This window comes from Actinosynnema sp. CS-041913 (genome assembly GCF_050942485.1).
GTDB lineage: Bacteria > Actinomycetota > Actinomycetes > Mycobacteriales > Pseudonocardiaceae > Actinosynnema.
The window spans coordinates 731,456-956,305 of record NZ_CP192037.1; the positions used below are offsets into that span (position 1 = coordinate 731,456).

A 224,850-nucleotide genomic window follows, 5' to 3' on the forward strand; every position below is an offset into this window, starting at 1 on the left:
GTCATGACCGGTACCCCGCCGACCGTGCCGACCTCGATGTCACCGAGCCGGAGCTTGAACGTGCGGTGCAGCTCGGCACGGAACTTCTTCAGCCCGGCGAGCTGGTCTTCCACCCAGCGCAGCAGATCGAGCTGCGAGGCCAGGTCATCCACCGCGATCGAGTCGACGGTGGTCGTAGTGGTCTTCGACATCGGTAAGGCCGCCCCCTCGGCAGCCGATGACACCAAACGGACAGGACGTATCCGCGCCGCCGTCCGTCCCCCGCACAGCGGAGACCGACTAAGCCCGCGATCCAACGGGCGAGCAGCGCCAACCACCGCGCTAATCGCGTGTGAGCAGCACAAACAGCGCACATGTCGAACCCCCGTGTTCGCAGCGCCAAACCCGACCCGAGTGGGCGGGTGGTCACGTAACGTGGTTCCACCTTCACCCGACGGAGCCCGTTGTGTCAAGAAACCAACGCCGATTGACGTAGCTCGTGTCAAAATCTCGACACCAGCCAGGACTTCGTCTGCGACACTCGACTCACGGACGTGGTGCTGCCGCCCTCCGGTGGACGAAGATCGTCCGCACGCGGGGTCACGACCGTTCGACTCGAACCCGGACGGGGTCCGCCGGCATCCCGCGCGTCGGCGACCGGGAAGGCCAGCCCATGAACCACAGCTCGCCCGGCGAGGACGCCAAGCGCAAGCCCGACGAAGGAGGGTGGGAGATCAGACGACTGGTCTACGGCCGCATCCGCGAACTGGGATTCACCAGCCTCCGCACCTTCGAGAAAGCCAGGGGCTACAAAGCCAACGCGCTGCACTACCCCATCCGCGACGACAAGCTCGGCAAGTGGCCTCAACTGGAGCACGTCAACAGGCTCGCCCAGGCCTTGGACCTGACCACCGAAGTGGTCAGCGCCGCCTTCGCCCGCGACCTCAAAGGCCCCGACGGCAACGCCGTGATCGCAGACCACCGCTCCCCGGCCCAACGGGCGATGGACGAAGTGCTCGCCACGATGTCCGAACCCGACCGCTGGGAAGCAGTGCAGCACGCCAAACTCGTCGCCGAACACTCCCGAGCACGAGCCGCAGCGTTACGTCGAACGACAGAACTGTGAGCTGCCCGACACGTACCGGCTCGCCCCTCGTGTCCGCAGTGCCCGCCGTTTGGAGCAACCCTCGGTCAGCCGGTTCAATCGGTAGCGAAACCGTACTGATGCGGGTTAAGTGGTTGAGTACGAAACAACCAGACGCGTCACGGGCCGCTCAGGGAGAAGCGGCACCGGACCCGCACGAGGCACGTCCGGCCGGTCGACCATCGGAGGCGTGCAGAGAGGCAGTCGTGGACAGACAACCCATAGTCAGGGTCATACCCGACCTCGACGTGCCGTTCCGCCTGTGGACCCATGAAGACGGAACTCAGACGATCGACTTCCGTGCAGGCATGACCCTGTGTGACTCGATCGCCAATTTGATCAACGAAATCTCCCGCCATCGCGAGCTGGGCTGCCTGCTCTGCGTCATAGCCGTACTGCAAGCCGCAGACCCCAGCCTAGATGCCGACGAAGCCGCCTCCATCGCACGCGAAATCAGCGGCACCAGGCGCAACACTGCACAGAACGCCGACCGCGCCTCAGTTCAAGACGACCGCCCTGATATGGCAACGCGCACTACCTGACACGTCGGATCATCGAGGAACAGGCCACTCCTGCTGTTCGCCACACGTACTCGGCAGGATCGCCTGAGAACTACACCGTTTGCAGGATCCCCATACGTTCAGCAAGACCACGAAGCGCACGGCCTCCGGCATCGCGGTGTGCTCGGTTCAGCATCTCGGCGATGATTTCCCGCGCCCAGATGCTGTGACTGGTACGAGTCGGCCCGAGTTTCAGAGCCTTCCTGAGCAGTTGAAGGACGTCACTGTCATGTCCGCGAAGTTTGTGCAGTGCGCGTGCGTGGTCGATAAGGAACGCGACTTTCCGGGACCGCGCCGGGATGTCTTCGATTCGCACGCGGGCGGCAACGTCGGCAGCGCGAACCGCGTCATCCGCTTCGAGCGCGATAGAGATGCGCCACAGGTCCACGTTGGTGCGGGAGTACGCGAGGAAGAAGGCGTTGGTGCCGGGTGTGTGGGCCGCCAGTTCGGTGGCCTCGCGGAGGGCTTCCTCCGGGTTGCCGGTTTCCAGTACGCCCGAGCAGAACGCGGCCGTCAGGATCGAGGTCCCGTAGACCTCGATCGACTCGGGAGTGCTGGTGTCGAGCAGTGAGGCGGCCTTTCGGGCCAACTTTTCGGCTCGTTTGTACGCACCGAGTCCGACGAGTGCCTGTGTGCGCGCGAATTCGGCGGCGGCGATCCAGAGCGGTTCGTCGAGTTTGACTGCGGCTTCGTGTCCGCGTTCGGCCGCCACCCATGCGAGGTCGACTGCACCGAGGTTTTTCACGAGCAACGTCGTAACCTGCGCTGTCTGCACGATGTTGCGGAGCGCGTCGCGTCGTTGATCGCCGCCTTCCGCCGAGACGGCGTGCAGGTCGGTCAACAACGTCGGCAGCGCCCGGCCGACATCGACGTACCGGCACTCCTGTCGCCACTCGGCGAGTTGCCTGGTCTCCTTGGACAGTTCGGCGGGTGCTCGGCTTGGAGGTTCGTCGCTGTCGTCCAGGCTGGTACTGATCAGAGCGTGCCGGATGGCAGGAAGCGTCCCCTGCGCCTCGCTGTCTGCGGGATCGACCAACACGTGCTTCACGCCGAAGTCGGCGACGCTGCATTCGAGCGCCTTCGCGAATGCCGTCAGCGTCGAGCGCCGTTCGAGAGGTGCCACCCCGTTCTCGATCCGGGACAGGTACCCCTTGGTGAACCCCGCTCGCTGGGCAACCACTTCCAGCGACAGGCCGCGCATCCTGCGGATGCGGCGGATCTCCTGCCCGATGCCGAGGCTGTCCGTCTCCATGACAACCACGGTACGGCTCGCCCATCCGGGTGGTCTACCGCGAGGTTTCATCCTAGGAAACTTTCGCCCATCTGCCGCCCCTAGCGTCTCTGCGTGTACTCAGGAGTGCAGGTTGGGAGTCGGGGCATGTCGAAGCAGGACGCCGAGGTCGAAGGCGACGCCGGTTCCTCCGAGCTGGCAGGCGCTTCTCCGGCGTTGCGAACGGCGGTCGGGATCTCTCCCCGGACTGCCGTCGTGGGGGGGCGGATCGCTGCACCTTGCGGAGGGGACGACGGTCCGCTCCCCACTGAGCCCGACTGCGGCCAACTACGCCGAAGGTCTGGGACGGCCAGTCGCGATAGACGCGAGCGACACCATGGTGGAGCCCGGAAGTGTGATTGTCGCTTTGGCGATGCCCTCAATGGCCGCTTCTTCGTGCGTGCCCGAAACGATCGAGCGTTGATTTCCGGGATCGCGTATTGGTGACCTATCTACCTAACGGAACGGGTGAACGTCGACCATCAGGCTCGGGCTGGGGCGTGCGCTGTTGTTCGTGCGCGCTCCGGCCCGCCATTAACACGGGAGAACCCCGATGGAAAGTGCTGAGTTGATCGACCGGTTGAGGCATGAGAGCGGCTTTCATGCGTTGCCGTTGCTGGGTAACACCGGCACGGTGGCCGGGCTGCACCTGACGAGATTCCTTCCGGGCGGCTACCTCGACGTCGTGCAGGCGTGGGGTGTGAAGTGGGCGGTCTTCGCGCGGTTGCACAACACCCTGGACAGCGCAGCGCCGTTCGAAACGGCACCACAGGTGAAGGGCGTGAGCGGGACTCTGGCCGAGATCGCGGCTCCCCTTCTGTCTCTGACACCGACTCCACGACACGTGCTGGAAGCCAACGCCGACAACAACAACATGTTGGCGGGATAGACCCCTCGGACGCAGCAGCACACCGACAAAACAGTGTGCACTCATCCATCTTGCTGCGCTCGATGTGGAGGAGCGGCGGGACCGTGATGCAACACGGTCCCGCCGTTTCGTTGTCAGCTCACGTCGCGCAACGTGGCTCGAACAGTCCACCCGTCCGGGCCTTCCAGGAAGTTCGCGTGCAGTGCGTTGTGGCTCGGCTCGCCGCGCTCGTACCAGTCGCCGACCAACTCGGCGAGCAGGTCGCGTGCCTCGCCGGTGCCCGCCGAGAGAAGGGCGCCGGTAGGCAGGATGACGGCGATGCTGTCAACCAGACCGACTCCGATTCCCCAACCCCAGGACGTGCCGAGGCTTGCGGGCGTGGCGGTGCCGGCGAGCACGAACGCGTTGAACGCCTGCCACTTGTCACGGCCCACCGGCAGGAAGTCCGGACGCGGGACCGCGATGTGGGCCTGGTCCAACAGGCGCTCGGCGACCGCGCGAGGCTGGTCGTGCAACTCGTGGGCGCTGATCCACCAGGGAGGCGCGCCCTCGGTCACCACCGACGCGTTGACGAAGCGCTGGGGCAACGCCAGCTCGGTCACGACCTCGGGCGCCATCTCGATGAAGTTTCCGGGCCGGACGTCGACACTGCGAATCCCGTCGCGGATCTCGCACCTGATCAGCACGTTGGCGCAGGCGATGTCGGCGATCTTGACCGGGGTGACGATGATCCCGCCCAGCGCGGTCTGGTCGACCCACGCCGCCGGAAGCACGTGCGGGGTGGTCCACCCCACGATGCGATCGAACGGTGCACCCGTGTTCCAGCCCTCGAAGCCGTCCGAGGCGTAGACCTCCACGTTGCCGTGCCCGGCGTCGGTGTGCAGGCGTGCGGCCCTGGCCACCAGCAGTGGGTCGATGTCGATCGACACCACGCGTCCGGTCTCGCCGACGATGCGCGACAGCAGAGCCCCGGAGTAGCCGGATCCGGTTCCGATCTCCAGCACGCGGGCACCGGGCCGCAGGTCGAGCATGGCGAGCATGTCCCGGATGCGGCTGTCGGCGGTGCTCTGCGGGACGGTGCGCCCGTCCTCGGTCTTGACCCAGGCGTCGTAATCCACGGTGGCGGCTGCCGCCGTGACGGTGTCGGTCACGAGCTGATCCCTTCGTTGGTGTGCGGAGAAATGACGAGCAACCGTTGATAGGTCGTCGTCGTGGGTGGTTCCCCGAGTGGTTCGCCGGCCCTGCCGGTCAGCCATGCGTGGGCCTCGAACGGCGGAGTACGAAAGCCATGGCACCACGTCACGCTGCGACGACGACAGCCCAGCAGCAGCACGGCTCCTAGTGACCGCTCAAGACACGCGATCCGGAACGGCACGAATCGGGCTCCCGAGTCGATAGCCCGCAGAACGCTCAACACCTCGCGGTCTGTCGCCGGTCGTGCCGTCTGCCGCGCCAGCCACCGCGCCAGGGAAGTCGTCCAGGCGAACGGAAGCACGCGCAGCGCGAATCCGACGAGCAGACCCGCACCCGCGCCGAACGCGGTTGCGGCCGGCGATGGGTGGTTCCGCCGCCCCGTTGCCATCGGCATGCTCACCGTTCGACCCTCACAAGGCTGGCGTGGTCCAACCGGTCCACCAACAGGTTCAGGTCGGTGCGGACCAGTTCGATGTCAGCGTCGTAGTACGCGGCGACGGCGAGGGCAGCGGCGTCGGTATCGCCGTCGTGCTTGACCAACTCCGTCCAGATGACGGTCGCTGTCGGGTTGCACTGGTGCATCGTGCCGGTTGCCTCGCACAGCATGATCAATGCGCCGTTGTCGGTGGTGGCAGTGGAGACGCCCGGTTCAAATCGCACGCGCACGCGCATCGCCCCGTTCGTCACGTCCAGTGTTTGTCGGAGCGGTCGCGTGGTTGCGCAACCACACCTCGGTACTGACGATGGTGTCCAGCGCGCCGAGCGGGACCGGCAGCCCGGCCGCGCCTCGTTGGATCGTGTGCCTCACCGCGGTCTCGTCAACCAGTCCCAAGTCGGCGAGGCACGAGCCGGTGAACACCTCGCGCAGCATGTGTTCGTTGCGCTGAAGACCCCGGTAGGCCACGGCGCTGTAGTCGCCCTTGGTGTTGCGCTGGGTCAGGCGCGTCGGCACGACATCCACTGCGCCGACGCCCAGCAGCGGTTTCATGCGTCCTGGCGTCGTGCGGACCGAGGCCCGCACCGACCAGCAGGCGCGCACGACTTCGTCGTCCAGGTAGGGCGCCTGGTGGTTCACCCCGAGCGTGAACGCCAGATCCCCGTACAGGCGCTGCGTTCTGCTGAACGTGTTGAGCGCTAACCAACTGACCGCGTCCCCGGTCCCGAATCGACCGGGAACCACAGGCTGGGCGTGCTGGTCGGCGTGCCGGCGCAGACGAGCGGCCACGAGAGCGCGGGCGTCGGGCGTCATCCACTCCGCCACCCTGCTGTGCCCCAGCCAGGAAACAAGGTCCACCCAACCACCCGACGCCCGGTTTCCGGCGGTCAGACGGTCCGCCTCTGCACGCAGTGCGTCCCGGTAACCGGTGAACGCCAGCGTGAGACCTGCTCGCGCCAGCGCCTGCGGTGACTGATTGCGCAACGAGGCCCAGCCGGTGACGTGCCGCCCGAACTCCCGCAACCGACCGATCTCCACCAGGTCGCCGAGGTAGGCCGGAAGCGCCAGCAGCACCCCGTCTCCACCGTCACCGCTGAGATGCAGATCGGAACCGACCTCGGCGATCCCGCGCAGCCACCATGCCGCACGACTGGCGTTCGCCGCGTGAGCGGCCGGTTCATCCAACGATGGAACCGCGTCCAGATCGGAGAACGGCACAACCCGATCCGGCACCATCCACAGCAGGTGCTCAAGGCCCGGCGAATGTCTTGCCACCTCGGTAGCGGTCTCCACGTCGTCCACGCCCGGTACCACCAAGGTGATGGCCGACACCGATGCGGACGGCACACGGGCGGCCAGCGCCGCGACCGTGGACGAGTCCCACCCACCGCTCAGGTCAACGGTGGGGCGTACAGCAGACCCGACGCGGTTCCCTACCGATTGGCGCAGCGCGCTGCCCAGCAGGTCACCGCCCTGCTGGAGGTCGTCACCCGGTTCGGGCACGCTGGCCAGCGCACGAGTCCTCACCTCGCCCGCACGCGAAACATGCAGCACCCAGCCGGGCCGCAGCGCGCTCACTTCGCACCACGGCGTGCCCGTCCACCACACATCCGACGCGTTCGGCACAGCCAAGCGCGTCGCCAACCACTCTCGTGACAGCGAACCGTTCACAATGGACGCCAGTTGGCTCGCCTGCGAGCCGAGCAGGAGCGTTCCATCCGCAGTACGCGCGTGGAACACCACGCGCTGACCGGCAAGATCGCCGGCCACAACAACGTCATCTCGTCTCGCCGCGATCACCACGCAACTACCGCTCACGGACGTCAACGCCGTCACGTCGTCATTGCCCACTTGACGGGCGACGTTCAGCAGTTCGTCCCGTGAACGGGAGCAGTGACCCAGAACCAGCAAGGAGCAACCGGGCGACTCGGCCCGGCGCACGGTGTCGGACGGCCCGGACCGGCCGTGCCAAAGCCGCAAGTCCGCGACGTCGACAACCGACCAGTCCGAACCGATGCCCGCTGGTGTCACGTGGTGAGAGCTACGGTCGGCGAGACTCGCCAACCACCGCACCACTACCGGCGATCAGTAGTAGTACGAACCCATGTCGGCAGTGTCGTCCTGTGAGGTGCCGTTGGTCAGCGTGACGACATCTCCCAGCTCGATCACCTGCGGCGTCTGGTAGGTCGTGGTCGTGTTCGACCCGCTCGGGGTCAACGTGCCGGCCTGCATGGCCATCCTTCCCCGTGCACTCATCCGCCGGGAATCTTGACCAAGAGGCGTGATCATGGCAAGCCGTCTGCCGATCCGTTACCCATTTGGGCTACCGAAGTCCTGCCACCGTGCACGAAGCGGAATCACTGATCCCGCAATTGTGCGGCAAAGTGTGGAGGGCTGGGCCGTTCGATGGCTGTCGGTCAATCCCTCAGGGTGTCTCGTTCGCGGCGTGCCACACTCGCATCGGATGAGTGCACGTAGGGAGAGGCGTGGCAACCAAGTCGACAACCGGCCTCCTGCTGCCACTGGTACTCGTCGCCGCAGGAGTGATTTTCTGGCCACAGATCCAGGACAACGTCGGAGAATTGCTCGATGGTGTAACCGGTGGTATGGAAATCCTCGGTGAAGGCGAGACGCGGTTCATGGTGTCCGCGAGCGCGGCCGGACAGGTAAAGAAGTGCACACCGCAGCAGAGCCTGACGGAACAGGCTTGCGACGACCTGAAATTCGTGATCTTCGACGCCGCTCGGATGCCGTTCATCACGCAGAACATCTCCGAGGCATGGCGGGAGGGCAAACCGGGAGTCCTGACCAAAGACTCCGCCGCCGAACCCGAGAACCGAAAACACGTCTGCCTGAAAACCTTCCCCAGGGCCCACGGTGGCCAGTGCGACGAATACCCCTTCGCAAGCACCCGTGAAGGGGGACGAGGGGCCCGCGAGATGGAGGTCCCGCCACGGGAGAACGCCTGCCAGGGCGGAACCCTGCGCGCCCAGTACGGTACGCGTGCGATCAAAGACGGCGACACCTACCTGGTGGTCATCATCCACCCGGACCAGATCGCCCAAGGCCCGTACCAGGGAACGGACATCGCGAAGGAGCCGACCTGCTGATGAGTCAGCCAGCGACCTCCACGGACCTGGAAGTCGAGATCAACTACAGCCAGGTCTACATCTACTCCGTCGCCCCCTGGGAGAACGACCCGAACGGACACAACGCCGTCGTAGACGCCCTCAACGATGCTCACGAATCAGGAAGACACGTGGGCCTGGCCTCCGGTCTCGTGGACGTGCTCACCCCGGCGGAATGGAACTTCGCCGCACCGATGCGGGTCGAGACCTGGGAAGCCGAACCGCCCGCCGACTTCGACAACTGGGACCACGTGGTCGACGTAGACCTCGACATCCCGAACGGCAAGCTGATCTTCGAAGGCTCCGGCGGTCGCCCACCGATCCCGTGCGACGTGCCGCCCGGCCGCTACCGCGCCCGCCTGGCAGGCCGCGGGTACGACCTCACGAAAGCAGGCACGGAAGGCATGGACGCATACCGCGTCCAGCTCTGGCCCCGCACATCCGACGATGCGCCCAGCCTCAGAAAGTCCTGGTCGGGTTGGGATACCCAGTGATCAAGTGGTGAGCGAAGGGTGAGGAGGACGGCTGATCCTCCTCACCCTCTCACCTAGTTGGTGCCACGGGGACCAACGGCTTTGATCAGCAGTTCAGGCCCTTGAGCAGCCACAACAGAGTTCTCATGCTGTGTACTCAGGTCCACGGTTCTCGGGGTGAGGTGTGTCGACGGAAAGCGTCGGCCTTCTCGCCCCGGTCGTGTTTGTGGGGGTGCGACTCCCACGCCCCGCCCGACGGGCTTCGCCCCGACCCCGTGCTGTGGTTGCGTTGGGTGGTTGGGGTGGCGGTGGTTGGCGAGAGGGACGACGTGGAGCCTTGTCGGCTGAACTGTGGCCCCGTCGCTCTGGCAGGTCCGTTTGGTCAGTGGGGGCTGGTGAACGGGCGCACTGCCTCGTTGAGTCGGTTGACCGCTGTCACGAAGTCCGTTGCGGGCAGTGCGACGGCGAAGCGCCACCAGTCGGCTGGTTGGTGTCGGTAGCCGACGGATTGCCTCAGGGCTGTCTCTCGCCGATTGCCCAGTGGGCCCACGAGGTAGATGGCCGCACTCTTTTCTCGCACGCCCGCCAGTCGCAGTGGATGCGCCTCGAACGACACGACCTCGTTCCACGGCACCACTTCGGCGCGCTTGGTCGCGTGGTAGAGCAGGACGCCTTGCGGGCCGATGTGGACGCCTGCCCGTGCCGCCCGCCACGCCAGGGTCGTGAGCCCGCCGAGGAACACGAACGCGAATGCCACCCCCGACCACGAGGTCACGCGGTCGGCCTTCGCCACGGCTAGCACGGCAACCACGAGCAGGAACGCGCCGCAGCAGATCGCCATGACCACCGTCCCCGACAGTTCGCCGTGCGGGACGACCCGCCGCCACTGCCCCATACCTGGAGCATCCGTTGGCAGTCGGAGCCGGACAATCGGCCGAACGGACGATCTGGTCACGCGGGTGGCCTGGGTGGTCGCACCGCTCGTCGGGGTGGTGGGTGGTTGTCCCGGTTATTTCGGGATTTCGAGTGGTGGTCCGTGGTTGTAGTTGACGTAGGTGGCTATTTTTGGCAGGGGGCGTCGTGTTCAGGCGTTGAGCGGTGTGCGTCGGCGGGTGGGGCCGTGGGCGGGGGTGGGGTGTTGGGCGAGGTGTTCGCCGCTCGGGTGCGGACCGCTGATCTGCGGGCTCTGTTGGAATCCGGGCGGCCGGTGCGGTATGCGGCCGGTGATCATCTCATGCGGCAGGGGGATCCCGGGGACTGTGTGCTGGTCCTCAGTTCCGGGCACGTCAAGGTGGTGGCTCGGGACGGGGCCGGGCATGACCGGCTGTTGGGTATTCGGGGACGTGGGGAATTGCTCGGCGAGATGTCTTGTGTGGACGGGGAACCGCGGTCGGCGTCGGTGGTCGCGCATGATCCGGTGTTGGCCACGAAGATCGCCAAGGCGAAGTTCGTCGGGATCATCGGTGAACGGCCTGAGTTGGCGCGCGAGGTGGTCCGGCAGGTGTCGGGGCGGTTGCGGGCCGCCGAGCGGAAGCAGTCGGAGTTGACTTCGGACACTGTGGAGACCCGGGTCGCGCGGGTGTTGGCGGAGTTGGCCGGGGTGTTCGCCGAGGACGGTGGTGGGCGCGGGGTGTCCGTGCCGTTGGGACAGGAGGAGCTGGCCCAGTTGGCGGCGGCGGCGCACGTGTCGGCGCAGCGGGCGTTGCGGGGGCTGCGGGCTCGGCGGCTGGTGGTCACCGGGTACGGGAAGGTCGACATCCCGTGCCTGCCGTGCTTCGTCGCGCTGTCCGGTCTGAACCGGGGGAAAGACGTCACCGGATGTGGTGGCGTGGGGGTCTGCCCTCAAGGGTGATCACATCCGTTCCCCTCCGACCCGCTCAAGAGAGGCAACGTGAGCCCACTCGCACTCGCCCGCACGGTGCTGCGGTTGGATGTCGTCGGCTCCAGTGCCGGCGGACGCGACAGGCAGGTGCTCCTGGACCGGGCGCTGGAGTCCGTTGTGGACCTGGCCTTCGACGCGGTCCGGGATCCCCGGTATCCGATCGGCCGCTCGTTCCGGCGGGCGGACGGGGACAGCGCGACGCTGGTGATCGACGCCGGGATCGCCAAGGCGTGGATCGCGGCGGACTTCGTGCTGCGCGAGATACCGATCGCGTTGGGTGACGTGAACCGCGCCGTGAACGCCGAGCACCGGCTCCGGCTGCGGATCGCGATCGACCACGGCGAGACGGTGATGGACGTGCCGCACGTGGGCGGCGACCCGGTGGTGGCGACCGCGCGACTGGTGGACGCGCCCCGGTTCCGGCAGGCGCTGGCGGACGCGCCGGAGCGGGACCTCGGGCTGATCGTGTCCGACCGGTTCTACTCCGAGGTGGTGCGGCGCGGGGAACGCGGCCTGGACCGGATCGAGTTCCGGCCGATCCATGTGCCGGGCAAGGACTTCCGGCGGCTGGGCTGGATCTGGGTGCCTCCCGGGGAGGAACCGGCGCACCGGCGGGCCCGGGGGGTGAAGCCGGAAACGGCGTCCGTGAAGATCGCGGACGCCGTTCGTGTTTTCCGGGCCGGTGCGCCCGACGTGCTGCTCGGGCTGGTGCGGTCGGACGACCGGGAGTGAGCCGTGGTGGGTCTCGGCGGGTTGACGGCGCATCCCGACACTGCTTCGCGACCGCACGTTTGTATCAGGCACCGGAGTAGGGCCTCTTGTTCTACAGTGCGGACGGGGAGGCCGAGTGACGACCACGGTGAGCTTCGTCGCCCATCAGGACGACGACCTGCTGTTCATGAACCCGGACATCCTGTCCGACGTGCAAGCCGGTTACGACGTGTGGGTGGTGTACCTCAGCGCGGGCGACCTTCCGTGTGGGGAAGGGTTTCCGGCTTGCGGGATGGATTACGCGGATATGCGGATTCGCGGGGAGCGGGCCGCTTACGCGAGGGCCGCTCGGGTCGCGAACCGGTGGACGTTCGAGGCGTTGACGCTCGGTGGGCACCAGGTCGCCACCAACACGCTGGACGGCACCAGGGTGCGACTGGTCTTCACGTTCGTCCACGCCGCCGGCGGCAGCGACCAGACCGGCGACCTGGCGCGGATGGTGTTCGACGAGTCTTTCGTCGCGCACCCGATCGACGGGCGTGACCCGTACACCCGGGCGTCGTTCGTCGGGATGTTGCGCGACCTGCTGGGTGTGGCGGGGCCGGACTACATCCGCACGCTCAGCACCGTCGGGCACCGGGAGGGGGACCTGGACCACGTCGACCACGTGTCCGGGGCGATCCTCGCCGCGCAGGCGGATCTGGACGAGCACGGCCGGACGTGGATCCGGCGGGACGAGTACGACGGTTACGTCATCCGGCAGCGGCCGGAGAACTGGTTCGGGTACTGGCGGGACGAGAAGACCGCCGTGTGGAACGCCTACAAGCCGCACGACCCGAGTCTCGACGTGTGGAGCTGGAACAACGTCATGGGCCGGCAGTACCGCGAGCGGGTGTTCGAGGTGGGAGATCCGTGGACGCCGCCGAGCGACTTCACGGCGTAGCGCACCGGGCGCTGCCGAGCGGTCTCGCGGCGTAGCGCACCGGATGACGCCGGGCGGTCCCACGGCGTAGCGCACCGGGCGCCACCGAGCGACTTCACGGCGTGACGCACCGCTAGGATCGGCGCGGTGCGCTTTGTGGCCGATCTCCACATCCACTCGAAGTACTCGCGAGCCTGCAGCCGGGACTGCGACCTCGAACACCTGACCTGGTGGGCGCGGCGCAAGGGGATAACGCTGGTCGGCACCGGCGACTTCACCCACCCCGCCTGGCACGACCACCTGCGGGAGAACCTGGAGCCCGCCGAGCCCGGCTTGTTCCGGTTGCGCGCCGACCTGGACCGGGACATCGACCGCACGCTGCCGCCGTCGCTGGCCGCCGCGCCGGTGCGGTTCATGCTGTCCGTCGAGATCTCCACCATCTACAAGCGCGGCGACCGCACCCGCAAGGTGCACCACCTGGTGTACATGCCGGACCTGGACTCGGCGGCGGAGTTCAACCGCAGGCTCGCCAGGATCGGCAACATCGGGTCGGACGGGCGGCCCATCCTCGGGCTGGACTCGCGCGACCTGCTGGAGATCACGCTGGAGTGCGGCGGCTACCTGGTGCCCGCGCACGTCTGGACGCCGTGGTTCGCCGTGCTCGGCTCGAAGTCCGGCTTCGACGCGATCGCGGACTGCTACGTCGACCTGGCCGATCACATCTTCGCCGTGGAGACCGGCCTGTCCAGCGATCCCGAGATGAACTGGCGGGTCTCCGGGCTCGACCGGTACCGGCTGGTCAGCAACTCGGACGCGCACTCGCCGCCGATGCTCGGGCGGGAGGCGACCGTGTTCGACACCGGGCTGGACTACCACTCGGTGAAACGGGCGCTGGAGACCGGTGACGGGCACGCCGGGTCGATCGAGTTCTTCCCCGAGGAGGGCAAGTACCACGTCGACGGGCACCGCAAGTGCGGCGTGCGGATGGAGCCCCGGGAAACGGTGGCGCACCACGGGATCTGCCCGGAGTGCCGCAAGCCGCTGACGGTCGGGGTGCTCAGCCGGGTGGAGGAATTGGCCGACCGGCCCGAGGGGTTCCGGCCGGACGGGGCCGCCGGGTTCCGGAACCTGGTGCCGCTGCCGGAGATCATGAGCGAGATCGTGGGCACCGGGCCGAAGAGCAAGAAGGTGCTGGGCGAGATCGACAAGCTGACCGCCGCGCTGGGGCCGGAACTGGGCATCCTCCAGGACGTGCCGGTGGACGACCTCGCGGCGCACTCGACCCTGCTGGGCGAGGCGATCGGGCGGTTGCGGCGGGGCGAGGTCGTGCGGGACGCCGGGTACGACGGCGAGTACGGGGTGATCCGGCTGTTCGAGCCGGGCGAGCTGAGCAGGCGCAGCGCTTCCTTGTCGCTGTTCGAGTTCGCGCCCGCCGAGCCGGTTCCGGCTCCGGTGCGGGTGCCCGTCACCTTGGCGCAGTCCACTGTGGACACTGTCGAGGAGGTTTCCCCCGGCGGCGCGGGGACGTTGCTGGACGGGCTCGACCCGGAACAGCGGGTGGCCGCTTCGTCCGAGGGCGGGCCGCTGCTCATCATCGCCGGGCCGGGCACCGGCAAGACGCGGACGTTGACGCACCGCATCGCGCACCTGGTCACGGAGCGCGGTGTGCCGCCGGAGGAGTGCCTGGCGATCACGTTCACCCGGCGCGCGGCCGGGGAGATGGCGGAACGGCTCGTCTCGTTGGCTCCCGCGCACGCCGATCGGCTGACCGTGGCGACGTTCCACTCGCTGGGCGTGCGAATCCTGCGCGAGCACCACGCGCTGGTCGGGCTGTCGCCGTCGTTCGGGATCGCGGACCCGGAGCGGCAACTGGAGGTCGCCGTATCCGTTGCCGGCGAGGAGAAAGAGGCCCGGCGGCTGGTCGCCGAGGGGGACGAGCAGTACAAGAAGGCGTTGCGGGCGCAGGACCTGGTCGACTTCGACGACCTGATCGCGTTGCCGTTGTCGTTGCTGGAGAACGACTCCGCGCTGGTGGCGGCCTACCGGGCGCGGTTCCGGTGGGTCTCGGTGGACGAGTACCAGGACGTGGACGAGCGGCAGTACCGGCTGCTGCGGCTGCTCGCTCCGGCGGACGGCAACCTCACCGCGATCGGCGACCCGGACCAGTCGATCTACCGGTTCCGCGGCGCGGACGTCGGGTTCTTCCTGCGCTTCCAGGAGGACTTCCCCGGCGCGCGGGTGGTGCACCTGACCCGGAACTACCGGTCGAGCGAGCAGGTCGTGACGGGCGCGTTGCGGGTCATCTCGCCGTCGACGCTCGTGCCGGGACGCGAGCTGCGGGCCATGGGGTCGCACGGCGACGCGTTGATCGGCGTGCACCACGCGGCGTCCGAGCAGGCCGAGGCGGTGTTCGTGGCGCGGACCGTGGAGCAGGTGCTGGGCGGTGCGTCGTTCCACGCGTTCGACAGCGGCCGGGTGTCGGCGTCCGAGGGCACGCAGGGCCTGGGCTTCTCGGACTTCGCGGTGCTGTACCGGACGGATCGGCAGTCGCGGGTGCTGGTGGAGGCCTTGACGCAGTCCGGCCTGCCGTTCCAGAAGCGCTCGCACGACCGGCTGGCGGACCGGCCCGGCGTGTCGCGGATCGTGCGCGGACTCGGCTTCGCGGCCGGGGACTCCGTACTGGACCGGGTGCGTGCGGTGGCCGGAGAGGACCACGCGGCGTACGAGCTGCTCAAGCCGCTGGCAGTCGAGTGCGGCGCGGATTTCGAGCGGTTCCACACGACGCTGGCGCTGGGGGTGGAGGTGGACACCTGGGATCCGCGCGCGGACCGGATCTCGCTGCTCACCCTGCACGCGTCCAAGGGGCTGGAGTTCCCCGTCGTGTTCATCGTCGGCTGCGAGGACGGCCTGCTGCCGCTGCGTTGGCCGGGCTCCGCCCAGGACGACGAGGTGGACGAGGAGCGGCGGCTGATGTTCGTCGGCATGACCCGCGCCCAGCGGCACCTCTTCCTCAGCCACACGACCGGGCGACCGCGGTCGCCGTTCCTGGACCACCTCGGGGAATTCACGCGGATCGGTGATGTCAAGCCGAAGCGGAAGAAGCGGGGCACCCAGCTCAGCCTGCTGTGATGCGGTCCACCAAGATCACAAGTGGACTGGACCATAACCCGGAGGTATGACCGTACTGGCATATCCGCCATCTCCCTCAGCCGGCTAGCGTCGTCCGCACGGCCCCGCATTCCGTAGTCACCACCCCTGCAAGGAGACAGCGGATGACTCGACGCATTGCCGCCGCAGTCGCCGTGGCGGTCCTGAGCGCTGCCGGTATGGCAGTCGCCCTGACCACCACCGCGACCGCCGGTCCACCACCGACGCAACAGGAAGAAACCGGTCTCATCGCCGCGATGGCGCGAGACTTCAAGATCACTCCCGACCAGGCCCGCGCCCGGCTCGCCCGGGAAGCCAAGGCGGCCACCACCGAGCACACCCTGCGTCCGCAGCTCGGCTACGGCTACGCGGGCTCCTGGCTGAACGACGACGCCACCGAACTCGTCGTCGCGGTCACCGACCAGGCGCAGATCCAGGCGGTCAAGGCCGCCGGCGCGACGCCGAAGGTCGTCAAGCGGAGCCAGATCCAGCTCGACGGGCTGAAGGCGAAGCTGGACGCCAACCGGAACGCGCCCAAGGACGTGCCCGTCTGGTACGTCGACGTGAAGACCAACTCGCTGGTCGTGCTCGCCCACAACGTGGACAGCGCCAAGGCGTTCGTCAAGGCCAGCGGCGTCGACGAGGCGGACGTGCGGTTCGAGCAGTCCACCGAGAGCCCGCGCACGCTGATCGACGTGATCGGCGGCAACGCCTACTACATGAGCGGCGGCGGTCGCTGCTCGGTCGGCTTCTCCGTGAACGGCGGCTTCGTGACGGCCGGCCACTGCGGCCGGACCGGCTCCGGCACCACCCAGCCGACCGGCACGTTCGCCGGCTCCAGCTTCCCCGGCAACGACTACGCCTGGGTGCGGGTCGGCGCGGGCAACACCATGCGCGGCCTGGTCAACCGCTACCCCGGCACCGTGCCGGTGAAGGGCTCCACCGAGTCGTCGGTCGGCGCGTCGGTCTGCCGGTCCGGCTCCACGACCGGGTGGCGCTGCGGCACCATCCAGCAGAAGAACACCTCCGTGACCTACCCCGAAGGCACGATCTCCGGAGTAGTCCGCACGAGCGCCTGCGCCGAACCCGGCGACTCGGGCGGCTCGTGGCTCACCGGTGACCAGGCCCAGGGCGTCACCTCCGGCGGTTCCGGTAACTGTTCATCCGGTGGCACTACGTACTACCAGCCGGTGAACGAGATCCTCCAGGTCTACAGCCTCCAGTTGGTCATCGACGGCACGCCTCCAACCAGCACGACAGGGCCGACTACGACCAGCAGCAACCCCGGTGGCACGACCTGGCAGCCAGGCGTCGCGTACGCGGCCGGCTCCAACGTCACGTATGACGGCGCCGGGTACAGGTGCTTGCAGGGGCACACGTCCCAATCAGGCTGGGATCCGCCCGCGGTGCCTGCCCTGTGGGAGCGCGTGGACTAGCGGCAAGCTTCACGCGCGGGGGAGGGGTCCGATTCGCGTCGGGCCCCCCTTCCTCGTCGCGTATCCCGGGGATGACGGGGCGTTTGCGGAGGCGCCCCGCCCCCACTTTCTCCCGGCCCGCTCCGACACCGCCCAGGTGGTGTCGTGGCGGGCCGGTGGCGTGCCCGCGGTCGGGTCCGGGCCTGCCGTCGGCGGTCCGGACCTGCCGCGTGTCCCCTTCTGCAGCGGCCACTACGGAAAGGTCTGTAGTGGTCGTTATAAAATACTGCCGTGGCAGGGCGCAGACGTGGGTTCGACCGGGAGGAAGTGCTCGACCAGGTGACGCGCGCGTTCTGGCGCGCGGGCTTCGACGCGACCTCCGTGGCCGATCTCACCAGGCTCACCGGGGTGAACCCGCCGAGCCTGTACGCGGCGTACGGCGACAAGAAGGCCCTGTTCGGGGAGGTGGTCGAGCGGTACCGGCGGACCTACGGCGCGTTCACCACCCGGGCCGTCGACGAGGAGCCGACGGCCCGCGCCGCCGTCGAACGGGTCCTGCGCGAAGCCGCCGTCGAGTACACCGACCCGGAACGCCCGCGCGGCTGCCTCGTGTTCAGCGCGCCGGAGCTGGGTGATCTGCGGGCCGCCGCGGTCGACGCGATCGAGGCCAAGATCCGCCACGACATCGCGGCCGGCGTGCTCTCGGCGGACGTCGACGCGCACGGGCTCGCCGTGTTCGTCGCCGCGACCGTACGAGGTATGTCCGGGCTCGCACGCGATGGCGCGACCCGGGAAGAACTCGCTCACGTTGCCCGTGTGGCGATGTCGGCATGGCCCGCACCCGTACCCTGAGAGGCGACGAGAAGGGGTGGTGGAGGGCGTGGAGCTGGCCGAGTCCCTGCTGGCGTGGCTGCACGGCTGGACCGCCGTCCCGCTCTGCCCCGGCGACTGGGCGTGGACCACGACGGCGCTGGGCGCGTTCATCGGTCTGCTGCCGACGGTGGCGGCGCTGCTGGCGATCACGGTCCGCCGGGTGGTCGGCAACTCCTACGGCCCGGTGACCGGCGCGATCTTCGCGGTGCTGGGTGTGACGAGCACCCTGGTGCTGCCGTGGGTCCTGTTCTCCGGTGCGTCCACCGTCCTGCGCACCAGCTCGATCGACGGCGTCGAGTCGCTGGCCGACTCGCCGTGTTACGCGTTCACCCAGCACGAGTACCTGGTGGGCGCGCCCTCGATCATCACGGCGTTCGGCGACGGGCCCGGCTCGGTGTACTTCTACGCGGGTCTGGCGACCGGCGTGCTGGCGCTGCTGAGCCTGATGTTCGTGATGCTGCAGGCGGGTTCGGCGTTCCGGCTCGGTCCGAACTGGCCGCGCCGGGTGTTCTGGCCGCCGTTCCTGGTCCTCCTGGTAGCCACCTCGGCACTGCCCGTGACGCTGGTCGGCCACCTGCTGCTCGGGTTCTTCCCGATTGCGTTGATCGGCTCACTGGTGGTGCGGGTTTTCGGGTTGACTACCGCCATGCTGAACCGCCCCGGTCGGGACCGCGGCAAGCCGGCCGCCGCCCAGCCGCCCGCCGCGTCGTCGCGCAACAACCCGCCGCCGTACCAGGGGCCGCCGAAGCCCCCGCCGTACCAGCCGGCACAGGTCCCGCCGTACCGCCCCGTGCCGCCGTACAACCCGAACCCGCCGCAGACGCCGGCGCCCAAGCCCGTGCCGCCGCGGCAGTACCCGCCGACGCGCATCGCCGAGGTGCCGCCCGCGGAACAACCCGGTCAGCAGCCCCGTCCGACGCGGGTCGAGCAGCAGCCCGCGAAGCTGGCCGACACCCCGGGCCCGCTGCCGTTCGGCCCCGGCGCGAGTGCCGCGACGCCCGCCCCGACCGCGTCCGACAGCAAGGTGTGGAACCCGGCGGGTGGCCGGTTCCGACGCGTCCGGCAGTTGGGGCGCGGCGGTTTCGGCACCGTGTGGCTCGCCGTGGACACCCAGCTCGACCGCACGGTCGCGGTGAAGCTCGCGCACGCGCCGGACAACGACACCGAGCAGCGGATGCTGCGCGAGGCGCGGGCGCTGGCCGCGGTGCGGCACCCGAACTGCGTGCGGGTGTTCGACATCGTGCAGGACCCGGACGGGCTGGCGATCGTCATGGAGTACATCGACGGCCAACCGCTGTCCGACGTGGTGCTCAAGAGCGGGCTACTGCAGGACACGCTGGCCGCCCGGCTGTGGGTGAACATGGCCGACGCCCTGGTGGCCGCGCACGAGCAGGGTGTCCTGCACCGGGACGTGAAGCCGTCCAACGTGATCGTCGACGGCGGCGGCACGGCCCACCTGATCGACTTCGGCATCGCCCGCTCGAAGGGCGACAGCACGCTCACCGCCACCGGGATGATGGTCGGCACCCCCGACTTCCTCGCCCCGGAGACGGCCCGCGGCGAGGCGGCCAGCCCGGCGTCGGACGCCTGGCAGCTTGCCGCCACCGTGAGCTACGCGCTGACCGGCCACCCGCCGCGCGGGTCGCGGGAGAACCCGATCTCGTCGCTGATGGCCGCCGCGCAGGGCGAGCCGTGCGTGAAGCTGCCGCAGCACAGCTCCCACCACCGCCTGCTCACCACCGCCCTGGACGCCGACCCCGCGCGCCGCCCGTCGCTGGCGTCGATCCGGTCCGAGCTGGGGTCGTGGCTGTCGCGGGCGGGCGTGAGCAAGGAGGGTCCGGTCACCCGGCTGATCGACCGGCCGGAGCCGCCGACCCGTCCGGTGCGCTGACGTTCTTCGTGGCAAGCCGGCGCCGGCCGCGACCCAGGCGATGATCGCGGCCGGCCCGGTTGGCGAGTGCGGGCGACACCCAGAGCGTCGGGCCCGAGCACCGCGCCTGGGTGCGTCGCGGTGAGCTTCATGCCATCAGGGGAGCTTGCGGGTCAGCTTGGTGACCACGGCGCGGGGGCCGTAGAGCGCGACGGCGACGAACTCCGGGTCCGACGTCGTGCTGAGGTCTTCGAGGTAGGCGTCGTAGGCACGGGCCCGCCGGGCGACCTCGGTGAAGCCGACGGCCGTGACGCCTTCGGCCCGGTGCAGTGCTTTCAGGTGTGCGGCGTCGGCGGTGAGCACGGGGACCGGGTGGTCGGTGATGGCGAGGTGCGTGGTGCCGTCGGCGTCCTTTGCGTCGTCGCCGAGGATGTGGGGCAGTCTCGCGCCCAGGCTGAGCCCGAGGACGACGGCCGCGTTGGCGGCGAGGTTCGGGGGTAGGTCGGCCCGCAGGACGAGGGCGATCTTGGTGGGCAGCACAGTTCGGTCCCGTTCATTCGATCGGTGGAATGCCCTGGAAGGTAGTGAGCTGAACGCTGCTTGCGGTGTTCACCCGAACTAAATTCGGCACGGTCTGCGATGATCGCCGGATGGACGAACTAGATTCGGCGATCATCCGGCATCTCCAGACAGATGCCCGGCTGACGAACCGGGAACTGGCCAGACGCCTGGGCGTGGCCCCGTCCACCGCACTGGAACGCGTGCGGCTGCTGCGCGAACGAGGCGTCATCAGGGGCTACCACGCGGACATCGACCTGACCGCCCTGAACCGCCCGGTGGAGGCCTTCATCGCCTGCCGCGTCCGACCGCTGAGCCGGGCGGTGATCGACAACTTCAAGGCGGCGCTGACCGGCCTGCCGGAGGTGCTGGCGACCTACGTGTGCGCGGGCGACGACGATTTCCTGATCCATGTCGCGATCCAGGACCTGGAACACCTGCACGAATTCCTCATCGACCGGCTGAGCGAACGCCGGGAAGTGCTGAGCTTCCGCAGCTCGATCATCTTCGAGAGCACCCGGAACCCGGTGCTGACCGAACTGCCGGGCTGATTGCACTGCGGCGAACGGGTGAACGCGCCGCCGTGCGGTAACGAACGCTCCGGCGCGATCGACCTACGCGATGATTCGTGTAACCGGGTGTGCGCAGCGAGGTGGCCGATGTCGTCCGAGGAAAACTGGCATGCCGCGAGATTGATTCCCACTTCGGGTATCAATGGCGCCGAAGAACAGGAGCGCCGGGCCACTTCGGCATTGCTCGCGGTCATGTCGGCGGTCCGTGAATTCGGTCGGGCGCTCACCCAGCCGCTGGGCGCTCCGGCCGCCGCGGTGCAGACCTTCATCGAGGTGCCGTTCGACCTCGACGGCAGGAAGTTCATCCCGAACGGCCTCGTCCGGGTGACCCGGGGACAGCGGACGTGGACCGCGTTGGTCGAGGTGAAGACCGGGGCCAACGAGCTCCAGCGCGAGCAGTTGGAGAACTACCTGGACATCGCGCGGGAGAACGGGTTCGACGCACTGATCACCGTCTCCAACGAGATACCCGCGCTGCCGGGACAGCACCCGACCGCCGTAGACCGGCGCAAGGTGCGGAAAGTCGCCCTCCACCACTGGTCGTGGACGCAGGTGCTGTGCGAGGCCGTGATGCAGAAGGAGCACCGGGGCGTGGCGGACCCGGACCAGGCCTGGGTGCTCGGCGAGCTGATCAGGTACCTGGAGCACCCGCGGTCCGGTGCGATGGCCTTCGAGGACATGGGCATGTCGTGGGTTCCGCTGCGCGAGGCGATCCAGGCGGGCACGTTGCGCGCCACCGACAAGTCCGCGTCGGAGGTGGCGCTGCGGTTCGACGCGCTGATCCGGTTCGCCTGCCTGCAGTTGGGTCGCCGGCTCGGCACCGAGGTGACGCCGGCGCTGAGCCGGAAGGAGCTGGCGGAGCCGCAGCTCCGGGTGGCCAAGCAGGTCGCGCAACTGGTGGGTGAGGGACGGCTCGGCGCGGGCGTCCGGATTCCCGGCACGGTCGGCACGCTCCAGGTCACCGCCGATCTCCGGGCCGGTCAGGTGATCTGCCACGTCGATCTCGACGGGCCGCGGGAAGGGCGTGCCACGACGCGGGTGAATTGGCTCGTGCGGCAGTTGAAGGACGCGCCGGAAACGCTTCGGCTGGAGGCGTTCGCATTGCACGCCAGGGGCGCGGGCGCGGCGGAGCTGCTGCGCACGGTGAAAGCGGATCCGGCGGTGCTGGTGGTCGATCCGGCGCGTGAGATCCGGGGTTTCCGGGGTGGCCCATTCGGTGCCGTCCGGCAGTAAGCGCGGCACCGGACGGAATTCGTTCATCGACTCCGTGCTCGGCGCGGTGACGGGGTTTTACGAGGACGTCGTGCAGAACCTCAAGCCGTGGGCGGCGGCACCGCCGCGCATCCGGTCGGAGGAGTCGTTCACGCCTCCGACCGATGTGCCGCCCGCCCTGGTCTCCACCGCGCCCTCGTCCCAGGACGGCCCCGAGGTCAGCGCCAGGACGGCAGCCAGCGTTGGGCTTCCCACATCTCCGGCGTGATCGGTATGCCGTTGAGGATCGGCCACAGCCACACGAAGTTCGCCACCACCAGCCCCACGTACAGGGCCACGACGAGCAGACCGGTGCCCCGGCGTTCCTTGCCGGACGACGCCGAGCCCAGGATCTCGCCCAGCGCGAGCACGATGCCGAGCACCAGGAACGGAGCCATGGGCATCGCGTAGAAGTAGTACATCTGCCGGTCCACGTTGGTGAACCACGGCAGGAAGCCCGCGCCGTACCCGACCAGCACGGCCGTGTAGCGCCAGTCCAGCTTCGCGATCGCCTTCCACAGCGCCCACGCCAGCACGGGGAACGCCAGCCACCACATCGCGGGCGTGCCGACGAGCATGATCGCACCGATGCACGACGCCGCGCCGCAGCCGGTCACCGCGCCCTCGTAGTAGTAGAGCATCGGGCGCAGGCCCATGGGCCACGTCCACGGCTTCGACTCCCACGGGTGGCGGTTGGTGTCCGACGTGACCAGGTTGGTGTGGAAGTCGAGCACGTTGCCGCTGTAGTACCAGAGCGCGCGCAACGGCGCCGGGATCCACGAGTCCGCGGGGATCTTCACGCCCGCCACGTGCCGGTCGATCGCCGTCTCGCTCGCGAACCACGACCACCACGTCGCCAGGTACGCCAGGACCGGGATGAGCAGCAGCGCGAACAGCGACGGCAGCAGGTCCTTCGCGAACGCGCCCAGCCACGGCCGTTCCACGCCCGCCGACCGCCGCGCCGTCGCGGTCCACAGGACCGACAGCACGCCGAAGAACGCGATGTACCAGGCGCCCGACCACTTCACGCCGCACGCCAGGCCCAGCGAGACACCGGCCGCGAACCGCCACCACCGGAACCCCAGCGACGGCCCGAACACCGAGTTGTTCACCCAGCCCTCGCGCACCGCCACGGCCAGCCGCGACCGCACCTGATCGCGGTCGACCACCAGGCACGCGAACGCCACCACCACGAAGAACACCAGGAAGCTGTCCAGCATCCCCATCCGGGACTGCACGTGGCTCAGGCCGTCCGCGATGAGCAGCACGCCGGCGATCGCGGCGAGCAGGTCCGACCGGGTCAGCCGGCGCGCGATGCGCACCACCAGCAGGATCGTGACGGTCCCGGCCAGCGCGGCGGCGAACCGCCAGCCCACGCCGTCGTAGCCGAACAGCCACTCGCCGAGCGCGATGAGCTGCTTGCCCAGCGGCGGGTGCACGATCAGCTCGTAGCCGGCGTTGTCCTCGTACCCGCCGTTGCGCAGCACCTGCGCCGCCTGCGGCACGTAGTGCTTCTCGTCGAAGATCGGCGTGCCCTTGTCGGTCGGGAACCCGAGGTTCCAGAACCGCACCACGCCGCCCACCAGGGCCACGGCCAGCGTGACCAGCCACCCGCGCAGGGCGTTGGACAGCGGTCCGGGTTCGAGCTGTTTGGCCCGCTCCTCGCGGTCGTTGCCCGGAGGCGGGCTGGTCGGGGGCAGCTCCCCGACGTCGACCACGTCGTCTGCGGACTGCGGTGCGATCAGGCTCACGGGCCCGATCGTAGGGTGAAGGGTGTGAGACCTGTATCGGGATCAGGCCGTCTGGTGCTGGCCGCTACTCCGCTCGGCGACATCCGAGACGCTTCGCCACGCCTGGTGGACGCACTCGCGACGGCCGACGTGGTGGCGGCCGAGGACACCCGCCGCCTGCGGTCCCTGGCCGCCGCCCTCGACGTGACCGTGGGCGGGCGGGTGATCAGCTTCTACGACCAGGTGGAGACCAGTCGCCTGCCCGGTCTGCTGGAGGCCCTGCACGCGGGGCGGACGGTGTTGTTGGTGACGGACGCCGGGATGCCCAGCGTGTCCGACCCCGGCTACCGGCTGGTGGCGGCGTGCGTGGCGGAGGACCTGCGGGTCACCTGCCTGCCGGGGCCGTCCGCCGTGACGACAGCGCTGGCCGTGTCGGGCCTGCCGTCGGACCGGTTCTGCTTCGACGGCTTCCCGCCGCGCAAGCAGGGTGAGCGGCTGCGCTGGTTCGGCGCACTGGCTTCGGAACCTCGCACGTGCGTCTTCTTCGAGTCACCGCACCGGCTGGCCGCGACCCTGGCGGACGCCGCCGCCGTGCTGGGCGCCGACCGGCGTGCGGCGGTGTGCCGTGAGCTGACCAAGACGTACGAGGAGGTGCGGCGCGGTGGGCTGGGCGAGCTGGCCGAGTGGGCCGCCGGCGGGGTGAAGGGCGAGATCACGGTCGTGCTCGCGCCGGCGGAGGCCCGGGAGGGGCCTTCGATGGAGTCCCTGGTCGCCGAGGTGAAGCAGCGGGTGGCCGACGGCGAGCGCCTCAAGTCGGCGGCGGCCGAGGTCGCCGAGGCGGCGGGGGTGAGCAAGAAGGCCCTGTACGACGCCGTGGTCAGCGGTGGCTGACCTGGACCGGTGGTCGGTGGAGCCACGTCCGGGTGAAGGGCCGGTCGCGCGGGCGGGGCAACCGCCAGCCGCCGGAAACCGGGTGGCGGCACCTCCGTAGGCTTTACACATGAGTGCCTCCGTGTTGACCGCGGTGGCGTGGCCGTATGCGAACGGGCCCCGCCACATCGGTCACGTATCAGGGTTCGGTGTCCCCTCCGACGTGTTCTCGCGCTTTCAGCGGATGTCGGGGAACCGGGTGCTGATGGTCTCCGGCACGGACGAGCACGGCACCCCCATCTCGGTGCAGGCCGAGAAGGAGAACCTGACCGAGCGTGAGCTCGCGGACAAGTACAACCGGGTCATCGCCGAAGACCTGCACGGCCTCGGGCTGTCCTACGACCTGTTCACCCGCACGACCACCGGCAACCACTACAAGGTGGTGCAGGACCTGTTCCTGGCGCTGTGGCGCAACGGCTACGTGATCCCCAAGACCGAGCTGGGCGCGATCAGCCCGTCGACCGGCCGGACGCTGCCCGACCGCTACATCGAGGGCACGTGCCCGATCTGCGGGTACGACGGCGCGCGCGGTGACCAGTGCGACAACTGCGGCAACCAGCTCGACCCGATCGACCTGAAGAACCCGCGTTCCCGGATCAACGGCGAGGTCCCGGAGTTCGTCGAGACCGAGCACCTGTTCCTGGACCTGCCGCAGTTCATCGACGCGTTGGGCGGCTGGCTCCAGACGCGCACCGAGTGGCGGCCGAACGTGCTCAAGTTCAGCCGGAACCTGATCAAGGACCTCCGGCCGCGCGCCATCACGCGGGACCTGGACTGGGGTGTGCCGATCCCGCTGGACGGGTGGCGCGACCAGCCCCTGAAGCGGTTCTACGTGTGGTTCGACGCGGTCATCGGGTACTTGAGCGCGTCCGTCGAGTGGGCGCGGCGCAGTGGCGACGACGACGCCTGGCGGGAGTTCTGGAGCGGTGACGCGCGGAGCTACTACTTCATGGGCAAGGACAACATCGTCTTCCACTCGCTGATCTGGCCGTCGCTGCTGCTCGGCCAGAACGGGCAGGGCGCGAAGGGCGGCGAGCCGGGGGTGTTCGGCCCGCTGAACCTGCCCACGGAGGTCGTGTCCAGCGAGTTCCTGACAATGAGCGGCTCCAAGTTCTCCACCTCGCGCGGCACCGTCATCTACGTGACGGACTTCCTGCGCGAGTTCGGCCCGGACGCGTTGCGCTACTTCATCTCGGTAGCCGGCCCGGAGAACCAGGACACCGACTTCACCTGGGAGGAGTTCGTCCGGCGCACGAACTTCGAGCTGGCCAACGAGTGGGGCAACCTGGTCAACCGGTCGATCTCGATGGCGCACAAGAACGTGGGCGCCGTCCCGACGCCGACCGCGCCGACCCGGGCCGACCACGAGCTGCTGGAGCTGTCCCGCAAGGCGTTCGACGTGGTCGGCGACAACCTGCGCCGGTCGCGGTTCAAGCAGGCCTCCGGCGAGGCGATGAGGGTCGTCGGCGCGGCCAACCGCTACCTGTCCGAGCAGGAGCCGTGGAAGCTCAAGGACGACCCGGCGCGCCGGGACACCGTCCTGCACACCGCGCTCCAGGTCGTCCAGGACGCGAACACGCTGCTCACGCCGTTCCTGCCGCACTCGGCGCAGAAGGTGCACGAGGCGCTGGGCGGCACCGGTGTGTGGTCGGCGCAGCCGCAGCTCAACGTGGTCACCGACCTCGACGTGCCGGACCGCGAGTACCCGGTGCTGACCGGTGACTACGCGGCCGAGCAGGCCCGCTGGGGCTCCACGCCGATCGAGGTGGGCCGCCCGCTGGCCAAGCCCGCGCCGCTGTTCGCCAAGCTCGACCCGGAGCTGGGGGAGAACGGCCCGGAGTGGGCCCCGATCGTGACGTGAGCAAGCGCCGAGGCGAACGGCCACCGGTCCCGGAAGCGCTGCCGGCGCCGGTGGTCGACGCGCACACCCACCTCGACGCCTGCGGGGCGGAAACACCCGAGCAGGTAACCGAAATGCTCGACCGGGCGAACGCGGCGGGCGTCGACCGGGTGATCACGGTCGCGGACGACCTCGCCGCCGCGCGCTGGGCCGCCGAAGCGGCCACCTGGGACGACCGGGTGTTCGCGGCGGTCGCCCTGCACCCGACCCGGACGTCCACCTTCACCGACGCCGACCGGGCGGAACTCGCGCGGCTCGCCGAGCGGCCCCGCGTCGTGGCGGTCGGCGAGACCGGTCTGGACTACTACTGGGACTACTCGCCGCCGGCCGCCCAGCACGACGCTTTCCGTTGGCACATCGAGCTTTCCAAGCGCGTCGGCAAGACGCTGATGATCCACGACCGGGACGCGCACGACGACATCCTGAAGATCCTGGACGAGGAGGGTGCTCCGTCCACAGTGGTCTTCCACTGCTTCTCCGGCGACCTAGCCTTCGCGCGTGCGTGTGTAGAAAGAGGATTCGTGCTGTCCTTCGCGGGCACCGCGACCTTCCGCAACGCGCACGCGCTGCGCGAGGCGGCGGCGTGGGTGCCGGCGGAGCACCTGCTCGTGGAGACGGACGCGCCGTTCCTCACGCCGCACCCCTTCAGGGGACGCCCCAACGAGCCGTACTGCGCCAACTACACGCTTCGTGATCTTGCGACGCTGCGTCACGTGGATTTGGCCGAACTAGCGTCAACTGTCACCCAAAACGCCGAGCGGGTCTTCAATCTCCGTGACGCTGCGGGTTTGTAGCGCTCATTGCGACGAATGGCGTACCGGCTTGCTCCGCTCGCCAAGTGACTGAGCTCACAAGCGAAACAGGGGTGTTTGCACAACCCCGTTGTACCCGTTACGGTCCCGTGACCGTGCCCCACGTTCAGTCCTGAGGGGCGCAACCCGCAGTCGGGGCGGGTTTACACACCAGAAGCGAGAAGACGACCACGCGCAGGAGTTGCCGGAGATCACAAGCTGACCGCCGACATCGAACGTGTGCGAGACCTTCGCGCCTTCAGGAGGTATGGAACCCCGTGAACTCGTTCAACGAGGACACCGACTGGTTTACTCCCGTGAAGTCCACGTCCGTGGACGTCCTGGACAGACCGGAGCCCGGTTGGTCCGACTGGGACACCACGGTTTTCAGCATCACGCCGGACGACGTCCTGGAGGTCCTCGGGCCTGACGCGGACGAACTGCTGGCGAACGCCGATGTGGACGTCGACGAGCTGATCCGGCTGATCAACGCCGAGACCACGCTCCTCCCCCCGATCATCATCCCGGACGAGGTCTCCCAGGACCGGGTCGCGGGCAGCCTGGCCGCCGAGCAGCCGAGCGCCCCGCCCGCCGCACTGGTCGAAGCCGCCGGGAAGTGGAAGCGCCGCTTCCTCAAGGCCGCCGTCGCCACCGTGCTGGTGACCATCTCCGGCGGTGGGGCCACCGCCATCGCGATGGACAAGTCCGTCACGGTCGACGTCGACGGCGAAGCCAAGACCGTCCGCACCTACGAGTCCACCGTCGGCGAGATCCTGGCCGACGAGGGCATCCAGGTCGGCGAGCACGACGCGCTCAGCCCGTCCCCCCAGGCGAAGGTCGGCGACGGCGGGAAGATCTCGCTGGACCGCGGCCGGCTGGTGAAGATGACGGTCGACGGCGAGCAGCGCGAGGGCTGGGTCCGCTCCGTCACCGTGGACGAGGCGCTGGACCAGCTCAAGGTGAGCGACGAGGGAGCGTGGCTCTCCCACGACCGCGGCATGGCCGTCCCGCTCGGCGGGCTGGCGCTGGAGGTCAAGAGCCTCAAGACGATCACGCTGTACGACGGCGGCAACGAGCCCAAGCAGCTCCAGACGACCGCCGTGACGGTGGACGAGCTGATGAAGGCGCAGAACCTCGCGCTGGGGCCGGACGACAAGCTCGAAACGGCCGCGGACCTGCGCATCACTAACGGCGCCGAGGTCCACATCAGCCGTACGGGCGTGTCCGTGATCAACGCGACGGAGGCCGTCGAGCCGCCCGTCGAGGAGATCCGGGACGACTCGATGATGAAGGGCCAGAAAGAGGTCGTCGAGGCGGGCGAGCCCGGCGAGCAGATCGTCACCTACCGCGTGACCATCAAGAACGGCAAGGAGACCGACCGCGAGAAGCTGGGCGCGAAGGTCACCAAGGAGCCGAAGGCCAAGAAGGTCAAGGTCGGCACCAAGCTCCCGCCCGATGGCGAGGTGTGGGACCGGCTGGCGCACTGCGAGGCGACCGGCAACTGGGCCATCAACACCGGCAACGGCTACTACGGCGGGCTCCAGTTCAACAAGGGCACCTGGGACGCCTATGGCGGCGCGCAGTACGCCGCCTACCCGCACCAGGCGACTCGTGAACAGCAGATCGCGGTGGCCACGAAGCTCCGCGACGCCCGCGGCGGCTACTCCGCATGGCCCCACTGCCAGCAAAAACTAGGCCTGCCGTAACTTCTCACTGTGACTGAAGCTTCGTCGTCGGCCGGGCCTGGGAGTGCGCTCCTGGGCCCGGCCGATGTCCGTCGGCTGGCCGCCGAGTTGGATATCCGCCCCACCAAGAAGTTGGGGCAGAACTTCGTGCACGACCCCAACACGGTGCGCAAGATCGTGTCCGCAGCAGACTTGACGCCCGACGACGTGGTGCTGGAGGTCGGACCGGGCCTCGGATCGCTCACCCTGGCGCTGCTGCCGTCGTGTCGGGAGCTGGTGGCCGTCGAGATCGACCCGGTGCTGGCGGGGAAGTTGCCGCGGACCGTCGGGGAGCGTGCGCCGGACCTCGTGTCCCGGCTGACCGTGGTCGAAGCCGACGCGATGCGCGTCACGGCCGACCGGTTCCCGACGCCGCCGACCGCGTTGGTCGCGAACCTCCCGTACAACGTGGCCGTGCCGGTGGTGCTGCACCTGCTGGCCGAGCTGCCGTCGCTGCGCACCGGCCTGGTGATGGTGCAGTCCGAGGTGGCGGACCGGATGGCCGCCGGGCCGGGCAGCAAGGTCTACGGGGTGCCGAGCGTGAAGCTCGCCTGGTACGCCGACGCCCGCCGGGCCGGGCCGGTGTCCCGGTCGGTGTTCTGGCCGGTGCCGAACGTGGACTCCGCGCTGGTCGCGTTCACCCGCCACGCGCCGCTGTCCACAGTGGACCGGAAGGTGCTGTTCTCCTTGGTGGACGCGGCTTTCGCGCAGCGCCGCAAGACCTTGCGCGGCGCGCTGGCCGGGTGGGCCGGCTCGGCCGCGGCGGCGGAGCGGCTGTTGGTGCAGGCAGGGGTGGATCCGGGCGCTCGGGGGGAGCAACTGGGCGTCGGAGAATTCGTCCGGATAGCTGAGGCTTCCTCGCCGTAACGGCCGATGATCTTTCGGCCGAAAGTGTGATTTGACGAACGATCCTTATGCGGGCTTGCGTTCAAGCCGGTGCGTCAGGTGTACTCGTGCTGCCATCCCGAGCGGCCGAGAGACCTGGCTCTACGACGCCGCAGCAACCACCTCCCCATGGAGGCAGGTGCTTCAGCCAGGATCGATGGAGGATCACGTGCCCAGGATGCTGCTCACACGCAGGCGAGTCGTCGACCACGGCCGCCGCACCGTATCGGGCTGTCGCAGCTAACGCTCGCCTAGGCGCATCTTCGAGTCCTCGCCGTCCTCTCGGACACCTTTCTTGAGCTGGCTTTCGGACGCGCACGCCATGAGCGTGCGCTGCCGCGTGCAGTCGTGGAGCGAAACGTGATCACTGTTGAGAACCTCACCAAGACCTTTCCCGGGAGTACCGGTCAGGTTCGCGCGCTGGACGGCGTGAACCTGGACGTCGCCGCGGGCACCGTCCTCGGCGTCGTCGGCCCCAGCGGGGCGGGCAAGTCCACGCTGGCCCGGTGCGTGGCCCTCTTGGAGCGGCCCGACAGCGGCGCGATCCGGGTCGACGGCACCGACCTGGTGTCCCTCGGCGGTCCCGCGCTGCGGGCTGCCCGCCGGCAGATCGGCGTTGTCCCGCAAGGGGATTCGCTGCTGCGCCAGCGCACCGCCGCGGGCAACGTGGCGCTGCCGCTGGAGTCGGCGGGCGTGCCCGGACCGCAGCGGCGCACCCGCGTGGCCGAGCTGCTCGACCTGGTCGGCCTGACCGACAAGGCCGGCTCGTACCCCGACCAGTTGTCCGGCGGCCAGCGCCAGCGGATCGCCGTGGCGCGGGCCCTCGCGGCCAGCCCGTCCGTGCTGCTGGCCGACGAGCCGACCTCCGCCCTGGACCCCGACACGACCGGCTCGGTGCTCACCGTGCTGGACCGCGCGCGGGCCGAGCTGGGGGTGACGGTGCTCGTGGTCACGCACGACATGGGCGTGGTCCGGAAGATCTGCGACGACGTGGCGGTGCTGGACGGCGGGCGCGTGGTCGAGCACGGCAAGGTGCTGGACCTGGTCGCCGACGCGTCCTCGCGCACGGCCGCCTCGCTGCTGCCCGCCGTGGACCAGAACCCGGCGGTGGACGCCTCGTTCGACCGGGTCGCCGACGTGGTGCTGGTCGGGTTCGCCGCGGTCGGCGCGCTGCTGCCGGAGGCGACCAGCCGGTTCGGCGTGGAACTCAACCTGTTGGGCGGCGGTTTGACGCGACTCGGCGAGACCCCGGTGGCGCGGTTCCGCGTCGGGTTGACCGGCGAGCGCGCGGATTCGGCGTTGGAGTGGATCTCGGAGGCGGGTGGCGCGGTGCGCCGGACGCCTGCGGGTCCTCAAGGAGTAGCTGCGTGAGGTCTGCCACACCCTGGTCCATCGTGTTCGAGGACTTGCTGGTCTCCACCGGCCAGACCTTGTACATGGTGGGCGTCTCCACCCTGATCGCTGTGCTGCTCGGCATTCCCCTCGGCGTCTGGCTGCAGCTCACCGCACCCGGTGGGCTGCGGCCCAGGCCCGTGGCGCACAAACTGCTCGGTTTCGTGGTCGACCTCGGCCGTTCCATGCCGTTCCTGGTCCTGCTGGTCGTGCTGACCGCGCTGACCAGGCTGCTGCTCGGCACGAGCACCGGACCGACCGCGGCCATCGTGCCGCTGGCGGTCGGCGCCATCCCGTTCGTCGGCAGGCTCGTGCAGAACGTCCTGTCGGAAGTGCACGTCTCCGTGGTCGAGGCGGCGGTCACCACCGGCGCCTCCACGGTGCGCATCGTGCGCAGCGTCCTGCTCCGCGAGTCGCTGCCCGCGTTGGTCAACGCGATCGGCGTCACCGCGATCGCCCTGCTCGGGTACTCCGCCATGGCGGGCGTGGTGGGCGGCGGCGGCCTCGGCGACCTGGCCGTGCGGATGGGCTACCAGCGCTTCAACGACCGCTACCTGTGGGCCACGGTCGTCGCCCTGGCGGTCATCGCGACGTTGATCCAATTCATCTCGAACCGTGTCGCGCGCGGCGTGGACCGCCGTCGGCACGCCTCTGTGTGACCTCGTTCTCTATTAAGGAAATCCCATGCGTATTCGTGCTGCCCTCGTCGCCGTGCTGCTGACCGCGGTCGGCTGCGGAAGCGGCCAGACCGGGGGCGCCGCGTCGGACCCGAACGCGGCCCTCAAGGTGGGCGTCAGCCCCGTCCCGCACGCCCAGGTGCTGAAGTACGTGGCGGAGAACCTCGCCGCGGAGAAGGGCCTGAAGATCGAGGTCGTGGAGTTCACCGACTACGTCCAGCCGAACACCGCGCTGGTGGACGGCTCGCTCGATGCGAACTACTTCCAGACCGTGCCGTACCTGGAGACGTTCAAGGCGGAGAGCGGCGCGACGCTGGAGTGGATCGGCCCGGTCCACCTGGAGCCGCTGGGCGTGTACTCGAACAAGCACAAGAAGCTGACCGACCTGCCGTCCGGCGCGAAGGTCGCGGTGGCGAACGACGCGACGAACGAGGCCCGCGGCCTGCGCCTGCTGCAGGAGAACGGGCTGATCAAGCTCAAGGCCGGCGCGGAGCAGACCGCGACGATCCGGGACATCGCGGAGAACCCGAAGAACCTGGAGTTCGTGGAGTTGGAGGCGGCTCAGCTACCCCGGTCGCTGGAGGACACCGACGCGGCCGTGGTGAACGGCAACTACGCCATCGACGCCGGTCTGAAGCCGTCCAGCGACGCGCTGGCGCTGGAGAAGGCCGAGGGCAACCCGAACGCGAACGGTCTCGTCACGCGGGCGGAGCTGAAGGACGACAAGCGGATCAAGGACCTGCTCGCGCTGTTGCAGTCGCCGCAGGTGAAGGACTACATCAAGACGACCTTCCTGGGCTCCGTGCTGGCGGTGTGACCTGGTCGGCGTGTCCTCCGCCCCGGCGGAGGACACGCCGCCACAACCCGTAGAGCGCCACCGCGACGGCCGCGCCCGCCGGCACCGTCATCGACGCGCTGACCAGCACGGCGTCCGGCACGCGACCGGTCGTCGTGACCGCCGCGAAGACCGCTGTGAACACCGCCACCAGCGCGAGGACCGGCGCGGGGCGTGCCGGCGGGGCGAAGCGGGCGGGCACCGGCCGCCGCGGCGTGCGGGAGAGCCTGCGCACGCTCCAGACCGCCACGAACAGCCCGCCGAGCACGGTGCTCGACCACTGGCCCCACGCGTAGAGGGGCAGTCCCAGGACCTCCGCCGCCAGTTCGGGGAGCAGGTCCACGGCCCAGCCGTTCCGGTGGGTGAACCCGTCCCAGCCGACGTGCGTCGCGCTGCCGATCAACGCCGAGACCACCATCGCCAGGCCGAGGCGCGGGGCGGGCAGCCAGGCCACGCGCGACCGGACCGCGTCCGGCAGGAGCGCCAACGCCGGTTCGAGCAGCAGCACGCGGTAGACCAGCAGGGCGACCAGCGCGATCGGCACGTCCACCAGGGCGATGCCCCACCACGTGTGCGTGTACTCACCGCCGCCGCCCGCGTTCAGCAGGACGAAGTACGGCAGGTCGGGCGCCATGGTCCCGGCCACCAGCGCCGCGGGCACCAGGGGGCCGCGGGCCAGCGGGATCGCGGCGGCGACGTGCGAGGCGGTGAACGGCATACCGGGATTCGATCATCCCTCGCGTTCGGTGGAGCCCGCTTTCACCGGTCCTGCACAGGACCCGCCGGGAAACCGCACATGGCTGTCGGGGAGTTGCGTGTCGGGGTCCGCGCGGTTCGTCGGTGAGTCGCGGGTTGCGCTGCCCGGCCCTGGCGAGTAGTCCTTCCGGTCCTCCCGAGAGCCCGCGATCCGGTGCTTCGTCCCTGGTCGGGGGCGGGTGGGAGCGAGCACCCGGCGGACGCCCGTACGCTTCATGGCGTGCTCGCCGTAGTCCCACCCCCCGTCACCGTCCGCGTCCCGGCCAAGGTCAACCTGCACCTTGCGGTCGGCGAAGCGCGCTCGGACGGCTACCACGACCTGGTGACGATCTTCCAGGCGTTGTCCCTCACCGACGAGGTGACGGTCGCCGTCGCCGACGACCCGGGTGTCGAGGTGCACGGCGAGGGCGCTGATTCCGTGCCCACCGGGCCGTCGAACCTCGCCTGGAGGGCCGTGCGGGTGCTGGCGGAGCACGTCGGGCGTGATCCCGACGACCCCAAGGTGCGCGTGGTGATCCGCAAGAGCATCCCCGTCGCGGGCGGGATGGCCGGTGGCAGTGCCGACGCCGCCGCGACGCTGGTCGGGCTGACCTCGCTGTGGCGGCTGGAGGTGGGGCGGGACGAGTTGGCCGGGTTGGCCGCCAAGATCGGGGCCGACGTGCCGTTCGCCCTGTACGGCGGCACGGCCCTGGGCACCGACCGGGGCGACCAGATCGTGCCCGTGCTCGCCCGGCACACGTTCCACTGGGTGCTCGCCTTCGACCGGCGCGGGCTGTCCACGCCCGAGGTGTTCGACGAGCTGGACCGGCTGCGGTCGGACGGCGACCCGCCTCGGGTGGGCGCCGCGGAGGCCGTGCTGGAAGGGCTCTCGTCGGGCGACCCCCGGCAGCTCGCCCTGCTGCTCGGCAACGACCTCCAGGCCGCCGCCGTGTCGCTGCGGCCCAACCTGCGGCGCACGCTGCGCGCCGGGGTGAACGCGGGCGCGCTCGCGGGCATGGTGTCCGGGTCCGGGCCGACCTGCGCGTTCCTCTGCACGGACGGCGACTCGGCGGTCCGGGTCGCGGCCGAGTTGGCGGGCGCGGGGGTGTGCCGCACGGTCCGGGTCGCGCAGGGGCCGGTGCACGGGGCGAGGGTGATCGGGACCGAGGAAGCGCCTCGGCCGACGCCGCCCGAGGTCCACGCTTAATTCTGACGAAGGTGTGTTGATGGCCAACTTGGTCAACTTGGAGTCCGTCTCCAAGTCGTTCGGTGTGCGTCCGCTGCTGGACGGGGTGTCCCTCGGGATCGGCGAAGGCGACCGGATCGGTGTCGTCGGGCTCAACGGCGGCGGCAAGACGACGCTGCTGGAGGTGCTGGCGGGGCTCGCCGAGCCGGATGAGGGGCGGGTCAGCCAGACCCGCGGCCTGCGGATGGCGGTGGTCACGCAGCGCACCGAGCTGCCCGAGGGCTCGACGGTGCGGCACTCCGTGATCGACCCGCTCGGGTTCGACGCCGAGCACGAATGGGCCGCCGACGCGCGGGTCCGCTCGATCCTGGACGGGTTGGGCATCACGGCGCTGGGCCTGGACTCGCCGGTCGGCACGATGTCCGGTGGCGAGCGCCGCCGCGTCGCGCTGGCCGCGGCGCTGGTGCAGGAGCTGGACCTGGTGGTGCTGGACGAGCCCACCAACCACCTGGACGTCGAGGGCGTCCGCTGGCTCGCCGAACACCTGCTGGCCCGCAAGACGGCACTCGTCGTGGTGACCCACGACCGGTGGTTCCTGGACACGGTCTGCTCCCGCACCTGGGAGGTGGTGAACGGCCAGGTCGAGCAGTACGAGGGCGGCTACGCGGACTGGATCTTCGCCCGCGCCGAGCGCGCCCGGCTCGCCGACACCATCGAGGAGAAGCGCCGCAACCTGGCCCGCAAGGAACTCGCCTGGCTGCGCCGGGGCGCGCCGGCCCGCACGGCCAAGCCGCGGTACCGCATCGACGCCGCCGAGGCGCTGATCTCCGACGTGCCGCCGCCCCGCGACAGCGTCGAGCTGCTGGCGTTCGCCAAGCGCCGGCTGGGACGCACGGTCGTGGAGCTGGAGGACGTGACGCTCACCGTCGGTGACCGCACCCTGGTGCGCGACCTGACCTGGCGGATCGGCCCCGGCGACCGGGTCGGCATCGTCGGCGTGAACGGCTCCGGCAAGACGAGCCTGCTCAGGACGCTGGCGGGGGAGCGCGAGCCGGACACCGGCAAGCGCGTCCAGGGCCAGACGGTGCGGCTCGCGCACCTGAGCCAGGAGCTGCACGACCTGGACGGCTCGATGCGCGTGCTGGAGGCCGTGGAGGAGGTGGCCCGGCGGGTCGTGCTCGGCAAGCAGGAGATGACGGCGTCCCAGCTCGCCGAGCGCTTCGGCTTCTCCTCCCAGAAGCAGTGGACCCCGGTCGGCGACCTGTCCGGCGGCGAACGGCGGCGGCTCCAGCTCTGCCGGCTGCTGATGGCCGAGCCGAACGTGCTGCTGCTGGACGAGCCGACCAACGACCTGGACATCGACACCCTCCAGCAGCTTGAGGACCTGCTCGACTCGTGGCCGGGCACGCTGGTCGTCATCTCGCACGACCGGTACCTGGTGGAACGCGTCTGCGACCAGGTGGTGGCCCTCTTCGGCGACGGCGGCCTGACCGACCTGCCCGGCGGCATCGAGGAGTACCTGCGCCGCCGCGACCGGCAACGCGAGGCGGTCGCGCCGACACCCGCGAAGGCGCCCGCCCCGTCGAACGCCGCCGACCAGCGTGCGGCCCGCAAGGAGCTGGCCCGCCTGGAGCGCAAGCTGGAGGCGCTGCACAAGAAGGAGGCGCGGCTGCACGCCGCGCTGGCGGAGGCGTCGACCGATCCGGAGCGGCTGATGGCGTTGGACGCGGAGTTGCGGGCGGTGCTGGCGGAGGCGGAGGACGTCGAGGCGCAGTGGCTGGACGCGGCCGAGCTGGCCGAGGGCTGACCGGTCCGGTCAGCGCCCCCGGCGGCGGAGTTCGGCGGTCAGCAGCGGCATGAGTTCGTCGATGAACGCGCAGTCGTAGCCCTGGCCGTTCATCAGCGACAGGGTGAAGCGCGTCTTGGCGACTTCGGCCGACGACGCGCCGATCATGCCGTCGAGCGCGATGCCGATCTCCTCCAGCACGCGGTCCACCTGTGACGTGCGGTAGCCGCGCCGGGTGGGGCCCGCCAGTGGCAGGTCGAGCATCCGGAGTTGTTTCCAGGACGTGATCGGCGGGATCGCCACGGCTTTCGGCGGGATCGCGCCGGCTCTGGGCGAGGCTGTCCGGGCTTGAGGCGGGATCGCGCCGGCTTCGGGCCCGGTCGTCCGGGCCTGAGGCGGGGTGCCGCCGGCCTTGGACGGGGTCGTCCGGGTTTTCGGCGGCGTCGCGCCGGCCTTGGGCGAGGTCGTCCGGGCTTGAGGCGGGGTGACGCCGGTTTTGGGTGGGGTCGTCCGGGCTTCGGGCGGGATCGGGCCGGCTTTCGGCGGGCCGTCGTCGAGTTGTTTCTCGACCCTCGACAGGAAGGCGTCGACCTCGGTCTCGTCGTAACCGCGGCGGCCGAAGATCGGGCGGCTGAACCTGACCTCGCGGATTTCCCGCGCGGTCAGGTCGTCCTGGCCGAGGAGGGTGTTCTCGATTCGGTCCAGGAACTTGTCGACCTGCGATTCCTGGTAGCCGCGCCGGCCGCGGGGCGGTTTGCCGAAGCCGACGGTGCGGACGTCGCGGGCGGTCAGCGGTCTCGTGCCCACGCCGGGGCGGGGGCGGACCGGAGGGGCGGGCGTGCGTTCCAGGGTCACCACGACCAGGTCCAGGAACGTGTCGACGTCGTCCTCGTCGTAACCGGCCTGGCCGGGCGGGGCGAACCGGAACTCGATCTCCTGGACCTCGATGGCGGTCAGGGAGTCGCGGCCGGCCAGGGTCGCCTCGATGCGGTCGAGGAAGGCGTCGATCTCACCTTCGTGGTAGCCGCGGTTGCCCGGTCTCGGCTTGTGGAAGCGGACGCCGCGCACGTCCTGCGGCGTGAGCCTCGGCGCGGGGCGCATCCCGGTGGACGTGGCGTGCGCGCCCTGGGCCGGGGCCACCGCCTGTCTGCGCTGCGGTGTCGAGCGCAGGGTCTCCGCCACCAGATCCATGAACACGTCGACCTCGGCCGCGTGGTAGCCGGGCCGGGCCGGGCGGAACCGCATGCGGCGCACGTCCTGCTCGCCCACGTCGTCACGGCCCAGCAGGGTCGCCTCGATGCGGTCGAGGAAATCGTCCACCTGCTGCTCGTCGTATCCGGGCTGTCCGGGCGGCGGGCGGTGGAACGCGACTTGACGCAGATCCTGCGCGCTCAACAGCGGCGCCGGATGTGCGGGCGTGTGCTGACGCGCTTCGAACCCGGGCACCCCAATACCTCCTTTGGACGTATACCGGGGAGTATCGCCGGATGGTGGTGAAGTTGTTTCGCCCTATTGGCTCAATGCGGTGGAGATCGTTCTACCCTTGGCGGCCATGAGCCGGTTCGTGGACACGATGGTGGCAACCGCTGCGAGTGCCAAGGGTCGCGGGATGACGACGGGGGAGCCGACCGCTCCGGCCCGTCGGACGTGGGGCGAAGTGCACGCGCAGGCGGCCCGGATGGCCGGCGCCCTGGTCGCGGGCGGCGTCGCGCGGGGCGGGTCGGTCGCGGTGCTGGCGGGCGACCCGGCCGTGATCGCGCCCGCCGTGCAGGCCGTGTGGCTGGCCGCCGGCAGCATCACCATGCTGCACCAGCCGACGGCCCGGACGGACCTCGCCGAGTGGGCCGAGGACACCCTGCGGGTGCTGTCCATGATCGGCGCGAAGCTGGTGTTGCTGGGCAGCCCGTTCGACGCGCTGTCGGCCGTGCTCGACCAGCACGGCGTCGCCTACCGCAAGCTCGACGACCTGGCCGGCGAGCCGCTCGCGGAGCCCGTCGAGGTGGACGAGTCCGCGACCGCCCTGCTCCAGCTCACCAGCGGCTCCACGGCCGACCCGAAGGCCGTCCGCATCACGCACGGCAACCTGTGGTCCAACGCGAAGGCCATGGAGGCAGCCGCGGAGCTGGACCCGGAGACCGACCGGATGGTGTCGTGGCTGCCGCTGTTCCACGACATGGGGATGGTCGGCTTCCTGACCGTGCCCATGCTGTTCGGCATCGACCTGGTCAAGGTCACGCCGGTGGACTTCCTCAGCCGGCCCACCCTGTGGCCGGACCTGATCAGCCGCTACCAGGGCACCATCACCGCCGCGCCGAACTTCGCCTACGCCATCGCCGCCCGCCGCATGGAGGGCGTCGAGGACGGCACGTGGGACCTGTCCAAGCTGCGGATCGCGCTGAACGGCGCCGAGCCGATCGACCCCGGCGCGGTCAAGGCGTTCACCGACGCGGGCGCGCGGTTCGGGATGCCGGCGGAGTGCGTGCTGTGCGCGTACGGCATGGCGGAGACGACGCTGGGCGTGGCGTTCGCGCCGGTGTTCACCGGCCTCTCGGTCGACGTCGTGGACCCGGAGGAGCTGGAGGCCGGGCGGCGGGCCGTGCAGGTGCCGGCGGACAGCCCCAACGCGCGGACGTTCCCCCTGCTCGGGCCGCCGCTGCCGGGGCTGGAGGTGCAGGTCGTGGACGAGTCGGGCGCGGTGCGCGGTGAGCGCGAGGTCGGGCAGCTTCGGGTGCGCGGCGAGGCCGTGACGCCGGGCTACCTGACCGTGGACGGGCCGCGGGAGACCCAGGACGCCGACGGCTGGCTCGACACCGGCGACGAGGGGTACGTGGCGGACGGCCAGGTGGTCGTCTGCGGGCGGCGCAAGGACGTCATCATCATGGGCGGCCGGAACATCTACCCGACCGACATCGAGCGCGCCGCGACCTCCGTGGAAGGCGTGCGGGCGGGCAACGCGGTGGCCGTGCGGCTGGACGCCGGGACGCGGCGGGAGCGGTTCGCCGTGGTCGTGGAGTCCAAGCTGGCGGGCGAGGACGCGGCGGTGCGCGAGCTGGGCAAGCAGATCAGCGCGCGGGTCGTGGACGCGGTCGGCCTCCGCCCGTTCTCGGTGGTGGTGCTCAAGCCGGGCAGCCTGCCCAAGACCCCGTCCGGCAAGCTGCGCCGTTCCGCCGCGTCGTCCCTCGTGCCTCGCTGACCGCTAGAGTCGGCGTGATGCCAGAGCCGACACAAGACGCCGTACCCGTGGGTAAGGCCCGCACGCTCGCACAGGTGTACCGACACTTCGGTGAGGTCGACGCCGCCGGGAAATCGCCGCTGTACGAGCGCGTCGCCGTCGCCCTGAGCGAGTCCGAAGAGGCGCTGCGCGCCATCGGGGCCGCCCCGGTGCGCAAGCGGCGCCCGACGGTGATCCTCGCCGCGCTGCAAGACCTCGCCCTCGCCGGACGCGCCCCGGCGCTGGCCGCGGCCTATGCCGCCGCGGACGGTGACGCCGCCGCCGACGCGGCGATCGACACGTTGCTGCGGATGACCGACTCGGTCGTGGCCGTCGCCGTGCGCCGGCCGCCGCGGCCCGACGAGACCGGACGTTGCGCCGTGCTGTACCCGGCCATCGCCGAGGCGGCGCGCCGGGTGGGCGCGGACGCGGTGGGCCTGATCGACGTGGGCTGTTCGGCCGGGCTCAACCTCAACGTCGATCGCGTGGGCATCACGTACAGCAACGGACAGTCGCTGGGCGACCCGTCTTCGCCCGTGCAGATGTCGTGTTCGATCGTGGGAGACCGGCCGGTCCCGACGCGGGCGGTGCCCGAGGTCGTCGCCCGGATCGGGGTCGACCTCGATCCGGGCGACGTGACCGACGAGGAGGAGGCCCGGTGGCTGCGCGCCTGCGTGTGGCCGGACCAGTCGGAGCGCATCGCGAGGCTCGAAGCGGAGCTGGCGTTGGCGGCGACGGTCCCTCCGCTGCTGCTGCGGGGCGACCCCGTCGAGATGCTGCCCGACGCTGTCTCCAGGGTGCCTGCGGGCGCCTTGCCCGTGGTCACCACGACGTGGGCGCTGTCGCGCTTCCCGCTGGAGAGCCGGCTGCGCTTCCTGCACCGACTTGACGAAGCGGCGACCGGCCGCGCGGTGGCGTGGGTGTCGGCGGAGGGGGTCGGGGTCGCGCCGGCGATACCGACGCTCGGCGATCGCCGCGCCTCCGGCCACAGCATCATCGGCCTGGCGGTGTTCGAGCAGTCGGCCCTGCGCGCCGAGGCCGTCGGCCGCTGCTGGTCGCAGGGCCGGATGCTGGCCTGGCGGGCAGACTCGTAGTGCCCCGGGTGATCCACGTCGGATCTCCCGGCCGGACCTCGGTCGGTCGACGTCCTAGTGGAACTTGTTCTGGGCGGCGTCCAGGCCCAGCTCCAGCAGCGCTTCCACCGCGTCCGCCGTCCGGTCCAGCTCGAACGCCAGCTCCTTGCGCTCCACCAGCGAGAAGTCCCGCAGCACGTAGTCGGCCGGGTCCATCCGGCCCGGCGGCCGGTCCACACCGAACCGCACCCGGTGGTAGTCCTTGGTGCCCAGCGACTTCGTGATCGACCGCAGCCCGTTGTGGCCGTTCTCGCCGCCGCCGAGCTTCAGCCGCACGGTCGCGAACGGCAGGTCCAACTCGTCGTGCACCACGATGATGTTCGCGGGCGGCACCTTGTAGAACTTGGCGGTCCCGGCCACCGGCCCGCCCGAGGTGTTCATGTAGCCGCGCGGCTTGGCCAGCACGACCCGCTTCGCGCCGAGCCGCCCCTCCAGCACGTCCGCCCCGCCCTTGTGGGCCTTGAACCGGCCGCCGATCCGGTCGGCCAGGACGTCCAGGACGAGGAACCCGACGTTGTGCCGGTTGCCTTCGTACTTGGGTCCGGGGTTGCCCAGTCCCACGACCAGGCTCACGTCATCGGCCACGGGACCGGAACTCCTGCTCCAACTCGTCCAACAGGGCGTCCACCGCACGCGTCTGGTAGCCACGCCGCAGGCCCGACGTGGTGCTGAACCTGGTGTGGCGGACCTCGCTGGAGGTCATCCGACCCTTCCCGTCCAGGGACGCGGCGGCCCGCGTGAGGAAGGTGTCGACCTCGCGGGGATCGTAGCCGTTCGAGGCCCGCCGCAGCTTCACCGCCCGGAGGTCGTCGCCGGTCCGCAACGTGGTCGGCGGCACCGCACCGGCGCGGAGTTGCCGCTCCAGGTGGGCGAGGAAGTCGTCCACGGTCCGCTGGTCGTACCCGCCGGGCATCTCGTGGAACACCACCCGGCGCACCTCGTCGGGGTGCATCCGGGTGCGGCCGGCGAGGGCGTCCGCGATCTTCAGCAGGAACGCGTCGACCTGCGCCGGGTCGTACCCCTTGCCGCCGCGCTTGCGGGGGAACGACGTGGCGCGCACCTGCGCCGGGCTCAACGACGGAAACGGCACGCCACCCCAGCCCGGAGGCGGGGGAGGCGTGCCGTTCGACCAGCCCGACGTGATAGGGCTCAGCTCTCTTCGGAGGCCTCGGCGTCCGAAGCCTCGCCCTCGCCACCGTCCAACTGGGCGGCGGTCGGGGCGGCGTTGACGGCGATGACCAGCGCTTCGGGGTCGGTCACGAGGACGGAGCCCGCCGGCAGCGCGAGGTCGGAGGCGTGGATCTGGGTGCCGGCCGCGACGCCGGCCACCGAGATCTCGACCTGCTCGGGGATGTTCATGGCCTCGGCCTCGAGCTGGACCGTGGTCAGGTCCTGGGTGACCAGGATGCCGGGGCCGGGCTCGCCGACGACGATCACGGGCACCTCGACGGTGACCTTCTCGCCGCGCTGCACGAGCAGCAGGTCGACGTGCTCGATGTAGTTCTTGATGGGGTGCGTGGTGACGGTTTTGGTCAGCGCCAGCTCACTGGTGGAATCGATGTCCAGCGTGAGAACTGCGTTGTGACCGTGCTCGCGGACGACACGGGCGAACTCCAGCGCCGGCAGGGCCAGGTGCTTCGGGTCGGAACCGTGGCCATAGAGCACCGCGGGGATCTTGCCGGCACGACGGGTGCGGCGGGCTGCGCCCTTGCCGAACTCGGTGCGCTCCTCTGCGGCGAGACGGACCTCGGACACGGTGGGGCTCTCCTAACGGTCTGGCCTTAGTACGTCGGGCGGGGCTGAGCGGGGGTGCTGGCCTGCGGCGGCGGGCGGCGCGGAGGGTGAACACGCGCGGCATCGACAACCGCCGCGTCGATCACGCCGAGCGTGATGCTCGCCCTCGCCGAGGCAACCCGACCAGTGTAGGCCGGGTCGGGGGCGGGGCATAATCGGGGGTGTCCGGTCGGTGCCGCACGATCACCGCCACGGCTGGGAAAACCTACCCGGACGCGCCTCGCCCGCCCCTCGCCCGGTCGATGGTCGCGAGTTCGGCCACCAACGCGGCGAGCCCGTCCTCGGCCTCCTGGCACACCACCGGGATGGAGCGGTGCCAGCGGTCGCCGACCAGGGTCCGCGCGAGCAGCCGCCGGGCCGGGCCGGGTTCGAGGTGCCGGAGCAGCCGCCGGGCGGTGTCGGGATCGGGGGTGCTGATCGCGTCGGCCAGTGCGCCGGCGCGGTCGCGGTCCTTGCTCAAGCTCGCCGCACGGCAGATCCCGGCGAACGCTGCCGACCGGGTGCCCGGGTCCTCGATCGAGTGGGCGATCGCCTCCGCGTGGTCCAGCCTGCCCAGCGCCACCACGCCTTCCACCGTCGATTTCAGCGCGGCGTCGCGGCCCGCGGCGTCGGGCAGCCCGCGAGCGACGGCGAGGCTCCGTTCGACCAGGCGCAGCGCGCTGGGCACGGCGGGCGCCAGCAACCGGATCACCAGACCCAAGTCCTTGCCCTCCCGGTCGCGGTCGATGATCGAGGCACCGAGTTCCTCGGCGCGCCGGACGTCGCTCGCGGCCATGATCAGGGCCGACGACCGCCGTCCCGAGGCCGTGTCGCCGGCCGACCTGGCGAGTGCCTCCGCAGGACCGATCCTGCCCACGCTGATCAGCGCGTCCACCACAGGGGTCGGGCCGAACCACTGCCCACGAGTCCGCGAGTACCGCGCGATTAGCGCGTCCAGTACGTCATGTTGGCCCGAGGACGCGGCGGCACGCGCGACTTGGGCGACGGAAAGCTCCCGCCTGATCTCGTTTGGGATCGACAACGCCAGGCGTATTACCCGGTCGAAATCCTGTTGTCGGAGAGCGGCGTCGAGCAGCAGGCTCACCACCCTGGTCCGGCGGCCGGGGTGCCGGAGGCAATCGGCCAGCGCTTCGGCGCGGTCCGGGTCACCAGCATCGTGCGCCGCCCGGATTGTCCACATGATCGTCCACTCCAGGGCCTGGTGGTCGGGACGGGCTGCTCGGCCTTCTCGTCTGATGATCCCGTCGAGTCGGTCGGAGTCGCCGTTCTCGCCCGCCTTGTCGATCACTCTGCCAAGGGCGGTGTCCCGTCGATCGACGTCGCGGATCGCGGCGGCGAGCAGCTCCGCCCGGTCGAGGTCCCCGATGGAGACCGCGGCCTCGACCAGTGCACCGAGTGTGTTGTCGCGGGTGGGCTGGTCGTGCACCGCCGCCATCGTCGTGTCCTGGGCTTCGGCGAGCAGCGTCTCGGCTTCCTTTAGGCGCTTGTCCTTGAGGAGTTCGGTGATCAAAAGTTGGCGCGCGGCGACGCCGTGGGAAGCGCCGGAGATCGAGGACACGATGAGCCGCGCTTGGTCGAGATCGCCGGCTTCGGCCAGCGCGGCGACCAACTGGAGGAGCACCCGATCCCGCCCGAGTGCGTCGACGTCCACGCGGGCCAGCCGTTCGCTCCGGCGAACGGCGGCTTCGGCCCGTTGCCGATCACCGCGGGCGACCGCCGCGCGAGCCACCGCCGACCACGCCAGGCTCTGGCCGACCTGGTCGACCAGGGATCCGGCCAGCGCCTCGGCCGCGTCGAGGTCACCGGCCGCGGCGGCCGTCCTGAGCACCGGCAGCATCGCCTCGCCCCGCCGTTCGGGCGACACGACGGCCCGCGCCAGCGCCTCGGCCCGGCGGCGGTCGCCCACCGCGACCGCCGCCCGCACGATCCACCCGAACGCCTCCCCCTGGTCCTCCAGGTCCTCGATCGACCGGGCCGACGCCTCCGCCGCCGCGAACAGCCGTTCCACCCGGGCGGGTCGGTCCGCCGCCCGCGCCGCCCGCACCAGCCACGGCAGCGCCTGGCTCTGGCGGACCCGGTCCGAGGTGAAGTCCACCGACTGTTCCGCCTGGTCCAGGCAGCGCGTGATCCGTGCGAAGTCGCCGACCGCGTGCGCCGCGCCGACGAGCGTGCCCAAGGCCCGCGCGTGGTGCCGGACGTCCTCGATGAGCGCGGCGACGGTTTCGGCCTGCTCCAGGTCGCCCACCGCCACGGCGGCGTCGACCGCCCAGAGCATCGCCCGCGTCCGGTCCAGGTGCTCCGTCCACCGCAGCACGTCACCGGACACCTCGTGAGCAGATGTGGTGGAGGCGTTCATCACCGCTCGGGTTAGCGAACCTCCCTTCCGGCTGGGAACGCCGAGCGCGCGAGCCACCCTTGCCTGGCTCCGCGCGCGTCGTCTGGATTCGACGATCCAGCCCGCTGTCTTCTCCGCCCGATCCGGGTGACCTCGGCGTATCAGCTCCGCGACGATGGAGTCGAGCGCCCAACCCTGTGCGACGGGGTCCTTGATGCGCCGGGCGACCGCTGCCACCGGGTGGAGGTCGTCCTGCGTGAGAGCCGCCCTCACGACGGACAACTGCGCCAAGGCGAGTTGCCGTGGGTCGGCGATGCGGGACGCCGTCTCTCGTGCCGCGGTCAGCTCCCGCCGGACGGCCAGCGCTTCGACCACGTGGCGCAGCGCCTCGCCGGACGCCTGCCGATCCGCGATCGACTCGGCGAGCACCGCCGCGTGGTCGAGTTCGCCGAGCAGGATCCACGACCGCACGACGGACTTCCGCGCCCACAACCCCGGGACCGCCTCCTCCGCTACCCGGAGCATCGCCCTGGCCCGGTCGAGGTCGCCGAGCCGGACCACCTCCGCCACCACCGACCGCAGTGCGTGGTCGCGGGTGCGCCCGCGTGGGATCGAACCCGCCAGCGCCTCGGCGCGGCTGATGTTCCCGAGCGAGGCCCACAGCGCGGGCAGCCAGTGGGGGAGGCGGGCGTTGCGGCTCATCAGGTGGTCGCGGTGGATCGCGAGGCGGGCCAGGGAGACCAGGTCCGGGTGGTGGTCCGCGAGCAGCGCGCGCTGCGTGGTCGCGATCTCCTCCAGCGCCGCGAGGTCGCCTCCGGACTGGTCGAGCATTCGGTTGTGGCGGACCGGATCGGTGCTGTGGGCGACCATCCGGGGCACATCGCCGGTCGCGGCGAGCATGGCGTGGTAGCCGCGCAACAGGTATTCGGGGGTGTCCGCGGGCCAGTCGCGCGCCCGGTAGGTCCGCGCCCACTCGTGTAATCGGTCGCGGTAGCCCGACAGCCGAGGCCCCAGCATCGCGACGGCGGTGACGTGCAGCTCCTCGTGGCCCAGCAGGTAGACGTCCGGGGCCGCGCGTGGCCGGTAGTGGCTGTCGCGGCGGGTGAAGCTGCGGCCGGTCACCGTTTTCAGGTGGTCGTCGATCGACCACGGGGACTCGCCGGTCAGGTCGGCCAGGTCGGTGGCGGTGAGGCCGCCTCCGGCGGCGGTGAGCAGGCCCAGCAGGTCCTGTTCGGTCGGAGTGCCGTGCAGGAGGCCCTTCAGGTCGCGCTCCATGTCCACGCGCTTGGCCTGCGCCTGCGGCGACGGCGCCAGCGGCCGGATGATCGCCGGGTCGCGCAACGGGTGGCCGTCGGGGACGTCGTCCGGGATCGGCGGGTCCGGGCGGCCGGTGACGATGACCTTCAGGCCGGGCGGCGGGACGGGGAGCAGGGCGGCGATGCTGTGCGCGTCGGGGCTGGTGGTGACGCCGCGGTCCTCGTCCAGGCCGTCGACCAGCAGGACGAGGTGCTCGCCGCGTTCGGCGCAGGTGGCGGCGGCTTCTTCGAGCAGGCCGTGCAGGTGTCCTTCGCGGGTCGCCTCGGTGAGCAGCGGCGGCATGGCCTGGCCGAGCAGGGCCACCAACTGTTCCAGGACGTTCTCCACGAACGCGGTGCGGGTGTTCTGCCCGGCCAGGCGCGCGGTGACGAAGAACGACACCACCCGCACGCCGGGCGGCGGGTTCAGCGCGAACCACGAGACGAGGGCCGACTTGCCCGACCACGCCGGGGCGCGCCACCAGCGGTAGCCGGTCCCGGTGGCGCAGAACGCCGCCAGCTCGTCCAGCTCGGCCGCCCGGCCGACCAGGTCCGCGGGTGCGATCTTGCGGACCTGGTGCAGGTAGCGGGTGAGGACCGGGGTGCTGGCGACCAGGTTGACCGACCGGGCCTGCACGACGTCGCCGAAGACCGTGCCGGATACGGAGTTGAGCACGGCCGGCACGCCGGGTGGCGACGTGCCGGCCGGGGGTTCGCTGCTCACCGGTCGATCATCCCGCAGGAGCGGAGGGGTCAGGCGTTGCCGTCGAACAGGCTCGTCACCGAGCCGTCCTCGAACACCTCCTGGATCACCCGCGCCAGCAGCGGCGCGATGGGCAGCACGGTCATCGCGTCGAACCGCTTCTCCGCCGGGATCGGCAGGGTGTCGGTGAACACGACCTCGCGGGCACCGCACGCCTGCAGCCGCTCCACCGCCGGCCCGGACAGCACCGGGTGCGTGGCCGCGATGACCACGTCCGACGCGCCCTCCGCCAGGAGCTGCTCCACGGCCTTGGTGATCGTCCCACCGGTGTCGATCATGTCGTCGATCACGACGCACAGCCGGCCGCTCACCTGGCCGACCACCCGGTTCGCCACGACCTCGTTGGGGCGCAACGGGTCGCGCGTCTTGTGGATGAACGCGATCGGCGTGCCGCCGAGGGTGTCGGCCCACTTCTCGGCCAGCTTGGTCCGCCCGGCGTCCGGGGACACGATGGTCAGGTCCTGGCCGGCGTACTTGTGGCGGATGTGGTCCGCCAGCAGCGGCATCGCCCACAGGTGGTCCACCGGGCCGTCGAAGAAGCCCTGGATCTGGGCCGTGTGCAGGTCGACGGCGACCAGGCGGTCCGCACCCGCCGTCTTGAACAGGTCCGCCACCAGGCGGGCCGAGATCGGCTCACGGCCGCGGTGCTTCTTGTCCTGCCGGGCGTACGGGTAGAACGGCATGATCACGGTGATGCGTTTCGCGGACGCCCGTTTCAGCGCGTCCACCATGATCAACTGCTCCATCAGCCACTGGTTGATGGGCGCGCAGTGCGACTGGATGACGAACGCGTCGCAGCCGCGCACGGACTCCTCGAACCGGACGAAGATCTCGCCGTTCGCGAAGTCGTACGCCGACTGCGGGGTCACCGACACGTTGAGGTGCTTGGCCACCTGCTCGGTCAGCTCCGGGTAGGCGCGCCCGCCGAAGAGCATCAGGTTCTTCTTGGGTGTCCCGGGCATGGTGGGGTTCACGGTCAGCGCCCTTCCTCGGTTGTCTCGGCGTTCTGCGGTGCCGACGCCTGCTGCGCCGCCTCGGCGGCCGGGGTGCCGGGCCTGCGTCGTGCCACCCAGCCGTCCAGGTTGCGCTGCGGGCCGCCGGACACGGCCAGCGCGCCGGGGGGTACGTCCCTGCGGACCACCGTGCCGGCACCGGTGTACGCGCCGTCCCCGACTGTGACAGGGGCGACGAACATGTTGTCGGAACCGGTCCTGGCGTGAGAACCGATGACGGTGCGGTGCTTGTTCACGCCGTCGTAGTTCACGGTGACGCTGGCCGCCCCGATGTTCGAGTGCTCGCCGATGGTGGCGTCGCCGATGTAGCTCAGGTGGGGCACCTTGCTGCCGGCGCCGATGTCGGAGTTCTTGGTCTCGACGAACGTCCCGATCTTGCCGTCCGCGCCCAGCCGCGTGCCGGGGCGCAGGTAGGCGAACGGCCCGACGGACGCGCCCGCGCCGATCTCCGCGCCGGACCCGTGGGTGCGCACGACGGTCGCGCCCGCCCCGACGGAGCAGGCGCTCAGCGTCGTGTCCGGCCCGACGACCGCGCCTTCGCCGACCACCGTGCCGTCCCGTAGCTGCACGCCCGGCTCGATCAGCGCGTCCCGCCCGAGCTGCACGTCGGCGTCCAGCCACGTGGTGGCCGGGTCGACCACGGTCACGCCCGCGCGCATCCACCGCTCGACGGTCCGGCGGTTCAGCTCGGCGCCCAGCCGGGCGAGCTGCACCCGGTCGTTCACGCCCTCGACCAGCCACGCGTCGTCCGTCACGACCGCGCCCACCCGCCGGCCGTCGGCCCGCGCGACGGACAGCACGTCGGTCAGGTACAGCTCGCCCTGCGCGTTGTCGGTCGAGATCCGCGCCAGGGCGTCGCGCAGCACCGCCGCGTCGAACGCGTACACCCCGGAGTTGATCTCCTTGATGGCCCGCTCGACCGCCGAGGCGTCCTTCTGCTCGACGATCCCCTCGACCTCGCCGGACGCGGAGCGCACGATCCGGCCGTAGCCCGTGGGGTCGGGCACGACGGCGGTCAGGACGGTCACCGCGTTGCCCGCCGCGCCGTGGTGGACCAGCAGGTCGCCCAGCGTCGCGGCGTCGAGCAGGGGCGTGTCGCCGTAGGTCACGACGACCGTGCCGCCCAGGTCGGCGGGCAGCTCGGCGAGGCCGCAGGCCACCGCGTGCCCGGTGCCCTTCTGCTCCTCCTGCACCGCGACGGTGACCTTGCGGTCCAGTGCCGTGGACAGGCTGTCGAGGTGTTGGGTCACCGCGGCACGACCGTGCCCGACGACGACCGCGAGGTGATCCGGATCTGTCCCCGCGGCGGCGCGGACCGCGTGCTCCACGAGGGAGCGACCGGCGATCCGGTGCAACACCTTGGGGGTGGCTGAACGCATGCGGGTGCCTTCACCCGCCGCGAGGACGATCGTGCTGACTGGGGTGGGAACACCCTCGACCATCAGCGCTCTCCCTAGCTGACCGAAGTGCGTGCCTGCCAGCGGGAAAGCCTGGCTCCCGCCAGGTGCTGATACTAAGCCTCTGAGGACGACTCGCCTTCCACGGCGGCAACCTGGCAGCCACCTCTGCGTTTCGCCAGGTACATCGCGGAGTCGGCGCGGGCGAGCGCCTGGTTGGCCGATTCGCGGGTGCGGACCGAGATCACGCCGACCGACAGCGTCACCCCCCGCGAGAGGTCGGAAGGCAAGTCCGCCACCGCTTCCACGGCTCTGCCGAGGGCCGCCTCGGCGGCGTTCAGGGGCGCGCCGGGCAGCAGCACGACGAACTCGTCGCCCCCGTACCGGGCCACCAGGTCGTCCCCGCGCAGGGCCTGCCGGAGTGTGCTCGCAATCACCCGCAGGACGTCGTCACCCTCGGCGTGCGAGTGCTTGTCGTTGACCACCTTGAACCCGTCCAGGTCGACCAGCGCGATCGCCATCGGGTGGGTCTGCGCGTTGATCAGCGCCCCGAGCCGGTCGTCCAGCGCGCGCCGGTTGGGCAGCCCGGTCAGCGGGTCCTGCAACGCCTGCTGCGCGATCGCGCCGTGCGCGCGGGTCAGCCGTTCGTGGTCGCGCCGGGTGACCAGGGTGGCGGTGCGGGCCTCCTGCATCTGCCACAGCTCCACCTCCAGCGCGTTCGCGTAGGACTGCAACGCGGAGATGGTGTGCTCGCCGTGCGGGCCGGATAGCTGCGCGTACTCGCGCACCAGGCACAGCATCAGCGTCGGCTCGGACGTGTCGTGCTCCAGCCGGGAGCGGGCGTCGGCGAGCACCTGCAACGCCTGCTGCGGCAGCTCCTCCAGCTCCAGGCAGCGGGAGAGCGCGATGGACACGATGATCAGCTCGCGGGCGTACATGGACAGCTCGCGCAGCCGCCACAGCGGCGCGATGTGCTCCGGGCCGGGCTTGGCCAGCGCGTGCGCCCCGCCGATGATCGGCACCTGCTCGGCGGCCGACCGGTCCCGCCGGCCGGGGTGCAGGGACTCGCGGAACGGCCCCTCGACGGCCTCGGCGATGGCGGACGCGGTCGCGAACTTGGCCGCCGCCTCCTCCACGTTCTCCACCCGCTCCAGCCGCAGGCCCCAGCCGATCAGCATCCGGGCCCGGTTCATCAGGTGGAGGTAGATCAGGTGCGGCCCCGCGCTGTCCCGGATCGCGTTGTGCGCCCTGGCCAGCACCGCGTCGGCCATCTCGTAGACGCCGAGCTGGGTCAGCACCAGCCCGGTGCTCTGCAGCGCGTTGGCCAGCATCCGGTCCCAGGTGCGCTTGTCCAGCATCGGGTCCGGGGTGAGGTCCTCCTCCAGCATGGCCAGGCCGCTGGCCACCTCGGTGAGCGCCTTGTCCTCGAACCCGCCGAACAGGTAGCGCCGGCCGCGCAGGGCGTGCGCCTCGGCCTCCAGCACGATCAGGCCGTGCCGCCGGGTGTGCGCGAGCAGCTCGTCCAGCATGGTGTCGGACAGGTCCACGAGGCCGGGCGTGACCAGCCGGACGACGGCCGCCGCGCGGAGGAGCTGGCCGACGATCCGGGGTTCGCCGCGGGCCTGGGCCTCGGCGAGCAGCTCGTCCACCTCGTGGCACGCGTCGAGCTGGTCCGAGAGGTGGCTGCTCTGGGCCACGGCCACGAGTTCGCTCGCGCGGCCGACCAGCCACGCGTCGGACATCTCGTGGAGCGTCGGCACCACGTTGCCCTGCTCGTCAACCGCTTCCTCGTGCAGCGACCCACACCCCCCAGGCAGACGCAGGGTGGCCGGGACCGGTAGGACTCGGCCGTTCTCGCTCCGCCACCAGGATTCGAACCTGGACCATCGGAACCAAAATCCGAGGTGCTGCCTTTACACCATGGCGGAACGGGCGGAGGTCTCCCTCTGCCGCGCGAACACATGTTGTCACGACTGGTCCCCGAAGGTCAGCAGCACCACTCAACTGGCGGCAATCCGTCGGTAATTCGATCATGACAGTACGTGTTTCCGCAGCTCAGGTCGATCTCGGCCGAGGCAACCCGAAATCCGGTCACAGCTTGCGCACAGCTCGCCGGGCCGGTGTTCCGGGCGGTCGGCGCGATAAGGCGCCGCGAGAGCGGGTAGCCCCTCCTCGTGCACGGACCCCCCTGTGCCCCGAAGCACAGTGATTCGGGACTCCGCCGGCGCGACCGCCGTGTCACTCGATCCGGTGGTTGTGCCGGTGGAGTCCGGACGAGCCCGCGCCACCGACACGCCCGAGATCCTGAGAACACGCCATGAGTTTGCCCGCGACTCTGGCGGCACAAGGCCAGCCTAACTTACGCTGCCGTAAGTTACGGTCCCGTAGGTAGCCCCGAAACAACCAAGAGGTACACGTATGACCAGCACCCTTGAGAGCAGGTCCACGCCGCCCGGTCCCGACAAGGGGCCCAAGCCGATGATCGACGGCCGTCGCGGCCACGTAGAGCAGTTGGGCGTCTACGTGTTCGTCATCGTGCCGTTCCTGGCGCTGCTCGCGGCTGTGCCGTTCGCCTGGGGCTGGGGGCTGGGCTGGGTCGACGTCGCGCTGTTCGTGGCGTTCTACTACCTGTCCGGCCTCGGCGTGACGATCGGATACCACCGGTACTTCACGCACGGCTCGTTCAAGGCGAACCGGCCACTCAAGATCGCCCTGGCCATCGCGGGCAGCATGGCGTTGCAGGGCCCGGTGATCGTCTGGGTCGCCGACCACCGCCGCCACCACGCGTTCTCCGACCGCGAGGGCGACCCGCACTCGCCGTGGCTGTTCGGCAACGGCCCGGTCGCGCTGGCCAAGGGTTTCTGGCACGCCCACATGGGCTGGCTGTTCGAGCGCGACAAGACCAACGCGCAGCGCTTCGCGCCGGACCTGCTGGCCGACGAGGACCTCGTCAAGATCGACAAGCTGTTCTGGCTGTGGACCATCATCAGCCTGCTCGCCCCCGCCGCGCTGGGCGGCCTGATCACCATGTCGTGGGCCGGCGCGCTGTCCGCGTTCTTCTGGGCGGGCTTCGTCCGGGTGGCGTTCCTGCACCACGTGACGTGGTCGGTCAACTCGATCTGCCACATGGTCGGCGACCGCCCGTTCGCGGCCCGCGACCGCTCCGCGAACGTGTGGGCGCTGGCGATCCTGTCCTTCGGCGAGTCGTGGCACAACCTGCACCACGCCGACCCGACGTGCGCCCGGCACGGCGTGAAGCGCGGCCAGATCGACACCTCCGCGAGGTTGATCTGGCTGTTCGAGAAGTTCGGCTGGGCGACCAACGTGCGCTGGCCCAACGAGCAGCGCCTCGCGCGCATCAGCGTCAAGAAGTAGCCCTTGACCCGCCCCTCGCCCCCGCGGCGGGGGGCGGGTGTTTAGGGTGACCCGGATGGCGGGCAGACGGCGCGATGGCGACACCCCGGTCCCGCGCGTGCGGATGACCGGCAAGGAGCGGCGCGAGCAGCTCCTCGACGTCGCGCGGGCGCTGTTCGCGGAGAAGGGCTTCGAGGTCACCTCGATCGAGGAGATCGCCCACCGGGCGGGCGTGTCCAAACCGGTGGTGTACGAGCACTTCGGCGGCAAGGAAGGCATCTACGCGGTCGTGGTGGACCGCGAGATGCAGTACCTGATGGACCACATCGTCAACGCCCTGTCCGGCGGGCACCCGCGCGAGCTGCTGGAACAGGCCGCGTGCGCGCTGCTCGACTACATCGAGGGCTCCACGGACGGCTTCCGGATCCTGGTGCGCGACTCGCCGGTGGCGTCGTCGACCGGGACGTTCTCGTCGCTGCTCAACGACATCGCCTCGCAGGTCGAGTCGATCCTGGGACTGCACTTCTCGCGGCAGGGCTACGACCGGAAGCTGGCGGCGCTGTACAGCCAGGCGCTGGTGGGGATGGTCGCGCTGACCGGCCAGTGGTGGCTGGAGGTGCGCAAGCCGAAGAAGGACGAGGTCGCGGCGCACCTGGTCAACCTGGCCTGGAAGGGCTTGTCGCACATGGACCACAAGCCCCGGCTGCGCACCCGCCGCTGACTCAGCCCCGGGTCACCCGGAGGATCTTGTCGTCCGACCCGTTGGACGTGGTCACGTACAGGGCGCCGTCCGGGCCGAGTTCCGCGCCCCGCAGGCGGCCGTACGCGCCGTCGAGCTGTTCGGGGATCGAGACGGAGTGCACGCCGCCCTCCGCCGTGACGGTGAACAGCAGCACCTTGGAGCCCTTGAGCGCGGTCACGGCCAGGACGCCGGTCATGTCGCCCCACTGCTCGCCGGCGAGGAAGACCGCGTCGCAGATCGCCTCGGTCGGGCTGCCGGACGACCACACGGCGGGCACGGCGTCGGGGAAGCGTTCGAGGTCGGTCATCGGGACGTCCTCGTCGTACCGGTCGACCGTGCCGCCCTGCGACGGATCCCAGCCGTAGTTCGCGCCGGCCTTGAGGACGTTCACCTCGTCGTCCACGTCGGGCCCGTGCTCGGCGGCGAGCACCAGACCGTCCTGCCGGACGGCGATGCCCTGGACGTTGCGGTGCCCGTAGGTGTGCACGCCGCCCTCACCGGTGGCGAGGTCGAGCCTGAGCACCTTGCCGCCGAGGTTGGCGGGGTCCTGCGAGAACGAGGCGCGGGCGGTGTCCCCGGTGCCGACGAGCAGCTTGCCGTCCTTGTCCAGGGTCAGGCGGCAGCCCGAGTGCCGTCCGCTGGGGTTCGTCGGCAGGCCGGCCTTGAGCGGGTCCTTCACGCGCTTGGCCTCGGCGCCGTCCAGTTCCCAGGTGACCAGCCGGATGTCACTCGATGTGTTGAAACACGTGGTGAACCTCTTGGTGGTCGCGAAGTCGGGGTGCACCACCAGCCCCATGAGCCCGCCTTCGCCACGGGCGACGACGTCCCCGAGGTCGGCCTTCACCTCGGTCCGACGGCCCTGCTCGACCAGCGCGAGCCTGCCCGGCCGTTCGGTGACCAGCACCCGGCCGTCGGGGAGGAAGCCGAGTTCCCAGGGGTGCGTGAAGCCGGTGGCCACCACGTCGACCTTGATCTCCTTGGGCGCCTCACCGGCCGGGGCACTGCCTCCGGCCGGCGCGTTCGAACACCCCGCGAGCAGCAACACGGCAGCGAACCCGACAATCCGGCGCATGGCGTCCAGCATGCCAAGGAAGGTGTGAACTCACCCTACGGCCGGTCGTCGCCGAGCCTGCCGAACAGGTGGTGACGTGGCCGGCGCACGCTCTCCGCGATGACCCGGGCCATCCCGCCGGCCCCGAGCGCGCTCGACACCGCCACCCGGTCGCTCAGCCCGGGACGGATCTCCTCCAGCTTCTCCGGCGACACCCCGTGCAGCACGAGGAAGACCTCGGCCCGCGCCAGCGCCTCGTACTCCAGCTCGGTCCACCGCCGGCCGAAGTAGCGCTCGCTCAGCACCACGATCCCGTACCGGGACGACCGGATGCCGAACCCGATCACGGTCGCGAGGTCGTCGCGGGGCGCCACGAACCGCTGGTCGATCCACACCCGGAAACCCTCGGCCCGCAACGCGGCGGCGAGCGGCGCGGCCACGTCGTCGGTGTCCGCACTCGCGTGGCTGACGAAGAAGTCGTACCGGCCCGCGCTGATCGGGAAGACCCGCGAGTCGTGCTCGACGAGGTCGTGGTCCTCGCCGTCGGTGGCGATCCGCAGGCCGTCGAAGTCGTGCCACTCGTGTTCGAGCGGCCGGTAGGCCTCCTCGATGTCGCACCCCAGCGCCCGGAAGCGGTCGAGCCCGCCCGGCTCGGCGGCGACCCGGCGCAGGAACACCGGCGGGACGACCACCGCGCCCGCCACCACGGCGTCGGTCAGGTCGCTGTTGTACACGTGGACGCCGTCCAGCGTGGCCCGCGACAGGTCGGCCGCGCGGAGGCTGGAGAACCTGATCCGCGACTGCCGGGCGAACACACCCCGCAGCGACGCGTGCCGCAGGGCGACCCACTTGAAGTCGCTGCCCTTCAGCTCGGCGCCGGCCAACTCGGACCGGTCGAGCAGCACGTCTTCGGCCGTCACCCCGTTCACCAGTGCCCCGGACAACCGCGCGCCCCGCAGGTCCACCCGTTCCAGCACCGCCCCGTTGAGGTCGACGTCCCGCAGGTCGATGCCGGGCAGGGTGGCGTTGCGGATGCGCACGTGCGTCAGGTCGACCGGCCGCCGCAGCCCCGCGCGCCCCGCGTTCCAGCCCGCCACGCCCTCGGTCAGCAGCCTGATCGCATCGAGGTCCGCCATCCGCCCGCTCCTCGCGCCGCGTCCCGGGTGGCCGGTCGCCGTGGTCGGCCCGGACCCGGTGTGGTCCACGTCTCCAGCTTGGACCAGGTGGCGCCGCGTCGGGTAATCGGCGCGCAGGGTGCCCGGGAAGGGACGTAGGCTGGTGGCGAGCACCCCTCCGGTGGGCACAAGGTCCCGGGCAGGGGTCTGTCCTCGTTGCCTTGGGAGCCACGCAATGCCCCAGCCCGGCCCGCTGTCCGGCCTGCTGACCGCCGTCCTGTCCGACAAGGCGCTGAGCGCCCTCATCGACTCCACCGGCGTGCCGTCGCTGGAGCTGGAAGGCGCGCCTGCCGCCAGGCCGCTGGTCGTCGCCGCCCTGGCGCGCCGGACGCCGGTGCTGGCCGTCACCGCCACCGGGCGGGAGGCGGACGAGCTGACGAGTGTCCTGTGCGACCTGATCGGGCCCGACGCGGTGGCGATCTTCCCCAGTTGGGAGACGCTGCCGCACGAGCGCCTGTCGCCCCGGGCCGACACGGTGGGCGCCCGGCTCCAGGTGTTGCGGCGGCTGCGGCATCCCGGGGACCACCCGCTGCGGGTCGTCGTCGCGACCATCCGCAGTCTCATCCAGCCCATGGCGCCGAACCTGGGCGACCTCAAGCCGGTGGACCTGAAGGTCGGGGACGAGCACGACTTCGAGAAGCTGCTGACCGACCTCACCGAACTGGCGTACGGCCGGGTGGACATGGTCGAGAAGCGCGGCGAGTTCGCGGTCCGCGGTGGCATCCTCGACGTCTTCCCGCCGACCGCCGAGCACCCGCTGCGGGTCGAGTTCTGGGGCGACGAGGTCAGTGAGATCCGGCCCTTCTCGGTCGCCGACCAGCGCTCGCTGCCCCAGCAGGTCGACGGGTTCACCGCGCCGCCGTGCCGGGAGCTGCTACTCACCGACCGGGTGAAGACGAGGGCCGCCGAACTCGCCCTCGAACACGAGGGGGACGCCCAGCTCGTCGAGATGCTGGACAAGATCGCCAGCGGCATCCCGTCCGAGGGCATGGAGGCGCTCATCCCGGCGTTGTGCGAGGGGGAGTTGCAGCTCCTCACCGACGTCGTCCCGGACGGCACGCACGTCCTGCTCAACGACCCCGAGAAGATCCGCGCCCGTGCCCACGACCTGGTGCGCACCGGCCAGGAGTTCCTGGAAGCGTCCTGGATGGCGGCGGCCGGCGGCGGGAAGGCCCCGATCGACCTCGGCGCGTCGGCCTACCGGAGCCTGGCCGAGGTCGCGGACACCGCCAAGGCCAAGGGGCGGCCGTGGTGGACGCTGAGCCGGCTCACCTCCGAGGGCACGGACGTGCTGCGGCTGGAGTTCAAGCACGTCGAGGCCTACCAGGGCGACATCGACCGGGCGTTCGCCGACCTGCGGGCGCACACCGCGTCCGGCGGCACGGCGGTGCTGGTCGTGCCCGGAGCGGGCACCGCCCAGCGCGCGGTCGAGCAGCTAGCGGACGCCGAGGTGCCCGCGCTGCTGGCCGAAACCCTGGACAAAGCGCCGAAGCCGGGCGCCGTCACGGTGGTCCGGGGCACGTTGGAGGACGGCTTCTCGCTGCCCGAACTGGCCTTGGTGGTACTCACCGAGACCGACCTGACCGGCGGACGCGGCGGAACGTCCACGAAGGACATGCGCCGGATGCCGTCGCGCCGCCGCAACGCGGTGGACCCGCTGGCGCTGCGGCCCGGCGACTACGTGGTGCACGAGCAGCACGGCATCGGCAAGTACGTGGAGATGGTGCAGCGCACGGTCGCCGGCGCGACCCGCGAGTACCTGGTGCTGGAGTACGCCTCGTCCAAGCGCGGCCAGCCCGGCGACCGGCTGTTCGTGCCGACCGACCAGCTCGACGAGGTGTCCCGGTACGTCGGCGGCGAGCTGCCCACCCTCAACCGGCTCGGCGGCAGCGACTGGAAGAACACCAAGGCCAAGGCGCGCAAGGCGGTCAAGCAGATCGCGGCCGAGCTGGTGCAGCTCTACGCCGCCCGCCAGGCCGCGCCCGGCCACGCCTTCGCGCCGGACACCCCGTGGCAACGGGAGCTGGAGGACGCGTTCCCGTTCACCGAGACGATCGACCAGATGGCGGCGATCGACGAGGTCAAGGCCGACATGGAGCGCACGGTCCCGATGGACCGGGTGATCTGCGGCGACGTCGGCTACGGCAAGACCGAGATCGGTGTGCGCGCGGCGTTCAAGGCGGTGCAGGACGGCAAGCAGGTCGTGGTGCTGGTGCCGACCACGCTGCTCGCCCAGCAGCACCTCAACACGTTCCACGAGCGGATGCGCGCGTTCCCGGTGAACGTCAAGGGCCTGTCCCGGTTCACCGACCCGGCGGAGGCCGAGCAGGTCATCGCGGGCCTCGCCGACGGCGAGGTGGACATCGTCATCGGCACCCACCGGCTGTTGCAGAAAGGCTTGCGGTACAAGGACCTCGGCCTGGTCATCGTGGACGAGGAGCAGCGGTTCGGCGTCGAGCACAAGGAGCACATCAAGGCGCTCCGCACGCACGTCGACGTGCTCACCATGTCCGCGACGCCCATCCCGCGCACGCTGGAGATGTCCCTGGCGGGCATCCGGGAGATGTCCACGATCCTCACCCCGCCCGAGGAGCGCCACCCGATCCTGACCTACGTCGGCGGCTACGACGAGAAGCAGGTCGGCGCGGCCATCCGCCGCGAGCTGCTGCGCGACGGCCAGGTGTTCTACGTGCACAACCGGGTGTCGTCCATCGAGAAGGCCGCCCGGCGCATCCGCGACCTGGTGCCGGAGGCCCGCGTGGTCACCGCGCACGGCCAGTTGAACGAGGACAAGCTGGAGAAGATCATCGAAGGCTTCTGGGAACGCGAGTACGACGTGCTGGTGTGCACGACGATCGTGGAAACCGGCCTGGACATCTCCAACGCCAACACGCTCATCGTGGAGCGCGGCGACCTGCTCGGCCTGTCCCAGCTCCACCAGCTCCGGGGTCGGGTCGGCCGCGGCCGGGACCGCGGCTACGCCTACTTCCTGTACCCGCCGGAAGCGCCGCTGACCGAGACCGCGCACGACCGGCTCGCCACCATCGCGCAGAACACCGAGCTGGGCGCGGGCATGGCGGTCGCGATGAAGGACCTGGAGATCCGCGGCGCGGGCAACATCCTGGGCGCGGAGCAGTCCGGCCACATCGCCGGCGTCGGCTTCGACCTGTACGTCCGGCTGGTCGGCGAGGCCGTGGAGGCGTTCCGGCGGCACGCGGGCGCGGAGACCGAGGGCGAGGAGGAGCTGGCCGAGGTCCGCGTCGACCTGCCGGTGGACGCGCACATCCCGCACGACTACGTGCCCGGCGAGCGCCTGCGGTTGGAGGCGTACCGGAAGATCGCGGCGGCCGGCGACGGCGAGGCGCTGCAGGCGGTGTGGGACGAGCTGAAGGACCGCTACGGCGCACCGCCGCTGCCGGTGGAGCGGCTGCTCGCGGTCGCCCGGTTCCGCCAGACGTGCCGGGCGCACGGCGTGACGGAAGTGGTGGTGCAGGGCCCGTCGATCCGGTTCGCGCCGTTGGAGCTGAAGGATTCGCAGTTGGTGCGGCTGCGCCGGCTGTACCCGAAGGCGGTGCACAAGCTCGCCGCGAACACCGTCAGCGTGCCTAGGCCGACGGAAGGAGCGGCCGGCGGCCGGATGGGCGCACCCGTGCTGCGCGACCAGGAACTGCTCGACTGGTGCGCGCACTTCCTGGCGTCCTTGGCGGGTACTCCCGTGAGTCCGGTCACTGGTTCGTGAGAGGGTAACGGCCGTGAGGACTGTGCAGAGGCGCTTCACCCTGGTCGGCGCGGCCGTCGCACTGCTGGTGGCGGGCTGCGGTACCGGCCCCAGCCAGGTGGGCTCGGCCGCCATCATCGGCGACACCGTGATCCCGCTGGAGCAGGTCCAGCAGCGCTTGGACGTCGTGCTGAAGAAGGAGCCCGAGGCCCAGAAGCTGCACGAGCAGCGCAAGCTCGACCAGGTGTCCCGCCAGCTCGTGACCCTGGGCGTGCAGCACGAGCTGATCGAGCGGGCCGCGCAGCGCGAGGGCGTCACCGTGTCCGAGGAGGCGGTGACGGAGTCCGTGGAGAACGCGGGCGGCCCGGACACGGCCTCGCAGAACACCGTCTACGACGCGACCACGTTCCGCGAGCGGGCCAAGGACCAGTTGCTGCTGGTCGAGCTGGCGCGCAAGTACGTGGACAAGATGGAAGTCACCTTCGACTACTTCTTCACGAAGGACAACAAGGACGCCATCGCGAAGGCCAAGCAGATCGCGGTCGACCCGTCGAAGATGGCCGAGTTCGTCCGCTCCGGTCCGCAGGGCCCGGAGGGGCAGCAGCTCTCGAAGGTCGGGCAGAAGGTCCGCTCGGCGGAGTCCCCGCAGGCGGCCGGCTCGCCCCTGTTCGGCGTCGACCCGGGCACGGTCGTGGCGTTCGCGCCGGACCCCGGCAGCGCGCAGTGGATCGTCGCTTACGTGACGGAGCGGGATGACGACGCCACTTCCACTGGCGAGTCGTCCACGGAGCAGTTGACGCCCCAGTTGCTGGAGCAGATCGGGTTGCGCCTGGTGCTCCGGCTGGCCGGCGACCCCGAGATCCGCGTGAACCCGAGGTACGGCGTGTGGGACACCACGGCGATCTCGGTGGCCCCGGGTGAAGAGGAGCTGTCGGGCTTCCAGGCGGTCGTCCGCCAGCCGAAGTCGTGACTGGTTCTGCTCATTCCGATCGGTCCGTGTCCGATTCGAGTGTGACGAACACCGTCGTGCTGCTCGGCTCCGAGCACGACTCGGTGCTGCCCGCCGCCGCGCTGCCCGCTCTGCGGGACGCGGCGGCGGTGTTCGCCGCGGATGACCTCGACCAGGCGTATTGGGGTGCGCTGGGCGCGGCTCCGGTGTCGCCGGTCGACGGCCCGATCGTCTACCTGACGGTGAGCCTGGACGATTCCTATGCCCGTGCCCTCGTGACGGACGGCGCGGTGGTGGTGCGCAACCCGGCGGGCACCGCGCTGGTCGGCGCCGTCTCCGTGATGGACCGCCTGCGCTCGCCCGGCGGATGCCCGTGGGACGCCGAACAGGACCACAAGTCCCTGCGCCAGTACCTGGTCGAGGAAACCTACGAGCTGTGGGACGCCATCGAGGACGGCGACCGCGCGGCCCTGCGCGAGGAACTGGGCGACGTCCTGCTGCAAGTCCTGTTCCACGCCCGGATCGCGGCCGAGGACGTCGACCCGTTCGGCATCGACGAGGTGGCCGGCGACCTGGTGGCGAAACTGGTCGGCCGCCACCCGCACGTGTTCGAGGGGAATGACCCGGCGGTCCGCGACGCGACCACCCAGCAGCATCGCTGGGAGGAGCTGAAGCAGGCGGAGAAGCAGCGCGAGTCCAGCGTGGACGGCGTGGCTTCCGGCCAGCCGGCGGTCGCTTTGGCCGGCAAACTCGCCCAACGGACCGCTCGCGCCGGCCTTCCGGTGGACCTGCTGCCCGAGGGCGACGACACGGGTGCGACTCTGTTCGCGGTGGCCGCGCTGGCGAAACTGGCCGGCGAGGACCCCGAGACCGAACTGCGGGCCGTGGCCCGTGCGTTCGAGTCTCGCGTGAGGTCGGCCGAGAAGGCCGCCCGTGCCGCCGGGATCACCCGGCTGAGCGCCGAGGACTGGCGCGCCTACTGGCCCGCTTGAGCGTTCTCGAACTCTTGCAGCGCCTCGGTGCTTTTGGCGAGGAGGTGGCGCAGCGCGGCGGGCGTGCCGACGATCTCGAACTCGGGCAGGTTCCCGATCGCGATCACTATCTCATGCGGGTGCACCGTCCACTCGATCTTGGTCTCCTCCTGGATGCCCACCCACGACTGCATCTCGGCCCGCGGCTTGAACAAGGTAACCTCCTACTTGGAATTACCTACCAGGCTATGGGATTCCCAGGGAAACGGCGATTCCCCGGTTGGGTGACGTCGTAGGCTGATCGACATGGAGAGCAACGCGCGGGCTCGGACACTGGGCGCGGAGTTGCGCGACCTGCGCAAGGCGAAGCGGGTGAGCCTGATCGGGCTCGGTGCGCAGGTGGGCCTCGACAAGAACACGATCAGCCGCACCGAGCGCGGCGAACGGGTGGCCAGCGAAACCGAGGTGGCGTCAATCCTCGGGGCGTTGGGTGTCGTGGGCGGGAAGCGCCGCGAACTGCTCCAACTGGCCCGGGAGGCGGCGAAGTCGAGCTGGCTGGAGACCGCCGCCGGCCTGCCGTCACAGCACAAGGCGCTGATGGAGTACGAGAAGGTGGCCACCTCCATCATGGACGTCACCGCGCTCCTCGTGCCGGGACTGCTCCAGACCCCCGCCTACGCCCGCGCGGTCATGACCGAGGGCGATGTAGCCACCTCTGAGATCGAGACGCTGGTCGAGCTGCGGCTCACCAGACAGGACGTGCTCACCCGAGACAAGCCGGTGCCGTACATGGCGATCATCGACGAGTTCGTCCTGCGGAGGCCGGTCGGCGGTCGGTCGGTGATGGCCGGGCAGGCGCGCCACCTGCTCGACATGGCGCAGCGCCCCAACGTGACGATCCGGGTCGTGCCGCAGGAGCGCGGGTACCACATGGGGCTGTTCGGGTCGTTCATCATGCTGGAGTCGGCGCGCACCACCCCCGTAGTCCACCTGGAGCATCTGCGGTCGGGGGTGTTCCTCTACAAGATGCAGGACATCCAGCCCTACCTTGACATCAAGCCTGCTTTGATGGCTGCGGCGGTCGGCCCGGAGGGCTCGCTGGGGTTGATCACCAAGTGTGCAGAAGAGATGGAAGGGCGGCAGAAGTGATGACGTGGCGGAAGTCGAGCCGGAGCAACACGACCTCGAACTGCGTCGAGGTGGCGGTGGGGCGGCAGCGGGTGGCTCTGCGGGATTCGAAGAACCGGACCGGGGCGGTGTTGGGGTTCCCGGCGGCCTCTGCTGAGAGTTTCCTGGCGTGGCTCAAGCAAGCATGATCGCGATTGTCACGCCGTCACTATTTCCCCACTTGCATGGGGACGTGGTGACTTTCGCCTAGAACGACGCGTGGCTGGAGTGGCCGCCGAGACCGAGGTGACCACGATCTTCGGTGCGCTGGGTGTGGTGAGAGCGAAGCGGCGGGAGTTGCTCGCGCCGGCTCGGGAAGCCGCCAAGTCGAACTGGCTGGCCACCGGGTCCGGTTTGCCGCAGCAGCTCAAGGCGTTGATCGAGTACGAACGGGTGGCGGCCTCCATCACCGACGTCACGTCGCTGGTGATCCCAGGGCTGCTCCAGACCCCCGACTACATGCGCGCGATCATGGCCGAAGGCGGGTTGCCGCACGCCGAGGCCGAAGAACGACTCCGGCTCCGGCTCGATCGGCAGCGGGTGTTCACCCGCGAGAACCCGATGCGGTACCTCGCGGTGATCGACAAGTTCGTCCTGCGGAGGCCGGTCGGCGGTCGGTCGGTGATCAAGTCTGTTGCTCGACAAGCTCCAGGACGTGCAGGCTTATGTCGACATGAAGCCCACGCTGTTGGCGGCGACCGCGAACGCCGAGGACTCCGTGGCCTTGATCGTGAAGTGTGCCGAGCGTTTGGAAGGGCACGAGACGTGACGACATGGCGGAAGTCCAGCCGGAGCACGACCGAGACCAACTGCGTCGAGGTGGCGGTGGGGCGGCAGCGGGTGGCTCTGCGGGATTCGAAGAACCGGACCGGGCCCGTGCTGGGCTTCCCGGCGGCCTCTGCGGAGAGTTTCCTGGCGTGGCTTAAGCAAGCATGATCGCGATTGTCACACCGTCACGCTAACGTCGGTGAAGTGACCGATCCCGCCTACCTTCGTTTCCCCCACCTGCACGGCGACCTGGTGACCTTCGTCGCCGAGAACGACGTGTGGCTGGCTCCGCTCACCGGCGGCCGGGCCTGGCGCGTCACGGCCGACCAGGTGCCGGTGTCCTCCCCGCGGTTCGACCCGTCCGGCACCAGTCTGGCCTGGGCCAGCCGCCGGGACGGCGCGCCCGAGGTCCACCTCGCGCCGGTCGCCGGCGGCGAGGCCAAGCGGCTCACCTACTGGGGCAACGCGACCACCGGCGTCCGGGGGTGGACACCCGGCGGCGAGGTCGTCGCCGTCACCTCCGCCGGTGAGGCGTCCAGCCTGCGGCGGTGGGCGTACGCGCTGCCCGTCGACGGCAGGCCGCCCACCCGCCTGCCCTACGGCTGGGTCGGCGACGTCGCGCACGGGCCGGCCGGCCAGGTCGTCGTGACGTCCATGTACGGCAAGGACCCCGCCTGGTGGAAGCGGTACCGGGGTGGGTCCGCCGGCAAGTTGTGGGTGGACCTCGACGGGGCCGGCGAGTTCCGCCGGATCCTGCCCGAGCTGACCACCTCGCTCACCGCGCCGATGTGGGTCGACGGGCGGATCGCGTTCCTGTCCGACCACGACGGCGTCGGCAGCGTGTACTCCGTGCTGCCCGACGGGTCCGACCTGCGCCGGCACACCGAGCAGGAGTTCTACGCGCGCGCCGCCACGACGGACGGCGCGCGGATCGTCTACCAGCACGCGGGCGACCTGTGGGTGCTCGACGGCCTGGACGCCGCGCCGCGCCGGCTCGACATCGCGCTCGGCGGTCCGCGCACCGCGACCCGGCCGCGCCCGGTCAGCTCCCGTCCGGACGACGCGCACCCGGACAAGTCCGGTCGCGCCAGCGTGGTCGAGGTGCGCGGCACGGTGCACTGGGTGACCCACCGGGACGGGCCGGTGCGGGCCCTCGCCGAGACGCCCGGCGTGCGGGCCCGCCTGCCGCGCGTGGTCGGCGACGGCGCCGTGTGGGTGACGGACGCGGAGGGCGAAGAGGGCCTGGAGTTCGCGCCGGCGGGCGGGGTCGAGCCCGGCAACACGCCGCGCCGGGTCGCGGTCGGCAAGCTCGGGCGGGTGCTGGAGCTGGCCGTCGCGCCGGACGGGCGGCGGTTGGCCGTCGCGACGCACGACGGGCGGCTGCTGCTGGTCGACGTGGAGTCCGGCGAGGTCCGGGAGGTGTTGCGGAGCGCGAACCCGCATGTCACCGACCTGGCGTTCTCGCCGGACTCGAACTGGCTGGCGTGGTCGCACCCCGGGCCGAGCCCGCTGCGGCACATCAGGATGACGAACACGACCGACCTGTCCGTGGTGGACGTGACGCCGCTGCGGTTCGCGGACTTCTCGCCGACGTTCACCGAGGACGGGCGCTACCTCGCGTTCCTGTCCATCCGCACGTTCGACCCGGTGTACGACGCGCATGTGTTCGACCTCGCGTTCCCGACCGGCTGCCGCCCGTTCCTGCTGCCGCTCGCCGCGACCACGCCCTCGCCGTTCGACCCGTTGCGGCTGGGCCGCTCGGTCGGGGAGGACGACAAGGACAAAGACAAGGACAAGGACCACGACGAGAACCCGATCACCGTGGTGGATCTGGACGGCCTGGCCGACCGGGTGGTGCCGGTGCCGGTCGCGGCGGCGGGCTACTCGTCGCTGACCGCCGCCAAGGGCGGGCTGCTGTGGCTGCGCAGCCCGTTGCGCGGGGTGCTGGGCGACAACCTGGCGACGCCGTCCGCACGTCCGCCGCGGTCCGTGCTGGAGCGGTTCGACCTCGCCAAGTCTCGGACCGACGTGCTGGTGGACGGCCTGGACTGGTTCGAGGTGACCGGCGACGGGCAGCGGGTCGTCCTGCTGGACGGCGGTGACCTGCGGGTCGTGCCGTCGGACCGGAAGGTCGACGGCGAGGACCCGGACTCGATCGACGTCGACCTGTCGCGGATCAGGGTCGTGGTGGACCGGTCCGCCGAGTGGCGGCAGGCGTACGCGGAGGCCGGCCGGCTGATGCGGGACCTGTTCTGGCGCACCGACATGGGCGGCGTCGACTGGGCGGGCGTGCTGGACCGCTACCGGCCGCTGGTGGACCGGCTGGGCAGCTACTCGGACCTGGTGGACCTGCTGTGGGAGGTGCAGGGCGAGCTGGGGACGTCGCACGCGTACGTCATCCCGTCCGGCGGCTCGGGCGGCCGGCCGGTGGGCCTGCTGGGCGCGGACGTGGAGCGGGACGAGTCGGGCGCGTGGCGGGTGACGCGGGTGATCCCCGGTGAGACGTCCGACCCGGCCGCCCGGTCGCCGCTGGCCGCGCCGGGTGTGGCCGTGCGGGCGGGTGACGCGATCGTGGCGGTCGACGGGCGGCAGGTGGACCCGCTGACCGGTCCCGCGCCGCTGCTGGTCGGCACGGCGGGCAAGCCGGTGGAGCTGACCGTGCGGCCGGGTGGCGGCGGTGAGCCGCGCCGGGTCGTCGTGGTGCCGCTGGAGGACGACGAGCCGCTGCGCTACCACGCGTGGGTGGCCGACCGGAGGGCGCGGACGCACGAGCTGTCCGACGGACGGGTGGGCTACCTGCACGTGCCGGACATGATGGGCGCCGGCTGGGCGCAGCTACACCGCGACCTGCGGGTGGAGCTGGCGCGCGAGGCCGTGGTGCTGGACGTGCGGGAGAACGCCGGCGGGCACACCTCGCAGCTCGTGGTGGAGAAGCTGGCGCGGCGGATCATCGGCTGGTCGGTGGCGCGCGGCTACACCACGTCGGAGAGCTACCCGGCGGACGCGCCCCGGGGTCCGGTGGTGGCGATCGCGGACGAGTTCGCGGGGTCGGACGGCGACATCGTGAACGTGGCGATCAAGGAGCTGGGCATCGGTCCAGTGGTCGGCACCCGCACCTGGGGCGGGGTGATCGGCATCGACCTGCAGTTCGACCTGGTGGACGGGACGACGGTCACGCAGCCCCGGTACGCGCTGTGGTTCGCCCAGCACGGCTGGGGCGTCGAGAACCACGGCGTGGACCCGGACATCGAGGTGGTGATGACCCCGCAGGACCGGGTGGCGGGCCGTGACCCGCAGTTGGACACGGCGGTGCGGCTGGCGCTGGAGTCGCTGACGTCGCGGCCGGCGGCCGTGCCACCGCAGCTCCCGCCCCTCACCTGAGCAAGTCCACCCGACCGTGTGGTGCGGCGGTCGTTGCGGTCGACACCCCCGAACCGATCATGGGTAGCACCAAGATCGGGTTCGGGGGTTCGGTGAGTCATCGCGAGTTGCCGCGCAGTGGGCGCGGATGTTTTTCGGCTGTGCTCCTGCTGCCGTTCGCGGCGCTGGGCGGGGTCCTGGCGCTGGTGCTGGCGTTCGGGCACCCGGCGGACGAGTACGACCGACCGGTTGACCAGGGCCGGGCGGAGGTGACGGTGAGGCCGACGCTGGTGAGCGTGCGGACCGGCGCGCCGCCCGCGCCCCCGCCCCGGGTGGCCGAGCCGACCGGGCGCAAGGAGGTTCAGCGAGGACATCCGACGCCGGACAGGCCGCCGCAGGGCAACGACGCCCCGCTGCCGGAACCGGTCCCAGGTCGGCTGCCGCTGCCGGTGGACCGGCAGGAGCCGCCTCCGGCGGTGTCGGTCCGGCCGCAGCCGCCGGCCCCGGCACAGCCGTCGGTGCTGACACAGCCGTCGAAGTCGACAGCGCCGGCGGAGACGACGGACCCGACAACGCCGCCGACCACCACGACGCCACCACCGGCGACCGACCCACCACTGTCCGTGGAGCCGTCAGTGCCGCCCGCGCACGTTCGCCGGTAGCCCAATCGACCACTGATAGGCCACCTGACCAGCGAATTCGTTCGATGCGGCCGGTTGTTCCCGGTCGTTCCCCTCGGGAACGCTCCGTGAGCACGTAGCCTGGGGTGCGTGGTCGTCCCGCCGCCCCCCAGAACAACGCCGCGCCCTCCGGCGCGCGGTCGTGTCGGCAACCTCGTCGGACGCCTGGCACTGGTCGCCCTCCTGCTCGCCGTGGTGGCGGGCGGGGCGTGGGCGCTGAGCGTCTTCAACCGCCGCGAGGTGCAGGCCACCGACCCGCCGTTCCCGGTGCCGTTCCAGGAGGTCGAGCCCGGTGTGGCGGCCCCCGGCTCGGCCGGGGAGGTGCCACCGCAGGCGGCGCCCAGCCAGCAGACCGCGTCCGCCGAACCGCTGACCGCGTGGGCGGTGGCCGTGTCGGAGAAGACCGACATCCCGACGCGTGCCCTGCGCGCGTACGCCATCGCGGACCTGGTCATGCAGTCGTCACAGCCCGCTTGTCGGGTGTCGTGGGCGACCCTCGCGGGCATCGGGCGCATCGAGTCCCACCACGGCACCATCGGCGGCCTGCGGCTGGGCGAGGACGGGCGGCCGTCCAAGCCGATCGTCGGCATCCCGCTGGACGGCAGTCCGGGCGTGAAGGCGATCGCGGACAGCGACGGCGGCGTCCTGGACGGGGACAAGACGTGGGACCGGGCCGTGGGCCCGATGCAGTTCATCCCGACGACGTGGGCCCGCTACGCGACCCGGGCGAACGGCGACGGCAACCCGCCCGACCCGCAGAACATCGACGACGCGGCCCTGGCCGCCGCGCGGTACCTGTGCTCCGGCGGGCGCGACCTGAACACCGGCGAGGGCTGGTGGGCGGCCGTCATGGCGTACAACAACTCGGTGGAGTACGGCCAGAACGTCTACAGCGGAGCCGACGCCTACGCCCGGGCCAGCCAGGGCTGACCCCGCGTCCGCTCGGGTCAGGGCACGCCGCCACCTCGCCCGACCGGCCCCGGCTGGTAGCCCGGTCTCGCGCGGTCGATCGGTTCCCGCCCGACTCGGCCGTTGTCGGTCTCGCCAGACCCCGCCCCGCTGTGCGGCTCGCCTCCGTCACCGGTCGCGTTCGACCGCCAGCCGGGCGCTCACCTCGCCCAACGCCTCCTGGTACTCGGGCGTCGGGTTCATCGCCGCCGCCATCCGCAACTGCGCCAGCGCCTCGGGCAGGCGGCTCTGGCGCTGCAACGTCCGCCCCAGGGCGAACCGCGCGTAGTAGTCGCTCGGGTCGAGGTCGAGGACCTTGCGGAACGCTTCCTCGGCTCTCTTGAGCTGCGCCGAGCCCAGGTAGGCGCGGCCGGCCAGGAGTTGGACGCTGGGTTCGTTCGGCGCCGCTTCGAGCACGGCTCGCAGCTCGCGCAGGGCCTCCAGCGGACGGCGCTCCGCGAGCAGCGCCTCGGCCCGGCGGAACGCCTCGAAGGTGCTGTCGGTCATGGTCCGATCAACGCTACCTCCGCAACCGGCGGTTCATCAGCGGCCGACCGGATGACGGGACGTGTCCCACCCGGTGATCAACCGCTCCAGCACCGGGGTGATCGACTCGGGTTGGTCCACATGGGCGTTGTGGCCGACGCCTGCCAGCACCATTCCACCCGGGTCGGCCGCGAGCAGGTCCGCCGGCGGGCACAGGTGGTCGGTCTCGCCGGCGGCCAGGGTGACCGGGGCCTTCGCCGTCGCCAGCAGTCCCGCCACGTCGGGCGCGCCCACCCCGAACGCGGCCTGGTCCAGCGCCGGCCGCCAGCCACCGGGCCCCTCCACGACCCCGTGCGCCAGCGGCACGCCGGCCAGTTTCGACGCGCGCTCGACGGCCTCCTCGCGGGTCGGGAAGGTCTTCGCGGGCTTCGCCGCGATCGCCGCCGCCCTGGCCAGGTCGTCGGGCGACCACCGCAGCTTCACGCCCACCCCCGCCACGGCCCGGACGTCCACCCCGAACCACCCGCCGGCGAGCGTCAACGCCACCACCCCGCCCAGCGAGTGACCGAGCACCGCCACCGGGCCTGCCGGGACCACCGGGGCGACCGCCGCCGCGAACGAGCCGAACGAGTACCGCTCCAGCCCCGGCGAACGGCCGTGGCCGGGCAGGTCCACCGCCAGCCACGAGCCCGGCCAGTGCGCCACCACGCCCGCCCACACCTCGGCCGTCGCGCCCAGGCCGTGCAGGAGGACCAGGAGCGGCCCGTCGCCGCCGCGCTCCACGTGAACCACGCCGGAATCCTCCTGTGTCATGCCGTCCGGAACATCCTGCACACCCGGTCGTGCCTCATTCGAGCCCGCGTTCCTCACCGGAGACCGCCCCGATGCGTGCGCGCGCTTGGTCGGCCCAGCCGATGACGGCGTGGGCGTCGCTGTCCCGCGCGACGGATACCGCCTCGTCGAGCAGTTCCCGCGTCAGGCCGCGGTCGCCGGTTGCGGCGGCCCACTCGGCGAGCGCGAGGAGGCCGGCGGCGACACCGGGCCGGAAGTCGATCTCCCTGCGCAGCCTGATCGACTCCCGGAGTCTTCGGCCCGCCGCTTCCATCCGGCCCGCGGCCATGTCGGCGAAGCCGATGTGCCGAGTGGTGTAGGAGGCGGTCAGCACGTCACCGGCTGCCACCGCGAGGTCGTGCGCCCGCAGCAGGACAGGCAGTGCGGTGGTGTGGTCGGCGCGGATGACCTGATGGACGGTGCCGACCCAGAACAGCGCCTCGGCCTGTCCACGCTGGTCGCCGAGGCCCTGGTACAGCTCAACCGCCCGCTCGAACAGCGTCAGCTCACGCGGGTCTTCTCGACGGTCCCGGAGGAAGCGCGCGTGCAGGACGCGGCCACGCGCCAGGGCCAAGCCGGCCTCGACGGCGTCCAGTTCCCGGTCGGCCGCGTCCGGCGCGTCCGGATCGCCGCCGAAGACCGCTCGCTCGTACAGCAGCCTGGCGCGGTCGAGCCGACCTGCCTCGCTCGTCGTCATGGGACAACACGCTAAGGCCGGCCGGCCATGCGGCGCAGCAGGTTCCGAACGTGCCCCGCGGGCGAGCCCGGTCCGGTTCCGCTCGAACTTCCGGAACGGGGTCGAGAGCCTCCCGGTGCGGCACCAACTAGGCTCGTCACCGATACAGAGATGGTCTGACTAGGGAGCGCACGTGGCGGTCATCGAGCAGGTCGGCGCCCGCGAGATCCTGGACTCGCGAGGCAACCCCACCGTCGAGGTAGAGGTGGCGCTGGACGACGGCACGCTGGAGCGCGCCGCGGTGCCGTCGGGGGCCTCGACGGGCGAGCACGAGGCGGTCGAGCTGCGGGACGGCGACCCCAAGCGGTACCTGGGCAAGGGCGTCGAGCGCGCGGTCACCGCCGTGCTCGACGAGATCGGCCCCGAGCTGGTCGGCATCGAGGCCGTCGAGCAGCGGGTGGTGGACCAGAAGCTGGTCGACCTGGACGGCACGCCGGACAAGTCCCGCCTCGGCGCGAACGCCATCCTCGGCGTGTCGCTGGCCGTGGCGAAGGCGGCGGCGGCGTCCAGCGGGCTGGAGCTGTTCCGGTACGTCGGCGGCCCGAACGCGCACGTGCTGCCCGTGCCGATGCTGAACATCCTCAACGGCGGCGCGCACGCCGACACCGACGTGGACATCCAGGAGTTCATGATCGCGCCGATCGGCGCGGACACCTTCCGCGAGGCCCTGCGCTGGGGCGCGGAGGTCTACCACGCGCTGAAGGCCGTGCTGAAGGGCAAGGGCCTGGGCACCGGCCTCGGCGACGAGGGCGGCTTCGCGCCCGCGCTGTCCAGCAACCGCGACGCGCTGGACCTGATCCTCCAGGCCATCGAGAAGGCGGGCTTCACGCCGGGCCGCGACATCGCGCTCGCCCTGGACGTGGCCGCCACCGAGTTCCACTCCGACGGCGCTTACACGTTCGAGAAGACCAAGCGCAGCGCCGAGCAGATGACCGGCTACTACACCGAGCTGGTGAACGCCTACCCGCTGGTGTCCATCGAGGACCCGCTGTCCGAGGACGACTGGGACGGCTGGGTGCGGCTGACCGCCGAGCTGGGCGAGCGGGTGCAGATCGTCGGCGACGACCTGTTCGTCACCAACCCGGAGCGGCTGGAGGAGGGCATCTCCCGCCGCGCGGCGAACGCGTTGCTGGTGAAGGTCAACCAGATCGGCACGCTGTCCGAGACGCTGGACGCGGTCGCGCTGGCCACCTCGTACGGCTACAAGTCGATGATGTCGCACCGGTCCGGCGAGACCGAGGACACCACCATCGCGGACCTCGCGGTGGCGACCGGCGCGGGCCAGATCAAGACCGGCGCGCCCGCGCGCGGCGAGCGGACCGCGAAGTACAACCAGCTCCTGCGCATCGAGGAGGCCCTGGGCGACGCGGCGCGCTACGCGGGTGACCTGGCCTTCCCGCGGTACACACCGGAAAGCTGATGGCTGACCGGGAACGGGGCTCCCGGCGCGGCGGAAAAGCCGTGCCGGGAGCCCGGTCCGACCGCACCGCCCGGTCCGGCCGTGCGGGTGCCAAGGGCACCGGTGACGCCGCGGGCGGGTCCGGCTCAAGGCGTTCGGGCCGCGGTGGTGACGCCGATTCGGGCAAGAGCGGCGGGTCCGGCTCGGGTCGCGGCGGCGCGGGTTCGGCGCGGGCGGGTGGCGTGGACGCGGGCAAGGGTGGCGCGTCCGGGCGCGCGAGGCGGTTCGGCCGGGCGACCGAGGCGGGTTCCGCGCGGGCCGGTGAGGGTGGCGGGTCGCGGCGCGGGGCGCGGTCCGCTCGGCTGGCCGAGCAGGCGCGGGCGACCCAGGCGGCGCGTGCGGCGCGGGCCGCGCGGCCCCAGTCGCGGGCGCGGTCGCGGCAGGGCACCGGTGGCGCGTTCGGCATGACCGGCACGAGGCGGGCGGCGCTGTTGGCGATGGTGGTGTGCGCGTTGGCGTTGAGCATCGCCGTGCCGCTGCGGACCTACCTCGCCCAGCGCGAGGAGCTGCGCGAGGTCAACGCCTCGCAGGAGACCCTCCGCGCCGAGGTCGGCAAGCTGGAGCAGCGGAAGAAGGAACTCGCGGACCCCGCGCACCTGGAGGCGGAGGCGCGTCGGCGGCTGCACTACGTGCGGCCCGGCGAGACGCCCTACATCGTCCAGTTGCCCGGTGACGCCGAGCGGAAACTGGAAGAGGAGCGGCCGGCGGCGGCGCCGGCGGCGGACAAGGCGTGGTACGAGCAGTTGTGGGATTCGGCGGCGGCACGATGACGGTGAGCGACGAGGACCTGGCGTCCGTCGCCGAGCAGCTCGGACGCGCCCCGCGCGGCCTGCGGGCCGTGGCGGCGAGGTGTCCCAGCGGACACCCGGCGGTCGTGCAGACCAGTCCCCGGCTGGAGGACGGCACGCCGTTCCCGACCCTGTACTACCTGACGTGCCCTCGGCTCAACTCGTCCGTCAGCAAGCTGGAAGGCGCCGGTCTGATGAAGGAGATGACCGATCGGCTGGCTGCGGATGAACAGTTGGCGGAACGCTACCGCCGGGCCCACGAGTCGTACTTGGCTGAACGGGACGCGATCGAACCGCTGGGCACGGAGGTCACCGCGGGCGGCATGCCGACCCGGGTGAAGTGCCTGCACGTCCACGTGGCGCACGCGCTGGCCGTGGGGCCGGGGGTGAACCCGTTCGGCGACGAGGCCCTGGAGCTGCTCGCGCAGTGGTGGCCCGGCGGGGACTGTGCGTCAAAGGTCAAAAATTGACCGTACGGGCAGTTCTGTGGGCGGAGAACCGACCACGCCCGTGACAACGGTCGTCCGGATCAGGCAGGCTGGTCCGGGGGCCGAAGCGGGATTCGCCGAGGAGTGGAGTTCGAGGCTGTGCCGAAGCCACGGGGACGCAAGCGGAAAGCGACACGGCGGCCGACGCTGACCCCGCGTCAGTGGGGGCTCGCCGCCACGGCGACGTGCGCGATGCTCGTGCCGACCCTCCTGCACACGACGGGCGGCATCGACTGGATCAACGTCGCGGGCCGCTCCGACCTGGAGGCGTTCCCGCCGGGCGCGGGCGACGTGCTGGGCACCATGGCGTTGCGGGACTCGGGCGGGCTGGGCGTGTCGGGCCGGCTGCCGGAGACCGACGAGCTGAGCGCGGCGCTGCTGGCGGAAGCCGACGACCCGTCGGAGTTCGGTGACGACCTGCCGCCGTTCGACGGCGTCGACGGAGAGCTGGGCGCCGGTCAGCTCGGCATCCCCGGCGTGATGCTGGACGCGTACATGAAGGCCGCCGACCGGCTGGCCGTGACGACGCCGAACTGCCGGCTGGACTGGTCGCTGCTGGCGGGCATCGGGCGCATCGAGTCCGGCCACGCGCGCGGCGGCCGGGTGGACGCGCGCGGCAACACGGTGAACCCGATCCTGGGCCCGGTGCTCAACGGCGGTCCGGGCATGGCGGCGATCCGCGACACCGACGGCGGCCGGTTCGACCAGGACAGCACGTGGGACCGCGCGGTCGGCCCCATGCAGTTCATCCCGTCCACGTGGGCGGGCTACGCGGCGGACGGCAACAACGACGGCCAGTCCAACCCCAACAACATCTACGACGCGACCGTCGGCGCGGGCAACTACCTGTGCGCCTACAACGGCGACCTGAGCGACCCGGAACAGCGGGCCAGGGCGGTGTTCCGCTACAACCACTCCGAGGAGTACGTCCGGACGGTCCTGTTCTGGGCCGACGCGTACGCCGACGGCGTGACCCCGCTGCCGGGCCTGCCCGGCTCGGACGACGACTTCCTGCCGGTCGGCGACGACATCCCGTCGGGCGGCACGGTCCCGCCGGGCAACGGCACCGGCAGCAACCCGCCGGCGAACACCTCGAACCCGACGACGACCACCACCACCACCACGGTCCCGGGTTCGACGCAGACCACGATCACGTGGGTGCCGACCACGTCGTCCAGCACCACGACCACCACGACGACGACGACCACGACCACCACGACGCCGAATTGCCCGGCCCCGACGACGACCACGACGAGCACCACCGCCCCGACGACGACCACCCCGGTCCCGCCGGACTGCCCCGTCCCGACGACGACGTCGACCACGGGCGTGCAGAGCACGGTGCCGCAGACCTCGCAGCCCTCGGGGTCGTCGCCCGCCTCGGGCACTTCGGGGACGACGTCCTCGATGAAGCCGCTGTAGTCCCGCCCTTCGCGGTCGGCCCCGGTGCGGCCGGCGTAGTTTTCCCGCGACGGCACGGTGTCGTCGGCAACGGGAGGGCGACATGGCGCGGGTGGCCGCGATCGACTGCGGGACGAATTCGATCCGGCTGCTGGTGGCCGACGTGACGGTGGCCGACGACGGCTCGCGGTGGCTGCGGGACGTGCACCGCGAGATGCGGGTGGTGCGGCTCGGCGCGGGCGTGGACGCGACCGGCGTGTTGGGCGCCGAGGCGTTGGAGCGGACCCGCGCGGCGCTCGTCGACTACACGAACATCCTGCGGCGCAAGGGAACCGAGCGGGTGCGGATGGTCGCGACCTCGGCCACCCGGGACGCCGCGAACCGGGACGAGTTCTTCGACCTGACGCGGACCGTGCTGGGCGTCGAGGCCGAGGTGATCTCCGGTGACGAGGAGGCGCGGCTGTCGTTCACCGGCGCGGTGGCGGACCTGGACGCCGCCGACGGGCCGTTCCTGGTGGCCGACGTCGGCGGCGGGTCCACGGAGCTGGTGCTGGGCTCCTGGGACGGCGTGCGGGGCTCCGTGGAGGCCGCGCGGTCGGTCGACATCGGGTGCGTCCGGCTGACCGAGCGCTGCCTGCACAGCGATCCGCCGACCGAGCGGGAGGTGGACGACGCCGTCGAGGTCGCGCGGGAAGCGCTCGGCGAGGCGTTCGCGGCGGTGCCGACGGCCAAGGCCGCCACGTGGATCGGGGTCGCGGGCACGGTGACGACCCTGGTCGCGCTGGCCAAGGAGCTGCCGGCGTACGACTCGCGGGAGATCCACCTGTCGCGGCTGGGCATCGACCAGGTCCGCGAGATCACCGCCCGGCTGCTCACGATGAGTCACGACGAGCGGGCGGCGCTCGGTCCGATGCACCCCGGACGGGTGGATGTGATCAACGGCGGCGCACTCGTCGTGCGGACCATCGCGGACCACCTCGCGGCCCAGGGCATCGTCGAACTGGTCGCGAGCGAGCACGACATCCTCGACGGCATCGCCTTCTCACTGAGCTGAGCCGCTGGTAGGACCCGGTGTGGTCGGTTCGCGAAGTTGATCTTCCTACCCCATTCGAATGTCAACTGGGATTGTTCGTGACGAGGTTGTGACCGCATCGCCCATGTGGCGTGCACCACTGCCCTATTAGCGTCCTCGGCACGCTGTGGAGGCGGTCGACTCTGCCCGGTAATCCCGAGCAGGTGTGGGAGGACGCATGTCACGTGCACTACTGGTTCCGGCAGCCGTCGCGCTGGCTTTGGTCGCGGCGGGCTGTGGAACCCCTGAGACGTCATCCGGCGCGAACACCGATGCCGGGATCTCCATCTTCAACACCGAGCCGGAGAACCCGCTCGTGCCGGGCAACACCACCGAGGTCGGCGGCAGCCGCGTCCTGGACGCGCTGTTCACCGGGCTCGTGGAGTACCGGAACGAGGACGCGCAACCGGTGAACGCGATGGCCGAGTCGATCGAGACCCAGGACTCGAAGCTGTTCACGGTGAAGATCAAGAAGGGCTGGAAGTTCCACGACGGCACCCCGGTGACCGCCAACAGCTTCGTCGACTCCTGGAACTGGACCGCCTACGGGCCCAACGCCGCCCAGGGAGCGAGCTTCTTCGCGCAGGTCGAGGGTTACGCGGACGTCAACCCGAAGGACCCGGACGGAGCGGACGGTCCGCAGCTTCCCCCGGCGCCCACCGCCGAGAAGCTGTCCGGCCTGAAGGTCGTGGACGAGCACACGTTCACCGTCACGCTGTCCGAGCCGTTCGCGGTGTTCCCGGTGACCATCGGCTACGAGGTGTTCGCACCGATGCCGGCGGCGTTCTTCAAGGACCGGGCGGCGTTCGAGGCCAACCCGATCGGCAACGGGCCGTTCAAGTACGTCTCGCGCACGGTCGGCACGGAGATCAAGCTGACCCGCTACGACGACTACACCGGCGACGACAAGCCGAAGTTCAAGGACCTGACGCTGAAGGTCTACCAGAGCCGCGAGTCCGCCTACGCCGACCTGGTGGCGAACAACCTGGACTTCATGGAGGAGCTGCCGCCCAACGCGCTGGCCGGCCAGAAGTACGAGACCGACCTCGGCGACCGGGTGGTGACGCGGGAGACGCTGAACAACCAGACGATCGCGTTCCCCTTCTACGCCCCGCCGTACGACAACGCGGCGCTGCGGCGCGCGATCTCCATGTCGATCAACCGCGACGAGATCACCCAGCGGATCTTCGAGGGCACCCGCATGCCCGCCGACGGCTGGGTGCACCCGCTGATGAAGGGCTACCAGAAGGGGCAGTGCGGCGAGTACTGCGAGTACAACCCGCAGAAGGCCAAGGACGAGTTCGCGAAGTCCGGCTACACCGGGGAGATCATCCTGCTGTCCAACACCGACGGCGGGCACCAGGAGTGGGCCGAGGCGGTCGCCAACAACATCAAGAACACCCTCGGCGTCGAGGCGCGGTTCGTGCCGTCCACCAGCTTCGGCGAGTTCCGGCAGAAGGTGAACGCGCACGAGATGACCGGCATGTACCGGTCGGGCTGGATCGCGGACTACCCGTCGATCGAGAACTGGCTGACCCCGCTGTTCCGCACCGGTGCGTCGTCCAACGACGGGCTCTACACCAACCCGAAGTTCGACGCGAAGCTGGCCGAGGCGGACAAGGCGCCCAGCGAGGAGGAGGCGATCCGGCTCTACCTGGAGGCGGAGCGGATGCTGGCCGAGGACATGCCCTCCATTCCACTGTGGACGCAGAAGACCGTCGCGGGCAAGTCGAACCGGTTGAAGGTGGCGAACCTGCACCCGTTCCGCAAGCTCGACCTGGACAGCGTCGAAGTGGTTTAGCACCTTGGTTACCGGGCCGGCCCGCTGCACGTGCGGGCCGGCCCTCCGCCGCTGAGGGAGTGCTCGATGGGGCGCTATGTGCTGCGCAGGCTGTTGCAGATGATCCCGGTGTTCCTCGGGACCACTTTTCTGATCTACGCGTTGGTGTGGGCGGTGCCGGGCGACCCGTTCGAGGGCAAGTGTGGTGAGCGGGACTGCCCCGCGTCCTACATCGCCGCGATGCGGGACAAGTTCAACCTCGACGACCCGTTGCTCGTGCAGTACGGCAAGTACCTCGGGAACCTCGTGCGGGGCGACTTCGGGCAGACCTCGGCCGGGCTCGAAGTGGGGCAGCGGATCGCGGCGACGTTCCCGGTCACGCTGCGCCTGGCGCTGGTGGCGCTGCTGATCGAGGCCGTCATCGGCATCACGGCCGGCATCGTGAGCGGGCTGCGGAACCGGGGCTTCCTGGACAGCCTGGTGCTGGTGTCGACGCTGTTCCTGATCTCCATCCCGGTGTTCGTCACCGGGTACGTGGTGCAGTTGGTGTTCGGCCTGCAGCTCGGGCTGATCTCGCCGACCGTGACCACGCCGACGTTCGGCAACCTCATAGTCCCCGGCTTCGTGCTCGCCTCGCTCTCGATGGCTTATGTGGCAAGGCTTTCGCGCGCCAGCATCGCCGAGAACCGGCGGGCCGACTACGTGCGGACGGCGTTGGCGAAGGGGTTGCCGACCAGGCGGGTGGTGGGTGTGCACATGCTGCGCAACTCGCTGATCCCGGTGATCACGTTCCTGGGCACCGACCTGGGCGCGTTCCTGGGCGGCGCGATCGTCACCGAGGGCATCTTCAACGTGCCCGGCGTGGGCGGGCTGGTGTTCCGCTCGATCCTGACCAAGGACGGCGCGATGGTGACCGGTGTGGTCACCGTCCTGGTGCTGGTCTACCTGCTGATGACGCTGCTGGTGGACCTGCTCTACGCCGTGCTCGACCCGAGGATCCGCTATGACTGACCAAATCGCGGTGTTGACGCTGGACAAGCCGCGCGGCCTGTTCGGGGACGCGTGGCACACGTTGCGGAGCCGGCCGCTGTTCTGGGTGTCGGTGTCGCTGATCATGCTCGTGGTGCTGATGGCGGTGTTCCCGGGGCTGTTCACGTCGGGCGACCCGGGGTTGGCGCAGTTGTCGCTCAGCCGGCAGCCGCCGTCGGCGCAGGCGTGGTTCGGCTACGACAACCAGGGCTACGACATCTACACGCGGGTGATCCACGGCGCGCGGGCGTCCATTGTGGTCGGTGTGCTGGCCACGGTCGGCGTGGTGCTGGTGGGCGCGTCGGTGGGCATCCTGGCCGGGTTCTACGGCGGGTGGCTGGACGCCCTGGTGTCGCGGATCGCGGACATCTTCGTGGGTGTGCCGTTCGTGCTCGGCGCGATCGTCATCCTGACGACGCTGAACGCGGGCGGCGACGCCGGGCCGGTGCGGATCGTGGCGCAGGTGGTGCTGTCCATCGCGGTGCTGTCGTGGCCGGTGTCGATGCGGATCATGCGGTCCACCGCGATCGCGGCCAAGCAGCAGGACTACGTGAAGGCGGCGCGGGCGCTGGGCGCCTCGCCGGGGCGGATCATCTCCAAGCACATGCTGCCCAACTGCGTCGCGCCGGTGCTGGTGTACTCGACGATCGCGCTGGGCGCGTTCATCGGGGCCGAGGCGACGCTGTCGTACCTGGGCATCGGGCTGCGGCAGCCGGTGGTGTCGTGGGGCGTGATGATCAACAGCGCCAAGGACTACCTGCGGGTGGCGCCGCACGCCCTGCTGTTCCCGGCGGGTTTCCTGACCGCCACGGTGCTCGCGTTCGTGATGCTGGGCGACGCGGTGCGCGAAGCCCTCGATCCCAAGCTCCGGTAGGAGGCCAGTGGTGACGGCGTTGTTGGAGGTCGAGGACCTGCACGTCGAGTTCCGCACGCGGGACGGCGTCGCGCGGGTGCTCAACGGCGTGAGCTACCACGTCGAGGCCGGGGAGACCGTCGCGGTGCTGGGCGAATCCGGCTCCGGCAAGAGCGTGACCGCGCAGGCGGTGATGGGCATCCTGGACACGCCGCCCGCCTACGTGACCCACGGATCGGTGCGGTTCCACGGGGAGGAGCTGCTGACGGCGACCCCGGAACGGCGGCGGGAGGTGCGCGGCGGCGGCATCGCGATGATCTTCCAGGACGCGCTGTCCGCGTTGAACCCGGTGTTCACGGTGGGGTTCCAGATCGAGGAGCAGTTGCGGCTGCGGCGGGGGATGAGCCGGCGCGAGGCGCGGGAGCGGGCCGTGGAGCTGCTGGACCTGGTGCGGATCCCCCATGCGCGGCAACGCGTCCGGGAGTACCCGCACCAGTTCTCCGGCGGGATGCGGCAGCGGGCGATGATCGCGATGTCGCTGGCGCTGGACCCGGAGGTGCTGATCGCGGACGAGCCGACGACCGCGCTGGACGTGACGGTGCAGGCGCAGATCATGGACCTGCTGGCGGAGATCCAGCGGGAGCGGCACATGGGGCTGGTGCTCATCACGCACGACCTGGGTGTGGTGGCGGAGGTGGCCGACCGGATCGTCGTGATGTACGCGGGCCGGATCGTCGAGCACGCCGACGCGCTGTCGCTGTTCCGCGCGCCGGGCCACCCGTACACGGAGGCGCTGATGAGGTCGTTGCCGCGACTGGATTCGAAGGGCACGGCGCTGGACACGATCAAGGGTCTGCCGCCGAGCCTGCTGCGGATACCGCCGGGGTGCCCGTTCCACCCGCGGTGTCCCCGGGCGGAGAACGTCTGCACGGTGGACGTGCCCGCGCAGGAGCGGCTGGGGTTCGGGCGGACCAGCGCGTGCCACTTCGCGGCGGAGGTGCTCAATGGCTGAGCTGCTGGAGGTCCGAGGTCTGGTCAAGCACTTCCCGGTGACCAGGGGTGTGCTGTTCAAGAAGACCATCGGCCGGGTGCGGGCCGTGGACGGGGTGTCGTTCACGCTCTCGGCGGGCGAGACCCTCGGCGTGGTGGGCGAATCCGGCTGCGGCAAGTCCACCCTCGCCCAGGTGCTGATGCGGCTGGAGCCGCCCACCGCCGGCGAGGCCTACTTCGAGGGTCAGCCGATGTTCGCTTTGCGCGGCAACGCATTGCGGCGGCTCCGGCGGAACATGCAGATCGTGCTGCAGGACCCGTACACCTCGCTGAACCCGCGCATGACGGTCGGCGACATCGTCGGCGAGCCGTTCGAGATCCACCCGGAGGTCGCGCCGAAGGGCTCGCGTGCCGCGAAGGTCCGCGAGCTGCTGGACGTGGTGGGCCTGAACCCCGAGCACATCAACCGGTACCCGCACCAGTTCTCCGGCGGGCAGCGGCAGCGGATCGGGATCGCGCGGGCGTTGGCGCTGCGCCCCAAGGTGATCGTGTGCGACGAGCCGGTGTCCGCGCTGGACGTGTCCATCCAGGCGCAGGTGATGAACCTGTTGCGGGAGCTGCAGACCGAGTTCGGGCTGGCGTACGTGTTCATCGCGCACGACCTGTCCGTGGTCCGGCACCTGTCCGACCGGGTGGCCGTCATGTACCTCGGGAAGATCGTGGAGATCGGCACCGAGGACGAGATCTACCAGCACCCCACGCACCCCTACACGCAGGCGCTGCTGTCCGCCGTGCCGGTGGCCGACCCGGCGCTGCGCGGGCAGCGGGACGTGATCCGGCTGACCGGGGACGTGCCGTCGCCGATCAACCCGCCCTCCGGCTGCCGGTTCCGCACCCGGTGCTGGAAGGCGCAGGACGTGTGCGCCGAGGAGGAGCCCGCGCTGGTGGAACGGATCGGCCACCCCAGCGCGTGCCACTTCGCGGAAGAAAGGTCCGTTGTGCCATAAGGGAAAGGATTCCCGATGACCGACCTCACCGCGCTTCGCGCCACCGCCCACGGCGGGGACGCCGACGCGATGGTCGAGTTGGCCCTGCTGCTGGCGGAAGACCTCACCGGCGACGAAGGCGAGGACGACCTCCAGGACGAGGTCGAGCACTGGCTGGCCCTTGCCGCGCGAAGCGGTCACGCGCGGGGCGTGGCCGAGTTCGGCTCGTTCCTGTGGCACGTCCGGCAGGACGACGACGCGGCGTTACCCTGGCTCCGGCAGGCCGCGGAAGCCGGAGAGGTCGACGCGATGGCCGTGTTGGGCGACGTCTACGACTTCCTCGGCGACACGGGCCTCGCGAAGCGCTGGTACCGCGCGGCGGCCGATCTCGGCGACGAAGGGGCGGCGGACAACCTCGCCGCGCTGGACCGGCTGACGAGCTGACCGCATCCCACTTCGGCCGACTTACGTCCCACGAGCGGCCGGAGCGGCACGCGTCCGTCACCGGGCGCGTGCCGCTTCGGTATGAGCTATCCGTTGTGCCTCAACGGTTCGACGAGGACTGCACGAACGCCGCGAGGTCCTTCGACTGCTGCACGCGCGAAGGCTCGTGCACGTACATCATGTGCCCGGCGGGGTAGTAGGCCGCCTCGATGTTGTCGTGCAGTTCGGCCGGGATCCGCAAGTGCGCCACCACGTGCTCGGCCGCGTAGTACGGCGTGGCGCCGTCGTAGTGGCCGTACGCGATGTGCACCTTCAGGTCCGGGTTGGCCCGCATCGCCGACGACAGCCGGTTCGCCACCGTGACGTGCGTGCCCTCGAACTCCTTGTACGACCAGGGGTGCACGGACCGCGACAGGATCTCGTACGGCAGATCGTTCCGGTACTCCAGCTCCGCCCGCAGGTAGTGGTTCAGCGCGGCGGTGTACGGGCCCATGATCGCCGAGTACGACGGGTCCTCGGTGAACAGCTCGCGGCCGTAGTCGGCGTCCGACCCGGTGAACCGGGAGTCCAGCCGGCCGACGACCTTGCGCCGCGACCGCAACACCTCGGTGAAGAACCGCACGTGCTCGACCCGCAGGTCGACCCGGTCCACGTAGTCCTCGGACAGCCCGGTCAGCGCGGCGAACCGGGACACCGCCGACGCCCGTTCCTCCGCGGTCAGCCGGTGCCCGCGCGCCAGCGCCCACGGGTAGTCGCGGGACGCGAACTCCTCCGCCTCGGCCAGCACCTCGTCCAACGGCCGGTCGCCGTGCAGGCCGTGGTAGTGCGCGATCGCCGCGTACGTGGGCAGGAACAGCGAGTACGGCAGGTCGTTGCCCTCGCTGAAGTCGAGCGTCGCGAAGTCCAGCACGGACGAGATGAGCATCAGCCCGTTGAGGTACATGCCGTACCGGGTCTGGAGGTGCTCCGCCAGCGCCGCCGCGCGGGTGGTGCCGTAGGACTCGCCCGCCAGGAACTTCGGCGACAGCCAGCGGCCGTTGCGCGAGGTCCACAGCCGGATCACCTCGCCGACCGACTCCAGGTCGCCCTGGAACCCGTGGAACTCGCCCGGCTGCTCGCCCTTGGCGGCCCGGGAGAACCCGGTGGACACCGGGTCGATGAACACCAGGTCGCTGTGCGCGAGCAGGGTCTCGGGGTTGTCCACGAGGTCGTACGGCGGCGGCACCAGCTCGCCCACGTCGCCGGACACCACCCGGCGCGGCCCGAGCAGGCCCAGGTGCAGCCACACGCTGGACGAGCCGGGGCCGCCGTTGAACGCGAACGTCACCGGCCGCTTGGCCGCGTCCGCGCCGTCCAGGGTGTACGCGGTGAGGAAGACCTCCGCCTTGGCGAGGTGCCCGTCGAACTTGCCGTCGGTCAGCACCTCCTTGCGCAACACCACCCGACCGGTGGTCGTGGTGTAGTTCAGCTTGCGCCGCTTGACGGTGATGCTGTGCTGGGTGGTGACGAGGTCGTCGGACGGGATGTCCTTCTCGGCCTTGTCCGCGGGGGTCTTCGCGTCCCCGGTGTCCTTGTCGGTCATGGTCGGACTCTACGGTTGGGGCGAGGGTAGGTGCGCACGCTTTACGACCTGGACCTGCGGGTTACCAGTTGCCGGGCATGTCCGCGACTGGTGGCGTGGCGGGAGGAGGTGGCGCGCGTCAAGCGGGCGGCGTTCGCCGACGAGACGTACTGGGCGCGCCCGGTGCCCGGCTTCGGCCCGTCCGACGCCCGCCTGGCCCTGGTCGGCCTGGCCCCGGCCGCGCACGGCGGGAACCGCACGGGCCGGATGTTCACCGGCGACCCGTCCGGCGACTTCCTGTACGCGGCGCTGCACGCGGTGGGCCTGGCGTCGCAGCCGACGTCGGTGCGGGCGGGCGACGGGCTGGAGCTGCGCGGGACGCGGATCACCGCGCCGGTGAAGTGCGCGCCGCCGGAGAACAAGCCGACCGCCGAGGAACGGGACAACTGCCGGCCGTGGCTGATCGGGGAACTGGAACTGCTGCGGCCGACCCTGCGCGCGGTGGTCGTGCTGGGCGGTTTCGGCTGGCAGGCGCTGCTGCCGGTGCTCGCCGCGGGCTGGCAGGTGCCCCGCCCGAGCCCGAAGTTCGGCCACGGGGTGTCGGTCGAACTCCCCGCCCTGGACGGCGGAGCCCCCCTGACCCTGTTCGGCACGTACCACGTGAGCCCGCACAACACCTACACCGGCCGCCTGACCCCGGACATGCTCCAGGACGTCCTACGCCGCGCCGCGCGCACCGCCGGGCTCTGAGCACCGCTCCAAACGCGGTTTGGCACAAACCAGGAGCGATCGGCCGGGATGCCGGGCATCCTTGCCGGTATGAGACCCCGGCTCGCGCTCGCGCTGCTCGTGGGCATCGCGCTGGTCGTCGTCGCCATGGCGGCCAGCGGAACGTCGCCGGTGCCTTACGAGGACCGCGGCTCGGGTGACGACGCCGCGCCGACGGTCCTCATGTCGTCCAGCGCGCCGAAGTCCGACGACCTCGGCCCGTCGGCGCTCGGCGGGTCGCTGGTGGTGGTGTTCGTCGTGTTGAGCGCGTTGGCACTGATCATCTTCATCAGCCTGCTCGCCGGCCTGCGGGCCCCGAAACGGCGTCGGCGGGGCGTCGGGATGGTCACGGACGCGCCCGAGGAGGGCAGCTCCGCCGCACCCGAAATGCTCGTGCGGGGCGCGCGCGAGGCGTTGGCGGAACTCCAGGCCCGGGTCGGCGGGCCGCCGCGGGACGCCGTGGTCGGCGCGTGGCTGAGGCTGGAGCAGGCGGCGGCGGACAGCGGAGCGGCCCGTGCGCCGCACGAGACGCCGACCGAGTTCACCGGCGCGCTGCTCGCCCGGCACCACGTGGACGAGGACGCGACCGCCGCGTTGCGGAAGGTCTACCAGCGGGCCCGGTTCGGGGTTGCCGCGGTCACCGACGAGGACGCCCGGATCGCGCAGGACGCCCTGGCGCGGATCGTCCGCGACCTCACTCCCGTCCGGGACGCCGGATGACCGACGACGTGACGGCCAGGACGGACGACCGGATCAAGCCGCTCCTGGGTATGGGCGGCGCGATCGGGGTCGGTGTGCTCGTAGGCGTCGGCACCGGGGTCACGCTGTTCCGGGTCGGCGCACCGGTCCACTGGGCCGCGGTGGTGGCGTTGCCGGTCATCGCGCTCGCCGTGCTCGTCGGACGCCTGCCGCGGGCCACCGACATCCTGTGGGCCCCACCGCCCGCGCACTTCTCCACCGCCACGTCCGTGCAGGCGAGCAACCTCGCGAGCCGGCTCGGCGAAGCCGCCGTCGACCAGGACCGCTTCACCGTCCGCATCCAGCCCCGGCTGCGCAAGCTGGTGGAGGCGCGGCTGCGGCAGCGGCACGGCGTGCCCGACCTGGCCGACCCGCGTGCCGCCGCGCTGCTCGACCCCGAACTGCGCCGCCTGGTCACCGATCCGGCCGCCACCCTGCCCGATCCCCGGAAGCTCACCGAGCTGTTGGAGAACCTGTGACGTCTGCACCCCACATCGGCGCCGAGGGCAAGGCCGTGCTGGACGCCGTCGGCACCGTCGTCGTCGGACGGCAGCGCTCGCTGCGGCTGGCGCTGGCCGCGATCCTGGCCGGCGGCCACGTGCTGCTGGAGGACGTGCCCGGCCTGGGCAAGACGCTGATGGCCCGCTCGCTGGCGCAGGCGCTGCGGCTGGACTTCAAGCGCCTCCAGTGCACGCCCGACCTGCTGCCGGCGGACGTCACCGGCTCGTTCATCTACGACCCCGGCGACCACCAGTTCACCTTCCGCGCCGGCCCGCTGTTCACCGGTCTGCTGCTCGCCGACGAGATCAACCGGACGCCGCCCAAGACGCAGTCCGCGCTGCTGGAGGCCATGCAGGAGCGGCAGGTCACGGTGGAGGGCCGGACGTTCCCGCTGCCCGCGCCGTTCCACGTGCTGGCCACCGCCAACCCCGTCGAGTACGAGGGCACCTACCCGTTGCCCGAGGCGCAGCTCGACCGGTTCCTGCTGCGGCTGGACATCGGCTACCCGCCGCCGGAGGAGGAGGTCGAGGTGCTGCGGCGCAGGCTCGCCCGCCGGCAGGAGGAGGCGACCGTCGAGCCGGTGCTGGACACGGACCGGCTGCTCGGGCTCCAGCAGGGCGTCGAGCAGGTCGCGGTGGACGAGGACATCCTGCGGTACTGCGTGGACCTCACCGTGGCGACGCGGTCTCACCCGGCCGTGGAGGTCGGCGCGTCACCACGCGGCGCGCAGGCGCTGGTGCTGGTCGGACGGGCGCTGGCGGTGCTCGACGGGCGGGACTTCGTGCTGCCCGAGGACATCAAGGAGTGCGCGATCCCGGCGCTGGCGCACCGGCTGACGCTGCGCCCGGAGACGTGGACGTCCGGCACGACGGGCGTGGAGGTCGTCACCGAGCTGCTGGGTCGGGTCGCGGGCCCGGTCAGCGCCCGGTCATGAACCGCGGGCAGCGCATCCGGGAGGCGTTCACCAGCGGACGCGGCGCGCACTGGCACCCGACGGACGCCCTGGTGCGCGGCGCGGCGCTCGGCGTCGGCATGGTCGTGTTCGGCGGCCTGATCCACCGGGTCGAACTGGTGCTGTTCGGCGCGCCCCTGCTGATCTCGACGCTGATCGCCCTGGTCACGACGGTCGGCGGCACGCCGGACGTGCGCGTGCGGGGCCTGCCCCGGACCGGTGAGGTCGGCGCCGCGAAGTCCGTGGTGGAGGTCGACCCGGGCGTCGGCGCGGAGATCCTGGCGATCCGGCTGCCGGCGGGCGGGACGGGCCTGGGCCCGGTGCACCTGCTGCCCGCGCGGGAGCGGTCGATCGAGGTGGTGCTGCGGCGCGACGCCTGGGGCGAGGGCGTCGACCTGCGCCCGGACCACCTGGTGGCCGGGCCGGACGCGCTGCTGGTGCACGGCCCCGTGACGGCGGCCGAACGGGGCCGCGTGCTGCTGCCCCCGGTGCACGAGCTGCCGACCGGCCTGCTGCCCGCGCGGGCCAGGGGACTGGTCGGCGCGCACCGGGCGGCGCGGCCGGGTGATTCGGTGGAGCTGCGCGACATCCGGGCGTTCCAGCCGGGGGACCGGCTGCGGCGGATCGACTGGCGGGTGTCACTGAGGGCGGGCCCCCTGCACGTCCGCGAGCACCACGCGGAGGCGGACGCGGACGTGGTGCTGGCCCTCGACACGCGGTTCGACGTGGACCGGGACGTCGGCGGGTGGGCGGTGGCGGCCAAGAACGCGACCACCCGGGTCGACGGCAGCCTGGACCTGGCGGTCCGGGCGGCGGCCTCGCTGGCGGCCGGGTACCTGCGGCAGGGCGACCGGGTGAGCCTGGTGGACCTCGGGCGTCCGCAGCTCGGCGTGCGGGCCGGGGTCGGTCGGCGGCAGCTATTGCGGCTGCGCAACCAGCTCGTCGTCTGCGCGCGGTCGGCGGGGTGGGCGCAGAAGCCCGTGCTGCGGGCCGAGCAGGTGCCGTTCGGGTCGTTGGTCGTGGTGCTCTCGCCTTTCCTGGACGCGGACGTGGTCGAGCTGACCGTCCACGCCGCGCGGCGGGGGAATGTCGTGCTCGCGGTCGACGTGCTGCCCGAGGGGTTGCGGCCGGATCAGGAGACGCCGTGGGGTGGGGCGGCGCTGCGGGTGTTGGAGCTGGAGCACGAGGTGCGGCTGGAGGCGATGCGGCGGCACGGGGTGGCGGTCGTGGCGTGGGACGCGCGTGCGGCGGCGATCGCGGGTGTGCTGCGCCAGGCGGCCCGGCCGGGGCGGCGGCGATGAGGCCGGCGGTGCGGATCGCGGCCCGGCGAGGGTCGGATGGAGGTGGGGCGGGTGACGGCCGTTGAGCTGCGTGGTGGGCTGCCCGGATGGGTCTTGCGCGGTGCGGTCGGCCTGCAAGGCCTGGCCATCGCCGCCGTCCTTTACGCCGAAGGAGTGACCGTTGCCCCATTGGGCCTATACGTCGTCTTGATCGGCGTCACCGCCGCCATTCCCGCATCAGCCGCCGTAGCCCTGGTCATCGCCTACCCCGCGGTGGCAATCGTGGTGGTCGGCGGCGCACCGGTCCGCCCGGCGGTACTGGCGCTCGTCGCACTCCTCCACTTGCTCCACCTCACCTGTGCATACGCGGCGCTCATCCCCACCCGTTCACGAATCCACCCGAAAGCATTACGAACGCCAGCCCTCCGATACCTCGCGGTGCAAGGCGGAGTGCTCGTTCTGGCCGTGGTGGTGCTCCTCTTGCCCGGCGGCCGGACGGCGGCAGCCGTCGAGGTGATCGGCCTCGTCTGCGCGGCCGGGCTGGTGGTCGGCGCGGTCGCGTTGATGCGCCGCGGAGGCTGAGGATTCGGGGCGGAAAACTCAGCGCGAGCTGAGCGTCTGGATCGTTCCTCTCAGCACGTTCACCCGTTATCACCGCTCAGTCGCTGGTCAGCGCTCTGCGTGTCCCGCATCACCCGGCGACTGTGGTCACAACGGGCCCTGCGGAGCCGTCGGAAACGGGCCTCCGGTGCGACCATGGACGTATGGCTGCTGTGAAGTCGCAACCCACACGGATCGTGATTGTCGGCGGTGGGTACGTCGGCATGTACACCGCGCTGGGATTGCAGAAGAAGCTGCGTTCCGGTGAGGCGTCGGTCACGGTCATCGACCCACAGCCCCACATGACCTACCAGCCGTTCCTCCCCGAGGCGGCGGCCGGTTCCATCGAGCCGCGCCACGTCGTCGTGCCGCTGCGCAAGGTCCTCAAGCGCTGCCACGTCGTCACCGGCCGCGCCACCAGGATCGAGCACGCCCGCAAGGCCGTGACGGTCGAACTCGCCGACGGCCACGTCGAGGAGTACGAGTACGACGTCCTCGTCTCGGCCCTGGGCGCGGTCTCGCGCACCCTGCCGATCCCCGGCCTGCCCGAGGTCGGCATCGGCATGAAGACCATCGGCGAGGCGATCTACCTGCGCAACCACGTGCTGTCGCGGCTCGACCAGGCCGCCAGCACGAACGACCCGGAGCTGCGCAGGCGGCTGCTCAGCTTCGTGGTCATCGGCGGCGGCTTCGCGGGCATCGAGACGCTGGCCGAGCTGGAGGACATGGCGCGCTACGCGCTGCGCTACTACGAGGGCCTCAAGCAGGAGGACATGCACTGGGTGCTGGTCGAGGCCACCGGCCGGATCATGCCCGAGGTGAGCGCCCGGCTCGGCGTCTACACGGTCGAGCAACTGGAGAAGCGCGGCATCAAGTGCTACCTCGACACGCGGGTCAAGTCGATGGAGGGCGGCCACGTCATCCTCGACGACGGCACCGAGTTCGACTCGGACACCATCATCTGGACGGCCGGCATGAAGGCCAACCCGATGCTGCGCAACACCGACCTGCCGCTGGACGAGCGCGGCCGGGTGCGGTGCACGGCGGCCATGCAGGTGGTCGGCCTGCCCGGCGTGTGGGCGGCGGGCGACTGCTCGGCGGTGCCGGACCTGTCGCGCACCGAGGAGGACCCGACGGCGACCTGCGTGCCGAACGCCCAGCACGCGATCCGGCAGTCGAAGCTGCTGGCGAAGAACATCGTGGCGACCATGCGCGGCAAGCAGCCGAAGGACTACTTCCACAAGTACCTCGGATCGGTGGCCGGCCTCGGCCTCTACAAGGGCGTCGCCGACGTGTTCGGGCTGCGGTTCAAGGGGGTCGTCGCCTGGTTCATGCACCGCAGCTACCACGTCATGTTCATGCCCACGGTGAACCGGAAGTTCCGGGTGTTCGTGGACTGGACGCAGGCCCTGTTCTCGGGCCGCGAGGTGGTCGCGCTCGGCCAGATCCACGAGCCGAAGGCGGAGTTCGACCGGGCCACGAAGAGCTGATCTGCGGTCCGCCTGCTGATCGGGTGCTCGCCTGCTCCGCCGTTCGGTGGCGGTGGGCAAGCACCCGTCTGGCTTAGGGCTGTAACTTGAGCCCCCAATCAGAGTAATGGGCAGCGCGTCACCTTGACATTGCGTAACGTGAACCCGAGACTACGACTGGTGCGCCACCAAAAGTGTGACGCACCAGTGGGGAGAGAGGTGACCGCGATGTCGCTTGAGGAGCTGGCCGCACAGCTTCGCCGCGGTGAGATCGAGGACCGTGCCCTGGCGGAGTACGCCGCCGAGTACGCCACCGCCGGAAAGGTTTTTCGCAGCAAGAAAGACGACTGAGCATGTCCGCTGCCGGGTGGGGGAACGAGTCGGTTCCCCCACCCGAGGCCGTCCGGCCGGTCAAGCCCACCCCACTGCTGCTGCAAGGCCAGGACTACCTCTTCCGGTCGCCCGCCAAGAACCTGGACTTCCAGGAGCGGGTGCACCGCCTCGGGATGGTCGAGGAGGGCGACGGCAGCCCCGTGCCCTGCGTGCTGGTGCTCGCCCGCGCCGCCGACATGGAGATGAACGCCCTCTCCATCGCCCTCGCCGAGCACGGCATCCGGATGGCCCGCATCGACGCCGACCGCTGCGTCGACCTGCCGCTCACCGTCTACACCGACGCGCCCCTGCTGGAGCTGGACCGCTGGCTGCTGCGCCCGATGCTGGTGTGGCGCAGGCACTTCGAACTCTCCGCGCTCCAGGTCGACCCCGGCACGCTGGCCGCCGCGTACGCCGTGGACCAGTGGGGATCGGTCGCGAACTGGCTGTGCAGCCGCGGCGACTGGGCGCACGTCAACCCCAGCCGCGCCACCGCCCACCTGGACCGGCTCACCCAGCTTTCGGACGCGGCGGCGTTCGGCCTGAAGGTCCCGCGCACCATGGTCACCACCCGCCCCGGCCGGACCAGGCCCGGCGGCGCGCGGTGCATCGTCAAGACCACCGGGCGGCACCTGCTGGAGCCGCGTCCCGGTATGCAGCACGGGCTGTTCCCACGTCCGCTGGAGACCAGCCGTTCGGGTGATGTGCCGGAATCCGCACCGGTCATCGTCCAGGAGTACGTCCCGTCCGACACCGAGCTGCGGGTGTTCGTGGTGGGTGAGCGGGCTCTCGCGTTCCAGGTCGACAAGCTGGACCCGGCGCAGCTCTGGGTGGATCCTGAAGCGGTTCGGGTCACCCCGGTCGACGTGCCGGCCAGGCTCTCCGACCGGCTCCTCGCCTTAGCCAGGCACTGGCGGTTGCAGGTCGCGGCGTTCGATCTTCTCGTCGCGGGCGGCGACCACGTGTTCCTCGAAGTCAACGTCAACTGCGATTGGCGCTGGTTCGAGCACCGGGCCGAGGACGAACGGGTGTCCGACGCCGTGCACGAGTGGGTGGCGGCGCGTTTCAAGGAGCTTCTGAGTGCGGGTAAAGGTCGCTGAGCACGCGGCGTTGTTCTACCAGGACGGTGCCGTGGTGTGGGACGACTACCTCCACCACCGCCAGTTCGCGATCAGCGAGACGGCCGAGCTGCTGTGCCGCAAGTTCACCCGGTTCACCGACGTGGACGCGCTGCTCGCGCCGCTGACCGAGGCCGACCAGACCGCGCTGCGCAAGGTGCTGGACGAGCTGGTGGAAGCCGGCGTGCTGTTGGTGGAGGGCTCGCCGCAGCACGAGGCGGAGCGCCGGATGCTCGCCGGCTGGGGCGCCTGGGGCGCGGCGGCGCGGCACTTCCACTTCGCCAGCCGCACGCTGGGTGACGCGCCGTACCAGGGTTCGGACGAGCACGACGCCGTGCTGGACGCGAAGCTGACCCGCGAGCCGCCGCCCGCGCCGTTCCGGACGTTCGGCGGTGCCGCCGTCCCGCTGCCGGCGCTGCCGGAGACCCCGTCGTGGGCGTCCAGCGGCCTGCTGGACGTGCTGCTGTCCCGCCGCACGACCCGTGAGTTCGGAGCGGGCGCGGTGGGGCTGGGCCAGGTCGGCGAACTGCTGGGCGTGCTCGGCGCGCCGTCACCCGCGCGGTCGCGGATCGGGCGGACCGGCACCGTGTTCAAGACCAGCCCGTCCGGCGGTGGGCGGCACCCCGTGGAGATCTACGCGCATGTGCGCGGCGTCGAGGGTCTCGCCGACGGCTGGCACCACTACGACGGGCTCGCACACGCGCTGGAGCCGTTGGACGTCGCGTGGTCGCCGGCCGAGATGGCGGAGGCGGCGGGCGACCAGGAGTGGGTCGGCCGGGCGCCGCTGGTCCTCGCGTACACCGCGGTCCTCGAACGGACGAGATGGCGTTACGACACGTCACGGGCATATCGGGTTGTGCAAATGGATGTGGGCCATCTGTCGCAAACCGCATATCTGGTTGCTACCGCGATGGGTTTTGGTATCGGCTTCACCGCAGCATTGCGGGATGAACTCGTGGAACAAGCGCTGCGCTGTGACGCTTATCACGAAGCGGTACTCGGGATGAGTGTCGTGGGTCCATTACCTCAATGAGCGCAATAGCGGATCGCATTGAGCCGTGCGGGGGACTTGTGACGAACCAGCCCCACGAACGCTCGGTAACGGCTTAGGCTCCACGCTGCCCCCGTAGCCCAATCGGTAGAGGCAGGCTCCTTAAAAGAGTCACAGTACGGGTTCGAATCCCGTCGGGGGCACGTCACCACAACCTTCGTTGTCACTCGACTGCCGAGTGATCACGAACGGAGGGTGGAGTTAGCCAACACTGGCTACTTTGTGATGATCTCGCACATTTCGCCAGTGTCATCTGTCAATGCTCCGATAGGGCAGTTCGCGAACCCGTAGGAGCATCCGATGACCGACCGGATCTGATCGGCTATCCCGTGACATCCGGCAACAGTCAAAGCGCAGTTCAGCGCGTTGCGACGGCGAACCGACCGGAGGCCGAGGAGGCGGTGGGGACCGGAGAACCGGGCCCCACCGCGCCCTTCCGTCACACCTGCGCGGCCACCCAGTCCCGCACGACGTCGTCCAGCACGGCCAGCGGCAGCGGCCCGCCGCCGAGCACCACGTCGTGGAACGCCCGGATGTCGAACCGCCCGCCCAGCGCCCGCTCCGCCTCGGCCCGCACGCGCTGGATCTCCAGGCGCCCCACCATGTACGCCAGGGCCTGGGCCGGCGCGGCGATGTAGCGGTCGACCTCGTTCTCGATCTCCACCTGCGCCAGCGGCGTGTTCTCCCGCAGGTACGCGACAGCCTGCTCACGGCTCCAGCCGTGCGCGTGCAGCCCGGTGTCCACCACCAGCCGCCCGGCGCGCATCGAGTCCATGGCGAGCATCCCCAGCCGTGCCACGTCGTCGGAGTACAGCCCCATCTCGTCGGCCAGCCGCTCGCAGTACAGGCCCCAGCCCTCCAGGTAGCCGGTGACCGTGGCGACCCGGCGCAGCATCGGCAGCCCGGTCAGCTCCTGCGCCAGCACGATCTGGAAGTGGTGCCCCGGCACGGCTTCGTGGAACGCGATCGCCTCGGCCTGGTACCGGAACCGCTCCTCCACGCGGTGCGTGTTGGCGTAGTACGTGCCCGGCCGCGTGCCGTCCATCGCCGGCGGCGCGTAGAACGCGGTCGGCGCGCCCGGCGCGTCCACGGCGGGCACCGGCTCCACCTCGCACCGCTTCGCCGGCACCCGGCCGAACCAGCGCGGCGCGGCCTCCTCGGCGCGCGTCACGGCCTCGCGCGCGGCGGAGATCAACTCGTCCTCGGACTTACAGCGCAACGCCGGGTCGCTGCGCATGTGCTCGAAGATCGCGGCGGTGTCCCGCGTGCCGAACACCCGTTCGCCCAACTCGGCGTACTCCTCGGCCAGCGAGGCCATCACGTCCAGCCCGGTCTGGTGCAGGTCCTTGGGCGTCCGGTCGGTGGTGGTCTGGGCACGCGCCAGGCTCGCGTACACGGCCTCGCCGTCGGGCAGCCAGCACAGGCCCGGCCGGTCCGTCGGACGGCCGCTCAGGGCCGCGACGGCCGTGCGGTAGGCGGCGAACGCGGGGCGCACCTCCTCGGCGATCAGCCGGTCGCGCTCGGCGGTGAACGCCGCGCCGCCGGTGGGCCGGGCGAACGGGTCCTCGTCGGCGGCCAGGTACCGGTCCAGGTAGGCCAGCGCCGCGTCCAGCAGGTGCTGCACGGGCGTGCGCCCGGCGCGCGACCCGGCGACCTGGCGCTCGGCGACCGCGCGCAGGAACTCCGGGACGGCGGCCAGCCGGGACAGGTAGGCCCGCTCCTGCTCCTCGTCGGCCACCACGGTCATCGGCAGGACGCTGAGCAGTTCGCCGGACGGGGCGAAGAAGGAATCGGTGATCGTGTACTCGACGGCCCGCGCGTCGAGCAGGTCCACCGTCGATTCGGCCTGCTGGACGATCACGGCGCGGGTCACCGGATCGTCGTCGTCCGGCAGCGCCCGCGCGCGTTCGGCGATCCGCACGGCGGCGGCACGCGCCGATTCCTCGGCTTCCGGCCGGTGATCGGCGAGCAGGTGGTCATATCCGGGCAGACCGAACACGGTCGCGCCCAGCGGCGCGAGCCGGGACATCAGGTCGAGCAGTTCTTCGGCGAGCGCCGCCGCGGTATCCATCCGGAACCCCCGGGGTAGATGTGAAAGGAAGTACGGTGCTTAGCCTAAATAACGATTTACAGCCGGTCCAAATAGGCCAGCACCGCCAGCACGCGCCGGTTGTCGTCCTCCGACAGGGGCAGGTCCAGCTTGCCGAAGATGTTCGCGGTGTGTTTGCCGACGGCTTTCTCGGTGACGAACAGCCGGGCGGCGATCGCGCCGTTCGAGCGGCCTTCGGCCATCAGCGCCAGCACTTCCCGCTCGCGCGGCGTCAACGTGGCCAACGGCTGGTCGCGGCCACTGCGCGCGAGCAACTGGGTGATGACCTCGGGGTCCATGGCCGTGCCGCCCGCCGCGACCCGGCGGATGGCGTCCACGAACTGCTTGATGTCGGAGACCCGGTCCTTGAGCAGGTAGCCGACGCCGCCGGCCCGGTCGGACAGCAGCTCGCGGGCGTAGAGCTGCTCGACGTACTGGGAGAGCACCAGCACGGGCAGCCCCGGCACCCGCTTGCGCGCCTCGATCGCCGCCCGTAGCCCCTCGTCGGTGAACGTCGGCGGCAGGCGCACGTCGACCACCGCCACGTCGGGCCGGTGGTCGACCATCGCCTTGAGCAGGGCCGGCCCGGTGTCGACCGCCTCCACGACGTCGAAGTCGTAGGCCTCCAGCAGCCGGATCAGGCCGTCCCGGAGGAGGACGAGGTCTTCACCGAGGACAACGCGCACAGCAGCTCCATGATCGCGATCGGCCCGCACCTCGGGCCTCCGCAGCCGAGTCTGCCCGCGCGACCCGCCCGGCGGTGTTCGTTTCTGATTCCGACCCCGGAAAGGCCCGGTACACCGCACGCCCTGATGCATCCGGCGCGGTGGAGATCGCGCGGACCGGGCCCGAAGACTCCCGGCGCACACCGAGCACGATTCGCACACGCGAAGACCGCCGGGAGATCCCCGACGGTCCAGGCGGTGGGCGGTTCAGGCGGGCGTGGTGGCCGGGGACAGCTCGCAGGGCAGTTCCATCGTCACGATCGTCGGCCCGCCCAGCGGGCTCGCGATGCCGAGCGTCCCGTCGAACGCCGCCAGCCGCCGCTCGATCCCGCGCAGCCCGCCGCCCTCGGTCGCCTCCGCGCCGCCGCGCCCGTTGTCGCCGATCATCAGCCCGAGCCTGCCGTCCTCGTGCCGCACCCGTACCCACGCGCTGGTCGCGCCACTGTGCTTGGCCACGTTCGTCAGCGTCTCGGCCACCGCGAAGTACGCCGCCGACTCCACCGGCGCCTCCGGCCGCCCGGCCAGCACCAGGTCGATCTCCACCGGCAACGGGTGGGCCAGCGCCAGCGCCCGCAGCGCCCCGTCGAGACCCCGGTCGGCCAGCACCGGCGGGTGGATGCCGCGCACCAGGTCGCGCAGCTCGGCCAACGCCTGCGACGACGACTGCCGCGCCTCGGCCAGCAGGTCGCGCGCCGCGTTCGGGTCGCGGGCCAGCAGCTCCTCGGCCATGCCCAGGCTCATGCCCAGCGCCACCAGCCGGGCCTGCGCGCCGTCGTGCAGGTCGCGCTCGATCCGGCGCAGCTCGGCGGCCTGCGCGTCCACCGTGTCGGCCCGCGAGTCGGCCAGCTCCCGCACCCGGTCGGTCAGCGCGGCGCGGGCGCTCGGCGCGAGCAGCCACCGCACGAACAACGCGTGCACCCGCACGATGCGGGGCGTGGCCCACCACGCGAGCAGCAGGTAGATCAGGCCCAACACCGGCGCGATCACGAAGTTGCCGGGCGTGTCGATCCCGATGCCGTTGTAGTCCACCTCGTCCGCGCCGAGCATCCACAGCAGCGGCGTGACGAACCCGAACGCCCCGCCCAGCCACAGCGCCAACGGCAGCACGCCGCACAGCACGCCGACGAAGGCGTTCAACGGCAGGAACGCCAGGTCCCGCCAGGTGGCCGGGTCGGTGGCGATGGTCCGGACCCGGGTCATCGGGCCCCGGTTGGCGGGCATCCGGTAGGGCGGCGCGATCGCCTCGCCCAACACCCGGCCCGCCCACCACCGGTGCACCGCCAGGTACCGCCGGGCGAGGGCGGTGACCAGCAGCAGCGCCGGCACGCCGATCGTCACCAGGACCAGCGGGTAGGCGTAGAGCTGGAGCGGGATCAGGGGCAGGCCGAGCACGCACAGCGGCACCCGTGCGAAGGCCAGCGCCGCGGTCCTCAGCCGGGTTCCCGCGCCGCGCACGAGGTCGTGGTCCGTCATGGCCCTGATTCTTCCGGCTGTCCGCAGTGAAAGCGGTGGGTTTAACCCCCCGATCAGACGTCGAGCAAGGCCCCGTCCGGCAGCACCTCCACCCCCGCCTCGCGCAGCTTGGCGTGCTCCTCGGAGTCCGGGTCGAGCACCGGGTTGGTGTTGTTCAGGTGCGTGTAGATCCTCCGCACGTGCGGGTGCCGGCGCAGCTCGGGCAGGCTGTGGGTGATCGGCAGGTGCCCCATCGCCGACTGCCCGCCGGCCCGCCCGGTGGCCGCGCCCATCTCCGACGGCGCGTAGAACGTCCCGTCCAGCAACACCACGTCCGCCTCGGCGACCAGGTCGTCGAACCCCAGCGGCCACCCGGCCAGGCACGGCGCGTACAGCACGATCCCGCCGGTCCGGGGGTCGAACAGCCGGTAGGCCATCACCCAGTGCCCGTCGACCGCGGACTCGCCCGCGTACCTCGGCCGCTTGCCGCTGACCGGGAACGCGGTCACCTCCAATCCGCCCGCGAGGGTGAACGTCTGCTCGGGCTCGACCTGCCGCCACGTCCACTCGGCGTACCTGTCCAGCACGCCCCGCGCCGGGGCCAGGGCGTGCAGCACGGTCGCGGGCGCGTGCACCCGCAGCCCCGCCGCGCCGCGCAACGTCAGCAGGCCGAGCGTGTGATCGAGTTCGGCGTCCGTGAACAGCACCCCGCGCACCGGCGTGTCCCGCGGTCCCGGTCCGGGGTCGAGGCACGGCGTGGCGGTGAGCTGGGTCCGGATGTCGGGGGAGGCGTTGAGCAGCCACCAGTCCACCCCGTTGCCGCTGACCGCGAGGCAGTCCTGGCTCCGTGCGGGCAGCTCGCCGGCCCGCACCTTCCCGCACGGCCCGCACGCGCAGTTCCACTGCGGCACACCACCACCGGCGGCCGTTCCGAGCAGCACGACCCTCACCACGTCACCTTCCGCATGGCCTGCACGACGTCAGCTTCCGCACGGCCCGTCACGGCGTGACCTTGCGCAGGACCCTTCACCACGTCACCTTCCGCATGGCCGGCGGCGCGGGCGCCGTCTCGGCGGCCAGGATCAGGTCGACCTTCCCCCGCTCCGGCGACAGGGAGCAGACCGGATCGGTGTTGGCCGCGTCACCGGTCAACTGGAACGCCTGGCAGCGGCACCCGCCGAAGTCGACTTCCCGCCGCACGCAGGACCGGCACGGCTCGCGCATCCAGTCGAAACCCCGGAAGGCGTTGAACGCCTTGGACTCGTGCCAGATCCCGCCCAGCGGCCGGTCCCGCACGTTCTCGATCCCGAGGTGCTCGATCACCGTCGCGGCCGGGCACGGCAGCACGTCCCCGTTCGGCGCGACCGTCAACTGCCGCGCGCCCCACCCGTACATGCACGGCTTGGGGTGCGCCTCGTGGTAGTCGGCGATCACGTACACGATCTCCATCCGCGACCGCCGGCGGGCTTCCTCCACCACCGGACCCGCCAGCCGCAACTGCTCCCGGGTCGGCAGCAACGAGGCCCGGTTGCGCAACGCCCAGCCGTAGTACTGGGTGTTGGCCAGCTCCAGCCGGTCCGCGCCCATCCGCTCGGCCAGCTCGATGATGTCGCCGACGTGGTCCAGGTTCAGCCGGTGCAGGACGACGTTGACGGTCAGCGGCAGCCCGGCCTCCCGGACCACCCGGGCCGCCTCGGCCTTGTGGTCGAACGCCTTCACACCGGCGATCAGGTTGGCGTTCCCGCGATCCGCGTCCTGCACGGACAACTGGACGTGGTCCAGCCCCCGGTCCCGCAGGTCGGCCAGCCGCGCGGCGGTCAACCCCAACCCGCTGGTCACCAGGTTCACGTACCCGCCCAGCCCGCTCGCGTGGCTCACCAGTTCGGGTAAGTCCTTGCGCGCCAACGGTTCCCCACCGGAGAGGTGGAACTGGAGCACGCCCAGCGCGCGAGCCTGGTCGAACACCGAGCACCACTGCGCGGTGTCCAGCTCGGCGTCGCGCCGCACCAGTTCCACCGGGTTCGAGCAGTACCCGCACTGCAGCGGACAACGGTGGGTGAGTTCGGCGAGCAGCCCGAACGGCGCCTCAGCCATCGATCTCCACCACCCTGCGCGCGACCAGCCGGGTCACGAGTTCGGCGACGTCGTCCGCGACGACACCGTCGAACCGCTCACCGAGCCGGGCGGCGATCTGGGCGACCGTCGTGCGGCCGTCGCACAGCCCGACGACCTCCGCGGCGGTCTCGTTGAGCACCAGCACACCCTCCGGGAACAGCACCACGTGACTGTCCCGGGTCTGGTCGTACGCGGTCTTCACACCCTTGCCGAGCCGAGGTGTGGCTCCGAGATTGGTCATGATCGTCCCGAGTAGTAGTCGACGGCGTCGAGGATCGCCCGCAGCACGTCGCATTTGAACGCCAGCGCGGCCACCGCCGCCTCCTGCTGCTCCCGCGTTGCGCAGTTGCGCACCACGAGGTCCAAAGTGGACCGACCTTCACCCTCGATCACCTTGAGCCGCGAGGTGAAGTACGCGAAGCCCTCCTCGGCGATCCAGGGGTACCGCGCACGCATGTCCGCCAACCGCCGCGTCATCAGGCCGCGCGAGAACATCTCGGTGAGCCCGGACGCCACCGCCTCCACCCAGGGCTTGCCGCGGGCGAAGTTGACGTAGGCGTCCACCGCGAACCGCGTGCCGGGCAGCACGTGCCGCTCGTCCAACACCTCTTCCCTGGTCAGGCCAAGGGCTTCGGCCATCCGAAGCCAGTTCTCCGCACCACCTTCACCGGGCCGCTCGCCGTCGTGCCAGACGATCCGCTCGCGCCACTGCCGCCGGACGTCGGGATCGGGGCAGTTGGCCAGGATCGCGGCATCCTTGCGCGGGATGCAGCGCTGGTAGTACCAACGATTCGCGGCCCACAACTGGAGTTCGTCCTTGGACAGCGTCCCGGCGTGCAGCCGGAGGTGGAACGGGTGGGTGTCCCAGTAGCGGGAGGAGAGCCCCCGCAGCCGTGCGGTGAACTCCTCGTCGGGCAACGGCTCGGACATACAGCGCCTCCCTTGGGATCTGCCTCTGCGGCCAACACCCCGCCCCCGACCAAGGTTTCCGGTCACACGACCGCGCCGTGACTCCGGCCGCGCCGGAGCCACGACGTCGGGCGGGGCTCAGCCGCGCGCGGCGTACGCGGTGACTTCCATCGGGGTGTCGATGTCGCGGAAGTCCGGCTTGACCCAAGTGGGCTTCGACGTGCGCTTCGGCGTCTTCTCGGCTGGCATTGCGCCACTCCTCGGATTCTCGTGTCTCTCCGTGGTTCGGCGGCGGAGTACCCACGGTAGAGCGTCCGGGGTCGACTCCGCTAGATAGTAAAGACAGTTTCCCAATGTATCAGGTGGTCTGTCCTCCGATGATTGATTTGCCCGCGTCACACGGGTGTGGTTGCATCGAGACCGCCGCCGTTCCGCCGCCGTCACAGTGCGGACAACGAGGAGCGCACATGCGTGCTCGTGCAAGCGCGGTTCTGGCCATGGTGCTGCTGGGCGCAACGGTCGCGGCCCCGGCCCAAGCCGAACCGTCGGCGCTCGCTGTACGGACGCTAGCCACCGGCCAGGACGTCCCGTGGGACATCGGGTTCCTGCCGGATGGCAGCGGAATCTTCACCGAGCGCGACACCAGGCAGATCAAGAAGCTCACCGGCACGACCGTCACGACCCTGCACACCGTGGCCGACGCGGTCCCGGCCGGCGAAGGCGGCCTGATGGGCATCGCCGTGTCACCGACCTTCGCGACCGACAACACGGTCTACATCCACTACACGGCCGCGACCGACAACCGGATCTCCAAGCTCACCCTCGGCGGCCAACCGGAGCCGATCGTCACGGGCATCCCCAAGAACCGCTTCCACAACGGCGGCGGCCTGGAATTCGGCCCGGACGGCTTCCTCTACGCCACCACCGGAGACGCGGGCAACAGCGCCAACGCGCAAAACCTGAACACCCTGGCCGGCAAGATCCTGCGCATCACGACCACCGGCGCCCCAGCACCGGGCAACCCGTTCAACAGCAGGGTCTACACCTACGGCCACCGCAACCCCCAGGGCATCACCTGGGCGAACAACAGGGCGTACGCCACGGAGTTCGGCAACAACAGGACCGACGAACTGAACCAGATCGAGTCCGGCAAGAACTACGGCTGGCCGACCTGCGAAGGCCCCTGCAACGACACCAGGTACACCAACCCGGTGAAGTCCTGGCCCACCAACCAAGCCGGCCCGACCGGCATCGCATTCTACAAGAGCGCCCTCTACATCGGCGGCGTAACCGGCCGCAGGGTGTGGAAAATCCCAGTCACCGGCACCGACCTGGGCACCCCCCAAGCAGTCTTCACCGGCTACGGCCGAGTCCGCTCGGTAGCAGCAGCCCCCGACAACACCCTGTGGCTGGGCACGTCGAACCAGGACGGCCGAGGCACCCCAGCAGCACAAGACGACCGAATCCTCAGCACAGACGGCTAACTCCCCGCCAACCACCAACACACCCACACCCACACGAGGCCCGACCAGTGCGCCAGCACACAAGTCGGGCCTCGTGTTCTCCCCGTATGGCCTGCCCGCAGGGAACCGCGCTTGTCCAGGGAGCGCAAGCACGCTTTTCGCTTGCGCTCCCTGGACAAGGGTGGTGGTCTTTGACCAGGCCATACGGGGAGAACACGACGCCCTACCTCCCCGGAGGCCTGCCAAGCGGCGAGCGTCGCCCTTCGACCCGACCGGCCGAGAACACCCGCCAGTGATCTTCAGCGGCCGAGCACCGATCAGTTCAAAGCCGCAGGCATCCGCCGAAACTGCTCCAACACCACCGGATCCTGCAACTGCATCCACTGGATCACCTCGGTGTACGTGGCACAAACAGTCTCCCCCCGCACACAAACCTCCTCCATGAACCGCTCCACAGCCGAACTGAACGCCCCACCAGCCCAATCGTTGAAGTGGTTCCCCACCACCAACGGAGCCCGATTCCCGTTGAACGCGGCCAGGTACACCGACCGATAGGTGTCCAGGACGATCTGCGTGTACTCCCCAGGAGGCCCAGGATCGTCCCGCGCCCCGTTCAACGCGTACCAGAGGTTGAAGTCCATCATCACGACCCGCTTCCCCAACGCGGGCACCCGAACCTCGGGCATGGGGAACTCCCACATCCCGTCCAGCACAAAAGGCCAGACCACCCCCAGCCGAACATGGCTGGTGTCGTACACCAGCCCATGCCCGCGCATGGAGGGAAACGCCTGCCCCCAATCCCCTTCCAGACAAGGCGTCCGCCCACCCCGAACCGAAGCGGGGTCCAGCCGAAACCCCTGCTCCCGAGCCTCAGACAGGATCGAGAAGAACTGGTCCAACTCCAGATCCCACTCGGCGGTGCCCCACCGCCCGACACTCGGCTCGTCCCCCTGGCAGTAGTGCCCGTTGTAGTGCGTCCCGATCTCGTGCCCGGCGGCCAGCGCGTCGTTCAGGTAGGCGATCCGAGCCGCGACCTGCTCACGCGTCCCGCCGAACCCGATCGAGGAGTACCCCGCCCGGTGCCCAGGCCCGCGGTAGGACGCGGCATCCGCGTCCGGCACCAGGTACACCCCGGACAGCAACCCGGTCACATGCGCGTTCACCCGCTGGGCCAACGGCATCACGCGATCCCAGTGCGCCTTGGAAGCCGCGCCGTCGAAGGAGAACAACACGAACTGCGGCGGCTTCTCCCCGGGCAGCATCCTGCGCATCCACGCGGGCGCCGCCGCTGGAGGAGGCACCGGCGGCGTGGGCACACTGGTGCTGGACGACACCTGAGGAGCGATCGGCAACGGCGAGGCCAACTCTTCGGCCGCCCCGCCAGGCAGTGGCTCCTGCGCCCCCTGCACGGCCAACACCGCCAGCGTGAGGGCCAACGCGACGCCAGTGGACAGCCATCCCCAACGCTTCACACCTGAAGGACGACTCCACGTGCTCGGAGGTTGCCTCTCCGTCATATCCAGGCCGAAGCGTTATCCCCAACCCGAAACGCCAACCCGAAACGCCTACCCGACCGGCGTGGCGATGACCACCTGGTTCTCCTCGTACCCGGTCTCCCCGCCGACCCACCGACCACCGCAGGTCACCAGCACCAACCGGTGCGAGCCACGCGGCCCGAACAGCTCCACCGCCCGCTGCGGCAACTCGTCCTTCCGCACCGTCACCACCTGGCTGACCCGGAACCGGAACGCCTGCCCCGCGGTGTCCACCACGGTCACGTCCCGGCCCACCTCCGCCCGCCACAACTCGTCGAACGGCCCGGTGAGGCCCTTCCAGTTCACGTGCCCGGCCAGCACGGTCGCGCCCTCGGCCGCACCGAGGTCGACACCCCACCAGGTGGCCTCGCCCACCCCCTCGGGCACCGGCAAGGCCCCGTCCGAGGTGACCTCCTTGCGCACCAACGTGGCCAGCCCGCCCTCGGGCAGCTTCACGGTGCCGGGAGCCTGCACGGGGGGCGCGGCCGGCGGAGCGGCCGGAGTGCTGACCGGGGTGGTGGGCTCAGCAGGCGGGTTGGCCCCGGCCGGCATCCCGGCCAGGTCGATCCCGCGCCCGGACTTCAGGCTGTCCCCCAACGGGTGAGGCACCACGGCGTCCCCCGGGCGAGCGAGACCGCCGACCACCTCCGAAGGCTGGTGGAAGACCAGCGCGGCAGCGGCGAGCACGCCCGCCGCCACCGCGCCGGTCAGCACGGCCTTCGCGTCCGCGCCGGTCAGCTTCACGACCGGGCAGCCGCCCGCCGCCGCGCCACGAACCCGACGAGCACCGCTCCGAGGAGCACCACCCCGCCGAACCCGATGAGCGCGCCGGTGTTGAGCGTGGTGCTGAACGAGGCCTTCGCCACCACGCCGGCGCCGTCCGCGCCGGCGTGGATCGCGATCGGCACGATCGGCTTGTTCGGCTTGTTGGTCAACGCCAGGGCAAGCGTTTGGCCCGGTTCGACCTTCCCGCAGGCCTTCGGTGGCGCGGCGGGGTCGAAGTGCTCCTCGTACCCCTTCGCGGCGGCCACCTCGACCACGCAGACCTCCTGCGGGGTGCGCAGGTCGGACACCGTCGCCGTCCCGTCCTCACCGGACTGCAACACGATCGGGTTGCCGTCCGGCCCGGTCACCTTCGCGTCGTCCTGACGCAGGGCCGGCGTCACCCCATCGGGGCCGGTGATCCGCAGGGCCGCACCGGCGATCGCCTTGCCGGTCTCGGTGTCGGTCTTGCCGACCTTCACCACACCGGGCTGGGTCCGGGCGACCGCCGACGCCTCGGCGGCCAGCTTCTTCTCCCCGCCGGTGGTGACGATCCGCTGCATGTCGGTGTTCGCCGGCACGTGCACGACCGGCTTGTCCGCCGGGCTGTCCAGCCGCACCCGGAACGTGGGCTGCGCGCCGGTCGGGACCACGTCCACCGCCAGCGGCTTCCCATCGACGGGCGTCCGCAGCTCGACGGACGTCTTCCCGTCCGCCAGGGTCGCCTGCTCCAGCTCCACCGTGACCGGGACGTCCCCGACCAGCACCCCGTCCGCCTTGGCGATGTCCACCGCCCAGGTGCCCGGGGAGCCGATGAGCTGCTCCTTGGCGGGCGCGGTGACCTTCGCGGCCCACGGCCCCCGGTTGGCCTCGGCGTCGGCGCGGAGCCGGACCACCGCGTCCTTGGCGGCCTGGGGCAGGTGGTCGAAGTGGAACTGCTCGTTGTACGCGATGTGCCGGAAGTCGTTGGCCGGGTCCAGCGTGACCCTCCCCTGCGGGGCCGCCGTCCAGGTGTGCAGGAGGTGGGCCAGCGCCGCCGCCTCGTCGACCGTGGGGTCGGTCGTGTAGCGCAGCAGCAGGTAGGAGATGTTCGCCGCCACGTCGGGGGGAAGGGGTTCACCCGCCTTGGTCCGCAGTTCGTCCCGGTCCTTGTACATCTCGGAGCTGTCCGGGGCGAGCAGCGAGTACTGGACGCACCAGACGTGCTGCCCGTTCCAGCGGTAGGAGCCGAGCCAGTCGGTGTCACTCGGCTTGTCCCGGTATCCCTGGGCGGGTGTCGAGTAGCCGATGCCCTCTTCTACCTGGGCGTCTGCGGTGGCGGGAACGGTGAGAAAGGCCACGCCGACCGCGAGCGCCGCGGCGGCGAGTCGTCTGCACCCCATGTTTTAACCTGACCCCTCGGGCGTGCACGCTCCGCGTGCGCCGGTCGGACTAGCTGCACCGGAGAGCCTTACGGGTCGTTCCGGGTGACGACAAGCCTCCAGCGGAGTGGGATCTGACTACGCTCCGCAGTGAAGGGCTGTGGAGCGGAGATCGACAGCCCGAGTAAAGTCGCTTTTACCCGACGGGAACCGATCGACTCGTGTGGTCGTTGAACCCCGTGACGGCGTCAAACGCCACAGGAGGACGAGGTGCGTACCACCAGCAACCCCGCGTTCCGGAACCTGCCGACCGGCGGCGGTTCCGGGAGCTACGCAGGCTTTGGCCAGCCGTACGAGGCACAGCAGTACGGCGGCTACCAGGGTGCCCCGCCGACCACCGGCGAGCGCCCCATCACCATCGACGACGTGGTCACCAAGACCGCGATCACGCTGGCCACGACGCTGGCCACCGGGCTCGTCTCGGCGTGGCTGGTGCTGTCGGGGCAGATCGCGCCGTTCGCGCTGGCCTTGCCCGGCATGATCGTCGGGCTGGTCGTGGCCCTGATCATCATCTTCAAGCGCACCCCGAGCGCTCCGCTGGTCATGATCTACGCGGTCGCGGAGGGTGTGTTCCTCGGCGCGATCACCGGTGTGTTCGAGGCGATGTACAGCGGCATCGCGTGGCAGGCGATCCTGGGCACGTTCGGCGTGTTCGGCACCATGCTCGTGGTCTACAAGACGGGTGCGATCCGCGTCACGCCGCGTCTGACCAAGTGGATCATCGGCGCCACCGTCGGCGTGGTCGTGCTGATGCTCGGCAACCTGGTGCTCGGCATGTTCGGCGTGAACTCGGGCCTGCGCGACGGTGGCACGCTCGCCATCGTGTTCAGCCTCGTGGTGATCGGCATCGCGGCGTTCAGCTTCCTGCTGGACTTCGAGGCCGCCAACGAGATGATCCGTTCCGGGGTGCCTGCCAAGTGGGCCTGGTGGGCCGCGTTCGGGTTGATGACCACGTTGGTGTGGTTGTACTTGGAGATCCTGCGGTTGCTGTCTTACTTGCAGCGGGACTGAGGTTTGTTGGTGGAGGGCGTCCGGCCGGGTGGTCGGGCGCCCTTCGTTTTTGTGTGGTTCTCGGGTCATCGGTCTGCTGCTGGAGGAGGGGTCGCGTTCGGGTTGGGGTCGAACTGCTTTCAAGCGTCCTCGCCGGACCGGCAGGCCGCCAAGGATGATCACCAGTGCCAGGGCGTCGTGTCATCCCCGTATGGCCTGGTCAAAGACCACCACCCTTGTCCAGGGAGCGCAAGCGAAAAGCGTGCTTGCGCTCCCTGGACAAGCGCGGTTCCCTGCGGGCAGGCCATACGGGGATGACACGCAGCCCACCTGGGGGTGTGCGCGCTGCGCGCGCCGTGGCTGTAGGTGTGCGTGCTACGCGTGTTTGTCTGCGTCGACTCTTAGTAGGCACGGGACGCATAGTGGGCCGTTTGGTTCTCGGGACAAGTGTTCCGTTGGCACCTCGTGCGTGCAGGCTGCCACGAAGTAGCCCTGGTCGGGCTTGTTGCCGCTGGTGGGGAAGGCGTGGCACAGCTTGTCGTGTTCGCTGTGCCACCACACGTACGGCATCTGACCCTCCCTGCCTTGTCATCGGTAGGGAGGTGGGTCGGTCTCGTTTGGGACGCGTGTCAGCTCAATCGTTCGATGACCATCGCCATGCCCTGGCCGCCGCCCACGCACATCGTCTCCAGGCCGAACTGCTTGTCGTGGAACTGGAGGGAGTTGATGAGCGTGGTCGTGATGCGGGCTCCTGTCATGCCGAAGGGGTGGCCTACGGCGATTGCCCCGCCGTTCACGTTCAGGCGGTCCAGGTCGATGCCCAGGTCTTGGTACGACGGGATGACCTGGGCGGCGAAGGCCTCGTTGATCTCCACCAGGTCGATGTCGCCGATCGACATGCCGGCCAGTGCCAGGGCGCGCTTGGACGCCTCGACCGGGCCCAGGCCCATGATCTCCGGGGACAGGGCCGAGACGCCGGTCGACACGATCCTCGCCAGTGGGGTGATGCCCAGTTCCCCGGCCTTCGTGTCGCTCATGATCACGAGGGCCGCCGCGCCGTCGTTCAAGGGGCAGCAGTTACCCGCTGTGACCTTGCCGTCCGGGCGGAAGACGGGCTTCAGGCCGGACACGCCCTCGTACGTCACGCCGGGGCGGGGGCCGTCGTCGGTGGTCACCACGGTGCCGTCCGGCAGGGTGATCGGGGTGATCTCGCGGGCCCAGAAGCCGTTCGCGATGGCTTTTTCGGCCAGGTTCTGCGAGCGGACGCCGAAGTGGTCCATCTCCTCCCGGGTGACGCCCTTCGCCAGCGCCAGGTTTTCCGCCGTCTGGCCCATCGCGATGTAGATGTTCGGGACCTGGCCCGACGTGCGTGGGTCGGTCCACGAGCCGGCGCCCTGTTCGGCCACCTTCGCCGTGCGGGCCTCGGCGTCCGCGAAGACCGGGTTGTGGGTGTCCGGCCAGCCGTCCGAGCTGCCGCGCGCGAAGCTCGACACGGTTTCGACGCCGGCGCTGATGAACACGTCGCCCTCGCCCGCCCTGATGGCGTGCAGCGCCATCCGGGTCGTCTGCACGCTGGAGGCGCAGTACCTGGTCACGGTGGTGCCGGGCAGGTTGTCGTAGCCCGCCAGCACGGACACCACGCGGCCCATGTTGAAGCCCTGTTCGCCGCCCGGCAGGCCGCAGCCCAGCATCAGGTCGTCGATGTCGTTCGGGTCGAGCTGCGGGACCTTCGCCAGGGCCGCCTGCAGGACCTGCACGGTCAGGTCGTCGGCTCGGACGTCCTTCAGCGAGCCCTTGCCCGCGCGCCCGATGGGGGACCTGGCTGCGGAGACGATCACGGCCTCAGGCATTACGGAACTCCTTTGTTTCGCCGCAACGTTGCCTAGGAGCCTAGTTAACGCCTGTTCAACGCGGCTACCACTCGTGACGCACGACGCCGGTCCGATCGCGCCGGGTCACGGCTGGTCCAGGACGCCGCACAGCGGGGCCAGCAGGATGGACGTCGCCGCCTCGTAGCCCGCCGCGCTCGGGTGGAACCGGTCCCGGCTGAAGTAGTCGACGTGGCGCGCGGTGAACTCGGCCGCCAGGAGGTCGCCCAGGGCGACCGGCACGCCGCCGGCCCACACCACCTCGCGCCGTTGGGCGCGGGCCAGGCGGAGGCTCCACTCCCGCGCGACGGAGCGGAGCGGTTGGGCGATCGGCTGGATCGAGCCCAGGTCGGGGCACGTCCCGACCACCACGCCGACGCCCGCGTCGCGCAGGCGGCGGACCTGGACGCCGAGCAGCGCCGCCGAGACGGCGACCGGCATCCGGGTCGTCACGTCGTTCGCGCCGATGATCACCAGGACGAGGTCGGGCGGGTCCGCCAGCACCCGGTCGACCTGCGCGGGCAGGTCCCGGGTGGTCGAGCCGCTGACCGCGTAGGTCTCCAGGCACACCGGGCGGCCCGTCTCGTCGGACAGGCCGTTCGCCAGCAGCACGCCCGGCAGTTCCGCCGTGTCGTCCACGCCCAGGCCCGCCGCCATCGAGTCGCCCACTACGGCGAACCGCACCGGCTTGCCCGCACCGCCGCCGTGGATGCCGTCGGCCCGCAGCGGCGGTGCGTCGGGCACCCCGATCACCACCCTGGCCCGGCGCGACTGCGACGTGAACAAGCCGTAGGCCAGGCCTGTCAGGCCTCCCGCCGCCGCGACGGCCAGCGCGACCAGACGTCCCCACCGCACGCTCCACCACCCCCTTGCGACCACTCCGCCAACCCCTTCCACCAATCGTCCACAAGGACCCGCGGATCGGCCGCCAACCGGCGCGTGACCCGCCGGGGGCAGGCAGCAAGTACGCTCGGCAAGTCATCTCGCACGGTGGGAAGGGACCTTCGGTGGAGTACGTCGAGAGCGTCGTGGACCTGGTCGGCAACACGCCGCTCGTGAAGCTGAACGCGGTCGCCGAGGGGCTCCGGCCGCTCGTCCTGGCCAAGGTCGAGTACCTGAACCCCGGCGGCAGTGTGAAGGACCGCATCGCGTTGCGCATGGTGGAAGCGGCCGAACGGTCCGGCGAGTTGAAGCCGGGCGGCACGATCGTGGAGCCCACTTCGGGCAACACGGGCGTCGGGCTCGCGCTGGTCGCCCAGCAGAAGGGCTACAAGTGCGTCTTCGTCTGCCCGGACAAGGTCAGCGTGGACAAGCGCAACGTGCTGAAGGCCTACGGCGCCGAGGTGGTGGTGTGCCCGACGGCCGTCGCGCCCGAGCACCCCGACTCCTACTACAACGTGTCGGACCGGCTCGTCGCCGAGATCCCCGGCGCGTGGAAGCCCAACCAGTACGCCAACCCGGAGAACCCGGCCAGCCACTACCACGGCACCGGCCCCGAGCTGTGGCGGCAGACCGAGGGCCGCATCACCCACTTCGTGGCGGGCGTCGGCACCGGCGGCACCATCTCGGGCACCGGCAAGTACCTCAAGGAGGTCTCCGAGGGCCGGGTGAAGGTCGTCGGCGCGGACCCGGAAGGTTCCGTGTACTCCGGGGGCACCGGGCGGCCGTACCTCGTGGAGGGCGTCGGCGAGGACTTCTGGCCGGACGCGTACGACCGGGACGTGTGCGACCGGATCGTCGCCGTGACGGACAAGGACTCGTTCGAGATCACCCGCCGGCTCGCCCGCGAGGAGGGCCTGCTGGTCGGCGGCTCGTGCGGGATGGCGGTCGCGGCGGCGCTGCGCGTCGCGGAGGACTGCGGTCCGGACGACGTGGTCGTGGTGCTGCTGCCGGACGGCGGGCGCGGCTACCTGTCGAGCGTCTTCAACGACAAGTGGATGGCGCAGTACGGCTTCCTGTCGCCCGACACGTCCGGCGCGACGGTCGGGGATGTGTTGCGGCGCAAGGACGGCACGATGCCCGACCTGGTGCACGGCCATCCCAATGAGACGGTCGCCGAGGCGGTCGCGATCATGCGCGAGTACGGCGTGTCCCAGATGCCGGTGGTCAACGCCGAGCCCCCGGTGATGGCCGCCGAGGTCTCCGGCGCGGTCAACGAGCGCGATCTGCTGGACGCGCTGTTCACCGGCAAGGCGAAGCTGACCGACCGGCTCGACGCGCACATGTCGTTCAAGCTGCCGACCATCGGCTCGGGCGAGTCGATCAGCGCCGCCATGGCGGCGCTGTCCTCAGCGGACGGTGCGTTGGTGCTGGACGACGGCAAGCCGGCGGGCGTCGTTACCCGTCAGGACATCCTGGGTTTCCTCGCCGGACGCTGATCACGTCGGATTGCCCGGTTGCCGCTAGCGGACGTGCCCTCATCCGCTAGCGTTGGCCACCGACTTATCCGCCACGGCCCACGCCAAGGGGGTTGGAAACTCCGATGAACGCTCCTCAGCCGCCCGAGAACCAGCAGTTCGGCGGCCAATACCAGCAGGAGCAGGGGCCGGGCGCCCAGCCCCCGAACGCCGACGCGACCCAGGTCGTGCCGAGCGGTGGGCAGCCCCCTGCGTTCCCGCCCCCGGAGGCGACCCAGGTCGTGCCCTCCGGCCAGCAGCCGCCGTCGAACCCGGACGCGACCCAGGTCGTGCCGCCGAGCGCGACGCAGCAGCAGAACCCGTACGGCCAGCAGCAGCCGCAGTCGGGCGCCTTCCCGGCCCAGCAGCCGCCGCAGTCCGGCGGGTTCGCCGCCCAGCAGCCCGGCCAGTACGGGCAGCCGCCCCAGCAGCAGCCGGGGCAGTACGGACAGCCCCAGCAGCCGCCCGCCTACGGCCAGCCACAGCAGAACCCTTACGGCCAGCCGCAGCATCCGCAGCAGCCGTACGGCCAGCCGCAGCATCCGCAGCAGCCGTACGGCCAGCCGCAGCAGAACCCCTACGGGCAGCAGCCCGGTTACGGCCAGCCGCAGCAGCAGGCGTGGGGCCAGCAGCCCGGTTACGGCCAGCCCGCGTTCGCGCCTCCGGCCGGCGGCTACGCCGAGTGGGGCTCGCGCGCGATGGGCGCCCTGATCGACTACGTCGCGCCGGGTGTCATCGTGGCGATCCTGGTGATCGTCGGCACGGTCGCCGGCGACCCGACGATCGCGCTGATCCTCAGCGTGGTGGGCTACCTGGCCATGCTGGGCTGGCTGATCTACAACTCGTGGTACCTCGCGGGCACCACCGGCCAGTCGTACGGCAAGAAGATGGCGAAGATCAAGCTGATCAAGGAGGAGACCGGGCAGCCGATCGGCTTCGGCAACGCGTTCGTCCGGCACCTCTGCCACTTCGTCGACTCGCTGCCCTGCTACGCGGGCTGGTTCGCGCCGCTGTGGGAGGTCAAGAAGCAGACCTGGGCGGACAAGATCCTCGGCACGATCGTCGTCAACGCCCCCGACACGGGGATGCCCGGCGGCGGCATGCCCGGCGGCTACCCCGGCCAGCAGCCGAACCCGTACGGCCAGCAGCAGCCCGGCTACGGCCAGCCGCAGTCCAACCCGTACGGCCAGCCCCAGCAGCAGAACCCGTACGGCCAGCAGCCCCCGCAGCAGCAGTGGTAACGCTTCTGCCGCAACGCTGACCACACACCGTCAGCGATGTTCGTCCGACTGCCCGCCGGCTTTCCCAACTGGCGGGCAGTCGGTTGAGAGGGGGGCTTACCCTGGGTTTATGACGGACACCGGCCACTACGGTTTCGCGACCAGGGCTATCCACGCCGGACAGGAGCCGGACCCCTCGACGGGTTCGGTCATCGTGCCCATCCACGCCACCTCGACCTACGCCCAGGACGGCGTCGGCGGGCTGCGCGGCGGCTTCGAGTACTCGCGCACCGGCAACCCCACCCGGGCCGCGCTCGAAGAGTGCCTGGCCGCATTGGAAGGCGGGCGGCACGGCCGCGCGTTCGCCTCCGGCATGGGCGCGACCGACGCCGCCCTGCGCGCCCTGTGCCGTCCCGGCGACCACGTCATCATCCCGAACGACGCGTACGGCGGCACGTTCCGCCTGATCGACAAGGTCTTCCGGCACTGGGGCGTCGAGCACACCCCGGTCGCGCTGTCCGACGTGGCCGCGGTGCGCGCGGCGATCCGGCCCAACACCAAGGTCATCTGGATCGAGACGCCCACCAACCCGCTGCTCAACATCGCCGACATCGCCCTGCTGGCGCAGGTCGCGCACTCGGCGGGCGCGCGGCTCGTGGTGGACAACACGTTCGCCTCGCCGTACCTCCAGAGCCCGCTCGCGCTGGGCGCGGACGTCGTGCTGCACTCGACCACCAAGTACGTCGGCGGCCACTCGGACGTCATCGGCGGCGCGCTGGTCACCTCGGACGACGAGCTGGACGCCGCGTTCGGCTTCCTCCAGAACGGCGCGGGCGCGGTGCCCGGCCCGTTCGACGCCTGGCTGACGCTGCGCGGCATCAAGACGCTCGAACTGCGCATGGAACGGCACTCGGACAACGCCGAGCTGATCGCCGACGCCCTCCTGCGACACCCGCGCGTGACGTCGGTGCTCTACCCCGGCCTGCCCGACCACCCCGGGCACGAGGTCGCGGCGAAGCAGATGCGCCGGTTCGGCGGGATGATCTCGTTCACCGTCGAGGGCGGCGAGGAGGCGGCGCTGCGGGTCTGCTCGCGGACGAAGCTGTTCACCCTGGCCGAGTCGCTGGGCGGGGTCGAGTCGCTGATCGAGCACCCCGGCAGGATGACCCACGCCAGCACCGCCGGCTCCCTGCTCCAGGTGCCGGCGGACCTGATCCGCATCTCGGTCGGCATCGAGTCCGGTGAGGACCTGGTGGCGGACCTGGTCGAAGCCCTGGGCTGACGCAGCGAGGCCGGGCCGCTCGGGCGGCCCGGCCGGTGGGGATGAGCCCGACGGAAGTGCAAGTCAACCGAAGACCCTCGCGGCTTCCGTACAAACGCCGTACACTGGCGAACATGAACAAGCGTGTCGACGAGTGCGTCGTCGACAGGAGGTGAAGCGTCTTGTCGATCAAGGAAGCCCGTCTGGAGGTAAGACTAGATCAAGCGGTGAAGGCTCGCGTCGAACGAGCTGCTGAGCTGAGCGAACAGTCGACCAGCTCTTTCGTCGTGGCTGCGGCTGCGGACGCGGCAGACAAGGTCCTTGCCCGTGCTGACGTGACGATCATGCCTGCTGAACAGTTCGATGACCTGTTGGCGGCGCTCGATACGGCGGACGAGGCTCCCAACCTGGCCAAACTCAATTCGGGTTACAGGGGGTATGTGCGCAAGTGATGGACTGGGCCTCTTCCGCGCTGGATGAGCAGCACGAACTCGATACGTTCGACTGCGGTGTTCCGGTGCTGAACGACTGGCTCAGAGACCATGCTGCCGATGCGGGCAAGCGCGGAACGGCAAAAACCTACGTTTGGACGCCGGTTGGGAGTGATCGTGTAGTCGCCTACTACGCGATCACTCCTCATCAGGTGGCCAGAGGAGACGTGTCAGCCTCCTTGGCGGGAGGACTCAGCACGCCGATACCGGGTTATCTGCTGGCCAAGCTGGCGCTCGATGCAGAGCTGCAAGGGCAAGGGCATGGTGCTGAGCTATTGCACGACGCGCTGACACGGATGTTGGAAGCCGCTGATGTCGCTTCAGGACGCCTGATCGTTGTTGATGCCATTGACGATACGGCCGCAGCGTTCTACCGCAAGTACGAATTCAAGCCTGTCCAAGCAAATCCGCGCCGACTGGTGATCAAGGTCGCCACTGTTCGGAGCGCTTTTGGTCGGTGAGGCTTCGGCGGCCTGGGGAAGGCTGCTTCGGTACCGGCGGTTCGATGGAGCGCTTGCGCTGCACCGCCGGATTCGAACCTTGCGACCTCGGGATTCGCAGGTCTAGCCGCCGGTCAACGCGGTGGCAGCCCGCAGTTCGTCCCGGTGCTCAAGGCGATTTGGGCGCCTCGTGTCGGCCTCGGCCATCCCCAGGTTGCCCACCGCAAAGCCACGAGCTCACAAGGTGGGCGACCACGCGACATGGCCTACCGGCCGAAGCGGGCGGCGGAGCGTTCCTTCGCCTTCGCGGCTTCCACTTCGCGGTCGCGGGGCGGTGCTTTGGTGACGAGGGATTCCAGCAGGACCCTGGTGGCCTCGGCCACCGCCTCGACCGCCGCGTCGAACGCCTCCTGGTTCACCGCGGACGGGTGGGTGGACCCGCTGACCTTGCGCACGTACTGCACCGCCGCGGCCTGGATCTCGTCCTCGCTGGCGGGTGGTTCGAAGTTGTGGAGCACCCGGATGTTTCGGCACATGACTCCACTATCGCCGATGACGGCGCCGAAGGGTCGGTGCCCGGCTCAGGGCTTGACGTCGTAGCGGGCGTTGTCGATCTTCGGCACGGCGGGCAGCCGGTGCCCGTCCACGCAGCCCCCGACGAACTCGACCACACCGTCCCGTTCCACGAACCGGCCCGTGTCGGCGCACCCGGCGTGGGCCACGGTGAAGAACGCCGCGCCGGTCAACGTCACGGCCGTGGCCACCGCCCCGACGAGCGGGAGCACCGCGGTCACCCGTCGTGCGAGCGCCATGCCACCTCCCCGGGTGATTGCTGCGTTGGTCGACCCCCACGTCGAGCGTACCGGTACCGGTCGGTGCGGTGCCGCCATCATGAACGAACCCGTGCGGAAAAAGGCCGGCCCGGGGGTGCCCCGGACCGGCCTCTGCCCGTTCTGACGTCAGAGGTTGCCCCGACGCTCCTGCTCGCGCTCGATCGCCTCGAACAGGGCCTTGAAGTTGCCCTTGCCGAAGCCGAGCGACCCGTGCCGCTCGATGAGCTCGTAGAAGACGGTCGGCCGGTCGCCGATCGGCTTCGTGAAGATCTGCAACAGGTAGCCGTCCTCGTCCCGGTCGACCAGGATCCGGTGCTCCTTCAGCTCCTCGATCGGAACGCGCACCTCACCGATGCGAGCCCGCAGTTCCGGGTCGTCGTAGTACGAGTCCGGGGTCTCCAGGAACTCGACGCCGGCCGCGCGCATGGCGGTCAGCGTGGCGACGATGTCGTTGGTGGCGAGCGCGATGTGCTGCACACCCGCACCGGTGTAGAACTCCAGGTACTCGTCGATCTGCGACTTGCGCTTCGCGACGGCGGGCTCGTTGAGCGGGAACTTCACCCGGTGGTTGCCGTTGGACACCACCTTGCTCATGAGCGCCGAGTAGTCGGTGGCGATGTCGTCGCCGATGAACTCCGCCATGTTCACGAAGCCCATGACGCGGTTGTACCACTCGACCCAGTAGTCCATCCTGCCGAGTTCGACGTTGCCCACGCAGTGGTCGACCGCCTGGAACAGCCGCTTCGGCGCGCCCTCGGGTCGGACGACGGTGCTCTCCCTGGCCACGTACCCCGGCAGGTACGGGCCGGTGTAGCGGGACCGGTCGACCAGCGTGTGGCGGGTCTCGCCGTAGGTGGCGATCGCGGCCCGGCGCACGACACCGTGCTCGTCCTCGACGTCGTGCGGCTCTTCGAGGACGGTGGCGCCCTGCGCGCGGGCGTGCTCGATGCACTTGTCGACGTCGGCGACCTCCAGCGCGAGGTCCACCACGCCGTCGCCGTGCTTGCGGTGGTGGTCGAGCAGCGGGCTGTCCGGCTGGACCCCGCCGTTGATCACGAACCGCGCCGACCCGGACTTGAGCACGAAGGACTTGTGGTCCCGCTGCCCGGTCTCCGGCCCGGCGTACGCGACGAGCTGCATCCCGAAGGCGACCTGGTAGAACCACGCGGTCTGGGTGGCGTTGCCGACCACGAAGACCACGGCGTCCATGGAGCGGACGGGGAACGGATCCCGCGTCCCGTCGTAGTCGACCAAGCCCACGAGTTGGCGGAGCTGGTCGTAGCTCACGTCGTCAAGCTGCTGCGTCATGGCTCACAGCATGTGTCTGTTAGGCAGGGTGAGCAACAGTCTGCTTCTTCGCTGAGCAGGTTGTACAGTGATCTATGGCTTCCGAGGGACAAGCTGAACACTCTGACCAGGCCGTGGACGGCCTGGACGCCCGACTGCTCCTGTTGCTCACCGACGAGCCCCGGCTGGGTGTGCTGGAGTGCTCCCGCCGGTTGGGCGTGGCGCGGGGGACCGTTCAGGCGCGCTTGGACCGGCTGGTCGCGCGAGGCGTGCTGACCGGCTTCCCGCCGGCTCTCGACCTGGCCGCGATGGGGTACGGGCTGACGGCGTTCGCCGTGCTGGAGATCGCGCAGGGCCGCCGGCAAGAGGTGTCGGACGGGCTCGCGGCCATCAACGAGGTGTGCGAGGTGCACGCGACCACCGGCCAGGGCGACCTGTTCGTGCGCATGGTGGCCCGCTCGAACGCCGACCTGCAACGCGTCATCGACTCGATCGTGGACGTGCCGGGCGTGCAGCGGCTCTCGACGTCGATCGCTTTGTCGACCCCCGTGCCGCCACGCGTCCGCCCGCTCCTGGAACGCATCGGCTGAGCGCCGGGCGCTGGGTGTCGAACGCTGGGTGTCGAAGGCTGAGCGTCGGACGCGACGGCCGTGGGTCGACAAGCAGCCGACAGCAGGAAGGGCGGCCACCTCGCCTCGGTGGCCGCCCCTCACGCCGTCTGTGGGATCAGCCCGTGTACGGCACGGCCTTGATCAGGGTCACCTTCATGGTGTTGCCGTTGGGCAGCTCGTACTCCCGCGTCTCGCCGTCCTTCGCGCCGTTCAGCGCCTTGCCCAGCGGGGACGAGGGGGAGTAGACCTCCAGCGCGCCGTGCGCGCCCTCCTCACGCGTCGCGAGCAGGAACTCCTCGGTCTCGTCGTCGCCTTCGTAACGCACCGTGAGCACCATGCCGGGAGCGGCCACACCGGCCACGGTGGGCGCCTCGCCGACCTTGGCGACCCGCAGCAGCTCTTGGAGCTGGCGGATCCGGGCTTCCTGCTTGCCCTGCTCCTCGCGAGCCGCGTGGTAGCCGCCGTTCTCGCGGAGATCGCCTTCTTCGCGGCGCGCGTTGATCTCCGCAGCAATGACCGGGCGATTCTCGATCATCTCGTCCAGCTCTCCCTTGAGCCGGTCGTAGGCCTCCTGGGTCAGCCAGGTCACCTCAGTGTCGCTCACGGTCACCAACTCCTCGTCTTGCTCCAGGCCCACCACGTGGGCTGGCAGTTCCCGGACGCACGCACCCGGAACGGAAAAACACGGCCCGCGCCGGGGCCGTGCTGAAAGGCCAGAGTAACACGTCCACAACGTTCAGCTACGGCGTTTTGTTCCCTGACGGGCCACTAAACTCGCAGATCACCCGCTTGGCCGCTACCTCGTGGACAGGTAGGCCGGGACCTGGTAGGAGCAGCCGAACACCTCTCCGGTGGCGGGAGGTTTCGACGTCCGGAGGACGGTCGTCTGGTAAACCGTGCCGGGCCCCGGCGGCACCAGGACCTCTCGCCGCCCGGCCTCGTCGCCGTCCTTGGAGCGGGCCCGCACGATGCACACGACGGCCTGCTCCGGGGTCTCCCGGACCACCTCGAAGGTGATTTCCACGGACCGCTCGTCCAGGATCTCGAAGGCGGTCTGCTTGGCCTCCACGGGCTGGGTGCCGAGGTTGCGGTAGCCGACCCAGGCCACCACCGCGCCGACCAGCGCCGCGACCACGGTCAGTGACCACTTCGCCCATCCGGGCAGAGGACGCCGCGTCGTGCCGTACCGACCCTCGGGCAGTGCCACTTGCCGATGCCTTCCTGCCCGTGGGGAACAATGACCCTCGACCGCCACGTTGAGTGTCGCAGGGGCCGAGGGGGCTCCGTTCGGCAGGGGCCAAGGAGGACCACCACCGTCATGGTTGAAAAGCTGCGCCTGATGTCGGTGCACGCGCACCCCGACGACGAGTCCAGCAAGGGCGCCGCCACGATGGCGCGCTACGTGGCCGAGGGCCACGAGGTGATGGTCGTGACCTGCACCGGGGGCGAGGCGGGCAGTATCCTGAACCCCGCGATGGACCGCCCCGAGGTGCTGGCGAACATGGCCGAGATCCGGCGTGGCGAGATGGCCCGCGCCGCCGAGATCCTGGGCGTGCGGCACCGCTGGCTGGGCTTCGTCGACTCCGGCCTGCCCGAGGGCGACCCGCTGCCGCCGCTGCCGGAGGGCTGCTTCGCGCTCGTGCCGCTGGAGGAGTCCGTCCCGCCGCTGGTCGAGGCGATCCGCGAGTTCCGCCCGCACGTGATCGTCACCTACGACGAGAACGGCGGCTACCCGCACCCGGACCACATCCGCTGCCACGAGGTGTCCGTCGCGGCGTTCGACGCGGCCGGCGACCCGGAGCGCTACCCCGAGGCGGGCGAGCCGTGGCAGCCGCTGAAGCTGTACTACTCGCACGGCTTCTCCCGCGCCAAGCTGCTGGCGTTCCACGAGGCGCTGCTCGCGGAGGGCCGGGAGTCCCCGTACGCCGAGTGGCTGGCGGGCTGGGACGCCGACAAGCCCGACGTGATCGAACGGGTCACCACCCGCGTCGAGTGCGCCGACTACTTCCCGCTGCGTGACGAGGCCCTCAAGGCCCACGCGACCCAGATCGACCCGGAGAGCCGCTGGTTCGCGGTGCCGCTGGAGATGCAGCGCGAGGTCTGGCCGACCGAGGAGTACGAACTGGCGCGGTCGCTGGTCGACAGCACGTTGCCCGAGGACGACCTGTTCGCGGGCGTGAGGGAGAAGGTGACTGCGTGAACCCGGTCCCTTGGGACCAGACGACGGCGATGGTGCTGGTGCAGCCCTCCACCACCAAAGACCCCGGCGGCCAGCAGGAGGACTTCGGCAAGTCCTCCCCGCTGGGCCTGCTGATCCTGGTGCTGTTCTTCATCGCGGTGTTCTTCCTGGTCAAGTCGATGAACAAGCACCTGAAGAAGCTCCCGGCCTCGTTCGACCCGCCCGAGGAGAGCGCGAAGAAGAAGTCCGAGGACTAGGCGGCGGCGGGGCTGTTGCCCGGCACCGGGTGCGTCGCGCGGCACCGGCTCGCGTTCCGGGCGGCGCGGCGCGGCTGCCGACGAAGTCCCCACTCTGCTCGAACGCCCGGTCTGACGGGTGGGATTTACTGTGGAGCCATGACGAACCGGCTCGCGTCCGCGACCAGCCCGTACCTGCTCCAGCACGCCGACAACCCGGTGCACTGGCACCCGTGGTCGCCCGAGGCGTTCGCCGAGGCGCGGGAGCGCGGCGTCCCGGTGCTGCTGTCGGTCGGGTACGCGGCCTGCCACTGGTGCCACGTCATGGCGCACGAGTCGTTCGAGGACGACGTCACCGCCGCGTACATGAACGAGCACTTCGTGAACGTGAAGGTCGACCGGGAGGAGCGGCCGGACGTCGACGCGGTCTACATGGCGGTCACGCAGGCGTTGAGCGGGCACGGGGGCTGGCCGATGACCTGTTTCCTCACGCCCGACGGCGAGCCGTTCTACGCGGGCACGTACTACCCGCCGGTGCCGCGGCCGGGCATCCCGGCGTTCCGGCAGGTGCTGGAGGCGATCACGCACGCCTGGCACGAGCAGGGCGACGAGGTGCGCGAGTCGGCGGCGAGCATCGTGTCCCAGTTGACGTTCAAGCCGCTGCCCGAGTCCACAGTGGACGCCGACGTGCTGGACGGCGCGGTGGTGTCGCTGCTCGGGCACTTCGACCGCGCGCACGGCGGGTTCGGCGGCGCGCCGAAGTTCCCGCCGTCGATGGTGCTGGAGTTCCTGCTGCGCGACCACGAGCGGACCGGGTCGGTGGAGGCGCTGTCGATGGTGCGCGCCACCTGCGACGCGATGGCGTCCGGCGGGCTGTACGACCAGTTGGCCGGCGGGTTCGCGCGGTACAGCGTCGACGCGGGCTGGGTGGTGCCGCACTTCGAGAAGATGTTGTACGACAACGCTTTGCTGCTCCGCGTCTACACGCACCTGAGCCGCCGCGACGAGTCCCCGCGGTACCGCGAGGTGGTGCGCGGGACGGCCGAGTTCCTGCTGCGGACGCTGGGGACGGCCGAAGGCGGGTTCGCCGCGTCGCTGGACGCCGACACCGACGGCGTGGAAGGCCTGACCTACGTGTGGACGCCCGCGCAGCTTGCCGAGGTGCTGGGTGAGGCGGAGGGCGCTCGGGCCGCCGTGCTCTACGGCGTGACAGAGGAGGGCACGTTCGAGCACGGCTCGTCCACCCTGCGGATGCTCGGCGCGCCCGACCCGGCGGTCGCGGCGAAGCTGTTGGCAGCGCGGGAACTCCGGCCGCAGCCGGGGCGTGACGACAAGGTCGTGACGGCGTGGAACGGCCTGGCGGTCGCGGCCCTGGCCGAGGCCGGTTCCGTGTTCGGCGAGCCGCGCTGGGTCGAGGCGGCCGTGCGGGCGGCCGAGTTGCTGCTGGACGTCCACCTGGTCGACGGCCGCCTGCTCCGGACGTCCCGCGACGGCGTGGCGGGCGCCGCCGCCGGCGTGCTGGAGGACTACGGCTGCCTCGCGGACGGCCTGCTCGCCCTGCACCAGGCGACCGGGGAGGCACACTGGCTCACTGTCGCATGTGGACTGCTGGACACGGCGCTGGCGAGGTTCGCCGGCCAGGAGCCCGGCGTGTACTACGACACCGCGGACGACGCCGAAGCGTTGGTGCAGCGGCCCTCCGACCCGTCCGACAACGCCACCCCGTCCGGCGCGTCGTCGCTGGCGTCCGCGCTGCTGACCGCGTCGGTGCTCGGCGCGCCGCGGCAGGCGGAATACCGCTCGGCGGTCGAAGCCGCCGTCTCCCGCGCCGGCCTGCTGGCCGCCCGCGAGCCCCGGTTCGCCGGGCACTGGCTGAGCGTCGCGGAGGCGTTGACCCTGGGTCCTGTCCAGGTGGCCGTGGTCGGCTCGTCGACGGAGCTGGTGTCGGCCGCGTGGCACGGCGTGCACGGCGGCGGCGTGGTCGTGGCCGGCGCGCCGGACGCCGCGCCCCTGCTGGCCGACCGCCCGCTGGTCGACGGCGCGCCCGCGGCCTACGTGTGCCGGGGCTACGTGTGCGACCGGCCGGTGACGACGGTCGGAGAGCTGGTCGGAGCCCTTCACCGGTAGCGAACGGTCTTGTGTTCGGCCGTTACCGGCGTAGCGTCGGCATCGACGTAATCATGTAATCGAGGTGGTTCTGATGCGACGTGGATGGGGCGGGCGGGGCTCGCCGCAGATCGACCAGCCGCCGGCCGACGACGCGGCGGCCTGGTTCGCGGGCAGGCTGCCCGACGGCTGGTACACCGAGGCGCCGACCGTGACGGTCGACCGCGAGGAGATCCTGGTGGTGGGACAGCTCCCGCCGCTGGAGGGCACGTTCGCCGACGAGGCGGAACAGGCGGCGGCCGAGTCCGGCCGGATCAGCCGGCACCGCGAGGACACCCGCGAGGCCCGGATCGAGATCGCCCGCCAGGCCGAACACCGCTACCGCCGCAAGGTGGCGTGGGGCGCTCGGCTGGGCGGCACGGCGGAGCTGTTCACGACCCTGTCCGTGCCGGTGATGACGAGGCTGCGGCAGCCGGAGCGGAAGGTGCTGGACACCCTGGTGGCGGCGGGCGTGGCCCGGTCCCGCTCGGAGGCGCTGGCGTGGGCCGTGCGCCTGGTCGGCGAACACGCGGACACGTGGCTGACCGAACTGCGGGAAGCGATGTCCCGGGTGGACGACCTGCGAGCCCAAGGCCCCGAACTGGCCTGATGATGATCCCCCCGGGTCTCCGGTACGTTCGGGACCGGGGGGATCATGACCATCTCGTACGACATCACGTGGGACCTGGACCCGTCGGCGGCCACGTTCCGCGGCCGGACCTCGTTGCGGTTCAACGAGAAGCGGTCGCACGCGGAACTGGCGGCGGTCGAGGTCCACCGGGCGACGCTGAACGGCCGCGACGTGCCGTGGGACGGCTCGCGGCTGGCGCTGGACGCGGTCGGGGACAGCGTGCTGGAGGTCGACGCGGTCTTCGCGTACGCCGAGGACCGGGGCTTCCTGAAGGCGACCGTCGACGGCGACGCGTACCTGTACGCGTACCACTACCCGAACTGGACCCAGCGCAGCTTCTGCTGCTTCGAGGCCGGCCTGCGCGGTGTCGTCACGCTGAACGTCAACGCCCCCAACGCTTCGGTGCTCACCAGCAACACCACGACCCCCGTCGTCCCGTACGCCGTCACCGCCGCCGTGGGGCCGTGGGCGGAGGTCGGCGCGGACGTGCACGCCATGCGCACCCGAGCCGCCGACCGCGACCGGGGCGCGGCGGTGTCCCGACTCGTGACCCGGTCCATCGCGTACTACGAACACCTGCTCGGCGTGCCGTACCCGTACGGGACGTGCGCGGCGGTGTTCGTGCCGGACATCCCGTCCTTGGCGTTCTCGTCGGCGGGCCTGGTGCTGTTCGCCGACGAGGCGTTCGACGCGCTGGCGACCCGTGAGCCGAGGTACGCGGTGACCGTCGTCAGCCACGAGGTGGCACACCAGTGGTCGGGCAACCTGGTGGACGCCGAGCCGTGGCTGGTGGAAGGCCTGGCGACGTACCTGAGCCGGCTGGCCACCGAGGAACTCCTGCCGGGTAGCCGGCCGTGGTCGGACCTGGACACGGCCCCCTTACCGGACCGGCCCTACGCGGCGCACCTGGCACGCATCGTCGCCGTGGAAGAAGCCATCGGCCGAACCGCCCTGCTCCAGGGCCTGGCCACCTACTTCCGGCGCCACGCCCACACGACGGCGAGCTGGGCCCACCTCCAGGCGTGCTGGAGGCAGTGAACGAGCAGGTCAGGAGTAGATCGCGTACCAGACCGCGATGTAGTGGCAGAGCGCCGCCAGCACCGTGGCCGCGTGGAAGAACTCGTGGTAGCCGAAGACGTCCGGCCAGGGGTTGGGCCAGCGGGACGCGTAGAAGATCGCGCCCGCCGTGTACAGGAGGCCGCCGACCAGGAGCAGGACCAGCGCGCCGACGCCCACGTGGTGCAGGAGGTCCGGTAGGACGAAGACCGCCACCCAGCCCAGGGCGATGTAGATCGGCACGCCCAGCCACCTCGGCGCGTGCGGCCACGCCAGTTTCAACGTCACGCCGCCCAGGGCGCCCAGCCACACCACCGCCAGCACCACGTTGCCGGTCGACGGGGGCATCGCCAGCAGGGCGAACGGGGTGTAGGTGCCCGCGATGAACACGAAGATCATCGAGTGGTCCAGGCGCTTCATCCAGGTTCGGGCCCGGACGCTGACCCAGTTCACGCGGTGGTAGAGGGCGCTGACGCCGAACAGGCCGATGACCGTCGCGCTGTAGACGGACGTCGCCAACGCCGCTTTCGCGGACACCGTGGACGCCGCCAGGGCGACCAGGGTGGCGCCGGTGACCACCGACACCACGAACGACCAGAAGTGCAGCCAGCCTCGCATCCGAGGCCGCAGCGCGGGTGCCGGCGGTTGGGGGAGGGTAGACGCGGTCACCCTTTGGAGGTTACGGGAGCGTAGGTGAACCGGTCAGCACACGACAGCGTGACCGCGCCCACCCGGCGTACGCTCTTCCAGCGTGGGTCTTCGCGAACGAGTCAAGAGCGTCCTCCTCAAAGGGTACGAGTTCCGCCTCAACCGATGGCTCGACGGCAAGCAACGGCCGCGGCACGTCGGAGTGGTGTTGGACGGCAACCGGCGGTGGGCGAAGGAAGCCGGGTTCGCCGACGTCGCGCACGGTCACCGGGCGGGCGCCCGCAAGATCCTGGAGCTGCTCACCTGGTGCCGGGAGGCCGAGGTCGAGGTGGTCACGCTGTGGATGCTGTCCACGGACAACCTGAACCGGCCGGCCGAGGAGCTGGGGCCGCTGCTCGACATCATCGCCGACATCGTCGACGAGATCGCCGAGCCGGGCAACCCGTGGCGGATCCGGCACGTCGGCGCGCTGGACATGCTGCCGACCGAGACCGCCGCCCGGCTGTCCGCCGCGTCCCTGCGCACCAGGGGCCGCACCGGGCTGGAGGTCAACGTCGCGGTCGGCTACGGCGGACGTCAGGAGATCGCCGACGCCGTCCGCAAGCTCCTCCAGAAGCACGCCGAGTCCGGCGGCACGATCGAGGAACTCGCCGAGGTGCTGGACGTCGACCACATCGCCGAGCACCTGTACACGTCCGGCCAGCCCGATCCGGACCTGCTCATCCGCACGTCCGGTGAGCAGCGGCTGTCCGGGTTCATGCTGTGGCAGTCGGCGCACTCGGAGTTCTGGTTCTGCGAGGCCTACTGGCCGGAGTTCCGCCGCACCGACTTCCTGCGCGCCCTGCGCGACTACGCGATCCGACACCGCCGCTTCGGGTCCTGAGGCCGCTCCCACGCGCCGGTCCAGCTTGACGCTCCGATCGCGACGGTTCGATCCGCTCGACGGTCCGGGTCCGGCCCGCTGTCCCGGCCTCGGTCCACCTGACGACACGGCGGGACGACACGGGGACGCCGAAGGGCGGCGCCCCCCGTCCGGGAGCACCGCCCTTCAGCGGACGTCAGCGAGACTCAGCTCTCGTGGCCGCTGTGGCCACCGTTGTGGTCGTTGTCGTCGTTGTCCGTGGTGATGCACTCGTTCTCGTCGTTGTGCGACAGGATCGGGACGGCGATGACGTTGACCTCGACGTTGCAGACGTTGAGGTGGCTCAGCAGGTCGGAGTCGTTGCCGAAGTTGATCAGGCCGAACTGGTCGGCCTCATCGCCCTCCTCGCCTTCCTGGTAGTACGAGTGCAGCTCGCCGATCGCGGTGTAGTTGGCACCGGGAGCGTAGTCGTGGTGACCGTGGCCGGGCGTCGCGAAGGCGGGAGAGCCCAGCATCATGAGGCCAGCCGCGGCGATGGCGACGGCGCCTGCCTTCTTCATCATGTGAAACACACTCCTCTAGTGGGAATTTGTGGTGACACCCGGAATCTCAGCCGAGTATTCGGGGAGTCTGGCGGCTCAGGCGGTAAGGCCTTCGCCTCGGTAATTTACCGGGCGCCGGTGGGCGTTGCAGCCGCCTAACACCATCGTGTGAATTATCCGTGTCGCAGTTGTCGGTGATGCCGGCCGGGCGCTGATCCGCGCGCTGTTCAGCGGCGGATTCCACGGTATTGCACAGCCACTGTTCTCTGCAGCACGTTCACCCCAGCGGGGTGAACGTGCAGACGCGCCCTGTGCGGTTCGCGCACAAATGCGTGGAATGGTGTAGGGCGGTCCTGTCCGGGGCGGCTCGACCACCGGGGTGCGGCTGCGACATGGGTCGCCGTAGTGCCGTACACGTCCCGATCGTCGGAATTCGACCGATTCCGGATCTCGATGTCGTGGTCGGCCCTCATCGGTTTCGACGCCGGGACTGGACGGGCGGGACGCGGTGGTCCGCGGTTCGCTGCGGACGCGGACCACCGCGCGGCGGCTCGGGTGCTCGGTCAGCCGTTGTCGCTGCCGGTTTCGTGGCCGTTGTGGGCGCCGTTGTGGTCGTTGTCGTCGTTGTCCGTGGTGAGGCAGAGGTTCTCGTCGTTGTTCGACAGGACCGGGACCGCGATGATGTTGATCTCGGTCTGGCAGAGGAGGTTGAGGTGGCTCGCGGCGTCCGAGTCGTTGGCGAAGTTGAGGAGACCGAACTGGTCGGCCTCGTTGCCACCTTCGCCGCCATTTTGGTACTGGTGCCAGGCGCCGACGGCCTGGCTGATGGCGCCGTGTCCGTGTCCGTGCCCGTGGCCATGTCCGTGACCGTGACCGTGCTCGTGGGGCTCGCCGGCGACGGCGAATGCCGGAGAGCCGACCATCATCAGTCCGGCCACGACCGCGGCGACGGTGCTTGCCTTCTTCAGCACTTTCACTCTCCTCTTCGTGGGTTTCCCCGTTGAACCAGCGCTGCGCGAAAGCCCGGAAGCGGGTTCGTCAGCCGGCAAAGTACCGAACATCAGTCCCGGGATGGATGTCGATCACACCATTGTGTGATGGGCGAATCGCTCTTTACCCCCCGTTGGGGTGCTTGTGCCCGGTTAATCGAGCGGTGGCGGTGGGCTGTGGTAAACCGGTGGGTCATCTCGTACCCTCTTCAGTCCGTGGACGGAGACCGGATCGTGCGGGAGTACCAACTCCTCGGGCTGAGGCTCGGGAAGCTGGTGCCGGGGGTGGTGGATTCCTTCACCGGCGACCGCGCGCTGCGCCGCCAGGTCGACGACGAGCCCCGGCCGCACCCGGCCGCGCTGGCCGAGCACGCCACGCTGCTGCGCCGCGAATTGCCCGACGCCGAGCTGGAGTCCGCCCGCAAGCGCTTCCTGGACGCCCACCTGACCGCCCTGGAGTGCACCGCCCGCAAGCTCGCCGGCGTGCGCGTCGCGTTCGTGGACGAGGTGCGGGCCTACTTCCAGGTGGACGTCCGGCTGGGCAACCCGGACACCTACCGCCACGCGCACGCGCGGCTGGGCGAGGTGCTGCCCGGCGGCGGGTCGCTGGCCGAGCGGCTGGCCGACCACCGCGCGGGGGACACCGTGCCGCCGCGCAAGCTCAAGGCCGCCGTGCACGCCCTGTCCAGCGCCCTGCGCGACCAGGTCCGGCAGCACTTCGCGCTGCCCGCGCACGAGGTCGTGGAGTACGAGATCGTCGGGGACAAGCCGTGGAGCGGGTTCAACTACTACCTGGGCGACTTCCGGTCGCGGGTCGCGATCAACGCCGACCTCGGGCACCGCATGTCGAACCTGCCGCACCTGGTCGCCCACGAGTCCTACCCCGGCCACCACACCGAGCACTGCCGCAAGGAGGTCGGCCTGGTCGGCAAGCGCGGGCACGCCGAGCAGTCGATCTTCGTCATCAACACCCCGCAGTGCCTGATGGCCGAGGGGATGGCCGAATTGGGCCTGCACGCGGCGGTGGGTCCGGGCTGGGGCCGGTGGACCGAGCTGATCCTGCGCGACCTGGGCCTGCGGATGGACGGCGACCAGGCTGAACGGGTCGAGGCGGCGGCGGCCGGCCTGCTCGCCGTGCGGCAGGACGCGGCGCTGATGCTGCACGACCGGCGGGCCTCGCCGGACGACGTGGTGGCGTTCCTGCGGCGCTGGCTGCTGGTGCCCGAGCAGCGGGCCCGGCACATGCTCAGGTTCCTGGCCGACCCGCTGTGGCGGGCCTACACCACGACCTACGTGGAGGGCGCGTGGCTGGTCCGCGCCTGGCTCGACATGCGTCCACCTGGTGAGACGTTGTCTGAGCGTTACCTGAGACTTCTGGACGAGCCCATGGTGCCTGCCACGCTGGAGGCGGATCTGCGGGACGGGGTGCCCCGGCTGCCGTCCGGTGGCCGCTAGCCGGACCGGCGTACCGGCGCTGAGCTGCGTGGACGACGTCAGGGTGCGGGTTCGTGACGGCCGGTTGCCGGGCGCGGGCGGCCGACGTGGTGATCTTCCCGTGGATTGCGGCTACGTGACGAATCGGCGAATCACCTGTGTGGCTGCCTGCAAACCGGGTACCGGCGGAGGTAACTTCCGACTTGGCGGACCGCGTCCACTGCGGACCGCGCAGGGAGGCCCTGATCGTGGCTGTTGTCGAAGTGCCGGCGCCGCCGGCGACGATGAGCGCGAGGGGGCCGGCACCCGGCCCTCGTGGTCGACGCGTCTGAGACGTGCCGGCCGATCGGGGTGGTGCCTGGCCCAGCGAGGAGCGGACGCGGGTGCCGCGTTCGTGAGGGAGTTGCCGTGAACGCACGACGACCCGCGAGCCGTTCCTCAGGCTCATCGCGCAGCACTTCCCGGCGCCGTGGCGCGCCGACCGCCCATACGTACGTGGTGGACACGTCCGTGCTGCTCTCCGACCCACTGGCCATGACGCGGTTCGCCGAGCACGAGGTCGTGCTGCCGCTCGTGGTGATCAGCGAGCTGGAGGGCAAGCGGCACCACCCCGAGCTGGGCTGGTTCGCGAGGGAAGCGCTGCGTCTGCTCGACGACCTCAGGCTCCAGCACGGACGCCTGGACAACCCGGTGCCGATCGGTGACGTCGGCGGCACCCTGCGCGTCGAGCTCAACCACTCCGACCCGGAGGTGCTGCCCGCGGGTTTCCGCACGGACTCCAACGACGCCCGGATACTGGCCTGCGCGCTCAACCTCGCGGCCGACGGCAACACGGTCACCCTGGTCACCAAGGACATGCCGCTGCGGGTCAAGGCCGGCGCCGTGGGGCTGCCGGCCGAGGAGTACCGCGCGCATGACGTGACTTTGTCCGGATTTACCGGAATGTCCGATGTGGACGTGGACCAGTCCGTGGTGGACGCGCTCTACCGGGAGAGCGTCATCGACCCGGCGGAGCACGACCTCGGGCACGTCGCCGAACTCCCGTGCCACAGCGGCCTCCGCATGCTGGCGGGCACGTCGAGCGCGTTGGGCCGGGTCACGCCGGACAAGCGGATCAGGCTGGTGCGCGGCGACCGCGAGGCGTTCGGGGTGCACGGCCGGTCCGCCGAGCAGCGCGTCGCCCTGGACCTGCTGCTGGACACCGAGGTCGGCATCGTCTCGCTGGGCGGACGGGCCGGCACCGGCAAGTCGGCGCTCGCGCTGTGCGCGGGCCTGGAGGCGGTGATGGAGCGCCGCCAGCACCGCAAGGTCGTGGTGTTCCGGCCGCTGTACGCGGTGGGCGGGCAGGAGCTGGGCTACCTGCCCGGCTCCGAGAGCGAGAAGATGCAGCCGTGGGCGCAGGCGGTGTTCGACACCCTCGGCGCGCTGGTCAGCCAGGACGTGGTGGAGGAGGTCATGGACCGCGGCATGCTGGAGGTCCTGCCGCTGACCCACATCCGGGGCCGGTCGCTGCACGACTCGTTCGTGATCGTGGACGAGGCGCAGTCGCTGGAGCGCAACGTGCTGCTCACCGTGCTGTCCCGGCTGGGCGCGAACTCGCGGGTGGTGCTCACCCACGACGTGGCGCAGCGGGACAACCTGCGGGTCGGGCGGCACGACGGCGTGGCGGCGGTGATCGAGAAGCTGAAGGGCCACCCGCTGTTCGCGCACGTCACGCTGACCCGTTCGGAGCGTTCGCCGATCGCGGCGCTGGTGACCGAGATGCTGGAGGACTACGCCTCTTGACGTAGTGACGAAAGGGGGGCTTTCCCGAGTGGAAAGCTCCCCTTTCCCTCTTGTTCACCGGGATTCGATTTGTGACGAATATACCGGTCCGGACGAGTGGTCGCCGGTACCCTTGCGCTTGTGTTGACCATGCTGCCGGTCGCGGCCTCCGCCTTCACGCCGGAAACCGCGGTGGGCTACGGCTTGCTCGGCACGGGGATCGTCGCCGCCGTGAGCGCCGCGGTGCTGGCGGTCCGCTCGCAGAGCAGCCGGTCCAAGGACCGCCAGCAGCTCGCGGCGGAGGACGTCGAGGCCACCAAGCAGCTCCTGGACGCGCCGCAGGGCACCCCCGCGCCGCCGCAGGTCGCCAAGTGGGAGCAGCACGCGACCGAGACCGCGCGCACCCAGCTCGACCTCTACCTGCGCAACTCCGAGGCCGCGCTGCGGCAGAGCGCCACCAGCTTCCGGGTCGGGATGGCCGCCGCCGGCGTCGGGTTCCTGGTCGTCATCGGCTCGCTGGTGTGGCTGCTCGCCGTGGACCGCGACGTGGCGCTGGCGGGCGTGATCAGCGGCGTGGTGTGCGAGGCGATGGCGGCGCTGTTCTTCGCCGAGACCAAGGCCACCAGGGCCCGCACGGCCGCGATGCTCGACCGGGCGCAGGCCGAGGCCGACCGGGTGGTGCGGGCCAGGGCGGCGCTCGCGGTGGCGGCCGACATCACCGACGTGACCACCCGCGAGACGTTCCTCGCGGACATCGGCCGCTGGCTGCTGGGCAGCGAGCCGGTCGCCGAACCGACGGCCGTGGAGGCGCAGTGAACCGTCCGGGACTGCCGATCGTGCTCGGCGCCCTCGCCGTCGTGCTGATCCTGGTGGGCTTCTTCGCGCTGAACGGCTCCGAGGGCGAGCCGGACGACGGCTGCCTGAAGCTCACCATGTGGTCGTCGGACGAGAAGGCCCCGCTGTTGGAGGAGGTCTCCCGGCGGTACCGGGACTCCGGCCGCCAGACCGACGGCCGGTGCGTGAACGTGGCCGTCTCGGTGTACTCGTCGCAGGGCGCGGTGGACGTGCTGGCGGACGCGCCCGGCTCGGACCCGTCGGCCAAGCCGGACCTCTGGGGCCCGTCGTCGCGGTACTGGCTGGACAGCCTGCGCGCGGCGATCGCGACCCGGCCGGGCCGGGTCCGCTCCGTGCCGGAGAACCCGCCGACGCTGGCCAGCTCGCCGATCGTCATCGCGATGCCCGAGCCGATGGCGCGGGAACTCGGCTGGCCGGAGGGCGCGATCGGCTGGCGGGACATGATCGCCCTGGCGCAGGACCCGAACGGCTGGGGCTCGCGCGGCAAGCCGTGGGGCGCGTTCAAGATCGGCAAGACCAACCCGGTGCACTCCACCACCGGCCTGCTGGCCACCATCGCCACGGCGACGGCGCTGTCCGGCTCCAGCGACGCGCTGAGCCCGGCCGCGCTGGACAACCCGGCGGTCGCGGGCGGCCTGCGGGCGCTGGAGAACAGCGCCGTGCACTACGGCAAGCACTCTGCGGTGTTCGTCCGCAACCTGTACACCGCCGACCAGGAGGGCCGGTCGCTGGACTACGTCAGCGCGGTCGCCCTGGAGGAGAAGGTCGTCCTGGACTACAACCAGGGCATCCTGGTCGGCAACCCGCCGGTCACCACCGCGCCGCCGAAGGTCAAGCTGGCGGCGGTGTTCCCGACCGACGGCACGACCGTGTCGGACAACCCGGCGATCGTGGTCGACGCCGAATGGGTGACCGACCAGAAGCGGCGGGCGGCGGAGGACTTCCTGCGGTTCGCGCAGGAGAACCGGCAACTGTTCACCGACGCCGGGTTCCGGGACGGCGAGGGCGTCCCCGGCGAGAAGCACGTCGAGGCCAACGGCACGCCCACCAACCCGTCGTTCCGGCTGGTCCGCACGCCGTCCTTCGAGGTGGCGACGGGTGTCCGGGAGCTGTGGCAGCGCAACCGCAAGCGGGCCAACGTGCTGCTCGTGGTGGACGTGTCGAAGTCGATGGAGAAGGTGGTCGACGGCGTCGGCCGGACGCGGCTGGAACTGGCGCGCGACGCGGCCCGGCAGGTGCCCGGCCAGCTCACCGAGGACGACACGCTGGCGCTGTGGGAGTTCAGCAGTCCGCTCGGCACCGAGCCGAGGCCGTGGCGGGAACGCGTCGCCGCCGGGCCGGTGGGCGTGGTGCGGGACGCGTTCGGGCGGGAGGTGGAAGGCCTCCAGCCGACCGGGGCGACCGAGCTGTACGAGTCGACCAGGGCCGCGGTGGAGGACGTGCGCGGCCGGTACGACCCGACCCGCATCAACGCCGTCGTGCTGCTGTCCGACGGCCGCAACGAGCCGTCCCGGCCGGAGGGCCTGACCACGCTGGTGAACGGGCTCAACGCGGCGGACAAGGACCGGGTGGTGCGGGTGTTCTCCATCGCCTACGGGGACGAGGCGGACCGGGACGCGCTGGGGAAGATCTCCACCGCCTCGCGGGGCGGCTACTACGACTCGACCGACGCGGCGCGGATCGAGTCGGTGATGGCGGACGTGCTGTCGAACTTCTAGGCTGCCGGGCCGTCGAGCGTCTGTCGGTCGAGCGTCTGTTGGTCGAGCGTCTGTTGGTCGAGCGTCTGTCAGTCGAGCGCGCGGCGCATGAAGCCGCGCATCCCGAGTGCGCCGAAGCCGATGATCGAGCCGACCAGCACCACGAAGCACACCCACAGCGGCATGTGCGGGACGTCCGGCGCGAGCACCGCCCTGGTGCCCTCGCTGACGTAGGTGAGGGGGTTGAGTGCGCACAGCACCTGGAACCACCGCAGGTTGTCGAGTTGCGCCCACGGGAACTGCGCAGATCCCGTGAACAGCAGAGGGGTCAGGATGACCGCGAACATCACGTTGATGTGCCGCGGCGACACCGCCGTGCCGATCACCATGCCCACCGCCGCGCCCGCCAGCGAGCCCAGGATGATCACCAGCAACGCCACCGGCAGACCGGACACCGGCCACGTGACGTCCAGCATGACGAACCCGATCGGGACCATCAGGACCGCCGCGAGCAGGCCGCGCAATGCTCCGAACACCATCTTCTCCACCGCCACCAGCGGGATCGGGATGGGCGCCAGCAGCCGGTCCTCGATCTCGCGGGTCCAGGAGAAGTCCAGCACCAGTGGGAGGGTGGTGTTCTGGAGCGCGCCCAGGAAGCCGTTCATCGCCACGATGCCCGGCAGCAGCACGGCGGCGAAGTCGCCCTGCACGAAGCCGATGTCGCCGAGCACCTTGGCGAAGATGAACAGGATGAAGAACGGCTGGACGATCACCTGCGCGAGGAACGCCGGCAGCTCGCGGCCGGTGACGAAGATGTCCCGCCAGAGGATGGCGTTGAACGTGCGCAGCGCCGTCATCGCAGCTCCCGGCCGGTCAGGTGGATGAACACGTCTTCCAGGCTCGGCTTGCCGATGGACAGGTCGGTGACCGCGCAGTCGAGGCGTTCCAGGGTGCGCAGGACGTCGGGCAGCGCCACGGCGGGCGCGATGTCGGTGTACAGGCGGAACAATCGCGCCTCGTCCGCGGTGGCGATCTGCTCGACCCGCTGCACGCCGTCCACTTCGGACAGTGCCCGGCTCACCGGATCGGGACCTGCGCCGTCGAGGCTGACGGTGACGCTGAGCGTCGTGCTGCCGGGCAGCGTGTTGGTCAGCGCGGTGGGGGAGTCGAGCGCCAGCAGCCTGCCGTGGTCGATGATGCCGACCCGGTCGCACAGCTTGTGCGCCTCGTCCATGTCGTGCGTGGTCAGGACGACCGTCACGCCGTCCGCGTGCAGCGCCGCCACCCGGTCGTGCACGAACAGCCGCGCCTGCGGGTCGAGACCGGTCGACGGCTCGTCCAGGAACAGCACCTTCGGCCGGTGCATGAGGGCACGCGCGATCATCAGCCGCTGCGCCTGGCCGCCGGACAGGCTGTCGACCAGCGCCTTCGCGTGGTCCTGCAAGCCCATCCGCGCCAGCACCTCGTCGGCCAGCCGAGTGCGCTCGGCACGGCCGAGGCCGTGGTAGGCGGCGTGGAACAGCAGGTTCTGCCGGACGTCGAGCGCCCGGTCCAGGTTGTTGCGCTGCGGGACGACCGCCAGCAACTGCCGCGCCCGCTGCGAGTCGGCCACCACGTCGACGCCCTCCACCAGGGCCCGGCCCGAAGTCGGCCGCACCCTGGTGGTCAGCACTCCCACGGTGGTCGTCTTGCCAGCCCCGTTCGGGCCGAGCAAGCCGAACACCTCACCTCTGCGGACGGTGAAGCCCAGGCCGTCCACGGCGCGCTTCCTGCCGTTCTTGTAGACCTTCACCAGGTCCGAGACCACTACGGCGTCGTCCACACGGCACAGCGTATTCAGGCGTCGCAACCAGGGACCGGTTCGCGGAACCCGTCACCGGCTCGGGTGGACCGGCCCGTCCGGTTTCACCAGCCGCCCGGCAGTGGGCGTCCCTCCGCGAACCCAGCGGCCGACTGGATGCCCAGCGTCGCCCGTTCGTGGAACTCCTCCAGGTTCGCCGCGCCCGCGTAGGTGCACGCCGACCGCACGCCCGCCGTGATGGAGTCCAGCAGGTCCTCCACCCCGGGTCGGGTCGGGTCCAGGCGCATCCGGGAGGTCGAGATGCCCTCCTCGAACAGGCCCTTCTTGGCGCGCTCGAACGCGTTGTCGGTCCGGGTGCGAGCGGACACGGCGCGCTTGGACGCCATGCCGAACGACTCCTTGTAGAGCCGGCCCGACTCGTCGCGGTGCAGGTCGCCGGGCGACTCGTAGGTGCCCGCGAACCAGGACCCGACCATGGCCGCGCTCGCCCCGGCCGCCAGCGCCAGCGCCACGTCACGCGGGTGCCGCACACCGCCGTCCGCCCAGACCTGCTTGCCCAGCGCACGCGCCTGCGCCGCGCACTCGGCGACCGCCGAGAACTGCGGCCGGCCGACGCCGGTCATCATCCGCGTGGTGCACATCGCGCCCGGCCCGACACCGACCTTGACCACGTCCGCGCCGGCCTCGACGAGGTCGCGCACGCCCTCGGCGGTGACCACGTTGCCCGCCACCACCGGCACGGTCGGCGACGCGTCGCGCACCGCCTTGAGCGCGGACACCATCTTCGCCTGGTGCCCGTGCGCGGTGTCCACGACGAGCGTGTCCACACCGGCCTTGAGCAGTTCGACGGCCTTCGCGCGCACGTCGCCGTTGACCCCGATCGCCGCCGCGACCCGCAACCTGCCCTCGACGTCCACGGCCGGCGCGTACACGTCGGCGCGCAGCGCGCCCAGCTCGGTCATGATGCCCCGCAGGCGACCGTCGGCGTCCACACCCAACGCGACCTTCCGCGGGCCGCCGTGCAGCCGGTCGAACACCTCGCGCGGCGGGGTGTCCAGCGGCACCGTGACGATCCGCTCGTCCGCCAGGTCGTGCAGCCGGGTGAACCGGTCGACACCGCCGCACGCGGCCTCGTCCACGACCCCCACCGGCCGCCCGTCCTCGTCCACGACGACGACAGCGTCATGCGCCCGCTTGTGGATCAGGTTGAGGGCGTCGGCCACCGAGTCGCCGGGGGCGAGGGTGAGCGGCGTGTCCCAGACCGGGTGCCGCTCCTTCACCCAGGAGACGATCTCGGTCACCGCCTCCGGGGCGACGTCCTGCGGCAGGACCACCAGCCCGCCGCGGCGGGCCACGGTCTCGGCCATCCGACGCCCGGCGACCGCGGTCATGTTCGCGACCACGACCGGGATGGTCGCCCCCGTGCCGTCGGAGGTCGACAGGTCGACGCCGAACCGGGACTCCACGGCCGAGGGGCCGGGCACCAGGAAGACGTCGTCGTAGGTCAAGTCGTAGCTGGGCTGATGCCCTTCGATGAATCGCACGAGACTTTGACACTACCCGTCGTCGGCCCGTTTCGCCGTTGCCTGTTCCGGCACCGGCCGCACACACCTCACGGCATGCGGAAACCGGCATTCAGTTGGGTGATCCTCCACTTGGCGACTGATCGCCTACCTGACGTCGCTGGGCCGGGCGGTCGCGCGTCGTGCCGATCGGGGCGTGCCCCGCGGATCGGGTCGGGCGACTGCGTGTCCTGCCGGGCCGGTCGGGCTGGGCAGGTGCGCGTCGTGCCGATCGGGGCGTGCCGTGTCGACCGCTTGTGCGCGTGGTGCCGGGCTGCCGGTGCGGGGTCAGGGTTCGGTGGTCGCCGGTTGACCACCTCCCTTCGGCAGGAGTGCCCGGACCGCGTCGATGGTGTCGGCCTCGGCGGCGTCCTTGTCCGGTCGGTACCGCACGACGCGGGCGAAGCGCAGGGCCACCCCGCCCGGGTAGCGCGGGCTGACCTGGACGCCGTCCAGTTCGATCTCGATCACCAGTTCCGGGCGCACCTCGACCACCCAGTCGCCCCGGACGGTCGCGATCGCCAGCAGTTCGCGGGTCTGCCACGCGAGCAGTTCGTCGGTCAGGCCCTTGAACGTCTTGCCGACCATCACCGGCGGGCCGCCGTTCGGGTCGCGGGCGCCGAGGTGCAGGTTGGACAGCAGGCCCTTGCGCCGGCCGCTGCCCCACTCGACGCCGAGCACCACCAGGTCCAGGGTGTGGACCGGTTTCACCTTCTGCCAGGAACGGCCGCGCCTGCCTGCCGCGTACACCGACGCCAGCGACTTCACCATGACGCCCTCATGGCCCGCCGCCAGCGCGGTCTCCAACACCTGCGCGGCCTGCTGCTCGCTCGGCTCGACCACGCCCGGTATGACGTGGTCGCCGGCCGCCTTGCGCAGCGCGGCCAGGCGCTCGCGCAGCGGTTCGTCGAGCAGGTCCACGCCGTCCAGGTGGAGGCAGTCGAAGAAGAACGGGCTCAGCAGCAGGTCACGGGTGCTCCCCGCCGGTGCGCGCGCCCCGGCGGCGTCGAGCAGCGCGCCGAACCGGCTCATCGTCTCCTGGAACGGCCGGGGTTTGCCGTCGTCGGCCAGCGCCAGCGTCTCCCCGTCCAGCACCACGGACGTGCAAGGCAGCCCGCGCACCAGCTCCACCAGCTCGGGCACGGTCCCGGTGATCTCCCGCAGGGTGCGGGTGAACACGCGGACCTCGGCACCCGACCGGTGCACCTGGATGCGCGCGCCGTCGAGCTTGTGCTCCACCACGCACGCGCCGAGCTCCGCCAGCGCCGCGGGCAGCGACTCGGCGGGTGAGGCCAGCATCGGGCGGACCGGGCGCCCGACCTCCAGCCGGAACGCCGCCAGCGCCGCCTCGCCCCGCAGCGCCGCCACCGCCGTCTCCGGCAGCTTCCCGGACAGCATGAACGCCCGCCGGACCACCTCGCCGGGCACGTCGGCCGCCCGCGCGATGGCGTCCAACATCACCCCTTCGAGAGCGCCCTGGCGGAGTTCACCGGTCAGCAGGCGGCGCAGGAAGTCCTGCTCCGCCCCGGTCGCCCGGCCGAACAGCGCGGTCAACGCCTCGACCCGCCGCTGCGCCGAGCCCTTGCCGCTGATCGACGCGTACGCGCCCAGCGCCTCGTCCACCTCGGACACCGTCAGCCTCGGCTCGGGGGCGGGCGGCGGCGAGATGTCGAAGACCGTGCGGTAGCCCGCCCCGATGCGCCCCTGGCTGGGCACGCCGATCAGGAACGACACGACCGCGGGCGTGCTCATCCGGCGCACCAGCTCGGCCAGGGCGGAGACCTTGGCCAGGCGGGAGCGCGTCGCCGCCACGGCGGCCGACGTCTCGACGACTTCGGTGAACAACACGCCGCCCATGGTGCACCCGACCACCGACAATTTCCGGTCGGGAGATCGTCACCGCAGGTCAGAGGCTTTGCGCAGCTCGTGGACGGCGTCCTGGAGGCGGTCCGGGGTGAGGGCGGCGTAGCCGAGGACCAGACCGGGGAACGTCGGCACGCGCGCGTAGTTCGCCAGTGCCGGCGCGTTGACGCCACGCCGGGCCAGTCGTTCCTGCAACGCCAGGTCGTCGGTTCCGTCGGGCAGGCGTAGCACCACGTGCAGCCCGGCGGCCACGCCGATCGGGGCCCACGAAGGCAGTTCACGGGCCAGCGCGTCGAGCAGGGCGTCCCGGCGGGCCCGGTAGAGCTGCCTGGTGCGGCGCAGGTGCCGGTCGTAGCCGCCGGTCCGCAGCAACTGCGCGAACGCGGCCTGGTGCAGCGTTCCGGTGCCGAGGTCGTCCAGGCGCTTGCGTTCCACGATCGTGTCACGCAGGTCCGGCGGCAGGACCAGCCAACCCAGGCGCAGCGCGGGCGCGAGGACTTTGCTGGCGCTGCCCTGATAGATGACGCGCGTGGGGTCGAGCGCCTGCATCGCGCCCATGGCGGCGCGGTCGTAGCGGTGTTCGGCGTCGTAGTCGTCCTCGATGACCACGCCGTCGCGAGCGCGCGCCCAGTCCAGGAGCGCGCGCCGTCGTTCCGGGTGCAGCACGACACCAAGCGGGAATTGGTGTGCGGCCGTGACGAGTACCGCCCGGCTGTCCGTTGTGGACAACAAGTCGACACGGAGACCCTTGTCGTCCACCGGGACCGGCCGGATGGCCAGACCGTGTGACGCCAGCATGTCGGCAGCGCCGAAGTGGCTCGGCTCCTCCAGGGCGACACTGGTGTGCCCCATCGCCTTCAGCACCCGGCCCAGCAGCGAGATGCCTTCGGCGGCCCCGTTCACCACGACCACCTCGGACGGCCGGGTCGCGACCGCGCGCACCCGGCCGAGGTAGTCCGCGAGTTCCTTGCGCAGCAACGGGAAGCCCGCCGGGTCGGGATAGCCCAGCTCGTCGGTGGTGAGGGCGAGCAGCGACGTCTTCTGCGCCTGCAACCACTCCTCGCGGGGGAACGCGCTCAACGCGGGCACGCCCGGCCGCAGGTCGAACCGCCAGCGCGGGGCCTGCTCGGGTTCCTGCTCGAACATGTTGGGCCACGTGCAGGCGGCCGTGACGGTGGTGCCGGAGCCCCGTTTGGCGACCAGGTAGCCCTCTCCGATGAGCTGCGTGTAGGCCGAGGTCACGGTGCCGCGTGCGACGCCGAGTTGGTCGGCCAGGTCGCGACTGGAGGGCAGCCGGGTGCCGGGCTGGAGCCGCCCGTCCCGGACCGCGCGGCGCAGCTCGGACTCCACGGCCCGGCGGCCGGTGAGGCCGGGGAGCAGCAGCTCGCGATAAGTGGTCCAGTTCGCAGTCATCAAAGTGGAGCTTAAGCCTGGACCACTCGTCGGTGAGGGTGACGGCATGAGAATCGCCATCGCGTCCGGCGCGCTGAGTTCGGTGATCGTGGGCGCCTCCGTCCCGGTGACCGGGATGCTCCAGGCTTATCCGCTGCTCACCGGCCAGGCCATGCGGTACGCGCTGGGCGGCCTGGTGCTGCTCGGGTGGACGTTCGCGCGGGGTGGGCGGCTGGTCGTGCCCGCGCGGCGGGACTGGGTGGCGCTGTGCGCGCTGGTTGTCACCGGGATGCTCGGGTTCAACGCCTGCGTGCTCTACGCGCAGCGCTACGCGGAGCCGGGGTTCGTGGCGGCGGTGCTGGGCGCCAGTCCGCTGGTGTTGGCGCTGGTGGCGCCGTTCATGACGAGGCGACGGCCGGCGGTGGGCGCCGTGGTGGGCGCGTCCGTGGTGGTGGCGGGTGTGGTCGTGCTGTCCGGGGGTGGCGCCTGGCACGGGCCGGGGTTGGCGCTCGCCGTGTTGACGATGTTGGGCGAGGCGTCGTTCACGCTGTTCGCGGTGGGGGTCGTAAGGCGGCTGGGCGGCGTGGCGGTGGCCACTTGGTGCTGCTTCATCGCGGCCGTGGCGGGTGGCGTGGTGGGGACGTTCGTGGGTGGCTGGCAACTGCCCACCGTGCGCGAAGGCACGGCGTTGGTGGTGTTGGGCATCCTGCTCACCGCGGTGGCGTTCGGGCTGTGGTACTTCGCGGTCGCCCAGTTGGGCGCGGACCGGGCCGGAGTGCTGATCGGCCTGATGCCGGTCGCCGGGCTGGTGGCGTCCGTGGCGCTGGGCGCGCAGGAGATGACCGCCATCGCGCTGTTCGGCGCGATGGCGGTCGCCCTGGGATGTGTGATCGGATTGCGCGCCCGGGTCAGCGCCCCCCGCGCGCCATCCGCAGCACGTCCAGAGCCTCGTCCAACTGCGACTCGGTGAGTTTGCCGGGCACGTGGCCGCGCTCCAGGACGACCTGGCGGATCGTCTTACGCTCCTTCAGCGACTGCTTCGCGATCGACGCCGCCTCCTCGTACCCGAGGTAGCGGTTGAGGGGCGTCACGATGGACGGGGACGACTCGGCGTATTCGCGCATCCGGTCGGCCTGGGGCTCGGCGCCGGCCAGGACCTTGTCCGCGAGCAGCCGGGACACGGCGGCCAGCAGGCGGGCCGACTCCAGGACGTTGCGGGCGATGACCGGGAGCATCACGTTGAGCTGGAAGTTGCCCTGCGTGCCGGCGAACGCCACCGCCGCATCGTTGCCGATCACCTGCGCCACCACCATCATGGTCGCCTCGGAGATCACCGGGTTCACCTTGCCCGGCATGATCGACGAGCCCGGCTGGAGGTCCGGCAGCGCCAGCTCGCCCAGGCCGGTGCGGGGACCGGAGCCGAGCCAGCGCAGGTCGTTCGCGATCTTGAACAGGCCTACCGCGGTGGCCCGGAGCTGACCGGAGATCTCGACCACGCCGTCCTGCGTGGCCTGCGCCTCGAAGTGGTCGCGGGCCTCGGTCAGCGGGAGGCCGGTGACCGACGCCAGTTCCGCCGAGACGGCCGCGCCGAAGCCCTCCGGGGCGTTCAGGCCGCTGCCGACCGCCGTGCCGCCGATCGGCAGCTCCGCCAGGCGGGGGAGGCTCGCGGTGAGCCGTTCGACGCCGTACCGGACCTGCGCGGCCCACGCCCCGGCCTCTTGGCCCAGCGTGACCGGCACCGCGTCCATCAGGTGCGTGCGACCGGATTTGACCAGGTCGGACCACTCCGACACACGGGTTTCGAGGACGCCCGCCAAGTGCTCCAAGGCGGGGATGACGTCGGTCGCCACGGCCTCGGTTGCGGCAACCCGAAGAGTCGTCGGGAACGTGTCGTTGGACGACTGCGAGGCGTTGACGTGGTCGTTCGGGTGCACGTCCCGCCCGAGCGACCGGGTGGCCAGCGTCGCGATGACCTCGTTGGCGTTCATGTTCGACGACGTCCCGGACCCGGTCTGGAACACGTCCACCGGGAAGTGCGCGTCGTGCTCGCCCGCGGCGACCTCGTCGGCGGCGGTCGCGATCGCCTCGGCCACGTCCGCGTCCAGGACGCCCAACCGCTGGTTCACCCGCGCGGCGGCGGCTTTGAGCAGGCCCAGCGCCCGGATCTGGGACCGTTCGAGGCCTCGCCCGGACACCGGGAAGTTCTCCACCGCGCGCTGCGTCTGCGCCCGCCACAACGCGTCGGCCGGCACCCGGACCTCGCCCATGGTGTCGTGCTCGACGCGGTACTCCTGTTCACCCATACCCCGAGTTTGGACCGCCTTCCCTTACTGGGCACAGTGGCGTTGAGCACCTATGGTCGAAGTCATGGACCTCGAGGTCGACCTGCTCATCGTCGGAGCCGGACCCACTGGGCTGTTCGGCGCCTACTACGCCGGGTTCCGCGACCTTTCCGTGGCGCTGGTCGACTCGCTGCCGGAGGCGGGCGGCCAGATCACCGCGATGTACCCGGAGAAGATGATCTTCGACGTGGCCGGGTTCCCCGCCGTGCGCGGCCGGGAGCTGGTCACCGCGCTCGTGCGGCAGGCGGAGCAGTGGAGCCCGACCTACCTGCTCGGCAGGCAGGCGCGCACGCTGTCCACAGTGGACGACCGGTTGGTGGTGGGGCTCGCCGACGGCGGCGTCGTGCGCACGCGGTCGGTGCTGATCACGGCCGGTATCGGCGAGTTCAAGCCGCGACCGCTGCCCGCCGGCGACGGGTGGCTGGACCGGGGTGTCGTGCACTTCGTGCCCACCCTGAACGTCCACACCGGACAGGACGTCGTCGTGGTCGGCGGCGGCGACTCGGCGTTCGACTGGGCGCTGGCCCTGCACCCCATCGCGTCCAGCGTGACCATCGTGCACCGCCGCGCCACGTTCCGCGCCCACCCGCCGACCGTGCGGCAGGTGCGCGACCTGGGCGTCGAGATCATCACCGACGCCGAGGTGCTGGAACTGCGCGGCGACGACCACGTGGCCGAGGTGGAGCTGGGGCTCAAGGGCGGCGATCACAAGGTGCTGCCGGCGCAGGCGGTGGTGGCCGCGCTGGGCTTCACCGCCGACCTCGGCCCGATCGAGTCGTGGGGCGTCGAGCTGGACCACCGGGCGATCGTGGTGGACTCCACCATGAAGACCGCGCGGGACCGCGTATACGCGGCCGGCGACGTCGCGCAGTACCCCGGGAAGGTCAAGCTCATCGCGACCGGCTTCGGGGAGGCCGCCACGGCGGTCAACAACATCGCCGTGGCGCTCAACCCCGAAGCGCACCTGTTCCCGGGGCACTCCAGCAACGCCGGCTGACTTACCAGACCACCTGCACCTGCTCGCCGATGAACAGGTTGTCGAAGAACGTCACCGCAGCCTCGTGCGACAGGTGCACGCAGCCGTGCGACAGGTCCGTCAGGCTGCCTTCGTGGAACGCGATGCCGCTGGACGTGAAGTACACCGAGAACGGCATCGGCGCGTTGTAAGGCACGCTCCAGTCGTCCCTCACCTTGCGCAACACCTGGAAAGTGCCGGTAGGCGTCTCATACCCGGGACGGCCGTGCGTGACCGGGACCGGGCCGTAGCTGGCCGATCCCCGGTAGATCAACCATGCCTGGTTCGTGGACAGCTTCAGGCACGCCCCGTCCTGGATGGAACAGGGCGTGCCGGTCGAAGCGTTGGCGGGAGCCGCGAGGCCGGAGAACGTCAAGGCCACAGCGGCTATGACAGTGCCGAGCTTCCTCATCTCGAATCACTCCTCACCGTTGGGCTACCCGGCCGAGGGCGTGATCCAACGTGCTGTTCAGGCGACCACCTGAACCTGTTCACCCACATGGAGGTTCTCGAAGTACGTGATGGCGGCCTCCATCGACAGGTGGATGCACCCGTGCGACTCGTCGGTGAGGCTGCCTTCGTGGAACGCGATGCCGTAGTCGGTGAAGTACGTCGAGTACGGCATGGGCGCGTTGTACGGCCTGCTCCACTCGTCCTTGACCTTGTACAGCACCGGGAAGTAGCCGGTGGGGGTCTCGTAGCCGGGCCGGCCGGACGTGATCGGCACCGGGCCGTACTCCACCTTGCCGCCGTTGATCAGCCACGACTCGTTCGTGGAGAGCCGGATGCACGCGCCTTCCGTGATGTCGCACGGGGTGCCTTCCACGGTCACCGGCGGAGGCGGCGGGGCGGGCTGCGGCGTGGGCGTCTCGGAGGTCGGCGTCGTCGGCTCGGGGGCGGGCTGCGGCGTGGGCGTCGTGCCGGAAGACGGAACCGTGGCGGACGAGGACGTTGTCGGTTCCGATGTGGACGACGGGCCCGACGCGGCCGGTTGGGCCGTCCCGCACGCCGTGGCCAGGAAAGCGATTGCCACCAATGCTGCCTTACGCATCCGCGCACCCCCAGGGTTGTTGCTGTACTGCCCTGGAGACGCCACCCGGAAGCCGTCGGTTGCCCTTTTGGGATAACGAATCGGCACTTTCGGGCAGAAGTGAAGGGCCGCCCCGGAGAGGGACGGCCCTTCGTGTCAGGACACCGGTGTGGAGCTAGCGGGTCAGACCTCACCCGCGTAAGTGGTGATCCACGAGCGGAAGGACGGGACGTCCATGTAGATCGACGGACCGGTCGCGCAGGTCGAGCTGTTGTTGCCGGCGCGGCTGGTGGCGCCGATCAGCTCCCACGTGCCGCCCACGGACTTGATCTGCGGACCGCCCGAGTCGCCGTAGCAGGCGCCCGCGCGACCACCGGGGTTGTTCGTGCAGATCTCGTACGAGCCGTAGATGCCCGAGCAGCTACCGTCCGCCACGATGGACGTGTTCAGCTCCTGGAGGGTGACCGGCGCGCCGCCGCAGCCGCGCGGGGCACAGGTCTGGCCCCACCCGATGATGCGGGTGGCGGTGCCGGTCGCACCAGAGGAGGCCGACACCTTGATCGGCGTCTGGGTCACGTTGGTGGACAGACGCAGCAGGGCGATGTCGTAGCTCGGGTGGTTCACGATCTGGGCGCCGGACGCGGTCACGCCACCGCTGCTGCGGTTGGTCGAGCCGATCCGGACGCGGACCGAGGACGCCGAGCGGCCCTGCACGCAGTGCTTGGCCGTCACGACCCAGTTGGCCTTGATGAGCGAGCCGCCGCAGAAGTGGCTGCCGGAGGTGCTCTGCAGGGACACCATGAACGAGTAGACCTGCGTGGCGTTGCCGCCGCCGACGATGTACGGGGTCACTTCGCCGTCCGTCGCCGGGGTCGCCGCCGCCCCGCCCGCGGAGGCGAGCGCTGCCCCGACCGCGACCGCGAAGGCGGTGAACAGGGTACGAACCTTCATTGTTTCCTCTCCGTGCCCGACGCAGGGGGCCGGGCACGAATCGGAAACTAGGGACGTACTGCGTTCCGTGACTACAGCCGTTCGGCCGGTTACCGCCAGTTGACTGTTAACAGTTGGTCACGGGAGAGGGGGCAGCGCGGGCTCGTCGCCGGGGTGCGGGTCGAAGTCGACCGAGGAGTACTCGCGCAACTTGGTCAGCCGGTGGAAGCCGTCGATCATCCGCACCGTGCCGGACTTCGACCGCATCACGATCGACTGCGTCGTGCAGCCACCGGCGCGGTAGTGCACTCCCCGAACGAGGTCACCGTCCGTGACGCCGGTCGCGCAAAAGAACACATTGTCCCCCTGCACCAGGTCATTCGTGGTGAGGACCCGCGACAGATCGTGACCGGCGTCGAGCGCCTTCTGCCGCTCGTCGTCGTCCTTCGGCCACAGCTTGCCCTGGATCGCGCCGCCCATGCACTTCAGCGCCGCCGCCGCGATGATTCCCTCCGGCGTCCCGCCGATGCCGACGAGCAGGTCGATGCCGGTGTTCGGACGCGCCGCGGAGATGGCGCCGGCCACGTCTCCGTCCGAAATGAAGTGGATACGAGCGCCCGCTTTCCGGACGTCCGTCACGATCGCCTCGTGCCGCGGCCGGTCCAGGATGCACACCGTCACGTCGGACACGTCGCTGTGCTTGGCCTTGGCCACCCGGCGGATGTTCTCCGCGATCGGCGCCGTGATGTCGATGACGTCCGCCGCCTCCGGGCCGACCGCGAGCTTCTCCATGTAGAACACGGCGGACGGGTCGAACATCGCGCCCCGCTCGGCCACCGCGAGCACCGCCAGCGCGTTCGGCATGCCCTTGGCCATCAGCGTGGTGCCGTCGATCGGGTCCACGGCGACGTCGCAGTCCGGACCGTCGCCGTTGCCGACCTCCTCGCCGTTGAACAGCATGGGCGCCTCGTCCTTCTCGCCCTCGCCGATCACCACCACGCCGCGCATCGAGACCGTGCCGATCAGCTTGCGCATGGCGTCGACCGCCGCGCCGTCCCCGCCGTTCTTGTCGCCACGACCCACCCAGCGCCCGGCGGCCATCGCCGCGGCCTCGGTGACCCGCACGAGTTCGAGCGCGAGGTTCCGGTCGGGTGCTTCGCGACGACGTTCGGACGGGTTGCTGCTGGACACCATGACGTTCCTCCTGCGATTACCGGCCGGTAGACCAATCCTCGCACGGTGTCAGGCGTCGGCCACGTCCTCCTCGGTCACCGCGAGCGCTTGATCGATCCGTTCCCGGGCGCCCGCGAGCCGCCGTTCACAGGTCTTCGCGAGCGTCTCGCCGCGTTCCCACAGCGCCAGCGACTCCTCCAGCGACAGGCCGCCCGCCTCCAGCCTGCGGACCACCTCCACCAGCTCGTCCCTGGCCTCCTCGTAGCCCGGCTCGCTCACGTGGACAACTTCCCCAATCGGTTCCGGACGTGCACCACGACGGTGGCCACCGCCTGGTCGTAGCCGACGAACGCCTCGGCGAACTCGGCGCCGTCACCCTCTCGCACCGCGTCGTCGATGCGGTGCTCGGCCTCCGCGACCCGCCTGCGGTGCACCGAGCCGTGGGACAGCCACCAGCGCGTCCCGGCGTACCCGGAAGTCGCCTCGGACAGCTCGTGCAGTCTGCTGAGCAGTGTCCCGCCGCCGGGTGTGCAGCCGGCCACCAGCGACAGCCAGCAGTCGGCGGCGGCCCGGTCGGCGGCCTCGGCCCGGACGCGCACCGTGTGCGCGCCCTCGTCGTCGGCGCTGCCGGCGGCGGCCATCGTCAAAGGCAGGAACGTGGGTTCACGTGCCGGAGCTGGCACCACCGCCTCCTTCCTCGACGTCCTGGACGACCACGTGCACGGCCCCGTCGGACACCCGCACCCGGAGGTGGGCGCCCGCTGGAGCGGCCGATATCGATCGGACTACACCGTTCACCCCATCGGGTGTGACGAGCTGCACTACGGCGTACCCACGGGCCAGCGTGGCGGCAGGCCCGAGGGTCGTCAAGCGCGCGGTGGTCGCGAGCAGTCCGGAGGTCTCTGAATCGAGTCTGTTCCGGATCGCCCGCCGGGACCGCTCCCGCCACTGGTCCACGTCCTGCGCCCGCCGGTCCAGCGGCCCGTGCGGGTCGGACAGGGCGGGCCGGGTGCGGAGCGCGGCGAGCAGCTTGCGCTCCCGGTCGACCCAGCCGTGCAGCGCGCGCCGGCTGCGGTCGCGGAGCTGGCGGATCCGCTCCGCCTCCTCGGCGACGTCCGGCACCACCCGTTTGCCCGCGTCCGTCGGCGTCGAGCACCGGACGTCCGCCACGTGGTCCACCAGCGGGCTGTCCGGCTCGTGGCCGATCGCGGACAGCACCGGGGTGCGGGCCTGCGACACCGCGCGGCACAGCGCCTCGTCGGAGAACGGCAGCAGGTCCTCCACGCTGCCGCCGCCGCGCGCCAGGACGATCACGTCCACCTCGGGGTCGCGGTCCAGGGTCGACAGCGCGGTGAGGATCTGCGGCACCGCCAGCGGCCCTTGCACCGCGACGTTGACCACCCGGAACCGGGCGCCGGGCCAGCGGGCGTGCGCGTTGGTCAGCACGTCCCGCTCGGCGGCCGAGGCGCGGCCCGTGATGAGGCCGATCTTGGCGGGCAGGAACGGCGGTGTGCGCTTGCGGCGCGGGTCGAACAGGCCCTCCGCCGCGAGCAGCTTCTTCAGCCGCTCGATGCGGGCCAGCAGCTCGCCGATGCCGACCGCGCGGATCTCGTCCACGCGCAGGCTCAGCGTCCCCCGGTTGGGGAAGTAGTTCGGCTTGCCGTGCACCACGACCCGGCTGCCCTCGGTGAGCTGCAGCTCGCGCACCATGCCGACCGGCGCGGTCAGCGTCATCGACATGTCGACCGACGGGTCGCGCAGGGTCAGGAACGCGGTGGCCGTGCCGGGACGCGCGCTGAGCTGCGTCACCTGGCCCTCCACCCACACGTCGCCGAGCCGGTTGATCCACTCGAAGATCTTGCGCGCGACCGTGCGGACCGGCCAGGGGTTCTCGGGGCTGGACTTCTCGTCGGTCACTGGGTGTCAGGGCTCACAGGGGTGTCGGGGGCGGCCGGGGCGTTCAGGTTCGCGATCCGGCGGGACAGCATCCCGGTGAACTCCGGTCGGGCGGCGTGCGTGCGCTCGTGCCGGAGGAGCTGTTCGAGGTCCGGGACGGACAGCGTGCGCAGCCGGGCGCGCAGTTGCGGCAGCGTCAGCTCGTCGTAGTTCGGCAGCGCGGAGGGCGGCTCGGCGGCCAGCGCCTGCTCCTCGGCCTCCCACGGGTCCTCGGCCGGACCCTCGTCCCCGGCCGGTTCCTCGTCCTCGTCGAAGGTCGCCCACGCCGGCTCGTCCTCGGCGGGACGCAGCCCGGCCAGCGCGTCGTCGCCCTTGATTGCGAGTTCCGTCACCCGCTGCTGGACCCGCATGGACAGTTGCAGCGCCTCGCTGACCACGGTCACCGGCAGGCCCGCGAGCTGCTGCGGCAGCTTCCGGACCTGCTCGACGGCGGTGACCGCCAGTCCCGCGGCGAGGCGGACGGGCAGCGGCAGTGGCTTCATGGGCTCTAGCCTGCCGCAGTCGGGCTGCGGATGCCTACCTCCGGCACGCCCGTACCCTGGTGACATGGACAAGCGAGTGCTCCTGGCCAAGCCGCGCGGTTACTGCGCCGGCGTGGACCGCGCGGTCGTCACCGTCGAGAAGGCGCTGGAGCAGTACGGCGCGCCGGTGTACGTGCGCAAGGAGATCGTCCACAACAAGCACGTCGTGGAGACGCTGTCCCAGCGCGGCGCGATCTTCGTCGACGAGACCGACGAGGTGCCCGAGGGCGCGTTGGTCGTGTTCTCGGCGCACGGTGTGTCGCCGGCGGTGCACGAGGAGGCCGCCGCACGGCAGCTCCGCACCATCGACGCGACCTGCCCGCTGGTGACGAAGGTCCACAACGAGGCGCGCCGGTTCGCCCGTGAGGACTACGACATCCTGCTCATCGGCCACGAAGGACACGAAGAGGTCGAGGGCACCGCGGGCGAGGCTCCGGAGCACATCCAGCTCGTGGACACGGCCGAGGACGTGGACAAGGTCGTCGTGCGCGATCCGTCCAAGGTGGTGTGGCTGTCGCAGACCACGCTGTCGGTGGACGAGACCATGATCCGGGTGCGGCAGTTGCAGGAGCGGTTCCCGGATTTGCAGGAGCCCCCGTCGGACGACATCTGCTACGCGACGTCCAACCGGCAGACCGCGGTGAAGACCATGGCGCCCGAGTGCGATCTCGTGCTGGTGGTCGGGTCCAAGAACTCGTCCAACTCGGTTCGGCTGGTCGAGGTGGCCCTGCAGGCCGGTGCTCGGGCCGCCTACCTGGTGGACTACGCGCGCGAGGTCGACCCGGCCTGGCTGGAGGGCGTGTCCACGGTCGGGGTGACTTCCGGGGCTTCGGTGCCGGACATCCTGGTGATGGAGCTGCTGGAGTTCCTCGCCGGGCACGGGTACGGCGAGGTCGAGGAGATCACCACGGCCAACGAGAAGATCGCCTTCGCCCTGCCCCGTGAGCTGCGCAAGGACATGGTGCGCTGAGTTCTCGGGCCCGGCGCGCGGCAAGCTTCGCGTCGGGCCCGGCTCGCGTGCCCGAGCCTCAGTCCTCGTCGCGCGGGCGTGGGCGGCGTCGGGCCGGGGCGTCTCCCTTGCCGGGCTCACGGGGCCGGCGTGGACGGTCGCCGGGCTGCCGGTCGCCGGACGGGGGTCGCGGGCGCTTGGGGCGGGGTTCGTCGCCAGGCGCCGGCTTGCCGCGACGTGGGCGGTCGTCGTCCCTGGGCGTTTCGCGGGGGCGCTTGGGACGGTCCTCGGCGGGCGTTTCGGGCTTCCGCTTCGCCTCGCGGACCTCTTCCTTGGTGAGGCGGTTCGGGTCCTTCTGCGTGATCACCCGGACGATGCCGATGACGACCGTGCAGGCCGTCGTGATGGCCATCGCCGGGAAGCCGTTGATCAGCGGCTCGCCCAGGCGGAGGCCGACCGACGCCAAGCCGCCCTTCGGCAGGCCCTGGGTGAAGATCACCAGCAGCGGCACCACGATGGCCAGCACCAGCGGCGGCTGGACGATCGGGCCGAACATCGAGCGGCGTTCCACGAACACGACCGCGCCCACCGCGCCCACGAAGAACGTGATGGCGAACACCCAGCCCACCGTCTTCGCCGACGACGTCACGTCGACGTACGTGCCGATGATGGCCAGCACGAACGTGCCCAGCACCGCCGCCCACCAGGGCAGACCGCGGAACCTGCCGAAGAGGGCGCGGTCGTTCCAGCGGACGGGGTCGAGTTCCTCGTCCTCCGGCTCGCGCGTTGCAGCGGTCACGCCCACTCCTCGTTCGGTTCTGGCTACGGCCACACACTCTATTACGCCTCCCGGGCGTCCAAGGGTGCACCGATGCCCTCATCGGTCCGCCGCACGAACGCCACGGGCGTCGGGCTGGACGAAGCGGCCGTCAACGGCTCCACCGCCGCGCGGAATCCCTCCAGGGCGTCCAACTCGCGGCGTCGGGCCGACAGGAACCGCTGCAAGTGGGTGCTGGACAGGTTCACGGCGTCGATGGCGGTGTCGGCGGCACGGTGCGCCCGGGACGCCTGCGCGCGGACCTGTTCGACGTCGTCGGCCAGCGCCCGGTCGGTGACGGCGAACATCGCGGCCGACGCGATGACCGCGAAACCGGTCGGCCCGCACAGGAACACCCGGCGGTCCAGCAGCCAGCGCAGCAGTTCCGGGTCGGTGTCCAGGGCGGCGACCACGGCGCCGTCGTTGGGCACGAACATGATCGTCCCGTAGATCGCGTCCGCCCAGCGCTGGTAGCCCTTGCCCGCCAGCTCGGCCGCGCGGGACCGGATGTTGCGCACGTGCACGCGGAGCGCGTCGACGCGTTCGGCCGGGTCGTCGGTCTCCACGGCCTCGGCCCACGTCGCCATGCTCATCTTCGCGTCGACCGGCACCTGGCGCCCGCCGCCGACGTTCAGCACCAGGTCGGGGCGGACCGCGCCGCCGCCGGCGACGTCGACCTGGAGGCGGAAGTGCACGCCTTCGCGCAGGCCGAGCGCCCGCGCCGTCTCGACCAGGACCTGCTCGCCGAGTTCGCCCCGGCCGCTGACCGACGAGAACGCCACCTCGTAGCGCTGGAGCGCCGCGCGGGTGGCGTCGCCGCGTTCCCGTTCCCGCTGCACGGCGGCCAGCGCGGCATCGGCGCGGCGCACTCCGTCCTGGTAGAGCCGCCACAGGAACACCAGCGCACCGGCCAGCAGGAGTGCCACCACCACCGCCGCCGTGCTGAGGACCGCTGTCATGACCCCGATCATCGCGCACGACGACCCGATCACACGTTCGAGCGACACGCCGGGCCGGATGGCGGGGTTCTGTCGGTGATCGCCCCTAGCGTGGCCGGCATGAGGTTGCTGCACACATCCGACTGGCACGTGGGACGCACGTTCCACGGCCGAGACCTGCTCGTGGAGCAGGAATCGGTGCTGGGCGGGCTGGCCGACCTCGTGTCCGACGAGCGGGTCGACGTGGTCGTGGTGGCGGGCGACCTGTTCGACCGCGCGGTGCCCAACGCGGAGGCGGTCGCGGTGTGCACGCGGGTGCTGGAGCGCATCCGCGGGGCCGGCGCGCGGGTGGTGATCACGCCGGGCAACCACGACTCCGCCGCGCGCCTGGGCCTGTTCGGCGGGTTCGCGGCGGCGGGAGGGCTGTTCCTGCGCACCAGGATCGCGTCGCTGCACGAGCCGGTGGTGTTCGAGGACGCGCACGGACCTGTTGCGGTGTACGGGATCCCGTTCCTGGAGCCGGAGACGGCGCGGCACGCGCTGGGCGTGGAGGGCAAGGGCCACGCCGCGGTGCTGACCGAGGCGATGCGGCGGATCTCGGCGGACCTCGCGGTGCGCGGCGGGCGTTCCGTGGTGCTGGCGCACGCCTTCGTGACCGGTGGCGAGCCGTCCGAGTCGGAGCGGACGATCGCGGTGGGCGGCGTGCAGGACGTGCCGGGCGCGGTGTTCGACGGCATCGACTACGTGGCGCTGGGGCACCTGCACGGGCAGCAGACGCTGGCCGGGCACCTGCGCTACTCGGGCAGCCCGCTGGCGTACTCGTTCTCCGAGGCGCGGCACGGCAAGTCGGTGTGGCTGGCCGAGCTGGACGCGTCCGGGCTGGCCGGTGTGGAGCGCCGGCTCCTGCCGGTGCCGAGGAAGCTGGCCACGCTGAGCGGCCTCCTGGACGACCTGCTGCTCGACCCGGACCACACCCCGGTGGAGGACCACTTCCTGTCGGTGGTGCTGACCGACCGGGTCCGTCCGCTGGACGCGTTGCGGCGCTTGCAGGTCCGGTTCCCGCACGCGGTGCACGTGGAGTGGCGGCCGGAGGGCGGCCGGACCGGTGAGCTGCGGTTCGCCGAGCGGGTCCGGGGGCGCAGCGACGAGGAGATCGCCTGCTGCTTCCTGGAGGACGTCCGCGGCGACGTGCCGGCCGAGCGCGAGCTGGCGCTGCTCCGGGAAGCGATTTCCGCCGCCGCCCGGGAGGAGGCGTCGTGAAGCTCCACCGGCTCGAAGTGAGCGCGTTCGGCCCGTATGCGGGCCGGGAGGAGGTCGATTTCGACCTGCTCGGCGCGGACGGGCTGTTCCTGCTGCACGGTGACACGGGCGCGGGCAAGACGACGCTGCTGGACGCGGTGGCGTTCGCGTTGTTCGGCCGGGTGCCGGGCGCGCGGGGCGACGTGAAGCGGCTGCGGTGCGACTACGCGGACCGTGACACGCCGACCGAGGTCGCGCTGGAGCTGACGGTGCGCGGTCGGCGGTTCCGAGTGGTGCGCAGCCCCGAGTACGACCGGCCGAAGAAGCGCGGTGACGGGTTCACGCGGCAGCAGGCCAAGGTGTCGCTGACCTGGATCAGCGGCTGGAGCGGTGAAGGCCACAGCCGCATCGACGACGTGGCGCGCGAGGTGGAGGCGCTGCTCGGGGTGACCGCCGAGCAGTTCTTCCAGGTGGTGCTGCTGCCGCAGGGCGAGTTCGCGAAGTTCCTGCGGGCGGAGACGGCGGAGCGGGAGAAGCTGCTGGAGAAGCTGTTCGGCACCGAACGGTTTCTGGACGTCGAACGGTGGTTCCGCGAGCGGCGGCTGGTGCGGCGGCGGGCGCTGGACGCGCTCGGCCAGGCCAACCGCGATCTCGTGCAGCGGGTCGCCGAGGTCGCGGGCGAGGAGCCGCCGGCCGACGGCGGGGACCGCGAGTGGCTGAGTTCCCTGCTCAAGCGGCTGGACGAGGCGGAGCGCGACGCCGACCAGGCAGCGGCGGGCGGTGCGGCGCTGCGGGCCGAGGCCGAGGCGGCGTGGCGGCGGGCGCAGGAGCTGTCGGAGCGCGTGCGGCGGGTGCGGGGCGCGCGGGACGCGTTGGCGCGGTGCGCCGAGATCGAGCCGCATCGCGTGGCGTGGGTGCGGGAGCGGGACGCGGCGCGCCGGGCGTCGGTCGTGGTGCCGGCCCGCGAGGCGGCGCGGAGGCTCCAGCGGACGCTGGACGGCGTGGTGGCGCAGGAGCGTGCGGCGGCGAGTGCGGTGGAGGCGTTCGGGTACCGGGGCGTCGAGCTGCGTGGCGACAGCGAGCGGTTCCGGGAGGAGGCCGGTGGCCTGACCACGTTGGCCGCCGAGGCGCAGCGGCAGCGGGAGGACCAGCGCCGCGCGGCCGACCTGGAGCAGCGCTCGCGGACCGCGGTGACCCGGCTGGACCAGCTCGTCACGGCGTTGGCGGAGGTGCCCGGCCGGGTGGCCGCCGCCCGGTCCGCGGTCGAGGAGTCCGCGCTGGCCGCCGCCCGGCTGGACGCGGTGGCGGCCAAGGCCTCGGCCGCTCGGGAGCTGCCCGCCGCCGAACGGGCTTCGCGGGTCGCCGAGGAGGCCCGGCGCGGCGCCGTGGACCTGCACCAGAAGGCGAAGGACGTGCTGTTGCAGGTGCGGCAGCAGCGGTTGGACGGCATGGCCGTGGAACTGGCGGCGTCGTTGCGGGCCGGCCACGCGTGCCCGGTGTGCGGTTCCGAGGCGCACCCCCGGCCGGCCCCGCCGATGCTGGACGCGGTCACCGCGGCCGACGAGGAGCGCGCCGCCGCCGCGGAACAGGGCGCGCTGGACCGCCGCGGCGTGGCCGAGAAGTCCTTCCAGGACGCGGTGAGTCGGGTGGCCTCGCTGCGTGAAGTGGTCGGCGACCAGGACCCGGCGGCCTTGATCGCCGCCCACCGCGAGGTCGAAGCCCTTGCCGCGCAGCGGGTCGAGCGGGCTGCCGCGCTGGCCGGGCTGGAGCGCAAGGTCGAGGCGGCGACCGCGAACCGCACCGCCCTCGAACGGGAGGTCGCGGAGTTGACCGCCCGGCACCGCGAACTCGGCGAGACGATCCGGGAACGCGCGGCCCGCCTGGAGGAGGCGCGCGGCGAGTTCGCGGACGTGACCGCCCGCCGGGCTCACCTGCTCGACCTGGCCGACGCGTTGACCACGCTGGCCGACCGCCGCACCGCCGTGGCGGAACACGGGGAACGGCTGGCCGAGCAGCGCGTCGAGGTGTCCCGGCTGGCCGCCGAAGCCGGGTTCGCCGACGTCGAGGAGGCGCTGGCGGCGGCCCGTGCCGAGGCGGCGATCGCGGACCTGGAGGCGAAGATCCGCAAGGTGGAGGACGCGAAGGTCACCGCCGAGGCCGTGCTGGCGGAGCTGCCGGACGTCGACCCGGACACCGAGGTCGACCTGGCCGGCGCCGAAGCCCGGCACCGGGCGGCTCGCGACCAGGCCGAGCAGGCGGCGTCCGCGCTGTCCGCCGCCCGCCGCCGGGCGCGGCGGGCGAACGAGCTGGCCGAGCAGTTGGCCGCCGCGTGGGTGCGGCTGGAGCCGGTGGAAGCGGAGTACGCGGAGCTGGACGCGTTGACCGACGTGATCAACGGCATGGGGCAGAACGCGCAGCGCATGACCCTGCGCACGTACGTCCTGGCGGCCCGGCTGGAGGAGGTGGCGGTCGCCGCGAGCGCCCGCCTGGAGCGCATGAGCCAGGGCCGCTACCGCTTCGTGCACTCGGTCGAAGCCGGTCCGCGCGGCACCAGGGGCGGGCTGGGGCTGGACGTGCTGGACGACTACTCGGGCCAGCAGCGGCCGGCGAAGACGTTGTCCGGCGGGGAGTCGTTCCTGGCGTCGTTGGCGCTCGCGCTGGGGTTGTCGGACGTCGTCGCGGCCGGCGCGGTGCTCGACACGCTGTTCATCGACGAGGGCTTCGGCACGCTCGACGCGGAAACCCTCGAACTCGTGATGACGACGCTGGACGAGTTGCGCGCGGGCGGTCGGGTGGTCGGTCTGGTGTCGCACGTGGAGGAGCTGCGGCAGCGCATCCCGACCAGGTTGCGGGTGCGCAAGGCGCGCGGCGGGTCGTCGTTGGAACTCGTGGTCTGACCGCTTGGTGGTGCCAGCACCACCAAGAACGGTGGGGTAGAGCCCCCTGTGCATAGGGCGCTGTGGGGATGTCAGGGAGGCATCCCCCGCTCATAGCGTCGTGATCAACCGGATTATTCAGGGGGATCACGTGATACGACTGAAAACCACACTCACCACGGCGGCGGTCGCGACCGCGTTGCTGGCCGGCATCGGTGTGGCCGTCGCCGAGCCCGCCGAGACGGAGATGGCGGAGCGGGGTGGTTTGTCCAGGTACTACGACCAGCGTCTGGAGTGGACCGGGTGTGATCACGAGCAGTTGGACGCGGTCGGGGCGCAGTGCGCGAACGTCACCGTGCCGTTGGACTACCGGAAGCCACGGGGACGCACGATCACCGTGGCCATCTCGCGGTTGAAGGCGGAAGACCCGGCGCGGCGCCGGGGGATCATGCTGTCCAACCCCGGCGGGCCCGGTGGAGCCGGACTGGACCTGATGCTGGTCGTCAAGGAGCGGATGAGCCCGGCGGTGCGCGCCCAGTACGACCTGATCGGGATGGATCCGCGCGGGATCGGGCGCAGTTCGCCCGTCGACTGCGACTGGTCGGTGGGCACCATGCTGCGGTCGGGCGGCGTGGACCGGGCCGGGTTCGACCGGGCGGTCGCGTTGCAAGCCGACCTGGCCAAGCGGTGCGCCGATCGGGAGAGCGACCGGCTGCCGCACATCACGACCCGCAACACCGCGCGTGACATGGACGTCATCCGCGGTGCCATGGGGGAACGGCGGGTCAGCTACTTCGGCTGGTCCTACGGCACCTATCTCGGTGCGGTGTTCACCGAGATGTTCCCGCAGCGCGCCGACCGCGTTGTGCTGGACAGCGCCATCGACCCCCGCGAGTACGGCTACGACATGTTCCGGGACATGGGCGTCCCCAACGAAGCCGCCCTGACCGCCTGGGCCGAGTGGACCGCGCAGCACCACGCCGAATACCAGCTCGGCACGACCGCGAAGCAGGTGCGGGCCGGGGTGGAGGCGTTGATCCAGCGGTCCGCGCGGACCCCGATCAGGATCGGCGACCACAGGCTCGACGACAACTCCGTGCCGACGCTGCTGTTCGGCCCGCTGGCCGACCCCCGCGGCTACCCGCTGCTCGCCGCGCAGGTGCGGGAACTCACCGACGCCGCCGCCGGCAAGCTCGTGCGCCCCAGTCCGGAGCTGGACGCGGCCCTGCGCTTCATGTTCGGGCCCGGTGCGCACGAGGACGGGGACGGGCAGGCCGCCGTGCTCTGCGGTGACGCGTCCTACTCGCACGACCCGGAGTCGTACTGGCGGCACATCCAGCGCAGCCGCGCCACCCAGCCCGTGTTCGGGGCGTTCGCCAACAACATCACCGCTTGCGCGTTCTGGGCGCGGCCCGTGGAGCGGCCGACCGTCGTCCACAACCACAGTCCCGCGCTGATCGTGCAGGCCACGGGTGACACCCGCACCGCCTACTCGCAGGGCGTCGGCCTGCACAAGGTCATGAAGGGTTCGCGCCTGGTCACGCTGAAGGACGTCGCGGTGCACGCGGTGTTCGGCAACTACCCCAACACCTGTGCCGAGAACGCCGTCAACACGTACTTCGCCGACGGCACGCTTCCCGCCACCGACATCACCTGTCACGACGAGACCCGCTGATCGACCGGACACTCTAGGGTGCGGTATGGCTTTCCGTTCCGCGTTCCCGATGCTCGTCTGCGACGACCTGGCGCGTTCGCTCGGCTTCTACCGCGATGCGCTCGGTTTCGTTGTCACGTACCGGTTCCCCGCCGAAGGGGAACCGGTGTACGTGGCCCTGGAACTGCCCGACGGGTCGAAGATCGGGCTCGGCCAGGTCGCGCCGGACGGCCGGGGCGTGCACGGACGCCCGCAGCGCCCGTCCTCCGGGCACGCGTTCGAGCTGTGCGTGTACCACGACGACGTGGACGCGGCGGTGGCCGAGCTGGCACGGCTCGGCCACCCCGTGCTGCTCGCGCCGAACGACACGCCGTGGGGCGAGCGGATGGCGTTCGTGGCGGACCCGGACGGCAACCCGGTGATGGTCACGGCTCAGCTTGGCTGAGCGGGGGCTGCGCCAGCAGGTTGCCCCGGTAGGCGGAGGCCTGGAGTTCGAACAGCTCGTAGTAGTGGCCGCGCAGCGCCATCAGCTCGTCGTGGGTGCCCTGCTCGACGATCCTGCCCCGGTCCAGCAGCACGATCCGGTCGGCGTTGCGGATGTTCGCCAGCCGGTGCGTCACCAGGATCGTGGTGCGCCGCGCGGTCGCCTCGCGCAGCCCCTCGAACACGCGGGCCTCGGCCTTCGCGTCCAGCGCCGCCGTCGGCTCGTCGGCGACGAGCACCGCCGCGTCCCGGTACATGCCGCGCGCGATGCCCATCCGCTGCCACTGGCCGCCGGACAGGTCCTGGCCGTCGTTGAACTTCCGCGACAGCACGGTGTCCGACCCGGCGGGCAGCGTGGCGAGGACTTCGTCCGCGCCGGACTTGACGACGGCGTCCTGCCAGGCGTCCTCGTCGTCGCGCTCCAGTCGGCCGACCGTGACGTTGCGCCGCGCGGTCATCGGCCACTGCGCGGGGTCCTGCGCGATGACGGCGATGGACGAGTGCACGGAGGTCTGGTCGGCCTCCGCGAGGTCCACGCCGTCCCACCGCACGGTGCCGGACGTGGTCGGGAACAGCCCGGTGAGCACCTTGCCCAGGGTCGTCTTGCCGGAGCCGTTCTCGCCGACCAGGGCGATCACCTCGCCACGCCGCACGGTGAGGCTCACGTCGTCCAGCGCCGGCGTGTTCTTGCCGGGGTAGTTGAACGTCACGTTGGTCAGCGTGATCAGCTCGGGGTCGGCGGGCGCCAGGACCGACGACGACCCCTGCGCGCGTTCGGCGCCTTCGGCCAGCAGCTTGCGGTAGAAGTCGATGTAGAACGAGTCCTCGTACAACGCGTTGACCGAACGGGTGGTGGTCGTCAGCGACGAGAACCCGGTCCGCATGGCGAGCACGGCCGTGCCCGCCAACGCCAGCTCCATGCCCCCGCCGTGCAGCAGCAGGCCCAGCACGACGTAGGCGATCCCGGTGCCCAGCCCGGCCAGCGTGCGACCGGAGAGCCGAACCAGGTTCGTGCGGTGCGCCATGCGGATCTCGTCGCCCATCAACGAGTCGGCGATCCGCCGGTGTTCGGCGAGCAGCCGCTCCTGCAAGGTCAGCGCGTGCCGCTCCAACGCGAAGTCCCGTTCGGTGGCGACCTCTTCGACCACGCCCTTGCGGATGTTCCGGGTCACCGAGTCCAGGAAGTGCTGGTAGCGCAGCTTCGACACCCGGGCCGAAGCCCAGGCGTTGGCCATCGCGGCCAGCAGCAGCGCGGGCGCGAGCCAGACGTTGAGCAGCCCGACCGTCACGATCGCGGCGACCATCGTGATGGACGACGACATCAGGTCGGCGAGGTACCGCAGACTGCTCTCCAGGCTGCGAATCCCGTTCCGCCCGCCCTGCCGGGCCAGCTCGCGGAAGTCGGCGTCCTCGAACGCCAGCAGCTCGGCCCGCACCAACACCGCGGTGACCTCGTCGTTGGCCGCACGGGCAACCCTGGGCCGCAACGAGCTCTCCACCGCCGCGACCGCCGTGTCGAGCAGCGCACGAGCCGCGTACGAGGCCACGACCACCGCCAACGCGGGCAACGACGAAGCCACCCGCTCCGGCGTCGGCCCTTCCCGCAGCAGAGCGGAGAACACGTCCGCCGTGGCCAGCAGCCCGAACGCCGTCACATACCCCGACAACACGTGCACGACCCCGGCCAGCACCGTCAACCGGGGCGACGTCCGCCAAGCCAGCCGCAAGACCATCCGGATCGCCGCGGGCAGGCTGCGCAACGCCTTGCCCAAACTCACCGAGGCCGCCCGCCGCCCGGCCTTGGCCCACTTGGGCGTGGAGATGTTCTCCACCCCGATTAACACGGAACTCATCCACCCAGGTAACCCGGCAATCGACGCAACGCCAACTCCATAACCCGTTGCCGCAGGTAACCTTCGACGCGTCGCGGGAAATGTCGTACCCCTGTGGCAGAGTAAAAGCAGGGGTTCCCTTGGCGGGGACCTCCTGTCAGGGATCGTGCGTTCAGGCTTGGTCCTCGTGGTTGAGCAGCCAGCGCTTCGTGTCCACGCCCCAGCGGAAGTTGCCGATCGCGCCGCCGGTGCGGATGACGCGGTGGCAGGGGACGAACAAGGTGGTCGCGTTGCGGGCGCAGGCGGTGGCGGCGGCGCGGACCGCCGCCGGGCGGCCGGCCAGCAGGGCGTAGTCGGCGTAGCTGACCGGCTTGCCCGCCGGGACGGTGCGCAGTGCCTCCCACGCCTGTTCCATGAACCCGCCGGAGCGCTGCCTCACCGGCACGTCGACGATCGCGTCCAACTCGCCCGCGTGGTACGAGCGCACCGCCTTCGTCACGGCGCCGAGGTCGCGGCGCGGGCTCAACGTCGTCGGCCGCAGGGACGGGGACACCTGGGGCAGCAGGTCGTCCAGGGACGCGGTCCAGCCGCTGGCCACGACGGCCCCGTCCGACGCCACGACGGCCGTGAACGGGCCGATCGGGGTGTCCACAGTGGACGTGTATCCGATGCTCACGCGGTCCTCCTGAGGTGCATCGCGGCGTACGAGCGCCAAGGGCGCCAGGCCGCGTTGTCAGTGGTCAAAGGGACGTCGGGCGCGCCGAGCACGCGCATCACGACGTAGCGGGCGACGTCCGGGCCGATGCCGGGGAACGCGGACAGCTCGGCGTTCAGCTCGTCGGCGTCCCGACCGACGTCCACGACGAGCCTGCCGTCCGCCAGCGCCGCCGCCACCGGCGAGTCGATCGCCGACGGCTCCGGGTAGAGGTGGGTCACGGGGCCGTCCGGGATGTCCAGCGGCTCGCCGGGCGACACGTGCCCGAGTGCCCGCAGCAGGGTCTCGGCCCCGTCGACGCTGCCGGGCAGCCGCACGCCCGGTCGGGACCGCACCAGGGGGCGCAGCAGCGGGTCGCCGCCGAGGAACTCGTCCACCGCCTGCGGGTCGGCGTCCAGGTCCAGCAGCCGTCGCACGCGGCTCACGGCGCTGCCCAGGTCACGCAGGTCGGCCAGCCGCAGCGAGCACGTCACGTGGCCGTCGGCGGGTTCGAGGATCACCGTCGCCTGGCCGTGCGGGAGGCGCAGCGAACGGGCGTAAGTGGTGTCCGTCACGTGTTCGACGCCCGGGATCGCGGACGCCCGGAAGTACGCCAGCAGCCCGGCGGCGTCGAACGGCGGGCGGTAGGGCAGGCGCAGGGTGATGCGGCCGGCCGTGCCGACGACCTTGCGCGCCGAGCGCATGTCCGACGGTGTGGACGCGAACACGGTCCGGATCGTGTCGTTGAACTGCCGCACGCTGGCGAAGCCGGCCGCGAACGCGATGTCGCTGAACGACAGGTCCGTCGTCTCGATCAGCAGACGGGCCGAGTGCGCCCGGTGCGCACGGGCCAGCGCCAGCGGTCCCGCGCCCAGTTCGGCGGTCAACACCCTGGTCAGGTGCCGTTCCGAGTAGCCGAGGCGGGCGGCCAGGCCGGGCACGCCGTCGCGTTCCACGACGCCGTCGGAGATCAGCCGCATCGCCCGTGCGGCGAGGTCGGCACGCAGGTTCCACTCCGGCGAGCCCGGCACGGCGTCCGGCAGGCACCGCCGGCACGCCCGGTAGCCGGCCGACTGCGCGGCGGCGGCCGTCGGGTAGAACTCGGCGTTGCGCTGCTTCGGTGTGACCGCGGGGCACGACGGGCGGCAGTAGATGCGGGTGGTCCGCACCGCGAGGATGAAGCACCCGTCGAAGCGGGCGTCGCGGGCGGCCACCGCCCGGTAGGCACGTTCGGCGTCGACCAACATGGCTGTCACTCTGCCACCGCCGGCACCAGCGGTCTCGCGGGAATCGGACACGGCGTCCCACCGCGTAGACTCACCTCCCGTGAGTTTGACCCTCGGTATCGTCGGCCTGCCCAACGTCGGCAAGTCCACCCTGTTCAACGCCCTCACGCGCAACGACGTGCTCGCGGCGAACTACCCGTTCGCGACCATCGAGCCCAACGTCGGCGTGGTGCCGTTGCCGGACGCCCGCCTCGGCAAGCTGGCGGCGATCTTCGGCTCCGAGCGCGAGGTGCCCGCCGTGGTGTCGTTCGTCGACATCGCGGGCATCGTGAAGGGCGCGTCCGAAGGCGCGGGCCTGGGCAACAAGTTCCTCGCCAACATCCGCGAGGCCAACGCGATCTGCCAGGTCATCCGGGTCTTCGACGACTCGGACGTGGTGCACGTGGACGGCCGCGTCGATCCGGCGAGCGACATCGAGACGATCAACACCGAATTGATCCTCGCGGACCTCCAGACCTTGGAGAAGGCCGTGCCCCGGCTGGAGAAGGAGGCGCGGACCCAGAAGGACCGCCGCCCGGCGCTGGAGGCCGCGGTCCAGGCCCGCTCGATCCTCGACTCCGGCCGCACCATGTTCGCCGCGCGGTCCGAAGTGGACGGCGAGCTGCTGCGCGAGCTGAGCCTGCTCACCACCAAGCCGTTCCTCTACGTCTTCAACGCGGACGAGGCCATCCTCACCGACGAGGCGAAGCTCAAGGAACTGCGCGAACTCGTGGCCCCGGCCGACGCGGTGTTCCTGGACGCGAAGGTGGAGGCGGAACTGCTCGAACTGGACGAGGAGTCGGCCCGCGAACTGCTGGAGTCCATCGGCCAGCACGAACCCGGCCTGCACGCCCTCGCCCGCGCCGGCTTCCACACCCTGGGGCTCCAGACCTACCTGACGGCGGGCCCGAAGGAGTCCCGCGCGTGGACGATCCCGAAGGGCGCGACCGCGCCGCAGGCGGCGGGCGTGATCCACACCGACTTCGAGCGCGGCTTCATCAAGGCCGAGGTGGTCTCCTTCGCCGACCTCGTGGAGGCGGGCTCGATGGCGGCGGCGAAGGCAGCCGGCAAGGTACGCATGGAGGGCAAGGACTACGTGATGGCCGACGGCGACGTGGTCGAGTTCCGCTTCAACGTGTGACGCGCGCGACGTGTGGCACGGCGACGCGGCCCGGACATCGCCGCCGGACGTGCGAAGGGGCCTCCCGCGCTCGGCAGGAGGCCCCGGTAACGACGTCAGTTGGTCACGACGTCAACGCACCTGGTTGCGACTGTGCCGGGCGAGGGCGAAGACGCCCCCGGCGGTGGCCAGCATTCCGAGTGCGGCGACGGTGAACACGACGATGTCGGCGGTCATGCGAATCCCCTTGCGTTGATCTCCCACTCGTCTTGACGTCCGGGTACCCGGTTTCGTGGCCCGACAGTCGTGCAATTCACACGATCGTGGAGGTACTGGCAGTGAACCTGCGGGCGGTCGAGGCTCGGGTCCTGGCGTTCGCGCCGTGGTTGTTCGGGCTGTCGCTGGTCGGCCACCTCGCGATGGTCGCGTTCCAGACGAAGATGACCATGGTCGACCTGATGGTCTACCGGAACGCCTCACCCGAGCTGTTCACCGGCGAGCTGTACCAGTGGCGGCTCAAGGAGTTCTCCGACCAGTTCGCCCTTCCGTTCACCTACCCGCCGTTCTCGGCGTTGGTGTTCGTGCCGTTGTCCTGGGTGTCCTGGGACGTGGCGCGGTGGTTCTGGCAGGTGCTCAGCCTGGCCTGCCTCTGGTTCGTGGTGCGCAAGTCGCTCCAGCTCGTGGGCAGCGGCGACCCCCGTCGGGCGCTGCTGTGGACCGCGCTGTTCGTGTGGGTCGAGCCGGTGCGGACCACGCTCAACTACGGGCAGATCAACCTGGTGCTCGCCGCGCTGCTGCTCGGCGCGATGGTCGGCGCGAAGCCGTGGCTGGCCGGGTCGGGTGTCGGGCTCGCGGCCGGGGTGAAGCTCACGCCGGCGATCTCGGGGCTGTACTTCCTGGTCACGCGGAACTTCAAGGCCGCCGCCTGGTCGTTCGCCGCGTTCGCGGGCACGGTCGGGCTCGGCTACCTGGTCTCCGCGAGCCAGTCGAACCAGTTCTGGTTCCACCTGCTCGGCGACGCCACGCGGGTCGGACCCGTCGGGTCGGCGATCAACCAGTCGCTGCGCGGCGCGCTGTCCCGGACGGTCGGCTACGACGTGCAGACCGGCCCGATCTACCTGCTGGGCGTCGCGGTGGCGGTGGCGTTGACCGCGTGGGCGCTGCACTCCGCCGTGCGGGCGAAGGACACCCTGGCGATGCTCGTCACAGTGCAGTTCCTCGGCCTGCTGGTGTCGCCGATCTCGTGGAGCCACCACTGGGTGTGGGCGGTGCCCGCGCTGATGTGGCTGGTCTACGGCGTGCGCCACCGGCTCGCGGCGGTCACCGCGTGGGCGTGGCTGCTGGCGATCGGCAGCTACCTGATCTCGTACCTGCTCATCGTCCAGCCGTCGATCTGGGTCATCCCGCGCCCCTGGCACCAGTCGCTGCTCGGCTGGGTGTACCCGGCGGTGGGATTGCTCACGCTCGTCACGGTCGCCGTGGTGCTGCGGCAGCGGTCACGCGAGCGCGTCGATCACGCCGTCGATCTCCTCCGCCAGTGACACGTCCAGCGCGGTGATCCCGCCGGTGGAGTGCGTGCTGCACCGGAACGTCAGCGTCTTCCAGCGGATGTCGATGTCCGGGTGGTGGTTGTCGTTCTCGGCGATCTCCGCGACCCGGTTCACCACCTGGATCGCGTGCGCGAAGCTCGCCAGTTCCACGGTGCGCACCAGCGCCGCGTCCTCGCCGCGCCAGTCGGGCAACGTGGACAGCGCGTTGGTCACCTGGTCGTCGGTCAGCAGCTCGGCCATGCCCGATGGTCCCACCCCATGGCGTAGGGTGCGCGTTTGCCACGGGAGTCCGGTGCTGCGCCGGGCTGAGAGGAGGGCGCGCCAGCCCTCGACCGTCCACACCTGATCCGGGTCATGCCGGTGTAGGGAGAGATGATGCTTCGACGAGTGCTGACCGCCGTCTTCGCCGGGTCGCTGCTGGCCGCGTGCTCGGTGGCCACCAACCAGAGCCCGCCGCCGGGGGACCGGGTCGTCACGCTGGTGACGCACGACTCGTTCGCCGTGCGGCCCGAGGTGCTGGACGCGTTCAAGGCCGAGACCGGGATCACCATCAAGACGCTGGCCAGCGGTGACGCGGGCGAGCTGACCAACAAGCTGGTGCTCACCAAGGGCAGCCCGATCGGCGACGTCGCGTACGGCGTCGACTCGACGTTCGCGTCGCGGGCGTTGAAGGAAGGCGTGTTCGCCGAGTACGCGCCCGCCGAGGCGGGCAAGGGCGCGCAGCGCTACCGGCTCGACCCGGCCGACCGGCTGCACGCGGTCGACGTCGGCGACGTGTGCGTGAACGTCGACGTTGCCGCGCTGAAGGACAAGGGCGAGCCGAAGTCGTACGCCGACCTGGCCGACCCGAAGTTCAAGGACCTGCTGGTGGTGGAGGACCCGGCCACGTCGTCGCCCGGCCTCGCGTTCCTGCTCGGGACGGTCGCCGAGTTCGGCGAGTCCGGGTGGCAGGACTACTGGGCGAGGCTGAAGGCCAACGGCGTCAAGGTGGTCAGCGGCTGGGAAGAGGCCTACACGCAGGACTTCTCCGGCTCCAGCGGCAAGGGCCCGCGGCCCATCGTGGTGTCCTACGCGTCCTCGCCGTCCGCCGAGATCGGCGATGACGGCAACCCGCGCACCAAGGCTTTGCTGGACACCTGCTACCGGCAGGTGGAGTACGCGGGCGTGCTGAACGGCGCGAAGAACGCCGACGACGCGCGCAAGGTCGTGGACTTCCTGCTGTCCGAGAAGTTCCAGGCCGAGGTGCCCGGTCAGATGTACGTGTACCCGTCCCGCGAGGGCGTGGCGTTGCCGGAGGCGTGGACCAAGGCCGCGCCGCTGCCGGAGAAGGCGCGCACGCTGCCCGCGAGCCAGGTCGACGCCAACCGCGAGCAGTGGGTTGCGCAGTGGCGCTCGTTGGTCCAAGGCTGACCTGGTCGATCGCCGCGCTGCTGCCCCTGGCGTTCCTAGGCGTGTTCTTCGCCTGGCCGGTGGCCGCGATCGTCGGCCTCGGATTCGGTGAGGGCGGGGTGTGGCCCGCGCTGGTCGACCCGCGCACCTGGAGCCTGGTCGGGTTCACCCTCGGCCAGGCGGGTGGTGCGACGGCTCTCGCCCTGGTCACGGGCCTGCCGGTGGCGTTCCTGCTGGCCCGGTGCCGGGTGTGGGGCGCGGGGCTGGTGCGGGCGGCGGTGATGGTGCCGTTCGTGCTGCCGACCGTGGTGGTGGGGCTGGCGTTCCGGGCGTTGTGGCCGGACGGCGGCGTGCTGCCGATCGTGCTGGCCAACGCGTTCTTCAACGTCGCCGTCGTGGCGCGGACCGTGGGCGGGCTGTGGGCGAAGGTCGACCGGCGGGCCGAGGACGCGGCGCGTGCGCTGGGCGCGTCCCGGCTGCGGGCGTTCACGTCCGTCGTGCTGCCCGCGCTGGCTCCCGCCATCGGGTCGGCGGCGTCGGTGGTGTTCCTGTTCTGCGCCACCAGTTTCGGCGTGGTGCTGGTGCTCGGCGGCGCGCGGCACCGGACGTTGGAGACCGAGATCTACCTGCGGACGGTGGAGCTGTTCGACCTGTCCGGCGCGGCGGCGCTGTCGTTGTTGCAGTTCACGGCGGTGCTGGCGGTGCTGCTGGTGGGCGGTGCGGCGCGACGGCGGCGTGAGCGGGCGCTGCCGTTGCGGGTGGAGGCACTGCGGCGGCCGGTCGGCGGTGAGTGGGGTGTCGTGGCGGCGGCGTGGCTGGTGGTCGGGGCGCTGCTGCTGCCGGTGGTGGGGCTGGTGGTGCGGTCGCTGTCCACTGAGGACGGTTGGAGCCTGGCGGGCTATCGGGCGCTGGCGGGCACCGGGGAGCGGGGCACGCTCGCCGTCACCGGGTGGGAGGCGGTCGCCCAGTCCCTGCGCACGGCCACGGACGCGACGCTGGTCGCGTTGGCGGTGGGCGTGGTGTCGGCGGTGGTGCTGGTCGGGTTGCGGCGGCACGGGTCGTGGTTCGCCGAGACCCTGGACACCGCGTTGATGCTGCCGCTGGGCGTTTCGGCGGTGACGGTCGGGTTCGGGTACCTGATCACCATGGACGCGCTGCCCGGCGATTTCCGCACCTCGCCGCTGCTCGTGCCGCTGGCGCAGGCGCTGGTGGTGACGCCGCTGATCGTGCGGATCGTGCTGCCGGTGCTGCGGGCGGTCGACGAACGGCTGCGGCAGGCCGCCGCGACGCTCGGCGCGAGCCCGTGGCGGGTGTGGCGGGAAGTCGACCTGCCGTTGGCGTCGCGGTCGCTGGTTGCGGCGGCGGGGTTCGGGTTCGTGGTGGCGTTGGGCGAGTTCGGCGCGACCAGCTTCCTGGCCCGACCGGACGCGCCGACGCTGCCCGTCGTGATCGCGCGGCTGATGTCGCGGCCGGGGGAGTTGAACAGCCAGATGGCGTACGCGGCGTGCGCGCTGCTGATGGCGGTGACCACGGCGGCCGTGCTGCTGATCGAGCGGCTGCGGGTGCCGGCAGGCGGGGAGTTCTAGATGTCGTTGGGGATCGGCGGGGTCAGCGTCCGGTACGGGGCCGTCGACGCGGTGTCCGAAGTGGACTTGACGGTCGGCGACGGCGAGGTGGTGGCACTGCTGGGTCCGTCCGGCTGTGGCAAGTCGACGCTGCTGCGCGCGGTCGCCGGGCTGGAGGCGCCGTCGGCGGGTGTCGTGTCCTGGGACGGGGTCGACCTGGCCGGGACGCCGGTGCACCGGCGGGGATTCGGGCTGGTCTTCCAGGACGGGCAGCTATTCCCGCACCGGGACGTGGCCGGGAACGTCGCGTTCGGGCTGCGGATGCACCGGGTGGAGCGGGAGGCGCGCCGCAAGCGGGTCGAGGAGCTGTTGGAGCTGGTCGGACTCGGCGGGTACCAGCGGCGGAAGGTGACCGAGCTGTCGGGTGGCGAGCAGCAGCGGGTGGCGCTGGCCCGTGCGCTCGCGCCCCGGCCCCGGCTGTTGCTGCTCGATGAGCCGTTGTCGGCGTTGGACCGGGCACTGCGGGAGTCGTTGGCGGTCGACCTGGCCCGGCTGCTGCGGGAGGCCGGGGCGACCGCGTTGGTGGTGACGCACGACCACGACGAGGCGTTCACGCTCGCGGACCGGGTGGCGGTGATGCGGGCCGGCCGCATCCGGCAGGTCGGACCGCCGTCGCAGGTGTGGCGGTCGCCGGTCGACGTGGCGGTCGCCCGGTTCCTGGGGTGCGGGAAGGTGCTGGCCGCCGACGCGGCGGAACGCCTGGTCGGCGTGCCCGCGCGGGTCGGGCTGAGGGCGACGGCGCTGCGGGTGGACCGCGACGGCCCGCTGGAAGCCGAGGTCCTGGAACGCGTCCACCGCCGCGACCACGTCCGCCTGCTGGTCCGACTCGTCGGGGTCGACGGGCTCGACGCCGGCGCGGACGAGTTCGAGGCGGTGGCCCCGGTCGCCGAACCCCCCGGTCCCGGCGACCGGGTCCGGCTGGCCGTCGACCCCGACGGCGTCGCCGTCATCGGGTAGCGGCCCGACCCAGCCCTTGCGGTCGTTCTATCCCTTCCGGTCGGTCCAGCCCTCCGGGTCGCTCCAGCGCTCCCGGTAGGTCTAGCCCTTTCGGTCGGTCCAGTCCCTCCGGTCGAGTGCGTACTCGACTTCGCCCTGCTCGGAGCCGGGGATCGGGTCGGGCCAGTCCTGGAAGAAGGTCCGCACGAAGCGCAGACCGGCCTTTTCCATGACCCGGCGCGAACCCGAGTTCACCGCCATCGTGGTGGCGAACACCCGGTGGACACCCAGCTCGCGGAAGCCCTTGTCCACCAGCGCCCGGGACACCTCGGTCGCGTAGCCGACACCCCAGTGCCCGCTGTGCAGCCGGTAGCCCAGCTCGCGCACGCCCGGCTCGGTCTCACGGAACTCGAAGGCCCCGATCAGCTCACCGGTCGCTTTGTCGACAGCCGCCCACCAGCCGGTGGCCTTGAGGTAGCGCGGCAGCAAATCCTCCTCCACCGCCGCGCGGTCCAGTGGCCGCCCGCCCTCCAGGTACCGCATCACGGCAGGGTCGGCGTGCAGGCCCGCCAAGGCATCCACATCGGACGCCGCGAAGTCCCGCAGCACCACCCGTTCGGTTTCCAGGAACATGAGGCCGAAGATGCCTCAGCTATCCTTGGTTGCCAACCGCATTGCCGACAGCGACAGTCCGATCAGGATGTAGCACCCGGCCAGCGCGGTGCTGTTCCAGAGCTGCTCGGTCGGCAGCGGATCCCGCATCACGTCGATCAGGCCTTCCCACCCCGAGGTGATCAGGTACGGCTGCAACCAGTCCAGCGCGCTGAACAGCCCCAGCACCGCGGACACGATCACGCCGGCCATCGTCGCCGCCATCACCACCAGCGGGTGCTCGGTGCACGCCGAGATCGCCATCGCGATCGCCGCCACGCCCCACACCTGGATCGTCACCAGGACGATGGTCAGCGCGATCCGCCCCAGCGCGTCGATGAAGGGCAGGGTGTTGCCGGACAGCGTCAGCATCCCCTGCCCGCCGAACAGGATCACGCCGGTGATGGCGCCGACGAACGCGATCAGCGTCACCGCGAACAACGTCATGGTGGCTACGCCGAACGACTTGATGGCCAGCAGCCGCAGCCGCCCCACCGGCGAGAGCAGCAGACCGCGCAGCGTGCCGTGCTGCGACTCGCCCGCCAGACCGTCCGCCGCCCAGATCGCTCCGACCAGCGGCAACAGCAGCGGCAGCGCGAGGAACAGGGTGAAGATCGGCAGCACCAGCCCGTTGCCCGCGATGATCGCGGCCAACCCGGGCCCGCCGGCGGCGCCGTCGCCGTCCACCGCGAACCACAGCCCGATCCCGGCCAGCACCGGCACCAGGCACAGCGCGGACAGCCCGATCACCGTCCGCGGCCGACGCACGATCCACCGCAGCTCGGACCGGAGCTGGCGGCTCAGCGGAGCACGGGTCGCGACCAGAGTGCTCATCACGCGTTCTCCTCGATCGTGTCCACCGCGGACAGTCCCTCGTCGACTTCCTCGGCCTCGGTCAGCCGGGCGAACAGCTCCTCCAGCCCGGTCCGCTGCCGCCGCGCCTCCCACACCGGGATGCCGGCCTTGACCAGCGTCTCCAGCACGGCGGGCGGGGTGGTGCCGATCAGCTCGACCCGCAGGCCGTCGTCACTCGGCCGCGCCGAGATCCGGCCGTCCCGCAGGACGTTCAGCGCCTCCATCCAGTCCGGCGTGACCACCAGCAGCGCGCTGCTCTCGGCCTGGAGCAGGTCGGCCAGGCCGCCCTGGGCCACCACGGTGCCGCGGTGCAGCACGGCCACGTGGGTGCAGGTCGCCTCGATCTCGCTGAGCAGGTGCGACGACACGACCACCGTGGTGCTGCCGTTGCGCAACTCGGCGATGACGTTGCGCACCTCCCGCGTGCCCGACGGGTCGAGCCCGTTGGTCGGCTCGTCCAGCACGATCAGCTTGCGCTCGACGAGCAGCGCGGACGCCAACCCGAGCCGCTGCTTCATGCCCAGCGAGTACCCCCGGTACCGGCGGTGCGCGGCCGAGGCGAGCCCGACCCGCTCCAACGCGTCCTCCACCGCCTGCTTGATGGAGCCGGTGGCGAGCAGCGGCTCGAACGCGGCGACCCGCCGGAGGTTCTCCCGCCCGGACAGGAACGGGTGGAAACCAGGACCCTCGACCAGCGCGCCGACATGCGGCAACGCCGCCGCGATGCCGTCGGGCAGCGCCTTCCCCAGCAGCTCGACCTCCCCCTCGGTCGGCCGCACGAGCCCGAGCAGCATCCGGATCGTGGTGGTCTTGCCCGACCCGTTGGGGCCGAGCATCCCGAGCACCGAGCCCTTCGGCACGTCGAGATCCACCCGATCCACCGCGACGGTGCGCCCGTACACCTTGCGCAGCCCTCGCGTGCGGGCCGCGAGGACCGGTGCGTCACCGGCGTCGGCCGCTTCCGTCCGCGCGCTGGTCGAGGTGGTCATGCGGTCTTCTCCCATACCTGGTCCGCGGCCTGGTGGGCAGCGGGGTGTATTCGCCTGTCCTGGCGGGCCATGAAGTCCGTTCCCTGGTGGTCTCGGCGGCGCGAGTGCGCCGGTCGGCACCCGACTGCCAGTGGTGTCGTCACTGCCGCTGAGGTCGTCCGGCATCGGACCGCCGGACGCTCCGCTTGTGTCGGCTGTGTTCGGGTCGAGCGCTGTGGGCGCTCGGCCGGTGTCGGGGCCGTGTTCGGGCCTGTGGTCTTGTGCGTTGTGCCTGCGCCGACGGCATCGCGTGCGTTGGGCGGCCTGGGTGTGACGACTACCCGCGCACCAATCGCCACCGACTGCGGATGCTGACCCCTGGCCTGCGGGATTTCCTGGAGTTGCCGGCGCCGACCCGTCAACGCGCCGAGCACGTCGCGGCGGTCGACCAGCTTGCCGCGTTGTCGGACGAACGCCGGCCCGGCGCCAAGGCGGTGCCCGCCGGCCCGGACAACGACATCGCCCTGGCGGCCTCCCGGCTTGGTCGGGCGGTTGCCGCCAAGCTGGGCGGTAGCCGGGTGGCATCGGTCCGGGCCGTCCGCACGACCATCCGCGTACTGGACAAGACCATCTCCGACGCGGTGCGCACGCACCCCTACTCGCCGCTGAGCGCCGCGCTGCCCTGCATCGGCACCGTCAACCTCGGTCAGGTCTTCGGCGGGGGCGGCCCCATCCTCGAACGCGAGGGCTGCTGCTCCCGGCTCGCCGCTGAGACCGGTACCGCCCCGGTCACCCAGGAGTCCGGCAGTCACCGCCAGGTCGACTTCCGAGACGCGGTCAACCGTCGCGTCCGCCGAGCCCTGACGGTCTCCGCCGACAACAGCCGTCACGGCGGCGACTGGGCCGCCGCGATCTGCAACGACGCCCGAGCCCGTGGCGACCGCTATTCCCACGCCGTGCGCGTCCTCGCCCGCGCCTGGCTCCGTGCCGGGAGGTCCGGAGGCTCGTTCCATGCCGGCCGGAGCGCGGTGTGTGGTGTGACCGGTGTGGAGTGTGTCCTGGTGGGCCATGTCGGACCTCCTCTCTGGTGGCTGGAGCGCGGTAGTGGCGGGTTGCGCGGTGGGTGGTCGGTTGGTTTGCGACTGGTTGGTCAGGTTCGTTGGTCGGCCGTCGGTGGAGTGGTGGTTGATTGGACGGTTGTGGTGTGGCGGCCGGTGGGTGTGGTGGCGCGCCGGCCGCTGGGGCGCGACGTCGGTTGGTCGGGGTCGACGCCAAGAGGCTGAGGCTTGGCGTCGGCCCTTGGCGTCGGCCCTTGGCGTCGACTCCGGTGGCTACTTCACCTGGGCGATGGCTTCGGTGAGCACCTGCTCCGGGACCGCGCCGGCGGCCACTCGGCCGTCGTTGGCCAGGAGGATGCCGCCCACCCTGGTGGTGATCAGGGTGCCGGTGCCCCAGGGGCCGCTGATCTGCTTGCCCAGTTGCTTGAGCAGGCCCTGGACGTCCACGTCTTCCTGCTTCTCGTGGCCCTCCCACTTACCGCCTCGGTCGGGCTGCCGGCCGGCCAGGCCGGTCAGGGCGTCGATCGGCGCCTTCGCGGTCAGCACGACATCCCAGCCGTCGCCGTGGACCTGGGGGTTGGCCTCCTTGAAGGCCCCTTCCGCCAGGGACTTCTCCTCGGCGGTCGGCTCCCTCATCTCGGGCTCCTGCACCTTCGCGCCGGGCGGCGGGGTGAAGGCGAACAGGCTCGCGTCCTGCGGGCCCACGTTCAGGTCCGCGAAGCCGACCTGGACGGCCGGGTTGTTGGTGCCGTTGGTCAGCACCGCCAGGCGCAGCGGGACGCGCAACTCCGAGTCGATGGCCACGCGGATCTCGCGCAGGACCGTCCGCTCCGTCGGCTTCGGGGTCAGCACCAGCTCGTAGACGGGCCTGCCTGCCACGCGGGCCGTGCCGTCGACGCTGATGTCGCTGAACTCCTTGACCTTCGCCACGACCTCGCGCGACAGCGACACCGGGTCCGTCGGCACGGACTTCTCCGCCTCCGGGGCCGGCTCCAGCTTCGGCTCGGCCAGCGCGCCGTGCGCCAGCTTCGTCACCGTCTGGTCGGCCGAGTCCCACAGCCAACCCGTCTGGCCGTCGTCCACGAACGTCCGCTCGGCATCGCCCGCCGGTAGCTGCACCCGCACGCGGCCCTCGCCGTCGGTCCACATCCGCAGCTTCGACTCGCCGTCCGAGAGCTGCGGGAGGCCCGCGATGCCGGGGATGCCCAAGTCGTTGTTCACCTCGACCGCGCCGCCGAACGCGGCGGGCTTGGCGGTGAGCACCGACTCCACCAGGGACTCCGCGCTCACGTCCGGCAGGACGGGAGCGGGCCCCGCACCGGCGGGCATCGCGAGCACCCCCAGGCCCGCGGCTCCGGCGACCACGCCGACCGCCGCGGCGACCACGGTCACCTTTCTCCGGTTCATGTGTCCCCTCCTCCAAGGGCGTCGGCCGACCGGGCGCCGGTCCGACATCTCAGACGTTCCTCGGGCTGGGCTGAGATGGCGCTGAGAGTGGCCGCGAGGCTGAGAACGGACTGAGGATCCTGCGCCGATTGTCCTCCCTTGCGGGCATCCTGTGCACGTGAGGCCAAGGGTGCTGGTAGTTGACGACGAGGTGGGCGTGCGGCGCGCACTTGAGCGCGGCCTGTCCGCGGAGGGTATGGAGGTGGTCACGGCCGCCGACGGCCCGAACGCACTGCGGGTGGCGCTGACCGGCGCGTTCGACGTGGTGCTGCTGGACATCATGCTGCCCGGCCTGAGCGGCTACCGGGTGCTCCAGCGGATGCGCGCGGAGGGCGTGCGGACGCCGGTGCTCATGGTGTCGGCGAAGGACGGCGAGGTCGACCAGGCCGACGGGCTGGACCTGGGTGCGGACGGCTACCTGGTCAAGCCGTTCAGCTTCGTGGTGCTGGTCGCGCAGGTGCGGGCGTTGCTCCGGCGCAACCAGGCCGACCTGGCCCGGCGCAAGCTCAAGCTGGGCGACCTCATGGTGGACCGGGCGGTGCGCGAGGTGAGCTGGGCGGGCGAGCCGGTGAGCCTCTCGCCGCGCGAGTACGCGGTGCTGGACGTGCTGGCCAGCCGCGCGGGCTCGGTGGTCACCAAGGACGAGTTGCTGCGCACGGTGTGGGGCGACGAGCAGGCGGCGACCCGCAACGCGGTCGAGGTCTACGTCGGGTACCTGCGGCGCAAGCTCGACGCGATGGGCGCGGGGGAGGTGGTGCGCACCGTGCGGGGCCACGGCTACCTGGCCTCGACGCCTGATTTGGACGCGGCGCTGGACTCGACGGCCGCCAGGCGCAGGTGAACCCGCGCCGCTGGTGGCTCCGGCGCACGCTGCGGTTCCGGATCACCGTCGTGTCGACCGGCGTGGCACTGCTGTGCCTGCTGGCGCTGACCCTGCTCGCCCCGAGCCTGATCGGGATGGTGCAGGTCAGCGCGGTGGACGCCGAGCTGGAGCGAGCCGGGGCGGTGCGCGTGCTGGACACGGCGGGCAACCCGCTGGACGGCGGGCCGAAGCCCGACCTGACCGCGCGGGACATCCGTTGGCTGAAGTCCGGCGAACCGGTGCTGCGCGTCGACGGGGCCAGCGCCCACCGCTGGATCGGCCGCGTGGTGTTCACCGCCGACGGCACCCCGCAGTTGCACGTCGCGGGCGACACCCTGGTCGGCTACCGGCAGGCCAACGAGCTGGGCACGAAGTGGCTGGCGGTGGCGGCGGTGCTGGTCGCGGGCCTGGTCGGCATCGCGACCTGGCTCTCGGTGCGGTCGTCGCTGCGCCCGGTGGAGCGGATGCGGGTCGCGGCGGGCCAGCTACCCAGGGGTGAACGGCTGCCCGTGCCGGCCGCGCGGGACGAGCTGCAAGCCCTCGCCGAAGCCCTCAACGCCCTGCTGGCCAGGCGTGACGAGGCCACCGAACGGCTGCGCCGGTTCACCGGGGACGCCGCGCACGAGCTGCGCTCGCCGGTCACGTCCGTGCGCGCCCAGGCCGAGGTCGCGGTGGCGCACCCGGACCCGGACTTCTCCATCGAGGTGCTGGAGTCCGTGGTCGAGGAGTCCGAACGGCTGTCGAACCTGGTCGACGCCCTGCTCCTGCTGGCCCGCGCGGACACCGGCGAGCTGCCCCGCGCCGAACCGGTCGACCTGGTGCTCCAGTCGCAGGCCGCGGTGGAGCGGATGCCGAAGACCGGGCTGCTGGTGTCGATCCACGCCCCGATCGGCGCGTGCCTGATCCAGGCGGCCCGGACCGAGGTCGAGCTGGTGCTGGACAACCTGATCCGCAACGCGACCCGCCACGCGCAGACGTTCATCCGGATCTCGGTGCTGCCCGCGCCGCGCGAGATCCGGCTGCTGGTGGACGACGACGGCCACGGCATCCCGCCCGAGCACCGCGAGAAGGTGTTCGACCGGTTCTACCGGGTCGAGTCGGACCGGGGCCGCGCGACCGGCGGGTTCGGGCTGGGGCTGGCCCTGGTCGCGCACCTGGTGATGCGGCGCAAGGGCACGGTCCGGGCGATGGAGTCGCCGGAGGGCGGCGCGCGCCTGGAGGTGCGTTGGCCCGCCTACCGGTGATGGGAGGATCGGTTTCGTGCCAGAGCTGAGAGCGACCACGCTGGTCGACGCCCCGTTGCGGACCGTCGCGGCGGCCCTGCTGGACGCCCGGCTGCTGGCGCGGTCGATCCGCGGCCTGGGCGTGCGCATCGGCGGCGGGCCGGTGCTCTACGTGGGCGCGGAGCTGGCCGGCTCGGTCGGCCCGGTCAACGGCACACTGCTGGTCACCAGGGCGGACACCACCGGCGTGTCGGCGGAGCTGGTCGGCGGGCCGCTGCCGAAGTTCGTGCTGCTCACGGACCTGCTGCACACCGGCGGCGGCACGATGGTGGTCGACTCGGTGGAGTGGTCCAGCCCCGGCGGGCCGTTCGGGCGGCTGGCGGACGTGATCGTGGGGCGCGGGCTGGCGTTGAAGGTGCTCCAGGCACGGGCGAGGGCGGTGTCCGCGCGGAGCCGCGAACTGGTGGTCGCGAAGGTGGTGGTGGGCGCGGCGATCGTGCGGGACGGTCGGCTGCTGGCGCAGCAGCGCGGGTATCCGGCGGACCTGGCGGGCCGCTGGGAGCTGCCGGGCGGGCGGGTCGAGCCGGGGGAGGCCGACCACGCCGCCGTGGTGCGGGAGAGCGAAGAGGAACTGGGCGTGGCGGTCGTGCCGGGCGACCAGATCGGGCCGGACGTCCCGCTGCGGTCGGACCACCTGCTGAGGGTGTTCCGGGCGGACCTGGCGGACGGCGAGCCGCGGGCGCTCGACCACCGGGCGGTGCGCTGGGTCGGCGCGGACGAGCTGGACGGCCTGGACTGGCTGCCCGCCGACCGCGTCCTGCTGCCCGCCCTGCACGACCTGTTGACACCGCGCGAGTAGCCCCGACCTGCGCGGCATCGGGTGCGCCCGCGTCGGGATCGCTCCGGACAGGGCGGAACCGGCTCCGGGCAGCAAGCAGGTCTGCCGGAGCCGGGTTCCGGGGCCGTGCGTTCAGCCCAAGCCCGACATGCGCAGGGCCGCGTCCAAGCGGTGGCCGCAGCGTTCCCGGGAGCGTTCCGCGCCGTGCGCACGGACCCGGTCCAGCTCGGCCGGGTCGTCCAGCAGGGCCTGGGTCTTCTCCCGCACGCCGCGCAGCTCCTCGACCACCGCCTCCGCCGTGGCCTCCTTCAGCTCGGCGTAGTCCGCCAGCGACTCCGCCAGCTCCGCCGGGTCCTTCGCCGTGCACGCGGCCAGGATCTCCAGCAGGTTCGCCACCCCCGGCTGCGTGTCCGGCGCGTACCGCACGGCCCCGAGGTCGTCCGTCACAGCCCGCTTGATCTTGCGGCGGACCAGGTCGGGCGAGTCGAGCACGAACACCGTGCCGGCCGCGTCCTTGGCGGTCTTGGCCATCTTGCGGGCCGGGTCGGTCAGGTCGCGGACCCGCGCGGCGGTCGGCGGCACCACGGACTTCGGCATCACGAACACCTCGCCGTACGTGCCGTTGAACCGCCGGGCCAGCACCCGCGCCAGCTCCACGTGTTGCGCCTGGTCGTCGCCGACCGGCACCTCGTGCGCGCCCTGCAACAGGATGTCGGCCGCCATCAGCACCGGATAGGTGAGCAGGCTCAGCCGCACCGACGACCGCCCGGCGGACTTCTCCTTGAACTGGATCATCCGCGCCGCCTCGCCGTACGTGCAGGTGCACTCCAGGATCCAGGTCAGCGCGCCCAGCTCGCGGACCAGGTCGGACTGCACCGCCACGGACCGCGGATCGACGCCCGCGGCGATCAGCACCGCGAGCTGTTCCCTGGTCAGGGAGCGCAATCGGGCCGGGTTGTGCGACGACGTCATGGCGTGGAGGTCGCTGATGAAGTACACGTCGTCGTCGGTGCCCTCGGCAGCCCACCGCCGGATCGCGCCGAGGTAGTTGCCGAGCTGGACGGGGCCGGACGGGGTGATCGCGGACAACCTGATCATGGGGGCTTCCCTTCGGGGTGTGCCCGCCGGACCAGCCCCCGAACGCACGAAGGCCGCCCCAGCGGGCGGCCAGCGTTTCGTCAACGCACGGTTCTCACGGCCGCCGGAAGGCGGACCACCAGAACGGGTAAAAAGTGCGCATAGCCGCGATTGTAGCGTGTTTCACCCATGTCTCAGGGGTCTACGATTTTTCTATGTACATCGTGCTGCTGGAGTACATCAAGCCACTGGACGAAGTCGACTACGCCTTGCCGGAGCACGTGGGCTGGCTGAACAAGCAGTACGAAGCCGGGTACTTCCTCGCCTCCGGACGCCAGGTGCCCCGCGTGGGCGGGGTGATCATCGCCCGGCCCATGCCGCGCGGGAAGCTGGACGCGCTGCTGGCCACGGACCCGTTCGCGGTGCAGAAGCTGGCGCGCTACCGGGTGGTGGAGTTCCAGGCCACCAAGACCGCGCCGGAGCTGGCCAAGGTCAACGAAGCCGCGTTGACCTGACCGGCGGTGCCGACCCGCCGCCCGGTCCGACCTGGTGGCGCGGGATCAGGCGGCCTTTTTCGCGGCCTTGCGGGCGGCTTTCCCCGCTTTCTTGATCGCTTTCTCCCGTGCTTTCCGCAGCGCCGTGACCGGACAGCGCCGGCAACGGGGTTCCGACCGGCAGCACTTCTTCTTGATCTTGCCCACGTGACGCCTTCCACTCGTGCGGGTGACCACACAGCGGGTGAGGCTGACCTCACTGCCAGCTCAGGTGTGGTATTGGCGGTCGGCCCGGTAGGCTGTGAGGTGGCTGCGCGCGATCACTGTCCGGCGCCTGCCCATCCTCGACAGTAAGCTCTAGGAGTTCCGCGTGCCCACGGCCACCGCGTCGATCAAGGAAACGCTGGTCCGCAACGACCTGCGCAACGTGGCGATCGTCGCGCACGTTGACCACGGCAAGACCACTCTGGTCGACGCCATGCTCCGCCAGTCGGGAGCCTTCTCGGAACGAGCCGAACTCGTCGACCGGGTGATGGACTCCGGCGAGCTGGAGCGCGAGAAGGGGATCACGATCCTCGCCAAGAACACGGCGGTGCGCCGGCACACCGGCGGCGGCGTGGTCACCATCAACGTGGTCGACACCCCCGGCCACGCGGACTTCGGCGGCGAGGTCGAGCGCGGCCTGTCCATGGTCGACGGCGTCGTGCTGCTGGTCGACGCCTCGGAGGGCCCGCTCCCGCAGACCCGCTTCGTGCTCCGCAAGACGCTGGCCGCCGGCCTGCCGGTCATCCTGGTGGTGAACAAGGTCGACCGCCCCGACGCCCGGATCGCCGAGGTCGTCGACGAGGCCCACGACCTGCTGCTGGACCTGGCGACCGAGGTCGGCGCGGACGACTCCGTGCTGGACCTGCCGGTCGTCTACGCCTCGGCGCGGGCCGGCCGGGCGAGCCTCACCCAGCCCGCCGACGGCGGCCTGCCGGCCGAGGAGAACCTCGACTCGCTGTTCGAGGTGCTGCTCACCCACATCCCCGCGCCGACCGGTGACGCCGACGCGCCGCTGCGCGCGCTGGTCACGAACCTGGACGCGTCCTCGTTCCTGGGCCGGATCGCGCTGTGCCGGATCGAGTCCGGTCGCATCCGCAAGGGCGAGACGGTGTCGTGGTGCCGCGAGGACGGCTCGGTGCAGAAGGTCCGCATCACGGAGCTGCTGATCACCGAGGCGCTGGAGCGCGTCCCGGCCGAGGAGGCCCGCGCGGGCGACCTGGTCGCCATCGCCGGCATCCCGGAGATCACCATCGGCGACACGCTGGCCGACGTGGACAACCCGGAGCCGCTGCCCCGGATCACCGTGGACGAGCCCGCGATCTCGATGACCATCGGCGTGAACACCTCGCCGCTGGCCGGTCGCGGCGGCGGCACCAAGCTCACCGCGCGGCTGCTCAAGTCCCGGCTGGACTCGGAGCTGGTCGGCAACGTGTCGGTGCGCGTGCTGCCCACCGAGCGCCCGGACACCTGGGAGGTGCAGGGCCGCGGCGAGCTGGCGCTGGCCATCCTGGTCGAGCAGATGCGCCGCGAGGGCTTCGAGCTGACCGTCGGCAAGCCGCAGGTGGTCACCAAGACCGTCGACGGCAAGCTGCACGAGCCGTTCGAGCGGCTGACCATCGACGCGCCCGAGGAGCACCTCGGCTCGATCACCCAGCTCCTGGCCAACCGCAAGGGCCGGATGGAGAACATGTCCGGCCACGGCAGCGGCCGGATCAAGCTGGAGTACGTGGTGCCGTCGCGCGGCCTGATCGGGTTCCGCACCGAGTTCCTCACCGACACCCGGGGCACCGGCATCGCCAACGCCGTGTCCGAGGGCTACGGTCCGTGGGCCGGCGAGATCCGGACCAGGCACAACGGCTCGCTGGTCGCCGACCGGTCGGGCTCGATCACCGCGTACGCGATGATCCAGCTCGCCGACCGGGGCACGTTCTTCGTGGAGCCGGGCGCGGACGCGTACGAGGGCATGGTCGTCGGCGAGAACCCGCGCGCCGAAGACCTGGACGTGAACGTCTGCCGCGAGAAGAAGCTGACGAACATGCGCACGTCCACCGCCGACGTGATGGAGACGCTGGCCCGGCCGCGCAAGCTCTCGCTGGAGGAGGCGCTGGAGTTCTGCGCCGTCGACGAGTGCGTGGAGGTCGCGCCCGAGGTCGTCCGGGTCCGGAAGGTCATCCTGGACGCCAACCAGCGCGGTCGCGAGCGCAACCGCGCCAAGCTGCGCGGCTGATCAGAGCCTCGGAACGCGCCCCTCGGCACCTCTGCCGGGGGGCGCGTTCGCATGAGGGCGCGCAGCGCACCCTATTAATCGCGCAGCGCACCCTATTAATAAGGTGCGACCGCGGGGTGCGACCGCCCACACCGGTCAACCGGACCGTGCCCGCGCCCGTCCTACCAAGGTGAAATTCGGGGTCCTCGGTCCACTCTCAGGAACGTCTGGCACGCTCGTGCCCATGACTCGGTCTGGGGGGACCCGCCTGCGCGCGACGGCTGTGGCAGTGGTCGCGCTGTTCGTGGTGTCGGCGTGCTCGGTCACGCCGCCGCCACCGCTGGTGCCGTCCACGCCGGGCATGACCGTCGTGCCGAAGGAGAAGCTGAACGAGATCGTCGTCGGGGTGGACGACGTGAAGGGCAGCTACAACCCGCACACGATGGCCGGGCAGTCGACCGTCACCACGGCGCTCTCCTCACTGCTGCTGCCCAGCACCTTCCGGACCAACACCGACGGCAGCCCCCGCGTCGACCTCGACCTGCTGGTCGGCGCCGAGGTGACGAAGGCCGAGCCGTACACCGTCACGTACACGATCCGGCGGGACGCCTCCTGGTCGGACGGCGCGCCGATCGCCGCCGAGGACTTCGTCTACCTCTGGGAGCGGATGCGCGAGGAGCCGGGCGTGGTGGACCCCGCCGGCTACCGGCTGATCTCCGACATCGCCTCCCGCGAGGGCGGCAAGGTCGTCGAGGTCGTCTTCACCACCCCCTACCCCGGCTGGCGCAGCCTGTTCGCGAACCTGCTGCCCGCCCACTTGCTCAAGGACGCGCCCGGCGGGTGGCCCGCCGCGCTCACCGACAGCTTCCCGGCCACCGCCGGCCCGTTCGCGGTCCGCACGCTCGACCAGCCGCGCGGCGAGATCATCCTGGAGCGCAACGACCGGTTCTGGGAGCGGCCGACCGCGCTCGACCGCCTCGTGCTGCGCCGGGCGACCCAGCACGAGACGGTCGAGGCGCTCGAAACCGGCGGCGACCAGGCGGCGCTCATCCGGGCGGACGCGATCGCGGTGCGGGACGTCGAAGGCCTCGCCCGGACAACGCCCCTGACAACGGCCGTCGTCCCCCGCGCGGAGGTCGTGCAGGTGCTCGCCCGGCCGGCCGCGCCGCTGATGGCCGATGTCCGGGTCCGGCAGGCCGTGCTGAACGCGCTCAACCGCGACGAACTCATCTCGATCGGCAGCCACAACGGCCCGAGCGCCAAGCTCAAGGCCGACTCCCAGGTGGTGCCGCCGACCAAGGCGGGCTACCAGCCGACCTTCCAGCCGAACCCGACGCCGGTCGCCCAGCTCCTCACCGAGGCCGGCTACACCCAGCAGAACGGCCAATGGTTGCGCGATGGCAAACAACTTGCCCTCACCATCGCCGCACCGGCCGGTGTCGAGCCGTATGTGACCGTCGCAAGCCAGGTGCAACGTCAACTGTCATTGTCCGGAATCGCCGGACGCGTCCTTACAACGCCGCCCAATCAGTTGTTCGGACGTGATCTCTCCGGCACGGCGACAACCAACGCCGAGGTGGTCGACATTGCGGTCGTGCCCCGTGTCGACACCGGTGATTCGGCCGCGACGCTGGCTTCCGCATTCGGCTGCCGCACCTCCTCGGGTGAAGCCGGTACACCCATTCCGGCGAATCTCTCGGGATTCTGTGATCAAGCCGTCCAGCCCGTGATCGAGGACGCGCTGACCGGGAAGGTGCTGCTGTCCGACGCCCTCGCGCGGGTCGAGCCGGTGCTCTGGCAGCAGGCCGTCGCGATGCCGTTGTTCCAGGTAGCGGACCTGCTGGTGGTCCTGCCGCAGGCTCAGAACGTGACCGCGGGCGCCCCGTTCGCGGGACCGCTGAGCGGCGCGGCCACCTGGCGCCGGGAAGGCCGTTGACCGTTAACTAGTCTCATTGAGTGAAGTTCACCCGACTTCGGGGTGCGTTCACCCGGCGATATTGACAGTATTCCCCTCGTCCGGTTAACAAACGCTCCCACGCGGTAACGATGGAGTAGCTTGCTGCTACCAGCGTGTCACCCTTTGGTCACGATCGGCCCGGGGGGAGTGACCCTGCTTGCGGCGACTTCTTATCGTGCTGCAACGGTGTGTCCGGTTCGGGGCGCGTTTGGCACATCACGGTTATGGGTGGAGTTCGGGCAAACGCCTCGCTCCAACCCAGTGCTAGGAGGGCACGTGTCGATGAGGAGATCAAAGGCTGTCTCGGCGCTTGCGCTGCTGACCGGCGCCGCACTCTTGCTGAGTGCGTGTGGTGGTGGCGGCGCCGGTGAGGGCGACCAAGGTGGCCAGCAGAACGCCGACCCCGGCAAGATCGGTGGCCAGGACGAGCTGTTCAAGCGTCCCAAGGTGGACGACATCGGTGAGATCGCGGTCGCGGTGGAAGAGGGCTTCCACAACTACAACAACAACATCGGCGCGACGAACAACTTCTCCAGCACCATCGCGCTGTCCAACGTGCTGCCCTCGCCGTACATCGCCGACCTGGTCGACGGCAAGGTCATCATCAAGGTCGACGGCGACCTGATGGAGTCCATCAAGGTCACGTCGAGCGACCCGCAGACCATCGAGTGGAAGGTCAACAAGGCCGCGGTCTGGTCGGACGGCAAGCCGATCGACTGCGACGACTTCCACCTCAAGTGGCTGGTCGCCACCAGCAAGGCGAAGATCAAGGGTGAGGACGGCAAGGAAGCGTCGATCTTCGACTCGAGCGACACGGGCTACAAGGACATCGAGAAGCTCGAGTGCTCGAACGAGGACCGGACGATCACGACCACCTTCTTCAAGGACCAGCCGTTCGCGGACTACCGCGCGCTGTTCTCCCTGATCGGCAGTGACAGCCTGCTGCCCGCGCACGTCGTCGAGGAGAAGACCGGCGTCGCCGACATCACCAAGATCACCCCGGCGCAGAACGACGACACGGTCAAGAAGGTCGCCGAGTTCTACACCAAGGGCTGGCTGGGCTTCGACGCCTCCGTCGCCCTCTCCGGCGGCCCGTACATGATCGAGTCCTCGGACCTCAAGGACCAGACGGTCCTCGTCCGCAACCCGAAGTGGTGGGGCGAGAAGCCCGCCGCGTCGAAGGTCATCCTCAAGACCAACACGGACGCCCAGTCGGCGGCCCAGCAGCTCCAGAACAAGGAAGTCGTCGTCATCGCGCCGCAGGCCGACGCGGCGGTGGCGCAGCAGCTTCGCGGCGACAGCGCGTTCAAGGTCTTCGCGGCCGGTGGCCAGACCTACGAGCACGTCGACTTCAACATGGACCGCGCCTTGTTCAAGAACAACAAGGAGCTGCGCCTGGCGGTCGCCCAGTGCTTCGACCGCGAGGACCTGGTCGAGAAGCTGGTCAAGGACGTCGACCCCAACGCCAAGCCGCTGGGCTCGCTGATGTTCATGCCGAACGAGGTCGGCTACGAGGACCACTACGGCGACATCGGCAAGGGTGACGTGGCCACGGCCAAGAAGACGCTGGAGGACGCCGGCTGGAAGGCGGGCGCCGATGGCATCTACACGAAGGGCGAGTACCGGGCGTCCTTCAAGCTGGGCCACAAGGTCGTCCCCCGTCGTGCCGACACCGTCCGCATCCTGCAGGACAAGTGCCGCCAGGCCGGCATCGAGATCGTGGACGACCAGGCCGTCGACTTCAACGACAAGCGGCTCCCGGCGTCCGAGTTCGACGCGGCGCTGTTCGCATGGGTCGGCCAGCCGCTGAAGGCGGGCTCGTACGGCAACTACGCCCAGAAGTCCAAGGGCGGCACGGCGAACTACAACAACTACGACTCGTCCGTGGTCACCGAGAAGTGGTCGGCCGCCAACGGCGAACTCGACTACCAGAAGCGCATCACGATGATGAACGACATCGACAAGCAGATGCGTGACGACATGCACAGCGTTCCGCTGTTCCAGCTCGCCGACTTCGCCGCGTCCACGTCGGACATCTCGCCGATCTCGTACATCGGTGTCGGTGGTGGCGTCACCTGGAACCTGTACGCCTGGCAGATCAAGAAGTAAGTCGAGTTGCCACCAGCTCGCGACGCTAATTGAGTGATCCGACCGGGGGGCCGGTGCCACAAGCACCGGCCCCCCGGACGGTGTCCGCGTCAGGTAGGCTGGCCCGCTTGCGGCGGGGGCGCCTAGGGAGACTAGAGACTTGTCATGTTCCGTTACATAATCCGGCGGTTGTTGATCTCGATTCCGCTGTTGATCGTCGCGTCATTCCTCTGCTTCGGACTCGCGAACGCCATGGGCGACCCCCTGGGCGAGTGGAAGCTCCAAAAGCCCAGGTCAGAGGCGGAGATCACGGCCGCCTACGAGCGCACCGGCTACAACAAGCCGTTCATGGAGCGCTACGTCGACTGGGCGGGTGACTTCGTGACCGGCGACTGGGGCGAGACGGTGGCGCCCAGCAACGCCGGCAAGCCGGTCAAGGAAGACCTGCTCCGGGCATTCGGCATCACGCTGCGGCTGATCCTCGGCGCGGAGATCATCGCACTCATCCTCGGCATGGCGGTCGGGGTGATCGGTGCGGTCAGACAGTATTCGATATTCGACTACACAGCGACCGGAATATCGTTCGCGATGTTCTCGATGCCGCTGTTCTGCGTCGCCCTCATCCTCAAATCCGGCGGCATCAAGCTCAACGACTGGCTCGAATCCATCGGCGCCGACCGGTGGATCATCACGGCCGGCCCGCCCGGCGAGGGCTTCAGCGGTTCGTTCGGCGAACAGGTCTTCCAGTACAGCGGCGCGTACATCCTGCCGACGATCTCCCTGGTCGTCATCCAGTTCGCGCTCTACAGCCGTTTCCAGCGCGCGTCGATGTTGGAGACGCTCAACGCCGACTACGTGCGCACCGCGCAGGCGAAGGGCATCTCAGAGGGGCGCGCCATCTTCCGGCACGCGTTCCGCAACGCCCTCATCCCGATCATCACGGTGTCCTCGCTGAACATCGGCGCCGGCTTCGGCGGCGCCGTCATCACCGAGACGGTGTTCGGCTGGTCCGGCATGGGCAAGTTCCTCATCGAGGCCATCGAGGACATCGAGCCCTACCAGGTGCTCGGCTTCATGATGGTGACGGCCGTGTTCATCATCGTGTTCAACCTGATCGCAGACATCCTGTACGCGTTCCTGGACCCGAGGATCCGCCTTGACTGAGATTGGTTCTCCCGTGGCGCAGGCACCCGCGCCCAGTTCCGGCGGGGCCAACCAGTTCGACACCACCAAGGCCCGCAAGCAGTGGCAGGTCATCCTGCGCCGGTTCACCCGGCACAAGGCGGCGGTGGTCGGGCTCGTGCTGTTCGTGGTCCTGGTGCTGTTCGCGTTCTTCGGCGGCCTGTTCTGGAAGTACCCCTACACCGACCTGGGCTTCCGCCGGTACCTGCCGCCCAGCGGCGACCACCCGTTCGGCACCGACCGGCTCGGCGGCGACATGGTGTCCCTGATCATCCGGGGCACCCAGTTCTCGTTGCAGATCGCCATCGTCGTCGCGGTCCTGTCGACCGTGATCGGCGTGGTGTTCGGCGCGCTCGCCGGTTACCTGCGCGGCTGGGTCGACACGCTGATCAGCCGGTTCATCGACCTGTTGCTGGTGATCCCCAGCCTGGTCATCGCGGCCGTGCTGGTGCGCAACAGCTTCGTGGTGAGCGTGACCGGCGGCGGCGGGAGCAACTGGCTCCTCGTGGCCCTCTACCTGGGCCTGATCGGCTGGCTGTCCATCGCCCGCGTGATCCGCGGCATGGTGCTGTCGCTGCGCGAGAAGGAGTTCGTGGAGGCGGCCCGCGCGCTGGGCGCGTCGACCTTCCGGATCGTGTTCCGGCACATCTTGCCGAACACCGTGGACGTGATCATCGTCAACGCCACGCTGGCCATCGCGCAGGCGGTGCTGCTGGAGGCCGCGCTGTCGTTCATCGGGCTGGGCGTGCAGAGCCCGGACACCTCGCTCGGCCTCATGATCAGCCAGAACAAGAACGAGCTGACGCTGCACCCGTGGCTGTTCTTCACGCCGTTCGTGTTCATCGTGCTGATCTCGCTGTCGGTCAACTTCATCGGTGACGGTCTCCGGGACGCCTTCGACCCGCGGCAGAAGAGGGTGAAGGCATGAGTGAGTTGGACGTTATGAATGAACCCGAGTCGGTGACCGGGGGCCGCGACGGCGACAAGCTCCTCAGGGTCGAGAACCTGTCGGTGGACTTCCCGACCGACGACGGCGTGGTGCACGCCGTGCGCGACGTGTCGTTCACGCTCGGCGCGGGCGAGGTGCTGGGCGTCGTCGGCGAGTCCGGGTCCGGCAAGTCGGTCTCGTCGATGGCGATCATGGGCCTGCTGCCCAAGACCGCGCAGATCGGCGGCTCGATCAAGTTCAAGGGCCGCGAGCTGGTGGGCTTGACCTACAAGCAGATGCAGCCGGTGCGCGGCAACGGCGTCGCGATGATCTTCCAGGACCCGATGACGTCGCTGAACCCCGTGTACACGGTGGGCTGGCAGCTTGCCGAGGCGTACCAGGCGCACCACGACGTGTCGAAGAAGGCGGCGTGGGCCAAGGCCGTCGAGTCGCTGGAGCTGGTGGGCATCCCGCAGCCGGACCGCCGCGCGTCGCAGTACCCGCACGAGTTCTCCGGCGGCATGCGGCAGCGCGCGATGATCGCCATGTCGATCATCAACGACCCGGACGTGATCATCGCGGACGAGCCGACCACGGCGCTGGACGTGACCGTGCAGGCGCAGATCCTGGACACGCTGCTGCGCATCCGGGACGAGACGAGCGCGGGCATCGTGATCATCACCCACGACCTCGGCGTCGTGGCGGGCATGGTGGACCGCGTCCAGGTCATGTACGGCGGCACGGTGGTCGAGCAGGGCTCCGTGGACGAGGTCTTCGAAGCGCAGCGGATGCCGTACACGGTCGGCCTGCTCGGGTCCATCCCGAACCCGCAGATGCTGGGCAAGCGGCTCACCCCGATCAAGGGCGCCCCGCCCTCGCTGATGAACCTGCCGCAGGGCTGCTCGTTCTCCCCGCGGTGCCCGCTGGTCATCGACGAGTGCCGGGTGACCGAGCCGGCGCTGCTGGAGACCGACCGGGCAGGCCACTTCGCGCGCTGCCACCGCTCCGCGCACCTGGCCACCATCGAGCAGCCGCAGAAGCTGTTCGCGCACGAGGAGATCGGCGTGGTGGAGAACCCCGCGGCGCTCACCATGGCCAACCCGGACATCCCCGTCGCCGAGGACCTCGGCGACGTGGAGGCGCGGCTGCACGAAGAGGAGAGCTCGACCTCATGACCACCTCAACTGACGTGAACCCGCAGGCCGGTGGCGCCTCGTCGGGCACCGAGCCCGCTCCGCTGCTGGAGGTCAGGGACCTGGTCAAGTCCTTCCCGGTGCGCGGCGGCGGGATCATCCCGCGCGTCGTCGGGCAGGTGCAGGCCGTGTCCGGCGTGTCGTTCAACCTGCGGGCCGGCGAGACGCTGGGCCTGGTCGGCGAGTCCGGCTGCGGCAAGTCCACCACCGGGCGGGCCATCCTCCAACTCCACAAGCCGACGTCCGGCTCGGTGAAGTTCGAGGGCCGCGAGCTGACCCGGTTGGGCGGCAAGGGCCTGCGCGACGTGCGGCGGAACATGCAGATCGTGTTCCAGGACCCGTACGCGTCGCTGAACCCGCGCTGGCAGATCAACGAGCTGATCTCGGAGCCGTTCAAGATCCACGGCATCGAGCAGGGCCAGGACATCCAGCACCGGGTGAACGAGCTGATGGAACTCGTCGGCCTCAACCCGGAGCACCGCAACCGGTACGCCCACGAGTTCTCCGGCGGCCAGCGGCAGCGCATCGGCATCGCCCGCGCGCTGGCGCTGAACCCGAAGCTGGTCGTGCTGGACGAGCCGGTGTCGGCGCTGGACGTGTCGGTGCAGGCCGGTGTGGTGAACCTGCTGGAGGAACTCCAGGAGCGGCTGGGCCTGGCGTACCTGTTCGTGGCGCACGACCTCTCGGTCGTCCGGCACATCTCGGACCGGGTCGCCGTGATGTACCTCGGCAAGATCATCGAGATCGGTGAGCGCGAGGACATCTACGCCCGGCCGATGCACCCGTACACGCAGGCCCTGCTGTCGGCCGTGCCGGTGCCGGACCCGAAGCTGGAGCGCGGGCGCCAGCGGATCGTGCTCACCGGCGACGTGCCGTCGCCGGTGAACCCGCCCTCGGGCTGCCGGTTCCGCACCCGCTGCTGGAAGGCGCAGGACATCTGCGCCGTCGAGGAGCCCAAGCTGGAGCGCCGCGGCGACGGCGAGGGCACGCTGTCGGCGTGCCACTTCGCCGAGGTGAAGCCGCTCCTGGTGGGCTGACGGCCGAGTCGGGGTCGCCTTTGCGGTGGCCCCGACAGCCGTTGTCGGACCAGGTCTCTACGCTGATCCGGTGACGCTGACTGCTCCACCACGGTTGCTGCTGGTACACGCACACCCTGACGACGAAAGCCTGTGGACGGGCGGCACCATCGCCCGCTACGCGGCGAGCGGCGTGCACGTCACCGTGGTCACCTGCACCCTCGGCGAGGAGGGCGAGATCATCCCGCCCGCACTGCGTGAGCTGACCGCGGACGCGGCCGACCAGCTAGGCGGCTACCGGGTGGCGGAGCTGAGATCCGCCTGCGCCGCGCTGGGTGTGACCGATCACCGCTTCCTCGGCGGCATCGGCCGGTGGCGGGACTCCGGGATGGCCGGGGTCGAGGCGAACAACCACCCGCGCGCGTTCGTGCGGGGGTCGGTGGAGGAGCAGGCGGCCGAGCTGGCGTCGATCATCTCGTCGGTGAAGCCCCAGGTGGTGGTCACCTACGACGAGGTCGGCGGGTACGGCCACCCGGACCACGTCCGGGCGCACGAGATCACCATGGCGGCGGCCGGCGAGGTGGACCGCGTCTTCTTCGCGGTGACGTCCCGGTCGGCGACCGAGGCAGGCGTCGCCGCGCTGGCCGCCCACGAGGACCTGCCGTGGCGGCTGCCCGCGCCCGGCGAGCTGCCGGTCACCGAGGACGCCGCCATCACGACCACCATCGACGTGTCCGAACACCTGGTGGCGAAGGTGCGGGCGTTGCGCGCACACTCCACCCAGGTCAGCGTGTGGCAGGACGGCGTGGCGTACGCGTTGTCCAACGGCATCGCGCAGCCCGTCGTGCAGTCCGAGTACTACGTGCTGGCGCGCGGCTCGGCGGACGGGGCGGAGACCGACCTGTTCGGAGGGCTGGATTGAGGGAGCGGTTGGCGATCGGGGCGCTGATGGCCCAGGCGTTCGTGCTCGCGGTGCTGGAGCTGTTCTTCCTGCCGCTGCGCCTGGACGGCACCCTGCTGCCCCGGGTCGACGACTACCCCTTCCCGGCGACGGTGCTCGTGGCGATCATCACCACGCCGTTGCTGGTGTTCGGGGCGTCGCAGTACGCCGACCGCGCCCTGACCGCCGCTTCGCCGTTGTTGGTGTGGCTGGGGACGCTGCTGTTCTTCGGCCTGTTCGGGATCGGCGGTGACGTCGTGCTGGTGAACGACTGGCGGACCCTGCTGCTGTTCGCCGGCGGTGCGCTGCCCGGCGCGGTGGCGGTGGGCGTGTTCCTGGGGAGGCAGGCCCGTGCCGGCGATCACTGACCGGGATGTGGTGCGGGCGCTGCGGCCGTTCGTGCGGGCCACCGGGCCGCTGTTGGACACGTTGCGTGACGCGAACCTGTTGGGGCTGCGGGATCGTGCCGTGGAGGACGGGGCCGACCGGGCGCTGGTGGACAAGCTGTGGGACCGGCTCGCGAAGGTGAAGGTGCCGGGCACCGCCGGCTGGGCCGCCATGGGGGTGGCGCAGCGCGACGAGTGGTGGCTCAACCGGGTGGGGCGGCTGGTGTCGCTGCTGGCGGCGTTGCCGGGGGTCGGCGGGGCGCTGGCGGACCGGTTGCCCATCCAGTCGGCGCTGGGCACGGCGGGGCAGGGGTTGCTGCTGTCGGCGATGGCGGGGGAGCACGGGTTCACGTCCACCGAGGACCGGGTGCGGCTGCTGGCCCACGTGCTGTTCCAGCGGGAGGTGGACGGGCTGCCGGTGGACGCCGCGGCGGAGGACCGGGCCACCGAGGAGCTGACGGCGGAGCTGGGGCAGCGGTCGACGTTCCGGGCGATCGGGCGGACGGTGTGGAAGCTCGCGAAGGTGCTGTGGGCGCTGGAGGGCGAGCTGGACAAGCGTCCGCAGGGGCGGTTCTACCACCAGGCGTTGGGGATGCTGCCGCTGGTGGGCGTGGTCGGGGACTACTTCGGTGAGCGCTCGGCGCTGCGCCGGGTCCGCAAGGCCGCCTACGAGTGGTTCGACCGCCAGTAGCCGGGTCGGTCACCGGCTGCTCGGGCGGCCTCAAGTCGTCGGGTGGCCCTGGGTTGTCGGGCGGCCTCGATTGTCGGGCGGTCACAGGATCTCGGGCGGGGCTGGGACGCAGGCGGCCTTCCGGTGGCTCGGCTTTCGCCCGGACAGGCGTGTGGGACCGCCCGGTCAGCGCTGGACGTCGCGCGGGATCCAGTACCGGTAGCGGTGGTGTTCCGTGCAGCCCAAGGACGCGTACAGCCTCAGCGCCGCGGTGTTGTGCTCCGCCACCTGGAGCGCACACCGCGCCGCCCCGCGCTCCAAGCCCCACGACGCCAGCCCGCCCATCAGCGCCCGCGCCAACCCCGAGCGCCGCGCCTCCGGACGCACCGCCAGCCGTGCGACGTGCAGCACATCACACACCACCGCGCCGCGCGCCGCCGCGACCACCACCCCCTCCCGCACCACCGACCCGAAGCCCACGACAGCCCCACTACCCAATACATGCCGTTGGGCGGGCGTCGGGTTGTCCTGGGCGGTCAGTTCCCACCATCCGGGAACCGGCACCGCCGAAACGTCCACGTCCTCCGCCTTCGGACTGGCGAAGGCACGCAACGACCCGGTGAGCACCAGCGACTCCGCGCCACCGGGGTGGTCGACGTCCACCCGCCAGCCGGCCGCCGCGACGCCCTGCTCCGAACGCGAGCCCACCACCACGTGCGCGGTCGGCCCGATCGAGTGGGACCGGGCGAAACCCGCCACCACGCGCAGCGCGTCGGGCACCGGGAGGCCGGGATCGCCCGTGGTCAGGGCGCTGTTCGCGCGGCCGGTGAAGCCGTTCGCGGCGCGCATCCGCCACTGGCCGAGCGGCTCGTCCACCAGGGCCGGCCAGGCGTCCGCGCAACGCTGCTCCAACTCGGCGACCCGATCCACCCCCGCATCGTCCCCCGTGCTGGTAAAGGGTGTCCTGTGAGGTGTGGCACGGTGCCGATAAGGCGAGCCTGAGCGTTGGACAATCGAATCCGCCGCGTACTCTCCGGCTTGCGCGGTGTGGACCAGGACAAGAGCAGGAGAGCGCAGTGACCTATGTGATCGCCCAGCCGTGCGTGGACGTGCTCGACAAGGCGTGCATCGAAGAGTGCCCCGTCGACTGCATCTACGAAGGCGACCGGATGCTCTACATCCACCCGGATGAGTGCGTCGACTGTGGTGCTTGCGAGCCGGTGTGCCCTGTCGAGGCCATCTACTACGAGGACGACGTCCCGGACGAGTGGAAGGAGTACACGAAGGCGAACGTGGACTTCTTCGACGAACTGGGTTCGCCCGGCGGCGCGTCCAAGGTGGGCAAGGTCAGCGCGGACCCCGCTTTCGTGAAGGCTCTCCCGCCGCAGGCGTCGGACGAGTGACGAGGCGGCTCCCGGACTTCCCCTGGGACACCCTGGCCGACCACGCCGCCAAGGCGCGCACGCACCCCGGTGGCGTGGTCGACCTGTCCGTCGGCACGCCGGTGGACGAGGTGCCGGAACTGATCCGGCACGCCCTGTCCACCGTGGCCGACCAGCCCGGCTACCCGACCACGCACGGGTTCCCGGAGCTGCGCGAAGCGGTGGCGGGCGCGTTGGCCCGGCGGCACGGCGTGACCGGGGTGGACCCGCGGGCGGTGCTGCCGACCATCGGGTCGAAGGAGCTGGTCGCGTGGCTGCCCACGCTGCTCGGACTGGGGCCGGGCGACGTGGTGGCGATCCCCGCGCTGGCCTACCCGACGTACGAGGTCGGCGCCCGGCTGGCGGGCGCGTCGGTGGTCCGGCTCGCCGACGGTGAGCCGCCGCCCGAGGGCACGAAGCTGGTGTGGTTGAACTCGCCGTCCAACCCGACCGGGCGCGTGCTGGACGCGGCGGCGTTGGCGCGGGCCGTGGCGGACGCTCGCGCGGTGGGCGCGACGGTGGCCTCCGACGAGTGCTACCTGGCGCTGGCGTGGGACTCGTCGCCGGTGTCCGTGCTGCTGGACGAGGTCAGCGGCGGGGTGCGGGACGGGCTGCTGGCGGTGCACTCGCTGTCCAAGTCGTCCAGCCTCGCCGGGTACCGGGCCGGGTTCGTCACCGGCGACCCGCGCCTGGTCGCGAGCCTGCTGGAGGTCCGCAAGCACGCCGGGATGATCGTGCCCCGGCCCGTGCAGGCGGCGATGACGGCGGCGTTGAACGACGACGGGCACGTGGCCGTGCAGCGTGAGCGGTACCGGCGTCGGCGGGAGGTGCTGCTGCCCGCGTTGAAGGCGGCGGGGTTCTCGGTCGACCACTCGGAGGCCGGGCTGTACCTGTGGTCCACGCGGGACGAGAACGCCTGGGACACCGTGGGGTGGCTGGCGGAACGCGGGATCCTGGCCGCTCCCGGCACGTTCTACGGGCCGACGGGCGACCGTCACGTGCGCATCGCGCTGACCGCGACCGACGAGCGGGTGGCCGCCGCCGCGGAGCGGCTCGCAGCCTGAGGCCCGACGAAGGTCGTCCGGCCGAAGGTGACGAACACGGGCGCGGCGGGGCAGGCGTGGACCACCGGGTATTCCTCGCCCCTGGATTCCGCGGTGGTGGGGGCGCTCGGGAGCGCCCCCCACCGGGTCAGTCGTTCGAGTGCAGCGCCGCGTTCAGCTCGACGCCGGTCCCCTTGCGGGGCTTGACCTTCACGGCCCCGGTGGTCGAGTCGCGGATGAACAGCAGGTTCGGCACGCCGGAGAGGGCGGCGCCCTTGACGGTCGTCCCGTCGTCGGCGGTGATCTTGGTGCCGGCCGTGATGTAGAGGCCCGCCTCCACCACGCAGTCGTCGCCGAGGGAGATGCCCACGCCGCCGTTCGCCCCGATCAGGCAGCGCTCGCCGATGGCGATGACCTCCTTGCCGCCGCCGGACAGCGTGCCCATCACGGACGCGCCGCCGCCGATGTCCGAGCCGTCGCCGACCACGACGCCGGCCGAGATGCGGCCTTCGACCATGGACGCGCCGAGCGTGCCGGCGTTGAAGTTGACGAAGCCCTCGTGCATCACGGTCGTGCCGGGGGACAGGTGCGCGCCCAGCCGCACGCGGTCCGCGTCGGCGATGCGCACGCCCGTCGGGACCACGTAGTCGACCATGCGCGGGAACTTGTCGACCCCGTACACGGTCACCGGGCCGCGGGCGCGGAGCTTGACGCGGGTCTCCTCGAAGTCCTCCACCGCGCACGGGCCGTGGTTGGTCCAGACGACGTTGTTCAGCAGGCCGAAGATGCCGTCCAGGCTCTGGCCGTGCGGCCGGACCAGTCGGGACGACAGCAGGTGCAGGCGCAGGAACACGTCGTAGGTGTCCGCGGGGGCGTCGGCCAGCGACGCGATGCCGACGCGCACGCCCACGACCTCGACGTCCCGGTCGGCGTCGAAGCCGAGCTGCTTGGCCGCCGCCTCGCCCAGGTCGGCGGCCACCTCGGCGGCGGACAGCCGGACCGTGCCGGCTTCGGTCCCACCGAGCCGCGGCGACGGGAACCAGGTGTCCAGCACGGCGCCGGAGGAGGTGACGGTGGCGAGTCCGACGCCGTACGCGCCGGTGGGGTCTGCGGTGCTCACGGGTGCCAACGGTAACGTGCCGGGCGTGGCCGACACCTTGCACCTCGCCGCCGATCCCGTCGAGCTGACCGCCGCGCTGGTGGACGTGCCCAGCGTGTCCGGCGCCGAAGCCGACCTGGCCGACCTGGTCGAGCGCTCGCTGCGCGAGCAGACACCGCTGGAGGTGGTGCGCTCCGGCAACGCCGTGCTGGCCCGCACGAACCTCGGGCTGCCCAAGCGGGTGATCTTCGCCGGGCACCTGGACACCGTGCCGGTCAACGACAACCTCCCGTCGCGCCTGGAGGACGGCGTCCTGCACGGCCTCGGCACGTGCGACATGAAGGGCGGCGACGCGGTGATGCTCAACCTCGCCGCGACCACCGAGAACCCCCGCTACGACCTCACCTTCGTGTTCTACGACTGCGAGGAGGTCGAAGCCGTGCGCAACGGCCTCGGCCGGATCGAACGCGAGCTGCGCGACTGGCTGGACGCGGACCTGGCGATCGTCTGCGAGCCGTCGAACGCCGCGGTCGAAGCCGGCTGCCAGGGCACCATGCGGATCGAGCTGCGCACCTCGGGCGTCCGGGCCCACACCGCCCGCGGGTGGATGGGTGTGAACGCGATCCACGCCGTCGGCGAGGCGCTGCGCCGGCTGGAGGGCTACCAGGCCCGCACGGTCGACATCGACGGCTGCGTCTACCGCGAGGGCCTCCAGGCCGTGAAGATCGAGGGCGGCGTCGCGGGCAACGTCGTGCCGGACGGGTGCGTGCTCACCGTCAACCACCGGTTCGCCCCCGACCGCACGCCGGAGCAGGCCGAACAGCACCTGCGCGAGGTGTTCGAGGGTTTCGACGTCACGGTCACCGACTCGTCGGCGGGCGCGTTGCCGGGCCTGCACGCCGAGGCCGCGCGGGAACTCGTCCGAGCGGCCGGCGGCACACCCGTCGCCAAGCTCGGCTGGACGGACGTGGCCCGGTTCGCGGCCCTCGGGATGCCCGCCGTGAACTTCGGGCCGGGCGACCCCACGCTCGCCCACACCCGCCAGGAGAACGTCCCGGTGAACCAGATCCGACAGTGCCGGGAAGTGTTGCGGCGCTTCATCGGCGAGGGCTGACCACCCGGATAGACTCGCGCCAATGAGTGACCAGAACGGCGTCGACGAGCACCCGAAGGAAAAGCAGCGCGGACCGGTCGTGCTGCGCCGTGGCCGCCGCGACGAGCTGACCACCACGGACCAGCGGCTGCTGGACTCGCGCGGGCCGAGCGACTGGGTGCACACCGACCCGTGGCGGGTGCTGCGCATCCAGGCCGAGTTCGTGGAGGGCTTCGGCGCGCTGGCGGAGGTGCCGAGCGCGGTGACGGTGTTCGGCTCCGCGCGCACCGGCCGCGACCACCCCGAGTACGAGACGGGCCGCAAGCTCGGCGGCGCGCTGGCCGAGGCCGGGTTCGCGGTCATCACGGGCGGCGGTCCGGGCGCGATGGAGGCCGTCAACCGGGGCTGCTCCGAGGCGGGCGGGTTCTCCGTCGGCCTGGGCATCGAGCTGCCGTTCGAGCAGGGCCTCAACCCGTGGGTCGACCTGGGCGTGAACTTCCGCTACTTCTTCGTGCGCAAGACCATGTTCATCAAGTACTCGCAGGCGTTCATCTGCCTGCCGGGCGGGTTCGGCACGCTGGACGAGCTGTTCGAGGCGCTGACCCTGGTGCAGACCAAGAAGGTCACCAAGTTCCCGGTGGTGCTGTTCGGCAAGGACTACTGGCAGGGCCTCTACGACTGGGTGCGGAGTTCCGTGCTGGGCGGCGGCAAGGTCGGCGAGAAGGACCTCGCGCTGCTGCACCTGACCGACGACATCGACGACGCCGTGCGGGTGGTCAACGAGGCGCACCAGGCGTGGGCGGACACGCATTGACCACCGTCACCGTCTACTGCGGATCGCTGCGGACGGTCCCGGAGTCGTACCTGGCGCTGGCCGCCGAGGTGGGCGCGGAGATCGCGCGCCGGGGCTGGTCGCTGGCGTGGGGCGGTGGCCGGACGTCCATGATGGGCGCGCTCGCCGGCGCGGCGCGGGAGGGCGGCGCGCGCACGACCGGCGTGATCCCGCGCAGCCTGGTGGACCGGGAGTGGGCCGACCGGGAGGCCGACGACCTGCTGCTGGTGGACGGCATGCGGGACCGCAAGGCGATGCTGGAGGCGCACGGGGACGCGTTCCTGGCGCTGCCGGGCGGCATCGGCACGTGCGAGGAGCTGTTCGAGGTGTGGACGGCGCGGGTGCTCGCGATGCACGCCAAGCCCGTGGTGCTGCTGGACGTCGACGGCCACTACCGGGGTCTGCTGGAGTGGCTGGCCGACCTGCACGGCCGGGGGTTCGTGTCGCGGTTCGCGCTGGACTCGCTGGTGGTGACGGGCGACGTGCGGGCGGCGCTGGACGCGTGCGCTAGCTGATCCGGGCGCTGTCCAGGCCTCGTGCGGCGGCCAGCCGGCGGGCCTCGTCCACGAACCGCGCGGTGTCCAGCGGTGCGAACGGCGAGAGCGTCACGTCCAGGCGCCCGCCGGTGGTCTTGGCCCGCCAGATGCCCAGGACCTCGCCGTCGACCATGATCGCGCCGGGGCGGCCGAGGATGCGCCAGACCTCCTTCTGGTGGGCTTTGTCGGGCACCAGCAGGTCGCGGTCGCGGGCGTTCAGGTACGGGTCCAGCGGGGGCAGCAGCCGGGCCACGTCGGGCTCGGGCGGGTTCTCGAACGCGTCGACCCGGTCCGCCGGCAGCCAGGCCTTGGGCGCGACCTCGACCAGCCCGTCCGGCCAGCCTGCCTTGACCTCGCGGACCGGCGCGCCGAAGTAGCCCGCCACCTCGGACGGCCCGGCGGGGCCGTGCAGGCGGAGGTAGTCGGCGACCAGGTCGGCGAACCCCTCGTTCGCCGTCGGGATCCGCCGGTCCGGGATCGGCACGAACGTCACCGTCTTCTCCGCCGGGTCGAAGCGCAGCCCGGCGGGCAGCACGGCGATCCGGAAGACCGGGTCCTGCACGTGGGTCGCCCGGCAGCCCCGGCACCAGCCGGTGACCTCCGGCGGGACCAGCGGGGTGAGCCGGGCGGACGCCTCGCCCTTGGTCATCGGCCGGTCCACCACGGCCTTCAGGGCGGCCACGACCTCGCGGAACACGGCCAGGCCGGCGGTGACCGGCGGGCGGTTCATCCGGGTCACGGCGTCGGCGTCGCCGAGCGGCCACAGGGCGGCGGCGAGCTTCGGGAGCGCGTCGGGGCGGTGCCAGTGCGGCGCGCCCCGCACCGACCACGTGAGGTGGCAGCCCGCGAGGTCGGGCGACTCCAGCCGGGCCGCGAGCGCGGGCAGGGCGGACCGCTCCGAGTCCTGCACGCCCAGGTCGAAGACCCGCAGCGCGGAGGGCTCGGCGACGGTCCGGTCGAACTGGTGCGCCGCGACCCGGTAGGCGATGACCCGCTCGCGGTCAGCCAAGCCGGTAGTCCAGGGTGATCAGCTCGTGCTCCAGCCGGACCGTGCCGGTGATGCCGACCAGCTCCCCGGTGCCCGAGCCGGGGATGATGCGGCCGTAGAACTCCGGGCCGGCGGCCGAGATGGTCGCGCCGTGCTGGAACACGAAGGCGCCCGCGCGGCCCTCCAGCGTGCCCCGGAACTTCTCGATGGCCACGTAGCCCGCCGAGCCCTCCACCGGCTGGCAACTGATCAGCTCGGCCGTGCTGGTGCCCTCGACCGCGCCGGTGTAGGTCTTGTCGACCTGGACGCGGCCGAGCTGGGGCTCGGTTTCGTCCGCGACCTTCTCGTCCCAGCGGGTGATGGTGAACGGCGACTGCAATTCCATGTGGGTGATCCTGACAGGAGTTCCTGCCATCTACTGTCAGGTTCCTTCGGTCAGCTCTGCGGAACCTGCAACGAGCCCGCGCCGAACGTGACGCTGGAGCCGGGCGCGCCGCCGTAGCGCAGGTCGACGGTGTCCACGACCAGCACCAGCCGGTTGCCGGGGGCCACGCGCCACACCGTCGGCTCCAGGTCCAGGTCCAGCGCGAGGGTGCCCGTGCCGGTCAGCGTCACGGGCTTGTGCGTCACCAGCGCGCCGAGCCCGAGCGCGTCCACCTCGTACAGGTAGGCGAACAGCGTGGTCTTCGCGGCCGTGGTGGTGACGTCGAGGTGGACGCGGGGCGTGCCGCCGACCGTTGTGCCGCTCCACTGGACCGGACCGCGCCACACGGCCGCCGCGCCCCGGTCGATCAGCGGTGTGGAGACGCCGGTCGGGAGGTTCAGGAAGCCCTGGAGGGCGCCGCTGACCAGGACCGTGCCGCTCTCGGCGATGGTCGGCCGGCCCGCGCCGATGCGGTCGGGCGACAGCGGAACCGTGGACGTCTTCGCGGTGACGGCCTGCCACGAGTCGTAGGAGCGCCAAGCCCCGCCGTTGTTGGGCTTGAGCTGCACGGGGGCTTCACGGCCGATGCCGTTGTCGATGCCGCGCAGGTGGTGGTCGAACCAGCGGCCGACGGAGTCCCAGATCTCGTTCGGCAGGCCGGCCGCGCCGAACAGTTCGGCGGTGGCGTGGTCGCCCGGGGAGAGCATCAGGCGCTTCGGGCCGGTGAGCCGCTGGAAGAAGTCGGTGATCTGGCCGGGCGGGAAGAGGCCGTCGTTCCAGGCGTTGCCGATCAGCACGGCCGCCTTGATCGAGTCCACCTTCGACGCGGGCGAGCGTGGCGGCGAGATGGGCAGGACGTCGGCGAACCGGTCCTCCCGGTAGGCGGCCTCGGCCTCGCGGAGGACCGGCCCGGGGCGTCCGGTGAGGCGGCCCGCAGCGAGCAGCAGCTCCACGGCCTGCGTGCTGACGGTCTCGTTCGGGTAGAGCGAGCGGGCCAGGTCGGTCCACGTGCTCAGCGCGGTGACGGCCTTGACGCGCGGGTCGGCCGCGGCGGCGAGCAGCGACTGCCCCGCGCCGTAGGAGATGCCGCCGACGCCGACCTTCGTGGCGTCGCCGCCCGCGTTCGCGATGCCCCAGTCGATCACCCGGCTGACGTCGGCCACGGTGTCCGGCCCGGCGACGTCTATCTCGCCCGCCGAGTCGTGGAAGCCCCGGCTGGTGTAGCTGATCACGGTGTAGCCGGACCGGTAGGCGAGCTTGGCCGCCGCGCCGACGTACTCGATGTTGTTCACGCCCCAACTGGAGGGCAGCACGAGGAGCGGGAACGGGCCGCTGCCGCGTCCGGTCGGTTCGACCACGAACGCCTTGAGCGGCGTGCCGCCCTGGCCGGGGATGGTCTCGTAGCCGACGGTGAAGCCGGGCGCGGCCTGGGCGGGCGAGGCCATGACCAGGCCGGTGACGGCGATGAGCAGCAGGGTGAGTGTCCGGCGCACCTGGGTCCTCCCTCGGCCGTGACCTGGGTCACGGGTGGTGTTGGCGGGGAGTCAACCAGAGCCTTACTCATGAGTAGCAATGGCCTGTGACGCAGTTCACCCTCGATGCGGGCGTGGCACGATGACCGGTATGCGGTTCGGTGAGCGTGACGTGCCCCAAGATCGCGCTCTGGTGATGGCCATCGTCAACCGGACGCGGGATTCGTTCTACGACAAGGGGGCCACGTTCAGCGACGACGCCGCGATGGCGGCCGTCGACCGGGCGGTGGCGGACGGGGCGGACATCGTCGACATCGGCGGGGTGAAGGCCGGGTCCAAGGGCGAGACGGTGGACGCGGTCGAGGAGGCGCGTCGGGTCGTGCCGTTCGTCGCGGCGGTGCGGGAGCGCCACCCGTCGCTGGTGATCAGCGTCGACACCTGGCGGCACGAGGTGGGGCGCGCGGTGTGCTCGGTCGGCGCGGACCTGATCAACGACACCTGGGCGGGCGCGGACCCCGCGTTGGCCGAGGTCGCGGCGGAGTTCGGGGTGGGCATCGTCTGCTCGCACACCGGCGGCCTCGTGCCCCGCACGGACCCGCACCGGGTGCGTTATGACGACGTCGTGGCGGCCGTGGTGGCCGAGTTGGTGGAACGGGCCGAGCGGATGGTGGCGCTCGGGGTGCCGCGCGCCGGGGTGCTCATCGACCCGACGCACGACTTCGGCAAGAACACCTGGCACGGGCTGGAGTTGTTGCGGCGCCTGGGAGAACTCGTCGGAACCGGGTGGCCGGTGTTGATGGCGCTGTCCAACAAGGACTTCGTGGGCGAGATGCTGGGCGCCGACCTGGACGACCGGGTGGACGGGACGCTCGCCGCCACCTCCGTCGCGGCGTACCTCGGGGCGAAGGTGTTCCGGGCGCACCAGGTTCGGCAGACCCGCAGCGTGGTGGAGATGGTGGCGGGCATCGCGGGCACCCGTCCGCCCGCCCGGGTGTTGCGGGCCTTGGCCTGATGCTCGACTGGTTCCACTCGAACACCTGGCAGAGTCCACCGTGGACGGTTGCCGAACTGGTGGCGTGCAAGGGGTCTCGGCGGGTCAGCGTGGTGCTGCCCGCGTTGGACGAGGAAGCCACCGTGGGCGGGGTGGTCGGCGCGGTGCGGCCGTTGCTCGGTGGACTGGTGGACGAACTGGTGGTGGTGGACTCCGGGTCCGTCGACGGGACCGTGCGGGTTGCCTCGGCGGCCGGGGCCCGGGTGGTGCGGCGCACGGATGTGTTGCCGGACCTTCCGCTGTGGCCGGGGAAGGGCGAGGTGCTGTGGCGGTCGTTGGCCGCTACCTCCGGGGACTTCGTGGTGTTCCTCGACTCCGACCTGGTCGATCCCGATCCGGCGTTCGTGCCGGCGTTGCTGGGGCCGTTGCTGACTCGTCCGGTGCATTTGGTGAAGGGTTTCTACCGGCGTCCTTTTCGGTCGTCGTCCACCGGGGGCGGTCGGGTGACCGAGTTGGCGGCCCGGCCGTTGCTCAACGCTCTGCGGCCCGAGTTGGCGGGGATTGTGCAGCCGTTGGGTGGTGAGTATGCCGGGACGCGCTCGTTCCTGGAGTCGGTGCCGTTCGCCGCTGGGTACGGGGTGGAGATCGGGCTTCTGCTGGACGCTCATGCGCGGTATGGGTTGGCGGGGTTGGCGCAGGTCAATCTTGGGGTCCGCCGGCACCGGAACCGGCCGTTGGACGAGTTGGGCGTGATGTCCAGTCAGATACTCGGGACCTTGTTGCGGCGGGTCGGGGTGTCGGTGGTTTCGGATTCGTTGACGCAGTTCGTGCCGGTCGCTTCGGAGTGGGTGCCCAAGGCGGTGGAGGTGGTGCTGGCTGATCGGCCGCCCATGGTTTCGGTGCTCCAGCGGTCCTGGTAGTAGCCGGGGGTTGCGATCAGTTCGGCGTGGGTGCCTCGTTGAGTGATTTCGCCGTGCTCGATCACCAGGATTTCGTCGAAGTCTTCCAGTGGTGTCAGGTGGTGGGTTACCAGGACTACCCTCCCGGTGTGTTCCAGGATGTTTTTCAGGATTTTGTTGCCGTGTTGGATGGTCAGGCCTTCTACCGGTTCGTCCAGTAGTAGGACCTCTGGGGCTGCCAGGAGTGCTCGGGCCAGTAGTACGCGTTGTCGTTGGCCGCCTGACAGGTGGTTGCCCTGTTCTCCGGCCGGGGTGTCCAGGTCCACGTCCAGGTCCGCTAGCTTTGTCGCCCGGTCCAGGTCTTGGTCGGTGGCGTTCGGGTTGGCGAGCTGGATGTTGGCTCGGATGGTCTGGTTGAATATGTGGGTGTCGGCCAGGGTGCCCTTGGCCTCGGGGTTGTTTGCGGCCATGGCTTGTAGCAGGGTGCTTTTTCCTGCTCCGCTCGGTCCTACTACGCCTAGTTTGCCGATGTTGTCCAGGTTTATTGTCTGCGTGTTATTCGGTGTGTGTCGTGGTTTTAGTGTTTCTTTGATCCTGGTGGTCGAGCTGTGTGCTGCTGCCCAGCGTTGGGCTGCTCCGGTCAGTGGGATGGTCACTTCCAGGGTGGCTACTGCTCCTAGCACGATGTGTGCCGGGGCGTTTTGGGTCAGTAGTACTGCGGCTACTCCGAATTGTACTGCCACGGCCAGGCCGGTCAGGGCTGCCGGAGTTATCGATCCACGTCGTTCTCTGGTGGCCAGCTCGTTTATCGTCCGGTCCGTTCGGGTCAGTTCCTGGTTTATGGCGCCGAAGGCGGTCAGTTCTGCTGCGCCGGTGCGTAGGGTGATGGTTCGTTCGGTTAGTTCCGATTTCAGTGGGGCTAGGGTGTTCAGGTGTTTTTTGGCTGTTGTGTAGGCGGCCCAGGGGATGGCTGCGCCGGTCAGGGTCAGGCCTGCCAGTAGTGGCCAGGGGAATCCTGTGACGATTAGTGCGGTGGTGCTTACCAGGGCGGCTACGCAGGCTGGTAGCAGGCAGCGCAGGATGGCGTCTTGCAGGGCGTCTACGTCGGATACCAGGCGGGTTAGGGCGTCTCCGGTTCGGCGTGGGCTTTTTAGTAGGGTGTCGTAGATTCTTCCTCTGAGTTCGGTCATTCCGCGTAGTACTGCGTTGTGGCTGGCCAGTCTTTCTGTGTATCTCAGGGTGCTGCGGGTGATGGCCAGGGCTCGTACGGCTATTATTGCTACGGTCAGGGCTGATAGGGGTGGTTGTTCTGCGGCTCGCATGATCAGCCATACGGCGGTTGTGGTGAGGGCTATTCCTGCTAGTTCGGTGGTTGTTCCTAGGGTTATGGCTGTTATTAGGCGTTTCATTTTTGGGTTGGCTGCTCTCAGGGTTTTGGGCTGGTTTTGTCGTACCCCTGTGGTTGGGTGTGTGTCGGGGGGTGCTCGGGCGGGAGTACCCCTGCGTAGCTTGCCCATTTGTTGTTGGGGTGGCTGGGTTGATGAGTGTTCGGGTGTCGCGGTGGGCGCGGGGTCGAAGTGCGTTCAAGTGTCCTCGCCGGACCAGGACGAAGAGCGCGCTCGCCGCTGGGCTGGCCGCCAAGGATGATCACAAGGGCAGGAGTCGGGCGTCGTGTCATCCCCGTATGGCCTGGTCAAAGACCACCACCCTTGGGTGGGGAGCGCAAGCGAGAAGCGTGCTTGCACTCCCCACCCAAGCGCGGTTGCCCTGCGGGCAGGCCATACGGGGATGACACGCAGCCCACCCGGGGGTGTGCGCGCTGCGCGCGCCACTGCGAAGAGCGCGTCGCGCGCCCAAGGGCACGAGCGCGGAGAGCGCCACGGCGTCGGGCGTGAGGTGTGGTCTCGGCGTTGAGTGGGGAGCGGTGGGGGTTTCATTGGAATTCGATTACGCGGTCTACTTCGCCCAATAGTGTCGGGCGGTGTGCGACTATCAGTGCCGTTCGGGTTCGGGTCCATTCCCTGGTTGCCCGCAGTACGGTTTCCTCTGTTCGGTTGTCCAGTCTTGACGTCGGTTCGTCCAGCAGCAGCATTCGTGCCCTGTCTCTTGCCAGGGCTCGTGCCACCGCTACTCGTTGGCGTTCGCCGGATGACAAGGTGTGCCGGGCGTCCACCAGGTTCGTCAGCCCTACGGCTCGTGCTGCCGCCTGCACGTCTGCCTCGGGAGCGCCCAGCGCGATGTTCTCGCCGACGGTGCCGGGGAACAGGGTCGGCCGTTGCGGTACCCAAGCCAGTTGGCGCAGCCACTCCGTCCGGTCCAGTTCGCGGAGGTCTGCGTCGTCTATCAGGACCCGCCCGCCTGTTGGCACCACCTCGCCCAGCAGCACGGCCAGCAGGCTGCTCTTCCCTGCCCCGCTCGGTCCGATCAGGGCGATTCGCTCGCCTGGTGTCACGCGCAGGGTGAAGTTGCTCAACGCGGGCTCGTCGCGGTCTGGGTAGCGGACCTCTACGTGGTCGAAGAGCACTGTTGCGGTTCGTAGGTCTGGTGGGCGGCGGTGCGTTGTGGTGTGTGTTGGTTTTGGGTGCGCGAGCGCTTGCTCCAGGACTGCCAGGCCCTCCGCGCTGGCGTGGAACTGGGCGCCGGCTGCTCGTAGGGGTAGGTACGCCTCCGGAGCCAGTAGGAGCACCAGCAGAGCTACCTGCAACGTCACGCCGCCGTGTAGTAGGCGCAGGCCCACCGGTACGGCCACCAGAGCCACGGACAGGGTTGCCACGAGTTCCAATACCAGTGCCGACAGGAACGCCACCCGCAGGATTCGCATTGTCTCGTCCGCGTGTGCCCCGGCCATCGCTCGCACGGTCTGTGCTTGTGCCTCGGCTCGTCCGAACATGCGCAGCGTGCTCAGACCCCGCACCACGTCGAGGAAGTGGCCGCCGATGGTGGCCATTGCGTCCCACTGCCGCCTCGTCCGGTCGCGGGTGTGCATGCCCACCAGGACCGCGAAAGCCGGGATCAGGGGCAGGGTCAGCGCGATTGTCAGCGCCGAGCCCCAGTCTGCGAAGGACAGCCTCGCCAGGACGGCCACCGGGACCGTCACCGACACCACCAACTGCGGTAGGTAGCCCGCCAGGTACGGCTCGATCGCGTCCAGGCCCTTCACCACCAGGGTGGTCACCTCGCCGGTCGGGCCGGTTGCGTTGCGCAGCACCCGCTTGCGCAGCATTGCCTTGATGGACGCCGCTTCCCGTTGCGTCACCACGCGTCCGACCCAGATGACGCCGGCCCGTGTCGCGACCACGGCTATCAGCAGGCCCAGGCCGACGCCGCCGCTGAGCACGGACGCCAGTAGTTCTGCCTGCGCCAGCACGAGGACAGCGGTCACGAGGCCCAGTGCGGTCAGCGTGACGACGTATTTCCGGTCAACGTGTCGCACGGGACATCCACCACGTTGCCCACTGGAACGCCAGCACCAGGGGAAGGACGGCCAGTGCCGCCCAGCTCAGCGTTTGCAGCGTCGGCGGGTGGGCCATCACCTCGGGCGTGACCATCGCCTGCGTGCCGAAGACCGACAGGACCGGCACGGCGCACATCGTTGCGGTGCAGAGGAAAGCCAGTCGGTAGGCCGTTCGTCGCAGCGCCAGCCACGTGCCGCCCAGCAGTGCCAGGACCGCGACCGCGCCCACCCATCCGTGGACGGGTTCCTGCACGTCACCGCCGAACAGCACCGCCGCCACGACGAAAGCAGCGCCGGGCGCGATCAGCACGCGGGCCAGTAGGGCTGCCCGTGAACGTAGCGGGCCAGGTAGCCGCCAAGTCAGGAAAACGGCTCCGTGCAACAGGAACAGCGTCACCATCCCGGCTGCCCACAGGGCCGGCGGCCCGCCCAGCACGTCGCCCAGCAGCACGCCCCAGCCCACCGCGACGACCAGTGCCCCGCCGATGAGCACCACGTCCCACGCCGGATGCGACCGCAGTTGCACGGCGGCGGTGAACATCACCAGGCCCACCAGGATCGCGACGAAAACCGTGTGGTGGCCGGACAGCAGACTGCCCTCCAGCCTGGGGAAAGCACCGAACAGCACGCCGACCGCCGCGACCAGCCACACCTCGTTGCCCAGCGCGAACGGCGTCATCGCGCGCAGTGCCCGCGCCCGCTCCGGCTCGTCCCGGCCGACGAACCGGAACAGCAGGCCGACGCCGTAGTCGAAGCCCGCCAACGCGAAGTAGCCCGCCGCCAGCAGTCCGAGCAGAACGACCCACAAGGTTTCCACGGCACATCTCCTTTCCGGGAAGCGGACTTCAGAGGGCCGGCACGAGCGGCGACACGGGCGTGGGCGCCTCGACGGGGCCTCGGCGGGCCAGGCGGGCGATCAGCACCCAGTCGGCGACGGCCAGCACGGCGAACACGGTGGTGAACGCGACGAACGAGAACAGCATCCCGTCACGGCTGACGTCCGACATCGCGTCCTCGGTGCGCAGCAGCCCGTAGACCAGCCACGGTTGCCGTCCCAGCTCGCGGAACAGCCACCCGCCGATGGCCGCGATGAACGGCAGTGGGATGCCGATCACCATGAGGTACAACGGGAATCTCATCCGGATCACCCAGTCGCGGATCAGCAGCGGCACGGTCAGCCAGCTCACCAGCAGCAGGACCATGCCTGCCTGGATCATGAAGCCGAGTCCGGCCCCGGCCGCTCCGGAGACATCGGCCGTCTTGTCCGGCTGGAACTCCCCGATGATCGGGAACTGGCCGAAGCCGACGCCGATCAACAGCGGTGTGACGGCCGCCGTCACCACGACGCCCAGGCGGAGCGACCGCCGGAAGAAGTCGACCTCTTGCGTGCGCTTGATGAAGTGGTAGGCGCTCACGCCGGTGAGGAACACGCCGCCCACGGTCAGGGCGGCCAGCAGGACGTGCATGAACGCCATGCCGAACAGCGGGTTGCCCACCAGTGCCGAGAAGTCCACCAGCCGCAGCACGCCGTCGCGCTCCTCGTGCCCGACCGGGTGCTGGAGGAACGCGTTGGCCACCATGATCCAGAACGCGGACGCGTAGGCGGTCAGCGTCACCAGCCAGATCAGCGCCAGGTGCACCCACTTGTTCAGCCGGTCCCACCCGAAGATCCACAGCCCCAGGAACGTGGACTCCAGGAAGAACGCCACCAGCGTCTCCATGGCCAGCGGCGCGCCGAACACGTCGCCCGCGTAGTGCGACAGGCCCGACCAGTTCAGGCCGAACTGGAACTCCATCACGATGCCGGTGGCGATGCCCAGCGCGTAGTTCACCACGTAGAGCCGGCCCCAGAACCGCGTCATCCGCGTGTGCACGGGGTTGCCGGTGAGGGCCGCCCGGGTCTGCATGACCGCCACCAGCGTCACCAGTCCGAGCGTCAGCAGCACGAACAGGAAGTGGAAGGACGTGGTGACGGCGAACTGGAGCCGGGCTAGTCCGAGTGCGTCCATGGGTAGCCAAGTTATATGTAGGCAGGCAACCTGTGTATCGGGGTTGTCCCGGATGTCTCCCGGAGCCCTCGACCCGTAGAGTGGCTACTTATGAAGTCGGACGCGTTGCGAGGCCACCTCGACGCGCTGCTGCTGGCCACGCTGGACGGCGGGCAGTTGCACGGGTACGCCATCATCGAAGCGCTGCAACTGCGCAGCGGCGGCGCGCTGGACCTGCCGACGGGCACCGTCTACCCGGCCCTGCGCCGCCTGGAGACCGCCGGCCTGGTGGCCAGCGAGTGGAGCACGGTCGGCGGCCGGCAGCGGCGCACCTACCGGCTGACGAAGGCGGGTCAGCGGGCGCTGGCCGCCGAGCGGACCGCGTGGCGCGAGTTCACCAGTGCCATCGAAGGCGTGCTGGGGGGTGGCCCGTGGCCGGCGCAGGCGTGATCGACGACTACCTGACCGCGCTGGACCACCGGCTGCGCGGACCGGAGCGGGTCAAGGAGGACCTGCTCGCCGAGGCGCGGGACAGCCTGGACGACGCGGCGGAGGCCTACCGGGACGGCGGGCTGGCCCCCGAGGACGCCCAGCGCCGGGCGGTCGCCGAGTTCGGCCCGGTCAGCCGGATCGCCCGCGACTACCAGGGGCTGCTGGCCCTCGCCCACGGCGCGCGCACCCTGCGCACCCTGCTGGTGGTCATCCCGCTCGCCCACGTCATGTGGGAGCTGAACCGCAGGTTCTGGATCGGCGCGTGGAACAGCTTCGACGCCCCGCCGCCCGACTGGTACCTGGTGATCGCCAGGGCCAACGACTCGACCGGCTGGATCGTGGCCGGCGTCGCCCTGTGCGCGCTGCTCGCGGGCCGCCTGCTCGCCCGTGCGGGCGTGAGCACGGTCGCCCTCGCGCGGCTGGCCGGCGCGGTGGCCGTGACCGCGGTCGGCGCCAGCGTGCTGGGCAACGTGGCCATCATGACCGCCACCGTCCACGTGGACGCGGGCAGGCTGCTGATGTCCCCGCCGGTCACCGCCGCCAGCCTGATGTCCCTCTTGATCATGCTCCGGCTCGCCGTCCTCGCCCGTCGCTGCCTGGTCTTCTCGGCGGTCTGAACGGAGAGGTCCGAACCGGGCCCGCGGCCGGCCGGCGCACGCTTCTGACGTTTCCCTGCGACCTGGAAGCCGGGCATGTGTCACGATCGTCCGGTGACCACCGCGCTCATCTACCTCGTCGTCATGGTCCTCGTGGCAGTCGTGGTGTTCCTGCTGGCCGCCCTCGTCTTCGGGCGCGGCGAGGAGCTGGCCCCATTGCCGCCGGGCGCGTCGCCGACCAGGCTGCCCGCCGACGAGCCGACCCCGGAGGACGTGCGCGAACTGCAGTTCCAGCAGGTCTTCCGCGGCTACAAGATGACCGAGGTCGACTGGGCCCTGGACCGGCTCGCCACCGAGGTGGAGCGGCTCCGGGCGCGGGTGGCCGAGCTGGAGTCCGCGCGTGACCCGGTTTGAGCTGCGGGTCGACGTCGCCGCGCCTGCCGGGACGACGTGGGCGGCGGTGACCGACTGGCGCCGGCAGGGTGAGTGGATGCTCGCCACCACGGTCCGGGTGACCGGCGGCGACGGCCACGGCGTCGGCACCGAGCTGTCCGCGTTCACCGGGCTCGGGCCGATCGGGTTCACCGACACCATGCGGGTCACCGCCTGGGAGCCGCCGCGCCGCTGCGTCGTCGCGCACACCGGCAAGCTGGTGCGCGGCACGGCCGAGTTCCGGGTCGTCCCGCACGACGGGACCAGCGAGTTGGTCTGGTCCGAGGACATACCGAAGCTGTTGGGCCTGGCGTTCGCGCCGGGCGTGCGCTGGTCCCTGCACAGGTTCGCCGAGTTCGCCCGGGAGTACCACCGATGATCCGTTGCCCGTGGGGCGACAGCACGCCGGACTACGCCGAGTACCACGACACCGAGTGGGGCGTCGAGCTGCACGGCGACGTGGCCATGTTCGAGCGGATGTGCCTGGAGTCGTTCCAGTCCGGCCTGTCCTGGATCACCATCCTGCGCAAGCGGGAGAACTTCCGCCGCGCCTTCGCGGGGTTCCGGCCGGAGGTCGTCGCCGAGTACGGCCAGGAGGACTTCGACCGCCTGATGGCCGACGCGGGCATCGTGCGCAACCGCGCCAAGATCAACGCGACCATCAACAACGCCCGCGCGATCGCCGAGCTGGACGTGAGCCTGGACGACCTGCTCTGGTCGTTCAAACCGGAGCACCACGAGCGCCCGCGGACCATCCACGACGTGCCGGCGATCACACCCGAGTCGAAGGCGATGGCCAAGGAGCTGAAGCGCCGCGGCTTCGTCTTCCTCGGCCCCACCACCTGCTACGCGCTGATGCAGGCCACCGGCATGGTCGACGACCACATCGCGGCCTGCTTCCGCGCCACCGAGCCCGCTAGCGCCCGGTGAACCGCGCGGGCCGCTTCTCCACGAACGCCGCCACCGCCTCCCGGTGGTCGGCGGTCGCCCCGGCCTCGGCCTGGGTGCGCGCCTCCACCTCCAGCGCGGCGGCCAACTCGCCCGAGAACGCCATCGCCTCCTTGATCTTGGCGTAGGCGGCGGTCGGCCCGGCGGCGAGCTTGCGGGCCAGCGCCTGCGCCGTGGACAGCGCCTCGCCGTCCGGCACCACCTGGTTGACCATGCCGACGCGCAGGGCGTCCTCCGCGGCGACCGGCTGGGCCAGCAGCATCATCTCCATCGCCCGGCCGTGCCCGATCAGCTTGGGCAGCGTCCACGACGCGCCCGAGTCCGCCGTCAGGCCCACGTTGGCGAAGGCCATCAGGAACTTCGCGGACTCCGCCGCGACCCGCAGGTCGCACGCGTAGGCCAAGGACGCGCCCGCGCCCGCCGCCGTCCCGTTGACCGCCGCCAGCACCGGCTTCGGCATGCCCACGATGGCTTTGATCAGCGGGTTGTAGTGCAGTTCCACGGTGTGCAGCGGGGCCGGGTCGCCCGCTTCGAGCAGCCCGATGTGCTCCTTGAGGTCCTGGCCCGCGCAGAACGCCCGCCCCGCCCCGGTGATCACCACGGCACGCACGGTGACGTCCTTCGCGGTGTCCCGCACCGCCTCCAGGAGCTGTTCCTTCAACGCGACGGTGAAGGAGTTGAACGACTCCGGCCGGTTGAGGGTGAGGGTGCGCACACCGTCGGCGTCCTCGATGAGCAGTTCGGACACGGGCAGACCTCCGGTCTAGTCGGTTCCCAGGCTGTCGTCCACGAACTTGCGCACCGCCGGCGCGAGCCGCGCGGTGTGCCGGTCGAAGAACTCCGCCGCCGCCCGGCCCGGCCAGTCCTCCGGCAGCAGCTCGCGGGGCAGTCCGGGGTCGCGGAACAGGAACTTCCGCCACGCGTGCAGGAACCGCTGGGACGCGGCGAACGCCCCGGCGGGCGACGTTCCGTCCACAGCGGACACCACCGGCTCCCACTCGGCGACGAACCGCGCGTAGTCCGCGCCCAGCGTGTCGAGGTCCCACGCCCGCGCGGCCAGCGCCTCCGACGATCCCTCGTGTTCACCGTGGAACGTGCTCGCCGCCACACCTTCGGCCGCGAGCACGTCGGACAGCTCGGACGAGGGCCGGGGCGCGATCCAGGTCACCGGGCCGAGCGCGCCGTAGCCGAGCAGTTGCAGCGAGGAGGCGAGCCGGTCCCGCGCCTCCCGCGCCGGCAGTTCCTCCAGCACGACGACGTGCCACCGACCGTCCCACGTGGACGGCCGGGTCCGGTAGATGCGGGCGGCGGCCTCGTCAAGCCGCCGTTCGGCGCGGGGCGTCATCGCATAGCCGGGGCCGGACGCCAGCCGCACCGGCTCCAACCAGCCCTGACGGACCGTGCGCGACACGGCGGTGCGCACCGCCGGCGCCGCGAAGTCCAGCGGCTCCAGCAGCCGGACGAGGGCAGCGATGGTCGCGGCGCCACCCCGCTCGCGGAGGTGGCCGCCGTAGACGTCGAAGAGCGCGGAACGTGCTCGCACGAGATCCGAGTCTGTCAGGGCGACCCCGCGACACGCCACAGCGCCGGAATTGGTCACGACCAGGTGACGGTGAAAGCGGTGGCCGGAAATCGTTGGCACACCGCGATCCTGGCGCTGAACTGCAGGTTGGCGAAGATCGTCGGGAAGTCACGGATCGGTTGGAAAGATCGGTTCGGTTTCGCCGCCGAGTCCGCATAGGGGAGAATGGGTCGAGTATCCGGCCCTGGTCGGACGGGGAAGATGTTGACGGAGGGAGCACGCGATGGCGGCCATGAAGCCCCGGACCGGCGACGGTCCCCTTGAGGTCACCAAGGAGGGGCGTGGCATCGTGATGCGCGTTCCACTCGAGGGTGGGGGGCGCCTCGTCGTCGAGATGTCGGCAGACGAGGCCAACGCCCTGGGCGACGCCCTCAAGGCAGCCGCTGGCTGACCCCAGCCGGAGCGAGATTCGTCGAGGCCCCGGTTTCCACAGTGGAACCGGGGCATCGCTTCGTCCTGACCACCGACTTCCCCCCGAAGGAGCACCCGTGCGCCCACCCGTGCCCACCCCGCTGATCGCCATCGAGGTGGCCGACACCCCCCGGCGCGGCGTGGGCCGGGTCGTCCTGGCCCGTCCGGGCGAGCCGCCGGTGCTGGGGCCGGGCGGCGAGGACGTCGAGCCGACCGAGGAGATCACCGGCAAGGCGGGCACGACCCACCGGCGCAACGGCAGGTGGGTCCTGGGCGTGGGCGAGGCGACCCCGGCCGACTGGCGCACGGCGGGAGCGTCCCTGTCGAGGGCGTTGCAGGCGGACGCGGAACAGGGCGGCGGCACGACGTTCGACGTGAGCGTGACGGACGACACCGACGTGCAGGCGTTCGTGCTGGGCCTCCTCCTGGGCGGCTACCGGTACCGGGTGACCGGCGAAGACGAACCGAGACGAGTCAAGTCACTACGACTGGTGGGCACGACGTCCCCGGACGAGGTACGCGAAGCAGTCGACCTGGCCACCGCGACCGCCCTGACCCGAGACCTGGCGAACACCCCGTCCGACATCAAGGACCCGGCCTGGCTGGCGACCACCGCCGCCAAGATCGCGAAAACAGTCCCCGGCCTGCAGGTGGAAGTACGCGACGAGAAGTGGCTGACCCGCGAGGGCTTCGGCGGCGTACTGGCGGTAGGCGCAGGCTCGACCCGCCCACCCCGCCTGGTCCACTTGACGTGGAACGGCGCAACCACCGGCCCACACCTGGTGTTGATCGGCAAGGGCATCACCTTCGACACCGGCGGCATCTCGATCAAGCCGGCAGACGGCATGCACCTGATGCGCACGGACATGGCCGGCGGCGCGGCGGTGATAGCGGCCGTAACCGCCATCGCCCGCCGCAGCCTGCCCATCCGAGTGACAGCCCTGGTCCCGTGCGCGGAAAACCACGTGTCAGGCACCTCCTACCGACCAGGCGACGTGGTGCGGCACTACGGCGGAACGACCACCGAAGTGACCAACACGGACGCCGAGGGCCGCCTGGTGCTGGCCGACGCCATGGCCTACGCGGTACGCAACCTGAAGCCCGACGCACTGGTGGACGTCGCAACACTGACCGGCGCCATGAAGATCACCCTAGGCGTGCGAACCGGCGGCCTGTTCGCAACAGACGACCGACTGGCCACGCAGATCGCCGAGGCAGGCGAACGAACCGGCGAGGCCTGGTGGCGTATGCCACTCGTCGAGGACCTGGCAGACGACGTGAAGAGCGACATCGCAGACCTGCGCCAATGCCCACCAGGCCCAGGCGGCATCACGGCGGCCTTGTTCCTGCGCGAGTTCACCGACGGCCTGCCGTGGGCACACCTGGACATCGCCGGCCCGGCAAGATCGGACCAGAACTACGCCGAAGTAGTGTCCGGCGCAACAGGCTTCGCAGCCCGAACCCTCGTAGAACTGGCAGAGCACTACCAGGCCTGACCCCCCGAGGGCACGCCGACTAGCACGTTCCATCACCCCAGAGCGTGATCCCGAAACGCCCCAACCACCGAAGCCCCCAGATCGCCGGCAAGCCAAACCAGGGCAACCTCCCGCCCAGCACGAGGCGACAACGACAACTCCCCCGGATGCGCCCCAGCCACACCAGCCCGAGGCAACAACGCCACCCCCAACCCGGCAGCCACCAACCCCCGAACCGTCTCCGTCTCCTGCCCCTCGAACGCCACCCGAGGCACGAACCCGGCCGCGGCACACAACTCGTCGGTGATCTGCCGCATCCCGTACCCCCGCTCCAACACCACGAAATCCTCCGCAGCCAACTCGGCCACCCGCACGGCATCCCGCCCGGCCAACCGATGCCCCGGCGGCACCACCAGCACCAACTCCTCCTCCCGCACCACGGCGAACGAGTACCGGCCATCCACCGGCGGCGGAGCGACCAGGGCCAGGTCCACCTCGCCACGCGACAACTGCCCCAACACCGACTGCCGAGACCCCTGCACCAACCGGAACCGCACCCCCGGATGCGACTCCCGGAACCCCCGCACCAGCTCAGGCACCAACGACCGCCCCAACAGGTGCAAGAACCCCAGCGCCACCACCCCTCGCGAGGGGTCGACTTCCTCCACCGCCGCCCGGTGGCCGGCCTCCATCACCCCCAACGCCCGATCGGCGGCGGAAGCGAGTAGCCGCCCGGCCCGCGTCAACCGCACCCGCCGCCCGCTGCGCACCACGACCGGCGCTCCCAGTTCCTCACCCATCGCGGCCAGCCACCGACTGACCGTCGGCTGCGGCACCCCGACCGCCTCCGCGGCCCGCGTCACGTGCTCATCCCGGGACAAGGCCCGCAACACCGCCAACTTCGGCGCCCATTCATCCATCACAGCATCAATCATTACTGAATACCGTATTGGACGCATAAGTTAGCGTCGGAAATATGCTGAGTCGCCTCACCGCAGCCACCCTCTCCACCGGCTTGGCGACCTTCGCGCTCCTGTACGCCCCACAAGCGGTCCTGCCGCAGATCGCCGAAGAATTCAGCCTCGAACCAGGCTCCGCGTCGCTGGCCGTGAGCGCGGCGACCGGCGCCCTGGCGATCGCCGTGATCCCCTGCTCAATCCTGGCCGACCGGATAGGCCGCCGAAGGATGATCGTCTGGTCGGTCCTGGCGGCAGCGATCATCGGTCTGCTGATCCCGCTGGCCCCGACCTACCCGGCGTTCCTGGCCCTCCGCGTCCTCCAAGGCCTGGCCACCGCAGGCATCCCGGCAGTCGCCATGGCCTACCTGGCAGACGAGGCGAGAGCCGTCGGCGCGGCGATCGGCGCGCTGATCGCGGGCAACAGCGCGGGAGGCATGATCGGCCGCCTGCTCACCGGGATGGCCACCGACTGGGCGGGCTGGCGCGGCGCTCTCGCCCTCGTCGCCGCCTTCAGCCTCGTCTGCGCGATCATCACCGCCGTCTACCTGCCGACCGGCAAGCCCGCGACCCGGCGAGAACGCGGCCTCAAATCCGCCCTCACCGACCCGGTCCTGCTGGCCCAGTACGCGGTGGCGGCCCTGGGTATGGCCGCGTTCGTGTCCCTCTTCAACGTGATCACGTTCCGCCTGGACCTGCCGCCGAGCCTCGCGTCCCTGGTCTTCCTCGCCTACGCGGCCGGCGGCGCGTCCTCCGCGCTGGCAGGCCGCCTGACCGACAGACACGGCCGAGCCGCCATCGCCCTGGCCGCGATAGCCGTCACGGCGGCAGGCGCCCTGACCACCCTCCCCGACAACCTGATTGCGATCACCCTGGGCCTGGTCGTGTTCACCGGGGGCTTCTTCGCCACCCACGCCGTCGCCAGCGCCTGGGTGGGCGCACGGGCGACGGCGAAGGGCGCGGCCTCCGGCGTCCACCTGTTCGCCTACTACCTCGGCAGCAGCGTGGGCGGCACCGCGGGCAGCACCGCCTACCAGGCCTGGGGCTGGTCGGGCTTGATAGCGCTGGTCACGGGCTGGCTGGCGGTGGCCGCCATCGCGGTCAGGACAGCTCAGAAGTCCAGCGGCACGGTGGCCGGCGGACCGGCTTCGAAGGTCGTCTCACCCAGCATCGGCAGCGTCACCGGCCCGGACACCACCGACAGCCCCACAGAGCGCACGTCCGCCGGCACCTCCACCACGAGCGCCACCGGGAACGTGTCACCCCCGTAACGAGCCCCGACCAGCGGCGCGCGCGCACCGTCCGGCAACGTCACCGCGATCAGGTCCTTGGTGATCGACGCCCCGGCGACCTGCGGCACGCCCTTGCCCACCAACCGCAACTCCAGCAACGCCTTGTCCGGCCCCGAAGCCGTCGCGAGCGAGTACTGCGACTCGACGCCCACCGGCCGCTGCCGACCCAGCCGCACCTGTTGCACCTCCAGCGTCCCTTCCTGCCCACCCAGCTTCACCTGGTGCGCCACCGGCGGCCCCTCGGGCGCGAGACCCCGCCGCAACACCGCGGGCGGCTCGGTCAGCACCTTCCCGGACGGCACCTCCACCCGCTGCTCCAACGACTTCGCCCCGACCGTGTTCAGCACCAGCTCCTCCGCGCCGCCCGCGTCCGGCACGGTGTACACGACCAGCACCGACCCGGACTCGGGCAGCCGTGAGATCGGCAGCAGGTGCCGCCGGCCGGGCACCTGCAACGCCAACTCCGGCGGCTGCGGCGACCACCCCTGCCACGGTGCCTGCCGGAACGCCGAATCCGTCTCGCCAAACCGCTCGACGGCCAACCGCAGCACCCGCAGCCGCACGCCGTGCTCGGCCCGCAGCTCGCCCTTCTCGGTGTGCCAGGACTGCGGAGTCCCGTAGCCGGTGACCCGCACCGCCAACTGGTCGTCCCGGATCCACCCGGCGGCCTCGTCCACCGGCCGACCGTCGTCGGACAGCACCGCCAGGAAGTCCGGGCCCGCCTCGCCCACACCCTGGTCCGCGCTGGTCTCCCGCCCGTCGGTGCGGACCAGCTTCCCGAGCGGCGTGCTCCGGTTGCCCATCCCGGGCACCTGCGGCGGCTGCACCTCCAGCCGCACGCCCGCGTCGCCGCGCCCGACCTCCTTCAGCGGCACCGGCACCCAGTCCGTCGTCGCCGCCGTGCCCGGCACCTGCACCGGACCGCACCACAGCCGGCTGTCCACCTCCGACTTCGCCCCGGTCCGGGCGAACCAGCAATTGACCGCCTCCTGCCCGCCGCGCGCCACGTACCCGAAGCTCAGCGTGTAGCTCAGCTCCGCCTCGGCCCGCATCTGCAGGCCCTGCGGATCCACCACGGGCCGACCGTCGATCGTGATCGGCACCGGGGCGGCCGTCCGCGCCGGAGCCGCACCGCACCCGGCCAGGAACGCCATGGCCACGGCGAGCACAACCCACTGCATGTGACCCCCAGTAGTCGAACCCCTACTGGATAAAGGCGGTCACCCCATCGTCCGGTTGTCACGGTCGGGTGTGATGCCTGTCACCCTTGCTTAACGCGGGTCGATCACGGACCGATACACCTCTACGGTCTCGGCCGCCACGGTCGCCCAGGAGAACTCGCGCACCGCCCGCTCCCGCCCGGCCGCGCCGAACGCCCGAGCCCGCTCCGGATCGCCCAGCACCTCGTTCACCGCGTCCGCGAGCCCGATCCGGAACGCCGCCACGTCGGCCTCGTCGTAGTGCACCAGCAGCCCGGTCCGGCCGTGGTCGACGACCTCCGGGATGCCCCCCACGTCCGAAGCCACGACGGCCGTCCCGCACGCCATCGCCTCCAGGTTCACGATCCCCAGCGGCTCGTACACCGACGGGCACACGAACACCGCCGAATGGCTCAGGATCTGCCGCACCTCGGTGGCCTCCAGCATCTTCTGGATCCACACCACCCCCGGCCGCGCGGCGGCCAGTTCCGCCACCGCGGCCCGGGTCTCCTCGGCGATCTCCGGCGTGTCCGGCGCACCGGCGCACAGCACGATCTGCGCGTCGTGCGAGATCCGGTGCGCCGCCGCGAGCAGGTGCCCGACGCCCTTCTGCCGCGTGATCCGCCCGACGAATGTCACGATCGGCCGCGCGGGGTCGATCCCGTGACGCCGCAACGCATCCGTCCCGGACACCGGGTGGTACGCCGCCGTGTCGATCCCGTTGCGCACCACGTGCACGCGGGCCGGGTCCAGCGCGGGGTAGCAGTCCAGCACGTCCGCCCGCATGCCCTCGCTCACCGCGATGATCGCGTCCGCCGCCTCGTACGCGGTGCGCTCCACCCACGACGAGATCCGGTACCCGCCGCCCAGTTGCTCCGCCTTCCACGGCCGGCGCGGCTCCAGCGAGTGCGCCGTGACGACGTGGGGGATGCCGTGCAGCAGCTTCGCCAGGTGCCCGGCCATGTTGGCGTACCAGGTGTGCGAGTGCGCGAGCTGCGCGCCGGCCAGCGCGGCGGCGATCTCCAGGTCCGCCGACAGCACGCCCAGCGCCGGGTTGGCCTTGTCCAGTCCCGGAACGGGCTGGTAGGCATGGGCGTCCGGGCGCGGCCCGCCGAAGGCGTGCACGTCCACGTCCACCAGCTCGCGCAACCTCGGCACCAGGAAACCGACGTGCACCCCGGCCCCGCCGTAGACCTCCGGCGGGTACTCGCGTGTCAGCAGTCCAATTCGCACGGGGCCACCGTAACCCCGGCTGCGGGGCGACCGGGTGAACAGGAAGAGTTTGCGTTACTTCGCCGTTGGTGGGCCGGTGCCCGCACGGTTAGGGTCGTTGTCGTGAAAGGGCAACCGCACGTACTAGGAATTGTCCTCGCCGGTGGCGAAGGCAAGCGGCTCTGGCCGTTGACCGCCGACCGGGCAAAGCCGGCGGTGCCCTTCGGCGGTAACTACCGGCTCGTCGACTTCGTGCTGTCCAACCTCGTCAACGCCGGTTTCGTCCGGCTCTGCGTGCTGACGCAGTACAAATCGCATTCACTCGACCGCCACATCTCGACCACCTGGCGGCTGTCCAATGTCCTCGGCCAGTACGTCACGCCGGTGCCCGCCCAGCAGCGCCTGGGGCCGCGCTGGTACACCGGCAGCGCCGACGCGATCTTCCAGTCGCTCAACCTGGTCAACGACGAGAAACCGGACCACGTCGTCATCTTCGGCGCGGACCACGTCTACCGGATGGACCCCGGCCAGATGGTCGACCAGCACAACGCGACCGGCGCGGGCGTCACCGTGGCCGGCATCCGGGTGCCGCGCGCCGAGGCGAAGGCGTTCGGGTGCATCGACACCGACGAGACCGGCCTGATCACCCGGTTCCTGGAGAAGCCCTCCGACCCGCCGCACGTGCCGGGCGACCCGGAAGTCACGTTCGCCTCCATGGGCAACTACGTGTTCACCACCGAAGCACTGCTGGAGGCGCTGCGCGCGGACGCCGCCAATCCCGACTCCGACCACGACATGGGCGGCGACATCATCCCCATGCTGGTCGACCAGGGGAAGGCCCACGTCTACGACTTCGCCGACAACGTGGTGCCGGGGGAGACCGACCGCGACCGGGGCTACTGGCGCGACGTGGGGACCATCGACGCCTATTACGAGGCGCACATGGACCTGGTGTCGGTGAACCCGGTGTTCAACCTCTACAACCAGGCGTGGCCGATCCGCACGGCGACCCCGCCGCTGCCGCCGGCGAAGTTCATCGCGGGCGGCAGCGCCGAGGACTCCATGGTCGGCCCCGGCTCGATCATCTCCGGCACCATCCACGGTTCCGTGGTGTCGTCGGACGTGGTGGTGGAGACCGGGTCCGTGGTGCAGGGCAGCGTGCTGCTCCCCGGCGTGCGCGTCGGGCGCGGCGCGGTGGTGCGGCGGGCCATCCTGGACAAGAACGTGGTCGTCCCGGACGGCGCGCTGATCGGCGTCGACACGGCCACCGACCGGCAGCGCTACACCATCTCGGCGGGCGGCGTCACCGTGCTGGGGAAGGGCGTCACGGCAGCGTGAGCGGGTGACCGGTGGTCGCGTCGACGTGGTCGGGCACCTCGTCGTGCCGGTCGCCGACGCTCAGCGTGCCGGTCGGCTCGACCACCATGATGTGCGCGCCGTGCTCCGACGACGGCTTGTGCTCCGCGCCGCGCGGCACCACGAAGACGTCGCCCCGGCCCAGGCGCACGGTCCGGTCCCGCAGCGCGATGTCCAGCTCGCCGTCGAGCACCAGGAAGAACTCGTCGGTGTCCTCGTGGACGTGCCAGACGTGCTCGCCCTTCACCTTGGCGAGGCGGATGTCGTAGTCGTTGACGTTCGTCACAATCCGCGGGCTCCACAGCTCGTCGAAGCTGGCCAACGCCTTGTCGATGTTCACCGGTTCCATGTCCGCCATCCTGCGGGCTGTTCTCCGGGAGCCGTGAGTGCTAGGAATCGCACATGCCGCCCGATTCCTCGCACCGCGTCGTCATGATCGTGGACGACGGCTCGAACCCGTTCGAGATGGGCGTGGCCACCGAGCTGTTCGGCCTGCGCCGCCCGGAACTCGGCGACCGTCCGTGGTACTCGTTCACGCTCTGCGCACCCGGCCCCGTGGCCATGAACAACGGCTTCTTCACGCTCTCCGGCGTGCCGGACCTGTCGGCCGTGGACGGGGCCGACACGGTGATCGTCCCCAACCGCCCGGACTCGTGGATCCGCCCGCCCGAGCCGGTGCTGGACGCCCTCCGCCGCGCCCACGCCCGGGGCGCGCGTCTGGTCAGCTTCTGCACCGGTGCGTTCACGCTGGCCTACGCCGGTCTCCTGGACGGCCGCCGCGCCACCACCCACTGGCAGTGGGCCGGGTTGTTCCGGGAACTCTTCCCGAACGTCACCCTCGTCCCGGATGTCCTCTACGTCGACGACGGCGACCTGCACACCGCCGCCGGCAGCGCCGCCGCCCTCGACCTGGGCCTGCACCTGATCCGCCAGGACCACGGCGCGGAGGTCGTGAACACGGTGTCCCGCCGGCTGGTCTTCGCGGCCCACCGCGACGGCGGCCAGCGCCAGTTCGTGAAGCGCCCGGTCCCGCCCGTCGAAGACGCCTCGCTCACCCCGGTGCTGACCTGGGCCCGCGAACACCTGACCGAGCCGCTGACCGTCCACGCCCTGGCCGCGCGGGCGGCGATGAGCTCGGCCACCCTGCACCGCCGCTTCCAGCAGGAACTCGGCACGACTCCACTCGCCTGGCTGACCGCCGAACGGGTGGACCTGGCCTGTTCGCTCCTCGAACGGGGCGAGAGCCGCCTGGACGTCGTCGCCCGCCGCTCCGGCCTCGGCTCGGCGTCCAACCTGAGAGCGCAGCTACGCCGCCGGACCGGCCTGACCCCGACCGCCTACCGCCAGCGCTTCGGCCCGGCCGCCTGACCGGGCCCGTCCGATTCGCCTACCGCAGGCGCGGCGGCCCGGCTGCCTGACCGGACCCGTCACCACCGGCGCGGCGGCCGGGGCCGGCCCGGCTCATGGGCACTTGGCCGCCACCAGCAGCCCCTCGCCGAGCGGCAGGATCACCGGCACCAGCCGGTCGTTCTCGCGCACCGCACGGGCCACGTCCCGCATCGCCACCGTGTCCGGGTCGCGGTTCCCCGCATCGACGACCTTCCCGTGCCACAGGACGTCGTCGAACGCGATCACGCCGCCCGGCCGCAGCAGCCGCACGCCCTCTTCCAGGTACTTCGGGTACTCCGACTTGGCCGCGTCCACGAACACCAGGTCGTACGCGCCGTCCGTCAGGCGGGGCAGCACGTCCAGCGCCTGACCCATGATCAGCCTGGTCCGCGACACCGCGATACCGGCCTCGGCGAACGCCACCCGGGCCGCCCGCTGGTGCTGCGGCTCCACGTCGATCGAGGTCAGCACGCCTGCCGAGGGCATCCCGCCGAGCAGGTACAGCGCACCGACCCCGGTGCCCGTGCCGATCTCCACCACGGCCTTGGCCTGCAACGCGGTGGCCAGGAAGCGCAGGGCCGCGCCGCCGCCGGAGCCGATCGGCGAGCAGCCCAACTCGACGCCACGCGCCCGAGCGGCCGTGATGACGGCGTCCTCGGGCAGGTAGCGCTCCACGTACTCGCGCAGCGGCGCATCCACAGCGGAAGGTTAACGCCGCACGCGGCGAATCGGGTGAATCTCCCGCGCAGCGGAATTCTCAGCGTGCTCTCAGCCGACTCTCACGATGGTTATAAGCGAGACCGGCACGCTGGTGCCACGCAACACCCAACGGGAACACGCGAGCCGCAGCGAGCGTTGAACCGTGCAGCAGGGCAGCAGCCCACTGGAGGTGCTTCACCGCCCGATGCCAACGCAGCCGTATACCGCCACCGCGCCCATCGACGACACGGAATGGATCGTGCCGACGTGGGACCAGGTCGTCCGCGACCACGCCGACCGGGTGTACCGACTGGCCTACCGCCTGAGCGGCAACCAGCACGACGCCGAGGACCTCACCCAGGAGACGTTCGTCCGGGTGTTCCGCTCGCTCGCGTCGTACCAGCCGGGCACGTTCGAGGGGTGGCTGCACCGCATCACCACGAACCTGTTCCTGGACATGGTCCGCCGCCGCTCCAAGTTCCGCATGGAGGGCCTGCCCGACGACGCCGAGCGCCTGGCGGGCGACGACCCGAGCCCCGAGCAGGTGTACACCGACACCCACCTCGACCCGGATCTCCAGGCCGCGCTCGACGAGTTGCCGCCGGACTTCCGCGCGGCAGTAGTGTTGTGTGATGTCGAGGGTCTCTCGTACGAGGAGATCGGCGCGACCCTCGGCGTGAAACTGGGTACCGTGAGGAGCAGGATCCACCGGGGCCGACAGGCCCTGCGTGCCGCACTGGAACGCCGTCGGGGTCTGGTTCAGGAGGACTCTGCATGACCGATCTGCGAGGTTGGGGACTGCCCGAGCAGCACCTGCTGCCCGACGCGGTCGTCGCCTTCGTCGACGGCGAGCTGTCGGCTTCGGCCCACGGCCGGGCGTCCGCGCACCTGGCGCGCTGCCCGTTCTGCGCGGCGGAGGCCTATTCCCAGCAGCAGGCCCGCTCCGCCGTGCGCGCGGCGGAGACCCCGTGCGCCCCCGCCGGCCTGCTGGCGAGGCTGGGCGCGATCCCGCAGGAGGTCGACCTCCCCAGCGCGCCGGACGGCCTCGCGGTCACCGAGGACGGCCAACTGGTCGCCGTCCAGCGCCCGGACCGGGCAGCCGCCTTCGGCACCGGCCCGGTCCTCGGCCAGAGCCGCCCCTTCGGCACCGGCAGCCGCTTCGGCAGCCGCCGTGCCCGCCAGGGTGCGGGCGTGGTCGTCTCCGGCCTCATGCTCGGCGCGCTGGCCCTGGTCGCGCCCGGCAGCGAAGACCCGGCGCCCAGCCCGGCGCAGGGCAACACCCCACCCCCCACGCCCGCCGTCGCGCCGCAACTCGTGGACGAGGGCCGCATGGCCGTGCTCCGACCGGCCACGGACACCGCCCCGCTCGTGGGCGCGGAAACCCCACTCGGCCGCTGACGCCTTCCTGTCCCGGCACCGGCCCGGCTTGCGCGGGATGGCCCGGCTCCGGCCGGCTCGACTCGCCGACGGCCCGGTCTCGGCTCGATTCGGCGACGGCCCGGCCCGATCTCGGCTCGATTCGGTGACAGCCCGGCCGCGCCTCGGCTTTCGACATGCCTCACCTCCCCTGGCCTGTGCGGTGCGACCGCCCTCCGGGGTACTGACGACAACTTCACCGGTCACCGGGCACGATGAGCCTCGCAACACCGGGCAACACCGACGTGCGGGGAGCGATGAGCGAGCCACAGCAGGGCAACGGAACCCCCAGGTCCGGCGTGGACGACGGGGCACACCGCAGGCTCGCACCGCGCCCCCTCGACCGTCCGGGCGTGGATCCGGGTCACGCCGCCGTCTTCGGCCGCCCCAACGGCGTCCAGGGCGCGTTCTCGACCGACCGCCCCTCCTTGAACGGCAGCAACGGCGTCCACCTGTCGCCGCCCCCGCCGGAGGCCTTGAGCACGGCGTTCGGCCGTCCCCGGGGCACCGGCGAACTGCTCCAGCGCCCACCCCTCGACCTGCCCGGCGAACCCGAGGTCGAACCGGTCTTCTGGGAGGGCAAACCAGCCGGCGACGCCTGGCGCGATCCGGGCGCGAGCGCCGTCATCGGCCCACCCGCCGTCACCGAGGAACCCGAGAAGGACGAGAAACCCCGCCCCGAACCGGGCCCGCAGTTGAGCGTCCCCGAACTCCTCTTCGGCCGGCGCGTGAAGCCGATGGGCCTGGCCCTGCTCATGGTGGCGGCCTTGGTGGTCGGCACCGCCGGCGGCGTGGTCGGCTGGCTGCTCGGCAAGGTGGGCAACCCCCTGACCGACGGCGGCGTGACGCTGGCCGAGGTCCAGCCGGGCAAGGAACGCCCGGTCGGCTCGGTGGCCGACATCGCCAAGCGGGTGACCCCGAGCGTCGTGTCCATCGAGTTCAAGGGCGCGAACGTCGCGGGCGTCGGCTCCGGAGTCGTCATCGAGGGCGGCGGCTACATCCTGACCAACGACCACGTGGTCGCCCCGGCCGTCCAGGACACGTCCGCGAAGCTGACCGTCGTCTTCACCGACGGCAAGCGTGCGATCGCCCAGATCGTCGGCCGCGACCCGAAGACCGACCTGGCCGTGATCAAGGTCCAGGTGGACAACCCGACCGTCCTCCAGTTCGGCAACTCGGACGACCTGGCGGTCGGCGACGCGGTCCTGGCCATCGGCTCCCCGCTGTCCCTGTCGAACACGGTCACCGAGGGCATCGTCAGCGCCCTGCACCGACCCGTGACGGCAGCCGGCGAGAACGGCGGCCCCCAGGTCACCTACGACGCGATCCAGACCGACGCGGCCATCAACCCCGGCAATTCGGGCGGCGCGCTGGTCGACTCGTCCGGCGCGCTGGTCGGCATCAACTCGTCCATCCGCACCGAGACCGGCGGCTCCGTGGGCCTGGGCTTCGCGATCTCCGGCAACTACGCGAGGAAGGTCTCGCAGTCCCTCATCCGGGACGGCCAGGTGAAGCACGCGGACATGAACGTCAACGTCCGCTCGGCCTCCGCCGAGACCGCCGAGGGCGCGCAGGTCGAGAACGTCGTAGAAGGAGGCGCGGCAGCCGCCGCCGGCATCCAGGAGAAGGACGTCATCACCCGGGTGGGCAACCGCATCGTGCGCAACGCCGCCGAGCTGACAGTTGCCGTACGAGACCATGAAATCGGACAGACAGTCCCGGTCGTCCTGGCCAGGGAGGGCCGAGAGCTCACCGTGCAGGTGACACTCAGGTCCGACTGACAGCTAGTCTGGCAACGGGCGGCAGTCGGCGGAGGTGACAGGCGAGTGTTCGACAACATCGGCTGGGTAGAGATTCTCGTCATCATAGTCGCGGGCCTGTTCATCCTGGGCCCCGAACGCCTACCCTCAGCCGCCGCGTGGGTGGGCAGGACCATCCGCCAGGTACGCGAATACGCGACCGGCGCGAGGGAACAGCTCAAGCAGGAGATGGGCCCGGAATTCGATCAGTTGCGCAAGCCCTTGGAAGACCTCCGGGAACTACGCAACTTCGACCCGAAACGCGCCATCACCAAACACCTGTGGGACGACGTGCCAAACGGCACGACAAAGCCCAACGGCTACTCGGGCCCAGGCCTGCACACGTCGCAGGGACCGACCGGAGCACGGGAACGGGAACGCGAACGCCCATTGCAACAAGGCGAACGCCCTCCTTACGACCCGGACGCAACCTGACAACAGCAGCAACTCCCCACGCTCCCGAGGCAGCAGCACGCACAAAGCCGCGCGCGTCGCACCGAGCAGCGGCGCGCGCAGCGCGCACACCGAGCGGTGGGCTGCGTGTCATCCCCGTATGGCCTGCCCGCAGGGAACCGCGCTTGTCCTGGTAGTGCAAGCACGCTTTTCGCTTGCGCTACCAGGACAAGGGTGGTTGTCTTTTGACCAGGTCATGCGGGGATGACACGACGCCCGAGTCCTGCTTTTGTGTACATCCTTGGCGGCCTGCCTGTCCGGCGAGGACGCTTGTAGCTCTTTGACTCAGCGCGATCGCGACCGCCTCAAGACCAAAAGATTAAAAGCGACGCTCGCCGCTTGGCAGGCCTCCGGGGAGGAAATGCCAAGGCGTCGTGTTCTCCCCGTATGGCCCAATGCCACTAACTTAAGCTTTCCGCTGGTCAGGGCCAGGTTCGTCCGCCGAACAGGCCGGATGACACTACGAAAGATTGTCCACTTAGGACATAGTTGCATCGCGCAGGCGCAGATCCCCAGGTCGCCTCTCGCCCCAACGAGTCCGGGATGGCCCGGATCCGGTCGAGCTGAACGTCCTCTGGATCGATCTGAGCTGTGAAAACGTGGCTAAAGTTAGTGGCATTGCCGTATGGCCTGGTCAAAGACCACCACACTTGTTCAGGGAGCGCAAGCGAAAAGCGTGCTTGCGCTCCCTGAACAAGCGCGGTTCCCTGCGGGCAGGCCATACGGGGAGAACACGAGGCCCCTTTGTGTGCTCGCGCAAGCCTTGGGCTGCGGTGCTCGCGCGGGCTGTTTGCTGGGTGCTTGCTTTTTCGGCCTATCGGCCGGCGGGGGAGACGCTCAGCAGTCGTCCGGCCAGGCCTCGGGACCGAACCGACAGCTTCGCTGCGACCGAAGTCAGCACCTGAGCCGCCGCTGACGTGGGCTCGGCGAGGACGATGGGTGTGCCCGAGTCGCCCTGTTCGCGGAGTCGTGGGTCCAACGGCACCTGGCCGAGCAGGGGCACCTCGGCGCCGACGGCCTGGGTCAGTGAAGCGGCGACTGCCTCGCCGCCTCCGGTGCCGAAGACGTCCATGCGGGAGCCGTCCGGCAGTTCGAGCCACGACATGTTCTCGATCACGCCTGCCACGCGCTGCCGCGTCTGCAACGCGATGGAGCCGGCGCGTTCCGCGACCTCCGCAGCGGCCTGCTGCGGCGTCGTGACGACCAGGATCTCCGCGTTGGGGACGAGTTGGGCCACCGAGATGGCCACGTCGCCGGTTCCCGGCGGCAGGTCGAGCAGCAGCACGTCCAGGTCGCCCCAGAAGACGTCCGCCAGGAACTGCTGCAAAGCCCGGTGCAGCATCGGGCCTCGCCACACGACCGGGGTGTTGCCCGGGGTGAACATGCCGATCGAGATCAGCTTCACGCCGTGCGCCTGGGGCGGCATCATCATCTTCTCGACCTGCGTGGGACCGGCGTCCGTGCCCAGCATCCGGGGGATCGAGTGGCCGTAGATGTCGGCGTCGAGCACGCCCACGGACAGGCCGCGCGCGGCCATCGCCACGGCCAGGTTCACGGTCACGCTGGACTTGCCGACGCCGCCCTTGCCCGAAGCCACGCAGTAGACCCGGGTCAGCGATCCCGGCTGTGCGAACGGGATGACCGGTTCCTCCGCCCCGCCCCGCAACGACTTCCGGAGTTCGGTCCGCTGGGCGTCGCTCATCACGTCCAGTGCCACGCGGACCGACGAGACGCCGTCGAGCGCGGACACGGCCGACGTCACGTCGGCGGTGATCTTGTCGCGCATCGGGCAGCCGGCCACGGTCAGGTAGACCTCGACGTCCACGACCCCGTCGGTGACCGACACCGACTTCACCATGCCGAGGTCGGTGATGGGCCGCCGGATTTCCGGGTCCTGCACGCCGGCCAGCGCCTGGCGCACGTCGTCAACGGTGGGAAGGGTCTGCGTCACTGGATCGCCTTCGATCGCCTACTGAGGAGAACGCCATGCTACGGCGGCGCGGCGTACCTCCAAGCTACCGGTTGGTCACCTCGAATTCGGGGCCAGCGCGAAGCCGGTCGAGTGCTTTCCGTAACATTGCTCTCCGTGCCGGAAACCGGAAGTGCCCGGTTGCCCACCCGAACCGAGCTCGGTGTGTGGCGATCCTTCCTCCGGGCCCATGCGCGGCTCACTCGGATCCTGGAAGCCGAACTGATCGCCGAGCAACGCCTATCGCTCGCGGCCTACGACGTCCTGGTGCAGCTCGCCGAGGCGCCGCAGTACCGACTGCGGATGACGGAGCTGGCGGACGCCGTGCTGCTGTCCCGCTCCGGCGTGACCAGACTGGTCGACCGGCTGGAGCGGGCGGGGCTCGTGCTGCGGGAACGCGCCGACGGGGACGGCCGGGGCGTGGTCGCGGTGCTCACCTCGCTCGGCCTCGACCGCCTGCGCATCGCGTCGGGCACCCACCTGACCGGGGTGGCGCGGCACTTCGCGGAGGCGTTCAGCCGGGCGGAGCTGGAGGAGTTCGGCCGCACCTGCGAGCGCCTGGCGACCGACGACCGCTAGCGCCTAGGACGGC

The 224,850-nt window shown here is 70.8% G+C and carries 215 protein-coding genes, 2 tRNA genes, 1 pseudogene and 1 riboswitch (2 of these 219 only partly in view); of the genes and pseudogenes, 127 read left to right on the forward strand and 91 right to left on the reverse strand.

All coding sequences use genetic code 11. The features are described 5' to 3' along the window. Nucleotides 1-191 carry the 5' portion of a hypothetical protein gene (locus ACQPZF_RS03655; RefSeq protein WP_433268212.1) on the reverse strand. The gene continues 124 nt to the left of window position 1, outside the view, so the window shows 191 of its 315 coding nt (coding positions 1-191); its start codon is at nt 189-191; its stop codon lies off the left edge, out of view. Between the two features lie 461 nt (nt 192-652). Between ACQPZF_RS03655 and ACQPZF_RS03660 the strand changes: the two genes are divergently transcribed. After that, entirely contained in the window at nt 653-1,105 is a 453-nt protein-coding gene (locus tag ACQPZF_RS03660; RefSeq protein WP_433268213.1) for a hypothetical protein, read from the forward strand. Between the two features lie 224 nt (nt 1,106-1,329). Beyond that, nucleotides 1,330-1,665 carry a hypothetical protein gene (locus ACQPZF_RS03665; protein WP_433268215.1) on the forward strand — a complete coding sequence of 112 codons (336 nt, stop codon included), beginning with the start codon at nt 1,330-1,332 and terminating at the stop codon, nt 1,663-1,665. A gap of 70 nt (nt 1,666-1,735) precedes the next feature. Here the strand turns inward: ACQPZF_RS03665 and ACQPZF_RS03670 are convergent, their stop codons facing one another. Next, entirely contained in the window at nt 1,736-2,935 is a 1,200-nt protein-coding gene (locus ACQPZF_RS03670; protein WP_433268217.1) for a helix-turn-helix domain-containing protein, read from the reverse strand. Between the two features lie 571 nt (nt 2,936-3,506). Here ACQPZF_RS03670 and ACQPZF_RS03675 point away from each other — a divergent pair. Next, nucleotides 3,507-3,842, forward strand: coding sequence for a hypothetical protein (locus ACQPZF_RS03675; RefSeq protein ID WP_433268219.1), 336 nt, complete (start codon nt 3,507-3,509; stop codon nt 3,840-3,842). Nucleotides 3,843-3,955: 113 nt separating this feature from the next. On the opposite strand, the gene ACQPZF_RS03680 is transcribed toward ACQPZF_RS03675, so the two are convergent. From ACQPZF_RS03680 to ACQPZF_RS03700, 5 genes are read right to left on the reverse strand one after another with little or no spacing between them, the layout of a single operon-like run. Beyond that, complete coding sequence (locus ACQPZF_RS03680) at nt 3,956-4,972, reverse strand: protein-L-isoaspartate O-methyltransferase family protein (protein ID WP_433268220.1); 1,017 nt, start codon at nt 4,970-4,972, stop codon at nt 3,956-3,958. Next, entirely contained in the window at nt 4,969-5,409 is a 441-nt protein-coding gene (locus ACQPZF_RS03685) for a lasso peptide biosynthesis B2 protein (protein ID WP_433274420.1), read from the reverse strand. Before ACQPZF_RS03685 ends, ACQPZF_RS03680 begins: the two co-directional genes overlap by 4 nt. 2 nt (nt 5,410-5,411) lie before the next feature. Continuing rightward, a complete protein-coding gene (locus ACQPZF_RS03690) occupies nt 5,412-5,687 on the reverse strand; it encodes a PqqD family peptide modification chaperone (protein WP_433268222.1) in 276 nt (91 codons plus the stop codon). After that, complete coding sequence (locus ACQPZF_RS03695) at nt 5,665-7,482, reverse strand: albusnodin/ikarugamycin family macrolactam cyclase (protein ID WP_433268224.1); 1,818 nt, start codon at nt 7,480-7,482, stop codon at nt 5,665-5,667. Before ACQPZF_RS03695 ends, ACQPZF_RS03690 begins: the two co-directional genes overlap by 23 nt. A gap of 54 nt (nt 7,483-7,536) precedes the next feature. After that, entirely contained in the window at nt 7,537-7,707 is a 171-nt protein-coding gene (locus tag ACQPZF_RS03700; RefSeq protein WP_433268226.1) for a lasso RiPP family leader peptide-containing protein, read from the reverse strand. A 230-nt stretch (nt 7,708-7,937) separates the two neighbouring features. On the opposite strand from ACQPZF_RS03700, the gene ACQPZF_RS03705 reads away from it, so the two are divergent. Continuing rightward, nucleotides 7,938-8,561: a NucA/NucB deoxyribonuclease domain-containing protein gene (locus ACQPZF_RS03705; protein ID WP_433268228.1), complete on the forward strand. Its 624-nt coding sequence runs from the start codon at nt 7,938-7,940 to the stop codon at nt 8,559-8,561. Beyond that, nucleotides 8,561-9,073: a hypothetical protein gene (locus tag ACQPZF_RS03710; RefSeq protein ID WP_433268230.1), complete on the forward strand. Its 513-nt coding sequence runs from the start codon at nt 8,561-8,563 to the stop codon at nt 9,071-9,073. Before ACQPZF_RS03705 ends, ACQPZF_RS03710 begins: the two co-directional genes overlap by 1 nt. 361 nt (nt 9,074-9,434) lie before the next feature. Here ACQPZF_RS03710 and ACQPZF_RS03715 read toward each other — a convergent pair whose 3' ends face one another. Beyond that, nucleotides 9,435-9,947, reverse strand: a complete 513-nt coding sequence (locus ACQPZF_RS03715) for a hypothetical protein (protein ID WP_433268232.1) — start codon at nt 9,945-9,947, stop codon at nt 9,435-9,437. A gap of 312 nt (nt 9,948-10,259) precedes the next feature. On the opposite strand from ACQPZF_RS03715, the gene ACQPZF_RS03720 reads away from it, so the two are divergent. The 7 genes from ACQPZF_RS03720 to ACQPZF_RS03750 all read left to right on the forward strand — a co-directional run bounded on the left by ACQPZF_RS03720 (nt 10,260) and on the right by ACQPZF_RS03750 (nt 19,893). Then, nucleotides 10,260-10,904 carry a Crp/Fnr family transcriptional regulator gene (locus ACQPZF_RS03720; protein WP_433274422.1) on the forward strand — a complete coding sequence of 215 codons (645 nt, stop codon included), beginning with the start codon at nt 10,260-10,262 and terminating at the stop codon, nt 10,902-10,904. A 39-nt stretch (nt 10,905-10,943) separates the two neighbouring features. Then, nucleotides 10,944-11,666, forward strand: a complete 723-nt coding sequence (locus tag ACQPZF_RS03725) for a hypothetical protein (protein ID WP_433268233.1) — start codon at nt 10,944-10,946, stop codon at nt 11,664-11,666. Between the two features lie 115 nt (nt 11,667-11,781). After that, a complete protein-coding gene (locus ACQPZF_RS03730; RefSeq protein WP_433268235.1) occupies nt 11,782-12,588 on the forward strand; it encodes a PIG-L family deacetylase in 807 nt (268 codons plus the stop codon). 126 nt (nt 12,589-12,714) lie between these two features. Beyond that, nucleotides 12,715-15,696: a UvrD-helicase domain-containing protein gene (locus ACQPZF_RS03735; protein ID WP_433268237.1), complete on the forward strand. Its 2,982-nt coding sequence runs from the start codon at nt 12,715-12,717 to the stop codon at nt 15,694-15,696. Nucleotides 15,697-15,839: 143 nt separating this feature from the next. After that, entirely contained in the window at nt 15,840-17,150 is a 1,311-nt protein-coding gene (locus ACQPZF_RS03740; protein ID WP_433268240.1) for an alpha-lytic protease prodomain-containing protein, read from the forward strand. 270 nt (nt 17,151-17,420) lie between these two features. Beyond that, a complete protein-coding gene (locus ACQPZF_RS03745; RefSeq protein ID WP_433268242.1) occupies nt 17,421-17,981 on the forward strand; it encodes a TetR/AcrR family transcriptional regulator in 561 nt (186 codons plus the stop codon). A gap of 16 nt (nt 17,982-17,997) precedes the next feature. Beyond that, complete coding sequence (locus ACQPZF_RS03750; protein ID WP_433268244.1) at nt 17,998-19,893, forward strand: serine/threonine-protein kinase; 1,896 nt, start codon at nt 17,998-18,000, stop codon at nt 19,891-19,893. Nucleotides 19,894-20,028: 135 nt separating this feature from the next. On the opposite strand, the gene ACQPZF_RS03755 is transcribed toward ACQPZF_RS03750, so the two are convergent. Continuing rightward, nucleotides 20,029-20,412, reverse strand: coding sequence for a DUF2000 domain-containing protein (locus ACQPZF_RS03755; RefSeq protein ID WP_433268246.1), 384 nt, complete (start codon nt 20,410-20,412; stop codon nt 20,029-20,031). Nucleotides 20,413-20,522: 110 nt separating this feature from the next. On the opposite strand from ACQPZF_RS03755, the gene ACQPZF_RS03760 reads away from it, so the two are divergent. The 3 genes from ACQPZF_RS03760 to ACQPZF_RS03770 all read left to right on the forward strand — a co-directional run bounded on the left by ACQPZF_RS03760 (nt 20,523) and on the right by ACQPZF_RS03770 (nt 22,482). Continuing rightward, nucleotides 20,523-20,981 (forward strand): Lrp/AsnC family transcriptional regulator, encoded by a 459-nt coding sequence (locus tag ACQPZF_RS03760; RefSeq protein WP_433268247.1) that lies wholly within the window; start codon nt 20,523-20,525, stop codon nt 20,979-20,981. A 213-nt stretch (nt 20,982-21,194) separates the two neighbouring features. After that, nucleotides 21,195-22,235: a hypothetical protein gene (locus tag ACQPZF_RS03765; RefSeq protein ID WP_433268249.1), complete on the forward strand. Its 1,041-nt coding sequence runs from the start codon at nt 21,195-21,197 to the stop codon at nt 22,233-22,235. Then, complete coding sequence (locus ACQPZF_RS03770; protein WP_433268251.1) at nt 22,219-22,482, forward strand: hypothetical protein; 264 nt, start codon at nt 22,219-22,221, stop codon at nt 22,480-22,482. The genes ACQPZF_RS03765 and ACQPZF_RS03770 overlap by 17 nt, the downstream gene beginning before the upstream one ends. Here the strand turns inward: ACQPZF_RS03770 and ACQPZF_RS03775 are convergent. After that, entirely contained in the window at nt 22,433-24,004 is a 1,572-nt protein-coding gene (locus ACQPZF_RS03775) for a dolichyl-phosphate-mannose--protein mannosyltransferase (RefSeq protein ID WP_433268253.1), read from the reverse strand. The genes ACQPZF_RS03770 and ACQPZF_RS03775 overlap by 50 nt on opposite strands. Nucleotides 24,005-24,019: 15 nt before the next feature. Here ACQPZF_RS03775 and rsmI point away from each other — a divergent pair, with 15 nt between their 5' ends. The 8 genes from rsmI to ACQPZF_RS03815 all read left to right on the forward strand — a co-directional run bounded on the left by rsmI (nt 24,020) and on the right by ACQPZF_RS03815 (nt 33,099). Beyond that, nucleotides 24,020-24,874, forward strand: a complete 855-nt coding sequence (rsmI, locus tag ACQPZF_RS03780) for a 16S rRNA (cytidine(1402)-2'-O)-methyltransferase (RefSeq protein ID WP_433268255.1) — start codon at nt 24,020-24,022, stop codon at nt 24,872-24,874. A gap of 109 nt (nt 24,875-24,983) precedes the next feature. Next, the gene (gene metG, locus ACQPZF_RS03785; RefSeq protein WP_433268257.1) at nt 24,984-26,774 is read left to right on the forward strand and encodes a methionine--tRNA ligase; all 1,791 of its coding nucleotides are present in this window, start codon (nt 24,984-24,986) and stop codon (nt 26,772-26,774) included. Beyond that, entirely contained in the window at nt 26,771-27,607 is an 837-nt protein-coding gene (locus ACQPZF_RS03790; RefSeq protein ID WP_433268259.1) for a TatD family hydrolase, read from the forward strand. Before metG ends, ACQPZF_RS03790 begins: the two co-directional genes overlap by 4 nt. A 275-nt stretch (nt 27,608-27,882) precedes the next feature. Then, entirely contained in the window at nt 27,883-29,310 is a 1,428-nt protein-coding gene (locus tag ACQPZF_RS03795) for a transglycosylase family protein (RefSeq protein ID WP_433268261.1), read from the forward strand. A gap of 9 nt (nt 29,311-29,319) precedes the next feature. Then, nucleotides 29,320-30,195, forward strand: coding sequence for a 16S rRNA (adenine(1518)-N(6)/adenine(1519)-N(6))-dimethyltransferase RsmA (gene rsmA, locus ACQPZF_RS03800; protein ID WP_433268263.1), 876 nt, complete (start codon nt 29,320-29,322; stop codon nt 30,193-30,195). An 89-nt stretch (nt 30,196-30,284) separates the two neighbouring features. Next, nucleotides 30,285-30,377: riboswitch (SAM riboswitch) on the forward strand. Nucleotides 30,378-30,573: 196 nt separating this feature from the next. Further along, nucleotides 30,574-31,584 (forward strand): methionine ABC transporter ATP-binding protein, encoded by a 1,011-nt coding sequence (locus ACQPZF_RS03805; protein ID WP_433268265.1) that lies wholly within the window; start codon nt 30,574-30,576, stop codon nt 31,582-31,584. Continuing rightward, on the forward strand, nt 31,581-32,264 hold the full coding sequence (locus tag ACQPZF_RS03810; RefSeq protein WP_433268267.1) for a methionine ABC transporter permease: 684 nt from the start codon (nt 31,581-31,583) through the stop codon (nt 32,262-32,264). The genes ACQPZF_RS03805 and ACQPZF_RS03810 overlap by 4 nt, the downstream gene beginning before the upstream one ends. 25 nt (nt 32,265-32,289) lie before the next feature. Beyond that, entirely contained in the window at nt 32,290-33,099 is an 810-nt protein-coding gene (locus tag ACQPZF_RS03815) for a MetQ/NlpA family ABC transporter substrate-binding protein (RefSeq protein WP_433268269.1), read from the forward strand. Here ACQPZF_RS03815 and ACQPZF_RS03820 read toward each other — a convergent pair. Continuing rightward, a complete protein-coding gene (locus ACQPZF_RS03820; RefSeq protein ID WP_433268271.1) occupies nt 33,062-33,835 on the reverse strand; it encodes a DUF4184 family protein in 774 nt (257 codons plus the stop codon). The genes ACQPZF_RS03815 and ACQPZF_RS03820 overlap by 38 nt on opposite strands. A gap of 258 nt (nt 33,836-34,093) precedes the next feature. On the opposite strand from ACQPZF_RS03820, the gene ACQPZF_RS03825 reads away from it, so the two are divergent. Both ACQPZF_RS03825 and ACQPZF_RS03830 read left to right on the forward strand, forming a co-directional pair. Continuing rightward, complete coding sequence (locus ACQPZF_RS03825) at nt 34,094-35,059, forward strand: 4-(cytidine 5'-diphospho)-2-C-methyl-D-erythritol kinase (RefSeq protein ID WP_433268273.1); 966 nt, start codon at nt 34,094-34,096, stop codon at nt 35,057-35,059. Between the two features lie 19 nt (nt 35,060-35,078). Beyond that, entirely contained in the window at nt 35,079-36,845 is a 1,767-nt protein-coding gene (locus tag ACQPZF_RS03830; protein ID WP_433268276.1) for an ABC-F family ATP-binding cassette domain-containing protein, read from the forward strand. A gap of 9 nt (nt 36,846-36,854) precedes the next feature. Here the strand turns inward: ACQPZF_RS03830 and ACQPZF_RS03835 are convergent, their stop codons facing one another. Then, nucleotides 36,855-38,270, reverse strand: a complete 1,416-nt coding sequence (locus ACQPZF_RS03835) for a DivIVA domain-containing protein (protein WP_433268278.1) — start codon at nt 38,268-38,270, stop codon at nt 36,855-36,857. Nucleotides 38,271-38,376: 106 nt separating this feature from the next. Here ACQPZF_RS03835 and ACQPZF_RS03840 point away from each other — a divergent pair, with 106 nt between their 5' ends. Continuing rightward, on the forward strand, nt 38,377-40,017 hold the full coding sequence (locus tag ACQPZF_RS03840) for a fatty acyl-AMP ligase (protein ID WP_433268280.1): 1,641 nt from the start codon (nt 38,377-38,379) through the stop codon (nt 40,015-40,017). 74 nt (nt 40,018-40,091) lie between these two features. Further along, nucleotides 40,092-41,129: a DUF2332 domain-containing protein gene (locus tag ACQPZF_RS03845; protein ID WP_433268282.1), complete on the forward strand. Its 1,038-nt coding sequence runs from the start codon at nt 40,092-40,094 to the stop codon at nt 41,127-41,129. Between the two features lie 54 nt (nt 41,130-41,183). Here ACQPZF_RS03845 and pth read toward each other — a convergent pair whose 3' ends face one another. The 8 genes from pth to ACQPZF_RS03885 form a co-directional block, all read right to left on the reverse strand. Then, nucleotides 41,184-41,753: an aminoacyl-tRNA hydrolase gene (gene pth, locus ACQPZF_RS03850; RefSeq protein WP_433268284.1), complete on the reverse strand. Its 570-nt coding sequence runs from the start codon at nt 41,751-41,753 to the stop codon at nt 41,184-41,186. Further along, nucleotides 41,743-42,258 (reverse strand): DivIVA domain-containing protein, encoded by a 516-nt coding sequence (locus tag ACQPZF_RS03855; protein WP_433268286.1) that lies wholly within the window; start codon nt 42,256-42,258, stop codon nt 41,743-41,745. The genes pth and ACQPZF_RS03855 overlap by 11 nt, the downstream gene beginning before the upstream one ends. A gap of 59 nt (nt 42,259-42,317) precedes the next feature. After that, nucleotides 42,318-42,923, reverse strand: a complete 606-nt coding sequence (locus ACQPZF_RS03860) for a 50S ribosomal protein L25/general stress protein Ctc (protein WP_433268288.1) — start codon at nt 42,921-42,923, stop codon at nt 42,318-42,320. A 244-nt stretch (nt 42,924-43,167) separates the two neighbouring features. Continuing rightward, nucleotides 43,168-47,316, reverse strand: coding sequence for a hypothetical protein (locus tag ACQPZF_RS03865; RefSeq protein ID WP_433268290.1), 4,149 nt, complete (start codon nt 47,314-47,316; stop codon nt 43,168-43,170). Nucleotides 47,317-47,345: 29 nt separating this feature from the next. Next, nucleotides 47,346-48,317, reverse strand: a complete 972-nt coding sequence (locus ACQPZF_RS03870; protein ID WP_433268292.1) for a ribose-phosphate diphosphokinase — start codon at nt 48,315-48,317, stop codon at nt 47,346-47,348. A 14-nt stretch (nt 48,318-48,331) separates the two neighbouring features. Next, nucleotides 48,332-49,810 (reverse strand): bifunctional UDP-N-acetylglucosamine diphosphorylase/glucosamine-1-phosphate N-acetyltransferase GlmU, encoded by a 1,479-nt coding sequence (gene glmU / locus ACQPZF_RS03875; protein WP_433268294.1) that lies wholly within the window; start codon nt 49,808-49,810, stop codon nt 48,332-48,334. Nucleotides 49,811-49,881: 71 nt separating this feature from the next. Continuing rightward, a complete protein-coding gene (locus ACQPZF_RS03880) occupies nt 49,882-51,507 on the reverse strand; it encodes a GGDEF domain-containing protein (protein WP_433268296.1) in 1,626 nt (541 codons plus the stop codon). Between the two features lie 115 nt (nt 51,508-51,622). After that, nucleotides 51,623-51,693 (reverse strand) — tRNA-Gln (locus ACQPZF_RS03885). 490 nt (nt 51,694-52,183) lie between these two features. Here ACQPZF_RS03885 and ACQPZF_RS03890 point away from each other — a divergent pair. Beyond that, nucleotides 52,184-53,140 (forward strand): acyl-CoA desaturase, encoded by a 957-nt coding sequence (locus ACQPZF_RS03890; protein WP_433268298.1) that lies wholly within the window; start codon nt 52,184-52,186, stop codon nt 53,138-53,140. 103 nt (nt 53,141-53,243) lie between these two features. Continuing rightward, complete coding sequence (locus tag ACQPZF_RS03895; RefSeq protein WP_121223234.1) at nt 53,244-53,840, forward strand: TetR/AcrR family transcriptional regulator; 597 nt, start codon at nt 53,244-53,246, stop codon at nt 53,838-53,840. A gap of 1 nt (nt 53,841) precedes the next feature. On the opposite strand, the gene ACQPZF_RS03900 is transcribed toward ACQPZF_RS03895, so the two are convergent. Beyond that, on the reverse strand, nt 53,842-54,933 hold the full coding sequence (locus ACQPZF_RS03900; RefSeq protein ID WP_433274424.1) for a PQQ-dependent sugar dehydrogenase: 1,092 nt from the start codon (nt 54,931-54,933) through the stop codon (nt 53,842-53,844). Nucleotides 54,934-54,968: 35 nt separating this feature from the next. Beyond that, nucleotides 54,969-56,048 carry a toll/interleukin-1 receptor domain-containing protein gene (locus ACQPZF_RS03905; protein WP_433268300.1) on the reverse strand — a complete coding sequence of 360 codons (1,080 nt, stop codon included), beginning with the start codon at nt 56,046-56,048 and terminating at the stop codon, nt 54,969-54,971. A 214-nt stretch (nt 56,049-56,262) separates the two neighbouring features. Between ACQPZF_RS03905 and mfd the strand changes: the two genes are divergently transcribed. From mfd to ACQPZF_RS03920, 3 genes are read left to right on the forward strand one after another with little or no spacing between them, the layout of a single operon-like run. Next, nucleotides 56,263-59,826: a transcription-repair coupling factor gene (mfd, locus tag ACQPZF_RS03910; protein ID WP_433268302.1), complete on the forward strand. Its 3,564-nt coding sequence runs from the start codon at nt 56,263-56,265 to the stop codon at nt 59,824-59,826. 13 nt (nt 59,827-59,839) lie between these two features. Further along, a complete protein-coding gene (locus tag ACQPZF_RS03915; protein ID WP_433268304.1) occupies nt 59,840-60,775 on the forward strand; it encodes a SurA N-terminal domain-containing protein in 936 nt (311 codons plus the stop codon). A 26-nt stretch (nt 60,776-60,801) separates the two neighbouring features. Then, nucleotides 60,802-61,746, forward strand: coding sequence for a MazG family protein (locus ACQPZF_RS03920; protein ID WP_433268306.1), 945 nt, complete (start codon nt 60,802-60,804; stop codon nt 61,744-61,746). Here ACQPZF_RS03920 and ACQPZF_RS03925 read toward each other — a convergent pair. Continuing rightward, nucleotides 61,731-61,940: a hypothetical protein gene (locus ACQPZF_RS03925; RefSeq protein WP_433268308.1), complete on the reverse strand. Its 210-nt coding sequence runs from the start codon at nt 61,938-61,940 to the stop codon at nt 61,731-61,733. The two genes, ACQPZF_RS03920 and ACQPZF_RS03925, sit on opposite strands and share 16 nt — an antisense overlap. 91 nt (nt 61,941-62,031) lie before the next feature. Here ACQPZF_RS03925 and ACQPZF_RS03930 point away from each other — a divergent pair, with 91 nt between their 5' ends. The 6 genes from ACQPZF_RS03930 (at nt 62,032) to ACQPZF_RS03955 (ending at nt 68,630) form a co-directional block, all read left to right on the forward strand. Then, nucleotides 62,032-62,874: a helix-turn-helix domain-containing protein gene (locus ACQPZF_RS03930; RefSeq protein WP_433268310.1), complete on the forward strand. Its 843-nt coding sequence runs from the start codon at nt 62,032-62,034 to the stop codon at nt 62,872-62,874. Beyond that, nucleotides 62,874-63,041 (forward strand): DUF397 domain-containing protein, encoded by a 168-nt coding sequence (locus tag ACQPZF_RS03935; protein WP_433268312.1) that lies wholly within the window; start codon nt 62,874-62,876, stop codon nt 63,039-63,041. The genes ACQPZF_RS03930 and ACQPZF_RS03935 overlap by 1 nt, the downstream gene beginning before the upstream one ends. A gap of 70 nt (nt 63,042-63,111) precedes the next feature. After that, nucleotides 63,112-63,828: a Scr1 family TA system antitoxin-like transcriptional regulator gene (locus tag ACQPZF_RS03940; protein ID WP_433268314.1), complete on the forward strand. Its 717-nt coding sequence runs from the start codon at nt 63,112-63,114 to the stop codon at nt 63,826-63,828. 36 nt (nt 63,829-63,864) lie between these two features. Continuing rightward, nucleotides 63,865-67,041: a S41 family peptidase gene (locus ACQPZF_RS03945; protein WP_433268316.1), complete on the forward strand. Its 3,177-nt coding sequence runs from the start codon at nt 63,865-63,867 to the stop codon at nt 67,039-67,041. A gap of 140 nt (nt 67,042-67,181) precedes the next feature. Next, entirely contained in the window at nt 67,182-67,682 is a 501-nt protein-coding gene (locus ACQPZF_RS03950; RefSeq protein WP_433268318.1) for a hypothetical protein, read from the forward strand. 108 nt (nt 67,683-67,790) lie between these two features. Further along, nucleotides 67,791-68,630 carry a lytic transglycosylase domain-containing protein gene (locus ACQPZF_RS03955; RefSeq protein ID WP_433268320.1) on the forward strand — a complete coding sequence of 280 codons (840 nt, stop codon included), beginning with the start codon at nt 67,791-67,793 and terminating at the stop codon, nt 68,628-68,630. Between the two features lie 147 nt (nt 68,631-68,777). On the opposite strand, the gene ACQPZF_RS03960 is transcribed toward ACQPZF_RS03955, so the two are convergent. Genes ACQPZF_RS03960 through ACQPZF_RS03970 form a run of 3 tightly spaced genes read right to left on the reverse strand, consistent with a single transcriptional unit; the run spans nt 68,778 to nt 70,662 of the window. Continuing rightward, nucleotides 68,778-69,155, reverse strand: coding sequence for a tetratricopeptide repeat protein (locus tag ACQPZF_RS03960; RefSeq protein WP_433268322.1), 378 nt, complete (start codon nt 69,153-69,155; stop codon nt 68,778-68,780). A 36-nt stretch (nt 69,156-69,191) separates the two neighbouring features. Then, entirely contained in the window at nt 69,192-69,926 is a 735-nt protein-coding gene (locus ACQPZF_RS03965) for an alpha/beta fold hydrolase (RefSeq protein ID WP_433268325.1), read from the reverse strand. 55 nt (nt 69,927-69,981) lie between these two features. Then, the gene (locus ACQPZF_RS03970; RefSeq protein ID WP_433268327.1) at nt 69,982-70,662 is read right to left on the reverse strand and encodes a hypothetical protein; all 681 of its coding nucleotides are present in this window, start codon (nt 70,660-70,662) and stop codon (nt 69,982-69,984) included. A gap of 172 nt (nt 70,663-70,834) precedes the next feature. Here ACQPZF_RS03970 and eno point away from each other — a divergent pair, with 172 nt between their 5' ends. The 11 genes from eno (at nt 70,835) to ACQPZF_RS04025 (ending at nt 81,991) form a co-directional block, all read left to right on the forward strand. Further along, nucleotides 70,835-72,121: a phosphopyruvate hydratase gene (gene eno, locus ACQPZF_RS03975; RefSeq protein ID WP_433268329.1), complete on the forward strand. Its 1,287-nt coding sequence runs from the start codon at nt 70,835-70,837 to the stop codon at nt 72,119-72,121. Beyond that, entirely contained in the window at nt 72,121-72,930 is an 810-nt protein-coding gene (locus ACQPZF_RS03980; protein WP_433268331.1) for an FtsB family cell division protein, read from the forward strand. The genes eno and ACQPZF_RS03980 overlap by 1 nt, the downstream gene beginning before the upstream one ends. Next, a complete protein-coding gene (locus ACQPZF_RS03985) occupies nt 72,927-73,418 on the forward strand; it encodes a DUF501 domain-containing protein (protein WP_433268333.1) in 492 nt (163 codons plus the stop codon). The genes ACQPZF_RS03980 and ACQPZF_RS03985 overlap by 4 nt, the downstream gene beginning before the upstream one ends. A gap of 210 nt (nt 73,419-73,628) precedes the next feature. Then, nucleotides 73,629-74,858: a lytic transglycosylase domain-containing protein gene (locus ACQPZF_RS03990; protein ID WP_433268335.1), complete on the forward strand. Its 1,230-nt coding sequence runs from the start codon at nt 73,629-73,631 to the stop codon at nt 74,856-74,858. An 82-nt stretch (nt 74,859-74,940) separates the two neighbouring features. After that, complete coding sequence (locus tag ACQPZF_RS03995; protein ID WP_433268337.1) at nt 74,941-75,891, forward strand: exopolyphosphatase; 951 nt, start codon at nt 74,941-74,943, stop codon at nt 75,889-75,891. Nucleotides 75,892-76,087: 196 nt separating this feature from the next. Beyond that, nucleotides 76,088-77,710: a peptide ABC transporter substrate-binding protein gene (locus tag ACQPZF_RS04000; protein ID WP_433268339.1), complete on the forward strand. Its 1,623-nt coding sequence runs from the start codon at nt 76,088-76,090 to the stop codon at nt 77,708-77,710. A gap of 66 nt (nt 77,711-77,776) precedes the next feature. Then, nucleotides 77,777-78,700, forward strand: a complete 924-nt coding sequence (locus ACQPZF_RS04005) for an ABC transporter permease (protein ID WP_433268341.1) — start codon at nt 77,777-77,779, stop codon at nt 78,698-78,700. Further along, nucleotides 78,693-79,592 carry an ABC transporter permease gene (locus tag ACQPZF_RS04010; protein ID WP_433268343.1) on the forward strand — a complete coding sequence of 300 codons (900 nt, stop codon included), beginning with the start codon at nt 78,693-78,695 and terminating at the stop codon, nt 79,590-79,592. The genes ACQPZF_RS04005 and ACQPZF_RS04010 overlap by 8 nt, the downstream gene beginning before the upstream one ends. A gap of 10 nt (nt 79,593-79,602) precedes the next feature. Continuing rightward, nucleotides 79,603-80,583, forward strand: coding sequence for an ABC transporter ATP-binding protein (locus tag ACQPZF_RS04015; protein ID WP_433268345.1), 981 nt, complete (start codon nt 79,603-79,605; stop codon nt 80,581-80,583). Continuing rightward, nucleotides 80,576-81,568: an ABC transporter ATP-binding protein gene (locus ACQPZF_RS04020; RefSeq protein WP_433268347.1), complete on the forward strand. Its 993-nt coding sequence runs from the start codon at nt 80,576-80,578 to the stop codon at nt 81,566-81,568. Before ACQPZF_RS04015 ends, ACQPZF_RS04020 begins: the two co-directional genes overlap by 8 nt. A gap of 15 nt (nt 81,569-81,583) precedes the next feature. Then, nucleotides 81,584-81,991 carry a hypothetical protein gene (locus tag ACQPZF_RS04025; RefSeq protein WP_433268349.1) on the forward strand — a complete coding sequence of 136 codons (408 nt, stop codon included), beginning with the start codon at nt 81,584-81,586 and terminating at the stop codon, nt 81,989-81,991. Nucleotides 81,992-82,091: 100 nt separating this feature from the next. On the opposite strand, the gene ACQPZF_RS04030 is transcribed toward ACQPZF_RS04025, so the two are convergent. Beyond that, nucleotides 82,092-83,573: a S10 family peptidase gene (locus ACQPZF_RS04030; protein WP_433268351.1), complete on the reverse strand. Its 1,482-nt coding sequence runs from the start codon at nt 83,571-83,573 to the stop codon at nt 82,092-82,094. A gap of 30 nt (nt 83,574-83,603) precedes the next feature. Between ACQPZF_RS04030 and ACQPZF_RS04035 the strand changes: the two genes are divergently transcribed. The 11 genes from ACQPZF_RS04035 to ACQPZF_RS04085 all read left to right on the forward strand — a co-directional run bounded on the left by ACQPZF_RS04035 (nt 83,604) and on the right by ACQPZF_RS04085 (nt 92,544). Then, nucleotides 83,604-84,302, forward strand: a complete 699-nt coding sequence (locus ACQPZF_RS04035) for a uracil-DNA glycosylase (protein WP_433268353.1) — start codon at nt 83,604-83,606, stop codon at nt 84,300-84,302. A gap of 69 nt (nt 84,303-84,371) precedes the next feature. After that, nucleotides 84,372-85,040: a DUF4129 domain-containing protein gene (locus tag ACQPZF_RS04040; RefSeq protein WP_433268355.1), complete on the forward strand. Its 669-nt coding sequence runs from the start codon at nt 84,372-84,374 to the stop codon at nt 85,038-85,040. Further along, nucleotides 85,037-85,537 carry a hypothetical protein gene (locus tag ACQPZF_RS04045; protein WP_433268357.1) on the forward strand — a complete coding sequence of 167 codons (501 nt, stop codon included), beginning with the start codon at nt 85,037-85,039 and terminating at the stop codon, nt 85,535-85,537. The genes ACQPZF_RS04040 and ACQPZF_RS04045 overlap by 4 nt, the downstream gene beginning before the upstream one ends. Next, on the forward strand, nt 85,534-86,493 hold the full coding sequence (locus tag ACQPZF_RS04050) for an AAA family ATPase (protein WP_433268359.1): 960 nt from the start codon (nt 85,534-85,536) through the stop codon (nt 86,491-86,493). The genes ACQPZF_RS04045 and ACQPZF_RS04050 overlap by 4 nt, the downstream gene beginning before the upstream one ends. Beyond that, nucleotides 86,490-87,812 (forward strand): DUF58 domain-containing protein, encoded by a 1,323-nt coding sequence (locus tag ACQPZF_RS04055; protein ID WP_433268361.1) that lies wholly within the window; start codon nt 86,490-86,492, stop codon nt 87,810-87,812. The genes ACQPZF_RS04050 and ACQPZF_RS04055 overlap by 4 nt, the downstream gene beginning before the upstream one ends. Before the next feature lie 51 nt (nt 87,813-87,863). Continuing rightward, nucleotides 87,864-88,373: a hypothetical protein gene (locus ACQPZF_RS04060; protein ID WP_433268363.1), complete on the forward strand. Its 510-nt coding sequence runs from the start codon at nt 87,864-87,866 to the stop codon at nt 88,371-88,373. A 182-nt stretch (nt 88,374-88,555) separates the two neighbouring features. Continuing rightward, nucleotides 88,556-89,881, forward strand: a complete 1,326-nt coding sequence (locus tag ACQPZF_RS04065; RefSeq protein WP_433268365.1) for an NAD(P)/FAD-dependent oxidoreductase — start codon at nt 88,556-88,558, stop codon at nt 89,879-89,881. Between the two features lie 207 nt (nt 89,882-90,088). After that, a complete protein-coding gene (locus ACQPZF_RS04070) occupies nt 90,089-90,211 on the forward strand; it encodes a hypothetical protein (protein WP_015098199.1) in 123 nt (40 codons plus the stop codon). Nucleotides 90,212-90,213: 2 nt separating this feature from the next. After that, nucleotides 90,214-91,332 (forward strand): ATP-grasp domain-containing protein, encoded by a 1,119-nt coding sequence (locus tag ACQPZF_RS04075; RefSeq protein WP_433268368.1) that lies wholly within the window; start codon nt 90,214-90,216, stop codon nt 91,330-91,332. After that, the gene (locus ACQPZF_RS04080) at nt 91,313-92,383 is read left to right on the forward strand and encodes a SagB family peptide dehydrogenase (RefSeq protein WP_433268370.1); all 1,071 of its coding nucleotides are present in this window, start codon (nt 91,313-91,315) and stop codon (nt 92,381-92,383) included. Before ACQPZF_RS04075 ends, ACQPZF_RS04080 begins: the two co-directional genes overlap by 20 nt. Before the next feature lie 87 nt (nt 92,384-92,470). Further along, nucleotides 92,471-92,544, forward strand: a tRNA-Leu gene (locus tag ACQPZF_RS04085). A gap of 296 nt (nt 92,545-92,840) precedes the next feature. Here ACQPZF_RS04085 and ACQPZF_RS04090 read toward each other — a convergent pair. From ACQPZF_RS04090 to pqqA, 8 genes are all read right to left on the reverse strand, one after another. Further along, a complete protein-coding gene (locus ACQPZF_RS04090; RefSeq protein WP_433268372.1) occupies nt 92,841-94,472 on the reverse strand; it encodes a DUF885 domain-containing protein in 1,632 nt (543 codons plus the stop codon). 56 nt (nt 94,473-94,528) lie between these two features. After that, a complete protein-coding gene (locus tag ACQPZF_RS04095; RefSeq protein WP_433268374.1) occupies nt 94,529-95,176 on the reverse strand; it encodes a LuxR C-terminal-related transcriptional regulator in 648 nt (215 codons plus the stop codon). A gap of 246 nt (nt 95,177-95,422) precedes the next feature. Next, the gene (locus ACQPZF_RS04100; RefSeq protein ID WP_433268376.1) at nt 95,423-96,688 is read right to left on the reverse strand and encodes a sensor histidine kinase; all 1,266 of its coding nucleotides are present in this window, start codon (nt 96,686-96,688) and stop codon (nt 95,423-95,425) included. Nucleotides 96,689-96,741: 53 nt separating this feature from the next. Further along, a complete protein-coding gene (pqqB, locus tag ACQPZF_RS04105) occupies nt 96,742-97,617 on the reverse strand; it encodes a pyrroloquinoline quinone biosynthesis protein PqqB (protein ID WP_433268379.1) in 876 nt (291 codons plus the stop codon). A 76-nt stretch (nt 97,618-97,693) separates the two neighbouring features. Further along, on the reverse strand, nt 97,694-98,761 hold the full coding sequence (gene pqqE, locus ACQPZF_RS04110; RefSeq protein ID WP_433268381.1) for a pyrroloquinoline quinone biosynthesis protein PqqE: 1,068 nt from the start codon (nt 98,759-98,761) through the stop codon (nt 97,694-97,696). After that, nucleotides 98,754-99,023, reverse strand: a complete 270-nt coding sequence (gene pqqD / locus ACQPZF_RS04115; protein ID WP_433268383.1) for a pyrroloquinoline quinone biosynthesis peptide chaperone PqqD — start codon at nt 99,021-99,023, stop codon at nt 98,754-98,756. The genes pqqE and pqqD overlap by 8 nt, the downstream gene beginning before the upstream one ends. Beyond that, nucleotides 99,020-99,712 (reverse strand): pyrroloquinoline-quinone synthase PqqC, encoded by a 693-nt coding sequence (gene pqqC / locus ACQPZF_RS04120; RefSeq protein WP_433268385.1) that lies wholly within the window; start codon nt 99,710-99,712, stop codon nt 99,020-99,022. The genes pqqD and pqqC overlap by 4 nt, the downstream gene beginning before the upstream one ends. A gap of 117 nt (nt 99,713-99,829) precedes the next feature. After that, the gene (pqqA, locus tag ACQPZF_RS04125; RefSeq protein WP_433268387.1) at nt 99,830-99,940 is read right to left on the reverse strand and encodes a pyrroloquinoline quinone precursor peptide PqqA; all 111 of its coding nucleotides are present in this window, start codon (nt 99,938-99,940) and stop codon (nt 99,830-99,832) included. Between the two features lie 218 nt (nt 99,941-100,158). On the opposite strand from pqqA, the gene ACQPZF_RS04130 reads away from it, so the two are divergent. Next, nucleotides 100,159-101,175, forward strand: coding sequence for a PQQ-dependent sugar dehydrogenase (locus ACQPZF_RS04130; protein ID WP_433268389.1), 1,017 nt, complete (start codon nt 100,159-100,161; stop codon nt 101,173-101,175). 296 nt (nt 101,176-101,471) lie between these two features. On the opposite strand, the gene ACQPZF_RS04135 is transcribed toward ACQPZF_RS04130, so the two are convergent. The 3 genes from ACQPZF_RS04135 to ACQPZF_RS04145 form a co-directional block, all read right to left on the reverse strand. Then, the gene (locus ACQPZF_RS04135) at nt 101,472-102,626 is read right to left on the reverse strand and encodes a polysaccharide deacetylase (protein WP_433268391.1); all 1,155 of its coding nucleotides are present in this window, start codon (nt 102,624-102,626) and stop codon (nt 101,472-101,474) included. 93 nt (nt 102,627-102,719) lie between these two features. Next, on the reverse strand, nt 102,720-103,433 hold the full coding sequence (locus ACQPZF_RS04140; RefSeq protein ID WP_433268394.1) for a class F sortase: 714 nt from the start codon (nt 103,431-103,433) through the stop codon (nt 102,720-102,722). Then, nucleotides 103,430-104,833 (reverse strand): SpaA isopeptide-forming pilin-related protein, encoded by a 1,404-nt coding sequence (locus ACQPZF_RS04145; protein WP_433268397.1) that lies wholly within the window; start codon nt 104,831-104,833, stop codon nt 103,430-103,432. The genes ACQPZF_RS04140 and ACQPZF_RS04145 overlap by 4 nt, the downstream gene beginning before the upstream one ends. A 249-nt stretch (nt 104,834-105,082) precedes the next feature. Here ACQPZF_RS04145 and ACQPZF_RS04150 point away from each other — a divergent pair, with 249 nt between their 5' ends. Continuing rightward, nucleotides 105,083-105,883 (forward strand): Bax inhibitor-1/YccA family protein, encoded by an 801-nt coding sequence (locus tag ACQPZF_RS04150; RefSeq protein ID WP_433268399.1) that lies wholly within the window; start codon nt 105,083-105,085, stop codon nt 105,881-105,883. 608 nt (nt 105,884-106,491) lie between these two features. Here ACQPZF_RS04150 and ACQPZF_RS04155 read toward each other — a convergent pair. Both ACQPZF_RS04155 and ACQPZF_RS04160 read right to left on the reverse strand, forming a co-directional pair. After that, complete coding sequence (locus tag ACQPZF_RS04155; RefSeq protein WP_433268401.1) at nt 106,492-107,712, reverse strand: acetyl-CoA C-acetyltransferase; 1,221 nt, start codon at nt 107,710-107,712, stop codon at nt 106,492-106,494. Between the two features lie 105 nt (nt 107,713-107,817). Further along, nucleotides 107,818-108,585, reverse strand: coding sequence for an SGNH/GDSL hydrolase family protein (locus tag ACQPZF_RS04160; RefSeq protein ID WP_433268403.1), 768 nt, complete (start codon nt 108,583-108,585; stop codon nt 107,818-107,820). Between the two features lie 152 nt (nt 108,586-108,737). On the opposite strand from ACQPZF_RS04160, the gene ACQPZF_RS04165 reads away from it, so the two are divergent. From ACQPZF_RS04165 to ACQPZF_RS04185, 5 genes are all read left to right on the forward strand, one after another. After that, complete coding sequence (locus ACQPZF_RS04165) at nt 108,738-110,108, forward strand: cystathionine beta-synthase (protein WP_433268405.1); 1,371 nt, start codon at nt 108,738-108,740, stop codon at nt 110,106-110,108. Nucleotides 110,109-110,212: 104 nt separating this feature from the next. Further along, nucleotides 110,213-111,367, forward strand: a complete 1,155-nt coding sequence (locus ACQPZF_RS04170; protein WP_433268407.1) for an RDD family protein — start codon at nt 110,213-110,215, stop codon at nt 111,365-111,367. Between the two features lie 109 nt (nt 111,368-111,476). Next, entirely contained in the window at nt 111,477-112,628 is a 1,152-nt protein-coding gene (locus ACQPZF_RS04175; RefSeq protein ID WP_433268409.1) for a cystathionine gamma-synthase, read from the forward strand. A 161-nt stretch (nt 112,629-112,789) separates the two neighbouring features. After that, a complete protein-coding gene (locus ACQPZF_RS04180) occupies nt 112,790-113,059 on the forward strand; it encodes a DUF1778 domain-containing protein (RefSeq protein WP_433268412.1) in 270 nt (89 codons plus the stop codon). Continuing rightward, complete coding sequence (locus ACQPZF_RS04185; protein WP_433268414.1) at nt 113,059-113,559, forward strand: GNAT family N-acetyltransferase; 501 nt, start codon at nt 113,059-113,061, stop codon at nt 113,557-113,559. The genes ACQPZF_RS04180 and ACQPZF_RS04185 overlap by 1 nt, the downstream gene beginning before the upstream one ends. A gap of 245 nt (nt 113,560-113,804) precedes the next feature. Here the strand turns inward: ACQPZF_RS04185 and ACQPZF_RS04190 are convergent, their stop codons facing one another. From ACQPZF_RS04190 to hppD, 3 genes are all read right to left on the reverse strand, one after another. Then, nucleotides 113,805-114,074 carry a DUF2277 domain-containing protein gene (locus ACQPZF_RS04190; protein ID WP_433268416.1) on the reverse strand — a complete coding sequence of 90 codons (270 nt, stop codon included), beginning with the start codon at nt 114,072-114,074 and terminating at the stop codon, nt 113,805-113,807. Nucleotides 114,075-114,119: 45 nt separating this feature from the next. Next, nucleotides 114,120-114,350 (reverse strand): hypothetical protein, encoded by a 231-nt coding sequence (locus ACQPZF_RS04195; RefSeq protein ID WP_433268418.1) that lies wholly within the window; start codon nt 114,348-114,350, stop codon nt 114,120-114,122. 147 nt (nt 114,351-114,497) lie between these two features. Then, the gene (hppD, locus tag ACQPZF_RS04200) at nt 114,498-115,679 is read right to left on the reverse strand and encodes a 4-hydroxyphenylpyruvate dioxygenase (RefSeq protein ID WP_433268421.1); all 1,182 of its coding nucleotides are present in this window, start codon (nt 115,677-115,679) and stop codon (nt 114,498-114,500) included. A gap of 74 nt (nt 115,680-115,753) precedes the next feature. Between hppD and ACQPZF_RS04205 the strand changes: the two genes are divergently transcribed. Beyond that, a complete protein-coding gene (locus ACQPZF_RS04205; RefSeq protein WP_433268424.1) occupies nt 115,754-116,248 on the forward strand; it encodes an Lrp/AsnC family transcriptional regulator in 495 nt (164 codons plus the stop codon). Nucleotides 116,249-116,384: 136 nt separating this feature from the next. Here the strand turns inward: ACQPZF_RS04205 and greA are convergent, their stop codons facing one another. Continuing rightward, nucleotides 116,385-116,882 (reverse strand): transcription elongation factor GreA, encoded by a 498-nt coding sequence (gene greA / locus ACQPZF_RS04210; RefSeq protein ID WP_433274426.1) that lies wholly within the window; start codon nt 116,880-116,882, stop codon nt 116,385-116,387. Nucleotides 116,883-117,065: 183 nt separating this feature from the next. After that, nucleotides 117,066-117,476, reverse strand: coding sequence for a DUF4307 domain-containing protein (locus tag ACQPZF_RS04215; protein ID WP_433268426.1), 411 nt, complete (start codon nt 117,474-117,476; stop codon nt 117,066-117,068). 111 nt (nt 117,477-117,587) lie between these two features. Here ACQPZF_RS04215 and mca point away from each other — a divergent pair, with 111 nt between their 5' ends. The 5 genes from mca to ACQPZF_RS04240 all read left to right on the forward strand — a co-directional run bounded on the left by mca (nt 117,588) and on the right by ACQPZF_RS04240 (nt 122,498). Next, nucleotides 117,588-118,469: a mycothiol conjugate amidase Mca gene (gene mca / locus ACQPZF_RS04220; protein ID WP_433268428.1), complete on the forward strand. Its 882-nt coding sequence runs from the start codon at nt 117,588-117,590 to the stop codon at nt 118,467-118,469. A 29-nt stretch (nt 118,470-118,498) separates the two neighbouring features. Further along, a complete protein-coding gene (locus ACQPZF_RS04225; RefSeq protein WP_433274428.1) occupies nt 118,499-118,705 on the forward strand; it encodes a hypothetical protein in 207 nt (68 codons plus the stop codon). A 138-nt stretch (nt 118,706-118,843) separates the two neighbouring features. Then, on the forward strand, nt 118,844-120,811 hold the full coding sequence (locus ACQPZF_RS04230) for a thioredoxin domain-containing protein (protein ID WP_433268430.1): 1,968 nt from the start codon (nt 118,844-118,846) through the stop codon (nt 120,809-120,811). A gap of 73 nt (nt 120,812-120,884) precedes the next feature. Further along, nucleotides 120,885-121,439, forward strand: coding sequence for a hypothetical protein (locus ACQPZF_RS04235; protein ID WP_433268432.1), 555 nt, complete (start codon nt 120,885-120,887; stop codon nt 121,437-121,439). 45 nt (nt 121,440-121,484) lie between these two features. After that, nucleotides 121,485-122,498 (forward strand): M1 family aminopeptidase, encoded by a 1,014-nt coding sequence (locus tag ACQPZF_RS04240; protein WP_433268434.1) that lies wholly within the window; start codon nt 121,485-121,487, stop codon nt 122,496-122,498. Between the two features lie 9 nt (nt 122,499-122,507). Here ACQPZF_RS04240 and trhA read toward each other — a convergent pair whose 3' ends face one another. Then, a complete protein-coding gene (gene trhA, locus ACQPZF_RS04245; RefSeq protein ID WP_433274430.1) occupies nt 122,508-123,134 on the reverse strand; it encodes a PAQR family membrane homeostasis protein TrhA in 627 nt (208 codons plus the stop codon). Nucleotides 123,135-123,267: 133 nt separating this feature from the next. Here trhA and ACQPZF_RS04250 point away from each other — a divergent pair, with 133 nt between their 5' ends. Further along, nucleotides 123,268-124,047 carry an isoprenyl transferase gene (locus ACQPZF_RS04250; RefSeq protein WP_433268436.1) on the forward strand — a complete coding sequence of 260 codons (780 nt, stop codon included), beginning with the start codon at nt 123,268-123,270 and terminating at the stop codon, nt 124,045-124,047. A 185-nt stretch (nt 124,048-124,232) separates the two neighbouring features. Here the strand turns inward: ACQPZF_RS04250 and ACQPZF_RS04255 are convergent, their stop codons facing one another. After that, nucleotides 124,233-124,589: a hypothetical protein gene (locus tag ACQPZF_RS04255; protein ID WP_433268438.1), complete on the reverse strand. Its 357-nt coding sequence runs from the start codon at nt 124,587-124,589 to the stop codon at nt 124,233-124,235. Nucleotides 124,590-125,131: 542 nt separating this feature from the next. Beyond that, entirely contained in the window at nt 125,132-125,545 is a 414-nt protein-coding gene (locus ACQPZF_RS04260) for a hypothetical protein (RefSeq protein WP_433268440.1), read from the reverse strand. A gap of 228 nt (nt 125,546-125,773) precedes the next feature. Here ACQPZF_RS04260 and ACQPZF_RS04265 point away from each other — a divergent pair, with 228 nt between their 5' ends. From ACQPZF_RS04265 to ACQPZF_RS04280, 4 genes are all read left to right on the forward strand, one after another. Next, nucleotides 125,774-127,012: a DUF885 domain-containing protein gene (locus tag ACQPZF_RS04265; protein ID WP_433268442.1), complete on the forward strand. Its 1,239-nt coding sequence runs from the start codon at nt 125,774-125,776 to the stop codon at nt 127,010-127,012. A gap of 474 nt (nt 127,013-127,486) precedes the next feature. Next, on the forward strand, nt 127,487-128,776 hold the full coding sequence (locus ACQPZF_RS04270) for a PhoH family protein (RefSeq protein ID WP_433268444.1): 1,290 nt from the start codon (nt 127,487-127,489) through the stop codon (nt 128,774-128,776). Nucleotides 128,777-128,905: 129 nt separating this feature from the next. Further along, the gene (locus ACQPZF_RS04275; protein WP_433274432.1) at nt 128,906-129,571 is read left to right on the forward strand and encodes a TRADD-N-associated membrane domain-containing protein; all 666 of its coding nucleotides are present in this window, start codon (nt 128,906-128,908) and stop codon (nt 129,569-129,571) included. Beyond that, on the forward strand, nt 129,568-131,328 hold the full coding sequence (locus tag ACQPZF_RS04280; protein ID WP_433268446.1) for a substrate-binding domain-containing protein: 1,761 nt from the start codon (nt 129,568-129,570) through the stop codon (nt 131,326-131,328). The genes ACQPZF_RS04275 and ACQPZF_RS04280 overlap by 4 nt, the downstream gene beginning before the upstream one ends. A 68-nt stretch (nt 131,329-131,396) precedes the next feature. Here ACQPZF_RS04280 and ACQPZF_RS04285 read toward each other — a convergent pair whose 3' ends face one another. From ACQPZF_RS04285 to ACQPZF_RS04305, 5 genes are all read right to left on the reverse strand, one after another. Continuing rightward, the gene (locus ACQPZF_RS04285; protein WP_433268448.1) at nt 131,397-132,164 is read right to left on the reverse strand and encodes an ABC transporter permease; all 768 of its coding nucleotides are present in this window, start codon (nt 132,162-132,164) and stop codon (nt 131,397-131,399) included. After that, nucleotides 132,161-133,129: an ATP-binding cassette domain-containing protein gene (locus ACQPZF_RS04290; protein WP_433268450.1), complete on the reverse strand. Its 969-nt coding sequence runs from the start codon at nt 133,127-133,129 to the stop codon at nt 132,161-132,163. The genes ACQPZF_RS04285 and ACQPZF_RS04290 overlap by 4 nt, the downstream gene beginning before the upstream one ends. Before the next feature lie 83 nt (nt 133,130-133,212). Next, nucleotides 133,213-134,652 (reverse strand): GuaB1 family IMP dehydrogenase-related protein, encoded by a 1,440-nt coding sequence (locus ACQPZF_RS04295; RefSeq protein WP_433268452.1) that lies wholly within the window; start codon nt 134,650-134,652, stop codon nt 133,213-133,215. 306 nt (nt 134,653-134,958) lie between these two features. Next, on the reverse strand, nt 134,959-136,518 hold the full coding sequence (locus tag ACQPZF_RS04300) for an ATP-dependent DNA ligase (protein WP_433268454.1): 1,560 nt from the start codon (nt 136,516-136,518) through the stop codon (nt 134,959-134,961). Nucleotides 136,519-136,566: 48 nt separating this feature from the next. Then, nucleotides 136,567-137,946: a PLP-dependent aminotransferase family protein gene (locus ACQPZF_RS04305; protein WP_433268455.1), complete on the reverse strand. Its 1,380-nt coding sequence runs from the start codon at nt 137,944-137,946 to the stop codon at nt 136,567-136,569. A 46-nt stretch (nt 137,947-137,992) separates the two neighbouring features. Between ACQPZF_RS04305 and ACQPZF_RS04310 the strand changes: the two genes are divergently transcribed. Further along, on the forward strand, nt 137,993-138,895 hold the full coding sequence (locus tag ACQPZF_RS04310) for a DMT family transporter (protein WP_433268457.1): 903 nt from the start codon (nt 137,993-137,995) through the stop codon (nt 138,893-138,895). Here ACQPZF_RS04310 and ACQPZF_RS04315 read toward each other — a convergent pair. Then, complete coding sequence (locus ACQPZF_RS04315; RefSeq protein WP_433268459.1) at nt 138,834-140,228, reverse strand: class II fumarate hydratase; 1,395 nt, start codon at nt 140,226-140,228, stop codon at nt 138,834-138,836. The two genes, ACQPZF_RS04310 and ACQPZF_RS04315, sit on opposite strands and share 62 nt — an antisense overlap. A 64-nt stretch (nt 140,229-140,292) precedes the next feature. Between ACQPZF_RS04315 and ACQPZF_RS04320 the strand changes: the two genes are divergently transcribed. After that, complete coding sequence (locus ACQPZF_RS04320; protein WP_433268461.1) at nt 140,293-141,264, forward strand: NAD(P)/FAD-dependent oxidoreductase; 972 nt, start codon at nt 140,293-140,295, stop codon at nt 141,262-141,264. Between the two features lies 1 nt (nt 141,265). Here ACQPZF_RS04320 and ACQPZF_RS04325 read toward each other — a convergent pair whose 3' ends face one another. From ACQPZF_RS04325 to ACQPZF_RS04360, 8 genes are all read right to left on the reverse strand, one after another. Continuing rightward, a complete protein-coding gene (locus ACQPZF_RS04325) occupies nt 141,266-141,694 on the reverse strand; it encodes a L,D-transpeptidase (RefSeq protein ID WP_433268463.1) in 429 nt (142 codons plus the stop codon). 57 nt (nt 141,695-141,751) lie between these two features. Then, the gene (locus tag ACQPZF_RS04330) at nt 141,752-142,315 is read right to left on the reverse strand and encodes a L,D-transpeptidase (RefSeq protein WP_433268465.1); all 564 of its coding nucleotides are present in this window, start codon (nt 142,313-142,315) and stop codon (nt 141,752-141,754) included. Nucleotides 142,316-142,495: 180 nt separating this feature from the next. Continuing rightward, the gene (locus ACQPZF_RS04335) at nt 142,496-143,263 is read right to left on the reverse strand and encodes a S1 family peptidase (protein ID WP_433268467.1); all 768 of its coding nucleotides are present in this window, start codon (nt 143,261-143,263) and stop codon (nt 142,496-142,498) included. Between the two features lie 117 nt (nt 143,264-143,380). After that, the gene (gene glpX / locus ACQPZF_RS04340) at nt 143,381-144,436 is read right to left on the reverse strand and encodes a class II fructose-bisphosphatase (RefSeq protein WP_433268469.1); all 1,056 of its coding nucleotides are present in this window, start codon (nt 144,434-144,436) and stop codon (nt 143,381-143,383) included. A 48-nt stretch (nt 144,437-144,484) separates the two neighbouring features. Next, nucleotides 144,485-144,694, reverse strand: coding sequence for an exodeoxyribonuclease VII small subunit (locus ACQPZF_RS04345; RefSeq protein WP_433268471.1), 210 nt, complete (start codon nt 144,692-144,694; stop codon nt 144,485-144,487). Continuing rightward, nucleotides 144,691-145,098, reverse strand: coding sequence for a sugar ABC transporter substrate-binding protein (locus ACQPZF_RS04350; protein WP_433268473.1), 408 nt, complete (start codon nt 145,096-145,098; stop codon nt 144,691-144,693). Before ACQPZF_RS04350 ends, ACQPZF_RS04345 begins: the two co-directional genes overlap by 4 nt. Then, complete coding sequence (gene xseA / locus ACQPZF_RS04355; protein WP_433268475.1) at nt 145,079-146,332, reverse strand: exodeoxyribonuclease VII large subunit; 1,254 nt, start codon at nt 146,330-146,332, stop codon at nt 145,079-145,081. Before xseA ends, ACQPZF_RS04350 begins: the two co-directional genes overlap by 20 nt. Continuing rightward, the gene (locus ACQPZF_RS04360) at nt 146,329-146,853 is read right to left on the reverse strand and encodes a lipid droplet-associated protein (protein WP_433268477.1); all 525 of its coding nucleotides are present in this window, start codon (nt 146,851-146,853) and stop codon (nt 146,329-146,331) included. Before ACQPZF_RS04360 ends, xseA begins: the two co-directional genes overlap by 4 nt. A gap of 64 nt (nt 146,854-146,917) precedes the next feature. Between ACQPZF_RS04360 and ACQPZF_RS04365 the strand changes: the two genes are divergently transcribed. Beyond that, entirely contained in the window at nt 146,918-147,862 is a 945-nt protein-coding gene (locus ACQPZF_RS04365; protein ID WP_433268479.1) for a 4-hydroxy-3-methylbut-2-enyl diphosphate reductase, read from the forward strand. Nucleotides 147,863-147,920: 58 nt separating this feature from the next. Here ACQPZF_RS04365 and ACQPZF_RS04370 read toward each other — a convergent pair whose 3' ends face one another. Further along, nucleotides 147,921-148,640: a DUF6542 domain-containing protein gene (locus tag ACQPZF_RS04370; protein WP_433268481.1), complete on the reverse strand. Its 720-nt coding sequence runs from the start codon at nt 148,638-148,640 to the stop codon at nt 147,921-147,923. 41 nt (nt 148,641-148,681) lie between these two features. Next, nucleotides 148,682-149,617, reverse strand: coding sequence for a DNA recombination protein RmuC (locus tag ACQPZF_RS04375; protein ID WP_433268483.1), 936 nt, complete (start codon nt 149,615-149,617; stop codon nt 148,682-148,684). A gap of 99 nt (nt 149,618-149,716) precedes the next feature. On the opposite strand from ACQPZF_RS04375, the gene ACQPZF_RS04380 reads away from it, so the two are divergent. The 4 genes from ACQPZF_RS04380 (at nt 149,717) to ACQPZF_RS04395 (ending at nt 155,810) form a co-directional block, all read left to right on the forward strand. Then, on the forward strand, nt 149,717-150,856 hold the full coding sequence (locus tag ACQPZF_RS04380) for a metallophosphoesterase family protein (protein ID WP_433268485.1): 1,140 nt from the start codon (nt 149,717-149,719) through the stop codon (nt 150,854-150,856). Beyond that, nucleotides 150,853-153,732, forward strand: a complete 2,880-nt coding sequence (locus ACQPZF_RS04385) for an AAA family ATPase (RefSeq protein WP_433268487.1) — start codon at nt 150,853-150,855, stop codon at nt 153,730-153,732. The genes ACQPZF_RS04380 and ACQPZF_RS04385 overlap by 4 nt, the downstream gene beginning before the upstream one ends. A 130-nt stretch (nt 153,733-153,862) precedes the next feature. After that, entirely contained in the window at nt 153,863-155,386 is a 1,524-nt protein-coding gene (locus ACQPZF_RS04390; protein WP_433268489.1) for an alpha/beta fold hydrolase, read from the forward strand. A gap of 25 nt (nt 155,387-155,411) precedes the next feature. Beyond that, entirely contained in the window at nt 155,412-155,810 is a 399-nt protein-coding gene (locus tag ACQPZF_RS04395; protein WP_433268491.1) for a VOC family protein, read from the forward strand. Here ACQPZF_RS04395 and ACQPZF_RS04400 read toward each other — a convergent pair. From ACQPZF_RS04400 to ACQPZF_RS04410, 3 genes are all read right to left on the reverse strand, one after another. Further along, on the reverse strand, nt 155,791-157,701 hold the full coding sequence (locus ACQPZF_RS04400) for an ABC transporter ATP-binding protein (RefSeq protein ID WP_433268493.1): 1,911 nt from the start codon (nt 157,699-157,701) through the stop codon (nt 155,791-155,793). The genes ACQPZF_RS04395 and ACQPZF_RS04400 overlap by 20 nt on opposite strands. A gap of 151 nt (nt 157,702-157,852) precedes the next feature. Beyond that, the gene (locus ACQPZF_RS04405) at nt 157,853-158,356 is read right to left on the reverse strand and encodes a methylated-DNA--[protein]-cysteine S-methyltransferase (RefSeq protein WP_433268495.1); all 504 of its coding nucleotides are present in this window, start codon (nt 158,354-158,356) and stop codon (nt 157,853-157,855) included. Further along, nucleotides 158,353-159,621 (reverse strand): bifunctional transcriptional activator/DNA repair enzyme AdaA, encoded by a 1,269-nt coding sequence (locus tag ACQPZF_RS04410; RefSeq protein ID WP_433274434.1) that lies wholly within the window; start codon nt 159,619-159,621, stop codon nt 158,353-158,355. The genes ACQPZF_RS04405 and ACQPZF_RS04410 overlap by 4 nt, the downstream gene beginning before the upstream one ends. 79 nt (nt 159,622-159,700) lie before the next feature. On the opposite strand from ACQPZF_RS04410, the gene ychF reads away from it, so the two are divergent. Both ychF and ACQPZF_RS04420 read left to right on the forward strand, forming a co-directional pair. Continuing rightward, the gene (ychF, locus tag ACQPZF_RS04415) at nt 159,701-160,780 is read left to right on the forward strand and encodes a redox-regulated ATPase YchF (protein WP_433268499.1); all 1,080 of its coding nucleotides are present in this window, start codon (nt 159,701-159,703) and stop codon (nt 160,778-160,780) included. Between the two features lie 302 nt (nt 160,781-161,082). Further along, nucleotides 161,083-162,300 carry a mannosyltransferase gene (locus tag ACQPZF_RS04420; RefSeq protein WP_433268501.1) on the forward strand — a complete coding sequence of 406 codons (1,218 nt, stop codon included), beginning with the start codon at nt 161,083-161,085 and terminating at the stop codon, nt 162,298-162,300. On the opposite strand, the gene ACQPZF_RS04425 is transcribed toward ACQPZF_RS04420, so the two are convergent. Next, a complete protein-coding gene (locus tag ACQPZF_RS04425; protein WP_433268503.1) occupies nt 162,256-162,549 on the reverse strand; it encodes a 4a-hydroxytetrahydrobiopterin dehydratase in 294 nt (97 codons plus the stop codon). The two genes, ACQPZF_RS04420 and ACQPZF_RS04425, sit on opposite strands and share 45 nt — an antisense overlap. A gap of 135 nt (nt 162,550-162,684) precedes the next feature. Here ACQPZF_RS04425 and ACQPZF_RS04430 point away from each other — a divergent pair, with 135 nt between their 5' ends. From ACQPZF_RS04430 to ACQPZF_RS04440, 3 genes are read left to right on the forward strand one after another with little or no spacing between them, the layout of a single operon-like run. Continuing rightward, entirely contained in the window at nt 162,685-163,719 is a 1,035-nt protein-coding gene (locus ACQPZF_RS04430) for a thiamine ABC transporter substrate-binding protein (protein ID WP_433268505.1), read from the forward strand. After that, nucleotides 163,695-165,284 carry an ABC transporter permease gene (locus ACQPZF_RS04435; protein ID WP_433268507.1) on the forward strand — a complete coding sequence of 530 codons (1,590 nt, stop codon included), beginning with the start codon at nt 163,695-163,697 and terminating at the stop codon, nt 165,282-165,284. Before ACQPZF_RS04430 ends, ACQPZF_RS04435 begins: the two co-directional genes overlap by 25 nt. Further along, complete coding sequence (locus ACQPZF_RS04440; protein ID WP_433268509.1) at nt 165,285-166,280, forward strand: ABC transporter ATP-binding protein; 996 nt, start codon at nt 165,285-165,287, stop codon at nt 166,278-166,280. 81 nt (nt 166,281-166,361) lie between these two features. On the opposite strand, the gene ACQPZF_RS04445 is transcribed toward ACQPZF_RS04440, so the two are convergent. The 3 genes from ACQPZF_RS04445 to ACQPZF_RS04455 are packed head-to-tail and all read right to left on the reverse strand — an operon-like array spanning nt 166,362 to nt 168,754. Next, a complete protein-coding gene (locus tag ACQPZF_RS04445) occupies nt 166,362-166,892 on the reverse strand; it encodes a GNAT family N-acetyltransferase (protein WP_433268511.1) in 531 nt (176 codons plus the stop codon). 15 nt (nt 166,893-166,907) lie between these two features. Continuing rightward, nucleotides 166,908-167,744, reverse strand: a complete 837-nt coding sequence (locus tag ACQPZF_RS04450) for an ABC transporter permease subunit (RefSeq protein ID WP_433268513.1) — start codon at nt 167,742-167,744, stop codon at nt 166,908-166,910. Then, complete coding sequence (locus ACQPZF_RS04455) at nt 167,744-168,754, reverse strand: ABC transporter ATP-binding protein (RefSeq protein ID WP_433268515.1); 1,011 nt, start codon at nt 168,752-168,754, stop codon at nt 167,744-167,746. Before ACQPZF_RS04455 ends, ACQPZF_RS04450 begins: the two co-directional genes overlap by 1 nt. Before the next feature lie 347 nt (nt 168,755-169,101). On the opposite strand from ACQPZF_RS04455, the gene ACQPZF_RS04460 reads away from it, so the two are divergent. Next, entirely contained in the window at nt 169,102-170,016 is a 915-nt protein-coding gene (locus tag ACQPZF_RS04460; protein ID WP_433268517.1) for a hypothetical protein, read from the forward strand. A gap of 48 nt (nt 170,017-170,064) precedes the next feature. Here ACQPZF_RS04460 and ACQPZF_RS04465 read toward each other — a convergent pair whose 3' ends face one another. Further along, nucleotides 170,065-171,198, reverse strand: a complete 1,134-nt coding sequence (locus tag ACQPZF_RS04465; RefSeq protein WP_433268519.1) for a LolA family protein — start codon at nt 171,196-171,198, stop codon at nt 170,065-170,067. Nucleotides 171,199-171,355: 157 nt separating this feature from the next. On the opposite strand from ACQPZF_RS04465, the gene ACQPZF_RS04470 reads away from it, so the two are divergent. Genes ACQPZF_RS04470 through ACQPZF_RS04480 form a run of 3 tightly spaced genes read left to right on the forward strand, consistent with a single transcriptional unit; the run spans nt 171,356 to nt 174,181 of the window. Beyond that, nucleotides 171,356-172,078 (forward strand): response regulator transcription factor, encoded by a 723-nt coding sequence (locus ACQPZF_RS04470; RefSeq protein WP_433268521.1) that lies wholly within the window; start codon nt 171,356-171,358, stop codon nt 172,076-172,078. Next, a complete protein-coding gene (locus ACQPZF_RS04475; RefSeq protein WP_433268523.1) occupies nt 172,075-173,343 on the forward strand; it encodes a sensor histidine kinase in 1,269 nt (422 codons plus the stop codon). Before ACQPZF_RS04470 ends, ACQPZF_RS04475 begins: the two co-directional genes overlap by 4 nt. A gap of 16 nt (nt 173,344-173,359) precedes the next feature. Beyond that, complete coding sequence (locus ACQPZF_RS04480; RefSeq protein ID WP_433268525.1) at nt 173,360-174,181, forward strand: NUDIX domain-containing protein; 822 nt, start codon at nt 173,360-173,362, stop codon at nt 174,179-174,181. Nucleotides 174,182-174,292: 111 nt separating this feature from the next. On the opposite strand, the gene trpS is transcribed toward ACQPZF_RS04480, so the two are convergent. Continuing rightward, entirely contained in the window at nt 174,293-175,258 is a 966-nt protein-coding gene (gene trpS / locus ACQPZF_RS04485) for a tryptophan--tRNA ligase (protein WP_433268527.1), read from the reverse strand. A 194-nt stretch (nt 175,259-175,452) separates the two neighbouring features. Here trpS and ACQPZF_RS04490 point away from each other — a divergent pair, with 194 nt between their 5' ends. Further along, entirely contained in the window at nt 175,453-175,752 is a 300-nt protein-coding gene (locus ACQPZF_RS04490; RefSeq protein WP_433268529.1) for a YciI family protein, read from the forward strand. Nucleotides 175,753-175,797: 45 nt separating this feature from the next. Here ACQPZF_RS04490 and ACQPZF_RS04495 read toward each other — a convergent pair whose 3' ends face one another. Beyond that, entirely contained in the window at nt 175,798-175,938 is a 141-nt protein-coding gene (locus tag ACQPZF_RS04495; RefSeq protein WP_433268532.1) for a hypothetical protein, read from the reverse strand. Nucleotides 175,939-176,101: 163 nt separating this feature from the next. Between ACQPZF_RS04495 and typA the strand changes: the two genes are divergently transcribed. The 10 genes from typA to ACQPZF_RS04545 all read left to right on the forward strand — a co-directional run bounded on the left by typA (nt 176,102) and on the right by ACQPZF_RS04545 (nt 188,363). After that, nucleotides 176,102-178,003: a translational GTPase TypA gene (typA, locus tag ACQPZF_RS04500; RefSeq protein ID WP_433268535.1), complete on the forward strand. Its 1,902-nt coding sequence runs from the start codon at nt 176,102-176,104 to the stop codon at nt 178,001-178,003. Between the two features lie 223 nt (nt 178,004-178,226). Next, complete coding sequence (locus ACQPZF_RS04505; protein ID WP_433268538.1) at nt 178,227-179,918, forward strand: ABC transporter family substrate-binding protein; 1,692 nt, start codon at nt 178,227-178,229, stop codon at nt 179,916-179,918. 303 nt (nt 179,919-180,221) lie between these two features. Further along, entirely contained in the window at nt 180,222-182,048 is a 1,827-nt protein-coding gene (locus ACQPZF_RS04510) for an ABC transporter family substrate-binding protein (RefSeq protein ID WP_433268540.1), read from the forward strand. 144 nt (nt 182,049-182,192) lie between these two features. Next, nucleotides 182,193-183,191, forward strand: a complete 999-nt coding sequence (locus ACQPZF_RS04515; protein WP_433268543.1) for an ABC transporter permease — start codon at nt 182,193-182,195, stop codon at nt 183,189-183,191. Continuing rightward, entirely contained in the window at nt 183,184-184,137 is a 954-nt protein-coding gene (locus tag ACQPZF_RS04520; RefSeq protein WP_433268545.1) for an ABC transporter permease, read from the forward strand. Before ACQPZF_RS04515 ends, ACQPZF_RS04520 begins: the two co-directional genes overlap by 8 nt. Next, nucleotides 184,134-185,312 carry an ABC transporter ATP-binding protein gene (locus ACQPZF_RS04525; protein ID WP_433268547.1) on the forward strand — a complete coding sequence of 393 codons (1,179 nt, stop codon included), beginning with the start codon at nt 184,134-184,136 and terminating at the stop codon, nt 185,310-185,312. The genes ACQPZF_RS04520 and ACQPZF_RS04525 overlap by 4 nt, the downstream gene beginning before the upstream one ends. Then, complete coding sequence (locus ACQPZF_RS04530; protein ID WP_433268549.1) at nt 185,309-186,367, forward strand: ABC transporter ATP-binding protein; 1,059 nt, start codon at nt 185,309-185,311, stop codon at nt 186,365-186,367. Before ACQPZF_RS04525 ends, ACQPZF_RS04530 begins: the two co-directional genes overlap by 4 nt. Before the next feature lie 70 nt (nt 186,368-186,437). Further along, a complete protein-coding gene (mshB, locus tag ACQPZF_RS04535) occupies nt 186,438-187,268 on the forward strand; it encodes an N-acetyl-1-D-myo-inositol-2-amino-2-deoxy-alpha-D-glucopyranoside deacetylase (RefSeq protein ID WP_433268551.1) in 831 nt (276 codons plus the stop codon). Next, nucleotides 187,265-187,654, forward strand: a complete 390-nt coding sequence (locus tag ACQPZF_RS04540) for a hypothetical protein (RefSeq protein ID WP_433268553.1) — start codon at nt 187,265-187,267, stop codon at nt 187,652-187,654. The genes mshB and ACQPZF_RS04540 overlap by 4 nt, the downstream gene beginning before the upstream one ends. Beyond that, nucleotides 187,638-188,363 (forward strand): hypothetical protein, encoded by a 726-nt coding sequence (locus ACQPZF_RS04545; protein ID WP_433268555.1) that lies wholly within the window; start codon nt 187,638-187,640, stop codon nt 188,361-188,363. Before ACQPZF_RS04540 ends, ACQPZF_RS04545 begins: the two co-directional genes overlap by 17 nt. A 165-nt stretch (nt 188,364-188,528) precedes the next feature. Here ACQPZF_RS04545 and ACQPZF_RS04550 read toward each other — a convergent pair whose 3' ends face one another. Continuing rightward, entirely contained in the window at nt 188,529-189,272 is a 744-nt protein-coding gene (locus ACQPZF_RS04550) for a GNAT family N-acetyltransferase (RefSeq protein ID WP_433268557.1), read from the reverse strand. A 146-nt stretch (nt 189,273-189,418) separates the two neighbouring features. Between ACQPZF_RS04550 and fdxA the strand changes: the two genes are divergently transcribed. Together fdxA and dapC are read left to right on the forward strand one after the other, a co-directional pair. Continuing rightward, the gene (gene fdxA / locus ACQPZF_RS04555) at nt 189,419-189,745 is read left to right on the forward strand and encodes a ferredoxin (protein ID WP_433268560.1); all 327 of its coding nucleotides are present in this window, start codon (nt 189,419-189,421) and stop codon (nt 189,743-189,745) included. Continuing rightward, the gene (dapC, locus tag ACQPZF_RS04560) at nt 189,742-190,827 is read left to right on the forward strand and encodes a succinyldiaminopimelate transaminase (protein WP_433268563.1); all 1,086 of its coding nucleotides are present in this window, start codon (nt 189,742-189,744) and stop codon (nt 190,825-190,827) included. Before fdxA ends, dapC begins: the two co-directional genes overlap by 4 nt. Nucleotides 190,828-190,954: 127 nt before the next feature. Here dapC and dapD read toward each other — a convergent pair whose 3' ends face one another. Next, on the reverse strand, nt 190,955-191,926 hold the full coding sequence (gene dapD / locus ACQPZF_RS04565; RefSeq protein ID WP_433268565.1) for a 2,3,4,5-tetrahydropyridine-2,6-dicarboxylate N-succinyltransferase: 972 nt from the start codon (nt 191,924-191,926) through the stop codon (nt 190,955-190,957). 25 nt (nt 191,927-191,951) lie between these two features. Here dapD and dapE point away from each other — a divergent pair, with 25 nt between their 5' ends. From dapE to ACQPZF_RS04580, 3 genes are read left to right on the forward strand one after another with little or no spacing between them, the layout of a single operon-like run. Further along, nucleotides 191,952-193,019: a succinyl-diaminopimelate desuccinylase gene (dapE, locus tag ACQPZF_RS04570; protein WP_433268568.1), complete on the forward strand. Its 1,068-nt coding sequence runs from the start codon at nt 191,952-191,954 to the stop codon at nt 193,017-193,019. Between the two features lie 22 nt (nt 193,020-193,041). Beyond that, a complete protein-coding gene (locus ACQPZF_RS04575; protein WP_433268570.1) occupies nt 193,042-193,812 on the forward strand; it encodes a TIGR00730 family Rossman fold protein in 771 nt (256 codons plus the stop codon). Next, the gene (locus ACQPZF_RS04580) at nt 193,809-194,345 is read left to right on the forward strand and encodes a TIGR00730 family Rossman fold protein (RefSeq protein WP_433268572.1); all 537 of its coding nucleotides are present in this window, start codon (nt 193,809-193,811) and stop codon (nt 194,343-194,345) included. Before ACQPZF_RS04575 ends, ACQPZF_RS04580 begins: the two co-directional genes overlap by 4 nt. Here the strand turns inward: ACQPZF_RS04580 and ACQPZF_RS04585 are convergent. Genes ACQPZF_RS04585 through ACQPZF_RS04595 form a run of 3 tightly spaced genes read right to left on the reverse strand, consistent with a single transcriptional unit; the run spans nt 194,338 to nt 197,271 of the window. Then, nucleotides 194,338-195,375 carry a DNA glycosylase AlkZ-like family protein gene (locus tag ACQPZF_RS04585; protein ID WP_433268574.1) on the reverse strand — a complete coding sequence of 346 codons (1,038 nt, stop codon included), beginning with the start codon at nt 195,373-195,375 and terminating at the stop codon, nt 194,338-194,340. The two genes, ACQPZF_RS04580 and ACQPZF_RS04585, sit on opposite strands and share 8 nt — an antisense overlap. Continuing rightward, complete coding sequence (locus ACQPZF_RS04590; protein WP_433268576.1) at nt 195,368-195,739, reverse strand: DUF3224 domain-containing protein; 372 nt, start codon at nt 195,737-195,739, stop codon at nt 195,368-195,370. Before ACQPZF_RS04590 ends, ACQPZF_RS04585 begins: the two co-directional genes overlap by 8 nt. Before the next feature lie 50 nt (nt 195,740-195,789). Next, on the reverse strand, nt 195,790-197,271 hold the full coding sequence (locus tag ACQPZF_RS04595; protein ID WP_433268578.1) for a CocE/NonD family hydrolase: 1,482 nt from the start codon (nt 197,269-197,271) through the stop codon (nt 195,790-195,792). Between the two features lie 121 nt (nt 197,272-197,392). Between ACQPZF_RS04595 and folP the strand changes: the two genes are divergently transcribed. Then, nucleotides 197,393-198,262 carry a dihydropteroate synthase gene (gene folP / locus ACQPZF_RS04600; protein ID WP_433268580.1) on the forward strand — a complete coding sequence of 290 codons (870 nt, stop codon included), beginning with the start codon at nt 197,393-197,395 and terminating at the stop codon, nt 198,260-198,262. Beyond that, nucleotides 198,262-199,161, forward strand: coding sequence for a glucosyl-3-phosphoglycerate synthase (locus tag ACQPZF_RS04605; protein WP_433268583.1), 900 nt, complete (start codon nt 198,262-198,264; stop codon nt 199,159-199,161). The genes folP and ACQPZF_RS04605 overlap by 1 nt, the downstream gene beginning before the upstream one ends. A 194-nt stretch (nt 199,162-199,355) precedes the next feature. Here the strand turns inward: ACQPZF_RS04605 and ACQPZF_RS04610 are convergent. From ACQPZF_RS04610 to ACQPZF_RS04625, 4 genes and pseudogenes are all read right to left on the reverse strand, one after another. Next, nucleotides 199,356-200,657, reverse strand: a pseudogene (locus ACQPZF_RS04610) (amino acid ABC transporter ATP-binding/permease protein); the annotation flags it as partial. 416 nt (nt 200,658-201,073) lie between these two features. Next, nucleotides 201,074-202,573, reverse strand: coding sequence for a thiol reductant ABC exporter subunit CydD (gene cydD, locus ACQPZF_RS04615; RefSeq protein WP_433268586.1), 1,500 nt, complete (start codon nt 202,571-202,573; stop codon nt 201,074-201,076). After that, nucleotides 202,560-203,411, reverse strand: coding sequence for a cytochrome d ubiquinol oxidase subunit II (locus ACQPZF_RS04620; RefSeq protein WP_433268589.1), 852 nt, complete (start codon nt 203,409-203,411; stop codon nt 202,560-202,562). The genes cydD and ACQPZF_RS04620 overlap by 14 nt, the downstream gene beginning before the upstream one ends. Nucleotides 203,412-203,439: 28 nt before the next feature. Then, a complete protein-coding gene (locus tag ACQPZF_RS04625; protein ID WP_433268591.1) occupies nt 203,440-204,603 on the reverse strand; it encodes a cytochrome ubiquinol oxidase subunit I in 1,164 nt (387 codons plus the stop codon). Between the two features lie 90 nt (nt 204,604-204,693). Between ACQPZF_RS04625 and ACQPZF_RS04630 the strand changes: the two genes are divergently transcribed. The 5 genes from ACQPZF_RS04630 to ACQPZF_RS04650 all read left to right on the forward strand — a co-directional run bounded on the left by ACQPZF_RS04630 (nt 204,694) and on the right by ACQPZF_RS04650 (nt 207,032). Continuing rightward, nucleotides 204,694-205,032, forward strand: coding sequence for a PadR family transcriptional regulator (locus ACQPZF_RS04630; RefSeq protein WP_433268594.1), 339 nt, complete (start codon nt 204,694-204,696; stop codon nt 205,030-205,032). After that, nucleotides 205,014-205,691: a permease prefix domain 1-containing protein gene (locus tag ACQPZF_RS04635; protein WP_433268596.1), complete on the forward strand. Its 678-nt coding sequence runs from the start codon at nt 205,014-205,016 to the stop codon at nt 205,689-205,691. The genes ACQPZF_RS04630 and ACQPZF_RS04635 overlap by 19 nt, the downstream gene beginning before the upstream one ends. Nucleotides 205,692-205,784: 93 nt before the next feature. Then, a complete protein-coding gene (locus tag ACQPZF_RS04640; protein ID WP_433268598.1) occupies nt 205,785-206,084 on the forward strand; it encodes a DivIVA domain-containing protein in 300 nt (99 codons plus the stop codon). After that, nucleotides 206,071-206,481, forward strand: coding sequence for an SRPBCC family protein (locus ACQPZF_RS04645; RefSeq protein ID WP_433268600.1), 411 nt, complete (start codon nt 206,071-206,073; stop codon nt 206,479-206,481). Before ACQPZF_RS04640 ends, ACQPZF_RS04645 begins: the two co-directional genes overlap by 14 nt. Next, on the forward strand, nt 206,478-207,032 hold the full coding sequence (locus tag ACQPZF_RS04650) for a DNA-3-methyladenine glycosylase I (protein WP_433268602.1): 555 nt from the start codon (nt 206,478-206,480) through the stop codon (nt 207,030-207,032). Before ACQPZF_RS04645 ends, ACQPZF_RS04650 begins: the two co-directional genes overlap by 4 nt. Here ACQPZF_RS04650 and ACQPZF_RS04655 read toward each other — a convergent pair. Then, entirely contained in the window at nt 207,019-207,798 is a 780-nt protein-coding gene (locus tag ACQPZF_RS04655) for an enoyl-CoA hydratase-related protein (RefSeq protein ID WP_433268604.1), read from the reverse strand. The genes ACQPZF_RS04650 and ACQPZF_RS04655 overlap by 14 nt on opposite strands. A gap of 15 nt (nt 207,799-207,813) precedes the next feature. Next, nucleotides 207,814-208,593, reverse strand: a complete 780-nt coding sequence (locus ACQPZF_RS04660; protein WP_433268607.1) for a PaaX family transcriptional regulator — start codon at nt 208,591-208,593, stop codon at nt 207,814-207,816. A 262-nt stretch (nt 208,594-208,855) separates the two neighbouring features. On the opposite strand from ACQPZF_RS04660, the gene ACQPZF_RS04665 reads away from it, so the two are divergent. Further along, nucleotides 208,856-209,023 carry a DUF3117 domain-containing protein gene (locus tag ACQPZF_RS04665; protein WP_012783412.1) on the forward strand — a complete coding sequence of 56 codons (168 nt, stop codon included), beginning with the start codon at nt 208,856-208,858 and terminating at the stop codon, nt 209,021-209,023. Between the two features lie 97 nt (nt 209,024-209,120). After that, nucleotides 209,121-210,539: a leucyl aminopeptidase gene (locus ACQPZF_RS04670; protein ID WP_433268610.1), complete on the forward strand. Its 1,419-nt coding sequence runs from the start codon at nt 209,121-209,123 to the stop codon at nt 210,537-210,539. A 32-nt stretch (nt 210,540-210,571) separates the two neighbouring features. Here ACQPZF_RS04670 and ACQPZF_RS04675 read toward each other — a convergent pair whose 3' ends face one another. Beyond that, complete coding sequence (locus tag ACQPZF_RS04675) at nt 210,572-211,453, reverse strand: LysR substrate-binding domain-containing protein (RefSeq protein WP_433268613.1); 882 nt, start codon at nt 211,451-211,453, stop codon at nt 210,572-210,574. 41 nt (nt 211,454-211,494) lie between these two features. Between ACQPZF_RS04675 and ACQPZF_RS04680 the strand changes: the two genes are divergently transcribed. Beyond that, entirely contained in the window at nt 211,495-212,745 is a 1,251-nt protein-coding gene (locus tag ACQPZF_RS04680; RefSeq protein WP_433268615.1) for an MFS transporter, read from the forward strand. A 1,292-nt stretch (nt 212,746-214,037) separates the two neighbouring features. On the opposite strand, the gene glgA is transcribed toward ACQPZF_RS04680, so the two are convergent. Continuing rightward, nucleotides 214,038-215,198 carry a glycogen synthase gene (gene glgA, locus ACQPZF_RS04685; protein WP_433268617.1) on the reverse strand — a complete coding sequence of 387 codons (1,161 nt, stop codon included), beginning with the start codon at nt 215,196-215,198 and terminating at the stop codon, nt 214,038-214,040. 102 nt (nt 215,199-215,300) lie between these two features. Here glgA and glgC point away from each other — a divergent pair, with 102 nt between their 5' ends. Continuing rightward, entirely contained in the window at nt 215,301-216,515 is a 1,215-nt protein-coding gene (glgC, locus tag ACQPZF_RS04690; protein WP_433268618.1) for a glucose-1-phosphate adenylyltransferase, read from the forward strand. On the opposite strand, the gene ACQPZF_RS04695 is transcribed toward glgC, so the two are convergent. Beyond that, nucleotides 216,502-216,882: a cupin domain-containing protein gene (locus tag ACQPZF_RS04695; protein WP_433268621.1), complete on the reverse strand. Its 381-nt coding sequence runs from the start codon at nt 216,880-216,882 to the stop codon at nt 216,502-216,504. The genes glgC and ACQPZF_RS04695 overlap by 14 nt on opposite strands. A 53-nt stretch (nt 216,883-216,935) precedes the next feature. Here ACQPZF_RS04695 and ACQPZF_RS04700 point away from each other — a divergent pair, with 53 nt between their 5' ends. After that, nucleotides 216,936-217,901, forward strand: a complete 966-nt coding sequence (locus ACQPZF_RS04700) for a helix-turn-helix domain-containing protein (RefSeq protein ID WP_433268623.1) — start codon at nt 216,936-216,938, stop codon at nt 217,899-217,901. Between the two features lie 93 nt (nt 217,902-217,994). Here the strand turns inward: ACQPZF_RS04700 and ACQPZF_RS04705 are convergent, their stop codons facing one another. Next, nucleotides 217,995-218,621, reverse strand: a complete 627-nt coding sequence (locus ACQPZF_RS04705) for an O-methyltransferase (protein ID WP_433268625.1) — start codon at nt 218,619-218,621, stop codon at nt 217,995-217,997. A 205-nt stretch (nt 218,622-218,826) separates the two neighbouring features. Between ACQPZF_RS04705 and sigE the strand changes: the two genes are divergently transcribed. The 4 genes from sigE (at nt 218,827) to tatB (ending at nt 222,271) form a co-directional block, all read left to right on the forward strand. After that, nucleotides 218,827-219,399: an RNA polymerase sigma factor SigE gene (gene sigE / locus ACQPZF_RS04710; RefSeq protein WP_121010876.1), complete on the forward strand. Its 573-nt coding sequence runs from the start codon at nt 218,827-218,829 to the stop codon at nt 219,397-219,399. After that, nucleotides 219,396-220,019 carry an anti-sigma factor family protein gene (locus ACQPZF_RS04715; RefSeq protein ID WP_433268627.1) on the forward strand — a complete coding sequence of 208 codons (624 nt, stop codon included), beginning with the start codon at nt 219,396-219,398 and terminating at the stop codon, nt 220,017-220,019. The genes sigE and ACQPZF_RS04715 overlap by 4 nt, the downstream gene beginning before the upstream one ends. A 275-nt stretch (nt 220,020-220,294) precedes the next feature. Further along, nucleotides 220,295-221,818 (forward strand): S1C family serine protease, encoded by a 1,524-nt coding sequence (locus ACQPZF_RS04720; protein WP_433268629.1) that lies wholly within the window; start codon nt 220,295-220,297, stop codon nt 221,816-221,818. A gap of 45 nt (nt 221,819-221,863) precedes the next feature. Beyond that, entirely contained in the window at nt 221,864-222,271 is a 408-nt protein-coding gene (gene tatB / locus ACQPZF_RS04725) for a Sec-independent protein translocase protein TatB (RefSeq protein ID WP_433268632.1), read from the forward strand. Between the two features lie 832 nt (nt 222,272-223,103). Here the strand turns inward: tatB and ACQPZF_RS04730 are convergent. Further along, nucleotides 223,104-224,240: an Mrp/NBP35 family ATP-binding protein gene (locus ACQPZF_RS04730; RefSeq protein WP_433268635.1), complete on the reverse strand. Its 1,137-nt coding sequence runs from the start codon at nt 224,238-224,240 to the stop codon at nt 223,104-223,106. Nucleotides 224,241-224,375: 135 nt separating this feature from the next. On the opposite strand from ACQPZF_RS04730, the gene ACQPZF_RS04735 reads away from it, so the two are divergent. Continuing rightward, nucleotides 224,376-224,837: a MarR family winged helix-turn-helix transcriptional regulator gene (locus ACQPZF_RS04735; protein WP_433268638.1), complete on the forward strand. Its 462-nt coding sequence runs from the start codon at nt 224,376-224,378 to the stop codon at nt 224,835-224,837. Nucleotides 224,838-224,840: 3 nt separating this feature from the next. Here ACQPZF_RS04735 and ACQPZF_RS04740 read toward each other — a convergent pair whose 3' ends face one another. Continuing rightward, nucleotides 224,841-224,850 carry the 3' end of a DUF1003 domain-containing protein gene (locus ACQPZF_RS04740; RefSeq protein WP_433268640.1) on the reverse strand. 500 nt of this gene lie beyond the right edge of the window, so the window shows 10 of its 510 coding nt (coding positions 501-510); the start codon falls outside the window, past its right edge; its stop codon occupies nt 224,841-224,843.

Bases quoted from the DNA above. Each gene is read 5' to 3' on its own strand.
- ACQPZF_RS03660 (WP_433268213.1), top strand. From the start codon at position 653: ATGAACCACAGCTCGCCCGGCGAGGACGCCAAGCGCAAGCCCGACGAA.
- ACQPZF_RS03670 (WP_433268217.1), bottom strand. From the start codon at position 2,935: ATGGAGACGGACAGCCTCGGCATCGGGCAGGAGATCCGCCGCATCCGC.
- ACQPZF_RS03675 (WP_433268219.1), top strand. From the start codon at position 3,507: ATGGAAAGTGCTGAGTTGATCGACCGGTTGAGGCATGAGAGCGGCTTT.
- ACQPZF_RS03685 (WP_433274420.1), bottom strand. From the start codon at position 5,409: ATGCCGATGGCAACGGGGCGGCGGAACCACCCATCGCCGGCCGCAACC.
- ACQPZF_RS03690 (WP_433268222.1), bottom strand. From the start codon at position 5,687: ATGCGCGTGCGCGTGCGATTTGAACCGGGCGTCTCCACTGCCACCACC.
- ACQPZF_RS03700 (WP_433268226.1), bottom strand. From the start codon at position 7,707: ATGAGTGCACGGGGAAGGATGGCCATGCAGGCCGGCACGTTGACCCCG.
- ACQPZF_RS03710 (WP_433268230.1), top strand. From the start codon at position 8,561: ATGAGTCAGCCAGCGACCTCCACGGACCTGGAAGTCGAGATCAACTAC.
- ACQPZF_RS03715 (WP_433268232.1), bottom strand. From the start codon at position 9,947: ATGGGGCAGTGGCGGCGGGTCGTCCCGCACGGCGAACTGTCGGGGACG.
- ACQPZF_RS03740 (WP_433268240.1), top strand. From the start codon at position 15,840: ATGACTCGACGCATTGCCGCCGCAGTCGCCGTGGCGGTCCTGAGCGCT.
- ACQPZF_RS03760 (WP_433268247.1), top strand. From the start codon at position 20,523: ATGGACGAACTAGATTCGGCGATCATCCGGCATCTCCAGACAGATGCC.
- ACQPZF_RS03765 (WP_433268249.1), top strand. From the start codon at position 21,195: ATGTCGGCGGTCCGTGAATTCGGTCGGGCGCTCACCCAGCCGCTGGGC.
- metG (WP_433268257.1), top strand. From the start codon at position 24,984: ATGAGTGCCTCCGTGTTGACCGCGGTGGCGTGGCCGTATGCGAACGGG.
- ACQPZF_RS03815 (WP_433268269.1), top strand. From the start codon at position 32,290: ATGCGTATTCGTGCTGCCCTCGTCGCCGTGCTGCTGACCGCGGTCGGC.
- ACQPZF_RS03820 (WP_433268271.1), bottom strand. From the start codon at position 33,835: ATGCCGTTCACCGCCTCGCACGTCGCCGCCGCGATCCCGCTGGCCCGC.
- ACQPZF_RS03830 (WP_433268276.1), top strand. From the start codon at position 35,079: ATGGCCAACTTGGTCAACTTGGAGTCCGTCTCCAAGTCGTTCGGTGTG.
- ACQPZF_RS03840 (WP_433268280.1), top strand. From the start codon at position 38,377: ATGAGCCGGTTCGTGGACACGATGGTGGCAACCGCTGCGAGTGCCAAG.
- ACQPZF_RS03870 (WP_433268292.1), bottom strand. From the start codon at position 48,317: ATGCCCGGGACACCCAAGAAGAACCTGATGCTCTTCGGCGGGCGCGCC.
- glmU (WP_433268294.1), bottom strand. From the start codon at position 49,810: ATGGTCGAGGGTGTTCCCACCCCAGTCAGCACGATCGTCCTCGCGGCG.
- ACQPZF_RS03880 (WP_433268296.1), bottom strand. From the start codon at position 51,507: ATGTCCGACGCGTGGCTGGTCGGCCGCGCGAGCGAACTCGTGGCCGTG.
- ACQPZF_RS03890 (WP_433268298.1), top strand. From the start codon at position 52,184: ATGACCAGCACCCTTGAGAGCAGGTCCACGCCGCCCGGTCCCGACAAG.
- ACQPZF_RS03895 (WP_121223234.1), top strand. From the start codon at position 53,244: ATGACCGGCAAGGAGCGGCGCGAGCAGCTCCTCGACGTCGCGCGGGCG.
- ACQPZF_RS03900 (WP_433274424.1), bottom strand. From the start codon at position 54,933: ATGCGCCGGATTGTCGGGTTCGCTGCCGTGTTGCTGCTCGCGGGGTGT.
- ACQPZF_RS03905 (WP_433268300.1), bottom strand. From the start codon at position 56,048: ATGGCGGACCTCGATGCGATCAGGCTGCTGACCGAGGGCGTGGCGGGC.
- mfd (WP_433268302.1), top strand. From the start codon at position 56,263: ATGCCCCAGCCCGGCCCGCTGTCCGGCCTGCTGACCGCCGTCCTGTCC.
- ACQPZF_RS03930 (WP_433268310.1), top strand. From the start codon at position 62,032: ATGGAGAGCAACGCGCGGGCTCGGACACTGGGCGCGGAGTTGCGCGAC.
- ACQPZF_RS03935 (WP_433268312.1), top strand. From the start codon at position 62,874: ATGACGTGGCGGAAGTCGAGCCGGAGCAACACGACCTCGAACTGCGTC.
- ACQPZF_RS03960 (WP_433268322.1), bottom strand. From the start codon at position 69,155: ATGACCGACAGCACCTTCGAGGCGTTCCGCCGGGCCGAGGCGCTGCTC.
- ACQPZF_RS03970 (WP_433268327.1), bottom strand. From the start codon at position 70,662: ATGACGACGAGCGAGGCAGGTCGGCTCGACCGCGCCAGGCTGCTGTAC.
- ACQPZF_RS03980 (WP_433268331.1), top strand. From the start codon at position 72,121: ATGGCTGACCGGGAACGGGGCTCCCGGCGCGGCGGAAAAGCCGTGCCG.
- ACQPZF_RS03985 (WP_433268333.1), top strand. From the start codon at position 72,927: ATGACGGTGAGCGACGAGGACCTGGCGTCCGTCGCCGAGCAGCTCGGA.
- ACQPZF_RS03990 (WP_433268335.1), top strand. From the start codon at position 73,629: ATGCTCGTGCCGACCCTCCTGCACACGACGGGCGGCATCGACTGGATC.
- ACQPZF_RS03995 (WP_433268337.1), top strand. From the start codon at position 74,941: ATGGCGCGGGTGGCCGCGATCGACTGCGGGACGAATTCGATCCGGCTG.
- ACQPZF_RS04000 (WP_433268339.1), top strand. From the start codon at position 76,088: ATGTCACGTGCACTACTGGTTCCGGCAGCCGTCGCGCTGGCTTTGGTC.
- ACQPZF_RS04005 (WP_433268341.1), top strand. From the start codon at position 77,777: ATGGGGCGCTATGTGCTGCGCAGGCTGTTGCAGATGATCCCGGTGTTC.
- ACQPZF_RS04010 (WP_433268343.1), top strand. From the start codon at position 78,693: ATGACTGACCAAATCGCGGTGTTGACGCTGGACAAGCCGCGCGGCCTG.
- ACQPZF_RS04020 (WP_433268347.1), top strand. From the start codon at position 80,576: ATGGCTGAGCTGCTGGAGGTCCGAGGTCTGGTCAAGCACTTCCCGGTG.
- ACQPZF_RS04025 (WP_433268349.1), top strand. From the start codon at position 81,584: ATGACCGACCTCACCGCGCTTCGCGCCACCGCCCACGGCGGGGACGCC.
- ACQPZF_RS04030 (WP_433268351.1), bottom strand. From the start codon at position 83,573: ATGACCGACAAGGACACCGGGGACGCGAAGACCCCCGCGGACAAGGCC.
- ACQPZF_RS04040 (WP_433268355.1), top strand. From the start codon at position 84,372: ATGAGACCCCGGCTCGCGCTCGCGCTGCTCGTGGGCATCGCGCTGGTC.
- ACQPZF_RS04045 (WP_433268357.1), top strand. From the start codon at position 85,037: ATGACCGACGACGTGACGGCCAGGACGGACGACCGGATCAAGCCGCTC.
- ACQPZF_RS04055 (WP_433268361.1), top strand. From the start codon at position 86,490: ATGAACCGCGGGCAGCGCATCCGGGAGGCGTTCACCAGCGGACGCGGC.
- ACQPZF_RS04065 (WP_433268365.1), top strand. From the start codon at position 88,556: ATGGCTGCTGTGAAGTCGCAACCCACACGGATCGTGATTGTCGGCGGT.
- ACQPZF_RS04070 (WP_015098199.1), top strand. From the start codon at position 90,089: ATGTCGCTTGAGGAGCTGGCCGCACAGCTTCGCCGCGGTGAGATCGAG.
- ACQPZF_RS04075 (WP_433268368.1), top strand. From the start codon at position 90,214: ATGTCCGCTGCCGGGTGGGGGAACGAGTCGGTTCCCCCACCCGAGGCC.
- ACQPZF_RS04090 (WP_433268372.1), bottom strand. From the start codon at position 94,472: ATGGATACCGCGGCGGCGCTCGCCGAAGAACTGCTCGACCTGATGTCC.
- ACQPZF_RS04100 (WP_433268376.1), bottom strand. From the start codon at position 96,688: ATGACGGACCACGACCTCGTGCGCGGCGCGGGAACCCGGCTGAGGACC.
- pqqE (WP_433268381.1), bottom strand. From the start codon at position 98,761: ATGGCTGAGGCGCCGTTCGGGCTGCTCGCCGAACTCACCCACCGTTGT.
- pqqD (WP_433268383.1), bottom strand. From the start codon at position 99,023: ATGACCAATCTCGGAGCCACACCTCGGCTCGGCAAGGGTGTGAAGACC.
- pqqC (WP_433268385.1), bottom strand. From the start codon at position 99,712: ATGTCCGAGCCGTTGCCCGACGAGGAGTTCACCGCACGGCTGCGGGGG.
- pqqA (WP_433268387.1), bottom strand. From the start codon at position 99,940: ATGCCAGCCGAGAAGACGCCGAAGCGCACGTCGAAGCCCACTTGGGTC.
- ACQPZF_RS04130 (WP_433268389.1), top strand. From the start codon at position 100,159: ATGCGTGCTCGTGCAAGCGCGGTTCTGGCCATGGTGCTGCTGGGCGCA.
- ACQPZF_RS04145 (WP_433268397.1), bottom strand. From the start codon at position 104,833: ATGGGGTGCAGACGACTCGCCGCCGCGGCGCTCGCGGTCGGCGTGGCC.
- ACQPZF_RS04155 (WP_433268401.1), bottom strand. From the start codon at position 107,712: ATGCCTGAGGCCGTGATCGTCTCCGCAGCCAGGTCCCCCATCGGGCGC.
- ACQPZF_RS04170 (WP_433268407.1), top strand. From the start codon at position 110,213: ATGAACGCTCCTCAGCCGCCCGAGAACCAGCAGTTCGGCGGCCAATAC.
- ACQPZF_RS04175 (WP_433268409.1), top strand. From the start codon at position 111,477: ATGACGGACACCGGCCACTACGGTTTCGCGACCAGGGCTATCCACGCC.
- ACQPZF_RS04185 (WP_433268414.1), top strand. From the start codon at position 113,059: ATGGACTGGGCCTCTTCCGCGCTGGATGAGCAGCACGAACTCGATACG.
- ACQPZF_RS04190 (WP_433268416.1), bottom strand. From the start codon at position 114,074: ATGTGCCGAAACATCCGGGTGCTCCACAACTTCGAACCACCCGCCAGC.
- ACQPZF_RS04195 (WP_433268418.1), bottom strand. From the start codon at position 114,350: ATGGCGCTCGCACGACGGGTGACCGCGGTGCTCCCGCTCGTCGGGGCG.
- hppD (WP_433268421.1), bottom strand. From the start codon at position 115,679: ATGACGCAGCAGCTTGACGACGTGAGCTACGACCAGCTCCGCCAACTC.
- ACQPZF_RS04205 (WP_433268424.1), top strand. From the start codon at position 115,754: ATGGCTTCCGAGGGACAAGCTGAACACTCTGACCAGGCCGTGGACGGC.
- mca (WP_433268428.1), top strand. From the start codon at position 117,588: ATGGTTGAAAAGCTGCGCCTGATGTCGGTGCACGCGCACCCCGACGAC.
- ACQPZF_RS04225 (WP_433274428.1), top strand. From the start codon at position 118,499: ATGGTGCTGGTGCAGCCCTCCACCACCAAAGACCCCGGCGGCCAGCAG.
- ACQPZF_RS04230 (WP_433268430.1), top strand. From the start codon at position 118,844: ATGACGAACCGGCTCGCGTCCGCGACCAGCCCGTACCTGCTCCAGCAC.
- ACQPZF_RS04235 (WP_433268432.1), top strand. From the start codon at position 120,885: ATGCGACGTGGATGGGGCGGGCGGGGCTCGCCGCAGATCGACCAGCCG.
- ACQPZF_RS04240 (WP_433268434.1), top strand. From the start codon at position 121,485: ATGACCATCTCGTACGACATCACGTGGGACCTGGACCCGTCGGCGGCC.
- trhA (WP_433274430.1), bottom strand. From the start codon at position 123,134: ATGCGAGGCTGGCTGCACTTCTGGTCGTTCGTGGTGTCGGTGGTCACC.
- ACQPZF_RS04255 (WP_433268438.1), bottom strand. From the start codon at position 124,589: ATGATGAAGAAGGCAGGCGCCGTCGCCATCGCCGCGGCTGGCCTCATG.
- ACQPZF_RS04275 (WP_433274432.1), top strand. From the start codon at position 128,906: ATGCTGCCGGTCGCGGCCTCCGCCTTCACGCCGGAAACCGCGGTGGGC.
- ACQPZF_RS04285 (WP_433268448.1), bottom strand. From the start codon at position 132,164: ATGACGGCGCTGCGCACGTTCAACGCCATCCTCTGGCGGGACATCTTC.
- ACQPZF_RS04305 (WP_433268455.1), bottom strand. From the start codon at position 137,946: ATGACTGCGAACTGGACCACTTATCGCGAGCTGCTGCTCCCCGGCCTC.
- ACQPZF_RS04310 (WP_433268457.1), top strand. From the start codon at position 137,993: ATGAGAATCGCCATCGCGTCCGGCGCGCTGAGTTCGGTGATCGTGGGC.
- ACQPZF_RS04315 (WP_433268459.1), bottom strand. From the start codon at position 140,228: ATGGGTGAACAGGAGTACCGCGTCGAGCACGACACCATGGGCGAGGTC.
- ACQPZF_RS04320 (WP_433268461.1), top strand. From the start codon at position 140,293: ATGGACCTCGAGGTCGACCTGCTCATCGTCGGAGCCGGACCCACTGGG.
- ACQPZF_RS04325 (WP_433268463.1), bottom strand. From the start codon at position 141,694: ATGAGGAAGCTCGGCACTGTCATAGCCGCTGTGGCCTTGACGTTCTCC.
- ACQPZF_RS04335 (WP_433268467.1), bottom strand. From the start codon at position 143,263: ATGAAGGTTCGTACCCTGTTCACCGCCTTCGCGGTCGCGGTCGGGGCA.
- glpX (WP_433268469.1), bottom strand. From the start codon at position 144,436: ATGGTGTCCAGCAGCAACCCGTCCGAACGTCGTCGCGAAGCACCCGAC.
- ACQPZF_RS04360 (WP_433268477.1), bottom strand. From the start codon at position 146,853: ATGAAGCCACTGCCGCTGCCCGTCCGCCTCGCCGCGGGACTGGCGGTC.
- ACQPZF_RS04365 (WP_433268479.1), top strand. From the start codon at position 146,918: ATGGACAAGCGAGTGCTCCTGGCCAAGCCGCGCGGTTACTGCGCCGGC.
- ACQPZF_RS04375 (WP_433268483.1), bottom strand. From the start codon at position 149,617: ATGACAGCGGTCCTCAGCACGGCGGCGGTGGTGGTGGCACTCCTGCTG.
- ACQPZF_RS04380 (WP_433268485.1), top strand. From the start codon at position 149,717: ATGAGGTTGCTGCACACATCCGACTGGCACGTGGGACGCACGTTCCAC.
- ACQPZF_RS04395 (WP_433268491.1), top strand. From the start codon at position 155,412: ATGGCTTTCCGTTCCGCGTTCCCGATGCTCGTCTGCGACGACCTGGCG.
- ACQPZF_RS04400 (WP_433268493.1), bottom strand. From the start codon at position 157,701: ATGAGTTCCGTGTTAATCGGGGTGGAGAACATCTCCACGCCCAAGTGG.
- ACQPZF_RS04410 (WP_433274434.1), bottom strand. From the start codon at position 159,621: ATGTTGGTCGACGCCGAACGTGCCTACCGGGCGGTGGCCGCCCGCGAC.
- ACQPZF_RS04425 (WP_433268503.1), bottom strand. From the start codon at position 162,549: ATGGCCGAGCTGCTGACCGACGACCAGGTGACCAACGCGCTGTCCACG.
- ACQPZF_RS04430 (WP_433268505.1), top strand. From the start codon at position 162,685: ATGCTTCGACGAGTGCTGACCGCCGTCTTCGCCGGGTCGCTGCTGGCC.
- ACQPZF_RS04440 (WP_433268509.1), top strand. From the start codon at position 165,285: ATGTCGTTGGGGATCGGCGGGGTCAGCGTCCGGTACGGGGCCGTCGAC.
- ACQPZF_RS04445 (WP_433268511.1), bottom strand. From the start codon at position 166,892: ATGTTCCTGGAAACCGAACGGGTGGTGCTGCGGGACTTCGCGGCGTCC.
- ACQPZF_RS04450 (WP_433268513.1), bottom strand. From the start codon at position 167,744: ATGAGCACTCTGGTCGCGACCCGTGCTCCGCTGAGCCGCCAGCTCCGG.
- ACQPZF_RS04455 (WP_433268515.1), bottom strand. From the start codon at position 168,754: ATGACCACCTCGACCAGCGCGCGGACGGAAGCGGCCGACGCCGGTGAC.
- ACQPZF_RS04460 (WP_433268517.1), top strand. From the start codon at position 169,102: ATGCTGACCCCTGGCCTGCGGGATTTCCTGGAGTTGCCGGCGCCGACC.
- ACQPZF_RS04465 (WP_433268519.1), bottom strand. From the start codon at position 171,198: ATGAACCGGAGAAAGGTGACCGTGGTCGCCGCGGCGGTCGGCGTGGTC.
- trpS (WP_433268527.1), bottom strand. From the start codon at position 175,258: ATGATCAGGTTGTCCGCGATCACCCCGTCCGGCCCCGTCCAGCTCGGC.
- ACQPZF_RS04490 (WP_433268529.1), top strand. From the start codon at position 175,453: ATGTACATCGTGCTGCTGGAGTACATCAAGCCACTGGACGAAGTCGAC.
- ACQPZF_RS04505 (WP_433268538.1), top strand. From the start codon at position 178,227: ATGACTCGGTCTGGGGGGACCCGCCTGCGCGCGACGGCTGTGGCAGTG.
- ACQPZF_RS04510 (WP_433268540.1), top strand. From the start codon at position 180,222: ATGAGGAGATCAAAGGCTGTCTCGGCGCTTGCGCTGCTGACCGGCGCC.
- ACQPZF_RS04515 (WP_433268543.1), top strand. From the start codon at position 182,193: ATGTTCCGTTACATAATCCGGCGGTTGTTGATCTCGATTCCGCTGTTG.
- ACQPZF_RS04525 (WP_433268547.1), top strand. From the start codon at position 184,134: ATGAGTGAGTTGGACGTTATGAATGAACCCGAGTCGGTGACCGGGGGC.
- ACQPZF_RS04530 (WP_433268549.1), top strand. From the start codon at position 185,309: ATGACCACCTCAACTGACGTGAACCCGCAGGCCGGTGGCGCCTCGTCG.
- ACQPZF_RS04575 (WP_433268570.1), top strand. From the start codon at position 193,042: ATGAGTGACCAGAACGGCGTCGACGAGCACCCGAAGGAAAAGCAGCGC.
- ACQPZF_RS04590 (WP_433268576.1), bottom strand. From the start codon at position 195,739: ATGGAATTGCAGTCGCCGTTCACCATCACCCGCTGGGACGAGAAGGTC.
- folP (WP_433268580.1), top strand. From the start codon at position 197,393: ATGACCGGTATGCGGTTCGGTGAGCGTGACGTGCCCCAAGATCGCGCT.
- ACQPZF_RS04605 (WP_433268583.1), top strand. From the start codon at position 198,262: ATGCTCGACTGGTTCCACTCGAACACCTGGCAGAGTCCACCGTGGACG.
- ACQPZF_RS04625 (WP_433268591.1), bottom strand. From the start codon at position 204,603: ATGGACGCACTCGGACTAGCCCGGCTCCAGTTCGCCGTCACCACGTCC.
- ACQPZF_RS04630 (WP_433268594.1), top strand. From the start codon at position 204,694: ATGAAGTCGGACGCGTTGCGAGGCCACCTCGACGCGCTGCTGCTGGCC.
- ACQPZF_RS04650 (WP_433268602.1), top strand. From the start codon at position 206,478: ATGATCCGTTGCCCGTGGGGCGACAGCACGCCGGACTACGCCGAGTAC.
- ACQPZF_RS04665 (WP_012783412.1), top strand. From the start codon at position 208,856: ATGGCGGCCATGAAGCCCCGGACCGGCGACGGTCCCCTTGAGGTCACC.
- ACQPZF_RS04675 (WP_433268613.1), bottom strand. From the start codon at position 211,453: ATGATTGATGCTGTGATGGATGAATGGGCGCCGAAGTTGGCGGTGTTG.
- ACQPZF_RS04680 (WP_433268615.1), top strand. From the start codon at position 211,495: ATGCTGAGTCGCCTCACCGCAGCCACCCTCTCCACCGGCTTGGCGACC.
- ACQPZF_RS04695 (WP_433268621.1), bottom strand. From the start codon at position 216,882: ATGGAACCGGTGAACATCGACAAGGCGTTGGCCAGCTTCGACGAGCTG.
- ACQPZF_RS04700 (WP_433268623.1), top strand. From the start codon at position 216,936: ATGCCGCCCGATTCCTCGCACCGCGTCGTCATGATCGTGGACGACGGC.
- sigE (WP_121010876.1), top strand. From the start codon at position 218,827: ATGCCAACGCAGCCGTATACCGCCACCGCGCCCATCGACGACACGGAA.
- ACQPZF_RS04715 (WP_433268627.1), top strand. From the start codon at position 219,396: ATGACCGATCTGCGAGGTTGGGGACTGCCCGAGCAGCACCTGCTGCCC.
- ACQPZF_RS04720 (WP_433268629.1), top strand. From the start codon at position 220,295: ATGAGCGAGCCACAGCAGGGCAACGGAACCCCCAGGTCCGGCGTGGAC.